Source organism: Arthrobacter senegalensis (assembly GCF_059091765.1).
In genome coordinates this window covers 224101-450788 of the sequence record NZ_JBNHGZ010000002.1, presented here as the reverse complement: position 1 = coordinate 450788, position 226688 = coordinate 224101, and the positions used below count along the sequence as shown (strand labels likewise).

At 67.0% G+C, this 226688-nt stretch carries 206 protein-coding genes, 4 tRNA genes, 1 other RNA gene, 1 pseudogene and 4 riboswitches (2 of these 216 only partly in view); of the genes and pseudogenes, 135 read left to right on the top strand and 77 right to left on the bottom strand.

Annotated features, from left to right (window positions below; genetic code table 11):
• Positions 1-428, bottom strand: partial view of a hypothetical protein gene (locus AC5RVG_RS07510; RefSeq protein ID WP_494013351.1) — the 5' portion only. 118 nt of this gene lie to the left of the window's left edge; 428 of the gene's 546 nt are visible here — the first part of the coding sequence; the start codon lies at positions 426-428; its stop codon lies beyond the left edge, outside the window.
• Between the two features lie 277 nt (positions 429-705).
• On the opposite strand from AC5RVG_RS07510, the gene AC5RVG_RS07505 reads away from it, so the two are divergent.
• Positions 706-1038, top strand: coding sequence for a hypothetical protein (locus AC5RVG_RS07505; protein WP_494013350.1), 333 nt, complete (start codon positions 706-708; stop codon positions 1036-1038).
• 109 nt (positions 1039-1147) lie between these two features.
• Positions 1148-1549 (top strand): hypothetical protein, encoded by a 402-nt coding sequence (locus AC5RVG_RS07500; RefSeq protein WP_494013349.1) that lies wholly within the window; start codon positions 1148-1150, stop codon positions 1547-1549.
• A gap of 67 nt (positions 1550-1616) precedes the next feature.
• Here the strand turns inward: AC5RVG_RS07500 and AC5RVG_RS07495 are convergent, their stop codons facing one another.
• Positions 1617-1865 (bottom strand): DUF6458 family protein, encoded by a 249-nt coding sequence (locus AC5RVG_RS07495; RefSeq protein WP_494001969.1) that lies wholly within the window; start codon positions 1863-1865, stop codon positions 1617-1619.
• A 176-nt stretch (positions 1866-2041) separates the two neighbouring features.
• Here AC5RVG_RS07495 and AC5RVG_RS07490 point away from each other — a divergent pair, with 176 nt between their 5' ends.
• The 4 genes from AC5RVG_RS07490 to AC5RVG_RS07475 all read left to right on the top strand — a co-directional run bounded on the left by AC5RVG_RS07490 (position 2042) and on the right by AC5RVG_RS07475 (position 5455).
• On the top strand, positions 2042-2977 hold the full coding sequence (locus tag AC5RVG_RS07490; RefSeq protein ID WP_494001970.1) for a hypothetical protein: 936 nt from the start codon (positions 2042-2044) through the stop codon (positions 2975-2977).
• 68 nt (positions 2978-3045) lie between these two features.
• Complete coding sequence (locus AC5RVG_RS07485) at positions 3046-3867, top strand: LamB/YcsF family protein (protein WP_494002339.1); 822 nt, start codon at positions 3046-3048, stop codon at positions 3865-3867.
• 1 nt (position 3868) lies between these two features.
• The gene (locus AC5RVG_RS07480; RefSeq protein ID WP_494013348.1) at positions 3869-4477 is read left to right on the top strand and encodes a 5-oxoprolinase subunit B family protein; all 609 of its coding nucleotides are present in this window, start codon (positions 3869-3871) and stop codon (positions 4475-4477) included.
• Between the two features lie 3 nt (positions 4478-4480).
• Entirely contained in the window at positions 4481-5455 is a 975-nt protein-coding gene (locus tag AC5RVG_RS07475) for a 5-oxoprolinase subunit C family protein (protein ID WP_494013347.1), read from the top strand.
• Between the two features lie 72 nt (positions 5456-5527).
• On the opposite strand, the gene AC5RVG_RS07470 is transcribed toward AC5RVG_RS07475, so the two are convergent.
• The gene (locus AC5RVG_RS07470) at positions 5528-6733 is read right to left on the bottom strand and encodes a DUF445 domain-containing protein (protein WP_494013764.1); all 1206 of its coding nucleotides are present in this window, start codon (positions 6731-6733) and stop codon (positions 5528-5530) included.
• Between the two features lie 256 nt (positions 6734-6989).
• Here AC5RVG_RS07470 and AC5RVG_RS07465 point away from each other — a divergent pair, with 256 nt between their 5' ends.
• The 4 genes from AC5RVG_RS07465 (at position 6990) to AC5RVG_RS07450 (ending at position 11410) form a co-directional block, all read left to right on the top strand.
• Positions 6990-7856: a glycerophosphodiester phosphodiesterase family protein gene (locus AC5RVG_RS07465; RefSeq protein WP_494001973.1), complete on the top strand. Its 867-nt coding sequence runs from the start codon at positions 6990-6992 to the stop codon at positions 7854-7856.
• 43 nt (positions 7857-7899) lie between these two features.
• Positions 7900-10182: a glycoside hydrolase family 15 protein gene (locus AC5RVG_RS07460; protein ID WP_494013346.1), complete on the top strand. Its 2283-nt coding sequence runs from the start codon at positions 7900-7902 to the stop codon at positions 10180-10182.
• A gap of 110 nt (positions 10183-10292) precedes the next feature.
• Positions 10293-11102 (top strand): AzlC family ABC transporter permease, encoded by an 810-nt coding sequence (locus AC5RVG_RS07455; RefSeq protein ID WP_494013345.1) that lies wholly within the window; start codon positions 10293-10295, stop codon positions 11100-11102.
• A complete protein-coding gene (locus AC5RVG_RS07450; RefSeq protein ID WP_494013344.1) occupies positions 11099-11410 on the top strand; it encodes an AzlD domain-containing protein in 312 nt (103 codons plus the stop codon). Before AC5RVG_RS07455 ends, AC5RVG_RS07450 begins: the two co-directional genes overlap by 4 nt.
• A 137-nt stretch (positions 11411-11547) precedes the next feature.
• Here AC5RVG_RS07450 and AC5RVG_RS07445 read toward each other — a convergent pair whose 3' ends face one another.
• Complete coding sequence (locus AC5RVG_RS07445) at positions 11548-12498, bottom strand: zinc-binding dehydrogenase (RefSeq protein WP_494013343.1); 951 nt, start codon at positions 12496-12498, stop codon at positions 11548-11550.
• Positions 12499-12730: 232 nt separating this feature from the next.
• Here AC5RVG_RS07445 and AC5RVG_RS07440 point away from each other — a divergent pair, with 232 nt between their 5' ends.
• Genes AC5RVG_RS07440 through AC5RVG_RS07430 form a run of 3 tightly spaced genes read left to right on the top strand, consistent with a single transcriptional unit; the run spans position 12731 to position 14625 of the window.
• Positions 12731-13060, top strand: coding sequence for a thiamine-binding protein (locus tag AC5RVG_RS07440; RefSeq protein ID WP_494013342.1), 330 nt, complete (start codon positions 12731-12733; stop codon positions 13058-13060).
• Positions 13057-13764 (top strand): O-methyltransferase, encoded by a 708-nt coding sequence (locus AC5RVG_RS07435; protein ID WP_494013341.1) that lies wholly within the window; start codon positions 13057-13059, stop codon positions 13762-13764. Before AC5RVG_RS07440 ends, AC5RVG_RS07435 begins: the two co-directional genes overlap by 4 nt.
• Before the next feature lie 3 nt (positions 13765-13767).
• Positions 13768-14625, top strand: a complete 858-nt coding sequence (locus tag AC5RVG_RS07430) for a spermidine synthase (RefSeq protein WP_494013340.1) — start codon at positions 13768-13770, stop codon at positions 14623-14625.
• Between the two features lie 269 nt (positions 14626-14894).
• Here the strand turns inward: AC5RVG_RS07430 and AC5RVG_RS07425 are convergent, their stop codons facing one another.
• Positions 14895-15857: a LysR family transcriptional regulator gene (locus tag AC5RVG_RS07425; protein WP_494013339.1), complete on the bottom strand. Its 963-nt coding sequence runs from the start codon at positions 15855-15857 to the stop codon at positions 14895-14897.
• A 119-nt stretch (positions 15858-15976) separates the two neighbouring features.
• Here AC5RVG_RS07425 and AC5RVG_RS07420 point away from each other — a divergent pair, with 119 nt between their 5' ends.
• Positions 15977-17365 (top strand): MFS transporter, encoded by a 1389-nt coding sequence (locus tag AC5RVG_RS07420; protein ID WP_494013338.1) that lies wholly within the window; start codon positions 15977-15979, stop codon positions 17363-17365.
• Between the two features lie 93 nt (positions 17366-17458).
• Here AC5RVG_RS07420 and AC5RVG_RS07415 read toward each other — a convergent pair whose 3' ends face one another.
• Both AC5RVG_RS07415 and AC5RVG_RS07410 read right to left on the bottom strand, forming a co-directional pair.
• Positions 17459-18928 carry an NCS2 family permease gene (locus tag AC5RVG_RS07415; RefSeq protein WP_494001983.1) on the bottom strand — a complete coding sequence of 490 codons (1470 nt, stop codon included), beginning with the start codon at positions 18926-18928 and terminating at the stop codon, positions 17459-17461.
• A gap of 197 nt (positions 18929-19125) precedes the next feature.
• Positions 19126-19773: an FAD-binding protein gene (locus AC5RVG_RS07410; protein WP_494013337.1), complete on the bottom strand. Its 648-nt coding sequence runs from the start codon at positions 19771-19773 to the stop codon at positions 19126-19128.
• Positions 19774-19969: 196 nt separating this feature from the next.
• Here AC5RVG_RS07410 and AC5RVG_RS07405 point away from each other — a divergent pair, with 196 nt between their 5' ends.
• Positions 19970-20986 carry a universal stress protein gene (locus AC5RVG_RS07405; protein WP_494001985.1) on the top strand — a complete coding sequence of 339 codons (1017 nt, stop codon included), beginning with the start codon at positions 19970-19972 and terminating at the stop codon, positions 20984-20986.
• Between the two features lie 69 nt (positions 20987-21055).
• On the opposite strand, the gene AC5RVG_RS07400 is transcribed toward AC5RVG_RS07405, so the two are convergent.
• The gene (locus tag AC5RVG_RS07400) at positions 21056-22672 is read right to left on the bottom strand and encodes a C40 family peptidase (protein ID WP_494013336.1); all 1617 of its coding nucleotides are present in this window, start codon (positions 22670-22672) and stop codon (positions 21056-21058) included.
• 385 nt (positions 22673-23057) lie between these two features.
• Positions 23058-23429 (bottom strand): metallopeptidase family protein, encoded by a 372-nt coding sequence (locus tag AC5RVG_RS07395; RefSeq protein WP_494001987.1) that lies wholly within the window; start codon positions 23427-23429, stop codon positions 23058-23060.
• A 146-nt stretch (positions 23430-23575) separates the two neighbouring features.
• Between AC5RVG_RS07395 and AC5RVG_RS07390 the strand changes: the two genes are divergently transcribed.
• From AC5RVG_RS07390 to AC5RVG_RS07345, 10 genes are all read left to right on the top strand, one after another.
• Positions 23576-23648, top strand: a tRNA-Glu gene (locus AC5RVG_RS07390).
• An 85-nt stretch (positions 23649-23733) separates the two neighbouring features.
• Positions 23734-23807: transfer RNA gene (locus AC5RVG_RS07385), tRNA-Asp, on the top strand.
• Positions 23808-23865: 58 nt separating this feature from the next.
• A tRNA-Phe gene (locus AC5RVG_RS07380) sits at positions 23866-23941 on the top strand.
• A 95-nt stretch (positions 23942-24036) separates the two neighbouring features.
• On the top strand, positions 24037-24807 hold the full coding sequence (locus AC5RVG_RS07375; RefSeq protein ID WP_494013335.1) for an MBL fold metallo-hydrolase: 771 nt from the start codon (positions 24037-24039) through the stop codon (positions 24805-24807).
• Between the two features lie 224 nt (positions 24808-25031).
• The gene (locus tag AC5RVG_RS07370; RefSeq protein WP_494013334.1) at positions 25032-25598 is read left to right on the top strand and encodes a hypothetical protein; all 567 of its coding nucleotides are present in this window, start codon (positions 25032-25034) and stop codon (positions 25596-25598) included.
• A 47-nt stretch (positions 25599-25645) separates the two neighbouring features.
• A complete protein-coding gene (locus AC5RVG_RS07365; RefSeq protein ID WP_494013333.1) occupies positions 25646-26185 on the top strand; it encodes an Asp23/Gls24 family envelope stress response protein in 540 nt (179 codons plus the stop codon).
• A gap of 31 nt (positions 26186-26216) precedes the next feature.
• Positions 26217-26408 carry a hypothetical protein gene (locus AC5RVG_RS07360; RefSeq protein WP_494001991.1) on the top strand — a complete coding sequence of 64 codons (192 nt, stop codon included), beginning with the start codon at positions 26217-26219 and terminating at the stop codon, positions 26406-26408.
• On the top strand, positions 26405-26869 hold the full coding sequence (locus tag AC5RVG_RS07355) for a hypothetical protein (protein ID WP_494013332.1): 465 nt from the start codon (positions 26405-26407) through the stop codon (positions 26867-26869). The genes AC5RVG_RS07360 and AC5RVG_RS07355 overlap by 4 nt, the downstream gene beginning before the upstream one ends.
• Complete coding sequence (locus tag AC5RVG_RS07350) at positions 26866-27480, top strand: hypothetical protein (protein WP_494013331.1); 615 nt, start codon at positions 26866-26868, stop codon at positions 27478-27480. The genes AC5RVG_RS07355 and AC5RVG_RS07350 overlap by 4 nt, the downstream gene beginning before the upstream one ends.
• Complete coding sequence (locus tag AC5RVG_RS07345) at positions 27477-28088, top strand: hypothetical protein (protein ID WP_494013330.1); 612 nt, start codon at positions 27477-27479, stop codon at positions 28086-28088. The genes AC5RVG_RS07350 and AC5RVG_RS07345 overlap by 4 nt, the downstream gene beginning before the upstream one ends.
• On the opposite strand, the gene AC5RVG_RS07340 is transcribed toward AC5RVG_RS07345, so the two are convergent.
• A complete protein-coding gene (locus AC5RVG_RS07340; RefSeq protein ID WP_494013329.1) occupies positions 28085-29938 on the bottom strand; it encodes a glycoside hydrolase family 13 protein in 1854 nt (617 codons plus the stop codon). The genes AC5RVG_RS07345 and AC5RVG_RS07340 overlap by 4 nt on opposite strands.
• A gap of 242 nt (positions 29939-30180) precedes the next feature.
• On the opposite strand from AC5RVG_RS07340, the gene AC5RVG_RS07335 reads away from it, so the two are divergent.
• From AC5RVG_RS07335 to AC5RVG_RS07320, 4 genes are all read left to right on the top strand, one after another.
• Positions 30181-31530 (top strand): ABC transporter substrate-binding protein, encoded by a 1350-nt coding sequence (locus AC5RVG_RS07335; RefSeq protein ID WP_494013328.1) that lies wholly within the window; start codon positions 30181-30183, stop codon positions 31528-31530.
• Positions 31531-31627: 97 nt separating this feature from the next.
• The gene (locus tag AC5RVG_RS07330; protein WP_494013327.1) at positions 31628-32593 is read left to right on the top strand and encodes a carbohydrate ABC transporter permease; all 966 of its coding nucleotides are present in this window, start codon (positions 31628-31630) and stop codon (positions 32591-32593) included.
• Positions 32590-33546 carry a carbohydrate ABC transporter permease gene (locus AC5RVG_RS07325; RefSeq protein ID WP_493977240.1) on the top strand — a complete coding sequence of 319 codons (957 nt, stop codon included), beginning with the start codon at positions 32590-32592 and terminating at the stop codon, positions 33544-33546. Before AC5RVG_RS07330 ends, AC5RVG_RS07325 begins: the two co-directional genes overlap by 4 nt.
• Positions 33547-33553: 7 nt before the next feature.
• Positions 33554-34564, top strand: coding sequence for a LacI family DNA-binding transcriptional regulator (locus AC5RVG_RS07320; protein WP_494013326.1), 1011 nt, complete (start codon positions 33554-33556; stop codon positions 34562-34564).
• A gap of 25 nt (positions 34565-34589) precedes the next feature.
• On the opposite strand, the gene AC5RVG_RS07315 is transcribed toward AC5RVG_RS07320, so the two are convergent.
• Together AC5RVG_RS07315 and AC5RVG_RS07310 are read right to left on the bottom strand one after the other, a co-directional pair.
• A complete protein-coding gene (locus AC5RVG_RS07315; protein WP_494002000.1) occupies positions 34590-35414 on the bottom strand; it encodes a DUF8083 family protein in 825 nt (274 codons plus the stop codon).
• A 1-nt stretch (position 35415) separates the two neighbouring features.
• The gene (locus AC5RVG_RS07310; RefSeq protein ID WP_494013325.1) at positions 35416-36219 is read right to left on the bottom strand and encodes an exodeoxyribonuclease III; all 804 of its coding nucleotides are present in this window, start codon (positions 36217-36219) and stop codon (positions 35416-35418) included.
• 216 nt (positions 36220-36435) lie between these two features.
• Between AC5RVG_RS07310 and AC5RVG_RS07305 the strand changes: the two genes are divergently transcribed.
• The gene (locus AC5RVG_RS07305) at positions 36436-37038 is read left to right on the top strand and encodes a uracil-DNA glycosylase family protein (protein WP_494013324.1); all 603 of its coding nucleotides are present in this window, start codon (positions 36436-36438) and stop codon (positions 37036-37038) included.
• Between the two features lie 117 nt (positions 37039-37155).
• On the opposite strand, the gene nadE is transcribed toward AC5RVG_RS07305, so the two are convergent.
• The 8 genes from nadE to AC5RVG_RS07265 all read right to left on the bottom strand — a co-directional run bounded on the left by nadE (position 37156) and on the right by AC5RVG_RS07265 (position 46807).
• The gene (gene nadE / locus AC5RVG_RS07300; RefSeq protein WP_494013323.1) at positions 37156-37980 is read right to left on the bottom strand and encodes an NAD(+) synthase; all 825 of its coding nucleotides are present in this window, start codon (positions 37978-37980) and stop codon (positions 37156-37158) included.
• Between the two features lie 388 nt (positions 37981-38368).
• Positions 38369-39364, bottom strand: a complete 996-nt coding sequence (locus tag AC5RVG_RS07295; protein ID WP_494013322.1) for a sugar phosphate isomerase/epimerase family protein — start codon at positions 39362-39364, stop codon at positions 38369-38371.
• A complete protein-coding gene (locus AC5RVG_RS07290; RefSeq protein WP_494013321.1) occupies positions 39354-40547 on the bottom strand; it encodes a Gfo/Idh/MocA family protein in 1194 nt (397 codons plus the stop codon). The genes AC5RVG_RS07295 and AC5RVG_RS07290 overlap by 11 nt, the downstream gene beginning before the upstream one ends.
• Before the next feature lie 85 nt (positions 40548-40632).
• Positions 40633-41481, bottom strand: a complete 849-nt coding sequence (locus tag AC5RVG_RS07285; protein ID WP_494013320.1) for a sugar phosphate isomerase/epimerase family protein — start codon at positions 41479-41481, stop codon at positions 40633-40635.
• A gap of 203 nt (positions 41482-41684) precedes the next feature.
• Entirely contained in the window at positions 41685-42920 is a 1236-nt protein-coding gene (locus AC5RVG_RS07280) for a substrate-binding domain-containing protein (RefSeq protein ID WP_494013319.1), read from the bottom strand.
• A 1-nt stretch (position 42921) separates the two neighbouring features.
• Positions 42922-44028 carry an ABC transporter permease gene (locus tag AC5RVG_RS07275; protein WP_494013318.1) on the bottom strand — a complete coding sequence of 369 codons (1107 nt, stop codon included), beginning with the start codon at positions 44026-44028 and terminating at the stop codon, positions 42922-42924.
• The gene (locus AC5RVG_RS07270) at positions 44025-45074 is read right to left on the bottom strand and encodes an ABC transporter permease (protein ID WP_494013317.1); all 1050 of its coding nucleotides are present in this window, start codon (positions 45072-45074) and stop codon (positions 44025-44027) included. The genes AC5RVG_RS07275 and AC5RVG_RS07270 overlap by 4 nt, the downstream gene beginning before the upstream one ends.
• Positions 45071-46807 (bottom strand): sugar ABC transporter ATP-binding protein, encoded by a 1737-nt coding sequence (locus AC5RVG_RS07265; protein WP_494013316.1) that lies wholly within the window; start codon positions 46805-46807, stop codon positions 45071-45073. The genes AC5RVG_RS07270 and AC5RVG_RS07265 overlap by 4 nt, the downstream gene beginning before the upstream one ends.
• 116 nt (positions 46808-46923) lie before the next feature.
• Between AC5RVG_RS07265 and AC5RVG_RS07260 the strand changes: the two genes are divergently transcribed.
• The 4 genes from AC5RVG_RS07260 to AC5RVG_RS07245 all read left to right on the top strand — a co-directional run bounded on the left by AC5RVG_RS07260 (position 46924) and on the right by AC5RVG_RS07245 (position 50461).
• On the top strand, positions 46924-48126 hold the full coding sequence (locus AC5RVG_RS07260; RefSeq protein WP_494013315.1) for an ROK family transcriptional regulator: 1203 nt from the start codon (positions 46924-46926) through the stop codon (positions 48124-48126).
• A gap of 95 nt (positions 48127-48221) precedes the next feature.
• Positions 48222-48644, top strand: a complete 423-nt coding sequence (locus AC5RVG_RS07255; RefSeq protein WP_494013314.1) for a hypothetical protein — start codon at positions 48222-48224, stop codon at positions 48642-48644.
• Positions 48645-48845: 201 nt separating this feature from the next.
• A complete protein-coding gene (pyrE, locus tag AC5RVG_RS07250) occupies positions 48846-49424 on the top strand; it encodes an orotate phosphoribosyltransferase (RefSeq protein ID WP_494013313.1) in 579 nt (192 codons plus the stop codon).
• 23 nt (positions 49425-49447) lie between these two features.
• Positions 49448-50461 carry a thioesterase domain-containing protein gene (locus AC5RVG_RS07245; RefSeq protein WP_494013312.1) on the top strand — a complete coding sequence of 338 codons (1014 nt, stop codon included), beginning with the start codon at positions 49448-49450 and terminating at the stop codon, positions 50459-50461.
• Between the two features lie 225 nt (positions 50462-50686).
• Here the strand turns inward: AC5RVG_RS07245 and AC5RVG_RS07240 are convergent, their stop codons facing one another.
• Positions 50687-51178, bottom strand: a complete 492-nt coding sequence (locus tag AC5RVG_RS07240) for a YciE/YciF ferroxidase family protein (RefSeq protein ID WP_493977223.1) — start codon at positions 51176-51178, stop codon at positions 50687-50689.
• Positions 51179-51562: 384 nt separating this feature from the next.
• Between AC5RVG_RS07240 and AC5RVG_RS07235 the strand changes: the two genes are divergently transcribed.
• Positions 51563-52216: a TrmH family RNA methyltransferase gene (locus AC5RVG_RS07235; RefSeq protein WP_494013763.1), complete on the top strand. Its 654-nt coding sequence runs from the start codon at positions 51563-51565 to the stop codon at positions 52214-52216.
• A 276-nt stretch (positions 52217-52492) separates the two neighbouring features.
• Here the strand turns inward: AC5RVG_RS07235 and AC5RVG_RS07230 are convergent, their stop codons facing one another.
• Positions 52493-53572, bottom strand: a complete 1080-nt coding sequence (locus tag AC5RVG_RS07230) for an NUDIX domain-containing protein (protein WP_494013311.1) — start codon at positions 53570-53572, stop codon at positions 52493-52495.
• A 185-nt stretch (positions 53573-53757) separates the two neighbouring features.
• Between AC5RVG_RS07230 and fbaA the strand changes: the two genes are divergently transcribed.
• From fbaA to AC5RVG_RS07215, 3 genes are all read left to right on the top strand, one after another.
• Entirely contained in the window at positions 53758-54780 is a 1023-nt protein-coding gene (gene fbaA / locus AC5RVG_RS07225) for a class II fructose-bisphosphate aldolase (protein WP_493977221.1), read from the top strand.
• A complete protein-coding gene (locus AC5RVG_RS07220; RefSeq protein ID WP_494013310.1) occupies positions 54780-55202 on the top strand; it encodes a DUF3151 domain-containing protein in 423 nt (140 codons plus the stop codon). Before fbaA ends, AC5RVG_RS07220 begins: the two co-directional genes overlap by 1 nt.
• Positions 55203-55393: 191 nt before the next feature.
• The gene (locus AC5RVG_RS07215; RefSeq protein ID WP_494013309.1) at positions 55394-56176 is read left to right on the top strand and encodes a cyclodeaminase/cyclohydrolase family protein; all 783 of its coding nucleotides are present in this window, start codon (positions 55394-55396) and stop codon (positions 56174-56176) included.
• Positions 56177-56231: 55 nt separating this feature from the next.
• Here the strand turns inward: AC5RVG_RS07215 and AC5RVG_RS07210 are convergent, their stop codons facing one another.
• Together AC5RVG_RS07210 and AC5RVG_RS07205 are read right to left on the bottom strand one after the other, a co-directional pair.
• Positions 56232-56624 carry a VOC family protein gene (locus AC5RVG_RS07210; RefSeq protein ID WP_494013308.1) on the bottom strand — a complete coding sequence of 131 codons (393 nt, stop codon included), beginning with the start codon at positions 56622-56624 and terminating at the stop codon, positions 56232-56234.
• Positions 56621-56914, bottom strand: a complete 294-nt coding sequence (locus AC5RVG_RS07205) for an ArsR/SmtB family transcription factor (RefSeq protein ID WP_494013307.1) — start codon at positions 56912-56914, stop codon at positions 56621-56623. Before AC5RVG_RS07205 ends, AC5RVG_RS07210 begins: the two co-directional genes overlap by 4 nt.
• Positions 56915-57019: 105 nt before the next feature.
• Here AC5RVG_RS07205 and AC5RVG_RS07200 point away from each other — a divergent pair, with 105 nt between their 5' ends.
• Together AC5RVG_RS07200 and AC5RVG_RS07195 are read left to right on the top strand one after the other, a co-directional pair.
• Positions 57020-57448: an SRPBCC family protein gene (locus AC5RVG_RS07200; protein WP_494013306.1), complete on the top strand. Its 429-nt coding sequence runs from the start codon at positions 57020-57022 to the stop codon at positions 57446-57448.
• Between the two features lie 172 nt (positions 57449-57620).
• The gene (locus AC5RVG_RS07195; RefSeq protein WP_494013305.1) at positions 57621-58241 is read left to right on the top strand and encodes a thymidine kinase; all 621 of its coding nucleotides are present in this window, start codon (positions 57621-57623) and stop codon (positions 58239-58241) included.
• An 87-nt stretch (positions 58242-58328) separates the two neighbouring features.
• Here the strand turns inward: AC5RVG_RS07195 and AC5RVG_RS07190 are convergent, their stop codons facing one another.
• The gene (locus AC5RVG_RS07190) at positions 58329-59192 is read right to left on the bottom strand and encodes a DUF72 domain-containing protein (protein ID WP_494013304.1); all 864 of its coding nucleotides are present in this window, start codon (positions 59190-59192) and stop codon (positions 58329-58331) included.
• 565 nt (positions 59193-59757) lie between these two features.
• Here AC5RVG_RS07190 and AC5RVG_RS07185 point away from each other — a divergent pair.
• The 3 genes from AC5RVG_RS07185 (at position 59758) to AC5RVG_RS07175 (ending at position 63813) form a co-directional block, all read left to right on the top strand.
• On the top strand, positions 59758-61047 hold the full coding sequence (locus tag AC5RVG_RS07185; RefSeq protein ID WP_493977214.1) for an adenylosuccinate synthase: 1290 nt from the start codon (positions 59758-59760) through the stop codon (positions 61045-61047).
• A 340-nt stretch (positions 61048-61387) separates the two neighbouring features.
• Positions 61388-62785 carry a pyridoxal phosphate-dependent decarboxylase family protein gene (locus tag AC5RVG_RS07180; RefSeq protein WP_494013303.1) on the top strand — a complete coding sequence of 466 codons (1398 nt, stop codon included), beginning with the start codon at positions 61388-61390 and terminating at the stop codon, positions 62783-62785.
• Positions 62786-63006: 221 nt separating this feature from the next.
• On the top strand, positions 63007-63813 hold the full coding sequence (locus tag AC5RVG_RS07175) for a carbon-nitrogen hydrolase family protein (RefSeq protein ID WP_494013302.1): 807 nt from the start codon (positions 63007-63009) through the stop codon (positions 63811-63813).
• A gap of 281 nt (positions 63814-64094) precedes the next feature.
• On the opposite strand, the gene AC5RVG_RS07170 is transcribed toward AC5RVG_RS07175, so the two are convergent.
• The 3 genes from AC5RVG_RS07170 to AC5RVG_RS07160 form a co-directional block, all read right to left on the bottom strand.
• Positions 64095-69950 (bottom strand): Ig-like domain-containing protein, encoded by a 5856-nt coding sequence (locus tag AC5RVG_RS07170; RefSeq protein WP_494013301.1) that lies wholly within the window; start codon positions 69948-69950, stop codon positions 64095-64097.
• A 197-nt stretch (positions 69951-70147) separates the two neighbouring features.
• The gene (locus AC5RVG_RS07165) at positions 70148-70645 is read right to left on the bottom strand and encodes a CoA-binding protein (RefSeq protein ID WP_494013300.1); all 498 of its coding nucleotides are present in this window, start codon (positions 70643-70645) and stop codon (positions 70148-70150) included.
• Entirely contained in the window at positions 70642-72117 is a 1476-nt protein-coding gene (locus AC5RVG_RS07160; protein WP_494013299.1) for an O-acetylhomoserine aminocarboxypropyltransferase/cysteine synthase family protein, read from the bottom strand. Before AC5RVG_RS07160 ends, AC5RVG_RS07165 begins: the two co-directional genes overlap by 4 nt.
• 92 nt (positions 72118-72209) lie before the next feature.
• Positions 72210-72304, bottom strand: a riboswitch (SAM riboswitch).
• A gap of 282 nt (positions 72305-72586) precedes the next feature.
• On the opposite strand from AC5RVG_RS07160, the gene malQ reads away from it, so the two are divergent.
• Both malQ and AC5RVG_RS07150 read left to right on the top strand, forming a co-directional pair.
• The gene (gene malQ / locus AC5RVG_RS07155) at positions 72587-74788 is read left to right on the top strand and encodes a 4-alpha-glucanotransferase (protein WP_494013298.1); all 2202 of its coding nucleotides are present in this window, start codon (positions 72587-72589) and stop codon (positions 74786-74788) included.
• Positions 74789-74988: 200 nt separating this feature from the next.
• Positions 74989-75819, top strand: coding sequence for an endonuclease domain-containing protein (locus tag AC5RVG_RS07150; protein ID WP_494013297.1), 831 nt, complete (start codon positions 74989-74991; stop codon positions 75817-75819).
• Positions 75820-76016: 197 nt separating this feature from the next.
• Here the strand turns inward: AC5RVG_RS07150 and AC5RVG_RS07145 are convergent, their stop codons facing one another.
• From AC5RVG_RS07145 to AC5RVG_RS07130, 4 genes are all read right to left on the bottom strand, one after another.
• Complete coding sequence (locus tag AC5RVG_RS07145; protein WP_494013296.1) at positions 76017-78170, bottom strand: acetate--CoA ligase; 2154 nt, start codon at positions 78168-78170, stop codon at positions 76017-76019.
• On the bottom strand, positions 78146-79069 hold the full coding sequence (locus AC5RVG_RS07140; RefSeq protein ID WP_494013295.1) for an ABC transporter permease: 924 nt from the start codon (positions 79067-79069) through the stop codon (positions 78146-78148). Before AC5RVG_RS07140 ends, AC5RVG_RS07145 begins: the two co-directional genes overlap by 25 nt.
• Positions 79069-80118 (bottom strand): aliphatic sulfonate ABC transporter substrate-binding protein, encoded by a 1050-nt coding sequence (locus AC5RVG_RS07135; protein ID WP_494013294.1) that lies wholly within the window; start codon positions 80116-80118, stop codon positions 79069-79071. The genes AC5RVG_RS07140 and AC5RVG_RS07135 overlap by 1 nt, the downstream gene beginning before the upstream one ends.
• Before the next feature lie 106 nt (positions 80119-80224).
• Entirely contained in the window at positions 80225-81064 is an 840-nt protein-coding gene (locus tag AC5RVG_RS07130; protein WP_494013293.1) for an ABC transporter ATP-binding protein, read from the bottom strand.
• 361 nt (positions 81065-81425) lie between these two features.
• Between AC5RVG_RS07130 and AC5RVG_RS07125 the strand changes: the two genes are divergently transcribed.
• Positions 81426-81791, top strand: coding sequence for a VOC family protein (locus tag AC5RVG_RS07125; protein ID WP_494013292.1), 366 nt, complete (start codon positions 81426-81428; stop codon positions 81789-81791).
• 165 nt (positions 81792-81956) lie between these two features.
• Here the strand turns inward: AC5RVG_RS07125 and AC5RVG_RS07120 are convergent, their stop codons facing one another.
• Positions 81957-82499: a helix-turn-helix domain-containing protein gene (locus AC5RVG_RS07120; RefSeq protein WP_494013291.1), complete on the bottom strand. Its 543-nt coding sequence runs from the start codon at positions 82497-82499 to the stop codon at positions 81957-81959.
• Positions 82500-82565: 66 nt separating this feature from the next.
• On the opposite strand from AC5RVG_RS07120, the gene AC5RVG_RS07115 reads away from it, so the two are divergent.
• Together AC5RVG_RS07115 and AC5RVG_RS07110 are read left to right on the top strand one after the other, a co-directional pair.
• Positions 82566-83918: an alpha/beta hydrolase gene (locus AC5RVG_RS07115; protein WP_494013290.1), complete on the top strand. Its 1353-nt coding sequence runs from the start codon at positions 82566-82568 to the stop codon at positions 83916-83918.
• 138 nt (positions 83919-84056) lie between these two features.
• Complete coding sequence (locus tag AC5RVG_RS07110; protein WP_494013289.1) at positions 84057-84473, top strand: CoA-binding protein; 417 nt, start codon at positions 84057-84059, stop codon at positions 84471-84473.
• A gap of 63 nt (positions 84474-84536) precedes the next feature.
• Here AC5RVG_RS07110 and AC5RVG_RS07105 read toward each other — a convergent pair whose 3' ends face one another.
• Complete coding sequence (locus AC5RVG_RS07105) at positions 84537-85493, bottom strand: zinc-binding dehydrogenase (RefSeq protein WP_494013288.1); 957 nt, start codon at positions 85491-85493, stop codon at positions 84537-84539.
• Positions 85494-85787: 294 nt separating this feature from the next.
• Positions 85788-85902: riboswitch (SAM riboswitch) on the top strand.
• Between the two features lie 70 nt (positions 85903-85972).
• On the opposite strand from AC5RVG_RS07105, the gene AC5RVG_RS07100 reads away from it, so the two are divergent.
• The 7 genes from AC5RVG_RS07100 (at position 85973) to AC5RVG_RS07070 (ending at position 94853) form a co-directional block, all read left to right on the top strand.
• On the top strand, positions 85973-87211 hold the full coding sequence (locus tag AC5RVG_RS07100) for an acyl-CoA dehydrogenase family protein (RefSeq protein WP_494013287.1): 1239 nt from the start codon (positions 85973-85975) through the stop codon (positions 87209-87211).
• A 140-nt stretch (positions 87212-87351) separates the two neighbouring features.
• Entirely contained in the window at positions 87352-88677 is a 1326-nt protein-coding gene (locus tag AC5RVG_RS07095) for an acyl-CoA dehydrogenase family protein (protein ID WP_494013286.1), read from the top strand.
• 13 nt (positions 88678-88690) lie between these two features.
• Positions 88691-90154, top strand: coding sequence for an APC family permease (locus AC5RVG_RS07090; protein WP_494013285.1), 1464 nt, complete (start codon positions 88691-88693; stop codon positions 90152-90154).
• A 127-nt stretch (positions 90155-90281) separates the two neighbouring features.
• Positions 90282-90371: riboswitch (SAM riboswitch) on the top strand.
• An 88-nt stretch (positions 90372-90459) separates the two neighbouring features.
• The gene (locus AC5RVG_RS07085; RefSeq protein ID WP_494013284.1) at positions 90460-91881 is read left to right on the top strand and encodes an LLM class flavin-dependent oxidoreductase; all 1422 of its coding nucleotides are present in this window, start codon (positions 90460-90462) and stop codon (positions 91879-91881) included.
• Positions 91882-91953: 72 nt separating this feature from the next.
• Positions 91954-92045, top strand: a riboswitch (SAM riboswitch).
• Positions 92046-92158: 113 nt separating this feature from the next.
• Positions 92159-93217: a methionine ABC transporter ATP-binding protein gene (locus AC5RVG_RS07080; RefSeq protein ID WP_494013283.1), complete on the top strand. Its 1059-nt coding sequence runs from the start codon at positions 92159-92161 to the stop codon at positions 93215-93217.
• On the top strand, positions 93214-93906 hold the full coding sequence (locus AC5RVG_RS07075; RefSeq protein ID WP_494013282.1) for a methionine ABC transporter permease: 693 nt from the start codon (positions 93214-93216) through the stop codon (positions 93904-93906). Before AC5RVG_RS07080 ends, AC5RVG_RS07075 begins: the two co-directional genes overlap by 4 nt.
• A gap of 26 nt (positions 93907-93932) precedes the next feature.
• Positions 93933-94853, top strand: a complete 921-nt coding sequence (locus AC5RVG_RS07070; RefSeq protein ID WP_494013281.1) for a MetQ/NlpA family ABC transporter substrate-binding protein — start codon at positions 93933-93935, stop codon at positions 94851-94853.
• Positions 94854-94878: 25 nt separating this feature from the next.
• Here AC5RVG_RS07070 and AC5RVG_RS07065 read toward each other — a convergent pair whose 3' ends face one another.
• A complete protein-coding gene (locus AC5RVG_RS07065) occupies positions 94879-95718 on the bottom strand; it encodes a DUF1206 domain-containing protein (protein WP_494013280.1) in 840 nt (279 codons plus the stop codon).
• Positions 95719-96040: 322 nt separating this feature from the next.
• Between AC5RVG_RS07065 and AC5RVG_RS07060 the strand changes: the two genes are divergently transcribed.
• From AC5RVG_RS07060 to AC5RVG_RS07045, 4 genes are all read left to right on the top strand, one after another.
• Positions 96041-96445, top strand: a complete 405-nt coding sequence (locus tag AC5RVG_RS07060) for an MmcQ/YjbR family DNA-binding protein (RefSeq protein ID WP_494013279.1) — start codon at positions 96041-96043, stop codon at positions 96443-96445.
• Positions 96446-96448: 3 nt separating this feature from the next.
• Positions 96449-96994 (top strand): DUF1990 domain-containing protein, encoded by a 546-nt coding sequence (locus AC5RVG_RS07055; protein ID WP_494013278.1) that lies wholly within the window; start codon positions 96449-96451, stop codon positions 96992-96994.
• A gap of 85 nt (positions 96995-97079) precedes the next feature.
• Positions 97080-97400, top strand: a complete 321-nt coding sequence (locus AC5RVG_RS07050) for a putative quinol monooxygenase (RefSeq protein WP_494002047.1) — start codon at positions 97080-97082, stop codon at positions 97398-97400.
• A 56-nt stretch (positions 97401-97456) separates the two neighbouring features.
• Positions 97457-98257 (top strand): SDR family oxidoreductase, encoded by an 801-nt coding sequence (locus AC5RVG_RS07045; RefSeq protein ID WP_494013277.1) that lies wholly within the window; start codon positions 97457-97459, stop codon positions 98255-98257.
• Between the two features lie 29 nt (positions 98258-98286).
• Here the strand turns inward: AC5RVG_RS07045 and AC5RVG_RS07040 are convergent, their stop codons facing one another.
• Positions 98287-99279: a LacI family DNA-binding transcriptional regulator gene (locus AC5RVG_RS07040; protein ID WP_494013762.1), complete on the bottom strand. Its 993-nt coding sequence runs from the start codon at positions 99277-99279 to the stop codon at positions 98287-98289.
• Positions 99280-99487: 208 nt separating this feature from the next.
• Here AC5RVG_RS07040 and uriH point away from each other — a divergent pair, with 208 nt between their 5' ends.
• The 4 genes from uriH to AC5RVG_RS07020 all read left to right on the top strand — a co-directional run bounded on the left by uriH (position 99488) and on the right by AC5RVG_RS07020 (position 104059).
• Positions 99488-100531, top strand: coding sequence for a uridine-preferring nucleoside hydrolase UriH (gene uriH / locus AC5RVG_RS07035; RefSeq protein ID WP_494013276.1), 1044 nt, complete (start codon positions 99488-99490; stop codon positions 100529-100531).
• Positions 100528-101952, top strand: a complete 1425-nt coding sequence (uriT, locus tag AC5RVG_RS07030; protein ID WP_494013275.1) for a uridine transporter UriT — start codon at positions 100528-100530, stop codon at positions 101950-101952. The genes uriH and uriT overlap by 4 nt, the downstream gene beginning before the upstream one ends.
• Positions 101949-102908 (top strand): ribokinase, encoded by a 960-nt coding sequence (locus tag AC5RVG_RS07025; protein ID WP_494013274.1) that lies wholly within the window; start codon positions 101949-101951, stop codon positions 102906-102908. Before uriT ends, AC5RVG_RS07025 begins: the two co-directional genes overlap by 4 nt.
• Positions 102909-103084: 176 nt before the next feature.
• Positions 103085-104059, top strand: coding sequence for an endonuclease domain-containing protein (locus AC5RVG_RS07020; protein ID WP_494013273.1), 975 nt, complete (start codon positions 103085-103087; stop codon positions 104057-104059).
• A gap of 160 nt (positions 104060-104219) precedes the next feature.
• Here AC5RVG_RS07020 and AC5RVG_RS07015 read toward each other — a convergent pair whose 3' ends face one another.
• The 4 genes from AC5RVG_RS07015 to purS form a co-directional block, all read right to left on the bottom strand.
• The gene (locus AC5RVG_RS07015) at positions 104220-104621 is read right to left on the bottom strand and encodes a VOC family protein (RefSeq protein WP_494013272.1); all 402 of its coding nucleotides are present in this window, start codon (positions 104619-104621) and stop codon (positions 104220-104222) included.
• A 131-nt stretch (positions 104622-104752) separates the two neighbouring features.
• Positions 104753-107167, bottom strand: a complete 2415-nt coding sequence (gene purL / locus AC5RVG_RS07010) for a phosphoribosylformylglycinamidine synthase subunit PurL (protein ID WP_494013271.1) — start codon at positions 107165-107167, stop codon at positions 104753-104755.
• The gene (purQ, locus tag AC5RVG_RS07005; protein ID WP_494013270.1) at positions 107168-107950 is read right to left on the bottom strand and encodes a phosphoribosylformylglycinamidine synthase subunit PurQ; all 783 of its coding nucleotides are present in this window, start codon (positions 107948-107950) and stop codon (positions 107168-107170) included.
• Positions 107950-108222, bottom strand: a complete 273-nt coding sequence (gene purS / locus AC5RVG_RS07000) for a phosphoribosylformylglycinamidine synthase subunit PurS (RefSeq protein ID WP_494002056.1) — start codon at positions 108220-108222, stop codon at positions 107950-107952. The genes purQ and purS overlap by 1 nt, the downstream gene beginning before the upstream one ends.
• Before the next feature lie 222 nt (positions 108223-108444).
• Between purS and AC5RVG_RS06995 the strand changes: the two genes are divergently transcribed.
• Positions 108445-108615, top strand: coding sequence for a hypothetical protein (locus AC5RVG_RS06995; protein WP_494013269.1), 171 nt, complete (start codon positions 108445-108447; stop codon positions 108613-108615).
• Between the two features lie 35 nt (positions 108616-108650).
• Here AC5RVG_RS06995 and AC5RVG_RS06990 read toward each other — a convergent pair whose 3' ends face one another.
• Complete coding sequence (locus AC5RVG_RS06990) at positions 108651-108992, bottom strand: serine protease inhibitor (protein ID WP_494013268.1); 342 nt, start codon at positions 108990-108992, stop codon at positions 108651-108653.
• A gap of 233 nt (positions 108993-109225) precedes the next feature.
• On the bottom strand, positions 109226-110266 hold the full coding sequence (locus AC5RVG_RS06985) for a 3-methyladenine DNA glycosylase (RefSeq protein WP_494013267.1): 1041 nt from the start codon (positions 110264-110266) through the stop codon (positions 109226-109228).
• A gap of 319 nt (positions 110267-110585) precedes the next feature.
• Between AC5RVG_RS06985 and AC5RVG_RS06980 the strand changes: the two genes are divergently transcribed.
• Positions 110586-113744 (top strand): S8 family peptidase, encoded by a 3159-nt coding sequence (locus tag AC5RVG_RS06980; protein ID WP_494013266.1) that lies wholly within the window; start codon positions 110586-110588, stop codon positions 113742-113744.
• Between the two features lie 113 nt (positions 113745-113857).
• Here the strand turns inward: AC5RVG_RS06980 and AC5RVG_RS06975 are convergent, their stop codons facing one another.
• Positions 113858-114319 (bottom strand): MarR family winged helix-turn-helix transcriptional regulator, encoded by a 462-nt coding sequence (locus AC5RVG_RS06975; protein WP_494002061.1) that lies wholly within the window; start codon positions 114317-114319, stop codon positions 113858-113860.
• Positions 114320-114414: 95 nt separating this feature from the next.
• On the opposite strand from AC5RVG_RS06975, the gene AC5RVG_RS06970 reads away from it, so the two are divergent.
• Both AC5RVG_RS06970 and AC5RVG_RS06965 read left to right on the top strand, forming a co-directional pair.
• Positions 114415-114627 carry a hypothetical protein gene (locus AC5RVG_RS06970; RefSeq protein WP_494002062.1) on the top strand — a complete coding sequence of 71 codons (213 nt, stop codon included), beginning with the start codon at positions 114415-114417 and terminating at the stop codon, positions 114625-114627.
• 107 nt (positions 114628-114734) lie between these two features.
• Positions 114735-114914 (top strand): hypothetical protein, encoded by a 180-nt coding sequence (locus tag AC5RVG_RS06965; RefSeq protein ID WP_494013265.1) that lies wholly within the window; start codon positions 114735-114737, stop codon positions 114912-114914.
• Between the two features lie 166 nt (positions 114915-115080).
• On the opposite strand, the gene AC5RVG_RS06960 is transcribed toward AC5RVG_RS06965, so the two are convergent.
• The 5 genes from AC5RVG_RS06960 to AC5RVG_RS06940 all read right to left on the bottom strand — a co-directional run bounded on the left by AC5RVG_RS06960 (position 115081) and on the right by AC5RVG_RS06940 (position 122126).
• Positions 115081-116370, bottom strand: coding sequence for an aspartate kinase (locus AC5RVG_RS06960; RefSeq protein ID WP_494002064.1), 1290 nt, complete (start codon positions 116368-116370; stop codon positions 115081-115083).
• Between the two features lie 241 nt (positions 116371-116611).
• Positions 116612-117208: a recombination mediator RecR gene (gene recR / locus AC5RVG_RS06955; RefSeq protein WP_494002065.1), complete on the bottom strand. Its 597-nt coding sequence runs from the start codon at positions 117206-117208 to the stop codon at positions 116612-116614.
• Between the two features lie 24 nt (positions 117209-117232).
• On the bottom strand, positions 117233-120895 hold the full coding sequence (locus AC5RVG_RS06950; protein WP_494013264.1) for a DNA polymerase III subunit gamma and tau: 3663 nt from the start codon (positions 120893-120895) through the stop codon (positions 117233-117235).
• Between the two features lie 75 nt (positions 120896-120970).
• An RNA gene (gene ffs / locus AC5RVG_RS06945) (signal recognition particle sRNA small type) lies at positions 120971-121066 on the bottom strand.
• A 46-nt stretch (positions 121067-121112) separates the two neighbouring features.
• Positions 121113-122126, bottom strand: a complete 1014-nt coding sequence (locus AC5RVG_RS06940) for a hypothetical protein (protein ID WP_494013263.1) — start codon at positions 122124-122126, stop codon at positions 121113-121115.
• 384 nt (positions 122127-122510) lie between these two features.
• Here AC5RVG_RS06940 and AC5RVG_RS06935 point away from each other — a divergent pair.
• Positions 122511-122598 (top strand) — tRNA-Ser (locus AC5RVG_RS06935).
• Positions 122599-122866: 268 nt separating this feature from the next.
• Here the strand turns inward: AC5RVG_RS06935 and AC5RVG_RS06930 are convergent.
• From AC5RVG_RS06930 to AC5RVG_RS06920, 3 genes are all read right to left on the bottom strand, one after another.
• Positions 122867-123772, bottom strand: a complete 906-nt coding sequence (locus AC5RVG_RS06930; protein WP_494013262.1) for an oxygenase MpaB family protein — start codon at positions 123770-123772, stop codon at positions 122867-122869.
• Between the two features lie 214 nt (positions 123773-123986).
• Positions 123987-125018 (bottom strand): isopenicillin N synthase family dioxygenase, encoded by a 1032-nt coding sequence (locus AC5RVG_RS06925; RefSeq protein WP_494013261.1) that lies wholly within the window; start codon positions 125016-125018, stop codon positions 123987-123989.
• A gap of 160 nt (positions 125019-125178) precedes the next feature.
• Positions 125179-126090 carry a Cof-type HAD-IIB family hydrolase gene (locus AC5RVG_RS06920; RefSeq protein WP_494013260.1) on the bottom strand — a complete coding sequence of 304 codons (912 nt, stop codon included), beginning with the start codon at positions 126088-126090 and terminating at the stop codon, positions 125179-125181.
• A 112-nt stretch (positions 126091-126202) separates the two neighbouring features.
• Between AC5RVG_RS06920 and AC5RVG_RS06915 the strand changes: the two genes are divergently transcribed.
• The 5 genes from AC5RVG_RS06915 (at position 126203) to AC5RVG_RS06895 (ending at position 131075) form a co-directional block, all read left to right on the top strand.
• On the top strand, positions 126203-126919 hold the full coding sequence (locus AC5RVG_RS06915; RefSeq protein WP_494013259.1) for a DUF4352 domain-containing protein: 717 nt from the start codon (positions 126203-126205) through the stop codon (positions 126917-126919).
• Entirely contained in the window at positions 126912-128450 is a 1539-nt protein-coding gene (locus AC5RVG_RS06910; protein WP_494013258.1) for a cupredoxin domain-containing protein, read from the top strand. Before AC5RVG_RS06915 ends, AC5RVG_RS06910 begins: the two co-directional genes overlap by 8 nt.
• Positions 128450-129952: a multicopper oxidase domain-containing protein gene (locus AC5RVG_RS06905; RefSeq protein ID WP_494013257.1), complete on the top strand. Its 1503-nt coding sequence runs from the start codon at positions 128450-128452 to the stop codon at positions 129950-129952. The genes AC5RVG_RS06910 and AC5RVG_RS06905 overlap by 1 nt, the downstream gene beginning before the upstream one ends.
• Before the next feature lie 153 nt (positions 129953-130105).
• Positions 130106-130405 carry a type II toxin-antitoxin system VapB family antitoxin gene (locus tag AC5RVG_RS06900; protein ID WP_493977152.1) on the top strand — a complete coding sequence of 100 codons (300 nt, stop codon included), beginning with the start codon at positions 130106-130108 and terminating at the stop codon, positions 130403-130405.
• Positions 130398-131075: a LytR C-terminal domain-containing protein gene (locus AC5RVG_RS06895; protein ID WP_494013256.1), complete on the top strand. Its 678-nt coding sequence runs from the start codon at positions 130398-130400 to the stop codon at positions 131073-131075. The genes AC5RVG_RS06900 and AC5RVG_RS06895 overlap by 8 nt, the downstream gene beginning before the upstream one ends.
• Before the next feature lie 140 nt (positions 131076-131215).
• Here AC5RVG_RS06895 and AC5RVG_RS06890 read toward each other — a convergent pair whose 3' ends face one another.
• Positions 131216-132406 carry an MFS transporter gene (locus AC5RVG_RS06890; protein ID WP_494013255.1) on the bottom strand — a complete coding sequence of 397 codons (1191 nt, stop codon included), beginning with the start codon at positions 132404-132406 and terminating at the stop codon, positions 131216-131218.
• A 246-nt stretch (positions 132407-132652) separates the two neighbouring features.
• Between AC5RVG_RS06890 and AC5RVG_RS06885 the strand changes: the two genes are divergently transcribed.
• Complete coding sequence (locus tag AC5RVG_RS06885) at positions 132653-133294, top strand: dihydrofolate reductase family protein (protein ID WP_494002076.1); 642 nt, start codon at positions 132653-132655, stop codon at positions 133292-133294.
• Positions 133295-133361: 67 nt separating this feature from the next.
• Here the strand turns inward: AC5RVG_RS06885 and AC5RVG_RS06880 are convergent, their stop codons facing one another.
• From AC5RVG_RS06880 to AC5RVG_RS06870, 3 genes are read right to left on the bottom strand one after another with little or no spacing between them, the layout of a single operon-like run.
• The gene (locus AC5RVG_RS06880) at positions 133362-134066 is read right to left on the bottom strand and encodes a DsbA family oxidoreductase (RefSeq protein ID WP_494013254.1); all 705 of its coding nucleotides are present in this window, start codon (positions 134064-134066) and stop codon (positions 133362-133364) included.
• 28 nt (positions 134067-134094) lie between these two features.
• Entirely contained in the window at positions 134095-135351 is a 1257-nt protein-coding gene (locus AC5RVG_RS06875) for a M20 family metallo-hydrolase (RefSeq protein ID WP_494013253.1), read from the bottom strand.
• Positions 135348-137033 (bottom strand): thiamine pyrophosphate-dependent enzyme, encoded by a 1686-nt coding sequence (locus AC5RVG_RS06870; RefSeq protein WP_494013761.1) that lies wholly within the window; start codon positions 137031-137033, stop codon positions 135348-135350. The genes AC5RVG_RS06875 and AC5RVG_RS06870 overlap by 4 nt, the downstream gene beginning before the upstream one ends.
• Before the next feature lie 117 nt (positions 137034-137150).
• Here AC5RVG_RS06870 and AC5RVG_RS06865 point away from each other — a divergent pair, with 117 nt between their 5' ends.
• The 7 genes and pseudogenes from AC5RVG_RS06865 to AC5RVG_RS06835 all read left to right on the top strand — a co-directional run bounded on the left by AC5RVG_RS06865 (position 137151) and on the right by AC5RVG_RS06835 (position 143917).
• Entirely contained in the window at positions 137151-138308 is a 1158-nt protein-coding gene (locus AC5RVG_RS06865) for an RsbRD N-terminal domain-containing protein (RefSeq protein ID WP_494013252.1), read from the top strand.
• A 193-nt stretch (positions 138309-138501) separates the two neighbouring features.
• Entirely contained in the window at positions 138502-139863 is a 1362-nt protein-coding gene (locus AC5RVG_RS06860; RefSeq protein ID WP_494013251.1) for an MFS transporter, read from the top strand.
• Complete coding sequence (locus AC5RVG_RS06855) at positions 139860-140255, top strand: RidA family protein (RefSeq protein WP_494002081.1); 396 nt, start codon at positions 139860-139862, stop codon at positions 140253-140255. The genes AC5RVG_RS06860 and AC5RVG_RS06855 overlap by 4 nt, the downstream gene beginning before the upstream one ends.
• Positions 140248-140868 (top strand): RraA family protein, encoded by a 621-nt coding sequence (locus AC5RVG_RS06850; protein ID WP_494013250.1) that lies wholly within the window; start codon positions 140248-140250, stop codon positions 140866-140868. Before AC5RVG_RS06855 ends, AC5RVG_RS06850 begins: the two co-directional genes overlap by 8 nt.
• Positions 140869-141054: 186 nt before the next feature.
• A complete protein-coding gene (locus AC5RVG_RS06845) occupies positions 141055-141708 on the top strand; it encodes a GDSL-type esterase/lipase family protein (protein ID WP_494013249.1) in 654 nt (217 codons plus the stop codon).
• A 10-nt stretch (positions 141709-141718) separates the two neighbouring features.
• Positions 141719-143311: pseudogene (locus tag AC5RVG_RS06840) on the top strand (DEAD/DEAH box helicase); the annotation flags it as partial.
• A 48-nt stretch (positions 143312-143359) separates the two neighbouring features.
• On the top strand, positions 143360-143917 hold the full coding sequence (locus AC5RVG_RS06835) for a hypothetical protein (RefSeq protein ID WP_494013760.1): 558 nt from the start codon (positions 143360-143362) through the stop codon (positions 143915-143917).
• A 49-nt stretch (positions 143918-143966) separates the two neighbouring features.
• Here the strand turns inward: AC5RVG_RS06835 and AC5RVG_RS06830 are convergent, their stop codons facing one another.
• The 9 genes from AC5RVG_RS06830 to AC5RVG_RS06790 form a co-directional block, all read right to left on the bottom strand.
• Positions 143967-145403, bottom strand: a complete 1437-nt coding sequence (locus AC5RVG_RS06830; protein ID WP_494013248.1) for an amino acid permease — start codon at positions 145401-145403, stop codon at positions 143967-143969.
• 75 nt (positions 145404-145478) lie between these two features.
• On the bottom strand, positions 145479-145784 hold the full coding sequence (locus AC5RVG_RS06825) for a hypothetical protein (protein ID WP_494013247.1): 306 nt from the start codon (positions 145782-145784) through the stop codon (positions 145479-145481).
• The gene (locus AC5RVG_RS06820; RefSeq protein WP_494013246.1) at positions 145784-146011 is read right to left on the bottom strand and encodes a tautomerase family protein; all 228 of its coding nucleotides are present in this window, start codon (positions 146009-146011) and stop codon (positions 145784-145786) included. The genes AC5RVG_RS06825 and AC5RVG_RS06820 overlap by 1 nt, the downstream gene beginning before the upstream one ends.
• Positions 146012-146020: 9 nt before the next feature.
• Positions 146021-147502, bottom strand: coding sequence for an aldehyde dehydrogenase (locus AC5RVG_RS06815; protein WP_494013245.1), 1482 nt, complete (start codon positions 147500-147502; stop codon positions 146021-146023).
• A complete protein-coding gene (locus AC5RVG_RS06810) occupies positions 147495-148247 on the bottom strand; it encodes an alpha/beta fold hydrolase (RefSeq protein ID WP_494013244.1) in 753 nt (250 codons plus the stop codon). Before AC5RVG_RS06810 ends, AC5RVG_RS06815 begins: the two co-directional genes overlap by 8 nt.
• 2 nt (positions 148248-148249) lie before the next feature.
• The gene (locus AC5RVG_RS06805; protein ID WP_494013243.1) at positions 148250-148801 is read right to left on the bottom strand and encodes an amino acid synthesis family protein; all 552 of its coding nucleotides are present in this window, start codon (positions 148799-148801) and stop codon (positions 148250-148252) included.
• On the bottom strand, positions 148798-149427 hold the full coding sequence (locus AC5RVG_RS06800) for an amino acid synthesis family protein (RefSeq protein ID WP_494013242.1): 630 nt from the start codon (positions 149425-149427) through the stop codon (positions 148798-148800). The genes AC5RVG_RS06805 and AC5RVG_RS06800 overlap by 4 nt, the downstream gene beginning before the upstream one ends.
• Positions 149420-150538: an LLM class flavin-dependent oxidoreductase gene (locus tag AC5RVG_RS06795; RefSeq protein ID WP_494013241.1), complete on the bottom strand. Its 1119-nt coding sequence runs from the start codon at positions 150536-150538 to the stop codon at positions 149420-149422. Before AC5RVG_RS06795 ends, AC5RVG_RS06800 begins: the two co-directional genes overlap by 8 nt.
• A gap of 48 nt (positions 150539-150586) precedes the next feature.
• On the bottom strand, positions 150587-151270 hold the full coding sequence (locus tag AC5RVG_RS06790) for a GntR family transcriptional regulator (RefSeq protein WP_494013240.1): 684 nt from the start codon (positions 151268-151270) through the stop codon (positions 150587-150589).
• 138 nt (positions 151271-151408) lie between these two features.
• Between AC5RVG_RS06790 and AC5RVG_RS06785 the strand changes: the two genes are divergently transcribed.
• The 6 genes from AC5RVG_RS06785 (at position 151409) to AC5RVG_RS06760 (ending at position 157212) form a co-directional block, all read left to right on the top strand.
• Positions 151409-152356, top strand: a complete 948-nt coding sequence (locus AC5RVG_RS06785; RefSeq protein ID WP_494013239.1) for a flavin reductase — start codon at positions 151409-151411, stop codon at positions 152354-152356.
• A gap of 42 nt (positions 152357-152398) precedes the next feature.
• Positions 152399-154003 carry a BCCT family transporter gene (locus tag AC5RVG_RS06780; protein ID WP_494013238.1) on the top strand — a complete coding sequence of 535 codons (1605 nt, stop codon included), beginning with the start codon at positions 152399-152401 and terminating at the stop codon, positions 154001-154003.
• 235 nt (positions 154004-154238) lie between these two features.
• A complete protein-coding gene (locus tag AC5RVG_RS06775; protein WP_494013237.1) occupies positions 154239-154571 on the top strand; it encodes an ArsR/SmtB family transcription factor in 333 nt (110 codons plus the stop codon).
• Between the two features lie 13 nt (positions 154572-154584).
• The gene (locus tag AC5RVG_RS06770) at positions 154585-155082 is read left to right on the top strand and encodes an SRPBCC family protein (protein WP_494013236.1); all 498 of its coding nucleotides are present in this window, start codon (positions 154585-154587) and stop codon (positions 155080-155082) included.
• Positions 155083-155215: 133 nt separating this feature from the next.
• Positions 155216-155848, top strand: coding sequence for a CG0192-related protein (locus AC5RVG_RS06765; protein ID WP_494013235.1), 633 nt, complete (start codon positions 155216-155218; stop codon positions 155846-155848).
• Positions 155845-157212, top strand: a complete 1368-nt coding sequence (locus tag AC5RVG_RS06760; RefSeq protein ID WP_494013234.1) for a DUF2254 domain-containing protein — start codon at positions 155845-155847, stop codon at positions 157210-157212. Before AC5RVG_RS06765 ends, AC5RVG_RS06760 begins: the two co-directional genes overlap by 4 nt.
• 7 nt (positions 157213-157219) lie before the next feature.
• Here the strand turns inward: AC5RVG_RS06760 and AC5RVG_RS06755 are convergent, their stop codons facing one another.
• On the bottom strand, positions 157220-159235 hold the full coding sequence (locus AC5RVG_RS06755) for a vWA domain-containing protein (RefSeq protein ID WP_494013233.1): 2016 nt from the start codon (positions 159233-159235) through the stop codon (positions 157220-157222).
• A gap of 358 nt (positions 159236-159593) precedes the next feature.
• Between AC5RVG_RS06755 and cycA the strand changes: the two genes are divergently transcribed.
• The 4 genes from cycA to AC5RVG_RS06735 all read left to right on the top strand — a co-directional run bounded on the left by cycA (position 159594) and on the right by AC5RVG_RS06735 (position 163879).
• Entirely contained in the window at positions 159594-161051 is a 1458-nt protein-coding gene (gene cycA, locus AC5RVG_RS06750; RefSeq protein WP_494013232.1) for a D-serine/D-alanine/glycine transporter, read from the top strand.
• 218 nt (positions 161052-161269) lie between these two features.
• Entirely contained in the window at positions 161270-162223 is a 954-nt protein-coding gene (locus AC5RVG_RS06745) for an acyl-CoA thioesterase (RefSeq protein ID WP_494013231.1), read from the top strand.
• A gap of 168 nt (positions 162224-162391) precedes the next feature.
• Entirely contained in the window at positions 162392-162832 is a 441-nt protein-coding gene (locus AC5RVG_RS06740) for a VOC family protein (protein WP_494002091.1), read from the top strand.
• 24 nt (positions 162833-162856) lie between these two features.
• Positions 162857-163879: a 1-aminocyclopropane-1-carboxylate deaminase gene (locus AC5RVG_RS06735; RefSeq protein ID WP_494013230.1), complete on the top strand. Its 1023-nt coding sequence runs from the start codon at positions 162857-162859 to the stop codon at positions 163877-163879.
• A gap of 67 nt (positions 163880-163946) precedes the next feature.
• Here the strand turns inward: AC5RVG_RS06735 and AC5RVG_RS06730 are convergent, their stop codons facing one another.
• Positions 163947-164276: a hypothetical protein gene (locus tag AC5RVG_RS06730; RefSeq protein ID WP_494013229.1), complete on the bottom strand. Its 330-nt coding sequence runs from the start codon at positions 164274-164276 to the stop codon at positions 163947-163949.
• A 47-nt stretch (positions 164277-164323) separates the two neighbouring features.
• Complete coding sequence (locus AC5RVG_RS06725; RefSeq protein WP_494013228.1) at positions 164324-164836, bottom strand: hypothetical protein; 513 nt, start codon at positions 164834-164836, stop codon at positions 164324-164326.
• Positions 164837-164852: 16 nt separating this feature from the next.
• Here AC5RVG_RS06725 and AC5RVG_RS06720 point away from each other — a divergent pair, with 16 nt between their 5' ends.
• The 3 genes from AC5RVG_RS06720 (at position 164853) to AC5RVG_RS06710 (ending at position 167440) form a co-directional block, all read left to right on the top strand.
• Entirely contained in the window at positions 164853-165308 is a 456-nt protein-coding gene (locus tag AC5RVG_RS06720) for a hypothetical protein (RefSeq protein ID WP_494013227.1), read from the top strand.
• A gap of 109 nt (positions 165309-165417) precedes the next feature.
• Positions 165418-165735 (top strand): nucleotide pyrophosphohydrolase, encoded by a 318-nt coding sequence (locus tag AC5RVG_RS06715; RefSeq protein ID WP_494013226.1) that lies wholly within the window; start codon positions 165418-165420, stop codon positions 165733-165735.
• A gap of 88 nt (positions 165736-165823) precedes the next feature.
• Positions 165824-167440, top strand: a complete 1617-nt coding sequence (locus AC5RVG_RS06710) for a DNA/RNA helicase domain-containing protein (protein ID WP_494013225.1) — start codon at positions 165824-165826, stop codon at positions 167438-167440.
• 429 nt (positions 167441-167869) lie between these two features.
• Here the strand turns inward: AC5RVG_RS06710 and aceB are convergent, their stop codons facing one another.
• Entirely contained in the window at positions 167870-169510 is a 1641-nt protein-coding gene (gene aceB, locus AC5RVG_RS06705; RefSeq protein WP_494013224.1) for a malate synthase A, read from the bottom strand.
• 198 nt (positions 169511-169708) lie between these two features.
• On the bottom strand, positions 169709-171025 hold the full coding sequence (gene aceA, locus AC5RVG_RS06700) for an isocitrate lyase (protein WP_494013223.1): 1317 nt from the start codon (positions 171023-171025) through the stop codon (positions 169709-169711).
• Between the two features lie 127 nt (positions 171026-171152).
• Between aceA and AC5RVG_RS06695 the strand changes: the two genes are divergently transcribed.
• Positions 171153-172667: a helix-turn-helix domain-containing protein gene (locus AC5RVG_RS06695; protein ID WP_494013222.1), complete on the top strand. Its 1515-nt coding sequence runs from the start codon at positions 171153-171155 to the stop codon at positions 172665-172667.
• A gap of 59 nt (positions 172668-172726) precedes the next feature.
• Here the strand turns inward: AC5RVG_RS06695 and AC5RVG_RS06690 are convergent, their stop codons facing one another.
• Positions 172727-173524, bottom strand: a complete 798-nt coding sequence (locus AC5RVG_RS06690; RefSeq protein ID WP_494013221.1) for a hypothetical protein — start codon at positions 173522-173524, stop codon at positions 172727-172729.
• Between the two features lie 764 nt (positions 173525-174288).
• On the bottom strand, positions 174289-175095 hold the full coding sequence (locus AC5RVG_RS06685; RefSeq protein ID WP_494013220.1) for a TIGR04255 family protein: 807 nt from the start codon (positions 175093-175095) through the stop codon (positions 174289-174291).
• 86 nt (positions 175096-175181) lie between these two features.
• Between AC5RVG_RS06685 and AC5RVG_RS06680 the strand changes: the two genes are divergently transcribed.
• Positions 175182-175562: a 5-methylcytosine restriction system specificity protein McrC gene (locus tag AC5RVG_RS06680; protein ID WP_494013219.1), complete on the top strand. Its 381-nt coding sequence runs from the start codon at positions 175182-175184 to the stop codon at positions 175560-175562.
• Positions 175563-175755: 193 nt separating this feature from the next.
• Here AC5RVG_RS06680 and AC5RVG_RS06675 read toward each other — a convergent pair whose 3' ends face one another.
• A complete protein-coding gene (locus AC5RVG_RS06675; RefSeq protein WP_494013218.1) occupies positions 175756-176127 on the bottom strand; it encodes a DEAD/DEAH box helicase in 372 nt (123 codons plus the stop codon).
• Between the two features lie 620 nt (positions 176128-176747).
• Entirely contained in the window at positions 176748-177140 is a 393-nt protein-coding gene (locus AC5RVG_RS06670) for a hypothetical protein (protein ID WP_494013217.1), read from the bottom strand.
• A 1155-nt stretch (positions 177141-178295) separates the two neighbouring features.
• Between AC5RVG_RS06670 and AC5RVG_RS06665 the strand changes: the two genes are divergently transcribed.
• Positions 178296-180710 carry a hypothetical protein gene (locus AC5RVG_RS06665; RefSeq protein WP_494013216.1) on the top strand — a complete coding sequence of 805 codons (2415 nt, stop codon included), beginning with the start codon at positions 178296-178298 and terminating at the stop codon, positions 180708-180710.
• A 6-nt stretch (positions 180711-180716) separates the two neighbouring features.
• On the opposite strand, the gene AC5RVG_RS06660 is transcribed toward AC5RVG_RS06665, so the two are convergent.
• Positions 180717-181613 (bottom strand): Lrp/AsnC family transcriptional regulator, encoded by an 897-nt coding sequence (locus AC5RVG_RS06660; protein ID WP_494013215.1) that lies wholly within the window; start codon positions 181611-181613, stop codon positions 180717-180719.
• Positions 181614-181830: 217 nt separating this feature from the next.
• Between AC5RVG_RS06660 and AC5RVG_RS06655 the strand changes: the two genes are divergently transcribed.
• From AC5RVG_RS06655 to AC5RVG_RS06585, 15 genes are all read left to right on the top strand, one after another.
• On the top strand, positions 181831-183204 hold the full coding sequence (locus AC5RVG_RS06655; RefSeq protein ID WP_494013214.1) for an MFS transporter: 1374 nt from the start codon (positions 181831-181833) through the stop codon (positions 183202-183204).
• Positions 183201-184913: an amidohydrolase gene (locus AC5RVG_RS06650; protein WP_494013213.1), complete on the top strand. Its 1713-nt coding sequence runs from the start codon at positions 183201-183203 to the stop codon at positions 184911-184913. The genes AC5RVG_RS06655 and AC5RVG_RS06650 overlap by 4 nt, the downstream gene beginning before the upstream one ends.
• Positions 184906-186567, top strand: coding sequence for a thiamine pyrophosphate-binding protein (locus AC5RVG_RS06645; RefSeq protein ID WP_494013212.1), 1662 nt, complete (start codon positions 184906-184908; stop codon positions 186565-186567). The genes AC5RVG_RS06650 and AC5RVG_RS06645 overlap by 8 nt, the downstream gene beginning before the upstream one ends.
• Positions 186564-187547, top strand: coding sequence for a C-terminal binding protein (locus AC5RVG_RS06640; protein WP_494013211.1), 984 nt, complete (start codon positions 186564-186566; stop codon positions 187545-187547). The genes AC5RVG_RS06645 and AC5RVG_RS06640 overlap by 4 nt, the downstream gene beginning before the upstream one ends.
• A gap of 503 nt (positions 187548-188050) precedes the next feature.
• Positions 188051-190171 (top strand): McrB family protein, encoded by a 2121-nt coding sequence (locus AC5RVG_RS06635; RefSeq protein ID WP_494013210.1) that lies wholly within the window; start codon positions 188051-188053, stop codon positions 190169-190171.
• Between the two features lies 1 nt (position 190172).
• Positions 190173-191366: an McrC family protein gene (locus AC5RVG_RS06630; RefSeq protein ID WP_494013209.1), complete on the top strand. Its 1194-nt coding sequence runs from the start codon at positions 190173-190175 to the stop codon at positions 191364-191366.
• A gap of 483 nt (positions 191367-191849) precedes the next feature.
• A complete protein-coding gene (locus tag AC5RVG_RS06625; RefSeq protein ID WP_494013208.1) occupies positions 191850-192365 on the top strand; it encodes a nucleotidyltransferase family protein in 516 nt (171 codons plus the stop codon).
• The gene (locus AC5RVG_RS06620; RefSeq protein WP_494013207.1) at positions 192362-192721 is read left to right on the top strand and encodes a HepT-like ribonuclease domain-containing protein; all 360 of its coding nucleotides are present in this window, start codon (positions 192362-192364) and stop codon (positions 192719-192721) included. The genes AC5RVG_RS06625 and AC5RVG_RS06620 overlap by 4 nt, the downstream gene beginning before the upstream one ends.
• Before the next feature lie 63 nt (positions 192722-192784).
• Positions 192785-193246: an acyl-CoA thioesterase gene (locus AC5RVG_RS06615; RefSeq protein ID WP_494013206.1), complete on the top strand. Its 462-nt coding sequence runs from the start codon at positions 192785-192787 to the stop codon at positions 193244-193246.
• A gap of 12 nt (positions 193247-193258) precedes the next feature.
• Positions 193259-194131 (top strand): PaaX family transcriptional regulator, encoded by an 873-nt coding sequence (locus AC5RVG_RS06610; RefSeq protein WP_494013205.1) that lies wholly within the window; start codon positions 193259-193261, stop codon positions 194129-194131.
• 307 nt (positions 194132-194438) lie between these two features.
• Positions 194439-195665: an ABC transporter substrate-binding protein gene (locus tag AC5RVG_RS06605; RefSeq protein WP_494013204.1), complete on the top strand. Its 1227-nt coding sequence runs from the start codon at positions 194439-194441 to the stop codon at positions 195663-195665.
• Positions 195666-195678: 13 nt separating this feature from the next.
• Positions 195679-196560 carry a branched-chain amino acid ABC transporter permease gene (locus tag AC5RVG_RS06600; protein WP_494013203.1) on the top strand — a complete coding sequence of 294 codons (882 nt, stop codon included), beginning with the start codon at positions 195679-195681 and terminating at the stop codon, positions 196558-196560.
• Positions 196557-197585, top strand: coding sequence for a branched-chain amino acid ABC transporter permease (locus tag AC5RVG_RS06595; RefSeq protein WP_494013202.1), 1029 nt, complete (start codon positions 196557-196559; stop codon positions 197583-197585). The genes AC5RVG_RS06600 and AC5RVG_RS06595 overlap by 4 nt, the downstream gene beginning before the upstream one ends.
• Entirely contained in the window at positions 197582-198367 is a 786-nt protein-coding gene (locus tag AC5RVG_RS06590) for an ABC transporter ATP-binding protein (RefSeq protein WP_494013201.1), read from the top strand. Before AC5RVG_RS06595 ends, AC5RVG_RS06590 begins: the two co-directional genes overlap by 4 nt.
• Complete coding sequence (locus tag AC5RVG_RS06585; RefSeq protein ID WP_494013200.1) at positions 198364-199074, top strand: ABC transporter ATP-binding protein; 711 nt, start codon at positions 198364-198366, stop codon at positions 199072-199074. The genes AC5RVG_RS06590 and AC5RVG_RS06585 overlap by 4 nt, the downstream gene beginning before the upstream one ends.
• 149 nt (positions 199075-199223) lie before the next feature.
• Here AC5RVG_RS06585 and AC5RVG_RS06580 read toward each other — a convergent pair whose 3' ends face one another.
• Positions 199224-199640 carry a RidA family protein gene (locus tag AC5RVG_RS06580; RefSeq protein WP_494013199.1) on the bottom strand — a complete coding sequence of 139 codons (417 nt, stop codon included), beginning with the start codon at positions 199638-199640 and terminating at the stop codon, positions 199224-199226.
• A 140-nt stretch (positions 199641-199780) separates the two neighbouring features.
• On the opposite strand from AC5RVG_RS06580, the gene AC5RVG_RS06575 reads away from it, so the two are divergent.
• The 19 genes from AC5RVG_RS06575 to AC5RVG_RS06485 all read left to right on the top strand — a co-directional run bounded on the left by AC5RVG_RS06575 (position 199781) and on the right by AC5RVG_RS06485 (position 219478).
• The gene (locus tag AC5RVG_RS06575; protein ID WP_494013198.1) at positions 199781-200692 is read left to right on the top strand and encodes a fumarylacetoacetate hydrolase family protein; all 912 of its coding nucleotides are present in this window, start codon (positions 199781-199783) and stop codon (positions 200690-200692) included.
• Between the two features lie 35 nt (positions 200693-200727).
• Entirely contained in the window at positions 200728-201210 is a 483-nt protein-coding gene (locus tag AC5RVG_RS06570) for a cupin domain-containing protein (protein ID WP_494013197.1), read from the top strand.
• Positions 201207-202115 carry an acyl-CoA thioesterase gene (locus tag AC5RVG_RS06565; RefSeq protein ID WP_494013196.1) on the top strand — a complete coding sequence of 303 codons (909 nt, stop codon included), beginning with the start codon at positions 201207-201209 and terminating at the stop codon, positions 202113-202115. The genes AC5RVG_RS06570 and AC5RVG_RS06565 overlap by 4 nt, the downstream gene beginning before the upstream one ends.
• 75 nt (positions 202116-202190) lie before the next feature.
• A complete protein-coding gene (locus AC5RVG_RS06560) occupies positions 202191-203840 on the top strand; it encodes an AMP-binding protein (RefSeq protein ID WP_494013195.1) in 1650 nt (549 codons plus the stop codon).
• A gap of 22 nt (positions 203841-203862) precedes the next feature.
• A complete protein-coding gene (locus AC5RVG_RS06555) occupies positions 203863-206250 on the top strand; it encodes a bifunctional salicylyl-CoA 5-hydroxylase/oxidoreductase (RefSeq protein ID WP_494013194.1) in 2388 nt (795 codons plus the stop codon).
• 101 nt (positions 206251-206351) lie between these two features.
• A complete protein-coding gene (locus tag AC5RVG_RS06550; RefSeq protein ID WP_494013193.1) occupies positions 206352-207701 on the top strand; it encodes an MFS transporter in 1350 nt (449 codons plus the stop codon).
• Positions 207702-207732: 31 nt separating this feature from the next.
• Positions 207733-209445: a thiamine pyrophosphate-binding protein gene (locus AC5RVG_RS06545; RefSeq protein ID WP_494013759.1), complete on the top strand. Its 1713-nt coding sequence runs from the start codon at positions 207733-207735 to the stop codon at positions 209443-209445.
• A 529-nt stretch (positions 209446-209974) separates the two neighbouring features.
• Entirely contained in the window at positions 209975-210217 is a 243-nt protein-coding gene (locus AC5RVG_RS06540; RefSeq protein ID WP_494013192.1) for a hypothetical protein, read from the top strand.
• Between the two features lie 472 nt (positions 210218-210689).
• Entirely contained in the window at positions 210690-211472 is a 783-nt protein-coding gene (locus AC5RVG_RS06535; protein WP_494013191.1) for an ABC transporter ATP-binding protein, read from the top strand.
• Positions 211472-212356 carry an ABC transporter permease gene (locus tag AC5RVG_RS06530; protein ID WP_494013758.1) on the top strand — a complete coding sequence of 295 codons (885 nt, stop codon included), beginning with the start codon at positions 211472-211474 and terminating at the stop codon, positions 212354-212356. Before AC5RVG_RS06535 ends, AC5RVG_RS06530 begins: the two co-directional genes overlap by 1 nt.
• Positions 212357-212383: 27 nt before the next feature.
• Positions 212384-213427 carry an ABC transporter substrate-binding protein gene (locus AC5RVG_RS06525; RefSeq protein WP_494013190.1) on the top strand — a complete coding sequence of 348 codons (1044 nt, stop codon included), beginning with the start codon at positions 212384-212386 and terminating at the stop codon, positions 213425-213427.
• Between the two features lie 27 nt (positions 213428-213454).
• Positions 213455-214600: an FAD-dependent oxidoreductase gene (locus tag AC5RVG_RS06520; RefSeq protein ID WP_494013189.1), complete on the top strand. Its 1146-nt coding sequence runs from the start codon at positions 213455-213457 to the stop codon at positions 214598-214600.
• Positions 214597-215187: an amino acid synthesis family protein gene (locus AC5RVG_RS06515; RefSeq protein WP_494013188.1), complete on the top strand. Its 591-nt coding sequence runs from the start codon at positions 214597-214599 to the stop codon at positions 215185-215187. Before AC5RVG_RS06520 ends, AC5RVG_RS06515 begins: the two co-directional genes overlap by 4 nt.
• Positions 215188-215218: 31 nt before the next feature.
• Positions 215219-215953 (top strand): class II aldolase/adducin family protein, encoded by a 735-nt coding sequence (locus AC5RVG_RS06510; RefSeq protein ID WP_494013187.1) that lies wholly within the window; start codon positions 215219-215221, stop codon positions 215951-215953.
• A 39-nt stretch (positions 215954-215992) separates the two neighbouring features.
• Positions 215993-216925 carry a 3-hydroxyacyl-CoA dehydrogenase NAD-binding domain-containing protein gene (locus AC5RVG_RS06505; RefSeq protein WP_494013186.1) on the top strand — a complete coding sequence of 311 codons (933 nt, stop codon included), beginning with the start codon at positions 215993-215995 and terminating at the stop codon, positions 216923-216925.
• 3 nt (positions 216926-216928) lie between these two features.
• Entirely contained in the window at positions 216929-217750 is an 822-nt protein-coding gene (locus AC5RVG_RS06500; protein WP_494013185.1) for an alpha/beta fold hydrolase, read from the top strand.
• A gap of 10 nt (positions 217751-217760) precedes the next feature.
• Complete coding sequence (locus AC5RVG_RS06495; RefSeq protein ID WP_494013184.1) at positions 217761-218207, top strand: YbhB/YbcL family Raf kinase inhibitor-like protein; 447 nt, start codon at positions 217761-217763, stop codon at positions 218205-218207.
• 74 nt (positions 218208-218281) lie between these two features.
• Positions 218282-219040 carry an IclR family transcriptional regulator gene (locus tag AC5RVG_RS06490; protein WP_494013183.1) on the top strand — a complete coding sequence of 253 codons (759 nt, stop codon included), beginning with the start codon at positions 218282-218284 and terminating at the stop codon, positions 219038-219040.
• A 21-nt stretch (positions 219041-219061) separates the two neighbouring features.
• Entirely contained in the window at positions 219062-219478 is a 417-nt protein-coding gene (locus AC5RVG_RS06485) for a carboxymuconolactone decarboxylase family protein (RefSeq protein ID WP_494013182.1), read from the top strand.
• 693 nt (positions 219479-220171) lie between these two features.
• Here AC5RVG_RS06485 and AC5RVG_RS06480 read toward each other — a convergent pair.
• Positions 220172-220672: a hypothetical protein gene (locus AC5RVG_RS06480; RefSeq protein ID WP_494013181.1), complete on the bottom strand. Its 501-nt coding sequence runs from the start codon at positions 220670-220672 to the stop codon at positions 220172-220174.
• Between the two features lie 395 nt (positions 220673-221067).
• On the opposite strand from AC5RVG_RS06480, the gene AC5RVG_RS06475 reads away from it, so the two are divergent.
• From AC5RVG_RS06475 to AC5RVG_RS06465, 3 genes are all read left to right on the top strand, one after another.
• Positions 221068-221376 carry a hypothetical protein gene (locus tag AC5RVG_RS06475; protein ID WP_494013180.1) on the top strand — a complete coding sequence of 103 codons (309 nt, stop codon included), beginning with the start codon at positions 221068-221070 and terminating at the stop codon, positions 221374-221376.
• 158 nt (positions 221377-221534) lie between these two features.
• Complete coding sequence (locus AC5RVG_RS06470) at positions 221535-222770, top strand: glycosyltransferase (RefSeq protein WP_494013179.1); 1236 nt, start codon at positions 221535-221537, stop codon at positions 222768-222770.
• Positions 222771-222878: 108 nt separating this feature from the next.
• Positions 222879-224144 (top strand): glycosyl hydrolase, encoded by a 1266-nt coding sequence (locus AC5RVG_RS06465; protein ID WP_494013178.1) that lies wholly within the window; start codon positions 222879-222881, stop codon positions 224142-224144.
• A 40-nt stretch (positions 224145-224184) separates the two neighbouring features.
• Here the strand turns inward: AC5RVG_RS06465 and AC5RVG_RS06460 are convergent, their stop codons facing one another.
• Positions 224185-226209 (bottom strand): transglycosylase domain-containing protein, encoded by a 2025-nt coding sequence (locus AC5RVG_RS06460; protein WP_494013177.1) that lies wholly within the window; start codon positions 226207-226209, stop codon positions 224185-224187.
• Between the two features lie 324 nt (positions 226210-226533).
• Between AC5RVG_RS06460 and AC5RVG_RS06455 the strand changes: the two genes are divergently transcribed.
• Positions 226534-226688, top strand: partial view of a cupin domain-containing protein gene (locus AC5RVG_RS06455; RefSeq protein WP_494013176.1) — the start only. It continues 172 nt past the right edge of the window; only the first 155 of its 327 coding nucleotides appear in the window; its start codon is at positions 226534-226536; the stop codon falls past the right edge of the window.

Sequence of the window (226688 nt, the reverse complement as noted above, 5' to 3'; positions counted from 1 at the left end):
CCGTAGACGCCGGTGGGCCCGAGCATGGCGTCCAACTCGATGAAGTGCGGTGCAATCGAACCCCAGACCCCGAACCCGGCCAGCCCCACGCCCAGCACCCACATCGCCGCGAGGAACGGATTGACCTTCCGGCGGAGCGGCGCACCTGCCGGCCCCGCCATCACGACGGCGTCGGGCGGAATGACCTCGGCGATGCCGGTCGCCTGGGCTGTGTTGTGGTCGGCGCCCCGGTCCGCGGGCGCCGCATGCGCCGCGGCCGTAGGGAATGCCGGGTTCAACCGGGTGTCCGGCGGGGTGACGGGCCGGGGGAGCTGGGCGGCCGGCCGGGCCGCCGCGGTCCGCGGGGTGCCGGTCGTTGGGATGCCAGCCGTTTCGCCGCCGCGCTGGTAGATCGAGTCGTACCGCTGGTCGAACTGTGATGCGGACATGGTCCCCCTTCTCGCCGGCCTTTGCTTGAATCTACCGGATGCCCGGCGGCGCTGTTAGGCTGTGCGCCATGGGAATTCTGATTTTCGAGTAACCAGGTCTTGGACCGGTCAAGCCGACAACCAAACAAGGCTTGCTGAGGCTGTACCTCGCGAGTGGTTCCCTGATCCCACCCCCGCTCACGCCCGGATGATGCTCCGGGTGTTGTGGCGTCCCGTCTTGACGACCGGTGCGGCGGACCAGTTCCCGGCAGGCTCCTGAAAATACCGAAGGAGAGCCATGACTGACATCGATCCGCGGGCCACACTACCCGCCGAATCCCGTGAACCAACCATCCACCTCGCTCCGGCCGCCGCGGCCAAACTGACCGAGGACCAACAGGCGAGGCTGGCTTCCCGTCGTGCGGTCAACGCCGGCGACCTGGCCGGCTGGCACAGCATCGGCAACAGCCACAAGCCGAAGCACGCCAGCGGCCCGGCAGGGTCCGCCCGAGAAAAAGGTCCGCTGGTAACACCTGCCCGCGAGGGCGCCGGCCGGTGCCCCGGTGGAAGTTTCCGCCGGGGCACTGCCCTGTCCAACCGGGCCACCGTGTATGCGGCAGGCCGGTCCTGAAGGCGACGCCCGCTGGGCGGCGCGCCCTGGGCCTGATATCGCCCTGTGCCTTATATAGGGTGGCAGGAGAGGGCGCCCCGAGCGGGCGGAGCAACGGGAGGAAAACGGCATGAGGCCCGACGTGCGGCGGATGTTGCTGATCCAGGCCGGCAACATCCTGCAGTTCGCCATCGCCGCGGGCGTCATCGTCGTGGCCATCGACACCATGACGGCCTTCTCGCAGGGCTCGCGGCACGACCCGGAGGGCGGCGGCACCTTGGCGGGCTTCGCCCTGGCCGGAGCCATCGCCGTCGTCGTCCTCGCGGTTTTTGCCTACCGCTGGACGGCGCGCGGCGAGCGGTATGCGCCGCTGTTCGCGGTGCTCGGCTGGGCCGTGCTCTGGCTGCCGCTCAGCCTGACGCTGGGCATGGGCGGCGAGGACGGCGTGGGCCTGGCCTACCTGGCCACGCTGGTGTGCGGTGCGGGCATTGTCCTGTCGCTCGTGGCGCTGGGCAGCAAAAAACCGCGCTGACCGTCGAGGCAGGGCCGGCACGCGGGCCGTGGAGGCCCGCGTGCAGCGGCTGCCTCAGCCTGTGGGCCTAGAGGCCGCGGGTTTCGTCCCGCCGGATGGTTTCGCCCGTGTTCGGGTCCTCGATGCGGCGGCTTTCCGTCACGCGGTGCTCGCGGCGCGGCATGGCCATGATGATGGAGATGATCAGGCCGAGCACGCCTACACCCATCAGGATCCAGCCGATCAGCGTCAGGTCGATGAAATCCACGACGTCGGCAACGGCGAAGGCCAGGATTGCGCCGATGGCAATCAAGGCAATTGATGATCCGATTCTCATAGCCAGCAACTCCTTTAGGTTGGGCGGCCGGCGCAGCAGTCGCTGCGTCCGGCCGTCGTACAGGAAGTACGCGGTGCTTTGTCAGCATACTTGGTGTTTTGGGGAACGTCCCGCAACCCGTGACTTACGCTTAAGGCCGGAACACCATCACGGTGCTGATTGCTCCAGGAGGGTTTGTGGCCAGAGGACGAAAGATTAACCCAGCCATGCGCGTCGCCGCCGATGCGGCTTTCGACAAGCACGGCAACCCAAAGCCCGGCGTGACGACCGGCATCATGAAGGCGCTGGACGTCCAGCGGCCGCTGGTGCTGGCCAACTTGGACCGGCTGCGGCGCAAGAACCCGGACGCGACGCCGGCCGAGCTGGCCGCGAAGTTGGAAAAGAAATACCTGGCGGCGGTGACCACCGGCGGTGCGGCGGTGGGGGCATCCGCCGTCGTGCCGGGCGTGGGCACGGTGGCGGCACTCGGCCTCTCCGCGGCGGCTACCGTGGGCTTCCTGGAAGCCACCGCCCTGTTCGCCCAGTCCATCGCCGAACTGCATGGCATCGATACCGAGAACCCCGAACGCTCCCAGGCCATGGTGATGGCCATCCTGATGGGCGACGAGGGCAGCTCCCTGATCAAGGAGTTCGCCGGGCAGGCCGGCGGGCGCGGCGGAAACCCGTCGCGGGCCTGGGGAAACGCAGTCGGCAGCAGCATGCCCTCCGGCATGGTCAGCTCGCTGGTGGACAGCCTGAAGAAGCGCTTCCTGACCAAACTGCTGGCCAAGCAGGGGACGGCGATGCTCGGCCGCGCGGTCCCGTTCGGCATCGGCGCGGCCGTCGGTGGTGCCGGCAACCACGTGATGGGCCGGCGCGTCATCGACGCCACCAGGACAGCCTTCGGGGAACCGCCGCTGGTGCTGCCGATGTCCTTGGTGGAGGACCTGACCGACAACCGGTACCGGCTGGGCGAGCTGCCCGCGGTGCCCGGCCGGGTCGCCGCCCGGATGCTGGAGAGGCTGCCCGGCCGCAGGCGGACGGCGCCGCCGGCCCTCGAGGCGTCCGGGGACCAGGACGGCGATGCCCGCAGCCGCTCCACCGGTGGACCCGACGACGGGACCGGGCCGTGACGGTATCCGGCACCGGACCTGCCGGCCACGGCGATGTGGTCCGAGCTGAATCGGGGGGCCGGCCGGGGATCGACCTGAACAGCGATCTCGGAGAATCGGTCGACGGTCGGCTGATGGGCGATGACGCCGCGATGTTTCCGCTGATCACCAGCGCGAACATCGCCTGCGGCTACCACGCCGGCGACGACGGGACGATGCTGGCCGCCTGCCGCCGCGCCGTGGAGCACGGGGTGGCGGTGGGCGCGCACGTTTCCTACCGGGACCGGGCCGGGTTTGGCCGCCGAAGCCTGGAGGTCGCCGCGGCCGACCTGAACGCCGATGTCGCTGACCAACTGGCAGCCCTCGACCGGATCGCCAGGCGTGCGGGGGCGCGGGTGGCCTACGTGAAACCGCACGGCGCGCTCTATAACCGGATAGTCCACGACCGCAGCCAGGCCGCGGCGGTGGTCGAAGCCATCGGCGCCTTCGAGCCGCGGCTTCCCCTCCTCGGGCTGCCCGGATCCGCGGCGCTCGAACTGGCGGCCGCCGCCGGACTGCCGGTGTTCCGGGAGGCTTTCGTGGACCGCGGCTACCGGGCGGACGGAACGCTCATTCCGCGCGGCGAGCCCGGCGCCCTGCTGGAAGACCTGGAGGAGATCGCCGACCGGGCCGTAAACTTCGCCCGCGCCGCGGCAGCGGATTCGCTGTGCGTCCACGGCGATACCCCTGGCGCGGTGGCGATGGCACGGCTGGTCCGGGAACGGCTGGCCGCGGCCGGAATTCCGCTGCGTCCCTTCACGGGTGCGGCCGGCAACGCTGCCGGCCACCGCCCGCCCGCCGCCGGGGATCCCCGCGCCGCCGGCGCGGCAGCCGTTCCCTCTCCGTCCGGGCCCCGCACCACAGGACGGTAGGGTGCGGATCCTGCCCTTCGGCGCGGGCGCCCTGCTCGCCGAATTCGACACCCTCGACGACGTCCTGGCGCACTACAGCGCACTCTCGGTTGCGCCGCTGCCAGGCGTGACGGAGCTGGTTCCCGCGGCCCGCACCATCCTGGCGACCTTCGACGACCCGGCGGCCGCCGCCGTCGTCCGCCGCTGGCTGGAACAGACCCCGCCGCACGACGGCGGCGCACGCACCACCGGGGACCAGGTCACGGTCGAGGTGGACTACTCGGGGGAGGACCTGCCGGCGGTGGCACGGATCCTGGGCGTGAGCGAGGCGGACGTCGTGCGGCTCCACCAGCAGTGCGAATGGACTGCCGCCTTCACCGGCTTCGCGCCGGGCTTCGCCTACCTAGTGGCACCCGGGAACCCGCTGCAGGTACCGCGGCTGGCCGAACCCCGGACGCGGGTGCCCGCCGGATCGGTGGGTTTGGCGGGCGAGTTCACCGGCATCTACCCCTCCGCGTCACCCGGCGGCTGGCAGCTGATCGGCAGGACCGATGAGCGGCTGTGGGACGCCGCGCGGGAGCGGCCGGCACTGATTGCGCCGGGAACGCGCGTGCGGTTCAGGGCGGTGTAGCCGGTGATCACCGTAGTCACGGCGGGGCCGCAACTCCTGGTGCAGGACCTCGGCCGGCCGGGGCACGCCGCGATCGGGCTGAGCCCGTCCGGCGCACTGGACGCCCGGGCACTGCGCATGGCCAACCGCCTGGTCGGTAACCCTGACACCGCGGCGGGGCTGGAGTTGCTGCTGGGCGGCGCTGTGCTGCGGTTCGACGCCGACACGGTGGTGGCGGTGGCCGGGGCCTCCGGCAAACTCTCGGTGACGGGCCCGGGAAACGCGGCGGCTGAGCCTGCGTCCGCGGGCCGGCAGCGGATGGACCAACCGGATCTTTACCGGCCCATCCGCGTCCGTGCCGGCCAGCGGCTGGAGATCGCCCCCGCCGCGTCCGGGCTCAGGTATTACTTGGCGGTGGCCGGCGGCATCGTGGCCGAGACCCTGATGGGATCGGCGGCCACGGACCTGCTCTCCGGCATGGGACCGGCTCCGCTGCGGGACGGGGACATGGTGGAGACCGGGGTTGTTCCACCGGCCGGACGGACCGGCTCGAACCCCGCCGCCGCGCTCGCCGGCCGGGGCCGAGGACCCGCCACCCACCGACGGCCCGCCGCCGATTCCCGTTGGACGCCGGTGCCGCTGCCGCCCGCCAGTGTTGTGACCGTGCGGCTCCGCCCCGGACCGCGGCTGGACTGGTTTACCGCCGACGCCCGCCAGCGCCTGGTGCTGGGCCATTGGGCGGTCAGCCCCGAGAGCAACCGGATCGGACTGCGCCTGCTGGGCCGGCCGCTGCAGCGTGCGGTCGACCGGGAACTGCCCAGCGAAGGCATGGTTACCGGCGCGGTGCAGGTGCCGCCGTCGGGCTTGCCCACCGTGTTCCTGGCCGACCATCCGGTGACCGGCGGCTATCCGGTGCCGGCCGTGGTGGAAGCGGCCGACCTCCCGGCGCTGGCCCAGGCCCGGCCCGGCCAACGAATCCGCTTCCTCTGGGCGGGCTAGGCCCGACGTAGTCCTTGCGCTCCGTTTCGTGACTGGAGCGGATGCTCCATAGGGCGGCACCCAGCCGCGCGGCTAACCGAAGGCGGCGGTGGCCACCGTGAAGATCGCCAGCCCGGCCAGGGAGCCGACCACGGTGCCGTTGATCCGGATGAACTGCAGGTCCCTGCCCACCTGGAGTTCGATCTTCCGCGACGTCTCCTGAGCATCCCAGCGCTCCACCGTTTCGGTGATGACGGCGGCAATCTGGGAGCGATAGGTGCGGACCAGATACCCGGCGGCCTCCTCGATCCAGCCGTCGATCTTGGCCGCCAGCTCCGCATCGGTGGCCAGCCGGTGGCCGAAGTCTCCGACCGCCCGCTTGAACGTCAGGCTCAACCCGCTCTGGGGGTCCTCCACCGCCTCCAGCAGGGCGGTTTTCAGCGTCTCCCATGTGCGGGCCGCCAGGGAACGCACTTCGGGGTCGCCCAAGGCGTTGTGTTTGATGGCCTCCACCCGGGCCATCATCTCGGGATCGTGCTGCAGGTCCTGCGCCAGGGAGTTCAGGTACCCGTCCAACTGCTGGCGCATCGGATGATCCGGGTCGGCCTGCACCGCGATGATGAACTTGTACAGCTCCAGATGCACCTTGTCGCCAACCAGCGAATCCAGGAACTGCGGGACCCAGGTCGGTGAGCGGTCGGACACCAGCCGCGCCACCGTGTCCTGGTTGTCCAGTACCCAGTCGGCGGCGCGGTCCAGCAGCAGATCCACCAGCTTCAGGTGGTGGCCGTCGCGCAGCACGTGCTCGGCCAGCCGGCCCAGCGGCGGTCCCCACTGCGGGTCGATCAGATGCCGGCGGGCCAGCGACTCAATCAGTTCCTGCACGTCCTCGTCATTGAGGACCGTCAGGGCTCCGCGGATGGCCGTGGCGCCCTCGCGGGCAATCCGTTCGGTGTTTTCCGGCCGTTCCAGCCAGAGGCCGGCCTTGGCAGTGATCCCAAGGGACCCGATCTTGGCCTTGACCACGTCCTCGGCCAGGAAATTCTCTTCCACGAACTGGCCCAGGCTGGCGCCGATCTGATCCTTGCGGCGCGGGATGATCGCGGTGTGCGGAATCTTCAGCCCCATCGGGTGTTTGAAGAGTGCGGTCACGGCGAACCAGTCCGCAAGCGCACCCACCATTCCGCCCTCGGCCGCGGCCCGGACATAGCTCAGCCACGGGTAGCGGTCCTGCAGCGCGAACGACACCACGAAGACCACCGCCAGAACCAGCAGCAACCCCGTGGCGAGCAGTTTCATCCGCCGCAGTCCTGCGGCACGGACGCTGTCGGGCAGCACGGCAAGCCGGCTAGTTCCGCCACCGGGGAGGTTTTCGGGGGCGTTGTGCGCCGCGTAGCCGACCGTCCGCCCTTCCGCCGTGTCAGGTGCGACGCCGCCGCCCGTCTGAGTGCCCATGTTGCCTCCGAAACCGAATTGCTGAACGATCATCGTTCGTTCACCCACCAGTCAACCCTACGGCGGGTCCGTATGTCCGGTCATCGCGTACGGTGAATTCATGCACCAGAGGATCTACGCCCACCGTGGTTCCAGTGAGCAGTATGCGGAGAATACGCGGGCCGCTTACCTGCAGGCGATCGCCGACGGCGCCGATGGGATCGAGTGCGATCTCCACCTGACCAAAGACCGCCGGCTGGTCTGTTTCCACGACTTCACGCTGGACCGCACCTCCACCGGCACCGGCAACGTGTCCGATCACACGCTGGACGAACTGCTGCAACTGGACGTCAGTTCGTGGAAGGGCACGCCGATTCCGGTCGAGTACGGCGGCACCGCCGACCAACTGGTGACGCTGGACGATCTGGTGGATCTTATGCGCGACGCCGGCCGGCCGCTGGGCCTGGCCGTGGAGCTCAAGCACCCCAGCCCGTACGGGCAGGAGCTGGAGGACGAGGTGCTCAGGTACCTGATGGCGGAGGGCTGGGACCCGGAAACCTCCCGGCTGGACAACATCCAGCTGTCCTTCATGAGCTTCCACCCGGACGCCGTGAACTACTTGGCCGACCACATACCGGGCCAGTATCTCTGCCAACTCCTGGATGACATCGACGCCGAAGAACTCAAAGCCAGCCTCCTGATGGGCGAGTTGACCGTCGGCGCGGTTGCGGTACTGCTGCGACGGGCACTGTCTGAAGGCGAAGGCTTGATCGAATCGCACCGCGTAGGCTGGGCCGGACCCGGCATCGATTACGTGCGCTCGCATCTGCCGCTCGTCCGGCGCTGGCTCGACGCCGGCACGCAGTTCCGCGTCTGGACGGTGGACGATCCGCAGGACGTGGAACTGTGCCGCGAGTTGGGTTTCGGCGAAATCACTACCAACCGGCCGGCCGCGGTCCGCCGGCAGCTGCAGGCTGCACCGGCCTGAACAGCCGCTGCCGTAACCGGGTCCGTTGTGATTGAGTGGAGAGATGGCATCTCCAATTGAGGACTACGCACTCATATCGGATCTGCATACGGGGGCGCTGGTGTCCCGGTCCGGGAGCATGGACTGGCTCTGCCTTCCCCGCTTCGACTCGCCCAGCGTCTTCAGCGCGCTTCTCGGGCACCCCGGACACGGCCGCTGGCTGCTGGCGCCGGACGGTGCGCATCCGCAGAGCGGGGAAGCGATGGGGACGGGTGTGCACGGCGGCCTGAGCAACGACCCGTTGGAAGTCCAGCGCAGCCAGCCGCCGGTCTCGACGCGCGAACAAGATGAAGCAGTCTCGGCGGCCCCGGAGAACCCCGGGCGGTCTGCGACGGACGAGGCGAAAAAGACTGCCGGAGTGCAGCCGGGGGCCGGGGAAGCCGGACAGTTTGGCGACGCGGCCGGCACCGCCGAAGCCGGCGCATCCCCGGCCGCCACCGGTGCAACCGAGGCGGGCGTATCCGTGGCTGCCACCGGCGTACGCGTGCCTTCCAGCGGCGGTCCGACGTCCGCCGAGTCGACGTCCGCGCGCTCCACCCTTACGGACACCCTGCCCCGCGGCGACCTTGAGCCGGCGCCGGCCGGAACCGAGACTGCAGGGGTCCGCACCGGCACCCCGCCGGCAGTAGAGGCAGCAGGGGCGGCAGAAGCAACGGAGGCGCCGTCCGCCGTCGTCGTTGAACGCTCTTATGTTCCGTCGACGTTTGTGCTGCAGACCCGCTGGAAGAGCGAAACAGGCGAGGCACTGGTGACGGAGTTCATGCCGGTGGGCGACCGCCGGGCGTCACTTGTCCGCCGCGTCGAGGGCCTTTCCGGCGACATGACCATCCGGCAGGAACTGATCATGCGGTTCCACTACGGGGACGTGGTGCCGTGGGTGAACCGCGTGCACGACGAAGCCACCGGCCGGGAATCGATCGTCGCCATCGCCGGCCCGGACGCGCTGGTGCTGCACGGTGAGCGCCTGCCGCGCGCCGCGAACCGCCGGCACGAAGGCGAATTCACGGTTAAGGCCGGCGAGACGGTTGATTTCGAATTGTGCTGGTTCCCGTCCCACCGGACGGTGCCGCCGGCGATCGACGTCGACACCGCGCTGACGGAAACGGTGCACTACTGGCAGACCTGGTGCTCACGGTTCCCTCCCCAGGGGGATTACCACGGCATCGTCAAGCGTTCCCTGCTGGTGCTGCGCGCCATGACGCACGAGACCACCGGCGGGATCGTCGCCGCGCCGACTACCTCGCTGCCGGAGTCCTTCGGCGGGGAACGGAACTGGGACTACCGCTACGTCTGGCTCCGCGATGCCGCGCTGACGCTCGAATCGATGATGACCCACGGCTACGAAGACGAGGCGCTGCAGTGGCGCAACTGGCTGCTGCGCGCGGTGGCCGGAGACCCGGAAGACCTGCAGATCATGTACGGGGTGGCCGGCGAACGCGACCTGGAGGAACGGATCATCCCGCACCTTCCCGGGTATGAAGGGTCGGCGCCGGTGCGGGTGGGAAACGGCGCGGTGGGCCAGTACCAGGCGGACGTGATCGGCGAGGTCATGGTCGCGCTGGAGAAGCTGCGCAACATGGGCGGCACCGAGGACCACTTCTCCTGGCCGCTGCAGAAGGCCATGCTGCACTACATCGAGAAGCACTTCGACCAGAAGGACCAGGGCATCTGGGAGATGCGGGGCGAACGGAAGTACTTCACCCACTCGCGGGTGATGATGTGGGCGGCGTTCGACCGCGGCGTGCGGGCGGTGCAGGAGCACGGCTTGGACGGCGAAGCCGAGCACTGGGCGCAGCTGCGGGACAAGCTGCGCGAAGAGATCATGGAGCACGGCTTCAATCGGGAGATCAACTCCTTCACCCAGAGCTACGACACTACCGAGGTGGACGCATCGCTGCTGGTGCTGCCGCAGGTGGGCTTCGTGAAGTACGACGACGACCTGATGCTGGGTACCGTCGCCCGCCTGGAGCGGGAACTCGTGGATGCGGACGGACTGATCCTGCGCTACCGGACCGAGTCGGGGGTGGACGGTCTGGCTCCGGGCGAGCACCCGTTCCTGGCCTGTTGCTTCTGGCTGGTGGAACAGTATGCCCGCTCCGGGCGCATCGGCGACGCCCGCGACCTGATGGACCGGCTGGTCGGTTACGCGAACGACCTGGGGCTGATGGCCGAGGAGTACGACACCGCGAACAAACGCATGGCCGGCAACTTCCCGCAGGCGTTCTCGCACCTGGCGCTGATCCGTGCGGCGGACGCGATCAACGGCCACGCTCAGGAAGCGGTGTAGCCGCAGCCGCTTCCCGCAGCCGTTTCCCAGGACCGTTTCCACAGTTTCCACAGCGATATCCACGGTTGGGGCGGCGGCGGGGCGGCTGCCTTCCCGGCTACTGTAGACGGGTGAAGTTTCTCCAGTCCCCGGCCGTGAAAGTGGGGCTGTCCATCTCCATCGCCACCGGGCTGTACGGGGTGTCGTTCGGCGCATTGTCGGTGGCATCGGGGCTCGACCTCTGGCAGACCATGGCGCTGAGCCTGCTGCTGTTCAGCGGCGGCTCCCAGTTCGCGTTCATCGGGGTGATCGGCGGCGGCGGCACCGGCCTGGCCGCGATGACCGCTTCCGCCCTGTTGGGTATCCGCAACGGCATCTATGGCATGCAGATGAATGCGCTCGTCTCCCCGTCCCGCTGGTGGCGGCCGCTGGCCGCCCACGTGACCATTGACGAATCCACCGCGACGGCGTCCGGCCAGGACAACCCCGGCGAGCAGCGGCGTGGATTTTGGACTGCCGGCGTGGGTATATTCCTGCTCTGGAATCTATTCACGCTGGTGGGGGCGTTGGCCGGCAACGCGTTGGGCGATCCGAGGCAGTGGGGGCTGGACGGGGCCGCCGTCGCCGCGTTCCTGGCGCTGCTGTGGCCGAGGCTGAAAGGCAAGGAACCGGCCGCCATTGCGGTTGCCTGCGCCCTGGCCACGCTGCTGGCCGTGCCGTTCGTGCCCAGCGGAGTGCCCATCCTGGTGGCGGCGGCTGTCGCGGCCGCCATCGGCTGGTTCACCCACCAACCCATTCCCGCCGGGATGGCGCCGGACATCGAGCCCTATGACGAGCCGTATTCCGAGCACGACGGGTCCCACACGCTCGCCGCGTCCGAGCGCCGGGCGGCGGGCCGCGACGATCCGGCCGGCAGCGGGGACGGACGGGAGGCGCCATGAGCCTGTGGATCTGGATAGTGGCCGCCTGCGCCATCTCCTACCTCACCAAGCTGGCCGGCTATCTGGTGCCCGCCAGGTGGATGAAGAACCAGCGCATGTCCCGGGTCGCCGCCACCATGACCATCGGCCTGCTCGCGTCGCTGACCGTCGTCAACGCCTTCTCCACCGGCCAGCACCTGGCGTTCGACGCCCGGGTCGGGGCGCTGCTGGCCGCCGCGGTCGCGCTGCTGCTGCGCGCCCCGTTCCTGGTGGTGGTCATCGCCGGTGCCGCCGCGGCCGCACTGCTCCGTTTGGCCGGCTGGGGGTAACCGCAAGCTGGGGGACGGCGGCCGGCTGGGTAACGGCGCCCGATGTTGTGCTTGCGGGCGGCGCACCACCGCGGTGCGGCTTAAGGCAGGTTGACGACGGCGGTTCGCACCGCCGTCGTCAATCATCCGGTGAGGGGTCAGTCAGCGATCTTGGCGACCAGCCGGCCGACGACTTCGCCCCTCTTCAGCTTCTCCAGGCCCTCGGGGATGTCCTCGAAGGTGATCTCGGTGATGGTCGGAGTGAGCTTGCCGGTGGCGAAGTAATCGTAGACGCCCTGCACGTCGTCGCGGGTGCCGCCCTGCGAGCCGACCAGGGTGACCTCGGAGAGAATCAGGGCCTTGGTGCTGATGGTCGACTCCAGCCGGCCCATGCCAACCTGGACCACGCGGCCGCCGCGGCGGACCGTCTCGATGGCCTCGGCGGTGGTTGTGCCGAAGCCGGCAAAATCGACGACGACGTCCAGGCCGATCTCCTTGAACTCGGCGATGGACTTCGCCACGTCCTTGGCGCCGATCTCCTTGGCCTGGTCCCAGATCTTCTCGTTGACCTCGGCGACGTAGACCTCCGCGCCGGCCAGCACGGCCACGCGGGCGCCAATGGAGCCCAGGCCGCCGAAGCCGATGATGCCGACCTTGTCGCCGGCCTTGACCTGGCCGTTGGCGATGACGGCGTGGTGGCTGGTCATGCCGGCATCGGTGCCGGCCGCACCCTGGGCGAAGCTGACGTTGTCCGGAATGCGGACCAGAGCCTGCTGGTCGATGGCAGTCTTAAAGGAGAAGCCGCCGTCGAAGGCGTAGCCGGGAGCGCCGGCCGGAGTCGTGGGGCAGCAGCCCACGCGGTCGCCGACCTTCCAGTCGGTGACGCCTTCCCCGACCTCGGTGATGACCCCGGCCACCTCATGGCCGAGGGTGATGGGGCGCTTGGCCAGCGTCGAGAGCCAGCCCTCGTCCTCAAGCATGCCTACATCCGAGTGGCACAACCCGGCCGACTTGATGTCGATGACGACGCCGCCGGGTGCGGCGGTCGGCTCCTCGACCTCATTCAGTTCAAGCGGCTCGTGGGTGTTGGTAAATTGCCAGGCTTTCATGGGGTCTCCTGTGGCTCGGCGCGGATGGTGGCATTCCGCGGGCGACCGGTGGAACGGACCGGCGGAACGGTGCGGGTGCGAAACCCGCATGTCCAGCCTAGCTCCGAAACCCGGCAATTTTTATGCAAATGCATGTAAAGTCCGTCACGTCCGGTGCTGCAGAAGGCCCCGTGGTTGCGGCAGGTGACACCGAACCTGTGCGCCGGCACGGGTGCTGTGGAAGACTGAAGCCATGCTTGTAGCCTTCTCTGTTGCACCCTCCGGGGTACCCGTCGCCGGTCCCGCACCCCACGATGCCTCGGTCCATGACGCGGTTGCCGAGGCCGTCCGGATCGTCCGCGAATCCGGGCTGCCGAACCACACGGACGCGATGTTCACCACCATCGAGGGCGAGTGGGACGAGGTAATGGACGTGATCAAGCGCGCCACCGAGGCCGTAGGCCGTCACGGATCGCGCGTGTCCCTGGTGCTCAAGGCGGACATACGTCCGGGATACTACGGCGAGCTCAGCGGCAAGGTGGACCGCCTGGAGGCTGCCATCGCCGAGCAGGAGCAGCAGTGACCGTCCAGCCGGGCCTGCCGGACGTCGATCCGGAAGCGGCGTGGACCGCCGTCGAAGATTACCTGACCGTCACCTTGGTGGGGGAGGGCCAGTCCCAGGTCGCAGCCAGGGAGGGTGCCGCGCAAGAAGGCCTGCCGGCAATCGAGGTGAGCGCAACCCAAGGCAAGCTGCTGATGCTGCTGGCCCGGCTGCGCGGTGCGCGCAAGGTGCTGGAGATCGGCACGCTGGGCGGGTACAGCACCATCTGGTTGGCCCGCGGACTGCCGGACGACGGCGAAGTGGTCAGCTGCGAGTACGAACCGCGGCACGCCGAGGTGGCGCAGCGGAACCTGGAGGCAGCCGGCGTCGCGGACAAGGTCAGCATCCGGGTGGGCGCGGCACTGGATACCCTGCCGCGGCTGGCCGAAGCGGGCGTCGGGCCGTTCGACCTCGTGTTTATCGACGCGGACAAGGAAAACAACCGGAACTACGTGGAGTGGGCCCTGCGGCTGACTCGTCCCGGCAGCCTTATCGTGGTGGACAACGTCGTCCGGTCGGGCAAGGTGCTGACCGACGGCGGCGACGCCGGCGCGGAGGACCGCGACATCCGCGGCACCCGGGATGCGCTGGCGCTGCTGGGCTCCGACCCGCGCCTGGACGCCACGGCGATCCAGACCGTGGGCGGCAAGGGCTGGGACGGCTTCGCGCTGGCGCTGGTCAAGTAGCCGATGGCGCGGCGAAGCACCCGTGCCGAGGCGGCACGGGAGCCGGAGGCGTCCGGCGGGCCGGCCGAGGGACGCTATGAGATTTCCTCCGGGACAGCCGAGCTGGTCCGCGAGCCCGACTCGGCGGACAGCTGGCTGCTCAAGATCAACGGCGTCCAGTCCTCCCACGTGGTGGTCGGCGATCCGCTGCGGCTGGACTTCGAATACATGCGCTGGATGGCGGCGCTGATCGCATCCCGCTGGGGACCCGGGGCCAAGCTTCGGGCCCTGCATTTGGGCGGCGGGGCGTGCTCGATGGCCCGCTACCTGGCGGCCGCGTACCCGGAGGCGCGCCAGGTAGTGGTCGAGATCGACGCGAAGCTGGCCGACCTCGTGCGCCAGTGGTTCGACATCCCGCGTGCGCCGTTGGTGCGCATCCGGGTGGGTGAAGCAAGGGAGGTCACCGAATCACTGAGCGAGGACAGCCGGGACCTGGTGGTCCGCGACGTCTTCTCCGGCAGCGAGACCCCGTACGGACTGACCACGCTGGAATTCACCCGGGCGGTGCGGCGAGTCCTCTCACCCGGCGGGGTCTACCTGGTGAACTGCGGCGACACGCCACGGCTGATCGGTGCTCGCGAGGAGGCGGCGACCATCGGCGAGGTTTTCGAGCACCGGGTGATCATCGCCGACCCGCCGATGCTCAAGGGCCGCCGGCACGGAAACGTGGTCATCGCTGCCAGCGACCAGCCGCTGGAAACCGGTCCCGGACTCGTCCGGGAGTTGCTGCACGGTGCCATGCCGGCACAGCTGTGGGACGGGCCGAGAGTGGAGAAGTTTTGCAGAGGATCGGCGATCCGGCAAGACCGGCCGGCCAATTAGGACCTTTCCCGGAACGTTATGACTTCGGCCGGAATTTGTTTGTAAGATGGACAAGAACGGCCGTGCAGCGGCCGTACCAGGCCCGGGAGCGAGCCGCTTGCGGCTGGCTCTCCGGAGGCAGGCATGGAAAGAACGGCTTCGACACTATGGATGGTGGCTGGAGCGCTATGTCTGCTCAGCCGGATTTGATCCGGCGCCGGATGCCGGGTGCTGAGAACCTAATCCCCCCAAGTTAGGTCCAGTGCCCGGCATCTCGGTCATTAATCCTTTCACCGGATGCCGGTTCCCTTCCCCATCAGCTCGGCTTCCCTGCTGCGGGTCTCGCGCCTGAGCGCATCGACGACCGCCGCCACCGCCGGTTGCCGCAGCGACTCAGGCCGCGCCACCAGCCAGTAGCCGAGCCGCTCCTCCAGTTCCCCCGGCAGGATCCGGACCAGGTCCGGATGGCGGTTGGCCATGAAGCACGGCAGCAGGCCGAGGCCGGCACCGGCACGGGTTGCCTCGACGTGGACGAACACGTTGGTGGAGCCCAGGGCCGTGGCCATCGCCGGCAGCAAACGGCGCGGGGCGTCGAGGTCGTCAACCTGCAGCATGGAGTCGACGAAATACACCAACGGGTGGTTCATGGCCGCGCGCACGCTGTCCGGTACTCCGTGTTCGGCCAGATAATCACGGGAGCCGTAGAGACCCAGGACATAGTTGCCCAGCCGGATGGATCGCGCACGGATCACCTGCGGCCGCCCGACGACGACTTCGAAGTCCAAGCCCGGCCGGTGTTGCGTGGCCCGGCGGGCGGCGGTAACGATCTCCAAGCTGAGCCTGGGATGGCGCTGCTGCAGGCGGGCGATCGCCGGGGCGGCGACGAACGCGCTGAAACCGTCGGTGGCCGACATCCGCACCACCCCGGCCAGCCGGTCCGCCTGATCCGGTGTGCGGCCAAGCTCCGTGAGTGATTCTTCGATCCGCTCGGCGACCGCTGCCGCCTTGCGGCCGAGGTCGGTCAACTCCCAGCCGCCCGGCGCCCCGGAGAACACGCGGCCGCCCAGGGCCTTTTCGACGGCGGCGATGCGGCGCGAGACGGTGGTGTGGTTCAGGCCCAGGTTCTCGGCCGCCACGGTATACCGGCCGGTGCGGGCGACGGCGAGGAGGATGATCAGGTCGTCCGGCTTGGCGGACTGCGGCGCGGGAGGCACATCTGCATCTTTGCAGACCATGCCTGCAAAGTTTGTCATTGATGCACATGCGGGAGCGGGGAATACTCGGCTACGTCTGATTGTGACCACACTCACAGCGTGCGGGGGGAGTCCCGGCGGCGAACGCCGCATTAACCGCACGCCATGCAAGGAGAATGATGAGCGCCCACGCTACCCCCACCGGACCCGGATCCGGCGCGACGCACGAGTCGCCGCCGTCGGTCCTGCGCAAGGTCGTCACCGCTTCCATGGCCGGCACGGTCGTGGAATGGTACGAGTTCTTCCTCTATGCCACCGCGGCCACGCTGGTGTTCGGCGCCCTGTTCTTCCCGAATGCGGGCACCGAACTGGACGCGATCATCGCCGCCTTCGTCACGTTCGCCGTCGGCTTCATTGCCCGGCCGCTGGGCGGGATCGTGTTCGGCCACTTCGGTGACAAGCTGGGCCGGAAGAAGCTGCTGCAGGTGAGCATCATCCTGATCGGTGCCGCCACGTTCCTGATGGGCTGCCTGCCAGGGTTCGACCAGATCGGGTATTGGGCGCCGGGCCTGCTGGTGGTGCTGCGGTTCGTCCAGGGCTTTGCCATCGGCGGCGAATGGGGCGGCGCGGTCCTCCTGGTGGCCGAGCACAGCCCGGCAGCCAAGCGCGGCTTCTGGGCGTCCTGGCCGCAGGCGGGTGTGCCGATGGGCAACATGCTGGCCACGGTAGTGCTGTGGGTGATGTCCGGCATCCTCTCCGAGGCCGAGTTCCAGGCCTGGGGCTGGCGCGTCGCCTTCTGGCTCTCTGCGGTCATCGTGCTCGTCGGCTACTACATCCGCACCAAGGTCACCGAGGCGCCGATCTTCCTGGAAGCCCAGGCCGAGTCCGCCAAGGTGAAGTCCACGTCCTACGGCGTCGTGGAAGTGATAAAGAAGTACCCGCGCGGCGTGTTCACCGCCATGGGTCTGCGCGTGGCGGAGAACATCATCTACTACATCGTGGTGGCCTTCTCCATCACGTACCTGAAGACCGTTCACGACTTCGACGTCACCACGGTGCTAGGCCTGCTGATTTTGGCGCACGCCTTCCACTTCGTCGTGATCCCGTTTTACGGGCGCCTGTCGGACAACATCGGCCGCCGCCCGGTCTACATGGCCGGCGCCGTGCTGTCGGGGGTCTGGGCCTTCGTCGCCTTCCCGATGTTCGACACGCAGAACCCGATCATCATCCTGGCCGCGATCTTCCTGGGCCTTGCCGTGCACGGGCTGATGTATGCGGGGCAGCCGGCCATCATGGCCGAGATGTTCCCGACCCGGATGCGCTACTCGGGTGTCTCGCTGGGCTACCAGGTGACCTCGATCTTCGCCGGTTCGCTCGCCCCCATCATCGCTTCCACGCTGCTGAAGGACTTCGAGCACTGGCTGCCGGTTGCCCTGTACCTGGTGGTCGCGTCGGCCATCACCGTCGTGGCGGTGATCTTCACCCGCGAAACGAAGGGCGCCTCCCTGCGCGACCTGGACCGGGCCGACCTGGCACGCACGGAAGCAGAAGTGCGGTCCCAGGCCTAGGCGCGACGGCGCAAGCCAAGCGAGTAAAACCGAAGGGACCGGTACCACCCGTCGCGGGCGGTACCGGTCCCTTTCGCCTCGGCGGACCTGGGGTCAGCGGAAGCCGATGAGCTGCTCGACCGGGCCCATGCCGAAGAAGAGCACGAAGGCCGCGGCCACCGCCCACATCAGCGGGTGGATGTCCTTGGCCCGGCCCTGGAACGTGCGCACCAGCACGTAGGCGATAAAGCCCGCGCCCAGGCCGTTGGCGATGGAATACGTGAAGGGCATGAGCGTGAAGGTCAGGAAGGCGGGGATGGCCACGCCCCAGTCGGACCAGTCGATCTTGCCCACCTGCGACACCATCATGAAACCGACGACGACGAGCGCCGGCGCCACCGCCTCGAACGGAACCAGCGAAATCAGCGGCGTGAAGAACATGGCGATCAGGAACAGCAGGCCGGTGACAACGTTGGCCAGGCCGGTGCGCGCGCCCTCGCCGATCCCGGCGCCGGACTCGACGTAGATCTGGTTGGACGAGACGGATCCCGCGCCGCCGGCGATGGCGCCCACGGCGTCGACCATCAGGACGCGGTCGACGTTCGGGATGTTGCCCTCTTTGTCCGTCAGCCCGGCCTCGTTGGCCAGGCCGACCATGGTGCCCATGGCGTCGAAGAAGATGCTCAGCAGGATCGCAAACGCCAGCAGGGAAGCGGCGGTGACGCCCAGCGTCCCGAAGGCGCCGAAGAGGCTGGCCTGGCCGATCAGGCTGAGGTCGGGCAGCCCCACCCAGCTGCCGCTCGGCAGCTCGGGCACCACCAGGGACCATCCCAGCGGATTGGGGCCGTCGGGACCCATCGACGGCCCGACGTCGGCCACCGCTTCGATGACCACCGCGAGCACGGTGGCGGCGATGACGCCGATCAGGATGCCGCCCTTGACCTTCTTGACCACCAGGGCGATCGTCAGGATGAGGCCGACGACGAAGACGAGGATCGGCCAGCCCAGCAGCACGCCGTCGAACCCGAGCCCCACCGGAACGGTGGTGCCCGCCGCGTCCGGAATGCGGCGGATGAAGCCGGCATTGACCAGGCCGATCAGGGCAATGAACATGCCGATTCCCACCACGATGGCGGTCTTGAGGCTTTGCGGCACGGCATTGAACACCGCGGTCCGGAAACCGGTCAGGACCAGGATCAGCATGGTGATTCCGGAGAGGATCACCAGGCCCATCACGTCTGGCCAGGTCAGGCCCGGGTTGGTCGCAACGGTGATGGCGATGAAGGCGTTGACGCCCAGGCCCGTGGCCAGGGCGAACGGGTACTTGGCCCACGCCCCCATCACGATCGTCAGCACTCCGGCCACGAGGGCCGTGACCGCCGCGACGCGTTCGGCGCCGAGCATGGCGCCGGTTGAATCGGCGCCGCCCAGGACCAGCGGGTTCAGCACCACGATGTAGCTCATCGCGAAGAACGTGGCCAGGCCGCCGCGGATTTCGCGCGAATAGTTGGAGCCGCGCTTGGTGATCTCGAAATAGCGGTCGAGCACCGAAGTCTTGGCGGCTACTGCTCCCTTTTGGGGCATGGGGGATGTCCTCCACAGGTAAGTGGTATGGTCAGGGATTTCCCCAAAATTCTAGCCCCTGCGGCACGCGGCGGCGTACGGTGCCGCTGTTTCCCGCCCGCCCGGGGTCTGGCGACGAGCGTGCGACGCCGCAGTTTCCCGCCCGCTCAGCCTCTAGCGGCGAGCGTACGGTGCCGCTGTTTCCCGCCCGCCCGGCGTCAGGCGACGGCCGGCCGCGAGGTGGAAGCGATGGCGCTGCAGGCCACCTTCGCCTGCCGGATGATGTCCCGTGTGCTCGGCGCCAGCAGATCCGCCACGCCGACCAGGTAGAGGCCGATCGCTTTCAGGACGGAGGCAAGGTTCTCGCCGGCCGCGATGCCGAGGCTCCGGAGCAGCCGGCGCATCTGGTTCTGCGCGCAGCCCGTCAGCACGACGGAATCGGCGACCAGCAAGCCGTTTTCGGTGCGGATGACCCACTTCTGGTTCTTGTCCCTGCTCATCGCGGGCGCGTGGGTCAGGGACGCAGCCGTCGGCCTGGACGCCTCCGCCGGTGCTGTCGACGCTGTTTTTTCCGACGTCTTGGTGACGCCGCAGACATGGGTGCTGTGGCGGATGTCCAGCGCATGGCTGGCGGCGTACGCCTGCAGCAACCGCAGCAGGTCGTTGCGCTCGCTCCGGTGCGCCGAGTCTGCCAGCGGGGACCTGCGTCCCTGGTCGGCCGGCTGGGGGAGCAACCCCTCCACGACGATCGACGACACGCCCTGGCGGCTGAGCTCGCTCGCCACGGCCAGTCCGGGCAGCCCGGAACCGATGACCACCGTGGTGGTGTATTCGGTAGGCACTTCTGGTACGGAAACGCCACTCACTGCACGGACTCCTTGTACGGTAGCGAGAACCTCGGGCGGCGAACGGGCCGCCCGCACACGCATTGTGAAACTGTTATTTAACACAATTTTCATCGAAGCCTACATAACTTTTCGGCCACTGAGAAGCGCTTTGTTGCAGAGTAAGCTGAGGGTAGCGGGCGAGGATGCCCGTGCGACGTTGAGGGAGGCGGAACGAATGACAGAAGCCACAGGTTCAGACGCCGGACAGGGCGCGGCACCCCGCGGCATTGTCGTCGGAGTTGACGGCTCCGATCAGAGCATCTGCGCGTTGGTTTGGGCTGCGGAGGAGGCGCAACGGCGCAGAACCCCGCTGCACGTCGTGACCGCCTACACCGTTCCGGTCTTCGCTGCCTCCAGCATGGACGCCGGCTATGCCACCCTGGACGATTCGGTGATCCGCGAAGGCGCCGAAGCCGTGCTCGAGCAGGCGGTGTCCAAAGTTACCGGTTACGGCCTGGACATCGATGCGCGGGTGGAAACCGGCGACGCCGCCGGGGTGCTGCTGGAGCTCTCGGAACAGGCCGAGCTGGTCGTGGTCGGTACGCGCGGCCGCGGTGGTTTCATGGGCCGGTTGCTGGGCTCCGTGAGCAGCGCCGTCCCGGCCCACGCTTCCTGTCCGACGGTGACGATTCCGCTGGCCTGCGCGCCGCGCCTCGGCGACCTGGACATCGAGCTTCCCCGGTCCAAGGACCAGGCGATCCGCCCCGAGGACGTCCAGAAGGTCGTCGTGGTCGGGGTCGATGGTTCCGAGCAGGCCCGCAACGCCACCCTGGTCGCCGCGGAGCAGGCCGAGCGGCTCGGCTATCCGCTGAAGGTCATCTGCGCCATGCCGCCGTTCACCGGCTCGCTGGCGTGGGTGCCGGCACCGCTCGACCGTGAGGCGCTCTATGCGGATATCCGTGAGCAGCTCGACGCCGGCGTGGCGTGGCTCAAGAGCCACTTCCCCGATCTGCGCGTCACCGGTGAAGTGCAGGACGGCTCCCCGGTAGAACTGTTGATCGAGGCGTCACGCACCGCCGAACTGCTGGTGGTTGGTACCCGCGGCCGCGGCGGCTTCGCCGGCATGCTGCTCGGCTCCACCAGCCAGGGCGTGCTGCACCATGCCAAGGGCCCCGTCATGGTGGTGCCGGACAAGCATGACCCTCGCCTGGACGACCGCCGCAACTTCGGCCCCCTGCCCGACGCCGAATAACCGCAGGTAGCAGAAGGGCGGGCCCGGAACCTCAAAGGTTCCGGGCCCGCCCCTTTTAAGCAGTGCAGGCTAGACGGCCCAGCGGGCGCCGACCGTGTGCAGCTTGCCGTACATGTGGCTGATATTCGTGACGGTCAAGCCGACGTCCGGGTTCAGTGCGTGGACTACCTGCCAGTTGCCGATGTAGATCGCCACGTGCCAGATGGCATTCGGCTCGCCCCAGAAGACCAGGTCGCCGGGCTGAAGTTGGGCGAGCGGCACCTTGTGCGGCGCGGAGTCGAGCTGGTCCTGCGCAACGCGGGGGAGGCTGCGTCCGGCATTGGCGAACGCCTGCTGCGTCAGCCCCGAGCAATCGAACCCGACCGGACCGTTGCCGCCCCAGACATACTTTGCTTTCGGGTCGGCCTGCCGGGCCATCGCATAGTTGATCGCAGCGTTGGCGATGCCCGCGTTGCTGCCTGGAGCCGGTGCCGGTGCCGGCGGTGCCGGATTCGGCTTGGGCTTCGGGGCCGGTTGGGGGGCCGGCGGCGGGGGCGGGGCCGGGGCGGGCGTCGAGGGTCGGGACGGCGCAGGCGTCGAGGGCCGTGACGCCGGTGGCGGGGTTGACGGGGTTGCCGGCCGGGAGGTTGCCGGCGGGGTCGACGGGGATGCCGGCCGGGAGGTTGCCGGCGGGGTCGACGGGGATGCCGGGCGGGAGGTTGCCGGCGGCGTCGCCGGGCGGGCCGGCGTGATGTCTTCACTGGCGGCTGCAACCGTGGAGCCCTGCGGGTTTGAACTGCCGCCGGCGGGCCGCTGGGCGGCAGCGGCCTCCTGTGCCGACTGCTCGACCAGGGCCTGGAGCTGTCGATCCTGCTCGGCGCGCTCCAGCGCGGTGATGCGTGCGTCCTCTTCACCGGTGCTGGTTCCGCGCAGTTCGGCCAGATGTTCCAGCAGCGCCTGCCGCTGTTCCTCGTAACGGACCACCAACTGCTCCTGCGCGGCGCTGGCGGCCTTCGCGTCCGACTCCGCCGCCTCCGCGGCTACTGCCGCGTCCCGGGCGGCCTCTTCGGCCTGGGTGACATAGAGCTCCCAGGCTGCCCACAGCTGGGCGGCCTGCTGGGATTCGCTCAGGGTTTGCGAGCGGTTGGCCGTCAGCGCATCGAGCGTGGAGGCCTTGTACAGCACGTCGCCGGCGTCGTTGCTGTCCAGCAGCGAACTGAGGCCGGGGTTGACGCCGCCGTTCCGGTAGAGTTCACCGGCCAGCTGTCCCACCTGGTTCTTGACCGACTCGAAGTACTGCGCGGCCTGCGACGCCTTGGCCTTGGCGTCGGCGAGTTCAGCGGTCCGCTCCTGCTGCTTCAGAAGGGACTCGCTGTAGGCGTTCTGGGAACGCATGGAATCGAACTGCGCGTTGGCAAGGTTTCCCGAAGCCGCCTTGAGCTGCTCCTCGATCCGGTCCACCAGGGCCTGGGTGGCCGCTGCATCGCCCTTGGCGTCGTCGATCTCCTCGCCGGAAGGCAGCGTGGGCGCCGCCGGCAGGATGATCCGCTGCGATGTCACCTGCGGCAACTGTCCGGCCGGTGCGGCGACAGCCGGCGCCAGGGCCGGAACGCAGATTAACAGGGCGGTAGCCGAGAAGAGCGCGACGGTGCGCCTCGGCGTCGTCGATCGATGCGGGGCGGGACGCCCCGAGGGAAGCAGCCTCATCCGAACGGGTCCTTACTAGGAGCGCGGTAAATGCACGCGCCCTTTCGGGACGGCCGGCCTTGGGGCCGGAACGGTCAAATGTGCGAACGGGTGGCACCCCAACTAGACCGAACTGCATTCACACAGCACGTTGAGGATATGCAACATCAGTCACAGTTGCAACATTTGTCCCACCCATAACATAAACAACATCAGTGTCATTTGAACAGCATTGGCGAGGAACCGGCGTGTCACGAGGTGGTTCAGGGCACTTGTAGCGTGCGGCCGGGAGCCGTGCCGGCGTGGGCCCGCTGTGCCGACTTCAGCCAACGGGCCTGCTGTCCCGCGGCCAATGGGTCCTGCTTTATGTGGCCGCCGAGTGTGTCCCGAAGGGGCGCGGCGGGGGTCAGCCCCAGCCCAGTTCGTGCAGGCGGGCGTCGTCGATGCCGAAGTGGTGGGCGACCTCGTGGATCACGGTCACCAGGACCTCGTGGACCAATTCTTCGCGGGAGGAGCACATCCTTTGGAGGGGGCCGCGGAAGACGACGATGCGGTCCGGCATGGACCCGGCGGCCCACCAGTGGTCCCTCTCGGTGAGCGGCGTGCCTTCGTAGACGCCCAGCAGTTCCGTCTCGGGGTCTTCCCAGGGCTGCGGGGTGTATTCCTCTTCGACGAAGATGCCCACGTTGGTCATCTCGCGCATGATGTCTTCCGGGATCTGGTCGATCGCGTCGTTTACCGCGTCCTCGAATTCCGGCAGGGACATCTCCATCGGCATACAGCCGACTTTACCCGCGGGCTGCGGCCTCGAAAGCGCCCGGGTGGAGGCCGTGGCAGGCCGCGTTGGCCGGTTTTGGTTTTTCCCGAGACAGGCCCTATAGTTTTATAGGTCCACAGCGGGGAAATGAATCCCAAGTGGTCCTGGCCCCCATCGTCTAGCGGCCTAGGACACCGCCCTTTCACGGCGGCGGCACGGGTTCGAATCCCGTTGGGGGTACGCGAGACGTCATGAATGGCAGCCCGCTGGAGTGGTCAGAACCGCTTCGAAAGGCTGGTAGGATTGAGTCTCGTAAAAAATGCAAGGCCCTGTAGCGCAGTTGGTTAGCGCGCCGCCCTGTCACGGCGGAGGTCGCGGGTTCAAGTCCCGTCAGGGTCGCTTTGGTTTCCGGAGCGATTTCGGAACGCCATCGGTGATCATCGCAAGATGTTGCCACGGCTCTGTAGCTCAGTTGGTAGAGCGTTCGACTGAAAATCGAAAGGTCACCGGATCGACGCCGGTCGGAGCCACCAGCAAAACGAAGCCCCGCAGTCCTGGTTCAGGGTGCGGGGCTTCGTCGTGTCCGCCCGCTCTGTCCCCCTCCGGCTTCGTCGGGCACCATGGGTGCATGAGCGAAACCGCAATCACCCACATTGGCGGTCCGACGGCCTTGCTGGAGTTCGGTGGCTGGATGTTCCTGACCGACCCCACCTTTGATGAACCCGGCGAGTACCCGGCAACAGCCGGAACGCTGGTGAAAACCTCCGGGCCCGCCGTCCAAGCCGCAGACCTGCCGGTGGTGGACGCCATCCTCCTCTCGCATGACCAGCACGCGGACAACCTGGATAGATCCGGCCGGCGCCTGGTGGAATCCGGCGACGCCAAGGTGCTCGGCACGCTGGAGGCAGCGGACCGGCTCGCGACGGTTACCGGGATGGCCCCGTGGGAGCGGACAGTCCTCGAGGCCGCCGACCGGCCCACTGTCACGGTCACCGCCGTCCCGGCCCGGCACGGACCCGAAGGATGCGAACCGGTGACCGGCACCGTGACCGGATTCGTCCTGACAGGGTTCGACCTCCCGACTGTTTACATCAGCGGCGACAACGCCTCGCTGGACGTGGTAGACGCCGTGGCGGCACGTTTCGCGCCGATCGCCACGGCGGTGCTCTTCGCCGGAGCCGCCCGCGTGGGGGCCTTCGACAACGCCCCGCTCACCCTCACCGCCGACGCCGCGGTCGAGGCGGCGCGCACACTGGACGCGGCCGCCGTCGTGCCGGTCCACGCAGAGGGCTGGCAGCACTTCAGCGAAGGCCACGAAGAACTCCGCGCCCGGTTCTCCGCCGCCGGACTCGAAGACCGGCTCCGCATCCCCACACCGGGGCGGAAACTGGCCCTGTAGGCTGACGCGCCGGCGGACCGCCCGCCGTCCAGATGGACGCTCCCGCCGAACTGGTCGCCGAACTCATCGAGTCGACCACCGACAAGCCGGTCCACGTCCCGCGGCAGCCGCTCCCGGCTCCCAGTTTCCACTCAGGCTCACTGGCCTACCATGGAAGGGATTTCCCGTGCCGCCTGCACCTGATGAGGCACCGGACCAGGGGGACGATTGGAGCGAGGAGCATCGTGCAGGCCCTTTTAAAGGCGACGGCCGTCGGCATGGCAACCGCCGTCCTGCTAACGTCCTGCAGCGACGCGGGCCCAACGCCGGAATCGGCGACGACGGCGCCCGCCCCCGTCGCTGTGGACGACACCGAAGCGACGGCGCCCGCGGAAACACCCCCCGCATCTGTCCCCGCCACCGACCGACCGGCCGCGTCGCCGCCCGGCCAGGCGCCGACGTCGGACTGGGCTGGTCCCGCCGACGGGAGCGGGGGAGCCGGAGGAGACGCCGCTGACTGGGGCAGCTATAAGAGCCGGGACCACGCCTGCGCCGCCGTGGCCGCAAACGTCGCCTCCCTGCTGCTGGTCCCGCTCGGCTTCATGACCGGCGTGGAGGACTCCGACCTGGAGGCGCTGCAGGATGAGCTGGACGAATTCAGCCGCGACGTTCCGCCGCGGCTGGGGGACCACCTGGACAGGGTGGAGGACCAACTGGATCACGCGTCCGCAACCGGCCGCTTCGACGCTGCCGGGTTTGCCCGGGCCCTGCAACCGGTGAAGGACTGGCTGTCCGAACACTGCGGGGAATGAGGCGTTAGGCTTGCCCTGAGAGTCATCACAGCGTCAGGGGAGAACAGATGCACAACGAGGATCGGCCGGCTGCCCCGTCCGCGGGCGAATCGCCCGGGGCACACCCGGTGACCGCCCCTGTCGGCGTCCCGGGCGCGCCGGCGCCGGCCCCGGCAGCGGTTGACCCGCATCAGCCTGCAGGCCTTGGCATCCCGGACGCCCCCGGACGCACCACCATCTCCGAAGCCGCCGTGGCAAAGGTCGCGGCCGTCGCCGCCCGCTCCGTCCCGGGGGTCTACGCGCTGGGCAGCGGCACGGCAAGGGCGCTGAGTGCGCTGCGGGATGTCGTGGGCGGCAGCGACGCCGGCCAGGGCGTACACGTGGAGGTCGGCCAGACGCAGGTTGCCGTGGACATCAGCCTCGTGGCCGTTTACGGCAAGCCGCTGCAGGAGTTGGCGGGCGCCGTCCGCGCGGCCGTGTACACCGCCGTCGGGCAATTGGTGGGGCTGGACGTGATCGAGGTGAACGTGGAGATCAACGACGTCCACGTGCCCGGCCTGGACGCCAAGGCTCCGGCGGAGAAGCCGGTGCGGCAGGCGGCCCAGTAACCGGATGTTCGTGACGGCGAGAGGAACAAGGATGAGCTACACGGTAGTCGGCATGGGCGTCGGTGCGGTGCTGGCGTGGGCCGCGCTGGTGTTTAACTTCTGGGGCTTCCTGCTGATGGCGGTCTTCCTGATGGTGGGGGCGTTGCTGGGCCGCGCCGCGGAGGGCAAGCTTGACTGGCGCAGCATCCGGGATGCGCTGACCGGACGCCGCTCGTCTTCATGACGGAACCCGTTGTGGACGCGGACGAATTGCCTCCCCGCCCGGAAGGACCGCCGCCGGCCGGGCGGCCGGACGGACCGCCCCCGGCGTCGCTCCCCGCCGGGCCGCCCGGGCAACACTATGCCGGACATACCCGGGTCAGCACGCAGGCGTTGACCAGCACTGCGCAGGGGGTTGCGGCGGAGGTGCTGGGCATTTCACCTTCCCTCGTTCGTGCGACGTGGCGGGACGATGCCGGTTCCCTCGCGTTGTACCTGGCCCTTCCCGTCGGCATTCCCTCGCTGAACCGGGTAGTGCGGGACCCGCACCTGGTGGACGGCTTTGGCGGATCGGTCTGGGACCGGGCGCACGCCGCCAAGGGAGCCATCCTAGAGAGGATCTCCTGGATCAGCGGTTCGAGGTTGAGCCGGGTGGACATCAGGGTCACCGGCATCCGCGTGCAGGAAGGAGGCCGGGTCCGGTGAGCACCGACGTCAAAACCGGCGGGGGGCCGGCTGACTTGCGCCCGGGCGACGAGCGCCTGGCGAGCCGGGAACTGCGCAGTTCCCGCGCCATCGCCGCGGTGATCGCCGCCGTCCTCGTCGGGCTGGCCTGCCTCTACCTGCTGCTCGAAGCGGCGCTGAAGGCGATCGGGCAGCGCCCGTGGCTGGCCACACCGGAAGAGATGGCGGGCTGGATCCACCAACTGCCGGGAAACGTCGCGCCGACCGTCCTGGGCGCCTCCGGAGCGCTGATCCTGTTCCTCGGTCTGCTCTTCTTCCTGCAGGGCGTGCTCCCCGGACACCTGCACCGGCACCGCATTCCCGGCCGCCGCGGCGTCGTGGTGGTGGACGATGAGGTCATCGCCGCCTCGTTGGCGCGACGCGCGCGCATCGAGGCGCAGGTGACGCGCGAGCAGGTGCTGGTGGTCGTCTCGCGCGGGCTGGTGGATGTCCGGCTCCGGCCAACCTCCGGCCAGCCGGTGGATGCCGACGCCGTCCAGGCCGCGGTGGAAGACGAGGTCCGCAGGGCGCGCATCAGTCCGATTCCGCAGGTGCGCGTGTTCGTTTCCAGCTCGGGGGTGGTGGGACAGTGAATCAGACGCCCCGCACATTGAACCGCATCCTGATCACCCTTTTGGGGCTGCTGCTCATGCTGGCCGGCGGCACCGCGCTGGCGCTGGCGCTGGTTCCCGCGCTCGCCGGCCGGTGGCAGGCCGCCACGGAGCAGGCCGGCGCCAACCTGGGGACGGTTTTGGACGCCACCACCCTTCCCGGCCAGCGGGACAGCTGGCTGTGGATCGTGGTGGCGCTGGTGCTGCTCCTGATGGTGCTGCTGATGATCGCGTGGGCCGCTCAGCAGGGCAAGGGCCGCACCGGTACCATCGCCGCGGATTACGACGGCGCGGGCGACCCCGGCGCCGTCTGGCTCAGTGCCGCCGTGGCCGAGCAGGCGCTGCGCGATGCGCTGCGGGAACGCGACAGCATCCTGCAGGCAACGGTCACCGCCTACGACTACGAGGGCGGCGGCGGCCTGCGCGTCCGGGTGGCTCCGCGCCTCGGGGTGTCCCCGCAGGCCGTGGCGGACGAAGTCTCCGACCTCGTGGAGGCGCTGGACCTGACCGTCGGGTTCAGCTTCCCGGTGGTCATCCACCTGGTGGCCGGCGCGCGCTCGCGGCTGGTCCGCGCCGACCGCGTCCGCTAGCCGGACTGCCCGTCGGCGGCAGTGGCAAGCCAGACGGCCCCGTTGGGCTGCAGCATCCCGTCGGAGACTGCTCCCTCCTGCGACTCCAGCACCAGGGAGGCGCCGTCGGGCAGCCGGGTGGCGGACCTGCCCATGTTGGCCAGGACCTGCAGGGTCCCGTTGCGGTAGCTCAGGATCCCAGATCCCGGATTATGCTCTGCGGCCCATTCCAGGCTGCCGTGGCCCAGCTTCTGTTCCGCCCGCAGGCGCAGCGCCGCCCGATACAGCTCGTAGGTGGAAGCTGCTACTCCCACCTGCCGATCCACCGCATAGCGCGCAAAGCTTTCGGGCTGCGGCAGCCACGGTTCATGCTGGGTGGAGCCCCACCCGTAGCCGTGCGCCTCCGCGCGCCAGGGGATCGGCACCCGGCAGCCGTCGCGGCCACGCTCTTCGCCGCCGGTGCGGAAGAACGCGGGGTCCTGGCGCACTTCGGCCGGCAGGGCGGTGTGCTCCGGAAGGCCCAGCTCATCGCCTTGGTAGAGGTAGGCGGAGCCGGGCAGCGCCAGCATCACCAGCGCCGCGGCACGGCCGCGCGCGTGGCCGAGTTCCTCATCGGGCTGTTCGTCGCCGGGGCCAATGCCCTTGGGGTAGGTGGTGGGATCCGCCAACCCGTACCGGGAGCTGTGGCGGACGGTGTCGTGATTGGACAGCACCCAGGTGCTTGGCGCACCCACCGATGCCGCAGCGGCGAGCGAATCGTCGATGCTGCGGGCCATCCGTCGGGCATCCCAGCCGGCGAGCAGGAAGTCGAAGTTGAAGGCCTGCTGCATCTCGTCGGGCCGGACGTAGGCAAAGAGCCGCTCGGCGGGCTCGACCCAGGCCTCGGCGACCAGCATGCGGTCGCCGTCGTACTCGGCCAGGACCTTGTGCCATTCCCGGTAGATCTCGTGCACGCCGTCCTGGTCGAAGTAGGGCGGGGTCTCCGGATGGAGGCGCTCCTCCTCCCGGGCAACTGCCTGCTGTGCCGCCGCTTCGCGGGCATCTGCCGCGGCGGGTTCCAGCACCTGTTCCTCGGACGCACGTGCATCGGGGGTGGGCGAGGCGCCCGCGGGCCGGCCGACCGCCGTTTCGTCGCCGTCTGGCAGTGCGTCGTCGCCCGGGAGCCGCTCGCTGCCGGCCACCATGGAGGTCTTGGCCGCCCAATCCGGCAGGCCCTCGGCCTTGACCAGGCCATGGGCCACGTCGATCCGGAAGCCGTCCACGCCGCGGTCCAGCCAGAACCGCAGGACGGAGACCATTTCGGCCCGGACTTCGGGGTTCTCCCAGTTCAGGTCCGGCTGCGAGGAGTCGAACAGGTGCAGGTACCACTGCCCGGGGGTGCCGTCGGGTTCGGTGATCCGGGTCCAGGCATCGCCGCCGAACACCGACTGCCAGTTGTTGGGCGGCTCGTCACCGTCCGGGCCCTTGCCGTCCCGGAAAATGTAGCGGGCACGTTCGGGCGATCCGGCCTCGGAGGCCAGCGCGCCCACGAACCATTCGTGCCGGTCGGACGTGTGGTTCGGCACCAGATCGACAATCACCCGCAGGCCCAACTCGTGGGCGCGTGCCAGCAACGAGTCAAAGTCGTCCAGGCTGCCGAACAGCGGGTCGACGTCGCGGTAGTCCGCCACGTCGTAGCCGGCATCGTTTTGCGGGGAGACATAGAAGGGCGAAAGCCAGATGGCGTCCACCCCCAGGTTCTTTAGGTAAGGGATCTTGGCGCTGATTCCGGCCAGGTCGCCCATTCCGTCGCCGTTGTGGTCGGCGAAGGAGCGCGGATAGATCTGGTAGATGACGGCGTCGCGCCACCAGGGAGCGTTTGCTGCGGTCATTGGCTCTCCTCGATTCGGGGGGTCAGGACCACTTCCAGCCTAATGATCTTTGAGGCCGAACAGACAGCGCGGGCCGCGGATGCGGCGCACATCACGATTCGGCATCGAACGCCACCGCCTCGAAAATGTGCCTTGCGACACACTGTGTAAGCGTTTACGTTACGAGTTATCAGATGGGTACTTGGTGGGTTCTTCCTGACCAGCTCAGCTCTGTCGGGGCCACCGGACAAAGGAGTCACAACATGCACTATGCACGCTCCAGAAAGGCCGCCCTGCCGGTGGCCGCGCTCGGCGCCATGGCACTGACACTGTCCGCCTGCGGGGGAGGAACAGAATCCGAAGAGTCGCCGGCGCCCGCCGCAGACTGCGCCGCCTATGAGGCCTACGGCACCTTCGACGGCGCCGAGGTCAGCGTCTACTCGACCATCACCGATGCCGAGCAGGATCTGCTGGAGAATTCCTGGGTGGACTTTGAGGAGTGCACCGGGATCGACGTGGTGTACGAGGGGTCCAACGAGTTCGAGACGCAGATCGGTGTCCGCGCCCAGGCGGGCAATCCGCCGGACGTGGCGATCTTCCCGCAGCCCGGACTGCTGGCCGCCCAGGCCCAGGCCGGCTACCTGAAGCCTGCGCCCCAGGAGGTGTCCGACCTGGTCGACGAGAACTGGTCCGAGGACTGGAAGACCTACGGCACCGTGGACGGCACCTTCTACGCCGCCCCCATGCTGGCCAGCGTGAAGGGCTACGTCTGGTACGTTCCGGCCACGTTCAAGGAGAAGGGCTGGGAAGTTCCGAAGACCTGGGACGAGATGATGGAACTCACGCAGACCATCGCCGACGAGGGCACCATGAAGCCGTGGTGCGCAGGGTTCGAGTCCGGCGAGGCCACGGGCTGGCCGGGCACCGACTGGATCGAGGACGCGCTGCTGCGCCAGGCCGGACCGGATGTTTACGACCAGTGGGTCATCCACGAGATCCCGTTCAACGATCCGCAGGTGGCCGAGGCCTTCGACGCCGTCGGCGACATCCTGAAGAACGAGGACTACGTCAACGGCGGCATCGGCGACGTCCGCTCGATCATCTCCACCTCGGTGGACGACGGCGGCATCCCGGTGATCGACGGCACCTGCGCCATGCACCACCAGGCCACGTTCCAGGCGGCCAACTGGCCGGAAGGCACCAACGTGGCCGAGGACGGCGACGTCTGGGCGTTCATCACTCCCGGCCAGGAGGCCGGCGCCAGCGCCATCACCGGTGGCGGCGAGTTCGTGGCAGCCTACACCGAAAGCGATGAGGTCTCGGCCTACCTGCAGTTCATGGCCTCGGCCGAGTTCGCCAACAACCGCGTGAAGCAGGGCGCCGCGATCAGCGCCAACAAGGGCCTCGACCCGGCGCTGGCCGCCAGCGACCTGGACCGCCAGTCCATCGAACTGCTGCAGTCGGAGGACACCACCTTCCGGTTCGACGGATCGGACCTGATGCCGGGCGCGGTCGGCGCCAACTCCTTCTGGAGCGGCATCGTGGAGTGGATCAACGGCAAGTCGACGCAAGAGGTCGTGGATTCCATCGAGGCCAGCTGGCCCAAGGACTAGGCAGCCGCCGGCAGCCCGGCCGCACCGCCTGCGACCCGATGCAGGCGGTGTGGCCGGGCACGGCCTGTCCCTTCCACGCACCAAGGAGGTAAGTGCCATGGAGGACGTTGGCGAGAAGCTCGTGCAGGTGGCGATCGCATTGGCGGTCTTCGCCGCGATCATCGCCCTGATCATGCTGTTGGTGGACCGGGCGCCGAAGTCGTTCCGCGATAAGGCGACGATCATCGGGTTCCTGGCCCCCGCCGTCGTGCTCCTCACCATTGGGTTGGTGTGGCCGGCCATCCAGACCACGTACCTGGCGTTCACGGACCGCACCGGAACGCCGAACGGCCTGGACAACTTTGTGTGGATGTTCACCCAGCCCGAAGCGCTGGTTACGCTGCGCAACACGCTGCTGTGGGTGGTCCTGGTGCCGCTGCTGTCGACCGGCATCGGCCTGGCTTACGCGGTGTTCATCGACCGGGCGCGCGGCGAGAAGGCGCTCAAGGCGCTGGTGTTCATGCCGATGGCCATCTCCATGGTGGGCGCCGGCGTGATCTGGAAATTCATGTACACGTACCGCGGCGGCGAACGCGAACAGATTGGCCTGCTGAACCAGGTGTTGGTGTGGTTTGGCGGCGAACCCAAGCAGTTCCTGCTGGACGCGCCGGAGAACACGTTCTTCCTGATCGCGGTCATGGTCTGGATCCAGACCGGCTTCGCCATGGTGATCCTCTCCGCGGCGATCAAGGGCATCCCCACCGAAATCGTCGAGGCCGCCCGGCTGGACGGGGCCAGCGCCTGGCAGCAGTTCCGTTCCATCACCATCCCGTCCATCCGGGGGGCACTGATCGTGGTGGTCACCACCATCACGATCGGCACGCTGAAGGTCTTCGACATCGTGCGGACCATGACCGCCGGAAACTTCGAAACCTCGGTGGTGGCCAACGAGATGTACACCCAGGCGTTCCGCGCCAACGAACCCGGACGCGGCGCCGCGCTGGCCTTGATTCTGTTCCTGATGGTGCTGCCGATCGTCGTCTACAACGCCCGGCAGCTGAAGAAGCAGAGGGAAATCCGATGAGCGCAACGCCTGCCATCCCCACCGCTCCCGACGCCGTCCTGGCCAGCACCACCGAACAGCAGATCCCGATCACCCGGCGGGTCAAGCAGCGCCTGACCTCGCGCGGAGCCACCGCGGCAGCGATCATCATCGCCGTCATCTGGACCGTGCCGACCTTCGGCCTGTTCATTTCCTCGCTGCGCCCGGAAGACAACATCCAGGCCAACGGCTGGTGGAACATCCTGGGCGACCTGCAGTTCACCACCGAGAACTACACCGACGTGCTGGCCTCCAAGGGCGGATCCGCGTCCAACCTGGGGCAGTACTTCATCAACTCGCTGGCGATCGTCATCCCGGGAACTTTGATCCCCCTGGTGATCGCCTCGATGGCGGCCTACGTTTTCGCCTGGGGCAGGTTCCGCGGCAAGGACACCTTGTTCATTGTGGTGTTCGCGCTGCAGATCGTGCCGCTGCAGATGGCGCTGATCCCGCTGCTCTCGCTGTTCATCAACCTCAAGATCGGCGAGTTCCAGCTGCTGCCGGCCGGAACCTACGCCCAGCTGTGGATCGCGCACACCATCTTCGCGCTGCCATTGGCCATCTTCCTGCTGCACAACTTCATCTCGGAGATCCCCGGGGAGGTCATCGAGGCGGCTCGGGTGGACGGCGCCGGGCACGCGACAATCTTCTGGCGGATCATCCTGCCGCTGTCCGTGCCGGCGATCGCCTCCTTCGGCATTTTCCAGTTCCTGTGGGTCTGGAACGACCTGCTGGTGGCCCTGGTGTTCTCCGGAGGCACCGCCGACGTCGCGCCGATCACCCAGCGGCTGGCCGAACTGACGGGCACCCGCGGCGACGAGTGGCACCGGTTGACCGCCGGCGCGTTCGTTTCCATGATCGTGCCGCTGGCGGTGTTCTTCGGCCTGCAGCGCTACTTTGTCCGCGGCCTGCTGGCTGGTGGCCTTAAGGGGTGAGCGCGCCGTGACCGGGATCGATGACGTCGCGCGGGCCGCCGGCGTCTCGACCGCAACGGTTTCCCGTGCCCTGCGCGGATTGTCCGGGGTCTCCACGGCTACCCGCGACCGCGTGCTGGCGACCGCCGACTCGCTGGGCTACGTGCCGTCGTCGTCGGCGGCCCACCTGGCCTCGGGCCGCACGAGGGCCATGGGCGTGCTGCTGCCGGTGATCGACCGGTGGTACTTCGCGTCCGCGCTGGAAGGCGTGGACCGGGTGTTGCGGGCGGCCGGCTACGACCTGGTCGTGTTCAGTCTGGGCGGCACCGGCACCAACCGTGAACGGGTGTTCCACCGGTCCATGCTGCGCAAGCGGATCGACGCGCTGTTGGTGATGTGCATGGAGCTGACCGCGGACGAACTGACGGCGCTGCAGGCGCTGGAGTATCCGAACGTGATCGTCGGCGGGCAGGTGGACGGTTTGCGCAGCGTGAGCGTGGATGACACCGCCGCGGCCGCCGAGGCCGTCGAGCATCTCATCGGGCTCGGGCACACGCGGATCGCGCACCTGCAGGGCGGCGGCGCCTACGGGATCGACTTTGACGTACCGCGCCGCCGCGAGCTGGCCTTCCGGGACACGATGGCCCGACACGGGCTGCGGGTACGGCCGGAATGGCTGGCCATGGGCGACTTCCGGTTCTCCGGCGGCAGGACTGCCGCCGGCGCGCTCCTCGATACACCCGGGGAACGGCCGACGGCGATCTTCGCCTCCGCGGACGAGATGGCCTTCGGCGCCCTGAGGGCCGCGCAGGAGCGCGGGCTGCGGGTGCCCGAGGACGTCTCCGTCGTGGGCATCGACGACCACGAGTTCGCCGAGCCGATGGGGCTGACGACCGTCCGGCAACGGCCGGACCAACAGGGGGCCTACGCGGCCCGGCTGCTGCTGGCCGAACTGCAGGGGAAGGCGCGGCTGGACGTGCCGCGGGTCCAGCCCCACGAACTGGTGATCCGGGCCTCGACCGCCCCGCCGTCGTCGTGATTGCCGGGAGGCTCCGGGCCGGCGGTCAGGACGCGCGGGCGAGCTGGCGGATCTTGATCCAGCGGCCGGCGAGGCGGCGGTAGGCGGCGGCGGCGCCGGTCATGTCTCCGTCGGCCAGCGATTCGATGCCGGCGTGCACGTCCGAGGGTGATTCGTCCGGGTAGACCAGCTCGGCCACGCGGCCGTAATCCAGCTCCACGATGCCGTCCGCGGTGAAGGTTTCCAGCCACTCGGTCAGCTCGGTCAGTTCTTCCAGCAGGTCCAGGCCCGGGGCGGCGAGGGCCAGGGAAGCCGCCGCGTAGCGGGCCCGGTCGATGCACTGCGGGACCGGGGCGGCCAGGCGGACCGTCTGCAGCGTGTGGTCGCTCTCCACCTTTTCGGTGTGGTCGTCCTCGCGGAACAGCACGAACCAGCCGAACGGGATGCCCCAGGTGGAGCTGCGCGTATGCAGCTTGGCCAGGGCGTCCACAAAGTTGTCCGGGTCCAGCCGGGACTGCTGGGCGTCCCTCGCCGCTTCGGGCACCAGCAGCCCCAGCAGTGGATCGCGCAGGCTGCTGGAGAGCGATTCGGCGGCCAGGGTGCTGCGGACGGCCAGCTGGTTGGGGCAGTACCGCGGCGTGGTGATGCCCTCGGGCGTCGGATAGTGGAGGACCCGAATCAGGTCGTCGCTGGAGTGCGGAAACGGGTCCGACACGGTGCGGGTGATCCGGCGCAGCGAGTCACCGCGGTCCAGGTCCTCCGTGACGTCCCTGCCCCGGCCGCGCTGGCTCATGATGAGCAGCTGCTGGTCGTCGTCGAACACATCCAGTGGTTCGAAGACCCGCAGGTAGGAGACGTACGGGAACTTCATCTCAGTCCAGCTCCGCGATGACCGGCGCGTGGTCCGAGGCGCCCTTGCCCTTGCGCTCTTCGCGGTCGATCATCGCCCCGGTGACGCGGGAGGCCAGCGCGGGGGAGCCGAGGATGAAGTCGATGCGCATGCCTTCCTTCTTGGGGAAGCGCAGCTGCGTGTAGTCCCAGTAGGTGTAGACGCCGGGCCCGGGGGTGTGCGGGCGGACGACGTCGACGAATCCGGCCTCTTCGAACGCGCGGAAGGCGGCGCGCTCGGGTTCGGTCACGTGGGTGGCGTTCTGCGCCCGGAACCAATCGATGTCCCAGACGTCGTCGTCGGTGGGAGCGATGTTCCAGTCGCCCATCAGCGCGACGGGGAGCGCCGGGTCCGCCTGGATCCAGCCGGCGGCCTCTTCCTTGAGGGCCTTGAGCCAGTTCAACTTGTAGGGCATGTGGGGATCGTCGACCGTGCGGCCGTTGGGGACATACAGGCTCCACACGCGCACGCCGCCGCAGGTCGCCCCGATGGCACGGGCCTCGGCGGCAGTGGTGTCCTCGGTCTTGCCGAAGTGCGGCTGCCCGTCGAACGTCCGTTCCACGTCATCCAGGCCCACCCGCGAGGCGATGGCCACGCCGTTCCACTGGTTCAGGCCAAAGTGCGCCACCTCGTAGCCGTTCTTCTCGAACAGGTCCCACGGGAAGTTCTCATCCTTGGCCTTGGTCTCCTGGATGGCCAGCACATCCACGTCGGAGCGCTGCAGCCAGGACTCAACGCGGTCGGCGCGGGCACGGATCGAGTTCACATTCCAGGTAGCAATCTTCACAACAGCTACGTTACCCAACGGCGGCAGGCTGTGCTCGCCGCTCGGGCGGCTGGGCCCGTCGTCAGCTCAGGCTGTGCTCGCCCCTCGGGCGGCTCGCCCCGCCGTCGGGGGCGGCGGGGCTCGCGGCTCGGGGAGGCTGGCTGTGCTGGCCCCCGGGCGGCTCCCCCCGCCGTCGGATCCCTCACGGCCCCATGGCTTGAGGGGTATGTTGGTTAAATGTTTGCTGATAAGCCGCAGTCTTTAGCAGATCCACTCGAACGGCAGCGGCGGCAAGCCATGCTGTCATCCGAGCCGGCCATACAGAAGCTTGAGGAATGGCGGGACGCCTACGCGCGGACCCGCACGGAGCCCGTCCCGCATTTTGATCCGGCGGATGCGGGCGTTGAGGCGCGGGTGCTCTTTCTGCTCGATAGCCCGGGCAGCCAGACGGTCACCGCTGAGGGGCCGGGATTCGTCTCGGTAGACAACCCCGACCAGGCGGCCGAGCGGTGCTGGAACGAACGCCAGGAAGCGGAGCTGCACGAGGGCGTTCTCCTCTGGAATACGGTGCCGTTTTTCCTTAACGGCGCCGAGCCGACTCCGGTCCAGACAATAGCCGGCGTCAAGGCGCTCAAGTCCGTCCTGGGGCTGCTGCCTCGGCTCCAAGCCGTCGTGCTGTGCGGGACGTTCACCAAAACTCAATGGGCGAAACACATGGGTGCGTTCACCCGCCCGACCGTCATCAGGGCGCCCAGCCCCGGTGGCAGGGCGATGATCAGCCGGAAAAACCAGGATGAGTTCCGCAAGGCAGTGATGCGGGCGAAGAGCCTGGTCGGCTGACGCTTCAGCCGCCCGAGCGGGTGGCAGATCCTCAGGCGGGCTGTGCTTCACTCGGCCAGATGGCGGTCAGCGGGAGTCCCGCCGGGCGTGCCTCGCCTGCTCGGCTGACGGTTCCGCCTAGCCCTGCCACCACTTGTCGAGGATGGACACCGGGGTGGTCCGCTTGTGCCGGGTCATCAGGTAGCGCTGCTCGATCTTTTCTGCGACCTCGTCGGGGATGGCGCGGCCCTCAAGGTAGTCGTCGATGTGGTCGTAGCTGATCCCCAGTTCGTCCTCGTCGGTGCGGCCGGGCGTGGTGTCCAACAGGTCTGCCGTCGGCACCTTGTGTGCCACCTGGTCGCTGGCACCAAGGTGCACCAACAGTTGCCGGTTCTGCCGCTTGTTGAGTCCGAACAGGGGCAGCACGTCGGCGGCGCCGTCGCCGAATTTCGTGAAGAAGCCGGTCACCGACTCGGCGCCGTGGTCTGTGCCCAGCACCAGGTAGTTGTGCTGGCCGGCCAGCGCGTACTGGGCCATCATCCGTGCCCGGGCCTTGATGTTGCCCTTGTTGAAGTCGGTGATCTCTTCGCCGGTCGTCGTCGTGAATTCGGACTCGAAGCCGTCCACGGCCGACTTGATGTTGAACGTCCACGACGTTTTCGGCCGGATGAAATCCATGGCTGCCTGCGCGTCGGCTTCATCGTGCTGGACGCCGTACGGGAGGCGCACGGCCACGAAGGTGGCTTCGACGCCTTCTGCCTCGAGTTCGTCGACCGCCAGCTGGGCCAGCTTGCCGGCGAGGCTGGAGTCGACGCCGCCGCTGATGCCCAGCACAAAACCTTTGCTGCCGGTGGTCTTGAGGTACTCCTTGAGGAATCCGACGCGCCGTGCGACTTCCTGCGACGGGTCGATGGAGGGCTGGACACCCATTTCGTCAATGATCGTGGCCTGGAGTTCGCGCATGGCCACAGCCTACTAAAGGTCCTGGCCAGCTGCAGGAGTTCGGCGGGCAGGTCCGCACGGCGCAGGCCAGAGGCCCCGGTTGTCCTTGTTTTGGGCGGCCGTTCGGCATCGCCGCAGGTCAGGGCCGTATCGGTTTCCAGAACGTGGACAATTCCTGCCGAACTTGGACAGCCGGCGTGTTTCGGGCAGGCAGGACAGCCAGCGTGCTCGGGAGGCAGGACTGGCAGCAGGCAGGGAGCACTTTCGCTCCCACGTCTTGGATGGACCTCCTGCATCACCGCAGGTCAGGGGCTTAAGACCTCCCGAAACGTGGGAAGTTAGGCCCATACATGGGAGCGTACGTGGGAGCGAACGGGTCTGCCACGGTGCCACCTGCGCCCGCCAGCCCCTACTGCTTGAACGCGGCGTCGAAGGAGGCCTGCGGCGGATCGAAGTCGAACCCCTTGAGGAACCGGAGGGCTTCGGGCGCCCCCTGCAGCCGGTCCATTCCGGCGTCTTCCCACTCCACCGAGATCGGCCCGTCGTAGCCGATCGCCGCCAGCGCCCGGAAGCTGGCCTCCCAGGGCACGTCGCCGCGACCGGTGGAGACGAAGTCCCAGCCGCGCCGCGGGTCGCCCCACGGCAGATGCGATCCCAGCCGCGTGTTGCGCCCGGTGATCCGCAGCTTCGTGTCCTTGCAGTCCACGTGGTAAATCCGGTCCTTGAAGTCCCAGATCAACGAGACCGGGTCGATGTCCTGCCACATCATGTGGCTGGGGTCCCAGTTAATGCCGAACGCCTCACGGTGCCCCAAGGCCTCCAGCGCCCGCACGGTCGACCAGTAGTCGTAGGCGATCTCGGAGGGGTGGATCTCGTGCGCGAACCGGACCCCGCACTCGTCGAACACGTCCAGGATCGGGTTCCACCGGTCGGCGAAGTCCCGGTAGCCGCCCTCGATCACGTCCGCGGGCACCGGCGGAAACATCGCCACGTACTGCCAGATCGAAGACCCGGTGAATCCCACCACCGTCTTCACGCCGAGCCGCTGCGCCAGCCGCGCCGTGTGCTTCATCTCCTCGGCCGCCCGCGCCCGCACGCCCTCCGGCTCGCCGTCGCCCCACACGCGCTCGCCGACTATTGCCTGATGCCGGAAGTCGATCGGGTCGTCGCACACCGCCTGGCCCTTCAGGTGGTTGGAGATCGCCCATACCCGCAGGCCGTTGCGCTCCAGGATGCCGAGCCGGTCGGCGATGTAGTCGTCGTCGTCCCAGCGCCACGCATCGAGATGGTCGCCGGACACCGCGATCTCCAGGCCGTCGTAGCCCCAGCCCGCGGCCAGTTCGGCCACCTTCTCCAAGGGCAGGTCCGCCCACTGGCCGGTGAACAGCGTGAAATTACGGGCCATCGGTTGCTCCTGCGTAGTCGGCGCGGGTGTCGGTTTCGGCAAGGACGACGGCGGTGCCCGCCTGCCCGGCGCTGCGCACCATCGCGTCCAGCACCTTCTGCACGGCCAGGCCGTCCTCGAAGCTTGGGCTCGGTGCCCGGCCGGTTGCCACCGCGGCCAGGAAATCGGCGGCCTGGCTGGTGAACGTGTGGTCCCAGCCGAGCACGTGCCCGGGCGGCCACCAGGCCTGCACGTACGGGTGCGTCTCCTCGGTGACCAGGATCCTCGCCGCACCCGCGAGCCCCGGCGGGGCCCCGGCGTCGTAATAGGAGAGCTCGTTAAGCCGCTCCAGGTCGAAGCCCAGATGCCCGGCGGACCCGTAGACCTCGATCCGCAGCGCGTTCTTGCGGCCCGCGGCCATCCGGCTGACTTCCAGGCTGGCCACGGCGCCGGAATCGAGCCGCAGGGTCGCCCACGCGGCGTCGTCCACCGTCACAGGTTCGGGGCCGCCCGGACCCTGCCGGGTTTCGACGAACGTGTTGAGCGTGGCGGAGACCGACGTGACCCGCGCGCCGAGCAGGAAATGGATCTGATCCACCGCGTGCGAAGCCAGGTCGCCGAGCGCCCCGGAGCCGGCGGTCTCGCGGCGCAGCCGCCAGGTCATGGGGGCGGTGTCGTCGGCCAGCCAGTCCTGAAGGTAGGCGACCCGCATCTGCCGCACGGCGCCGATCCTGCCCTCGGCGATCAATTGGCGCGCCAGGGCCAGCGCCGGCACCCGCCGGTAGTTGAAGCCGACCATCGACTGGACGCCGGCCGCCCCGGCGGCGCGGGCCGCGGCGGCCATGCGCTCGGCTTCGGCCACCGAGTTGGCCAGCGGCTTCTCCACCATCACGTGCTTGCCCGCCTGAAGCGCGGCGACGGCCAGGTCGGCATGCAGGTGGCCGGGGGTGCAGATGTCCACGATCTGCACATCGTCGCGCTCGAGCACGGCCCGCCAGTCCGTGGAGCCCTCCGCCCAGCCGTACCGGGCCGCGTCCGTGGCCACGCCGTCCGCATTCCGGCCGACCAGCACCCGCCGGGCCACCGCGGGCCCGCCGGGATAGAAGGCGGACACGTTGCGCCAGGCATTGGAGTGGGCCTTGCCCATGAAGGCATGCCCCAGCACCGCCACCCCCAGCGGCGGCGACTCCGGATTGGCGGTCATCGTCTTCTCCTTCGTGCTCGTCGGTCGGTGGTGCGGCGGATGGGCTGCCCTCCGGGCCCGGGCTGCACCTCGACGCGGGAACGGGCTAGAGGCTGCGCAGGAATGCCAGCCCGTCCTCTGCCAGTTGATCCTGGCTCGGCGCCAGCGGCCGCCAGATCGATGCGGCCGTCGCGATGGCCGCGTTCTCCGCGGTGAAACTCTCGATGTTCAACGGGCCGGCGTAGCCCACGTCGTCCAACGCCTTGACCAGCGCCGGCCAGTCGGTCTGGTCGCCGCCCGGCGCGCCGCGGTCGTTGCCGCACACCTGCAGGTGGACCAAGTGTTCGCCGGCCGCACGGATGGCGGCCGCGCTGGAGCGTTCTTCGATGTTCAGGTGGTAGCTGTCCAGCGCCAGCCCCACCCCGTGGCCGAGCAGCGGTCCCAGCGCGTCGAGCGCTTGTTCCACGGTGTTGACCAGCGAGGTCTCGTACCGGTTGAGCGGCTCGATTCCCAGTACGACGCCGGCCGCCTCGGCTTGGGCGGCCAGCGGCGCCAGGTTCTCCCGGAGCTGGCGGTACGCTTCGGCGCGGTCTTCGGCGTCGATCCGCCACACCCGCCCCGTGCTGGCGTAGAACGGACCGCACACCGCCGGCGCGCCGACGTCGTGCGCCAGGTCGATGCAGGCCGCCAGATAGTCCTGGGTTGCCTGCACCGACCCGGCGTCGGCCAGGACCAATACGCGGCCGGGTGCCATGGCGCCCACGATGTAGGGCAACAGGTGCGTGGCCGCGAGGGCGTCCCGGGCGGTGCCGGCGGTAAAGTCGCCGACGTTTTCCAGCGGCAGTTCGACGCCGTCAAAGCCCATGCCGGCGATCTTCGCCAGCAGTCCGGGCAACTCGGTGTCGCGCAGCGGCGACTGCCACACCCAGGTGTTGACGCCGATCGGCCGGTCCATTGATCCTTCTCCTTTGTCTGCCGCTGCTGGTGGCAGCTCGTCCGGTCCGCGGCTGCTGGTGGCAGCTCGCTCGTCCGGTTGCCGCCGGACGCCGCGCCGCGGTCCCGCCCGGCTGACCGCCGGGGGGGCCGGCGGTCACCTGTCCCCGCCGGAGTTGGCGGGCCGGCCGGGCACCCTCCCCGGGCCCGGCCGGCCCGCACGTTCTACGGAATCTGGCGTTCCTGCCAGACCTCCGGATAGCCGGGCAGGTCTTCCCCGCCGAACTTCGCGTAGTGGCCGTCCGGCATGCCGTCGTTGCGTTTCAGCCAGTCGTCCAGCTCGTCGGCAGGGATCGGAACCTGAGGCAGCACCCACTCGGCCGGGATTTCCTCCCCGGCGAAGATCTTCTGCACGGCCAGCAGCGGCGTGCGCCACTGGAAGTTGGAGTAGACCGGAGCCAACGCGTCGATGCCCGTGTCCTTCCATTTGCGCAGGAAGCTCAGCTCGTCTTCGCCGGTCATGACCGGCAGGTCCTTGCCGGCGTCCTCGAACGCTTCGATCGCGGCGACCGCGCCGTCCCCGGCGTCCATCCAGACACCCTGGACATCGCCGGTGGCGAGCTCGTCGGAGATGATCTTCTTGATCTCGGTCGGGTCGGCGCCGGTGAAGTAGTCGGTGGCTTCGATGCCGTTCTCCTTGAAGATCTTCTCCGCCGCCGCCCAGCGCTGTTCCAGCACATCCACGCCGGGCAGGATGCGCAGCGCCACCACCTTGTCGCCTTCCTGCAGCCGTTCGGAGAGGAAGTTGGCGGTGTCGATGCCCCAGGCGAAACCGCCGATCGGGTGGATGAACGTGGTGGCGCAGTCGGTCTCCACGCCGCGGTCGAACACCACCACGGGCTTGCCCGTGTCGCAGGCCCGCTCCACCGCAGGCGTCAGCGCCGCAGTGGCGTTCGGCGAGATGACAAACGCGTCGCATTCGCCTTCGCTGATGAAGTAGTCGATGTCGGCGATCTGCGTGTTCGAGTCGTCCTGCGCGTCGCGGGTCTCCATTTCGGAGATGACCCCCTCGTCCTGCAACACCTTCAACTGCTGGTTCATGGTGATCCAGCCAGTCTGCCGCCACGGGTTGGAGATCGACGCGTTGGCGAAGCAGACCTTCTTGGCGCCCTCGGAGGCGAACTTCTTGGTGTCGGTCATCTTGCCGTCGATGTACTGAAGCCACGGCTGCTCCGGGTCGCCCTCGAATTCGGCGGTCCGCTGTTCGAACTGCTCGTCGTAGACGGCCTGGTCGAACCATTCCGTGGAGGCCTCCGCACTTTCCGCCGGTGACGGGCTGGCCGCGCCGCCGGGGCCGCCGGTCTCCTCGGTGATCGACGGATCGGTGGTACAGCCGGTCATGGCCATTAACGACGCGGCCGCTGTGAGCGCGACCGCGGTACTTAGACGTTTCCTCGTCATGTCAGTTCCCTCCCTTGTCGGTGCCCTCAGCGGGCTCTGGTGCCGCGATGATGTGTTGTTCGGACTGCGCGGCCGCAGAGCCCCCGCGCCGCTTGCGCTGCCACGACTGCGCGGCGGCAGCAACAGCGACGATGATGATGGCGCCCTGCACGGTGTCCCGCCAGGTGGATGCCACGCCCAGGAAATTCAGCAGCGTGAACAGCAACTCCAGGGCGAACGCTCCCGCCGCCGCAGAGAGCACCCAGCCGCGGCCGCCACCGAGCACCACCCCACCCAGTACGACGGCGGTGATTGCCGTGAACTCGTAGCCTTGACCCACCGACGGATGGACCCCGGCATACCCGACCAGCAGGATCCCCGAGACGGTGGCGGCCAGCGACGACAGCATGAAGGCCCGCGTGCGCACCCACCAGACCCGGGCGCCGGTCAGGGCTGCGGCCACGTCGTTGTCGCCGACGGCGACCAGCGTGCGCCCGTAGGGCCGGCGCATCATCCAGACGGCGAGCACGGCGACGGCAGCCAGGATGATGACCGGGTAGGGGATGACCTCCAGCACCGGCACGTTTTCGATGCCGCCGCGGCCTATCTGCCGGAAGCTGTCCGCCGGGTTGCCCTGGGCGGCGCCGCCGGTCCAGTTGAGCACCAGGCCCAGCAGCGCCAGCATCATGCCCAGGGTGACAATGAAGCTGGGGACCTTGAGCAGCGTGGTGATCAGCCCGTTGATCAGCCCGATGACCGCCCCGAGGACGAACATCAGCGCCAGCACGGGGATGACCTTGGCGTCGTCCTGGCCGATCAGGTTGCCGGCCACGATCACCTGCATGGTCACGACAGATCCCATGGACAGGTCGAACTCGCCGGAAACGATCACGAAGTACTGCCCGATGGCGGCGATCGCAATCGGGGCGGTCCGGCCTATGAAGCGAATGAAGGACCCGGGCTCGCCGAACGACGGGTTCAGGGCGATGATGGCCACCAGCAGCGCGGCCAGGAGCACGAAGATGCCGCCGCCGGGAGTCCGCAGGCTGCGCAGGAAGCGCTGGCCGCGTCCGGCCCGGTTCTGCTGCAGCACCCTGCCGCCGGCCTCCGAATCCAGAACTGTGCTCATGCCTGCACCTCCTGCTGTTGTCCGCCGTGCCCGTAGCGCGGCGGCCGGGCGACGATGGTGCGGCGGGCATAGACGGCGACGGCGACCACGATCACCACGCCGCGGACCACGTCCTTCAGGAACGGGTTGACCTGGAGCACGGACATGATGTTGTCCAGCATCGCGAAGATCAGGACGCCGCCCAGGGTGCCGGTGACGGATCCCTTGCCGCCGGCCAGCAGCGTCCCGCCCAGGACGACGGCGGCGATCGAGAGCAGGTCGTAGCCGCCCTGCGAGCCCACGGTGGGGCTGCCGACGCCAAGCCGGCTGGCCAGCAGCAGCCCGGCCATGCCGGAGAGGGTGGAGCAAATGACGTGGGCGGTGATCACGGCGCCCGGGACGCGGATGCCGGACATCCGTGCCACGTTGCTGTCGCCGCCGACGGCATAGATGTGGTGCCCCATGCGGGTGCGGTGCAGCATCAGCAGCACGAGGGCGGCGCAGGCGAGCATGATGAGCGTGGAAATCGGCACCGGCCCTATCCCGGTGGCGCCGATCAGCCGGAAGGAGAACGGGGTCTGGCCGAAACTGCCCTTGTAGTTGGTGCCCAGGTAGCCGCTGATCACCAGGCCCATGCCGAGCGTGGCGATGAACCCGTGCACCTTGAGGCCGGCAACAATCAGTCCGTTGACCAGACCGATGACGGCGGAGAGACCCAGTGCCAGCAGCACGGCGGCCGGCACGTTTTCGCTCCGGTTGGCCATCACCCCGGCCGCTATCAGGCTGGCCAGGCTGGTCACGTAGGGCACCGAGAGGTCCAGGCTGCCGACCAGGATCACCAGCGTCTGGCCGATGGCGATGAAGCCCAGCACGCTCGTACCGGTCAGGATGGCGGAGATGTTGCCCGGGCTGAAGAAGTTCCGGCCGGCGGTGGCCACCAGGATGCTGCCGGCGATCAGGGTCAGCAAGGCCACCAGGTAGACGATCTGGGTGGAGGTCAGCCGCGCGAAGAATCCGCCGCCGGCCCGTGCCCGCCGGGTGGGGACCGGGGTTTGCGTGGTCGTCATGGTGTCCCTCCCGTGGTGCCGCGGTCCTCCGCCACATGTGACCCGCCGCCGCGCCCTGCGTCCCCAAGGCGGGCGCCGCCGTCGTGCCCCGCGTCCCCAACGCGCCCCGCGTCCGCGAGGTGCCCCGCGTCCGCGAGGCGGGCACCGCCGTCGTAGTCCGGAGCCGGCGGCGTGCCATCGGAGGCCGCGCCCGGTACCCGCGCGCCGGTGGCCAGCCGCAGAATTTCCTCCTCCGTGGCGCCGGCCGACAGCTCGCCGGCAATCTGCCCGTCGCGCATCACCAGGATCCGGTCGGACATCCCGATCACCTCGGGCAGCTCGCTGGAAACCATCAGGACGCCCTTCCCCTCGGCCGCCAGCTGGCGCATCAGCCGGTACACCGCGACCTTGGCCCCGACGTCGATGCCCCGGGTCGGTTCGTCCAGCAGCACCACGCCCGGGGACACCGCCAGCCACTTGGCCAGCACGATCTTTTGCTGGTTCCCGCCGGAGAGGTACTGCACCTCCTGGTCCAGGTCCCGGGCGACGACTTCCAGCGCGCTGAAGGAGCCGGCGACGGCCCGGCGTACGGTCGCGGTGCGCTTGGGGAACACGGCGCGGACCACGCCCAGCGCGTTGTCCAGCAGGGATTGGTTCAGGCTCAGGCCCTGCGCCTTGCGGTCCTCGGTGATCAGCGCGATGCCGTGCCGCACCGCCTGGCGGGGAGAATGCGGACGGACCGGACGGCCTGCCAGCTGCATGCTGCCGCGGTTGAACGGCGCGGCGCCGAAGATCGCCTGCAGCAGTTCGGTGCGGCCCGACCCCTGCAGGCCGGCGACGCCGACGATCTCGCCGGGCATCAGGCGCAGGCTGATGCCGTCCAGCTGGTCGTTGCCGGCGTCGGCGAGTTCGAGCAGCGGGGCATTGCGGTCGGTGCTCTGTGCCGCGGGCGCGGGCGGGAGCTTGTCCGGGAAGTACGCGGAGATGGGGCGGCCGACCATCATCCGGACCAGCGAGGCATCATCGAGTTCGGTGGCCGGTTTGGTACCCACGACCCGCCCGTCTTTGAGCACGGTGATGGTTTGGCAGAGGTCGAAGACCTCGCGCAGCCGGTGCGAGACGTAGAGGATGCCGGTGCCGCGTTCGGCCAGTCTCCCCACGATCCCGTACAACAGGGACACTTCCGGCCCGGACAACGCGGCGGTCGGCTCGTCCATGGAGATGATCCGGGCCTCGTAGCTGACGGCCTTGGCGATCTCGACGATCTGCTGCTCGGCCACGGAGAGCGACCGGACCAGCGCCGTGGGCCGGATGGAGCCGATGCCCAGCGACTCCAGCAGTTCCGCGGTGGCGGCGTTCATCTTGGCCCGGTTGACCAGCAGGCCCTTGCGGGGCTCGCGGCCCAGGTAGATGTTCTCCGCCACCGTGCGGTCCGGCAGCAGGTTGAATTCCTGAAAGACGGTGGACAGCCCGGCTTCGTGTGCCTGGGTGGGATGGCTGAACTGGACGCTTTCGCCGTCCAGGAGCACAGTTCCCGAGTCCCGCTGGTACACGCCCGCCAAAATCTTCATCAGCGTCGACTTTCCTGCGCCGTTCTCCCCGACGACGCCGTGGACCTCGCCGGCGTGCAGCGTCAGTGACGCGTCCTGCAGCACGGGATTGCCGAAGAAGCTCTTGGTCAGGCCGCGGACCTCGAGAACGGGTTTCCCCCGTCCGGCGCCGCTGTCGGCCACAGTGTTGCTCGTCTGCTCCACTCACTCACTGTGGCACGCGTCACATAGTTTTGTCGAGGGTCAGGCAAAAGTTGTTTGGCCATGAATTGTTAGTTTCGGTAGAGACAAACAGAAGTGGTGCGTGCTGTACTGAAAGCGTGTTGAAGTCCGATGTCGCCCCGCCGCAGCGCCTGGCCGCCCAGCCGGCTGCCGGAGCAAGCGAGGTATTCCAACTGCTGCGCGACGGCCAGCCGCGCACCCGGGCGGAGCTGGCGCAGTTGACCGGCTTGGCGCGGTCCACGGTGACCGCCCGGGTGGATTCGTTGATGCGGCTGGGGCTGATTGCCCCCATTGGGGGAGCGACCTCGACCGGCGGAAGGCCGCCGTCGTTATTTGCGCTCAACCCGGCCGCACGCCTGGTGGTCGGCGCAGACCTCGGCGCCACGCACGCCCGGGTCGTCGTGGCCGACCTCTCCGGCGACGTCCTGGCCGAGGAGCGCGCCGAGCTGAGCATCGCCAGCGGCCCGGACATCGTGCTCAGTTGGCTGACCGACGCCGTGGCGCGGTTGCTGAAGGACGCGGGGCGGAGCGCGGCGGATCTGGGCGCGTTCGGCATCGGGCTTCCCGGACCGGTCGAACATGACACGGGGCGGCCGATCAATCCGCCGATCATGCCCGGTTGGGACCGGGTGGACGTCCCGGCGCTGGTGCAGCAGCATTTCGACGTGCCGGTGCTGGTGGACAACGACGTCAACATCATGGCGCTGGGCGAGCAGGCGATGGCCTGGCCCGACACCGCCGACCTGATGCTGATCAAGGTGGCCACGGGGATCGGGGCCGGCATCATTTCCTCGGGGCAGCTGCAACGCGGCGCCCAGGGTACCGCCGGGGACTTGGGGCATGTGCGGGTGCCCCGGGGCGACGACGTGGTGTGCCGGTGCGGGAACACCGGCTGCCTGGAGGCGCTCGCCGGCGGGCCCGCCCTGGCGGCCGTGCTTTCGGCCGGGGGGAAAAAGGCCGAAAGCAGCCAGGACGTGATCGAACTGGTCCGCGCCGGCGACCCGCAGGCGATCCAGGCGGTGCGCCAGGCAGGCCGGGACATCGGCGACGTGCTGGCCACCTGCGTGAACCTGATCAACCCGTCGGTCATCGTAATCGGCGGGCTGCTGGCGCAGGCGGGCGAGCACCTCTTGGCCGGGATCCGGGAAGTGGTCTACCGGCGCTCGCTGCCGCTGGCGACCGAGCATCTGCGGATCGCCCCGTCCGTAGCAGGGCAGCGCGCCGGCGTGCTGGGAGCGGTGGCGCTGGCGATCGGTCACGTCCTCTCGCCCGAAGCGATCGAAGCGGCCGCGTCGGCCTGACTGCGAAGTTATCGCTTCGTAATGGAGCGGGCGTCCCGTCCATATGCTTCCACGGCTAGCGTGGGACAAACGTAATTGGGGAGAGGCAGGGCGTCATGCGCACATTGACCACACTGGCAGCCGGCGCCGTCGTCCTGCTGGCGCTCGCCGGTTGCGCCGGGGCGACGTCTGGGATCGGCGCGCTGGAGGCGCCGGCCGGCCCGGACGACAAGCTAGTGGGCGGAGCCGAGGTCCTGCGCGTGGCACCAGGCAGCGTCCGGTCCTTGGCGGAAACGAGCGACTTCGCCTTCTATGCCGCAGTCCCGGACAACCCGGCCGACCACGGCGTGTGCGTGATCATCGTGGAGGTGGGAGCCTCCGGGGCATCCAGCGGTTGCGGCGGTACTGGGCGCGAGCCGGTCGAACTCGGCACGTCCGGGGTGTGGGCCAAGCTGGTCCAGGATCACTACGACGCGGGCAAGGACCTGGCCGAGGGCTGGGAGCAGCTGCACCCGAACCTGCTGGTCCGCGGACTCTGACTGGTACACGCGCTTTCAGATGGCGTCCGGCGGCGCCTGACTGTGTCGGGTCTGGGGGTCGGCGGCGTCCGGCGGCGCCTGACGGTGTCAGATCTGGGGGTCGGCGGCGTCCCGCGGCGTTCGGTTTGAGGGCTCCGGTGGGGCCGCGAGGCCTGTCATGGATTCCCGGTGCGGCGGGGGCAACCCCATAGACTAAGAGCCATGACCCAGACTCCCGTGGCCGATCCAACGGCCGACCGCGCCCGCCTGCTCGAACTGATTAAGGAACTGGCCGTGGTGCGCGGCAGGGTCACCCTCTCCAGCGGCGCCGAAGCCGACTACTACATCGACCTGCGCCGGGTCACCCTGCACCATGAGGCGTCCCGGCTGGTCGGCAGTGTCATGCTGGCCATGCTCGACGAGGCCGGCATCGAATTCCAGGCAGCAGGCGGCCTGACCATGGGGGCCGATCCGGTGGGGACGGCGCTGATGCACGCGGCCGGAGACGACGGACGAGCCGTCGACGCGTTTGTGGTGCGCAAGGCGCAGAAGTCCTACGGCATGGGCCGCCAGGTGGAGGGTCCCGAGGTGAAGGATCGCCCCGTCGTCGTGCTGGAGGATACTTCCACGACCGGCGGATCCGCGCTGACCGCGGTCGAAGGCGTGCGCCAGGCCGGCGGGCAGGTTCAGGCCGTGGCAGTCATTGTGGACCGCGACACCGGAGCGAAGGAACGCATCGAGGCCGAAGCCGGCGTGCCCTATTTGTTCGCTTTCGGCAAGGACGAACTGGAGCTGGACTAGCCGCCGGTGGCCGGCCAGCTCGAATGATGGATCTCCGCAGGAACCACGCCTTCCGCCAGCTGCGCCTGGCCAGCAACCTGCACCGGGTTTCGCGCCGCTCGTTCCTGATCGGTGCCGCCTTCGGGCTGGGCACCGCCGCCGACCTGGCGGCCACCCGGGCCATCCAGGAGATGCGCAACGAAGCGCAGATCCTCACGCTGGACGACGAACGCGCGGACCGGCGCTTCCCCCGCAGCAGCTGGGTGCTCTTCCCCGGGTACAAGACCAGCTGGGAAGAGGGGCTGTGGATTTTGAACTCGTTGCGCGACGGCCTGGTGGATCGTGGCCGGCTGGCGGTGGCGGGTTATTCGAACCGCGGCCTGGACCTGGCCGAATTGACCGAGGTGCTGCAGAAGCACATCCAGGACAACGACCTGCAGCGGCTCTACTTCTACGGGCACAGCTTCGGCGGCATGGTGGCCGTGGAAATGACCGCGCGGCTGCGCGCCAAGGGCTTCCCGGTGGAACTGATCCTGATGGATTCGTCGCCGTACAGCCGCTTTGACGTGCTGGACAAGACCATGTTCGAAGGCGTGGTCTTCCTCTACGAGGCCGGCTACCGGGTGCCCAGCTACTTGCGGGGCGGATACGAGCTGGGCGAGCGCATTGTGCACAAGGACGAGCGCACCTGGCGGCAGATCGTAGAGCAGACCATGGAGCAGCTGTCGCCGCTGGCCGTGTCCAGCACGCTGATCCAGTCGCAGTCCTCGTACATCTATCACTTCGACGCGTATCGCTTCCGCCACAGCATCGGCGACACCCGCATCGCCTGGATGGGCAACCCCGGGGACCAGACGGTTAACTACGCAACGGCCCGGCGCAGCTGGCTCGTGAACTATGAGGCGAACTTCCTCACCAACAACCTGGTCACCGAAGGCGCCCGGCCGGCCCACGCCAGCCCGCAGTGGAATTCAGCGATCTACGTGCCGATCGTCCAGCAGGTGGCGGACGAATTCTTCCCGCTGCCGGTGGTCGGCGGGCGCAAAACCTACTACTAGTAAGGGGACCGTCGGCAGGTTACTTCCGCTGCGCGCGACGGGAAGCGGAGCGGCAGGCGCGCGAGTCGGAGTGGGGCCGCCGGCAGCGAAAGGGAGCGGCAGAACGCACAGCGGAGCGGCAGGCACGCGAAAGGGAGCGGGGCCGCCCACGCAGCTCCGCTCCCTTTCGCTGTTTGCCCCGTGCGCCGGCCAGACCATCGCGCCGGCCGGCCGCGCTCCGCCGCGCTACTTGGCGGCGGCTTCCTGGGCGAGCTTCCGGCCGAACTCGATCAGCTTGTCCCGAGTGCTTTCTTCCTGGCCCAGGATCTGCTGAAGCAGCTCCACGACTTCGGTCTGGCCCTGGGCCTCCGCCGAGGTGATCAGCGTGGTGTAGCAGGCGACCTCATGATGTTCCGTGTCCAGAGCCCCGGCCACGATGACCATGTCCACCAGGCTGGGATCCACCTTGTCCAAGGCGGCCTGCGCTTCCTCCGCCAAACCCTTGCTCACCGGGGAGCGCTGCTCCTTGGCCTCCAAGCCCAGGACCTTGAAGCATTTTTCGATATACGTAATCTGTTCACGCGTCTCGTCCTGATGGTGGCTGAGCATGTCCTTCAGCTCTTGGCTCCGTGCAACCTTCTGGTTCTCTTCGAGCATCTTGAGCACGTCATGTTCCGACCGCAGCGCGACGCCCAGCTTGAAAGCGAAAAGTTCCTCGGGGGTGGTCAATTCAGCCATTGAAACTCCTTTTCTTGAGGGTGGTTATCAGTATGCTTATCATCCTCGTTAATCGTGCACAACCCGCTGCAGCTCCGTCGGCGGACTCCCGCCGCCGTCCTTCCGCATCCCTGCGGCGGCCCTTCCCCGCAACGGTGCCTGACGCTGTGGTCTGTCCCCTAGGCTTGTGGGGTGGAAGAAAAAGCAGGTGAAACCGGGGCCGGACCGAGGTTGACCGATGGGGTCAGCCACCGGCCGGACGCCCAGGCGGCGACCCCGAACGGATCCGAAACCTCGGTGCGGGGGGCTGCCCCGAACGGCTCCGAGACCGCAGGGCCGGAGACGTCCTCGAGTGGCTCCGAAACCCGCCCCCCGGAAGCTGCCCCGAACGGCTCGGAAACCGGCGTGCGGGAAGCTGCCCCGAACGGCTCCGAGGCGGACGGACCGGAGCCGGCCATCGGCGTCGGACCGTGGGAGGGTCCGTTGCCCGACGGTGACCATTGGGACCCGCAGCTGCTGGCCGACGGCGACCGACGCAACGTGACCGACCAGTACCGCTACTGGAAGCACGAGGCGATCGTCGCGGACCTGGACACCCGCCGGCACAACTTCCACGTGGCCATCGAGAACTGGCAGCACGACCTCAACATCGGCTCGGTGGTGCGGTGCGCCAACGCCTTCCTAGCCAAGGAAGTGCACATCATCGGACGACGGCGGTGGAACCGGCGCGGGGCGATGGTCACCGACCGCTACCAGCACGTCCGGCACCATCCCACCGTGGAGGACTTCGTGGCGTGGGCGCAGGGCGAGGGCCTGCGGATCATCGGGATAGACAACTTCCCCGACTCGGTGCCGCTGGAGACCTACGACCTGCCGGAGAACGCCGTGCTGGTGTTCGGGCAGGAGGGGCCCGGGCTGACGCCGGAGGTGCACGCCGCAGCCGATGCCACGCTGTCCATCGCGCAGTTCGGCTCGACCCGGTCCATCAACGCTTCCGCCGCCGCGGCCATCGCGATGCACGCATGGATCCGGCGCCACGTTTTCGCCCAGCCGGTCTAGCGGCAAGGACCGGCCGTGCGGTGCGCCGTTGTCCCGCCGCTGTCCCGCCGCGCCTAACTTCCCAGCTTTAGCTGTAACTTCCCACGTTTCGTTTGTCCACAGGCCCCTGACCTGCGGCGATGCTTCAGGCCCCGTCGAAACGTGGGAAGTTAGTGCGCCGGTAGGGCCCGGGAAAGGCGCCCATTATGGAATGGCGCCCAATATGTCGATGGGCCGGGCCGGTCGGTCGGCGTCGACCGTCGGTTTCAGGAGTGGACCGGCAGCTGGAGCCAGCAGTCAGCCGATCAAGTCCAGCAACGCTCCGGCGCCGACCGTCCGGGCGCCGAGGGCTTCAACCCGCTCGCGCAGCCCACGGTCGGAGCTGACCACGGTCACCGGCGCCTCCGGGTCCGTGCCGAAGGTTTTCTCCACCTGGGCCACAATCTCGTCGTCGCCCGACCCCGCAGCATGCGCCACTTCCAGCTCCACCCCTCGGCGACGCGCGGCCGAGGCTTGGGCTGCTGTTTCGCCGTCCTGCGCCGTCGCCGGGGAGCTCGGGGAGTCCGTGCCGACGCCGGCCCGTGCCCGGTTCGCCCCGCCGTCGTGGCCGTCCGGGTTTGCCATATCCACGTGGCGTGCCTGCCCGTCCGGGCTCCCCGCGACTGCCGGGCCTGCCAGCCCAGCGGGGACGGCCTCCTTCGCGGCGCCTTCCAGGACGACGACGGTGCGCGGCCACACGGTGCCGGCGGGCACTTCCAGCAGGCCTGCGGGAAGCCCCGCTGCCAGGCTGGCATGCAGCGAGGCCAGCAGCCGGCGGGCGGCGCCGGGGCGGTCCTTCCACCAGCCGTCCGGCCGGGAGCCGACCACGTTCGCCGCGTCGACCACAAGCACCGGCGGGTGCTCCAGCAGCGTGCGCAGCCGCGGCCAGGCGTCGCCGAAGTGCGGATGCAGCGGCAACTGGTCCACCTCGTCCAGCGGGACCCAGGCCAGGGCCAAACTCTCGGCGTCGGTGATTTCCGGTTCGAACGGGCGAACAGTCCTGGCGGCGGCGGTTGTGTAGGACCAGAAGCCCAGGTCCAGGACGGTAGTGAACAGCGGCGCCAGCGCGTCGAGCGGGACGTCGGCTTCCTCGTTGGCCTCGCGCAGGGCGGCATCGACGGCCGGTTCGCCCTGATGCCTCGCCCCGCCGGGAATTCCCCAGGTGCCGCCGAAATGGCTCCACTTTGCGCGGTGCTGGAGCAGGATGCCGCGCTCGCGGTCCACCGCCAGCAGCCCGGCCGAGCCGAACCGGCCCCACATCCGGGTACCGTCCGGCCCCTCCACCCAAGCGTCGCCGGGATCGCGCGGACCGTGGAATGGCGGAGGGGTTTCAGTCATGATTCCAGCTTGCCACGGTCGGCGGGCGGGGTCAGGTGGGGGCGAGCGAGGGCCCGGTGGCTCCGCCGGCCGCCGGGGGTAACCCGGCTTCACAGTCGTCGCGGCAACTGCTGCCCGGACACGAGTCGATAGGATGGGCTCAGAGGCAACGCCTTCGAATCCGTATCGCTAGCCAAGGAGTCAGCATGCCCGTTGCAACCCCTGAGATCTACGCCGACATGATCGACCGCGCCAAGGCGGGCGGCTTCGCCTACCCTGCGATCAACGTGACCTCCTCGCAGACCCTCAACGCTGCCCTGCAGGGCTTTGCCGACGCCGGGTCCGACGGCATCATCCAGGTGTCCACCGGCGGCGCCGCCTACTGGTCCGGTGCCGGGGTCAAGGACATGGTTGCCGGCTCGCTGGGCTTCGCCGCCTTCGCCCGCGAAGTGGCCAAGAAGTACCCGGTCAACGTGGCGCTGCACACCGACCACTGCCCGAAGGACAAGCTGGACGGCTTTGTGCTGCCGCTGCTGGCCGAGTCCGAGGCCGCCGTGAAGCGCGGCGAGGACCCCATCTTCCAGTCGCACATGTGGGACGGCTCGGCCGAGACGCTGGAGGAGAACCTGCGCATCGCCGAGGACCTGCTGGCCCGCACCGCCGCGGCCAAGATCATCCTGGAAGTGGAAATCGGCACCGTCGGCGGCGAGGAAGACGGCGTCGAAAACGAGATCAACGAAAAGCTCTACACCACGGTCGACGACGGCCTGAAGACCATCGAGGCGCTCGGCGCGGGGGAGAAGGGCCGCTACATCACCGCCCTGACCTTCGGCAACGTGCACGGCGTGTACAAGCCGGGCGGCGTGAAGCTGCGCCCCGAGTTGCTCAAGCAGATCCAGGCCGAGGTCGGAGCCAAGATCGGCAAGACCAATCCGTTTGACCTGGTCTTCCACGGCGGCTCCGGCTCCTCCGAGCAGGAGATCGCCGACGCCGTTGCGTACGGCGTCATCAAGATGAACGTCGACACCGATACCCAGTACGCCTTCACCCGCCCGGTCGCCGGCCACATGTTCAGCAATTACGACGGCGTGCTGAAGGTGGACGGCGAGGTCGGCAACAAGAAGGCCTACGACCCGCGTGTCTGGGGCGCCGCCGCCGAGAAGTCAATGGCCGCCCGGGTCGTCGAGGCCGCAGAGCGCCTGGGCTCGGCCGGAAAGTCGGTGAAGTAATGACCGAGCCCTTCCGCACCAACCTGCTGGGCCCCGAGCCGACCTATCTGCCGGAGGAGACCGACGTCCTGGCCCGGCTGGAGGCCGGCGACGAGGCCTTGGACCTGGCCGCGAAGTTCCCCACCTCCTCGCTGGTCTGGGCGATCCTCGCCGACGAGGCGTACTCCGAGGGCCGGACCATCGACTCGTACGCCTACGCCCGCGTGGGCTACCACCGCGGCCTGGACGCGCTGCGCCGGTCCGGCTGGCGCGGAGCCGGCCCCATCCCCTGGGAGCATGAGCCCAACCGCGGATTCCTGCGCGCGCTCTACGCCCTGGGCCGCGCCGCCGGAGCGATCGGCGAGGCGGAAGAAGTGGACCGGATCGGCAAGTTCCTGGCCGACTCCGACCCGAACGCCCGGGCGGCCATCGAAGGCGCCTGATCTGCAATAAATCCCTCGGTGGAAACGGGAGCTCGCCGCACGGCAGCTCCCGTTTTCAGTGCCCGGGTGGTGGCTGTCCTGCCTCCTCCAGCCCGTCGGGCACTTTCCTGCCGACCCGTTGTTGGGCATGATGCAGACATGGGAGCAGGCAGCGGCGGCACGGCCGCAGGGTCCACGGAAGGGGCCGGAGCATGAGCGGATCGGAGACCATCGACGAGTACCTGGGACGGCTCGGTTCCAACCAGCCGACGCCCGGCGCCGGAGCGGTCGGAGCAATCCACGCGGCGCAGGCGGCGGCGCTGATCGGCATGGTGACGCGGTTTACCGAGCGGAGCGCGGCGAAGAACAACGACGACGGCGGTGCCTCCGCGGGTGCAGCGCGCGACGACGACGGTGCCTCCGCGGGTTCGGCGCATAACGACGGCGGTGCCTCCTCAGCCACGGACCGCAGCGGCCGCTCCACAGGCTCAGCCCGCAACGACGGCGGTGCCTCCGCCGGCTCCGGCGCGGATCCGGACCTGAAGGCCATACTGGCCGAGGCCGGCGACCTGACCCGGGCGGCGGTGCACGCGGCGGTGTCCGACGAGGAGAAATTCCGCAGGGTCGTTGACTGCTACAAGCTCCCCAACTCAACAGACGACGAGCGCAGCCGTCGCAGCGCGGCCATCCGGGAGTCGCTCGTGGAGGCGACACTCCCGGCGAGGGCCCAACTGGACCTGGCCTCCGCCGTCGTGCGTCTGGGCACAGAGCTGGTGGGCGTGTGCAATCCAAACGTGCTGAGCGACATTGCCGTGGCCGCCGAAGCGGCGCGGGCCGCCGCGGCGACGGCGCGGATTACGGTCGAGGCCAATCTGACGTCCATCCGGGAGGAATCCATCCAGGAGTCGCTGCAAGACCACACGCAGAAGGCGGACGACGTGGTGCGCCGTGCCGAGGAGTTGTCAGCGTCGGTCCGGCGCCGCGTCCTGGACTGAACGAGCGCCATCGACAGGGCACGGCCCCGCCGCGCATGACGGAGCGAGGCCCCGGCTACGCCTCCTTCATGCTGGCGATTTGAATGAGGTTGCCGCAGGTGTCGTCGAACACGGCCGTGACGACCGGTCCCATGTCGGCGGGCTCCTGAACGAACTGCACCCCCAGCGCTAACAGGCGCGCGTACTCGGCGTGCACGTCGTCCACCCCGAAGCTGTTGAAGGGGATACCATCGGCGACCAGGGCTTCCTTGAACGGCTTCACCGCCGGATGGCCGGAAGGTTCCAGGAGCAGTTCCACGCCGTCCGGGGCCGAGGGTGAGACAACGGTCAGCCATCGGTCGTCACCTACGGGCACATCGTTCTTGAGCTGGAACCCCAGCTTCTCGGTGTAGAACTCAAGGGCCTTCTGCTGGTCGTCAACAAAGACGCTGGTGGTGGTGATGATCATGGTGTCTCCTTCGAAGACGGCGGGAGATTGGCTAGCCATTCCCTCGCGGGGGTGAGCGGGGCAGTATTCAGATGGTGGACGGTAGTGCGTCCACGATTGCTGGCGGTCACCAAGCCGGCCTCGCGCAGGATCGCGAGGTGCTTGGTGACAGCCTGACGGGTGATCGCGAGATGGTGGTTGTTGATCAGGCGCACGGTCAGCTCGAACAGCGTCTGGTCGTTGTGCGCGGCCAGTTCGTCCAGCAGAATCCGCCTAGTCGGATGACTTATGGCTTGGAAGACCGTGTCCACCCGTCCATCATAGGCAACCCGTAGGTTGCCAATCAAGGGAGCGGGTTTCTTAGCGCTCGGCCGCGTGGTCTTTCGCCGCCGCAGCCGGGCAGGCATGATGCAGGTATGGGTGCGACCACGGCATTCACGGTCTCCGAGCAGGTCTTTGTGCCGCCGGCGCGGGCCTGGGCGCTGTTGACGGATTGGGCCGCGGCCCCCGCATGGATGCCCGGCGTGAACGAGATGCACGCCGAGGGACCGCTGGCGGTCGGCCAATCCATCAGCTTCCGCTCCCAGGGCCACGACCGCAGCAGCACGGTGACCGAGCTCGACGTCGGCCGCAGCATCACCATCACGTCCTCGCAGGGGGACGTGCGGGCGGACTACCGCTACGAGTTGGACGGCGACGGCGGCGCGACCCGGCTGACGCTGACCGCCGACGTCGTGGTCAGCGAGGAATTGGCCGCCATGGCAGAACAGATCCGGCGGGCCATCGCGGAGGCCGATTCCGGCCAGCTGGCCCGCTTCAAGCGATTTGCGGAAGCTGCGCCGTGATCCCGGTCGTGTCCTTCGCGGGAGCCACGCTTACTCCGGTCGTGCGCTGCGATGAAGCTGCACCGCGATCCACCCCGGAGCGCTGTGGGGGAGCCGCGCGGCGACCCTGCTGCCGTCCATCCGGCGTCCGGCTCAGTAGAATCGACTGCTGGGACCGCTTGAAAGGACTGCGTTGGCCAAGCTCTACTTCCGCTACGGGGCGATGAACTCCGGCAAATCCACCGGACTGCTCCAAGTAGCCTTCAACTACGAGGAGCGCGGGCAGCGCGTACTGCTGGCCAAGCCGCAGATGGACACCAAGGGGGACAGCAAGATCGTCTCACGACTGGGCATGGCCCGGGACGTGGACTTCCTGATCCGTCCGGGTGAATCCGTGCGCGAACACTTCGGCCGGGTGGCCGCGGGCGAGGACCCCGAAGCCCTCCTGGAACATGTGGATATGCAGCCGGTGGCGTGCCTGCTGGTGGACGAGGCCCAATTCCTGGAACCGGAACAGATCGACGACCTGTTCCGCATCGCGGTGATGGACAACGTGCCGGTGCTGGCCTACGGCATCCGCACCGACTTCCGCACCCAGGCCTTCCCGGGGGCCCGGAGGCTCCTGGAAATCTCGCACTCCCTCGAGGAGCTGAAGACCATATGCCGCTGCGGGCGCAAGGCAGTCTTCAATACGCGCCGCGTGGGCGGGGAGATTGTGTTCGACGGCGAGCAGGTCGCCATCGACGGCGAGGACGTCTGGTACGAATCGCTCTGCGGCACCTGCTACCTCGAGGCCTCCGGCGGCGCGCTCTAGCGTTTGACGGCGGCCGGCCGCAGTCCATGTGCAGACCCGGGCAGCGGAGGATCTCCGTGAGCGGGCACGTGTCGGCGCAGCCCCGGGTCACCTGCCGGCTGGAATACCCAGCCGTTCGGCCAGCCCGATCGCGTTGAACGGTGCGTGGACCTTGACGTCGTTGTCGAAGTACACGTAGGCATCCCGGCCCGCGCCGTCGGGGCAGCCCGACCCGTCCAGCCATCCGGTGACCGTCGAGGCCAGCCGGTCCAGATCTGCGTCCCGGTAGCCGCTGACGTAGAGTTCGTCCTTTCCGTGCAGCCGGACGTAGGCGAAGTCGGCCGTGATCTCGTCCAGCATCGGCCACTTTCCGGCGCTGTCGGCCAGCACCAGGGCCGTGTTGTGCCGGCGCAGCTGGTCGTAGAACTCCTCGTTGATGAACGTGGTGCTGCGGATCTCGAGGGCGTGGCGCAGCGGCCGGTCGGCGCCGTCGTCGGGGATCCAGGTCCTGTCCTTCATCAGGTCGGTGTGCCCGGCGGCCAAGGCGGCGGCCGCGTGCGTGCTGCGCGGCAGCTGGGCCAGGAACTTCTCCATCACCTCGGCGTCGTAGTTGGCGCGTTCGGGCAGCTGCCACAGGAACGGTCCGAGCTTTTCGCCCAGGCCCAGGACCCCCGATGCGTAGAAATTCGCCAAGGCGTCCCGGACGTCCTTCAGGCCCTTCATGTGGGTGATGTACCGCCCGCCCTTGACCGCGAACACGAAGTCCGGAGGCGTCTCGGCGTGCCACTGCCGGAAGCTGGAGGGGCGCTGCAGCGAATAGAACGTGCCGTTGATTTCGACTGAATTCAGGTGGCCGGAGGCATATTCCAGCTCGCGGCGCTGGGGCAGGCCCTTCGGGTAGAACGTGCCGCGCCAGCGCGGGTATCGCCAGCCGGAGATGCCGATCCGTGCCATCGGTTGAGAGGCGGCCATGTCTCGCACGCTACCCGGCCCCGGCGGCGCAAGCCAGAGCAAGCCGCGCTCCGCCGTCGTGCCGTGGGGCGTTGCGCATCCTTGAAGCGCTGCCGCAACCGGGCACGAGAGCCTTTGCCTCATCGAGTGGCGAGAAGATGCAGCCAAACGGCCGGTTTCGCTGCATCTTCTCACCACTCGAATCTGGCGTCCCGGTTTCGACCCCGGCGCGACGCCGAGCGACGTCGGGGTCCCGGGAGTTGGAGGGGCTGCGGCCGCGTTCCGGGCGCGACCGGTCTGGCGATGTCGGGTCCGGGGAGTTGGAGGGCTGCGGCCGCGTCCCGGTTTCGACCGCCGAGCGACATCCCGCTCCCAGGAGCAGCAGGCCCGCCACCACCCACCCGTTTCGGCCCCAAAATCGCATCCGACCGCGCGGATTCCGGTCGACTGAGGCCCATCGGCTAAACTTGGCGGGTAAGAGCCCCAAATACTCCGTTCGGAGTGAGGGGCGTTCTCATGCGCGGCAGCAGCTCCTTGATGTGCAGTCTGTCCGGGGCTTCCGCCGCATCGAATGGGGGAGGATCCCATGCCAGCAATTGTGATCGTCGGAGCCCAGTGGGGCGACGAAGGAAAAGGCAAGGCTACCGACCTGCTCGGCGGCCGCGTGGATTACGTGGTTAAGCCGAACGGCGGCAACAACGCCGGGCACACCGTCGTCGTCGGCGGGGAGAAGTACGAGCTGAAGCTGTTGCCGGCCGGCATTCTGTCCCCCAACGCCACCCCGATCATCGGCAACGGCTGCGTGGTCAACCTGGAAGCCCTCTTCGAGGAGATCGACGGGCTCGAGGCCCGCGGCGCGGACACCTCGCGGCTGCGCGTCTCCGCCAACGCCCACCTGGTGGCCCCGTTCCACCAGACCATGGACAAGGTGACCGAACGCTTCCTGGGCAAGCGCGCGATCGGCACCACCGGCCGCGGCATTGGCCCCGCCTACATGGACAAGGTGGCCCGGCTGGGCATCCGCGTCCAGGACGTCTTCGACGAATCGATCCTGCGGCAGAAGGTCGAAGGCTCGCTGCGGCAGAAGAACGAACTGCTGGTCAAGGTGTACAACCGCCGGGACGTGCACGTTGAGGAGGTCGTCGAGTACTTCCTCTCCTTCGCCGAGCGGCTGCGCCCGATGGTTATCGACTCCACCTACGTGCTGAACAAGGCGCTGGACGAGGGCAAGGTCGTGCTGATGGAGGGCGGCCAGGCCACCTTCCTGGACGTGGACCACGGCACCTACCCGTTCGTGACCTCCTCCAACCCGACGGCCGGCGGCGCGTCCGTGGGCTCGGGCATCGGCCCCACCCGGATCAACCGTGCCGTGGGCATCATCAAGGCGTACACCACCCGCGTGGGCGCCGGGCCGTTCCCCACCGAGCTGTTCGACGACATGGGCGAGTACCTGCAGAAAAAGGGCGGGGAGTTCGGCGTGAACACCGGCCGGCCGCGGCGCTGCGGCTGGTACGACGCCGTGCTGGCCCGCCACGCCGCCCGGGTCAACGGCTTCACGGACTACTTCGTGACCAAGCTGGACGTCCTCACCGGCATCGAACAGATCCCGGTCTGCGTCGCCTACGACGTGGACGGCATCCGGCACGACGAAATGCCGATGACCCAGACCGAGTTCCACCACGCCAAGCCGATCTTCGAGTACTTCGAGGGCTGGACCGAGGACATCACCGGCGCCAGGACCCTGGAAGACCTGCCGGAGAATGCCCGCAACTATGTGCTGGCGCTCGAAAAGCTCTCCGGCACCCGGTTCTCCGCCATCGGCGTTGGCCCGGACCGCGACCAGACCATCGTGGTGCGGGACCTGATCAGCGAATAGCAGGACCAACGACGGCGGTGCGTCCGGTGCGCCGACGGGCCGTCACCGCTGGATGACGACGGCGGGGGCGCGGGGCTAAAGCCTCAAAGGACACCATTAGCTGACGACGGCGGGGCGCGGGGCTAAGGCCTCAACGGGCACCAATAGATGACGACGGCGGGGGCGCGGGCAGCGATGTTCGCGCCCCTTTCTGCGCCCGCTCGGGCCGCGGATCGCCGACGCCATCCCGGCCGACTCGTGAGTGCCGGGACCTGCCCTGCTTGCTGCGGGATGTCCCCGCGGCAAGCGTGTTCCTGCCCCCGCCTGTCGCAGGGCATGGCCGCGGCGTATCATGCTCGTCATGGCGGACGACGAACTGCTCCACCGCACGGCCGAGCTGGCGGCAAAATACCTGCAATCCCTGCCCGGACGACCGGTGAAATCGGGGCTGGACGTGGCTGCCCTGCGCCGCGAGCTGGCGGGAAAACTGCCGCGGCAGGGAGAAGATCCGCAGGCGGTCATTGAGCACCTGGCCGACGTCGGCGGGCGGGCCGCCGTGGCAATGGCAGGTCCGCGTTACTTCGGCTTCGTGATCGGCGGCGCCCAGCCCGCAGCGCTCGCCGCCGACTGGCTGACCTCCACCTGGGACCAAAACGCCGGGCTGTATGTGGCCGGCCCGGCCGCCTCCGTGGTGGAAGAGGCAGTGGGCGCTTGGCTGCTGGACCTGTTCGGGCTGCCCGCGGATTCCGGCTTCGGCCTGGTGACCGGCTGCCAGATGGCCCACTTCACCTGCCTGGCTGCGGCACGGACGGCAGTGCTGGAACGGATGGGCTGGGACGTGGTGGGCGACGGCCTGTTTGGCGCGCCGGAAATCGCCGTCGTCGTAGGGGAAGAAGCCCACAGCACCGTGCTGACCGCGCTGCAGTACCTGGGCTTGGGTCGCCGCAGGGTCTACTCGGTGGCCACCGACGCGCAGGGCCGCATCACGCTGGACTCGCTCGACGCGGTGCTGGACCGGGTTCCCGCCGACATGCCGCTGATCGTCAACCTGCAGGCCGGCAATGTGAACACCGGGTCCTTCGATCCCATCCGGCCGGCGGTGGACCGTGTACGACGCCGGGACGGCGCCTGGATCCATGTCGACGGCGCGTTCGGGCTGTGGGCAGCCGCCAGCCCGGAGCACCGGCACCTGCTCGACGGCGTGGACCTGGCCGACTCGTGGGCGACTGACGCGCACAAGTGGCTCAACGTCCCGTACGACTCCGGCGTGGCCATTGTCCGCGACGCCGAGGTGCACCAGCGCACCATGTCCCCGCCGCATGCCGCGTACCTGGAGTACGGGGCCGAACGGGACGAGGTGGCGTGGGTGCCGGAGTTCTCCCGCCGCGCCCGCGGCTTCCCGGCCTACGCCGCGCTGCGGACGCTCGGCCGCGAGGGGGTGGCGGACCTCGTGTGGCGCTGCTGTTCGCTGGCATCGCGGATGGCCGGGCGGCTGGCCCAGGCGGACGGCGTGCAGATCCTCAACGAGGTGGTGCTCAACCAGGTGCTGGTCCGGTTCACGCCGGAGGACGGCTCAGACCCGGACGACTTCACCCGCGAGGTAGTCCGCCGGGTGCAGGAGGACGGAACGCTTTGGCTCTCGGGGACCACGTGGCACGGCAAGGCCGCCATGCGGATCAGCGTCTGCAACTGGTCCACCACGGAAGAAGACGCCGACCGCTCCGTCGAGGCGATCCTGCGCTGCGCCGGTAGCCGCTGACGCCGACCGGAGTGCCGGATAACACGGCAAGCCGCCGGCATTGCAGGGCAGGCCCGGATTGCCGGGGCACTCCGCGAGTCAGCAAAAGGGGTGGCGCCGGTACCCACTGAGCCGGTACGCCGCCGTCGTGCGGTGAATCCGCTGAGTCTGCGGAAGCGCCCGGCGAGTTGGTCTTAGGTAGGCTGGAAGGACATACACCGCCATCAAGACGGGAGCGCATCATGAAGATCAGCGTCGGACAGCTTAACCCCAGCGGGGACGTGACCGAGAACCTCCAGACGGTGCGCTCGCTCGCGGAAGAAGCCAAGGCCGACGGCGCCGAGCTGGTCGTGTTTCCCGAGGAATCGATGTTCACCGTTCGCCACGTCGAGGGCGACCTGGCCGCGGCCGTGGACGCCAACTGGACCAAGTTCGTGCAGCAGCTGTCCTTCATCGCCGCCGAAGTCGGCATCGCGATCATCGCCGGCGGCTACGAATCCAGCGGGGAGGAACGGCCGTACAACACGCTGGTGATCGTCGACGCCACCGGCCGGATTGTCGACACTTACCGCAAGCTTCACCTCTACGACGCGTTCTCGTATCAGGAGTCCAAGCGGATCAAGCCCGGTGACGGCGGCCTGAAGATTGTGCAGCTGGGCGACCTGAACTTCGGGGTGCTTACGTGCTACGACCTCCGCTTCCCCGAGCTCGCCCGCGCGCTGGCATCGGAGGGCGCCGACGTACTGTGTGTGCCGGCCGCCTGGTTCAAGGGCGACCACAAGATCGACCATTGGGAAACGCTGCTGCGCGCCCGTGCCATCGAGAACACCTGCTGGGTGGCCGCGGCCGGCACGTCGAGCACCAACACCGTGGGCCATTCGGCGATCCTGGACCCGATGGGCATCCCGAAGGGCTTCCTGGACGACGAACTCCGCGGCGTGGTCACCGTTGACGTGACCAGGCGCCGGATCGACGAGGTGCGCGAGTTTTTGCCGGTGCTCAAAAACCGGCGGCTCACCAGCACGGTGGAGATCGTCTCGGCGCACTGATGCTGCGGGCCGTTGGGCGGCGGCCGAAGGGGCGGCCGGGGGCGGTCAAAAATATTTTCGAGAAAGTTTCACCCAACCCGTAACTTCTCCGTGTCCGGCCGCGATTACGTAGATGAGGAAGCCGCGCCAAAGCTTAACCCCCCAACAAGCTGTGGCGCGGCTTCTGTCATCCCGGTGGTCGGGGATGTGTTGACGCCGGTGGGCCTCCGGGGTCCGGGGCCGGACAGAGTCCAGGCCCCGGATTACTCCGAAGCCTGGACTCTATTGGTTGAGGCGGTTATTTACCGTCCGGTCCGAAAGGACCAGCTGGTGGCCGACAGCCGGTTGCCCGAGGCATCCTTGATGCTGCTGCTCAGCTGAACCTTGTAGCTGGCATTGGCCTTCAGGTTGCTCGACGGGTTCAGGGTTGCCGTCTTGGTGCTCGAGTTGTAGCTGACCTTGGCCGAAACGGTCTTGCCCTTGCTGTCGACCAGCTTGAAGCTGGACCCGCTGACTCCGGAGACAGCCTCGCTGAACTTCACGTACACGTTGCCGCTCCGGCTGACCGACGTGGCTCCGGCTGCCGGCGTCCGCTTGGACACCGTGGGGCGGCTTTCCGTCGTGAAGCTCCAGCTGGAGGCCGCCAGGCGGTTGCCGTTGACGTCCGTGATGCCGTTGCTGAGGCTCACCGTGAAGCGGGTGCTGCTCGGCAAAATCGCCTTGGGAGTCACGGTGACCGTGCGCTTCGCAGAGTTGTAGCTGACCGTCGCCGGCACAACCGTGCCTGCGGCGGTCTTCAGCGTCACCGTGCTGGCGCTGACGCCTCGGACCGGTTCGCTGAACGTCACCGTCAGGTTCCCATTGGTGGCCACGTTGGTGCCGTTCACCGCCGGGGTCCGTCCGGCGATGGCCGGCGCGGCTTCGGTGGTGAAGCTCCACGTGGTGGCCGTGATCGGGTTACCCGAAAGGTCCCGGATGCCGCCGGTCAGCTGCACCGTGTAGGTGCGGCTGGCCAGCAGGTTGGCGGGGTCGAGGGTAGCCGTCCGGGTCGCGTCGTCGTAGCTGACGGTTGCCGTCACTGCCGTGCCGGCCGCGTTGGTGACCCGGAAGGTGGTGCCGTTGACTCCGGTGACCGGTTTGCTGAACGTGGCGGTGATGTTGCTGTTGGTGGCCACGTTGGTGGCGTTCACCGCCGGGGTCCGTTCGGTGATGACCGGTGCGGCCTCGGTGGTGAAGCTCCACGTGGTGGCCGTGATCGGGTTACCCGAAAGGTCCCGGATGCCGCCGGTCAGCTGCACCGTGTAGGTGCGGCTGGCCAGCAGATTGGCGGGGTCGAGGGTAGCCGTCCGGGTTGCGTCGTCGTAGCTGACGGTTGCGGTCACTGCCGTGCCGGCCGCGTTGGTGACCCGGAAGGTGGTGCCGTCGACTCCGGTGACCGGTTTGCTGAACGTGGCGGTGATGTTGCTGTTGGTGGCCACGTCGGTGGCGTTCGCCGCCGGCGTCCGTTCGGTGATAACCGGTGCGGCCTCGGTGGAGAAGTTCCACGTAGTGGCCGGCAGGGCATTGCCCTGCAGATCCCGGATGCCGCCGGTCAGCTGCACGGTATAGGTGCGGTTGGCCAGCAGATTTGCGGGGTCGAAGGTAGCCGTGCGGGTCGCGTCGTCGTAGCTGACGGTTGCGGTCACTGCCGTGCCGGCCGCGTTGGTGACCCGGAAGGTGGTGCCGTCGACTCCGGTCACCGGTTCGCTGAAGGTGGCGGTGATGTTGCTGTTGGTGGCCACGTTCGTGGCGTCCGCGTCCGGGCTGCGCCCGGTCACCGATGGAGCCGGTCCGGCAGTGGTGAACGACCAGCTGGTGGCAGCGAGTGGGTTGCCCGCCGCGTCCCGGATGCCGCTGGTGAGCGCAACGGTGTAGACCGTGTCGATCGCCAGGTCGGCCACCGGGTCGAGCGTCGCCGTTCGGGTCACCGGATCGTAGGTCACGGTGGCGGCGGTCGGTGCCGTTGCTTCCGCGGCCGTCAGCGTGGCCGTCGTCCCGGAGATGCCCTGGACGTCCTCGCTGAAGGTCGCCGTGATGTCGACCCCGACGGCCACGCCGGTTGCCCCGTCAGCAGGAGCGCGGTCCGTCACCGAGGGGGCTTCGGTATCCGTCAGCTCGATGGTCTGGTCGGCAAACCGGAGGCGCTCCACATTGGTGATGGTGTCGGTGCCGTCGTCCCCGCCGCCGCGGACGTGCGCGACGGTCGTGACTCCGTCGACGGTGGTGATGTCGTATTCATCGAGCGCGCCGGAGAAGTTGGCGGTGTCGACGTCGGTCGAAGCCGCACTGTTGAGGATTTCCCGCACGATGACGACGTCGCCCGGGTCGATCCGGCCGGCCATAATATCGGCCTGGATGGTCTTCAGGCTGGTGACTGACCGCAGTTCAGCGCCCTGAGCGTCGCGTACGCTCAGCCGCACGTTCAGCCACTTGTCGCCGTCGATGACGTCATCCGCGCCGTTGCCCCAGATCTGGTCGCTCCCGGAGCCGCCGATGATGATGTTGCCGGCGCCGAACTCGGTGGCACCGGCGGGCAGCAGCTCGGCCAGGCCGGCAATCCGCTTGATGCCCTCGGCGTCCAGCACATTGCTGAGGCCGGGCACCGCCACCTCGTTGTCGGGATCGGCCGGAATCACGTCATCGCCGCGCAAGACGTCGTCCTTGTCCCAGCCGGAGAGGGCCTCGACCAGCAGGAACCGGTCCTTGAGCGCGTTCGGGCCCTCCACGATGATCATGCGCATATCGGAATCGGCTGCCTCGACCGACCGGGCGTGGGTCACCCAGTCGAAGCCGTAGACGCCGTGATTGCGCTCGATCCCTGGACCGGCGACCATGACGTCGTCACCGCCCTCGGCGTCGTAGTCGTCCTCGCCGCTGTCGCCGATGAGGACGTCGTGGCCGGGGTTGTTGATGTCGTCGAAGAACGGGGCACCGCTGTCGCCCTGGAGCAGGTCGTTCGCGTTGCCGCCTTCTTGCCAGTCATCGCCGCCGCCGCCGAACACCGTGTCCGGTCCGTCGCCGGCTATCACGAGGTCATTGCCCTCGCCGGCGAAGGTCTGGTTGCCGTTGAGTCCGCCGTTGGAGAAGTCGTCTCCGTCGCCGGACATGATCACGTCGAGTCCGGGACCGGCGTCCATCGCGTCGTTGCCCGGCCCGCCCTTGATCACGTCGTCCCCGTGGGAGTCGGTGATCCGATCGTTGCCGGCGCCGCCCAGGAGGGTGTCGGCGCCGTCGTTGCCTTCGATGATGTCACTGCCGCCGTTGCCCCAGACGGTGTCGTTGTCGACGCCGGCCCAGATCCGGTCCGTCCCGTCTGCGCCGCCGGCATCGTCCTTGCCGTTGTAGGTCGCCTGGGCGTTGAGGCCCGGGCGGTCCACGCTGTTGGAGACGCGGTAGCGGATGGTGCCGTCCGCCATGCGGAGCAGCAGTGCTGACTCGTCGCAGGCCGAGGCGGGATCATCGGCCACATTGTTGCCCGTGGTGCCGGTGATGTTGCCCATCTCGAACTCACAGTCGGCGACGCCGAAGACGTCGGCCTTGAGCGCGGAAGCGTCGGTATTGCGCATCACCAGCTCGGCCATGGAGTTGCCTTCGAGCTGGGCCCGCAGGTTCAGGCCCGAGGTGCGGGACAGGTAGTAGAGACGGTCACCGTCCTGCAGGTCCGTCATCTGGCGTTCGAAGATGTAGTTGAAGGTGGAGCCGAGCAGCCCGCCGAAGAGATTCTGGGCTTCGGCCAGGCCCCCCACCCACAGATCGACCGTGTCCAAACCGGTCCTGGAGGCGGCGCCGTCGTTCTCCCACTCCCCGGTGCTGTTGACGAAATCGTAGGCATCGGCCGGAGTTTCGGCCGCCGGGTCGGGGCTCATGTCGAAGAGTTTCTGCGCCGCCGCGCGCTTGGCCTCGATGCTCGTCGCCCCGGTGATGCTGGGATGCGTGCCGTAAGCGGCCATAAAGTTGACCACCGAATCCGGATGCTTCAGCGCCTGCCCGAAGTCCACCCAGCTGCTGTAGGGCTTCAGGGACGACTCGCTGGTCTTCGCGTAGAGGTCCTTGCGGAAATTGTTCAGCGACGGGACGCCGGTCTCCCGGCCGCGGGCGATGTTGAGCGCGGCCAGGTCCAGGGGCAGCCCGAGCACGCTGTTGCGCAGCGTGTCGGTGACGAACTCGTCGAGCTCTGCGCCCACCTGGTCGGTCATGCCCATCGCGATCGCGCCTGCCGCCTGCTCGGGCGTCATCGTGCTGTCTCCGTTGGCGTAGTAGGCCGGTGGATTCAGGAACGCATCCAGCAGCGGGAGGCCGATGTCGGCTCCGCTGTTGGTCTTCCGATCCACGGTGTCCGTCAGCATGGAGTGACCGAACCGGTAGGTCGCGTGGGCAAACTCCGCCTCGATCGCCGGGTCGATCGCCGTGTCCGACTGGGTGAAGACGTTGAACGGATTGATGCCCGGCTGGATCTTGCGAGCGAAGTCCTCGAAGACGATGTGCTGGTACTCCATCTCCGTCACGAACCGTGCGGCCTGGAAGAGGCGCTCCCCGTTCCATTCGCCGTTGGGCAGCTTCCACTCGTTCAGGTCCAGGTTCAGGGACGTCAGCAGTTCTTCCATGTAGGTGACCAGCCGGTTGTGCTCCGAGTGGAAGACCTGGTGGACGGCGGTGAGGCCGATGTTCTCGTTCAGGCGGCCGTCGCCGCCAACGAAGTGCGCGTCGAGCATTTCGTCGTCGTAGGTGCCCGGGTCCTGCCGGCCGCTGGTGGGCGTGATGCCGCCGTCCCCGTCGGGTGTCAGGGCCGCGCCCCGCGAGTCGAACGGTGCCGCGAAGTGGGAGATGTCGTCCAGGAACGCGATGCCGATCCGCTGGACATCCGCCGGCGGCGCGACGGGGTTCTCCAGGTTCCCTTCCACGAACTGCTTGTCCTGCGTGATGTACTGCGGCAGCCCGTTGGGGCCGCGCAGGAAGCGCCCGTACTGGTCGGTGGCCAGCATCGGGATGTTCACGACGTCGGCGTCGGAGAGCTTCAGGCCGAGCATGGACTCGGCCTGTGCCTTGATGTCCGCCCAGGTGGCCATGCCGCCGGGTTCGCCTTCGGCCAGTTCGCCGGTCGAGACCGGGTCGCCGTCCTCGTTGAGCTCGTACTCCCGGAGGAAGACGTGATGGGACGGATTCGACGAGTAGGTCTGGCTCTGGTCGACCCACGGAGAGTCCGTGTTCGTGGCGTCCTGGACGTCGTCGTCTGTGCCGAGCTTGCCGTCGGGGCCGGGCTGGTTCTCCGCCCGGTTGAGCAGCATGAAGTTTGTGGGCGATCCCTCCACGTACAGCGGATCGTCCGTGGCCAGCGGCATCATGACGACGTTGCTGGTCTTCTTGGTGAAGTCGATGCCGTGGTCGAAAAACTGGCCGAAGAGGGCAAAGAAGCCGTTGTATGGCGGCGAGAGCCCGAAGTCGGTGGTGACATTCGGGATGTCGAGTGTCTCGCCGTCGGGAACGCAGTTCAGGGGCAACCCCTCGTCGTCGCAGGGGACCGCCGTGGGGCCGTCGTTCACCGTCCGGTGTGCCTTGCCCGCCGCGGCAATCGCGGCCGGATTGGTGGAGGTCTGGTCCACGATGACGTTGCTGACGAAGCGCGGGTCCGCGTCCCGGATCATCGGAACGTTGACCGACTTGTACGACTGCCCGCCGGCGGTGGTCCGCCATTCCGGTTCTGCCAGCCGCGGGAAGGGCAGGCTGGCGGCGCCGAAGTGCCCTTGGTTGGGCACCAGGTTGTTGTCGGACCCGTCCACCGTGCGCAGCCCGTAGGGCAGCAGCGGATTGGCTATTTGGTTGGGGCCGGGGCCCAGGAGCGGCTGGCCCGGCACGGGTTTGCCCTCGGCGTCTTCCTTGGTGGCGTGGTTTTCCGCGATCTTGATTTGCTTCAGGATGAACCGCATGTCCCCGGCATTGAGGGTCAGGCCTTGGCCTACCGGCGCTGCCAACGCCGCGGGGGCGAGGGCGGAGGGCAGCACGCCCGCGCCCAGCACCAGCGCGGCGAGCCCGGCCGTAACTTTCCGGGGGAAGGATGGCCTCCCCTTGTCGGCACGTTCGGTGCCCCTCCTCGGTTGCGGATCGGTTGGTGCAGTAAACACGGTGACTCCCCCTAGTCGAGTGATGTGTGGCTGGCCACAGCATCCGACGAGGACCTTGGGGAAATCCTTGAAGGCTCTTTCCGTCTACTTCCGGGCACGAAAAAACCCGCCCCTTGCCCCTGCCTTCGAAGCGGAAGGCCGGGGGACAAGGGGCGGGGCGGCAGGCGCTCGAGGCGGCAGGCCGGCGGGGCGCCCGCCTAGGCGGTCAGCTGCCGCTTGGAGGAAATCACGCCGGTGTCGAAGCCGGCCAGGTGCAGGCCGCCGTGGAAGCGGGCGTGCTCGATCTTCACGCAGCGGTCCATCACCACGTTCAAGCCGGCGGCCTCGGCCCGGGCCGCGACCTCTTCGTGCCAGGAGCCCAGCTGCAGCCAGAGCGTCTTGGCGCCGACGGCCAGGGTTTCCTCCAAAACGGTGGGCAGGTCGTCGTGCCTGCGGAAGACGTCTACCAGGTCCGGCACCTCGGGCAGGTCCGCCAGCGACTTGTACACCGGCTGGCCCAGGATCTCCTTCGCCACCGGGTTCACGAAATACACCTTGTACGGCGAGCTGGACAGCAGGTACGTGGCCACGAAGTAGCTGGCCCGGCTCGGCTTGTCCGAGGCGCCGACAATGGCGATGGATTTGGTGTTGCGCAGGATGTTTAGACGCTCCGCGGCGGACGGGCCGATCCAGGTGCGTTCCGGTGTCGCGGTCACTTGGCGGCTCCTTCTTCGGCTTCGATCAGTTCTTCGACGGACTCGACCACGCGCGTTCCGGGCTCTGTCCGGGGGGAGCGCTCCGCCGGGATCGCGCACGACTCGCCGGCATAGCTGGGCGAGGCGAACTCGGAGCTGTCGAACGCGGCGTCCTCATGGTCGCGGCTGGGGCCGTGCTCGGCGCCGGCCTGCTGGGAGGCGGCCAGCGCCTGGTCCAAATCCCAGAGAATGTCGTCCACGTCTTCCAGACCCACGGAGATGCGGATCAGGTCCTCGGGCACGCCGGCAGCCACCAGCTGGTCGGCGGTGAGCTGCTGGTGGGTGGTCGATCCCGGGTGCAGCACCAGGGTGCGGGCGTCGCCGATGTTGGCCAGGTGGCTGGCCAGCTGCAGCGATTCGATGAACTTCTGGCCTGCGGTGCGGCCGCCCTTGACGCCGAAGCTGAACACGGAGCCCACGCCCTTGGGCAGGTACTTCCGGCCCCGCTCGTAATGCGGGTGCGCGGGCAGGCCGGCGTAGCTGACCCAGGAGACGCGCTCGTCGGCTTCCAGCCACTCGGCCACGGTGCGGGCATTGGCCAGGTGCTCGTCCATCCGCTGCGCCAGCGTCTCCACGCCCTGCAGCAGCTGGAACGCGGACTGCGCGGACAGCGACGGGCCGATGTCGCGCAGCTGCTCGGACCGGAGCTTGGTGAGGAAGCCGTACTCGCCGAAGTTGCCCCACCAGGACACGTTGCCGTAGCTGGGCACCGGCTCGGTCATCTGCGGAAACTTGCCGTTGCCCCAGTTGAAACGGCCGGATTCGACGACGACGCCGCCCAGGGTGGTGCCGTGGCCGCCCAGGAACTTGGTGGCGGAGTGGATCACGATGTCCGCGCCGTGCTCGATCGGGCGGATCAGGTAGGGCGTGCTCAGGGTGGCGTCCACGACCAGGGGGAGCCCGGCGTCGTGCGCCACCGCGGCCAGGCCGGCGAGGTCCGCGATGTCGCCGGACGGGTTGGCCACGATCTCGGTGTAGACGGCCTTGGTGTTCTCCCCGATGGCCGCGGCGAAGTCGGCCGGGTCGTTGGAGTCGACGAACGTGGTTTCCACGCCGAACCGGCGCAGCGTCACGTCCAGCTGGGTGATGGTGCCGCCGTAGAGCTTGGACGAGGCCACGATGTGGTCGCCCGCCCCGGCCAGGGCCGCGAAGGTGATGAACTCGGCGGCCATGCCCGACGACGTGGCCACCGCGCCGATGCCGCCCTCGAGCGAGGCGATGCGCTCCTCGAACGCGGCGACCGTGGGGTTGCCGATGCGCGAGTAGATGTTGCCGTACTTCTGCAGCGCGAAGAGGTTCGCGGCGTCGTCGGTGTCTTTGAACACGAACGAGGTGCTCTGGTAGATCGGTACGGCCCGGGCACCGTGCTCGGCGTCGGGCGTGCCGCCGGCGTGCAGGGCACGGGTGCGGAAACCGAATGTGCGTTCAGCCATCAGGCGGTTGCTCCTTCAAAACTTGGGTTCCCGGAATGACGGTCCTGGCGGTACCGTGCAGGCACCGTCCGGATCAAAGATTGCTTGCGCTCTCTCCATCGCTTCTGGCGGTAGCACCTTTCCGGTGGCGTCCGGATGGTTGCTGCGGTGTCAAAGAGCCAGATCTCTCAACCGCTCGGGATGGTCCCGTCCATTCTCGCAACCAACGGCCGCGGCACCAAAAAATGTTTAGCCGCGTTGCGTCCGGGCTGTGGGCGCCCGGGCCCTGAGGCGGCACGCCGTGCGGTTGCCCGGGCTTGCGGCGGCCCGGCACGACGGCGGTGCCCGCCTTCGCCCGCACGCCGCGCAATGCCCGGCTTGCGAATGCCCGGCACGACGGCGGTGCTTCGCCTCTCGCGGCCACTATCTTCTCAGGGCCGGCCGAGGAGGGACGTTCCCGCGTCCGGACAGTTCACCGTAGATTGGGTCTATGGCTGAACTTTCGGCGCTGCAGCGCCTCGCGGGGAAACATGGCGTTGGCATTACCTTCCGCGGCTGGGATGGCGGCGAGAAAACAGTCAGTGAGGCAACGCTGGTTTCCGTCCTCACCGCGCTCGACGTCCCCTGTGCCACCGACGACGATGTGACGGCTTCCCTCCGGGCCGCTGAACTGGCACCGGTGCAGCGCACGCTGCCGCCCGCCGTTGTCGTCCGCCAAGGCAGTGCCACCGAGGTTCCGGTCAATGCGCGGCCCGGCATCCGTCCGCGGGTCCGGATCCTGCTGGAGGACGGCTCCCGGCGCGACGTCGAGGTGCTGGCCGGCGGGCGGGAGGAGTCGGAAGATGCCTCGCCTGTTCGTTTCACTGCGGTGGTGCCCGCGGACATCCCGCTGGGCTGGCACACGCTGGAAGTAGCGGAATGGTCGGAGTCGATGGAGGCCGGAACCGGCGCGACCCCGGACCGGTCGGAGGCGGTGGAGGCCGGGACCGGCGCGGCGCCGGAAATGCCGGAGTCGATGGAGCCCGGAACCGGCGCGGCCCCGGAGCCATCCGACAGCGAGGCACGGTGTGCCCTCGTGGTCACCCCGCGGCGCCTGACCACCGCCGACCGCCTTCCCCGGACATGGGGGTTGATGGCACAGCTGTACTCCGTGCGCTCGCGGTCCTCCTGGGGCATCGGCGACCTGCATGACCTGGCCAGCCTCGCCGAGACGGCCGCGGCCAAGGGTGCGGGGTTCGTCCTGATCAACCCGCTGCACGCGGCGCAGCCGAAACCGCCGGTGGAGCCCTCGCCCTACCTGCCCTCCACGCGCCGGTTCGTCAATCCCCTGTACCTGCGGGTCGAGGACGTGCCCGAAGCCAGCGGCGTCCCGCTGGCCAACAACTTCCACGACGCGAACCTGGACGCCGTCATCCTGGACCGCGACCCGGTTTTTGCGGCCAAGCTGCAGGCTCTGGAAACGGTCTTCGCGGTGCCCCGGTCCACGGAACGGCAGCAGCGGTTCGAAGCCTTCCGCGCGCAGGAAGGCGAGGGGCTGGAGCGCTTTGCCCTGTGGTGTGCCATGGCCGAAACTGTTCCGGCCGGGGCACCGGAGTGGTCCGATGCCGCTTTCGTCGAAGCACAGCGGAGCGAGCTGAAGGACCGCAGCGAGTTCCATCAATGGCTGCAGTGGCTGTGCGACGAGCAGCTCGAGGCGGCGCAAGCCAGCGCCCTCGATGCGGGAATGAACATCGGGATAGTGCACGATCTCGCCGTCGGCGTCCATCCAACCGGCGCCGATGCCTGGACGTTGCAGGATGTGCTGACGCCCGGCATCTCCGTGGGCGCGCCGCCGGACATGTTCAACCAACAGGGCCAAGACTGGTCACAGCCGCCGTGGCATCCGCACCGCCTGGCCGAATCCGGCTATGTTGCCTACCGGGATATGCTGCGGACCATCCTGCGGCACGCCGGCGGCATCCGGGTGGACCATATCCTCGGGCTGTTCCGGCTCTGGTGGATCCCCGCCGGCAGCCCTCCCGGCGAAGGCGCCTACGTTTACTACGATCACGAGGCCTTGATCGGCATCCTCGCCCTGGAAGCGGAACGGGCCGGCGTCGTCGTTATTGGTGAAGACCTCGGGGTGTTCGAGCCGGGCGTGCAGGACTACCTGGCCGAGCGCGGCATCCTGGGGACCTCCATCCTGTGGTTTGAGTACGAGGACGGCAGCCCCCGCGCACCCGAGCGCTACCGCCGATCCTGCCTGACCAGCGTCACCACGCACGACCTGCCGCCTACCGCCGGCTACCTGGCGGGCAAGCACGTGGAGTTGCGTGAATCGCTGGGCCTGCTGAACCGGCCCGTGGAGGAGGAACGGGCTTTGGACCAGGCAGCCCAAGAGGCAGTGCTCTCCACGGTGCGCTCGCGGGTGCCGGCCGCGCCACAGCACGACGACGGCGCCGGCCCCGCCGCCGAACAACGCACCGTCGAGGCGCTGCACGCGTTCATCACGCAGACCCCGTCGGTACTGCTGGGCGTTGCGCTCACGGACGCTGTGGGGGAGCTTCGGACCCAGAACCAGCCGGGCACCGCCGACGAATACCCGAACTGGCGGATCCCGCTGGCCGGGCCGGACGGGGCGTCGGTCCTGATCGAGGACCTGGCCGCCAACGAGCGGTTCAACTCGCTGGTGCGCGCCCTGCGTCAGGATTAGGCGGGTCCACGCCGAGCCGGGAAGCCCCTCGCGGCCCCGCCGGAGGACTGGCAGGTTCAACTGGGCCGGGAAGTCTTCGGCGCCGGCGATGCAGTCCGTTCGCAGGTGTTCGGCGGCCGCTACTCATTGCTGGTCATCCGATGTCCACAATTTCGGGCCGGCAGTGGTGGCGGCCGAAGGGTGCGGTCATCCTCGATTACATGCAGACTCCCGAAATGATCGCCGGCTGGGTGGCGAAAAGAGGAGGAACAGCCCTCGTTAGGGACCTGCGCCGGGCGGGCATCGGACCGGATGCGATCAAGGTGGCCGTCGCGTCGGGCGCCGTGACGTCCCTTCGACGGGGGCTAGTAGGCACTGCCAATGCGGATGCCGATCTGCGCATCGCGATGATGGCTGGCGGGCTCATCACCTGCGTCTCGGCCGCCGGGGAGCTGGGACTCTGGACAGTGAAAGACCCGCCCCAATTGCATCTCTGGGCGGACCATGGCAGACAACCTGAGACCGTGATCAAGCACCGTGGCAGGCTCGCAGCCGAGGGGAGGTGGGGTTACGTAGGGACCCTGGATTGTGTGCTGCACGCAATCCGCTGCCGGCCGCGCTTGGAGGCGCTGGTTATAGCCGAGTCAGCGGTACGCCTCAGACGGGTTTCGAAGGCAGAGCTTATGGATCGTCTGCCGGGAACACGAAACAGCTTGCGGCGGCAGTTGGTGCAGGGCATAGGCCATGACGCCGACTCGCCGTTGGAGGTCATTGCCCGGGAACTCTTTCGCGCTGCCGGGCTCCACGTGGAAACACAGGTGCTGATCCGGGGGCTCGGGCGGGTGGACATGCTGGTGGAAGGCCGCCTCATCATTGAGTTGGACGGATTCGACTTCCACTGGGATCGCGCGACCTTCCTCAAAGACCGGAGACGGAACAACGCGGGCATGCTCAGAGGGCTGCCTACCCTTAGATACGTTTACGAAGACTTGGTCTTCGCGCCGGAACGCGTGGTCGCGGAGGTCCTGACGATGCTGCGGAGGTCGGCCTGACGGACCAGCCTGGGTTCGCTCCCACGTATAGGACAAACTTCCCTCGTTTCGGAAGGGTCATATCGCCCTGACTAGGAGAAACGTCGTGAGCCTCCGCTGAGACGTGGGAGCGAACGGCCGGTGACGCCAAGCGGCCGGCCAAAACTTGGGGAGTTTTGGCCGGCCTCGGGTGGCACGGCCGGTGAAGGCGGAGAAGTTTAGCGTGCGTCGCAGATGGCCTTAATCTGGGCGATGCACGGCTCGTTCTGCAGGCTGGTCGTGTCGCCCAGCTCCGTCCCCTCGAACAACTGGGTCAGCAGCCGGCGCATGATCTTGCCGCTGCGGGTCTTGGGCACGTCGGGGACGAACACCACGTCGCGGGGCTTGGCGATAGGCCCGATCTGCGTGGCAACGTGGTCCCGCAAGGCCGCAATTGCCGCGGCCTGCTTCGTAGTTTCCGCGGCCTGCGCGGCCGTCGCCGTTCCGGAGGCCGGACCGGCCTCCGGCTGCTCAGGGGCCTGCGCTGCGGCCGTCAGCCCCGCAACCCTCGTCCCGATCAGCGACTTGTCGCGCGGCACCACGAAAGCCGTGGCCGCGTGTCCCGTTTTGGCGTCGTAGGTCGGGCAGACGCCGGCCTCAACCACCGCCGGATGTGAGACCAGCGCGGACTCGATCTCGATCGTGGACAGCCGGTGCCCCGAGATGTTGATGACGTCGTCGGTCCGGCCCAGGATCCAGGTGTCGCCGTCGGCGTCGAAGCGGGCGCCGTCGCCGGCCAGGAACCAGCCCTGCGCCGCGTACTTTTCCCAGTAGGACGTGAAGTAGCGCTCCGGGTTGCCCCACACGGTCCGCGCCATCGCCGGCCCGGTCCTGGTGACCACAATGTTGCCCTGCTCGCCGGCACCCACCCGGGCGCCGCCGTCGTCCACGATATCCGTGGCCAGCCCCGGCAGGGCGCGGGTGGCGCAGCCGGGCTTGAAGGACGCATCGGTCTGGCGCGGCGAGAGCACAGTGGCCCCGGTCTCCGACTGCCACCAGGTATCCACCATCGGCACGCCCGACGAGGGGTCCCCGGCGACCAGCGAATCCCGCCCCACTTGGGTGCGCAGCCAGCGCCAGGCCTCCGGGTTCACGGCCTCGCCCACCGTGCCGCACAGGCGGATGGAACTGAGGTCGTACTCGGCCGGAATGCCGTCGGGGAACCAGCCCATCAGCGACCGGACCAGCGTGGGCGCCGTGTAGTAACTGGTCACGCCGTAGCGCTCGATGACCTCGAAGTGCCGGCCGGGGTGCGGGGCGTTCGGCACGCCCTCGTAGATCACCTGCGTGACGCCGTTGCTCAGCGGCCCGTAGATCTCGTAGGTGTGCGCGGTGACCCAGGCCAGGTCAGCGGTGCACCAGTGCACGTCGTCCTCGCGCGCGTCCGGGTCCGGGTTGCTGAACAGGTACGAGTGGCTGAACGAGGCCTGGGTCAGGTAGCCGCCGGTCGTGTGGACCAGGCCCTTGGGCTGGCCGGTGGTGCCCGAGGTGTACATGATGAACAGCGGCGTCTCGGCGTCGAACGCCTCGGCCTCGTGGACGCGCGGCTGGGTCTCGACGACGTCGTGCCACCACACGTCGCGGCCTTCCACCCAGTTGATGTCCGTGTGGCCGGTGCGGTTGATCACCAGCACGTGTTCGATCGCGTTCTCGCCGGAAACCGCCGCATCCGCGTTGGCCTTGACCGGGACGGCGGTGCCCCGGCGGTACTGGCCGTCGGTGGTGACCAGGAGTTTGGCGCGGGTGTCCTCCACCCGGAACTTCAGGGCCTCCGCGGAAAAGCCGCCGAAGACCAGCGAATGCACCGCCCCGATCCGCGCGCAGGCCAGCGTGATCACGACGGTTTCCACCAGCACCGGCAGGTAGATGACCACGCGGTCGCCCTTGCCGACGCCCAGCGCCAGCAGCGCGTTGGCGGCCTGCGAGACCAGCTCCTGAAGCTCGCGGTAGGTCACCGTCCGGCGGTCGCCGGGCTCGCCCTCGAAGTGCAGCGCTACCTTGTCGCCCAAGCCGGCTTCGACGTGACGGTCGGCGCAGTTGACCGCGGCGTTCAGCGTGCCGCCGTCGAACCAGCGCAGCTCGGGTCCCCGCCGCGCGGCGCTGTCCGCCGGGGTCACGGAGTGCGCAGTGTGCCACGGCTCGGCCCACAGAAGCCGGGCCGCCGCGCGCTCCCAGAACTCAATCCGCTCGGCCTCGGTCTGCGGCTCCGGCCATTCGGTTACCCGGTCGAGGTACGGCGCCGGCCCTTCCTGACCGACGACGGCGGTGCTCCCGGCGGCGCGGCGGCCGCCGGCGGTTTCGGCTACTTCTATGCCCATCTCTTGACTGCCCATTTCTCCGCGACTCCTAGGAGCGCGTCGGTGATCTTGCCGATGATGGCCAACAGGACGATGGCCAGCAGCAGCCGGTCGGTGCGGCCGTTGTTCTGCGAATCCGTGAGCAGGAAGCCCAGGCCCATGGAGGAGGCGATCAGTTCCGCCGCCACCAGGAACAGCCAGGCCTGGGCCAAGGCCAGCCGCAGCCCGGAGAACACGGCGGGCACCACGGCCGGCAGCTGCACGGTGGTCAGCAGCTTCACGCCCTTGAGCCCGAACGCGCGGCCGGCCTCCACCAGGTTCTTGTCCACGTGGCGCAGCGCCAGCGAGACGGTGGTGAACACGGGGAAGAACGCGCCGATCAGGATCAGCGTGACCTTGGAGTCCTCGCCGATCTTCATCCACAGGATGAGCAACGGCACCCACGCCAGCGACGGCACCGCGCGCAGCGCCCCGATGGTAGGGGAGAGCAGCACATCGGCAACCCTGGACAGCCCGATCAGCGCGCCGAAGACCAGGCCGAGGGCGGCGCCAAAAGCGAAGCCGAGCAGCACGCGCTGCGTGGAGATGGCCACGTGCTGCGCCAGTTCGCCGCGCTGGATCAGGTCGACGGCGGCCTCGACGACCGCCGCAGGGGCGGGCAGCTGGACCGAGCTGAACAGGCCGGCGGAGGTGCTCCACTGCCAGGCGGCGAGCAGGGCGGCGGGCAGCAGCAGGCCAAGGAGCAGGCGGGCCCAGCCGTTGCCGAGCACCCCGGTCGGGGACCATCCGTGGGCGGGGAAGCGCTCGGTTGAGGGGCCGTCCTGTTCCGGCCGGGGCGCGCCCGCGGTTTTGAGGACGCCGGTGGCCGCGAGGCCTTCCTGGCCGGTGGCGTAAACGCTGGCGCCGGAGGCGCCGGGATTACCGAGGTGCGTCATCAGGATTCCTTGATGGCCGACGGATCGGCCTGCTTCACCAGCGAATCGTCGAGCAGGGTGGCGAGGGCCTCGTCGATGTCGGCCTGGCTCTTCACGTCGCCGGTCTCGACGAATGCCGGACCGACCTTCGCCAGCACGGCGCGCTGCTTCTCGCCCGGGGCCGCCTCAACGTCCAGGTTGCTGCGCTCGGTGATCACCTTGGTGGCGACCTCGAGGTCCAAGCCGGCGACGTCGGCGAGGATCTGTGCCGTTTCCTCGGGATTTTCGGCGGCCCAGGCGCGGGCCTTCTCGTACGCGTTCACTACGGCCTGCGCGAGTTCCGGCTCCTCCTGCAGGAAGGACTCAGTGGCGTTCAGGAAGCCGTAGGTGTTGAAGTCCAGGTTCCGGTAGAACAGTTCGGCGCCGTCCTGTTCGGCGCCGGCCATGATCGGATCCAGGCCGGACCAGGCATCGACCGAGCCCTGCTTCAGCGCGGTCAGGCCGTCGGCGTGCTGCAGGTTTTCCACGGTGACGTCGTCGGCGGAGAGGCCGGCCTCTTCCAGCGACTGGAGCAGGAAGAAGTAGGGGTCGGTGCCCTTGGTGGCGGCCACGGACTTGCCCTTGAGGTCCTCGACGGACTCGATGCCGGAGTCGGGCAGCGCCACGAGGGCGGCCCATTCCGGCTGCGAGTAGAGGCTGATGGTCTTGATCGGCGAGCCGTTGGCACGGGCCAGCAGCGCCGCGGAACCGGCGGTGGAGCCGACGTCGACCGCTCCGGAGCGCAGCGCCTCGTTGGCCTTGTTGGAACCGGCCGACTGCACCCAGTTCACCTCGACGCCGTCGTCGGCCAAGGTGGCCTCCAGCCAGCCCTTTTCCTTGATGACCAGGCTCAGCGGGTTGTAGGTGGCGAAGTCGATGTTGAGCACGCCATCGCCGCCGCCTTGGGCCGCGGTGGCTTCGGAATCCTCACCGGCAACGCAGCCGGTCAGGGCCAGCGAGGCGGTGGCGGCAACGGCGGCAGCGCCGAGGAGCGGGCGGCGGGAGAATCGGCTGGCAAGAGCAAGAGACATGGTGGTTCCTTTGGATGGGGTGCGGAACAGGAGAAATTCCGCTACGGATGACTTTCGGGCGCGAACGGCCCGGGCATTGCGTGATTTGTGGGTGGCGAGGGCGGCCCTAATGGCCGTCGACGCCGAGGCTTTCGAGGAGCGAGCGGCGCATTCGGGCCAACTCGACCGAACCGCGGTCCCGCGGGCGGCTGCCGGGAACGTCGACGGTGCGCACGATCGTGGCGCCGTCGTCCTCGCGGCCCTCTTCCGTGCCAAGCACGATGATCCTGTCCGCCAGTTGCAGGGCCTCGTCCACGTCGTGGGTCACCAGCAACACGGTGGTGGGTTCCGCCGCGTGGATATCGAGCAGCAGGTCCTGCATCTTGATCCGGGTCAGCGCGTCCAGCGCGCCGAACGGTTCGTCCAGCAGCAGCACGCCCGGATTGCGGGCCAGGGCCCGGGCCAGGGATGCCCGCTGGGCCATGCCGCCGGAGACCTCGCGCGGCCGGTGCTTGGCGAAGGTGGCCAGCCCGACCAGGTCCAGCAGCCGGGCGACCTTGGACTTGCCCTGCTTGGCGCTGGAGCTCTTGGGCAGGCCGATGGCCACGTTGGCCTGCAGGGTGTGCCACGGCAGCAGCCGGGGTTCCTGGAACGCGACGGCGCAGCGGGAGTCGATGCCCTGGACCGGCGTTCCGTCGATTTCCACCGCGCCGGCGCTGGGCGCGTCGAGGCCGGCGGCGGCGCGGAGCAAGGTGGACTTGCCGCAGCCTGACGGGCCCAGGATGGCCAGCACCTCGCCGGGACGGACCTCGAAGTTCACGTCGCGCAGCACGGTGTGGGCCTGTGCTCCCGTGCCGAAGGTGCGGTTCAGGGCGCGAAAGGAAACAGCAAGCGCGGAGTCGGAACGGGCCGCGGGTGCAGCGGCAACGGGAGCCGCGTGGCGGGACGACGACAGTACTGCAGTCATGGGATCACTCCATCGATCCTGGCAGTAGCACCCTACGGATCAAGCCGTGCGGCCCGGCAATCGCCGGCCGTACCCGTGGCTTGTCACCTCGTTATCACCGGCAGCCTGGGTGGGCTTCCGATGACCAGGGTTGCTGCGGCGTCGTCGATCCAGGTCTCTCGGCCGCTCGGGATGGTCACCACCAACTAAACGGCACGGGCGGGGCTCCCGGCAAACTGCCCGTAATAATGACCCGTAACAAAGGCGGAATGACCATCCGCCGTAACAAAGACGCGAACCACTCGTCGGGGAACCCGCCGGGGAAACAGGCGCATCCCCGCTAACCATGGACGCAACTCCGGCGCGGTGGCAGGATGACCGCATGAAAATCAGCAGACAAATCATCGTGTTCGACGCCGCCGACCTCGCGGCGGAGAGCACGTTCTGGGCCGGCCTCCTCGACGGAACGGTCGAGGCCGAAGACGACTGGCACACGGTGATGGTGGACGGCGAATCGCGGCTGGGATTCCAGTTTGCACCCAACCACACTCCGCCCGGCTGGCCGGACGGGACGCCGCAGCAAATCCACCTGGACCTCTACATAGACGATCTCGCGGCCGCACATGAACAGGCGACGTCCTTGGGCGCCAAGCTGCTGAAGCCGGCCGATGACCCGGCGGCCGCCTCGGGGTTCCAGGTGTACGCCGACCCCGCCGGACACCCCTTCTGCCTCTGTTGGGACGCGTAACGCCCCGCCCTCTCGGGTCATCACGACGGCGATGCCTCCGTTCGTGAGGGAGTCGCCGGCGTCGCTGCCTCCCTTCATAACCAGTCGCCGGCGTCGCCGCCTCCTCCCGCCCATGGGCCGCCGATGTGGACGTTGCTCCCGGCGCGGGCCCGGCGGGGCGGTCAGTCAGGCGGGCGGATCCGCCGGGATGAGGACCGTGGAGAACAAGCGGCGGTGCCGCCCCTCTTCCGGGCCGTTGGCCGCCACCTTCTCTGCGGCAGCCCTGATGGCGGAGGTGAAATCCTCGAACTCTTCGTCCGTCATCCAGAGGGCGGTCTGCCGGTAACCGGCCCCGTCGCGCACGAAGTCCGGATTCCCCCCGGAGATGTATTGGTCGAAGGCACCCAGCAGCCCGGCCGCAAAGGCCATGAAGCCGCGCCGGTGGTCATCTGCCGTCATGGACGCCAGATCGTCCTCGGCCACTGAACTCCTGGCTACGTCCAGTCGAAAGGTACGTTCGGTGGTGCCGCGAACCGGTCTCTCCTGGGCCACCGCCAGCACGCCGGCCTTGGAGAGCGCGCCGATGTGCCGGTAAAGCGTCGCGGTGGGAATGTCGGGGAGTTCGGCGGAGATCTCCGCCGTGGTCAGCTCACGGTTGCCCAGCAGCGTCTGGACGATCCGCAGGCGTACGGGGTGCAGGATCAGATCGGCGCTCTGTGAGGAGGACATGGCTCAACGTTCTCACAATTGACATTGTTCCTACAACTGATAATAATCGTACTGTCCGGTAACCAAGTGGGCGACCAAACGACCAAGACACGAGCAATAAACGACCCGAAGGGAGGCGCGGTGGCGGCGATAGTGGTGGAGAACAAGGAGGTTCTGCTGGAGCTGGATCGATTCGAGAAAGTTGCGGGGCTGCTCGGCGACCAGCGATTCCCGCTGTCCGCGGTGACCTCCGTCCGGGTGCTCGCGGATGCGTTCGACGGCGTCCACGGCCTGCGGGCTCCCGGGCTTGCGATCCCGGGACGGACTCGGGTGGGAACGTGGCGCGGCCGCGGCAAGACCCTCGCCGTCGCCCGCCGCGGCACCCCGGCAGTTCAGCTTGACCTGGACGGGCAAAAGTACGCCCGGGTGGTCGTGTCGCTTCCCGATGCCGAGGATGTTGCGGCCCGGATCCGGAAGGCCGCCGGCCTGCCCGCCGGTCAGGCGTTCACCGAAGAAGTGGTCAGCTTCCCGTCCGGGACCGTTCAGCTGACGGGAACCTGGGCTGAACCGGCCGGAACGGTCCGCGGCGCCGCGCTGATCCTGCCGGGCTCGGGACCGATCGACCGCAATGCCGACCACAAACGGATGCCGTTGGGCATCAGCCGTGACCTGGCGATGGCGCTTGCCAACCACGGCATCGCGTCGCTGCGCTACGACAAGCGCGGTACCGGCGACTCGGAAGGATCCTTCTGGGCGGCCGGCTTCCGTCAGAACAGCGACGACGCCGCGGCCGCCCTCCGCTGGATGGCCGCCCGGAAGGCCGCGGGCCTCCCGGTATTCCTGGTCGGCCACAGCGAAGGCAGCTACCACGCGGCGGCCGTGGCGGCAGAGCCCGGTACCCGGGTGGACGGGGCTGTGCTGCTTTCAGCCTCGGCGCAGACAGGCTTTGAGACAGGCAGGTGGCAGACGGCCCAGATCAGCGACTCGCTGCCCGCCTTCCCGCGCTTGCTGCTGAAGCTTTTCCGCCAGGACCTGGTTAAGGTGCAGGCGAAGTCGGTGGAAAAACTTCGGGCCACCACCGAGGACGTGGTGCGCATGCAGGGCCGTAAGATCAATGCGCTCTGGCATCGGGAGTTCCTCGACTTCGACCCCGTTCCGAACTTGGAGCGCCTGCACATGCCGGTGCTGGCCATCACGGGCACCAAGGACGTACAGGTGGACCCGGCCGACCTGGACATCATCGCGGCCACCGTCCCCGGCCCGGTGACCACGAGGAAGATCGAGGACCTGTCGCACCTGCTGCGCCGCGACCCGAAGGTTCCGACCCTCTCCGACTACAAGCGCCAGATCCGCGAGCCCGTGGACGCTGAAGTGCTGGAACTGGTGGGGAACTGGGTGGCGGAGCACGCCGACGCAGCGGCGGCCCGGTTGGCCGGCTAGCCCCAAACCATCGACTGTTCAGCTGACGCCCTTAAACCGACGGTTTGAGGGCGCCTGCCGACTCCTCGATGAGGGCGGCTGAGGGGGAGAGGGCCAGCGGCGGTTCCGGTGCCGAAGAGTCGCGGGTAGGGTCGAGCCATGGCACACCAGAATGACCCTGAAGTCGTCCGGCGGCTGCTGGAAACCCCCGGCCGCTGGGCCGTCGTCGGCCTGTCCACGAACCCGCACCGGGTGGCCATGCGCATCTCCCGGTACCTGATGGACCAGCTGGACATGGAAGTCGTCCCCGTCAACCTGCAGGGCGACGACGTCCTCGGCCTGACCGGTTACCAAAAGCTCGGGGACATTCCCGGCGAGATCGACGTGGTGGACTGCTTCGTGAACTCGCAGAAGGTCGGCCCGGTGGTGGACCAGGCCATCGAAGTCGGTGCCAAGGCGGTGTGGCTCCAGCTGGGCGTGATCGACGAAGCCGCCGCGGAAAAGGCCAAGGCGGCCGGGCTGGACGTCGTCATGGATACCTGCCCGGCCATCGAGGCCCCGCGCTTCGGTTTATAACAGCCGCTCACGGGCTGCGGTCAGCCCTGCCCCGCCTTCGGACGGCCGCCTCGAGTCCCCGCATCACTCGTACACAGCAATGAAGCGGCCGACGACACCTCCCTCGCGAAGCTTGTCGATTGCGCCGGGAATGTCGGCATGCTTGATGTGGTTCATGGGTGGTTTGAGCTGGCCACTCTTCATAAGCTCGTAGATGCCGGCAAGATCCTCCTTGGTACCGGACTTTGAGCCCCTGATGGAGAGCTGGTTGATGATGATCGGGTAGGTATTGATGGTCGATTCCAACCGGCCCATGCCCACCTGAACCAAGGTGCCGAACTCAGCGAGGGTTTCGATGGCGGCCGAGGTCGTGGTGCCGAAGCCGGCGTAGTCCACGATCAGCTCCAGGTTCTTGTCCTTGAACTCTTCGATCGAGGCGCCGACGCCAGCCAATCCGATCTCGTCGGCCAGTTTCTGGGTTTCCGGATTGACCTCGGCGCCGTACACCTCGGCGCCGACCAACGCGGCACAGCGTGCACCGATGTAGCCCAGTCCGCCCAGGCCGATGACACCGACCTTCATGCCGTTCTTCGCCCCGCCGACCGCCATCATGGCATGGTAGGCGGTCAAGCCGGCGTCGGTCGCCATCGCGCCGAGGTCGAACGGCACTTCGTCGGGCAGGGCGACGAGATTGTCGTCGGTCGCGCGAAGCTTGGCGGCGAAGCCTCCATCCCACTTCCCGTAACCCAATGCGTCCCCGTCCGACATCACCGGAGAGAGGCCTACGCGGTCGCCAATCTTCCAATGGTCCATGCCCTCGCCGACCTCGCTGATAACGCCAGCGGATTCATGGCCCATGGTGCGGGGCAGGCCGTGCTGGAACAGCGCCATCCATCCCGGATCATCGAGCGTCGAGACGTCCGAGTGACAGACCCCCGACGCCTTGACGTCGACGACCACTTCACCGGGGCCAGCGTGGGGTTCCTGAACCTCATTAAGCTCCAGCGGCTTCTTCGTGCCGACAAATTGCCATGCCTTCATGATGAACCTCCCGTACGACGGCCAGCGGACGGTGCCCGTCCCGGCCCGGCCATATTGGCAGTGCACCTCCACGGTAGTCCCCTCGTAACCAGGCCAGTAGGGGACAGCCGCGCAGAGGAATGCGCACGGCTCAATGCGCCGGGCGGAAGCCTGCCGGCCCCAGCCCCCGGAGCCGGCTGGGGCGACGGGCCCTCGTCGTCATCAGAAGCGGTTTCCGTAACAAACGGCAGCAGAATGTCATGGCCTGTCATGTGCTTCCCTGCGCCGGAGCGGCCCCGGCATACTCGACTCCGAGATCAAGAGTCCCAACGACAAGCTCTGGCTGGTTGGGCGGCAACCCTCTCCCGTAGCGGGGTGCCCCAGATGAGGATCCGGCCGCGCACAACACCGTGCCCGGCAAGTACGGCCCCCTCCGGGCTGCGCCCCAACCGTGACGGTTGCTGCGCCGCCGGATGGGAGCCCCGCCGTGAGGAGCCAACATGACCGCCGTCGTGACCGCCAACAACCCGCAAACCCGCCGAGCCCCGTGGGCCGGACAGGCTACCGCCGAGGAACTGGCCCGATGGCAGCAAGTAGCCGAAGGCGTTGCCGCCGCGCTGGCCGCGGACGTGCTGGAGCGCGACCGACGCAACGCCGACCCGCACGCCGAGGTGGAGCTGCTGCGCAACTCGGGCCTGCTCAACCTGATTATCCCGGCCGAATGGGGCGGCGAGGGCGGGCACTGGGAGAGCGCGCTGCACGCCGTGCGCATCCTGGCCCGCACGGACGCGTCGATTGCGCAAATACTCGGTTACCACTACGCCAACCTGGGCGCCGTCGTGTTCTACGGTGATGCGCAGGTCCAGGAACGACTGCTCCGCCGCTCCGCGCGGGGCCGCTGGTCCTGGGGCGACTCCGTGAACCCGGTGGACCCGAATCTGGAACTGGTTCCCGACGGCGACGGCTTCCGGCTGAACGGCACCAAGCACTTCTCCACCGGCGCTTCCGTCGGCGACGCCATTCTGGTCAATGCCGTGATCGCGGCCGGACCCGAGCGGGGCAAGTTCCTGGCCCTCGCGCTGGAGCATGACCGAACGGGCATCGGATACCTCGGGGACTGGGATGCGCTCGGCCAGCGGCTCTCGGCCAGTGGTTCGGTGAAGTACGACGGCGTGCAGGTCACCGAAGCGGACATCATCGGCGAGGTAGGGGAGGAGCCTTTCTCCACGCTGGTTACCCCGTACATCCAGCTTGCCTTCGGCAACCTCTACCTGGGCATCGCGCAGGGGGCGCTGGACCGCGGACGCCGGATCACGCTGGCGCGCCGGAACTCCTGGTTCCTCAGCACGCAGGAGACGTATGCCCAGGACCCGCTGACCCAGCGGGTCTACGGCGAGCTGGTGTCGCGGGTTGCCGCGGTGGAGGCCCTGGCCGACCGGACGAACGCCAGGTTCGACGCTGTTATCGCCGCCGGCGCGCAGCTGAGCGCGGAAGCCCGGGCGGACCTCGCGCTCGAGATTGCGAGGCTCAAGGTCGTGTCCACCGAGGTGGGGGTGGACGTGGCGAACCGCATCTTCGAGACCACCGGCTCGTCCTCCGCGAAAACCGAGGTCGGGCTGGACATTTTCTGGCGCAACATCCGCACGCACACCCTGCACGACCCGGTCGACTACAAGAAGGTCGAGGTCGGCGCCAACTACCTGCTCGGCGACGTCCAGCCGATTTCGCTCTACACCTGAGCGGAGCAGGACGCCGCCCACCCTGCCCGCAGCCCGCGGGTCGCCTCATGACTGCCCGCCATCCGCGGGCCCATCACCGCTGCCCCCAACCCGGGCGCCCCATCTGACGCCCTCACGGCCGGACCTCCAGGAGAACCACCATGACTGAAACACTCGACAACCTCGCCACGGCCTTCGACGCCGCGGCCGCCAAATACCGTCCGATCTTCGCGCGCATCGCCGCCGGGGCGTTAAGCCGCGAGCTCACCCGCGAGCTGCCGTTTGAACAGATCGGCTGGCTGAAGGACGCCGGCTTCGGCGCCGCCCGGATTCCGGCCGAGTTCGGCGGCGACGGGCTGGACTGGGAAGAGTTCACCCGGCTCCTGATCGAGCTCGCCGCCGCGGACAGCAACATTCCGCAGGCGCTGCGCTCGCACATCGCCTTGGTGGAGGAGAACCTGTACCACCACGGCCGCACCTCGGACCGCGGCGCCTGGCTGCGGCGCTTCGCGTCCGGCCAACTGGCCGGCAACGCCTGGACCGAACCTGGCGCCGGGGGAACCGCCACCGTGCTGTCCGAGACCGGCGGCAAGCTGCTGCTGAACGGCCGCAAGTTCTACACCACCGGCACCATCTTCGCGGACTGGATCGATGTCACCGCCAAGCGCCCGGACGGCTCCGATGTCTCGGTGATCATCTCTACCAAGACGCCGGGCGTGGAAACCTTCGACGACTGGGACGGTTTCGGCCAGCGGCTCACCGGCAGCGGCACCACCGTGTTTACCGACGCGGTGGTGGACCCGGCCAACGTGTCCGCCTTCGCCGACCGCTTCCCGTACCAGACGGCGCTCTACCAGCACATCCTGCTGGTGACCCTGGCCGGCGTCGCCCAGGCCGTCACCAGCGAAGCCGCAGAGAACGTGCGGGACCGCAAGCGGGTGTTCGGCCACGGAAACGCCCCGCTGGTCCGGCACGACGCGCAGGTCCTCCAAGTGGTCGGCGAAATCAGCGCCACTTCCTATGCCGCGAAGGCAACCACCCTCGGCGTTGCCCGCAGCCTGGACCGCGTCTTCGCCTCGCGGCAGTCAGGCGCCGATGCCGAGAAGGCGGCCAACATCGCCGTCGAACTGGACTCTGGCCGGGCGCAGATTGGGCTCAGCGCCTTGGTCCCGGACGCCGCGGGCGCCCTCTTCAACGCGCTCGGCGCCTCCTCCACCAGCACCGGCAAGGCACTGGACCGGCACTGGCGCAACGCCCGCACGGTCGCCACCCACAACCCGTTCATCTACAAGGCGCGGATCGTCGGCGACTGGGAAGTCAACGGCGCCGAGCCCCCGTACGTCTGGACGATTGGCGAGGCCAATGCCGACGCCGCGCGTCAGCCACAGAGCGACGGCGCCAGCCAGTCACACATCGACGTCACGCGTCAGCCACAGAGCGACGGCGCCCGTCCAAACAGCCAAGCCACCCGCTCCGCGGCCCTCTAGGAAGAAGCCAACTATGTCCGTATCCGTCAATAACCCAACCCTCGCCGCACCCGAGACCGCCGCGGCCGCCAATGCCGGTGCTCCACGGCTCTCCGGCCGGCTGGGCGTCGCCAGCATCGTGCTCATCGTGCTGGCCGCCGCGTCGCCACTGGGCGTCATCGGCGGAACCGTCCCGCTGGCCATCGTCAGCGGCAACGGCGCCGGCCTTCCCTTCATCTACCTGCTGGCCATGGCCATCCTGCTGTTGTTTGCCGTCGGCTTCACCACCATGACACCGCACGTGCCAACGGCCGGCGCGTTCTTCAGCTACGTCGACAAAGGCCTCGGCCGCAGGGCGGGCCTGGGGGCGGCCTTCGTGGCCCTGCTCTCCTACCTCGCGCTGGAAGCCGGCGTCTACGGCCTGCTGGCGCCGGCCGTCGACGAAGTGGTGCGCGCCTACGGCGGGCCGGCACTGCCATGGTGGGCATGGGCCGCTGCCGCCCTGGCCGCCGTCGCCTGGCTGGGCCACCGCAACATCGAGCTCTCCGGCAAGGTGCTGGGGGTACTGCTGGTCGCCGAGGTGCTGATCGTGCTGGTTTTGGACGCTGCCGTAATTTTTGGCGGCGGCGGTCGCGAGGGCCTGTCCACCGGGTTCGTCACTCCGTCGACCGTGCTGTCCGGGGCGCCCGGCATCGCGCTGTTGTTCGCCATCCTGAGTTTCATTGGCTTCGAGGCCACCGCCGTGTTTCGCGACGAGGCACGGGACCCGGACAAGACGATTCCGCGCGCCACCTATGTAGCCCTCATCGTGGTGGGCGGCTTCTACGCGCTCTCCAGCTGGCTGCTGATCAGCGTGTGGGGCGACGAGGGCATCGTCCAAAAGGCCACGGACGCGCCCGGCACCTTGCTCTCGGAGACTACCGCGCTCTACCTCGGAACCGCGGGCAGCCACGTCATCCAGGTACTGCTGGCCAGCAGCCTGTTCGCCTGCATTCTGTCCCTGCACAACATCAGCTCACGCTATTTCTTCCAGATCGCCGGGCAAGGCATTTTCCCCGCCAAGCTGGCCGGCACGCACACGCGGCACCACTCGCCACATCTGGCGTCGGCCGCTGCGACCGGAGTGGTGGCCCTGTTCCTGCTGGCCGCGGTGGTGGCCGGCTGGGACCCCATCGTGCAGTTCTACACCTGGTTTGCCGGTTTCGCCTCCCTGGGCGTGGTGGTGCTGATGACGGTCACCAGCATCGCGGTGCTGGTTTTCTTCCGCCGGCAGGGCGCACCGGCCCGCGACTGGAAGCGCTCGGTCGCCCCGGCTCTCGGACTCCTCGGGCTGCTGGCCATCCTGGGCCTGATCCTGCAGAACCTGCCCACCCTGGTCGGCAACAGTGTGCCGCTGGCCATCGCCGTCGTCGTCCTGATTCTTGTCTGCCTGGGGGCCGGAGCGGTGGCGGGATGGAAGCGTCCGCAGGCCAAAGCCGGCTCCGCCCCGGCGTCGTAATTCCTACCCCGCGTGAGGGAGGGCGCCCCGGCGTCGTGATTTATACCCGGCGTAACGCGTCGTAATTCTTACCCCGCGTGACGCGGGACATTTCCCTCCCGGGCGCCGCGGGTGTCCAATGGAGGGGTACCCATCCAGAGCGGCCGAGAGACCTGGCTTGTTGACGCCGCAGCAACCCCCTCCCTGAGGAAGGTGCTACCGCCAGGACCGATGGAGAAGCTCGATCTCTCGTTGGTCTTCCGTTGGCAGCCGCATGCCCGACGGAGGGCCGGCGCGGGCTCTTCTCATCAGAAAAGGAGCCTGACATGACCGTAAACAACCCCCAGCCCAACCCCCGGCGCCAAGTTCGCTTCAACGCCTTCGACATGAACTGCGTGGGCCATCAGTCGCCCGGACTGTGGCGCCACCCGCAGGACAAGTCCGCCAACTACAACACCATCGGCTACTGGACCCACCTGGCCAAGGTGCTGGAGAAGGGCCTGTTCGATGGCCTGTTCATCGCCGACGTGCTCGGCACCTACGACGTCTTCGGGTCCTCCAACGAGACCACGCTGCGCGCCGGCACGCAGGTCCCGGTGAACGATCCGTTCATGCTGGTCTCGGCGATGGCCGCGGTGACCGAAAACCTCGGCTTCGGCGTCACCGCCGGCACCGCCTACGAGCACCCCTACCCGTTCGCCCGCCGCCTGGCCACGCTGGACCACCTGACCAACGGGCGGGTCGGCTGGAACGTGGTTACCGGTTACCTGCCCTCGGCGGCGCGCAACATGGGCCAGGAAGACCAGCTGGAGCACGACGAGCGCTACAACCACGCGGACGAATACCTCGAGGTCATCTACAAGCTGCTCGAGGGCTCGTGGGAGGACGACGCCGTGGTCAAGGACGTGGAGACCGGCGTCTTCACCGACCCGGCGAAGGTCCACGAGATCCAGCACGAGGGCAAGTACTTCAAGGTTCCCGGCATCGCGATCACCGAGCCGAGCCCGCAGCGCACCCCGGTCATCTTCCAGGCCGGGGCCTCCAAGCGCGGCACCGAGTTCGCCGCCGGGAACGCCGAGGCGGTGTTCGTGACCTGCCCGACCAAGGAGATGCTGGCCGCATCGGTGAAGAAGATCCGCGACGCCGTGGAGGCGGCCGGACGCGACCGCTACGACGTCCGCATCTACGCGATGCAGACCGTGGTGACCGGACCGGACGCCGCCGCCGCGCAGGCCAAATTCGAGGACTACAAGTCCTACGCAGACATCAACGGGGCGCTGGCGCTGATCTCCGGCTGGATGGGCGTGGATCTTTCCACCTACGGCCCGGATGACGTGATTGGCGAAAACGTGAAGTCCAACGCCATCCAGTCCTCCGTGGAGACCTTCCAGAAGGCCTCCGGCGACAGCGGCAAGCCGTGGACCATCCGCCAGCTCGCCGAATGGGTCGGCGTCGGCGGTTTCGGCCCGATCACCGTCGGCTCCGGCGAAGAGGTAGCCGCCAAGCTCGTGGAGTGGGTCGACGAGACCGACGTGGACGGGTTCAACCTGGCCTACGCGATCACCCCGGGCACCTTCGAGGACATCGTGGAATTCGTCGTGCCGGAACTGCAGAAGCTGGGCGCCTACCCCACGGAGTACGCGCCGGGGACCCTGCGCAACAAGCTCTTCGGCCGCGGCGACAAGCTGCCGGAGAACCACCGGGCCGCCGGCTTCCGCCTGCAGAACGCGCTGGCCCACCGGGCGTAGGCCCCGGCAGAACCATCTGAACAACGACGGCGGTGCGTCTCCCCTTCAGAGGGCGGGCACCGCCGTCGGCAAGAACCATCTAGAGCGGCCGAGAGATCTGGCTCGATGACGCCGCAGCAACCCCGGCAACTGCCGCACGGTGCTAACGCCAGAACCGATGGAGAACCCGGGCCGGGCCCGAACCGGCCGCGCCATGCCTGCGCGCCGTGATCGGCTGTGCCCGGGGCTCCCTGACCTTCAGGAGCAGCATGAAAAGATATGCCGCGGACGGCCCGCAATGATTGAAATCCGCAATCTGCACAAGAGCTACGACACTCGCCACGGGACGGTCGAGGTGCTCAAGGGCATCGACCTGACCATCGAGCAGGGGGCGATCACCGCCGTCGTCGGCCCTTCCGGCGCCGGCAAGACGACTCTCTCCCACTGCATTTCCCTGTTGGAAAAACCGACCTCCGGCCAGGTGCTGGTGGACGGCCGCGACCTCTCCGCCCTGTCCGGGCAGGCATTGCGCGGCGAACGCCGCGCCATCGGCACGATCTTCCAACACTCGGCCCTGCTGCGCCGGATGACGGTGGCGGAGAACGTGGCGCTGCCGCTGCGAAACCTCGGCGTGGTGCACGCTCAGATGGAGGACCGCGTGGCCGAACTGCTGGACCGGGTGGGCCTGCTGCACAAGGCCAACGCCTACCCGGGCCAACTGTCCGGCGGCCAAAAGCAACGGGTCGGCATTGCCCGGGCGCTGGCACTTCGCCCCCGGATCCTGCTCTCCGACGAATCGACGTCGGGCCTGGACCCGGAGTCCACCCAGCAGATCCTGGACCTGCTGGACGACGTGCGCAACGAACTGGGGTTGTCGGTCATCCTGATCACCCATGAGATGGACGTGGTGCGCCACGTCGCCGATCAGGTGGCCGTTCTCTCCGGCGGCCGCGTCGCGGAATACGGGCCGATCGGCGCCCTGGTGGCCGACCCGGCCTCCGCGGCCGGCCGCCAACTGCTGCCAATCCGGGCCCTCCCGCTGCCGGCCGGCTTCGACTACGCGCTGTCCGTTTCCTATCGGCACGGGCCGGTGGACCCGGAGTGGATGACCCGCCTGTCCACCGGCCTGGGCGTGCGCGTGGCGCTGCTCGGCGGTTCGGTGGAAGCCCATGGTGAAGCGGTGCTGGGCCGCGCCGACATCGGTCTTGCTGGTCGCCCGGAGGCCGAGGTCCGCGCCTACTTGGCCGGCCTGGGCTTGACCGCAGAGGCACGCCACCGTGCCGATTCCGCGGCGGAAACGCCGCCGACGGACGCGGATGGATATGCAAGGAACGAGAAAATCGAGGTGCGCGCATGAGGCCCGCAGAAACCGCCGCCGTCGGACTGGACACGCCCTGGGCGGACCTGCCCGCGCTGCTGCTGCCGGCCTACGGCGAAACCTGGGCGATGGTCGGCATCGTGATGGTCATGGTGATCCTGGTCGGCGGCGCCACGGGCGTGCTGCTGTACAACACGGACAGCCGCGGGCTGTTCCCCCGGCCGCGCCTGCACGGAACGCTCAGCTGGCTCGTCAACATGGGCCGCTCGCTCCCGTTCCTGGTGCTGATGGCCGCCATCATCCCGCTGACCAAGTGGGTCACCGGAACGACCATCGGCATCGCGGCGGCCGTGGTCCCGATGACTCTGGCCGGCATTCCGTTTTTCGCCCGGCTGGTGCAGAACGCACTCAACGATCTGCCGCGCGAGAACATGGCCGTCGGGCTGGTCACGGGCAGTTCCACCGGGCAGATCATCCGGCAGACGCAGCTGCGCGAGGCCCTGCCGGGCCTTACGTCTGCGGTCACGCTCAACACCATTTCGATGATCGAATACTCGGCCATCGCAGGGACCATCGGCGCCGGCGGCATCGGCTACCTGGCCGTCACCTACGGCTACCAACGGTTCGACACCCACGTCATGGCGGCCACCATCGTTGTCCTGATCATCACGGTGCAGCTGGTGCAGTTTGCCGGCGACCGAATCTCCCGCGCGCTGCTGCGCCCTTAGCAACCGACCAACAGGAGCATCACATCATGAGCACCTCTTCCGCCGGGTCCGGCCACGACCACGGCTTCACTCTGCGCAAACGGACCACCGCCCTGCCGTGGAGCATTGCCGCCCTTGCCGCCGTCGTCGCACTGGTCCTGGGGCTGCTGCTGGTGCAGCAGCAGTCCCGGCCGGCCGTCGCGGCATCCGGCAGCGAGGTCACCTCGCCGCTGAAAGTCCACTTTGAACCGGCGATGGCGGGCGAGGAGAAGATCCTGAAGTTCGTCGCCGAGGAAATCGCCCCCGACTACGGCGTGGAGATCGAGGCAGTGGGCCTCCAGGATCCGGTTCAGGCCAATCGTGCGGTGGCCGATGGGCAGTTCCACGCCACCATCTTCGCGCACCAGTGGTACATGCAGCAGTCCGCCGACGCCAACGGGTTGGAATTGACGCCGACGGTGGAGCTGTACCAGTGGGGCTTTGGCCTCTACTCAACCCGCTACGGCTCGGTGGAAGACCTGCCGCGCGGAGCCGTGCTGCTGCTGCCCAACGACGCCGCCAACCAGGGCCAGGCGCTGTGGCTGCTGCAGCGCGAGGGACTGCTGGAGCTGGATCCGGCGGTGGAGCCGCGAACAGCAAAGATCCGCGACGTTACCGGCAACCCGCGCGGCTTCCAGTTAAAGGAAGCCGACCTGCTGGCGATGCCGCGGATGCTCGACTCAGTCGATGCCGCGATCGGCTACGTATCCCAGTTCGACGCCGGCAAGATCGGCCGCGACAAGGGCATCCTGTTCCCTGCGGCGCCGAAGACCTTCGCCTCTCGCCTGGTGATCGGCACCCAGTTCAAGGACAGCGCGGAGAGCAAGAAGCTGACCGAGATCTTCTCGGATCCGCGGCTGGAGGAGTACCTGCGCACCACGGAGGATCCGCTGGTCAAGGACGTGCTGACGCCGGTCTCCGCGGAGTAGGGCCGACACCCTGGCCTCGGGCGCGCTACATCTTCGCGTAGCGCGCCCGGGCGCCCATGTAGAGGCCGTAACAGATCAGGCCAACGGCGACGACGGCGAGTGCGGCCGGGCCGAAGGCCTGATCACGCAGCGCCTTGAGCGCCCCGTCCAACCCCTTGACCTCCTGCGGGTCGTGCTGCACCGCGGCCACCGCCAACAGCAGCCCCAGCACGAACAGTGCCAGCCCCTTGCCCGCATAACCCACGACGCCGGTCCACGTCACGGCGGTGCCGGTGCTGCCCCTGGGGAGCCGTTTGAGGTCGTCCAGGAACTTCTTCTTCAGGCCCTTGTACACGTAAAAGACGCCGGCGCCCATGATGACGGCGCCAATCAGGAACAGGACAACGGCACCGCCGGGCCACTGCATCAGCCTTGTGCTGGCGTCCTGGGAGCTCTGGCTGCTGTCGGCGCCGGAACCCAGCGCGAAGCTGCCGAACGATACCGCCACCACCGTGTACGCGATGGCCAGTCCCACGGACTTCGCCCGGTAGCCCCACCTCTTCTTTGCCTCCCGGCCGCGGCCGCCGAACACCGCCTCGCTGATCTGCCACAAGGCCAGGGCGGCGGCGGCAAGCATGCCCGCCCAGAGCAGGAACATCCCGCCCGGAGTCTTCGCCAGGCTTGAGGCGGCCCCGGTCTGGTCCGCCTCGCCGCCTCCGCCGAAGGCGAGCCGGAGCGCGATAGCGCCGATCAGCACGTGCAGCAGGCCGCTGGCCACGTAACCGAACCGCGCCACCCGCTCGAACGCCTTGGAATTGGCGGCGACCTCGGTCTTGTCCTTGGCCCTGCCGGCCGCCCGCTTCGCTTCCCTGCCGGTGTCTGACATGGGTCTCCTCTCCAGAGCCGTCGCCCGTTCCGAAACCCGCCGGCGGCACCGAAGCCCGCCGTCGTTCCCAGTGAAACAACTGTGAAACCATCCTGCCACCGAAGTTGCCGCCGCGCACCGGGCGGAACTAGGGCGGGATGCGGTCCAGGGGGCGTCGGGCCAGGCTCGGGTGGGGCGGGGCACGGAGGCCGGGTGGGCACGTCGATCCAGCAGAACCGTGACCGGCGCGGGAGAGGCTCGCGTGGGGCACGGAGGCCGGGTGGGCACGTCGACCTCCGCAGAACCGTGACCGGCGCGGGCCGGGAGCAGTAGGCTCGTGCCCATGGACGCAACCGCCCTGCGCGCATTCTGCCTGTCCCTGCCCGGGGCGTTCGAGGACTTCCCGTTTGGGCCCGAGTCGTCGGTGTTCAAGGTCCGGGCGGCAGGCCGAGCGGCGAAGATGTTCGCGCTCTCGGACCTGCAGGCGCCGCGGCTGAGCATCAGCCTCAAGTGCGAACCGGTGCTGGCGCAGCAGCTCCGCGCGGCGCATCCGGAGATCACGGGTGCCTATCACATGAACAAAACGCACTGGAACGGCGTGCGCTGCGACGGCGGGCTGCCCGACGACATGCTGCGGGACATGATCGAGGACTCCTACGACCTGGTGGTGGCGTCGCTGCCGCGCCGCGACCGCGAGATGCTGGGCTGGATGGGCCTGGCCAGGGGCGACGATGCGCGGCAGGGCTGAGCGGTGAGGGCCGAGGACCTGGGCGGGGTTCCGCTGACGTACGACGGCGTGGGGTTGAGCCGGGAGCGCACCTCGCCGCCGGGATACCGGGTCGTCGACGAGCGGGTCGGTGTCGGTGAGGGGGAAGACGCTTTTCACCGGCTGGCCGAGGGGCTGATGGGGTGGGAAGTGCATCGGCTGGCCGGGCTGCGGGTCGATGCCACGGGGCCGGTGGCCGCCGAAGGCGCGGAGGTGGTGTGCGGGTTCGGCGTCGGGCCGCTGCGGCTCGCCATCCCGTGCCGCGTGGTGTGGACGGAACGGACGCCGACCCGGACGGGCTTCGGCTACGGCACCCTGCCTGGACATCCGGAGTCGGGGGAGGAAGGCTTTGTGGCTGTGCTGGAGGGGAGCGGGCGGGTGGTCTTCGAGGTGTTCGCGTTCAGCCGGCATGCCAACTGGTTCTACCGGGCAGGAGCACCGGTGGCGGAGGCCGCACAGCGGCTGGTCACGCGGCGCTATATTGCCGCGGCCAAGGCGCTCGCCGGCGGGCAGGCCGGGCACCGCCGCTAACTGATTGGCCGCACCTGACCTGACGGACCGCGCGGTACATGACAGGATGAAAAGACACCCCCAACAGAAGAAAGGCTGATGCCGCGTGATTTTCATTGTGGTCAAGTTCAAGGTCAAGGACGAGTACGCCGATAACTTCCCCGAACTCGTCCGCGAATTCACCGAGGCGACGCGTGCCGAGCCGGGCAACCTGTGGTTCGACTGGTCGCGCAGCGTGGAGGACCCCAATGAGTACGTGCTGGTCGAGGCCTTCCGGGACGACGCGGCCGAAGCACATGTGAAGAGCGACCACTTCAAGAAGGCCATGCAGGAGCAGCCGCAGTACCTGCAGGAAACGCCGCGGATCATCAGCCGCCAGGTCGAGGGCGACGACTGGGACCTGATGGGCGAAATGACCGTCGCGTAGCGGCCCGCGCGGCCGGTGGGGCTGGCAAGCGGCCGGTTCTTCGCCACAATAGGCCCATGGAAAATTTCACGCCGCGCACCGCCATCGTCACCGGTTCCGACTCCGGGATCGGCCGGGCGACCGCCGTCGCGCTCGCCCGGGCAGGGCTGGACGTGGGGATCACCTGGCACTCGGACGAAAGCGGGGCTGAAGAGACCGCGCAGGAGGTGCGCGCGCTCGGCCGCAGCGCCGCCGTCGCCCAATTGGACACCACGGACCTGCCCGGCTGCGGCGACGTGGTCGATTCGCTCGCGGAGCAGCTCGGCGGACTGGACGTGTTCGTCAACAACTCCGGCACGGGCGCCTCGGAGCCGTTCCTGGAGCTGGACTACGAGACCTGGCGCCGGGTGGTCGCCACCGACCTGGACGGCGCGTTCGTGTGCATGCAGCGGGCAGCCCGGCGGATGGCGGATGCCGGCCGCGGCGGCCGGATCATCGCCGTGACCAGCGTGCACGAGCACCAGCCGATGATCGGGGCCGCCCCGTACGACGCCGCGAAGCACGGCCTCGGCGGCCTGGTGAAGAACATGGCGCTGGAGCTCGGCCGGCACGGCATCACGGTCAACTCCGTCGCGCCGGGAGAGATCGCCACCGCCATGACCGGCAACGAGGACGAAGACCCGCACCGCATCGACCGGCCGGGCATTCCGCTGGCAAGGCCCGGCGACGCCCGCGAGGTCGCAGCCGTGATCGCCTTCCTCGCGTCGGCCGAAGCCGGCTACGTCACCGGGGCGTCGTGGGTGGTGGACGGCGGCATGCTGCAGATGGGGCCGCAGGCCGGGGCGGCCGTGACCGGGCACGACTGGCGCAAGGTGTAGCCGCGACGGCCCGGACCGCGCCGTCGTTGTTAGTTGGCGGCGATCCGATCCGTGGAGCCGCGCACAATCAGCGAGGCCTCCAAGGTGAGCTGGGGTTGCTCGAGGTCGCGGCCTTCGATCAGGCCGCGCAGCTGTTCGCCGGCCTTGAGGCCCAGCCGGGCGGCGGGAAGGTGGACGGTGGTGAGGCCGGGGTTGCTGGTGGCGGAGTAGGGCAGGTCGTCAAAGCCGGCGATGGCGAGTTCGTCCGGGATCCGCACGCCGGCAACGCGCGCTTGCTGCAGCACGCCGTACGCGTGGGTATCGGTGGCGCAGACGATGGCGGTGACACCCGCTTGCTGCCACTGGGGCCAGGCGGCGGCAAACGCGTCGGCTGCCGCGCCGACGTCGATCGTGGTGCTGATCAGGTGGGCCGGGTCTGCGGTCATCCCGCGAGTGGCCGCTTCCTCCAGGAAGGCCGTCCGGCGAATGGTGAAGGTGGCTGTGCCGGTCACGCTGTCCAGGTACGCCACCCGCTGGTGGCCGGAGGCGGCCAGGTGCGCCGCGAGTTCGCGGGCGCCGTGGGCCACGTCGAGGTTGACGGACGGCGCATAAGCCTCCAGCCCGGGCGCGTCGAGCAGCACCAAGGGGCCCGTGGGGGAGAGGTCCTCGAGGAACGCGGCATCGGGGGCATCCACCAGCAGGCCTGCCGGGCGCAGGGCGAGGAGCCGGCGGATGTCATCCGCGCGGGGGAATTCGCCGGCTTCGGTGACGGAGAGCAGCAGCTGGAAGTCCGCGCCGAGGGATTCGCGCACGCCGGTAACGACCTTGGCGAAGAACGGGTTGGAAATGTCCGGCGCCACCAGCACCACAATGGAGCTGACGCCCTTGGCCAGCGAACTGCCCACGCTGTCCACCACGTATCCGAGTTCGGCGATTGCCTGGCTGACCCGGGAGATGTTGTCGGCGGACACCCGCCCGCGCGTTTTGCCGTTCGCCACCAACGAAACCGTCGCGGGGGAGACGCCGGCGCGTGCCGCCACCATCGCCGCGGTCACTCGCCGACCGACGCGCGGCGGGTGTTGGGGAGGGCGGGCGGAATCCATGAGCCCCATGATAGGCGTAATCAAGCGCAACAAGGCATCAAGCGCTTGACGCGTGCCACGTCAAGCGTTTGACGTGGACCGGAAGGGGATGTCAAACTCGCTGTGACAATTTCCCCGCTGCGGGGCCCCGATGACGTGGAGAGAAAACATGGACGCCACTTCCGCGACGCCCGGACCGAAGAAGATCATCCTGGACTGCGATCCGGGGCACGACGACGCCGTGGCGCTGCTCCTGGCCCACGGCAACCCGAACATCGAACTGCTCGCCGTGACCACCGTTGTCGGCAACCAGACCCTGGCAAAGGTCACCAAGAACGCCCTGGCAGTAGGGACGATCGCCGGCATCACCGGTGTCCCGTTCGCCGCCGGCTGCGACCGCCCGCTGGTGCGCACCATCGAAACCGCGCCGGATATCCACGGCGAGTCCGGCATGGACGGCCCCGCGCAGCCGGAGTCCGCCATCGAACTGGACCCGCGGCACGCCGTTGATCTCATTATCGACACGATCATGGCGCACGAACCCGGCACCGTAACCCTGGTGCCGACCGGCGGCCTGACCAACATCGCGATGGCCGCCCGCAAGGAGCCGCGCATCGTCGAGCGGGTCAAGGAAGTCGTGCTGATGGGCGGCGGCTACCACGTGGGCAACTGGTCCGCCGTGGCGGAATTCAACATCATGATCGACCCCGAGGCCGCCCACATCGTCTTCAACGAGAAGTGGCCCCTGGTCATGGTGGGACTGGACCTCACGCACCAGGCGCTGGCCACCCCCGACGTGGTCGAGCAAATCGAAGCCGTCGGCACCGGCCCGGCCCGCTTTGTCCGCGAACTGATGGACTTCTTCGCCCAGACGTACAAGGATGCACAGGGCTTCGACTACCCGCCGGTCCACGATCCGTGCGCCGTCGCCTACGTCATCGACCCCACGGTGATGACCACCCGCAAGGTCCCGGTCGACATCGAACTGCAGGGCAAGCTGACCCTCGGCATGACCGTCGCCGACTTCCGCGCCCCCGCGCCGGCCGACTGCCACACCTCCGTGGCCGTGGACCTGGACCGCACCAAGTTCTGGAACCTGGTGACCGATGCGCTGGTCCGCATCGGCGAGGTAGAAATGGGAACCGCCACCACAACGACGACGGCGGCGCCTGCCTCCGCGGCGTCGGTCACCACCGGGGAGGCAGCGAAATGAGCGCAGTTCTCCACGACACCAAGGCCACCCGCGGCGGCACCACCGCCCTGATGGTCGCCCTGCTGACGGCCTGCGTGGCCTTCCAGCTCAATGCCTCCATGCTCAGCCCCGCCCTGGTCACCATGGGCGAGGAACTGCAGACGGACCAGGCCTCGATCGGCCTGTCCCAGACCTGGTTCTTCACCACCGCCGCGCTGTTCTCCCTGTTCCTGCCCCGCCTGAGCGATATTGTCGGCCGCAAGCGGATCCTCGTCGGCATGATGCTGCTGACGGCCGTCGGCTCCGTGATCGCGGCGCTGGCCCCGGACGTTACGTGGCTCTTCGTGGGCCGGATCATCCAGGGCGTCAGCGGCCCCACCGTGCCGCTGTGCCTCATCATGCTGCGCACCGCAGTGCCGAACCCGCGCACGTACGGCACGCTGATGGGCGTTATCCTCGCGGTCAACGGCGGCGTGGCCGGCGTCGATGCCTTCCTCGGCGGCTACATGGCCGAGCATTACGGCTTCCGCAGCATCTTCTGGTTCATGGTGGTGCTCGCCGTGCTCGCCGCGATCCTTGTCGCCGTCCTGACGCCCGAGAGCAAACCGCAGGCCGGGACGCGGATGGACTGGACCGGCGTCGTCTTTATTGTTGTCGCAGTCGGTGCCCTGCTCACCGCGCTGAACGAGGCCGCCAAGCTCGTCGGCGCGTTCTCCACGGGAACCCTGATCCTCTCGCTGGTGTTGATCGCCGTCGCCGCCGCCGCGTTCGCCGCCTTCTGGGTCACCGAAAAGCGTACGAGGGAGCCGATGGTCGAGATTGTCCATCTGCGCCAGCGCTCCACGTGGGCGCCGCTGCTGACCACAATCCTGACCATGACCGGCATCTTCGCGGTGATCAACGGGATTGTCCCCGCCTACGTACAGGCCGCCGCACCCGGCTTCGGCCTCGGCCCCACCGAAACGGCGTTGCTCATCCTGACCCCCTACGCGCTGCTGGGCTGGGTCTTCGGCCCGATCAGCGGGCGGCTTGCCCCGGTCCTGGGCTACACCAATGTGCTGCGCATCGGCATGATCGGCAGCATCGTCTCCCTGGTGATCATTGCGCTGTTCGGCTTGAACAGCCTGCCGGTGATGGTCGCCGCCACTGCGCTGCTCGGCATCATGTACGCCGGCACCGCGAACATCATGCTCAACGGGCTCGGCGTGGTGCTCTCGCCCCCGGGCAACCCCGGCTTCCTGCCGGGCATGAACGCCGGAGCCTTCAACCTCGGCGCCGGGCTGAGCTTCCTGGTGCTGCCAGCAGTGCTCGTGGGCACCTCGGCGCTGGGCGACCGCGGCTCTTACCTTACGGTGATTGTGGTCGGCCTGGTCATCACGGTCGCGGCCTTCGCCGCCTCGCTGCTGATCCCCAAGCCCGTTGAGGCCGAGGTGGAAAAGTGAGTCCGCAGGCCGGACGCATCGTCGTCGTTGGTTCACTGAATGCGGACCTGACCATCTACACCGAGCGGCTGCCCAACCCGGGCGAAACCCTCCGTGGCGAAGGCTTCACCGTGAACCCGGGCGGCAAGAGCGCCAACCAAGCCGTGGCCGCTGGTCGGCTCGGCGGCAAAGTCGCCCTGATCGGCGCCGTGGGCGAGGACTCCAACGGAGACATGCTGCTGGCCTCCGTGGCAGGGGCCGGCGTCGACGTTTCCCGCGTGCGCCGCGCCGCCGGCGTCGAGACCGGCGTCGCGGTCATCACCGTTGACGCAGCGGGGGAAAACAGCATCGTCATTTCCCCCGGCGCCAACGGCACCGTAGTTCCGGATGATGTCGCCGCAGCCGGCGACGTTTTCGATGGCGCCGCCGTCGTTTGCCTCTGCCTCGAGGTCGGCCTGGACGTCGTGGAGGCGACAGCACGAGCAGGGCACGACGCCGGAGCAACAGTGCTGCTCAACCTCTCGCCTTATGCGCCCGTGCCCAGAAGCCTGGCCGAACTCACCGACGTCCTGCTGGTCAACGCGCACGAGGCTTCGCTGTTCCTCGGCGGCGGCGAAATGCCCTGCGCCGATGCCGCCGTTGCCGACTGGGAGCAGGTGCGCTTGCAGTTTGCGGCGCAAGGGCTGGACCGCGTCGTGGTCACCCTGGGCGCCGAAGGCTCCATCGTGCTGGATGGGCATGCCGAGGAGGGGCGCCGTTTCACCCGGATCGCCCCCACCAAGGTTGACGCCGTGGACACCACCGGCGCCGGCGACGCCTTCACCGGGTCCCTCGCGGCACGGCTAGCCGCAGGGGAGGACCTGGCCGAGGCGGCGGCGTTCGCTTCGGTCGCTGCTGCCCTGGCCGCCACGAAGAAGGGAACCCAGGCCGCGTATCCGCGGCTGGCGGACGTGGAGCGTCTGCGGGCCGGCGCCTGACGCCTAGAAGCCGTATACAACGACGAACGGCGCCGTGCACCGGAAGGTGCGCGGCGCCGTCGTCGTTGGTGGGCGCCGCCTGCTGCTTTCCCCATGGCCCCGCCTTAGACGACCCCTTTAAGTCCCGGGTGTGGACAACCACGGCGGCCGGCTGGCGGTGCCCCAAGAATGGAGGCATGAATCCCCGGGAACTTCCGGCAGCGTTGTCAGGTTCCTCTTTTGTTTGGCGGGAAGGACTCAAGGCGGGACTCAGCGAGAAACAGCTTTGGAGCGCGAGGGTGCTGCGGCCGAGCCGCGGCATCAGGATCCCGTGCCGCGAGGACCTCATCTTTGCGCAGCGGGTCCGGGCCTTCCAACTGGTCACTCCCGGGTCGGTCTTGTCCCACATCACAGCGGCCAGGCTGTGGGACTTCCCCCTTCCGCCGTCGGCTGCAGCGGACGATTCCATTCACGTAACACGGCCTGAGCACCTCAACGCGCCGCGCCGTATCGGAGTTGTGGGGCATCGGGCCAGACTTGGTCCCCAGGAAATCGTTGAGCTGGACGGGATGGCGGTGACATCCCGGCTCAAGACCTGGCTCGACCTCGCACCCGCACTCACCGTCCCCGAGCTGGTGGTCATCGGAGACCATTTGGTCCGTATTCCCCGCCCAAGGTACGAAAACAGGAAAGAACCATTCGCGACGGTGGCTGACCTGCTGGACGTCATAAGGCGCCACAAGGGCAAGCGCGGTGTGGTCAAAACGGCTGAGGCTGCCTCGCTTGTTCGGGTCGGAGCGGACTCCGCACCGGAGACCAGGCTGCGGCTTGCCCTGGTTGATGCAGGGCTGCCGGAACCAAGCCTCAACGAACCTATCGTGGATGGATGGGGAAGACGCTGGCACTCGCCGGACATGCAGTACAAGGAATATAAGCTCGCGATCGAATACGAAGGCGGCCACCACCGGACGGCCGAGCAGCTGGCCCGCGACATCAGGCGAGGCGAGAATACGGCCGCTCTGGGGTGGCTGGAGCGTCGGGTTTCCCAGGCTGATATGTACGACGGCGCGCGTGCCGCCGTGGCGAAGATACGCAGGGCCCTGCTGGCTCAAGGGTGGCGGCCGGGAGCCAGCCGAGGAACCACCGTGGGAACGGAAACGACTATTCCGTAAGTGCCCTTTTCGCAAGCGAAGAGGGCACCTGCTGAATAGTCGATGGAGCGGGGGTATGGGAGGGGCGCGGCTAACCCAGTTCCTTGCGGCTTATCTGGTGCCCGGCTTGCGGCTTATCCGGCTCGCGCCCTCGCGTCCGGTGCCCCGAGCGGCGCTTCGCTCACGGCGCCGGTTCGTAGCCGACGAGCCAGTGGAGTCCGTAACGATCGATCACCTGGCCATCGGAGGCGCCCCACGGCTTCGGGGCAAGGGGATCGACGACCCGGCCGCCAACGGCGAGCTTGTCGAACCACTCGTGCAGCACCTCGGGCTCGGCCGTCCCCAGCAACGAGAGCATGACGCCCTCGAGCCGGACGGTCTTCTCGCCGGGTGCCGCATCCGATCCGGCCAGGGCGACCACGCCGTTCAGCATTCCGTGGGCTATCTGCCCCGGCGGTCCCGCACTGTTGCCGAAGTCGTCATTGGTGTGCAGGGAAAGCTCTCCGCCAAAGATTTCTGCATAGAAACCGAGAGCTTCGCGGGCAGTGCCGGGGAAGCTGATATAGATCTGCGGTGCCGTCATGGGCACAGCATACAGACACGGATTGCCCGCACCGGCGGGTTCCGGTCCTCGGAGATAAGACGAAGAGGGATGTTCCCCGCACCGCGGTGCAGGGAACATCCCTCTTTCGCTCGCCCCGTGGGCGGCGGAACCTACCCGAAGTACTTCGGCAGGGTGCCCTCGTGGGCTTCCTTCAGTTCAGCCAGCGGCACGGAGAACTCGCTCTGGAAGTCCAGCGCGCCGTTCTCGGTGTCCACCACGCCGATGCGCATGAACGGGAAGCCCCGCGCGCCGCACATGTCCTTGAAGCGGACCTCTTCGCTGCGCGCCACGGACACGACGGCGCGGGCCTGGGACTCGCTGAACAGCAGCGTGAACAGGTCGACGCCGTCACGTTCGCAGACCTCGCCCAGGCCGATCCGGGCACCGACGCCGAAGCGCAGCGCCATCTCGGACAGGGCAGCGGCCAGGCCGCCTTCGGAGAGATCGTGGGCGGCGTCGATCATGCCGTCCCGGGAGGCGTTGATCAGCAACTCGCCCAGCAGCTTCTCGGCCGCCAGGTCCACGGCCGGGGGCTTGCCGCCCAGGTGTCCGCGCAGGTTGGCCCATTCGGAGCCGTCCAGCTCGTCGCGGGTGGTGCCCATCAGGTAGATGGCCTGGCCGTCCTCGCGCCAGCCCGACGGAGTGCGGCGGCCGACGTCGTCGAGTTTGCCGAGCATCGCCACGACCGGGGTCGGGTGGATCGGGGTGTTGCCGGTCTGGTTGTACAGCGAGACGTTGCCGCCGGTGACCGGGACGCCCAGTTCCATGCAGCCGTCGGAGAGGCCGCGGATCGCTTCGGCCAGCTGCCACATGACGTCCGGGTCCTCCGGCGAACCGAAGTTCAGGCAGTCGGACACCGCCATCGGGATGGCACCCACGGTTGCGACGTTCCGGTAGGCCTCGGCCAGGGCCAGTTGCGCACCCTGGTAGGGATCCAGGTAGGTGTAGCGGCCGTTGGCGTCGGTGGCCAGGGCAACCCCGAGACCGGTTTCCTCGTCCACCCGGACCACTCCGGCGTCGTCGGGCATGGCCAGTGCGGTATTGCCGCCCACGTAGCGGTCGTACTGGTTGGTCACCCAGTCCTTCGAGCACATGTTCGGGGACGCCATCAGTTCCAGCACGGCCGACTTGAGGTCCTCGGCGCTGGCCGGGGGGTTGGCGCCGGCGGCGGAGGCGCGGAAGCCGTCGGCCTGGACCCCGTCCTGCCATTCCGGGCGGGCGTAGGGCCGGTTGTAGACCGGGCCGTCGTGGGCGACGGTGCGCGGGTCGACGTCGACGATGGTCTCGCCGTCCCACTTGATGACCAGGCGGCCGGTGTCGGTGACCTCGCCCAGCCAGGAGTATTCCACGGCCCACTTGGCCATGACGGCCTCGAACGCCTCGACGTTCTCGGGCGAGACCACGGCCATCATGCGTTCCTGCGACTCGGACATCAGGATTTCGCCCGGCGTCAGGGTCGGATCGCGCAGCAGCACGGAGGTCAGCTCGACGTCCATGCCGCCGTCGCCGTTGGAGGCCAGTTCCGAGGTGGCGCAGGAGATGCCGGCGGCCCCCAGGTCCTGGATGCCCTCGACCAGCGAGCCCTTGAACAGTTCCAGGCAGCACTCGATGAGCACCTTCTCCGAAAACGGGTCGCCGACCTGGACCGCGGGACGCTTGGAGGGCTTGGTGTCGTCGAAGGACTCCGAGGACAGGATGGACGCACCGCCGATGCCGTCGCCGCCGGTGCGCGCGCCGAACAGCACCACCTTGTTGCCCTTGCCGGAGGCGTTGGCCAGCCGGATGTCCTCGTGGCGCATGACGCCCACGGCCAGGGCGTTTACCAGCGGGTTGCCCTGGTAAACGGAGTCGAAGACGACCTCGCCGCCGATATTCGGCAGGCCCAGCGAGTTGCCGTAGCCGCCGATGCCGGCGACCGCACCGTGGACGACGCGGGCGGTGTCCGGGTGATCGATCGCGCCGAAGCGCAGCGGGTCCATCACGGCCACCGGGCGCGCGCCCATGGAGATGATGTCGCGCACGATGCCGCCGATGCCGGTCGCGGCGCCCTGGTACGGCTCGACCATGGTGGGGGAGTTGTGTGACTCGATCTTGAAGGTTACGGCCCAGCCGTCACCCAGGTCCGTCACGCCGGCGTTCTCGCCGATGCCCACCAGCATGTGCTTCTTCATGTCCTCGGTGACCTTGTCGCCGAACTGGCGCAGGTGGACCTTGGAAGACTTGTAGGAGCAGTGCTCGGACCACATCACCGAATACATGGCCAGCTCGGCGGCGGTGGGGCGTCGGCCCAGCACCTTGACTACCTCGTCGAACTCGTTGCGCTTCAATCCCAGCTCGGCCCAGGGCAACTCGGTGTCCGGGGTCTGCGCGGCATGCTCCACGGTGTCGATGTTGAACTGACGCCCTTCGGCGCGTTCGACGGCGTCGGCCGCCCCGCCGTAGCTCTGCACGTGCTCATTGCGTGCCTCGGCCTCGGTTTCCAGCCGGGTATCCACTGATGTGCTGGTCGGATTGGTCTCGGTCATTTACTTGGCACCTGCCACAATCTTCGTCAAAACGGAGGTGAAAATTCCCAGGCCGTCGGTGCCGCCGCGCAGCTCGACGTCGCCGAAGGCAGAAGAGTCCGGACCGAAGCCGGCTTCCACGGCGTGTTCGGGGTGCGGCATCAGGCCCACCACGTTGCCCGCGGCGTTGCTGATTCCGGCGATGTCGCGGCGCGACCCGTTCGGGTTGCCGTCCGAGTAGCGGAACACCACGCGGTTCTCGGCTTCCAGCTCGTCCAGGGTCTTTTCGTCGGCGACGTACTGGCCGTCCTGGTTCTTCAGCGGCACCACGATTTCCGCGCCGGCTTTGTACTGGCTGGTCCAGGCCGTGGTGTTGTTCTCCACGCGCAGCCTCTGGTCGCGGCAGAGGAAGTGCAGGTGGTTGTTCTTGATCATGGAGCCGGGCAGCAGGTGTGCCTCGGTCAGCACCTGGAAGCCGTTGCAGATGCCCAGCACCGGCAGCGGATCGTGCTGCGCGTTGGCGGCGTCGGCAATTTGCTCCATCAGCGGGGCAAAGCGGGAGATCGCGCCGGCGCGCAGGTAGTCGCCGTAGGAGAAGCCGCCGGGGATGATCACGCCGTCCACGCCCTGCAGGTCATGGTCGCCGTGCCACAGGCTGACCGCGGTGCCGCCGGCAATCCGGACGGCACGGGCCGCGTCGCGGTCGTCGAGCGTGCCGGGGAAGGTAACGACGCCGATGCGCGCGCCGGAGAGGCCTGCGTCCGGTGCGGGCGAGAAGTCGCCGATCAGGGGTGTCTCAGTCATTATTCGCCGGCCCCGATGGTCGCCTCGGTGATGACCTCCACCCGGGTGACGTCTTCGATCACGGGGTTGGAGAGCAGCGTGGCGGCGGCATGCCGGGCCTGTTCCAGGAGTTCCTCGGTCACCTCGCCGTCAACCGTCAGTTCGAAGCGCTTGCCCTGGCGGACTTCGCTGAAGCCGGCCAGGCCCAGGCGGTTCAGCGCGCCGGCAATGGCTTTGCCCTGCGGATCAAGGATTTCGGGCTTGGGCATGACATCAACAACGATCCGGGGCATCCGGCCACTCCTGTGCTTGGATTGTGCTCTTCAAACGAAGCGAGGCGCGCGGAACTCAGTGCAGTGTCAATCCAACAATTGGTGCCGTCTCACGCTGACCCAGCGCTCCGCGAGCTTGCATGACTATTCTACCGGCATCGCGGGGCGCTGATTTTACGGGACGACGACGGCGGATCCCGGCAAAACCGTGCCGTCGGCCAGCGGGGCTCGTAGCATGGCTTCATGACGGAGAAGCCGCAGTCCATGCTGCTGCCCATCTTGGCCGCCGTCGTGCTGGGCGGCCTCGGGCGGATGGTCATTCGGAAGAAGCGCGACGACCGGCGGACCGCCCGTGCCGCACGCCGGGATCTTGACCGCCGGGTGAGCGAAGTCATGCGCGACGGCCGGCGCTGACCCGGTAGGTCACGGCGACTCCGACCAGGACGGCACTAAACTTCGCCGGCGCGGCCGCCCAGCAACGCGGCCATAGCGTTCCACTCGGAGATCTTGCACCCGTCGGTGAGGGAGAAGCGCTTGTTAACCTCGCGGCCGTTGAAGGTGCCGGTGACGTGGGCCTGCTGCGGACCGCCGTATTGCTGGGTGCAGAGGCGGTTGGGATCGGGCAGCTCGAAGAAAACCTTGTCCCCGTGCTTGGCCAGCGCCGCGCAAGCGCCCTCCGGGTCCCTGACCGTGGAGCCTTCGGCGGGACGGGAATCCCGGCACACCAGCAGTTGCTCAAGCCGGGCGGTGCTGTCGGCGGAGGTCAGCATGATGGACAGTTCGGCATCCACGGCCACACCTTTCTGATTGTCCGTCGGGGGTCCCGAGGGAGCGGGTTCCGATGGGGAAGGGGTCCCGCCGTCGCCCGGGGAAGCGGGAACGGCGATGCCGGGGGAAGGCTGCGGCTGGTCGCCCTGGCCGCAGGCCGCCAGCCATGGCAGGAAGAGCAGGCAGGAAAGGAGCACCGCCGCTTGGCGACAACGGGCCCGCCGCCGCCCTGGACGCTCCGCCTCAACGGCCATGGTCAGTCCTCCGTTCGGATCTTTCCCGGAGCGGAGTGACGCGCGCCCGCACGGTGCGACGACGAGTTCCCCTCCGTCCCGCGGTCCGGCACATTAGGCCCCTCGAGCACATCCAGTGCCTCCAGCACGTCCAGTACTTCCAAAAGCCGGAGGCGCAGCGACTGCGCCTCCGCGGCAAACGCCCGCTGGGCCGCCACGTACTGCGCGCGGCCCTCGGGGGTCTCGATCCGGACCGGTTCGTAGCCCCAGCCCGAGAGGTCGTAGGGCGAGGCCCGCATGTCCAGCTCGCGGATCCGCCAGGACAGCTCGAAGCAGTCCATCACCAGTTCGCTGGGCAGCGCCGGGGCCAGCTTGTACGCCCACTTGTACAGGTCCATGTTGGCGTGCAGGCAGCCGGGCTGTTCCATCTGCCGCTGGTTTTCCCGGGTGGGCTGCAGCGTGTTCAGCGGTACGGCCTGCGGCGTGTAAAACCGGAAGGCGTCGAAGTGCGAGCAGTTGATCCGGCTGCCCTCCACCACCTGGTCCGTTCCCTCCGCGCCGAGCCGCAGCTCCAGGTAGTCGTGCCGGACGCCGTTGAGCCGTGACTTGTAGGCCATGGCCCACTCGTGCAGCCCGAAGCAGCCGAACCGGGCCGGCCGCGACGCGGCGCCGGCCAGGATTTCCCGCGAAAACGCCACCGCCGTTCCCCGCGCCGCCAGGAAGGCTTCGGCGTCGAAGGTGACGGCATCGGCGTCGTGCCCCACGCCCGCAGTGCCGCACTCGGCGGCGGTCAGCGCCCGGTAGAACTTCCACCCGCGGCGCTCGCCGGCGTCGTCGCCGGTTAACACCACGCCAGCGCCGGGATGCCAGCGCGCCAGCTGCCCCGGCTTCAGGCTGTAATACGTGAAGAGGAAGTCTTCCACCGGGTGTTTCAGCCCGGCCGAGCGGCGTTGCAGGTAGGGCTGGGTGAAGCGCTCGGCGCGCTCGCCGTGGGCCCGGGCGCGCGGCAGCCACTGCTCCGGTTCGAGCACCCGGAGCCGGTCGAGGAGAACCTGCGGCGCCATGGTTCCATTGTCCCAGCCGCCGCGTCAGATTGGCACCCGGCTTATAGCACTGCTGGCCCCGGCAGGGAAGTACGCGCAGGGTATTTCCGCGGCGGCGCACCCAAGAAGGGTGAAACGGTTCTTTCAGACCTTCCGGTGCGGTACTTTGATCCCACAGACGCACCAATGTGGCTGTTGTCACAGATGGGGATGGGGCCGGCCTCGCACGCCGGGGAAATCCAATACCCTGCGGCCGCACGGCCTGCAGGATATGCATTCGGCTGCGTCTGCGGGCCGACCAAAGCGGTCGCGCCCACCGGATGAAAGGCATTTCCTTCTCATGACACAGCAAAGCAGCAGCTTTGTGCACCGGCAGGGATTGCGCTCTGCCGCGGCACTCGCACTGGGGATACCGCTGATCCTCTCCGGGCTCGCCGGCCCGGCGGCGGCCGCACCCGCCGACCTCGCCCGCACCATCACCTCGAATCCGGACGGGCAGCAGGCCGTCTACGAGGACGGCCGCTACATCGTGATGCTCTCCGGCGATCCGCTGGCCACCTATGAGGGCGGCGTGTCCGGCATCGCGGCAACGAAGCCCGCGCCCGGCGAAAAGCTGGACGGAAACAGCGCCAACGCCAAGAAGTACCGGGCACACCTGCAGGAGCAGCAGAACGACGTCGCCGCCTCCCAGGGCGTCAAGATCGGGAAGAGCTTCACGACGGCGGTGAACGGCTTCGCGGCGGAGCTGACCGGGCTGCAGGCAGCCGAGCTGGCCAAGAAGCCGGGCGTAGCGGCGGTAGCTCCGGACGAGCAGCACCACCCGGACTACTCCAGCACCGATTTCCTGGACCTGCCGGGCGGCAACGGCGTCTGGGCCGAACAGTATGGCGGCGCACAGAACGCCGGCAAGGGAACCGTGGTCGGCGTGATCGACACCGGCTACTACCCGGACAGCGACTTCCTGGCCGGCGAAGAGGTCAAGCCGCTGACCGGCAAGGCCAAGGTCGGCGAACCGTACCTGACGCAGGATGGCAAGATCGCCATGCTCAAGGCAGACGGCAGCACGTTCCTGGGCGAATGCCAGCCGGGCCAGGAAGGCTCCGGCTTCGACGGCACCGAATGCAACTCCAAGGTGCTCAGCGCCCGCTACTACGCCGACGACTTCCTGGCCTACGTGCCGCCGGAAGACAGGCACCCGCAGGAGTCCATTTCCCCGCTGGACATCGCCAGCCACGGCACCCACACCGCCACCACGGCCGCCGGCAACAGCGGGGTGACGCAGACCGTTGACGGCCGCGACTTCGGCACGGGCAACGGCGTGGCGCCGGCCGCCAAGGTCGCCGTCTACAAGATCTGCTGGGAGGACAACGACGACGCCACCGGCGGCTGCTACACCTCGGCCTCCGTGTCCGCGATCGAGCAGGCCATCCTCGACGGCGTCGACGTGCTGAACTACTCCGTCTCCGGCAACAACAACTCGGTGCTGGACCCGGTGTCCGTGGCGTTCCTGAGCGCGGCCGAGGTGGGCGTTTTCGTTTCCGCCTCCGCTGGCAACTCGGGCCCGGCTCCCGCCACCGTCAACCACAGCGCGCCCTGGGTGACCACGGTGGCGGCCAGCACGTTCTCCAACGAACTGCAGGGCACCGTGGAACTCTCGGACGGCACCAAGTACCGCGGCACGTCCATCATGAACCGCGAGGTTCCGCAGACGGCGCTGATCCTTTCCGCGCAGGCCGGTGCGGCCGGCGCCACCGGTGACGAGGCACGCTTGTGCTACCCCGGCAAGCTCGATCCGGCCAAGGTCGAAGGCAAGATCGTCATCTGCGACCGCGGCGTGATCGCCCGCGCGGACAAGTCGGTGGCCGTCGAGCAGGCCGGCGGTGTCGGCATGGTGCTCGTCAACGTGACCCCCGGGTCGCTCGACCTGGACCTGCATGCCGTCCCCACCGTGCACATCGACGACCCGTCCATCAAGGACAAGGTCGCCGCGGACCCGTCGCTGACCGCGGCGCTGCGCGACCGTGACACCACGGGGCTGCCGCAGAGTCCGGTCCCGCAGGTCGCCGAGTTCTCCTCGCGCGGTCCGTCCACGGCGGTGGACTCGAACCTGCTGAAGCCGGACGTCACGGCCCCCGGCGTGAACGTGCTCGCCGGAGTTTCCCCGGTAGTTGGCGGCGAGACCAGCGGCTTTATGTCCGGCACCTCGATGGCCGCGCCGCACGTAGCCGGCCTCGGCGCGCTGCTGCTGGCCAAGAACCCCAAGTGGTCCCCGGCCACCGTGAAGTCGGCGATGATGACCACCGCCGGCGACCTGGTCACGGAAGACGGCTCGGTGAACGAAGACCGCTTCGCCACCGGCGCCGGCCACGTGGATACCGCCCGGATGGGCGATCCCGGCCTGGCCTACGATGCCGATATCAACGACTGGCTCGGCTTCATCCAGGGCACAGGCCTGGACCTGGGCCTGAAGAAGCGGGACACCGTCGAGTCCAAGGACATCAACGTGCCGTCGTTCGCCCTCGGGAAGCTGGCCGGAAAGGTCACCGTGGAGCGCACGCTCACAGCCCTGAAGCCCGGCACCTACACGGCGGCCGTGGACCTGCCGGGCGTGAACGTGAAGGTCTCGCCCGCGAAGTTGACCTTCAAGAAGGCCGGCCAGGAACGCACGTTCAAGGTCACCTTCGAGAATGCGGATGCGCCGCTGGATCAGTTCACCATGGGTGAGCTGGTCTGGACGGAAGAGGCCAAGGGCTCCGGCCAGCACGCGGTCGTCTCGCCGATCGCCGTCCGGCCGGTCACCGCGGTGGCTCCCGCCAGCGTCGCGTTCGCTTCCGACGGCGGCGACGGCTCGGGCACGATCGAGGTCACCTCGGGCACCAACTCGCCGATCGACCTCGCGGTCGAGGGCCTGGCCAAGGCCAACGCCACCGCAGTGGAGAAGGTCCCTGGCCAGCCCGCCGTGATCGGTTCCAACGGCAGCACCGGATTCGCCCCGCAGGCGGTGCCGGCGGGTGCCACGCTGGCGCAGTTCTCCATCACCGCGGCCGACCCGGGGGCAGACTGGGATCTGTATGTCTACACCCCAGCCGGTACCGTGATCTCCGCGGCCACGGCGTCGGCGAGCGAGTCCCTGGCCATCAACAATCCGGCCCCGGGCACGTACTATGCCATCGCGCACCTGTACAGCAGCCCGGACGGCAAGGCCAGCAAGGGGACCATCGACACGGTGGCGCTGAGCGGTGACGCCGGCAACCTGGCGGTCAGCCCGGATCCGCTGCAGTTGGCCAACGGCGAGACCGGCACGGTGACCGCCGCCTGGTCCGGCCTGGCGGCCGGCAGCTGGGTAGGTCTGGTCAAGTTCGGCGACGGCGCGGCCACGGCGGTGACGGTCAATGTCTCCGGCAACGGCGCCACGGCGCAGGCGCCGGCAGCTGAAGGTACGGCCGTGATAGTCGACGGCAGTGCCTCGGAGCAGCCCGGGCAGCGCTCCGGCCGCTAACGGCGCCGGCGGCCCCGGCCGCTGACAGCATCTGAACAAGCGGGAGGGTGGCCGGTGGATACAACCACCGGCCACCCTCCCGCCGCATCTTCCGGCGGCTCCGTGCGTTGTCGCTAGTCCTTGGCTTCCCGTGCGGCCTTGATCAGCGCATGCATCGAGGCGTTCAGTTCGCGCAACTGCTCGCGTTCAAGCCCCAGGCGCGCCAGCATGGTTCCAGGCACGGCCAGTGCCTCCTCCCGCAGCGCCTGGCCGGCAGCGGTCAGCCCCACGGCCAGCGCCCGCTCGTTGCCTTCCACCCGCTCCCGGGTCACCAGGCCGGCCTGCTCCAGCCGCTTGAGCATGGGGGACAGGGTGGCGGGTTCCTGCTGCAGCGCCTCGGACAGGTCCTTAACCATCCGCGGGCTCTGCTCCCAGAGGGCGAGCATCATCAGGTATTGCGGATGCGTGAGGCCCAGCTTCTCCAGCACCGGCTTGTAGGAGGCCACCACGCTGCGCGACGCCACCGACAGCGCGAAGCACAACTGGTGCTCCAGCAGCAGATCGTCCGTCGTCCCCGCTGTGGCTGTCACGGCCATCACCATCCATCAGTTCGTGCGCTAATTGTTCGTGCCTTATTATGGGGTTGCATGCCCACCAGAGTCCACCGGGCACCGGAAGAAGGATCACGCCCATGACCGAGAAGAAGTCCCGCGTCAACGCGTTCATGCGGGCGACCGGCAAGTTCCGCATCGTCTTCGGCCCGGCCCAGAAAAGCGGCGTCGACCATCCCATGACCGAGGAGAACAAGGCGCTGCTCCAGCAGCGCGAGGCCGAAGCGTCGCAGTGGGAAACGGTCACCCGGGCGGACGGCAGCACCTACATCGTGCCGAAGAAGCCGGCCTAGCCCCGCCCTGTTCTTCCGTACCGGGCCTCGTTAAACTGATGCCACGGATTCTTCTGAGCAAGAAGGTGATTCAGATGGCTGGAAATCGGCGTTTTATGGACCGCTTCATGCGAGCCACGGAGAAGGCGGCGAAGGTCTGGGGCCCTGCCGATCGCATCGAAGCCGACACCCCGGTGGTGCACCGGCACGACGCGGCGGAGAAAGCGGCGGAGGAACAACTGGCCGAGATCGAAGTGGAGCGCGGTCCCGGCCACGCCTACGCCTACCGCAAGCCGCGCAAGGCCTGACACGCGACGAGGCCGCGCAAGGCCCGGCACATGACCAGGCCGCGCAAGGCTGGTACGCGATGAGGCCGCGCAAGGTACGCCTACCGCAAGCCGCGCAAGGCCTGACACACGAAGAGGGGCTGCCAGCCAACTGCTGACAGCCCCTCTCCGGTTCCGCCCCGCGGCGTCAGCGGCCGGTGCCGCCGTAGACCGTGGCTTCCTCATCGGTGTCCAGGTCGAATGCCGCGTGGACAGCGCGGACCGCGGTGTCCAGCAGATCGGCGTGTGTGACAATCGAGATGCGGATCTCGGAGGTGGAGATCATGTCCACGTTCACGCCGGCCTTGTGCAGGGCTTCGAAGAACTTGTAGGAGACGCCGGGGTTGGAGCGCATGCCCGCGCCGATCAGCGAGAGCTTGCCGACATTTTCGTTGTAGAGAATGCCCTCGAAGCCCACCACGTCCTGGGCCGCGTTGAGTGCCTCCAGGGCTTCCTTGCCCTCCACCATGGGCAGCGTGAAGGAGATGTCCGTCTTGCCGGTCCCGCGGGTGGAGATGTTCTGCACGATCATGTCGATGTTCGAGTGCGCGCCGGCGACGATACCGAAGATTTCCGCGGCCTTGCCGGGGATGTCGGGCACGCCCAGGATGGTGACCTTGGCTTCGGAGCGGTCGTGGGCAACGCCGGAGATGATGGGCTGTTCCAAGGGTTCTCCCTCTTGAATCTTGATCTTGTCGTCGGGGTTGGGCAGTACCCAGGTTCCCTCGTTCGTGCTGAAGGACGAGCGCACGTGCAGCTTCACGCCGAAGCGGCGGGCGTACTCGACGCAGCGCAGGTGCAGGATCTTGGAGCCGGAGGCCGCCATTTCCAGCATCTCCTCGCTGGAGATGGCGTCGATCTTGCGGGCGGTGTGCACCACCCGCGGATCGGCGGTGTAGATGCCGTCCACGTCAGTGTAGATCTCGCAGACGTCGGCGCCCAGGGCCGCCGCCAGCGCCACCGCGGTGGTGTCCGAACCGCCGCGGCCCAGCGTGGTGATGTCGTTGCTCTCCCGGCTGATGCCTTGGAAGCCGGCGACAATGGCGATCTCGCCCTTTTCGATGGTCGTCATCACCCGGTGCGGCGAGACGTCGATAATCCGCGCCCTGCCGTGGATGGCGTCGGTGACCATGCCGGCCTGGCTGCCGGTGAAGGACTGGGCCCTGGAGCCGAATTCCTGGATGGCCATGGCCAGCAGCGACATCGAGATGCGTTCGCCGGCGGACAACAGCATGTCCATTTCGCGGGCACTGCTGCTGCTGGAGGAGACCTGGTTGGCCAGATCCAGCAGTTCGTCGGTGGTGTCTCCCATGGCGGACACGACGACGACAACCTGGTTGCCGGCGGCCTGGGTGTCGACCACGCGTTGTGCCACGCGTTTGATCCCCTCCGCGTCCGATACTGAGGAACCGCCAAACTTCTGCACTATCAGGCTCATGTGTTCTCTAAACAACTCCTGGGTTGGGGCCCGGACCGCGGCCGCCAGGGCGCGCATGCGGGCTCATGGATTTGCTGCCACGCATCCCGGCTGCGCACCGCGCGGCAACCGCCATTCTAGCGCCGTAGTGGTTAGGGCGGAGAATGGGGCGGGCAGTATGACCGGCCAGGGTAATAACGACGACGGTGCCTGGCCTGCGTCCGACTCGCGCGACGCACCGCGTGGCTGGGCCGCCGCTTTGCTACGTGAGCATGCGGCGGCCTTCGAAGGCGCGGCCCAGTGTAACTTCGTCCGCGTACTCGAGGTCGCCTCCCACCGGCAGGCCGGACGCCAATCGGCTGACGGGAATGCCGATGGTCTTGAGCATGCGGCCCAGATAGGTCGCCGTCGCCTCGCCTTCAAGGTTCGGATCGGTGGCGATGATGATTTCCTCGATCTGTCCGTCCGAGAGGCGGCCGAGCAACTCGCGGATGCGTAGTTGCTCCGGACCCACGCCGCCAATTGGATTGATGGCGCCGCCGAGCACGTGGTAGCGGCCCTTGAAGGACCGGGTGCGCTCAATCGCGATGACGTCCTTGGACTCTTCCACCACGCAGATGGCCGTCGGATCCCGGCGCGGGTCGCGGCAGATGTTGCAGGTGTCCTGTTCGGAGACGTTCCCGCAGATGGAGCAGAACTTCACCCGCTCCTTGACGTGGGTGACGGCGTCAACGAGCCGCTTCATGTCGGCCGGATCGGACTCCAAGATGTGGAACGCGATGCGTTGGGCGGACTTCGGGCCGATTCCAGGCAAGCGGCCGAGCTCGTCGATCAGCTCCTGGACAGCACCTTCGTACACTGAACCTTCAATCTCCGCGGGCGGTTAGGAACCGTCGAGGCTTCGTTCCTCGATCAGGCGTCCGCCGAGGAGCCTTTCAATGGCAGCGCGGCCCACCAGTCCGGAATCTTCGATGGCCTCGTCGTCTTCGCTGGGGATGTCCTCGACGTACTTCAAGTTTAGGTCACGGGCTGCCGGGGACGGCGCCGCGGCGGCCGATGTCGCCCGTGTGGCCTTCGCCTGGTCCAGCAACTGCTGGTAGCGGCTGCGCTTTTGCCCAGGCATCTGCCGGTCCGGCGTCGTTTCCCATTCCTCGGCGGGTGGTTCGTCGTTCGCGTACGGGATGTCGTCGTACGGAGAAGCCTGTGCCGGGGCGGAGGGGGCGGGAGTGCTTGGTGGTGCCGACAGGGCGCCGGCGGGCTGGCTGTTCGGTGGGGCGGCAGCCCCGGCGACCTCCCCTGCTGGAGAGCCAGGAGCTGCTGGACCTTTGGGAGCTGCGGGGGCGGGGAAGCCGGCCAGCGCCGAGCCGGAGTGGTTCGAGGCCGCTGGCGCACCGGCTGCCACGGGGACAGCGGTGGGAGCCCCCGGGGCCGCCATCCGCTCGGCCAGCTTCGCGAACACCGGCTTCTCCCCGGGCAGGGCAGGCGGCCGCTGGCCGTTGCCGGAGGCGCTGTTCGGCGATTCGGCCGACGGCGCTGACGCCGCGGTGGCCCCGGAGAAACCGCTGGGGGCTGATGCCCCTGACGCGGCGGAGGTAGCGCTGGGTGCGGAGGCGGCGGTGGGCGCCGAGAGGCTTGAGCCCGCGGACATGCCGCTGGGGGCGGAGGCGGCTGTGGGCGCCGAGAGGCTTGAGCCCGCGGACATGCCGCTGGGGGCTGAAGCGGCTGTGGGTGCCGACATCCCGCTCGCGGCCGAAAGGCCACTGGACGCGGAGACCCCGCTGGGGGCAGACGGACCGGAAACAGCCGAGGCAGGGGATACGCCAAATCCCCCCGGCATCGCAGGACCACCGGAGAAGCCGGACGTTGCGGAGCCGGTCGACATCGCCGAGCCGGACGGTTCGGCCGGGGCAGCCGGCATCGCCGGTTCTGCCGAAGACGGAGAAGGCGCCGAGCCGGAGTTGGCCGTGGAGTCGGCCATCCGGGCAGCGGCCGGTGCCGGCTGCTGATGGATAGCTTGCCCAGCCGGTTCCGAAACCGGCGCGGGCGCACCTACCGTGGCGGTGTTGGCGGACCAACCTCCGTCTGCCGGCTGCGGCCGGCTAGTAGGTACTTTTGGGTTTGACTCACCCGCTGTCACCGACGCGTCTTCAACGGTTTGAATCTGCAGGTCGATCCCGAGCACTTGCTGGATGGCCTGGCGCACGTTGTCCGCGTGGTCGCCGTTGTTGAAGTTGGTGGCGGACCCCTGGTTTTTGAAACCGAGCGTCAGCGCCGTGCCGTCGAGGCTGAGCGGCGAGGCATTGGTGCTGACGTTCATCCACGTCACCTTGCGGATGCCGCTGAGCGTGCTCAGGATCTCCGGCCAGGCGCGGCGGATCATCTCGATCTGCCCGGACGCCTGCGGGCTCGACTGGCCCTGGCGCGCAGCCTGCGCCGGTGGTGCGGCCTGTTCCGGGCGCGCCGGAGACTGTTGTGCCGGGGCCGGTGCCTGTGGTGCAACCGGTTCCGGTCGGGCCGGCGGCTGGGCCGGGGCCTGCGCCTGTGGTGCAACTGGATCCGGGCGCCCCGGAGCCTGCGGGGCAACCGGTTCCGGGCGTGCCGGAGCCTGCGGTGCTGCCGGTGCCTGCCGCTGCGGTCCGCGCTGCTGCGCCGGGGGCTGGCCCTGTGCCTGCGGCCGCTCGTTGGCTGCCGCTGCCGGCGCCGCCGTGTTCCGGGGAGATTGAGCCGGCTGGCCCGATCCACGGGCCTGGTCTACGGCCGGCTGAGCGGGGCGCGGTGCTTCGGTTGCCGGAGCCGGCTCCGGCATGGCGCCCCAGGTGCCACCCCAGTCGGCCGCGCTTTCGCCGGAGGAGCCGGCAGCAGCGTTCTGCTGGCCGGCCGCATCGGAGGGGACCTGCACGCCGGCGTCCTGCCTGCCGCCGTCCCGCGGATTCCCGAACACCGACGACGGGACGGTCGGACGGCTGGAATCCTTGGCGGATGCCGGAGCGGAAGGCGGCGGGGCGGAAGACGCCTGGGCCTCGGCTGCGGCCGCGGCGCCGTTCCCATCCGGAGATCCGGAGGTTTCCGCCGTCGCAGGTGCCGTACCCGCGGAAGCAGCGGGAGCTCCGCCGTCGTGCTGTTGGGCAGGCTGGCCTGAAGTTTGGGAGTTGTTGGCGGCGGGGGCGGCGGGACCCTGCTGGTCTTCGCGGGGCCAGTCGGTGGTGCTAACCCGCGGGGGAGTGAGGCGCTCGGCGTCCGGGCGGGCGGGCTCGGCCTTCTGCGCGTTGGCTCCCCGGAGCGCGGCGCGCGCGGCTTCGGGCCCGGAGAGCGGGGGCTCCGCGGCGGCGTGCACGGCGGGCGCCTGCGGCTGGCCGGCTGCCGGTGATGAAACCGGGGCCCCGCCGTAGCTGAGCCGGCGCTCGATCCGGTCCACCCGAGCCGCGACGCCCTGCTCGCCCTGGTCGGCGGCGGGCAGCAGGATCCGCGCGCACAGCAGTTCGAGGTGCAGGCGCGGGGAGGTGGCGCCGGTCATCTCGGTCAGCGCCTGGTTGGTGATGTCCGCGGCCCGGGAAAGCTCGGACGCGCCCAGCTGGTTGGCCTGGGTCTGCATCCGGGCGATCTGGTCTTCCGGAACGCCGCGCAGGATCGCGTGGGCGCTTTCCGGCATGGCGCGCACGATGATCAGGTCGCGGAAGCGCTCGAGCAGGTCCTCGACGAAGCGGCGCGGATCGTGGCCGGTCTGCACCACGCGGTCCACGGCGCTGAACACGGTGGACGCGTCGCCCGCGGCGAAGGCGTCGACGACGTCGTCCAGCAGGGAGGCGTGCGTGTAGCCGAGCAGGGAAACGGCCAGTTCGTAGTCCAGCCCGTCGGGTCCGGCGCCGGCCATCAACTGGTCCAGCACGGAGAGCGAGTCGCGGACCGAGCCGCCGCCGGCCCGGATCACCAGCGAGAGGACGCCCGGGGCCACCGAAACGTTCTCCTGCCGGCACAGCAATTCGAGGTACTGCATCAGCGGTTCCGGTGGGACCAGCCGGAAAGGATAGTGGTGGGTCCGGGAGCGAATGGTGCCGATGACCTTGTCCGGCTCCGTGGTGGCGAAGATGAACTTGATGTGTTCCGGCGGCTCTTCGACGATCTTGAGCAGGGCGTTGAAGCCGGCCGACGTGACCATGTGGGCCTCGTCGATGATGAAGATCTTGTAGCGGTCGCGCACCGGGGCGAAGGTGGCCCGCTCGCGCAGGTCGCGGGCGTCGTCCACGCCGCCGTGGGATGCGGCGTCGATCTCGATGACGTCGAGGCTGCCCGGTCCGCCGCGGCCGAGCTCGACGCAGGAGTCGCAGGTGCCGCAAGGGGTGGGGGTGGGGCCCTCCGCGCAGTTCAGGCAGCGGGCCAGGATGCGGGCCGAGGTGGTCTTGCCGCAGCCGCGCGGGCCGGAGAACAGGTACGCGTGGTTGACGCGGTTCTTCTGCAGCGCCGCCATCAGCGGATGGGTGACGTGTTCCTGCCCGATAACGTCCGCGAAAGTGTCCGGGCGGTAGCGACGGTAAAGGGCTGTACTCACGATCAAACCCTATCGGTTGAAACTGGGCCGGTGCACGCCGGAGCGGCCGGGCTGGGGATAGGCAGCATGGGGGTAAGTAAAGACCCCTCATGCACCTGACAGAGCCCGCTTACCCTTGCTACCTTCCGGTCCTGGGGGAGTTCACAGGATGACACCGCATGAGGGGCCGACGAACAGTCTACCTGACGTCGGACGGCGGCCCGAAATCAGGCGCCCGTCACCCGCCGGGGGTCGTCGGGGAGCCGGCGGCGGCGTCGGGAATGGCGTCGGGAGCATCCCACCAGCGCAGCACGCGGGAGCACCGCAGTGTGGCCCAGCGGCCGATGTCCTCTGCCGTCCAGCGGAACCACATCCGCCCCGGATACGGGCGGTACCCGCCCCAGTTGCCCGGGCTGCGCCGTCCGTGGGCCACTACCTTGATGGCGGGCGACATCCGGTCATCGTGCGGGCAGCCCTCGGCGCGAAAGTACTCGAGGCCGCGCAGGATGTCGTAGTGCCACTGCGGCGGGAACCGGAACTGGGACAGCGAAGGATGCGCCACGGCCCCGGTCCGGTGTGACCGGTAAAGCGAATGCATCAGCAGGAATTCGCGGCCGCGTGCCTCGGCGACCTCCACCTTGATCGCACCGCCGCCGTGCCGGTAGGCAGCCAGCGCCTCCAACGTGCTGATGGTGGTGTGGAACGAGGCGTGCTTGGTCGGTGAGCTGTGGGGCTCGCAGTTCCAACCGCCGTCGTCCAGTTCCTCGGCCAGCAGCCACGACACTGCCTTGTCGATCCGTGGATCGCCGCCGAGTCGCTGGCCCAGCTCGGAGCCGACCAGCACAGCCATGGCCGTGACGCAGTTCTCGGCCCGGTCCTGGTGCCGGCCGTAGGTCAGCCCGCCGTCGAAGTACTCTGCCCCGTCCAGCAGCCTCCGACAGCCGGCCACGGCCTGAGGGTGCCCCGGGGCGAGTCCGAGCCAATGCAGCAGCAGCAGGGTGAACATGGTGGAGGTCCATTTGGGGTTGTAGAGGCCGCCGCCCCAGCTGCCGTCCGGATCCTGCGCCTGCAGCAGCAAGGCGCCCCAGCCGGAGCCGGCAATTTGGGCTTGCGCGGCCGCCACTTCGCCTTCGGGCGCGTCGCAGAGATCACGCAGGGTTTGGAACCGGATTGACGCATCCCCGGCCAGCAGCCAGTCCACAATGCGTGCCGGTGGCACGCTGCCTACCGCTGACTCTGTACCGGTGGCCATGTTGTTTTGTCCCCTTAGAAAAGGGGCTGCCCCCAGCCCCTCACCTCACCCATGGCGTAAGTTTGCCACTGCCGGTCGCAGCCTTCCAGAGCTAAACGGCGGTCGTACCCGCACGGTCTCGGATTCGATTTTTGGGCCCGTGCTGAAGGGGTGGCGGCCGTCTCCAGAGGAGGCCAGGTCGCCCAACCTCAGGCCCCTTAGAGGCCTGGGTTGAGGTACATGGACTCCCGAATTCGGCTCCCTGGATTTCCGCGCCCCAGCCCCCTTGGAGTCCTCGGCCCCAGCTTTCTGGACTCCCGCGCCCAGTTCCCTGCACTCCTGCCCGATTCGGCACATGGGGCCGCTTTCGGGTACTCTGGTATCTGCTCTTGTGAGCAAGCATCTGGAGGATTCGCCTAGCGGCCTATGGCGCACGCCTGGAACGCGTGTTGGGTTCACGCCCTCGGGGGTTCAAATCCCCCATCCTCCGCCAGACCCAGCGGCCCCGATCTGCACTGCAGACCGGGGCCGCTGGCGTTAAAGCGCAAGGCCCGTTGCCGAGGCGCAGCGCAAGGTCGGTCGCGAAGGCGCAACGCAAGGCCGGACGAGGTGTTCATACCGACGAGCCAGCCGCGGATCGGTCAGCATCTGCCCATGTATAGCCCTAACTTCCCACGTTTCGGAGAACCAAAAAGCCCCTGACCTGCGGGTTTGTTCAAGGGCCCGTTTGAAACATGGGAAGTTATCACCAGGGTCCTTCGTCAAGCCTGCTGCCCGAGCCGGGCGAGGCGGCGGCGAGCGGCGGCTTCGCTGGGCCCGGTCTTGCTCAGCCCGAGCCGGACGACGCCTAGGACGAGCTGGGTGGCGGGCTTGATGAGGACCCGCAGCGGCAGGGGAGTGGTCGGGCGCAGCCCCAGCAGGCGGCGGTGCTCCTTGGGCAGCGTTTCGACGGCGGCGGCGAACAGGATGCGGTAACCCAGTCGTTGCGAGCGGGGCAGCGGCGGCCGCCTGACAAACGCGACCGTCTCCTCCATGGTGGGCGACGCGGCTAGCTCCGGGGCGAAGCCGGCCAGTTGAGCGCGCAGTTCCGCATAAGTGCGGGGCGGGTCCGAGACCTGCATGAGCTCGCCGGCCTTGGCCCATTCGGCCACATAGCGGTCCGGACCACCCGGCAACCGGCGGCCGTAGGCCAGGTGCGCGGTGACGAAGGCGTCGGTGAAGGTCAGATGCACCCACCGCAACAGGTGGGGGTCGTTGGCAAAGTACGGTTGCTGCCCGCCGGAGGAGTCGGTGTAGGTTCCGCGGACGCGTTCATGCAGGCGCAGGACGTGGTCGCAGGCGGACCGCGCCGCCGCGGTGTCGCCGTAAGTGACTGTGAAGATCCACCGGATGGTATTAGCCAGGCGCCGCAGCGGATCATCCCGGTAGGCGGAGAAGTCATGCACGCCGGCCAGCGCGCCGGGATGCAGCGTCTGGGTGAGCAGCGAACGGATGCCGGCGACCAGAGTATGCATCGAGCCGTGAACCGCCCAGACGGCCGAATCGGGCGCGAAGTAGCCCGCGTCGTCGCCGTTCTCCAGGTCCAGCTCCCACTGCGGGATTGTGTCGCTCTGCCCGGAAAACGTGCCCCGCAGTTCGTCGCGCCAGCGGGTCAGGATGTTGCCCACACAGCCATTATGGGCGAGCGGGAACGGCCGCGCACCGGGGTGGGCGGAGCCTGCACCGAGAAGAATGGTGTGTGCGACGCCGAGCGCCGCACACACCATGGGAGTCCCGGAGGCCAAAGGAAGCCCGGAGGCCAAAGGAGGCCAGGCGGCCCGGCGGCCCGAAACCGGCGGACCCGGCGCCCCGTCCGCCGGAACCCCCGGCGACCTGCCGCGCCTACTTCTTGGCGAGCAGCTCCGGATAGAACTTCTCGGTCACGTCCGGGTGGGCGCGCAGCCGTCCCTTGAGCATGTTGGCGCCGAAGCTTGAGAGCATCGGGTTGGTGGGGTCGTCGGTGCGACCGCGGGACTCGGCCTTGAGCTCGTCCGGCAGCGGGACCGGGTCGATCACGGCATCCAGGCGCGGCGACCAGAAGAACGGCACGGAGTAGCGGTCCACGCCGGGCGGCGGAGCCTGCACGCGGTGGACGGTGGCGGTGATGTAGCCGTCGGTGGCGACCTCCAGCATTTCGCCCAGGTTCACCACCAGGGCACCCTCGATCGGCTCGACCGGCAGCCACTCGTCGGACTCCGGCGGCCGCACCTCGAGCCCGCCCACCATGTCCTGCAGCAGCAGGGTGACGAAGCCGTAGTCGGCGTGCACGCCCACGCCCTGGTCGCCGGCTTCCTCCACCACGCCGCCCACGTAGTGCACCAGCTTGCCCATCCAGTGCGGGGTGCCGGCGAACGGTTCGTCGAAGTAGTCTTCCGGCAGGCCCAGCCCGACGCCGATGGCCGAGAGCAGGTCATGGCCCACCGTGGACATCAGCTCGGCCCAGGCCATGGCTTTCTCGCGCAGGTCCGGCTGCACGGCGTCCGGCCACTGGTTAGGGCCGCGGAGCAGCCAGTATTTCTGGTCCTCGGGGTAGTCGGTGACCGGCTCGCTCTCGGGCGAGTAGTCCAGCTGCTCGCGGGCATCGGCGCGGCCTTGGGTCCGTTCGGTGCCCATGCGGGTGTAGCCGCGGAAATGCGGGGAGTTTCGGTTGTCCAGCTTCAGCCGCTCTTCCAGCGGCAGGTCAAAGAAGCGCTTCATCGCGTCGAAGAGTTCCGCCACCTGGCCCTCGGCCGCGCCGTAGCCGGTGATTTGGAAGAACCCGACGCGGTGCGCGGCGTCGCGCAGCTGGTCGATGAAGACCGGGTTGAAGCTGCCGTCCGCAAGGCGGGCGGTGCTCATGTCGAGTACTGGAATGCTCCCCTGAAGTGCGTTCATGGAAGGCAGACTAGCACCGGGCCCGGAGTCAATTGTTACGGACGTTACGTTTTGCTGCGAAGGCAAAGTTTCGCTTGACTCGCGGAGGGAATCGGCGTGGAATGCGCCCCGTATTTCGCCGTGTTACGGCCCGACGGCGGGACCGCCAACGCGGGAAGCCCTACAACGTCTGCGCGATCGCCGCCCACGTCCGCAGGAACGCCGCGCCGGCTTCTTCGTGCACGGCCCTCGGGAAGCCCAGGTGGGCCGCGGTCAGCACCGGGTACGGCTTCTGCGGGACCCCGTCGTCGGGGCGGACGTCCACGTGCAGCACCGCGTGCCCGTTGTGGTGCAGCAGGTCGGACATCGCGTAGTCGGTGCGCGAATCGCCCATCGTCCGCCACGCGTGCGGCACCACGCCGTCCGCGGCCAGCATTTCCAGCGCCCGCTCGGCGCCCAGGTCCTTGCCCAGCTGCACCGACTCGATGTCGGTGGCGATGATGTTCGGGTCCACCCGATAGTCAATCTGGTCGTCGCTGTCCGGCAGGTGCTGGTCCAGGCGCGTGGCACCCATGCCGAACCTGGACATCAAAGCCAGCACCTCGGCGTCGAACTTTTCCTGCACCTGGCGGTACTCCCGGTTTTCCGTCCCCACCACCTGCTCCACGGAGACCATGGCCCGCTTGGTTTCGTCGAAGAACATGTGGCTTGAATAGCCGGAGCGGACCAGCTCGCGCACCTCGGCGGCGAACTCCTGCGGCGGAGCCAGCGCATGGTCCACATGGATCGTGCCCGGGCCGGCCGCCGTGAAGCTGAACCAGACGGCGCCCTTTTCGCACACCGCGTAGCAGCGCACCTCCGGCGGCATGCCGGCGGCCAGCATCGGCTCCATCACCTGCTCTTTGATGAACTGGTCCGACCGTCCGGTGTTGAACACGATCGGCCAGCCGCGTTTGGCCATCACGAGCAGCGAGTGGATGATCTCCGCCGGCACGGTTCGGGTCACCGTCGATGAAAGCGGGCCGTCGACGTCCAGCAGCAGGCCGATGGGCGGCTGCTCCGGGCGGGCAGGGAGACCGGCTGTGAGGCTCATGGTCCCAGTATGACGGGGCGGCAGGGCCGTTCGCATCCCACCAGTTTTTCCCAAGCCCGCCCGGCAAGGATGGGTGCCTACAGGTTTGGGGGAGCGGGAAAGCGGTAAGGCAATGACGACGCTCTATGGGGATAGCGCGGTCGTGCCGGGGCCGGACAGCAGCGCGAGCCTGCCGTCCGGTCTCTCGCGGCGTGTTTTTGGGGTACTTGTTGGGGCCGGCATCGCCGGCGTGGCGGGGGGCGCGGGCCTGCTCACGGCCAGCCACCTGCAGGCCGGCACGGTCGGGTCGGGAGGCGTGCAGACGTCGTTCGGGAGCGTGCGGCTGGTGTCCGCGGAGCGCCAGCATCGGTTGGCGTACGACGGCGGTGTCCCCGCCACGGGCGCGGAGACCTCCGCTGCTGCGGGGCCGCCTACGGGCGGCGGTGCGGAAGGCCGGGGGAGTGCCGCGGGTGGAGCCGGGCACGCCGGACACGGCCCCATCATGGCCGTGGCGCCACAGCCGGCGAACATGACGTGGGGTGACCACCTGCTGGTGGAGCTGGAGGTGCGGAACGCTTCGGAGGACGCGGTGCTGTTCGCTCCAGGGCAGCTGCGGCTGAGGGTCGGCGACGGCGGTCCGACGGTGACCAACCGGGACTCCGGGGAGGCCGTGGCGCTGGCAGCTTGGAGCACCGAGCGCTTCTGGATCAGCTTCCTGGTGCCGGCGGACACGCAGCGCTTGTCGGCGGAGTTTACGGATCCGTGGCTGCACGCGGCGCCGCTGCGGCTCGAACTGCCGCGGGTGGCGTTCAGACCCGGCTGGCTGGACGAAGGCGGACATCATGGTTGAGCACGTTCCGGAGCCGGACCACGGCCGCACGATGAGCGCAGCCTCGGGTAGTTCTGCGTCGGGCAGCGCTGCCTCGGATAGGACCGGCACCGAAGGCGCGGAGCCCCGGCGGCCAAAGGACTCCCAGGAGACACCCGGCGTGGGGCGCTGGAACTTCCTGAGATACGGGGCCGCCGCCGGGCTCGGCGCGCTGGCCCTGGGCGGACTGGGCGGCGCGGCATCGGCCCAGGCGACCGTGGCTGGGCGGAGGAGCCCCGCCCAGCCCGTCGCCACCGGAACCCGGCCCTCCGCCGTCGTGCCCGTTCCCGGCGTGCTGGACCTTTACATCAACGAGGGCTACCTGAAGATGGTGGACGACTCGCTGGTTTACCACCGCGGTTTCGGCGACCGGCCCACCGCCCTGCGGGACGCCTCGCCGAGCCTGGCCGTGGCGCCCAAGGTGTTTACCGCCGACGGGCGGCTGGTGGAGTCGCGGACCTATCCGCTGGGGGCGGCGCTGCCGCCGCGCGGCACCCCGCAGCCGTACGGCCCGGACCCGGCGAACCCCGGGCAGTACTTCATCCGCCGCAACTACTGGGCCAGCTACTTCCCCGCGCGCACGATCATCGCGGAGGTGGGTTCGACGCTCCGCTTCCGGGTGCACAACCGGCTGGCCAGGGACCATGAGTTTGTCCTGCACGACGTCGGGCCGGGCCACGAGGACGCCCGGACCGGTCCGATTGCGCCGGGCGGGAGCGCGCTGCTGGAGCTGCCGTGCCCGCCGGCCGGTTCGTACATCTACAGCGATCCGACCAACGCGCCGGTCGAGCGGACCCTCGGGCTCTTCGGCGCGCTCCTGGTGATGGATCCCGGGCACCAGTGGGACATCACGCCCGGCCGGGCCAGCTTCGAACGGCAGTGGGTGTGGATCTGCCACGCGGTGGAGTCGAACTGGGCGGCCATCGAGGCCGCCGGCGGCACCGTTGACCCGCTGCAGACCAAGGCGGTGCCGCGGTACTTCACGCTGAACGGGCGCAGCGGCTACGAGTCGCTTGCCATGACCAGGAACGAGGCGCTCAACCTGGCCAGCGACGAGGAAACCCTGGTCTCCGGGTATCCGCGGCAGCTCGACGTGCGCCAGTTCGGCGAAGGCACCACCGCCGGCACCCTCCGGGGCGGCCAGCTGGTGCGGCTGATCAACCCCGGAATCGTGTACCACCAGATCCACTTCCACGGGAACCACCTGTGGACCGTGCGGCGGAACAACTACCACTGGCCGCGGCGCGAGGGGTACGTGGACAAGCAGGGCCACGTGGTGCTGCAGCAGTGGGAGGACGTGGTGGAGCTGCAACCGATGGACCGGAAGGACTGCATCATCCCGGTCAAACGGCCGCCGGATGCCCTCGATCCGGTCTGGTACGCCCGGACCACCGACTGGGAGTACCCGATGCACTGCCACGCCGAGCCCTCGCAGACTGCCGCCGGCGGCTTGTACCCGGGCGGGCTGGTGGCTCACTGGAACCTGAAGGCACCGCTTCCCGGGGAGGGATGATGAGCAAACCGAGAGTGCCCCTGCGCTCCGGCAACGGCACGGCCGCGCAACGGGCCGAAGAGCAACGCAAGCGGGCCGAGGCCGAGCGGAAGCGGGAGGAAGCTGCCCGTCGGCGCGAGGAGGACCGGAAAAAGGGCAAGAAGAAGGACGACGACGACCGCAAGGGCGGGGGCGGGGCCAAGCCCACGGCGACGCCGAAGCCCACCTCCACGCCGAAGCCCACCGCGACCGCGGCGCCCACGGCTGAGCCGACCGCCTCGCCCACCGGCACTCCCACCGCCGCACCGACGCCGACGCCCACGGGCGAGCCCACGGAGGCACCGACGTCGTCCCCCACCGGGGAACCGACCCAACCCGCGCAGCCGGTGCCGAGCCCGAGCCCCACTGACGACGACGGCCGACCGCGCCACCGCTTTCGCAGCCAGGTGGACTTCAGCTCCGACCAGTTGGATCTGGACCGCCCGGTCACGGAATTCCGGCAGACGCCGCATTCGTCCGTCTACCTGGAGGTCTTCAACCGGGACCTGCGCTTCGACGACGGCGCAATGTTCGAGATGTGGAGCTTCGACTCGCGCGAATCCGGCCGCGGTTTTCCCGGCCCGTTGATCCGGCCGTTGGAAGGGCAGATCTTCCACGCCACCGTGCATCCCTCGATGGGCCCGCACACCATCCATTGGCACGGGCTGGAACCCGACCCGCGCAACGACGGCGTCGGCCATACGTCCTTCGAGATCGGCGGCACGTACACGTACCAGTGGGCGCCGGAGCCGGGCCGGCCCGGAGATCCCAACTACGGCGCGGCCGGCACCTACTTCTACCACTGCCACGTCAACACCGTGCTGCACGCGCAGATGGGGATGTTCGGCCCCGTGATCGTGGATCCGGTGGTGCACCCCGACTACCCGGTGACGCCGGGAGCGCGTCGGGCGTTCGTGGACGGGCCGGAGTACGACGTCGACACCGAGTCCATTCTGATCCCGTATTCGCTGGATCCGCGCTGGCACGAAATGCACCATGCGGCCGGGCTCTCCGGCGAAGACGTGGGGCTGAACCGGTTCGAACCCAAGCACTTCTACCTGATGGGCGGCGAGTTGGTTCGCCGGCGCTCCGGCGACAACCGGGTGTGGAGCCTGTCGGCGCTGCGGGCCAACGTGGCCGGCGGCGAGAAGAAGCCGACGCTGCTGCGCATCCTGAACGCCAACTACCTTCCCAACCGCATGTACTTCACGGCCATGGACGGGGAGCCGGTGCGGATGGCCGAGCTGATCGCGCACGACGGCCGGCCGTTCCGTGACACCTCCGTACCGGGGGCGCCCTCACCGACCTGCCGGGAGGCCGGATACCCGCTCATGACCGACGTGCTGGCCTTCGGCGCGGCCGAGCGGTACGACGTGATACTGCACCCGCCGGAACGGGGGGAGTACCGGCTGCGGGTCGAGTGGGAAGACTGGATTACCGGCGAGACCGTGGGCGTCCGCGAAGTGCCGATCACCGCGGCCTGACCGGCGGGATCGCCAGACACCCGCGGCCTCCCAAGCTGGAAGCGACAGACACTCCGACGCGTGCGGCAAACGGACCGTAACCTTTTGGCTACGGGTCCGCGGCACGCTGTGGCGCGCGTTTCCTTCGCGGGCCGACTTCCTTAGGCTGGGTTCGTGATCTTCAAAGCCGTGGGCGACAGCCGCCCCTACCCCGAACATGGCCACGTCAGCCCCAAGGATTGGGCCGAGGTGCCGCCGCGCCAAGTGCGCCTGGACGAGCTGATCACCACCAAGTCAACGCTCAACCTCGATGCCCTGCTGGCCGAAGACTCCACGTTCTTCGGGGATTTGTTCCCGCACGTGGTGCAGTGGCAGGGGAACCTTTATCTGGAAGACGGACTGCACCGCGCGGTCCGCACGGCGCTCCACCAGAGGGCCGTGCTGCATGCCCGGGTCCTGGTGGTCGATGACTGAACCCAGCATCCCGCCGCCACCCCGACGCAAGCCCAAGCAGATCCTGAGCTGGCAGGGCCAGCGCGTCATCACCGAAGAGGATCTGGACCGCGTCTTCGTCGAGGACGGCAATGTGGAGAAGCCGCACAGTTACCAGCGGCGGATCCTGCATGGGGTGGTGTTGGTGCTGCTGGTCGGCCTGGTCATCGCCGCGGCGCTCGCGGCCCTGGCCGTCGCCCGCGGCGACCTGAAGGTTCCCGGCTGGGGCCCGCCGCCGCCACCGGAAGCGGTCACCTGCCCGACCGGCACCTACGACTACCCGGACAACGGTTCGTTCCGGCTCAACGTCTACAACGGCACGCAGTTGGAGGGCCTGGGCAGCAAAGTGGCCGCGGCGTTGTCCGACCGGGGTTACGACATCGGTTCCGTCGGCAACAAGACCTTGAGCGTCTACGGGATGAGCGCCGTCGTCGTGTCCGGCAAGGCCGGCGAAGCCAACGCCTTCAACCTGCAGCGAAACATTCCTGACTCGGAATACGTGGCCGACGACCGCGGCGACGACAGCGTGGACGTGGTGGTCGGCGCCGGCTACAAGGAACTCGTGCCGGCCAACCGGGTGGACCAGACGCCGGGGACGCTGAGCTGCCCGCGGCTGTCGCCCACCCCCAGCGAACCTGCGGAGCCGGAGTAAGGCTTCCAGCACGACGGCGGTGCCTGGCCAAGGCGCGTACCGCACCGTCGGCGACACGCAGCTCCCGCCGTGCCGCCCGCCTCACCGCCGCGACGTCAGGCGCGGCACCGCTCTCGCCGTACCGCCGCCGCGCTGCGCCCCTAGGCGCCGACGGCGCCGGCGGCACCCTTCCGGCGGCCGTGCACGAAGAAGTAGAGCAGGGTGGTCAGCACCATCACCACGGCCAGCAGGGCATACATGCCCGGGTAGTCGAGAACCGGAACCAGCGTGCCCAGGATGATGGGGCCTAGCCCGGAACCGAGGTCGAGCGCCAGGAAGAAGGTGGACGTGGCCGTGCCGATGCGCATGGCCGGCGACACCTTCACCGCAATCGCCTGCGCGCCGGACATGATGGTGCCGAAGCCGATGCCGCTGAAGATCGCCGAGCCGATGATGGTCAGGAGGGTGGGGTCCGGGATCAGCAGCGCCAACCCCAGCACGAAGGAGATCAGGGTGGGGTACATGACGCTGTTGTCGCCGCGGCGGTCCTGGATCCGGCCGGCGAACAGGCGGGAGACCAGCACCGCCCCCGCATAGACCAGGAAGAAGACGCTGGCCGCGGAGGTGGAGCCCCGCGACTCCGCGTAGGAGGTCAGGAAGATCAGGATGCCGGAGTAGGAGGTCCCGGCCAGCAGGATGATGCAGGAGATGGGCAGGGCCGCTGTCTCGAAAATATCGCTCAGGCTCATCCGGAACCGACCGGATCGCTTCGGGGCCGGCAGTTCCGGCACCCGCAGGAACAGGGCCACCACGAGGGCAACCACGGAGGCGGCGGCGCAGAAGTAAAACATCGCATCGTAGTTGCGCAGCCCCGCCAGCAGCACGCCGACGAAGGGGCCCACCGCCGTCGAGAGCGTGGTGGACAGGCCGAAGTACCCGGTTCCCTCGCCGCGCCGGGTGTGGGGGATGAGGGTCTGGGCCGAGGCAGCCACCGCGGTGGTGCCCGCGCCGAAGGCCATGCCGTGCACGATGCGGAGCACCAGCAGCCAGGTCAGTGAACCGGTGGGAATGTACAGCAGCGAGGCGGCCACGAACACGGCCATGGTCGCCAGGATCATCTTCCGGCGGCCGACGACGTCCAGCAGCCGGCCGGCGAAGATCCGCGCAATGACCGAACCGAGCACGAACGCGCTGGACGTGAAACCGGCAGCGGTGTCGGAGGCCTGGAAGCGGTCCACGGCGTAGAGCGCCATCGTGGTCATCAGCATGTAGAAAACCAGGGAGATGAACAGGTTGACGACGATGGCCAGAATAAAGTTCTTGGTCCAGAGCCTCGTCGGTTGCTGATTCATCCCGCTATCGGTCCTCTCAATCGGGCCGAAGCGTCGGCCGGCCAATCAGTACATGCGCTGCACACGCCGATGGAACCGCAGTGTGCAGCCAGGGTGCTTCGCCGGTCGCCCAAGGGGACGGCGACCGCCACAGTTCAGGGAAGCGGACCTTCGCTCCGGGCGCTTGGGCGCCCGGAACACCCTCAACAACCTATCGCTTCGGGAGTAACATGTCGGCCAAGCGCCGGGCAGAGCGAGGAGCGTGCGATGGGCGAGACAACTGCGCAGGCGCGATCTGCGAACCTGATGGTGGACCTGATCATCTCGCTGGACGGCTATGCCTCGGCCGTGGGCTGGCCCGGCTGGTGGGGGCTGGAGGGCCCGGAGTATCTGGCCTGGCTCGAGCAGGAGGGGGAGAAGGACTACACCTTCCTCCTGGGCGCGAACACCTACCGGCTGATGTCGGGCATGTCCGAGCAGGCCGCGGCCGGGTCTTCGGAATTCTCCGAAGATGAGGGCGCCAGCCTGACCGGCCTCGCCGCCGTGCCCAAGGTCGTCTTCTCCTCCACGCTGCAGGCGCCGCTGACCTGGCCGAACTCGGAACTGGTCACCGGGAATGCCGTCGAGGCCGTGGCTGAGATGAAACGCACCGGGACCGGGCAGCTCAGCACCCTCGGCAGCCTCAGCCTGTGCCGGTCGCTGCTGACCGCGGGCCTCGTGGACCGGTTCCGGCTGGTCATCTTCCCTGTCATCACGGGCCGCACCGGCCGGGAACGGATCTACGACGGCTACCCGGACGTCGCGCTCGAGATGGTGGACAGCAGGACCTTCGACGGTCGGCTCCAGCTGCTCGAGTACGTCCCCACCGTGCTCGACGGCCCGCCCGGCAGCGCGCAAGGCACAAGATAAGGCATAGGACACAAGAAAACCGGCGGGCCGCTTCGGGAAGCAGCCCGCCGGTTCCGGTCCGGTTCGGTCAGTTGCAGCCGTCGGGGCCGCACACCGCGCCGTCGTCGGTCTTCGACTGCGGCAGCACGGTCAGCGGGCTGCGCTCGTTCCACGCCTGCCGAATCGCCTGCGCGAACGCCTCGGCCGGCTGCGCCCCGGAAATCCCGTACTTGCGGTCCAGCACGAAGAACGGCACCCCGTTCACGCCGAGCGCGCGGGCCTCGGCGATGTCGGCGCGCACCTCCGCGGCAAAGCGGTCGCCGGCCAGCGTCTCGCGGATCTCCGTCTCGGGAATGCCCAGTTCGACGCCCATGCCCACCAGATACTCCGCGTCGCCAATGTCTTTGCCCTGCTCGAAATGGCCGGACAGCAGGGCTTCCTTGGCCTGGTCCATCACGCCGTGCTCCTTGGCCAGATGCAGGAAGCGGTGCGCGGTGAAGCTGTTGGCCACCACCACGGAGTCGAAGTCGTAGTTCAACCCTTCGCCTTCAGCCTGCGCCGTGACGTGGGCGAACATCTGCTTGACCTGGTCCTGCGGCATGCCCTTCATCCGGGACAGGTACTCGGTCTCGGTGCCGTCATAGTGTTCCGGCAGGGTGGGGTCGAGCTGGTAGCTGCGCCATTCGACGTCGATCTGGTCCTTGTGTTCGAAGCCCTCCAGGGCCGTTTCGAAGCGGCGCTTGCCGATGAAGCACCAGGGGCAGGCAATGTCGGACCAGATCTCAATCTTCATGGACACGTCAACAAAGAGCGCGGGTCGGCTATTCCGCGCGGTCCAGCTCGCCGTGGCACAGGCGCCGGACCACGTCCGTGAGCATGTGCAGGCCTGCCACGATGTCCTCGTCCCTGGTGTACTCGTGCTCGTTGTGCGAGATGCCCTCGACCGAGGGCACGAAGAGCATGATCGTCGGGACGATGTCCTTCATGTTCGTCGAGTCATGCCCGGCCAGGGTCTTCACCTTCCGGTAGGAAAGGCCGAGGTCGACCGCGGCCTTTTCGGCCAGTTCCACGCCCTCAGGCTGGTACGGCGTCACGGGCCAGCAGTGGGAGCCGCCCTTGTCGATCCGCACGTTCGCGGCCCGCTCGATCTGAAGCATCCGCTCGTGCAGCATCTGGTCGGCCTCGGCCAGTACCGCCTCGTCGGCTGACCGCAGGTCAAGCAACAGGTTCACCCGGGACGGCACGACGACGGGGGAATTCGGATACACGTCGAGCTGGCCCACGGAGGTGTGCAGGACGCCGGGGAACCGGTCCGCGATTTCCCGCGCCGCCACCACCAGCATCGAGGCCCCCAGCAGGGCATCCTTCCGGTCCGCAATCACCGTGGAGCCGGTGTGCGACTGCTCGCCGTGCACCACGAACTCGTACTTGTTCGCCGCCCAGTTTGAATCCACCAGGCCGATCGTCACGCCGTCGCGCTCCATGCTCCGGCCCTGCTCGATATGGATCTCGGCGCAGTAGGCCGCCGCCGGCCCCGTGCCGGACCCGAGGCAGCCGATGGACTGCAGCGCTTCCGTGACCGTAATACCGGCCGGGTCCTCCACCGCCAACGCGGCAGCGGCGGTCATCTTTCCGGTGTAGACCGAGCTGCCCATCATCGAGGGCTTGAACCGTGCGCCCTCCTCGTTGAACCAGTTCACGACCGCCAGGTTGTGCCGCGGCACGGTGCCCGAGGAGCGCCATTCGGCCGCCAGCCGGAACGCGGCGTGCGCGGCGGCGAGGACCCCGTAGGCGCCGTCGTACTTACCCGCGGTCGGCTGGGAGTCCAGGTGCGAGCCCACCACCACATACGGCGCGTCCGGCACCAACTCCAGCAGGCCGAATTGGTTGCCTATCTGGTCGAACTCCACGCGGAAGCCCTCCGACTCCAGCAGTTCGGTGAACCAGCGCCGCTGTTCGCCGTCCGCCGCCGATCCGGCCAGCCGGTGTACCCCGCCGTTCTCCGTCGCCCCGAACCCGCTCAGCACCTCGAAGTCCCGCAAAAAGCGTGCGTCCTCGTGAGAATCCAGCCCGCTCATCGCGCGTCCTCCTGTTCTCCGGTCTTCGGTGACCGCACGGATGGATCCTGCAGCACGTGCAGCAGGGCGGGCTTGCCGCTGTCGACGGCGCGGCGGAAGGCATCCCGGAAATCAGCGGTCCGCTCCACCCGTTCGCCGTAGCCGCCGAAGGACTGCGCCCACTGCGCGAAGTCAGGGTTGGTGAGCTCCGTGCCCGACGGCCGGCCCGGATAACTGCGCTCCTGGTGCTCGCGGATGGTCGCGAAGCACCCGTTGTCCACCACGATGACCACCGGCGCGCTGCCGTACGCCGCGGCCGTCCCGAACTCCTGCCCATTCATGAGGAAGCAGCCGTCGCCGGCCACGGAGACCACCTGCCGGCCGGGGAAGATCAATCCGGCCGCCACGGCGGCCGGGATGCCGACCCCCATGGCGCCGTTGCGCGGTGCCACGAGCGAGTCGGCCGCCGAGTGCGGCAGGTAGCGTGCCGGCCACAGCGCGTGGTTTCCCGCGCCGTAGGTGATGACGGCGTCGTCGTTCAGTTCCTCGCGCAGCACCGCCATGCACTCGTTCAGGTCCACGCCGCGGCCGCCGTCGGCCGGCACCGGGGAGCTGAAGCGCTCGTACTCGGCGCGGGCATCCGGCAGCCAGGACGGCTCGGCGGCGCCGGCCTCCGGTAGCCCGGTCAGGGCCTCGGTGAACGCAATCGGATCGGCCACTATGTGCTGGTCGAGGCGCCCGAAGTGCCCCAGCGTATCGCCGGGCATCACCACCACGGTCTCGGCCTCCAGGCCGGCGGTGTACCCGTCGCTCAGGACGTCCGCGCGCGGGCAGCCGATGAACACCAGCAGATCCGACTTATCAAACCGCGCAGCCAGCGCGTCACTGCGGGCGTAGCCGAGCGACCCTACGTAGCTGTTGCCGCCCTCGAGCCGGTGCGGCACGGCATCGTAGGCGCGGAAGTCTGCGGCCACCGGGATTCCACGCCCGGCCGCCCACCTGGCCAGCGCCTCGCCGGACTCCTGCGTCCAGCTTTCGCCGCCCACCACGATCATCGGGCGGCTGGCCTGTGCCAGCCTCGTGCCGAATTCCTGCAGTGCCGACGACGACGGGGCCGAGCGGGCCAAGGCTCGCGGCGTCACCGGGACGCCGCCCGGGACCAGGTGGGTGAGAACGTCCTCGGGGAGGCCGATGACCACCGGGCCGGGCCGGCCGCTGAGGGAGGTGTGGATGGCGTCGTCCACGACTGCGGCTGCCGAGGCTGCATGGTCGAGGACCAGGACCTTCTTGGCGGTGCTGCCGAACCAAGCGTTGATGTCGAACTCCTGGAACGACTCACGTCCGCGGTCGGCCACGGGGATGAGTCCGACGAAGAGCACCAGGGGAGTGGCGTCCTGGTAGGCGGTGTGGACGGAGATGAACGCGTTCGCCGCGCCGGGCCCGCGGGTCACCATGGCGATCCCGGGAAGGCCGGTCAACCGGCCCTCGGCCAGCGCCATGAACCCGGCGCCTCCCTCATGGCGGGTGACGACGGTGGTGATCGAGGAATCGTGCAGGCCGTCCAGGACGTCGAGGAAGCTCTCGCCCGGGACGCCGTAGACGCGTTTCACCCCGGCGGCCTCGAGCTGTGCCACGATCAGATGTCCCGCGCTGATACCGGCGCCGGCGCTGCCTGCGCTGCCGGTCCTGCCGGCCTCCGGCATGGCTGTAATGCTCACGCTGTTCCCTTCCTTCGGTCTTTGTCTCGTTCCATGCTGGCAGCCGCCAACTGCGAAGTAACTAGCTGAAGCCAACCCCTTTGGCGCGTTTAGACTGTGCTCATGCACACAGTCTTTGGCGAGACGTCCGACCAGGCCTGGGCCAGTCTGGTTGCGCGGCTGCGGCAGCAGGCCGGGGCGTTGAAGGCGGATTTCGTCCGGCGGGTTCGGAGCATCCCAGGCTACGCGCAGGACCTGGTCGGCCACGACGATCTGGAGTCGACGGCGGCAGGTTCCCTCGAGCTGATCCTGGACTGCCTGGAGGAACCCGCTTCCTATCCAGGCCTGCTGAGGTTTGCTGAAGAACTGGGCGCCCGCCGGGCACGCCAGGGTGTGCCGCCGGAGGCGCTGATTTCCGCCGTGCGTCTCGACTTTCCGGTGGTCTGGGGCAGCCTGTTGGAGCTGTCGGGCCCCGAGGACGCCGCCATGCTGACAAGCCGGGTGGAAACCGTCTGGAAGGTGGTTGACGACTATGCCGCCGCCGCCCATTCCAGCTATCTCGCCGAGCGTATCCTCATGGCCCGGGAGGAAGCAGGCGTGCGGCACGAGTTCGTGGCCGCGCTGTTCGGGCCGGAGGGCCAGCTGCCGGAGACCCGGAACCGCTTCGCCACAGCGTTCGACGTGAACCCGGACGGCCGATTCGGGATAGCCGCCGCGCAGGGGAAGGCCGCCGCGGCGCTGCGGCAGCTCGCGTCCTACTCACACCGTGGGGCGCCGGCCTTCCTGCATCAGGCGGACAAGTATACGTACGTGTTCTGGCCCGAAACGCAGGGGATGCAGGACCTGGGCGGCGTGCGGGTCCCGGCACCGCTGGCATCCGTTGCCTGCGGGGTGCACGGACCCGTGCTCGGACTCGGGGAACTGACGCCGGCGGCGAGGATCGCCGCGGTGCTCAGCGATCTGGTCAACAGCAGTGACAAGCAACCGTTGACCGTGGGCGAGGACTGGACCCGCCTGACCCGCCTGCGGATGGCAGGGATCGGCATCGATGTCAGGGCCGGGCTCGAGGCACAACTGGCGGTTTGCCGGCCGGACGAACGCGACCGGCTGGAAGAAACCGTGCTCAGCTTCATGCGGAACGGGAGCGTCACCGAAACCGCCGAGCACCTCTATTGCCACCGCAACACCATCCTGAACCGGCTCAAGCGGTTCAAGGACCTGACCGGCATTGACCTGATGAAACCCTTGGAGGCGGCCCGCGCGGTTGTCGCCTGGGCCTGAGGCAAATCCCAAGGGCCTGTAGGGGGTGTGTCGGCGCGGGTGTGCAGATGCCCAGCCCCGGCGTCCGAAACGTGTGTGCTTAGCGATTGTGAGGCACACTACACGCCGGGATAGTGGGTAAACGATTCGAATGCGCTCAGCACGAGCATGCGGCCCTGCCGCCGACCCACCTCGCACCCCTATTGGAGATGCAATGTCCCAGCATGTGACACCCACCAGCGCGGCCGCGGCCCGCCTGGACCGCCGGAAGATGCGGAAGATATCTACGGCAAGCGTCATCGGCACCACCGTCGAGTGGTACGACCTGTTTCTTTTCGGCACCGCGTCCGCGCTGGTGTTCAACCGGATCTTCTTCCCCGAGCTCGACGGCGCCGTCGGCACCATCCTGTCGTTCCTGACCTTCGCGTCGGCCTACCTGGCCCGCATGGTGGGGGCCATCCTGTTCGGTCACTTCGGCGACCGGCTCGGCCGCAAGTCCATGCTGCTGATCTCACTCATGACCATGGGCGCGGCGACCTTCGCCATCGGCCTGGTGCCGGACTACTACACCATCGGCGTGGCAGCGCCGCTGCTGCTGCTGCTGCTCAGGCTCATCCAGGGGCTGGCGCTCGGCGGCGAATGGGGCGGCGCGGTGCTCATGACCGTCGAGCACGCACCGGAGAACCGGCGCGGCTTCTTCGGCTCCATGGTGCAGATCGGTGTTCCGATCGGAACCCTGCTGGCCAACGTCGCCTTCCTCATCGTGGCCTCCACCATGAGCGACGAGGCACTGCTCAGCTGGGGCTGGCGCGTCCCGTTCCTCCTCTCCGCCGTCCTGGTTGCGGTCGGAATCTACATCCGCCTCAACATCGAGGAGACCCCGTCCTTCCAGATGGTCCGCGAGACCGGGGCCAAGGCCAAGCTGCCGTTCGCCTACCTGATGAAGCGTTACTGGAAGCAGGTCATCCTGGGCGGCGTCGCCACCCTCTCCACGGGCAGCACCTTCACCCTCCTGGTGGCTTCCGGCGTCAACTACGGCACCGCGGAACTCGGCTACTCCAAGGACAAGATGCTCTGGGTGGTCATGTTCGCCTGCGCGTTGGCGTTCGTTGCCATCCCCTTCTTCGGGCGGCTCTCGGACCGCGTAGGCCGCAAGCCCATCATCTTCGCCGGCATCATCGCCGAGGCCCTCCTGGCCTTCCCGTTCTTCTGGCTGCTGAACTCCGGATCCGAGCCGCTGCTCTTCGTTGCCTACGGCCTGATGATGCTCGCCTTCTCCGCCAACTACGGACCGATCGCGACCTTCCTCGCCGAGCTCTTCGGGTCCAAGGTCCGTTACTCCGGCCTGTCCGTTTCCTACATGCTCTCCGGCCTGCTGGGCTCCGCGGCGACTCCCGCGATCACCGTGGCGTTGCTGGCGGCCACCGGCCAGAGTACCTCCATCGCCTGGTACATCATGGGCGCCGCAGTGCTCTCCCTCATCGCGCTGTACCTCCTGACGGAGACCCGCCACGGCGATATCGACGCCGTGGACAACACTGACACGGTGAAGGCATTTGCCAAGGCGGAATCGTGAGCATTCGCCGCATTACTGCAGCGCCGGGTGCGGTGGGGCCGGTGGGGCCCTACTCCCAGGCGGTGGTGGCGAACGGTTTTGTCTTCACCTCCGGGCAGATCCCGGCGGGGCCCGGCGGCCTGGCCGACCAGCCGGAGAACTTCTCCGACCAGGTGCGCCAGACCATCCGGAACCTCGAAGCGATCCTGATCGAGGCCGGCAGCGGCCTGCAGCATGTGGTCAAGGTGAACACCTACCTGACCAGTGCGGACCAGCTCGAGGAATACAACGCCGTGTACGACGAGTACTTCGGTCCGCACCGGCCGGCCCGCACGTCGGTGTGCGTCAGCCTGTGGGGCGTGTCCCTGGAGATCGAATGCGTGGCGGTGGTTCCAGGGGCCGACCATGGATGAGTTGCTGCGGAAACTGGGCCGGGTCAGCCTCCCCACGCTCGGCCACTTCCTGGAGGACGGCTTCTGCAGCGGGGACATCCGGAGCATGGTGCCGGGTGTCCGCATGATGGGGGTCGCCGCCACCGCGTTGATTCCCGACGCCGATGCCGTGGCCGTGAACCAGGCGCTGGTCCGGCTTCGTCCCGGCGAGGTCTTGGTTCTGGACCTGAACGGGGACCGGAGCCACGCCCCGGTGGGTGCGGTCACCTCTGCCGCGGCCAAGGCCCGCGGCGCCGCGGGCATCCTGGTGGACGGCCCGGTCACCGATCTCACGGATCTGCAGGCGGCGGACGACGGCGGGGCGTTGCCGGTCTTCGCGCGCGGCACCACCTGCCTGACCACGAAGCGGCACGGCTCCGGCCGGTCGCAGTTCGGTGTCGCGGTCACCATCGGCGGCGCCACGGTGAATCCCGGCGACATCGTCTTGGGTGATGAGAACGGAGTGGTGGTGCTGGCGCCCGAGGTGGCAGCCGCCGTCGTCGATTCCGCCCTTGCCTCGGACGATGCTGAGCCGGCGATCCTGAAGCGGATCGCCGCGGGGGAGCCGCTGGAGGACGTGCTCTACCTCGGCTAGCGAACAGTAATTCGCTCAAGGACCCGGGTGCGCTCTACACCCGGGTCCTTCCGTCCTCTGGCCTGCTCCAAGGGCTAGGGGGCGCACCTACCGGTGGTCGGGACGGGGGGATAAGGTGTGCTCACCGGCCCGAGTGCCCGCCCGCGGTTCCCGAAGGCAGCACCGACCCTGAAACAGGAGGGCGACATGGCAGCTGACGCACCCGGCAGCACCGGCCACGTCGTGCTGCTCGGCGACTCGGTGTTCGACAACGCTGCCTATGTTGCCGGCGGCCCCGACGTCGTGACGCACCTTCGCGGGCTGCTGCCGCGCGGCTGGCAGGCCACGCTCCTGGCCCTCGACGGCGCCGTCATCAGCGGGGTCGCCGGCCAGCTCCGCTCCCTCCCGCGGGACGCCACGCACCTGGTGATCAGCGTGGGCGGGAACGACGCCCTGGGCTTCGCCTACCTGCTCAATGAACCGGCCGTGTGGGCGGCCGAAGCCCTGGCCATGTTCGCCGATGCCCAGGATAAATTCGGCGCCGGTTATGTCGCGATGCTGGATGCGGTCGCGGCCACGGGGCTGCCGACGGCGGCCTGCACCATCTACGACACCCCGCCGTCGGGCCCCGACCAGCGGATCATCCGGTCGGCCGCCGCCCTGTTCAACGACCACATCACCCGGGCCGTCTTCGCCCGGGGGCTGGCGCTGGTGGACCTGAGGCTTATCTGTCCCGAAGACGCCGACTACGCGAATCCGATCGAGCCCTCCGTCCAGGGCGGTCGCAAGATCGCGCACGCCATCAGCGCCTACTTGTTCCCCGAGCAGGCCGCCCCTCGCTCCCTGGTCATCGGCGCCTGAGCGCCGGAAGATGCCGGACAACGAACGCCTTGAAGCCGGCACGGCCGGCGCGGCTGGCGCGGCTGGCGCGGCTGGCGCGGCTGGCGCGGCTGGCGCGGCCGGCGCCCGCAGGCTCCGGGAATTCCGGGACCGGCTGGGCTTCGAGCTGGACCCGTTCCAGCTAGAGGCCTGCTCGGCGCTCGATGCCGGCCGCGGGGTGCTGGTTGCGGCCCCCACCGGGGCCGGCAAGACGGTGGTGGGGGAGTTCGCCGCCTTCCTGTCCGTCGCCCAGGGCACCAGGACGTTCTACACCACGCCCCTCAAGGCGTTGAGCAACCAGAAGTTCGCCGAACTCTCCGCGGCCTACGGGAGCGCCCGGGTCGGCCTGCTCACGGGAGACAGCAGCGTCAATCCGGACGCCGACGTCGTCGTCATGACCACCGAGGTGCTGCGGAACATGCTCTATGCGGGATCCCCCGCCCTGGACCGCCTGGTGTATGTGGTGATGGACGAAGTGCATTACCTGGCGGACCGGACCAGGGGAGCGGCGTGGGAGGAGGTCATCATCCAGCTCCCGCAGACGGTGCGGCTGGTCAGCCTCAGCGCCACCATCTCCAATGCCGAAGATTTCGGGGCCTGGCTGGAAGCGGTCCGGGGCGACACCGCCGTGGTGGTGTCCGAACACCGTCCGGTGCCCCTGTTCCAACACGTCATGGCCGGAAACCAGCTGTTCGACCTGTTCGCCGAGCCCGTCGCCTTCGACGAGCTCGACCCGCAATCGCCGGCGGTGCTGGACGAACATCCACTCAACCCCCACCTGCTGGCGCTGTCCGACGCGGCCTCGATGCCACGACCTTCCGCCGGCGACGAGCAGGAGCGCGGCCGGACCCGGCAGTTCCACCGGTCACGCAGCCCGGCAGAAGGCGGCCGGGAGTCCAAGCCCTGGGCGCAGCTGCTCCAGCGGCTCGGCCGCGACGGGCTGCTGCCGGCGATCGTGTTTGTCTTCTCCCGGGCCGGGTGCGACGCCGCCGTCCGTTCCTGCACCGAATCGGGACTCTGGCTGACGGACCTGCGCGAACGCAGGGAGATCCTCCGCCGGGTCGAGGCCGCGGACCTTGGGCTGACCGGGGAGGAGGGCGAGGAGCTCGGAATCCCAGGGTGGCGGGAGGGCCTGCGCCGTGGCGTCGCCGCGCATCATGCCGGAATGCTTCCGGCGTGCAGGCAACTGGTGGAGCAGCTGTTCGCCGGGGGCCTGCTCAAGGCCGTCTTCGCCACGGAGACCCTGTCTCTGGGGATCAACATGCCCGCCCGCTCGGTGGTGCTCGAGCGGCTGGAGAAGTTCGACGGCGAGGCCATGGTTCCCTTGACCGCGGGCCAATATACGCAGCTGACCGGACGCGCGGGCCGGCGCGGCATCGACGCGGAGGGCCACGCCGTCGTGCTGTGGAGACCGGGAGTGGATCCGGCGGCCGTCGCTGCACTGGCCTCCCGGCGCACCTACCCGCTGCACTCCGGCTTCCGGCCCGGCTACAACATGGCCGCCAATCTCATCGCGCGGCACGGCCACGAGGGCGCGCGCGCACTGCTGGCGCGGTCGTTCGCCAGTTTCCAAGCGGGGAGGACCGGTCCGGACTCCGGAATCCATGAGGAAACCTTCGAGGGCCTGGTTCGGGTGCTCGCTCGGTACGGCTACCTGACGGTCGATGCCCAGGGGACGCTGATCGACGACGGCGGCGCGCGGCTGCGCGGGATCTACGGCGAGCGGGACCTGCTGGTCTGCCTGGGCCTGGACCGGGGCGCCGCGCGACGGCTCACCCCGGTTGAACTCGTCGGTTTTGCCGCCGCCCTGGTGTACCGCAGCGGCAGGAGCCCGGCGGGCCCGGTGAAAATGCCGACCAGCGGGCTGCAGTCCTCCTTCGACACCCTCACGGACGCCTGGGCGGAGCTGAGCGTGCTGGAGCGGCGCTACCGGCTGCCGGGGACCGCGGAACCGGAGACCGGGCTGGTCCGCCCGCTGTACGGCTGGGCGGCTGGCCGAAGCCTGGCCGACGTCCTGCCGGAGACGGGGCTGTCAGCCGGTGGTTTCGTGCTCTGGGCCAGGCGGTGCGCCGACCTGCTCGAGCAGGTGGCCGCCGTCCACCCGGAGTCGTCGTCCACCGCCGGCACGTGCCGCGAGGCCGTGCCGCTCATCCGGCGCGGAGCCGTCGCCCGGGCTGCGCTGGTCGACTGACCCGCCCGACGCCGGCTGCGGGCCCGCTACTGCTCCGCCGGCGTCCGGACTACTGTTCCGCCGGCGCCCGCGACGGTTCCGCGGCCACGTCCGCGCCGGTCTCGTCCACCAGTTCGGCGCGGCGCCGCCCGGCGCCCTTGATGCCGAAGCGGTAGGCCACGAACAGCAGGGCGATCCACGCACAGCCCACCAGCAGGGCAACTCGGGTGTCCGGCATGATGCCCAGCAGCACCACGATGAACACCATGAAGCCCAGCGCCAGGTAGGACGCCACCGGCCAGAACGGCACCGGGAATTCCGACGCCGGCAGCCCCTTCCGCGCAATCTCCCGCTTCATCGCGATGTGGGAGAGCAGGATCATCAGCCAGACCCAGACCGTGGCGAACGTCGCGATCGACGCAACAATCAGGAACAGGGACTCCGGCAGGAGCGCATTGAGCACGACGCCGGCCAGCAGCACCGCGGCCATCGTCGCCACCGTCATCCACGGCACCCCGTGCCGGGAAATCTTCGCGAAGGCCTTCGGCGCGTGGCCCTGCTCGGCCAGCCCGTACATCATCCGCCCGGCGCCGAACGTGTCGGAGTTGATGGCGGAAATGGCGGCTGTGATCACCACGGCGTTGAGGATGTGCGCGGCCGCCGGGATGCCCAGCATGTCGAAAATCTGCACGAACGGGCTGGTGGAACCGTCGATCCGATCCCACGGCGAGATCATCATCAGCACGGCCAGCGTGCAGACGTAGAAGAGCAGGATCCGCACCGGCACCGTGTTGATCGCACCCGGGATGGCCTTCTTCGGGTTCTCCGCCTCGCCGGCCGTGATCCCGATGGTCTCGATCCCGCCGAACGCAAACATCACGATGGAGAAGGAGGCCAGCAGCCCCCAGAACCCGTTGGCGAAGAAGCCGCCGGATCCCAGCATGGTCTCCAGCCCCGGGTTGGCTCCGTCCGGCAGCCCGAAGCCGAAGATGATGATCGCGGCGCCGCCGAGGATCATGGCGATGATCGCGGCGACCTTGACCAGCGACAACCAGAACTCGGTCTCGCCGAACACCTTGACCTTGACGAGGTTCAGGGCGGCGATGAAGAATACGACGGCGAGGATCCAGATCCAGCGCGGCACCTCGGGGAACCAGAAGCCCATGTAGATGCCGAACGCCGTCACGTCCGCGATCGCCACGATGGCCATCTCGAACGCGAAGGTCCAGCCCGTGATGAACCCGGCAAACGGGCCCAGGTAGCGGCTGGCGTACTGGCCGAACGATCCGGAGACCGGGTGCCGCACGGCCATCTCGCCCAGCGCCCGCATGACCAGGAAGACCGCGGCGCCGCCGATGGCGTAGGCCAGCAGCACGGCCGGGCCGGCGGCCTGGATGGCGGCGGCCGAGCCGTAGAACAGGCCGGTGCCGATCGCGGAGCCGAGGGCCATGAAACGGATGTGGCGGACAGTCAGGCCACGCGCGAGCGCGGACGCGAATTGCGGCATGGGAGAAACAACCTTGCTGGAGGGAGACGGCCGGTCAAAAAAGCGGCCAGTCAATTCTACGCCCCGCCCGGAACCTTATCTGCCGTAGTCGACGTGCGCGCGGACCCTGTGGCCGTCGTCGCTGAGCCAGCCGCGGCTCTGCGCAAAGCCGATCATGCCGTCGAACTCCTTGGCCCACGACGGAGGTTGGGCGGCGCCGCTGGCCCGTAGTTGCGCCACGTCCAGCCAGGCATAGCCTGCGTCCACGGTGCCCAACCCGGCCGCTGCCAGCGTCTGGGCAACCTCCTGTTCGCCTAAGCCATCGGCGCGCACGGCGAGTTCGCGCAGGTTCTCCGGATCCTTGACGGCGGCGCCGTCCTCCCGGTCCACGTCCACAAACATCAGGCGGGGTTTCCTTCCGTGACGGGTGCCGTGGCGGCCTGCTGGCGCTCGGCGATGGTTTGGTCGGCCTTCGACCAATGGGTGGTCGGGACCTCCCGGATGATCACGGTGGTGTTCTGCGGCAGCGCGCCCACGGATTCTTCCGCGGCGCGGTGCAGGGCGCTCACGAGGTCCCGCAGTTGCTGCGGCGTACGACCCTCGGCAATCGATACGTCAATCAACGGCATGTCGTCCTCCTAGCTTCGCATCACGAACGGGTCCGCCACCGGGCCCTCGTCGGTGTTGATCCAAACGCTCTTCAGCCGCGTGTACTCATGCATGGACTCCATGCCGTGCTCGATGCCCACCCCGCTGTTCTTGAAACCCTGCCGCGGCGACATGGGCGACATCGCGCGATACGTGTTGACCCAGACCGTTCCGGCCTCCAGCCGCCGGCTCATCCGATGGGCTCGGGCCAGGTTCTGCGTCCAGACACCGGCCGCGAGCCCGTACTGGGTGTCGTTGGCCAGTTGCAGCACTTCTTCTTCGGTCTCGAACGGCATGATCGCCGCCACCGGGCCGAAAATCTCCTCGCGGACCACCCGCATGGAATTGTCGACGTCGGTGAGCACCGTGGGTGCGTAGAAGTAGCCGGGCAGCTCGACGTCCGGCCGCCCGCCACCGGTCAAGACAGTGGCGCCCTCGGAGACGCCCAGCTCCACGTAGGAGCCCACCTTCTCCTGCTGCGCGGCAAACGCCAGCGGTCCCAGTTCAGTGCTGTCCTGCAGCGGGTCGCCGATCACGATGCTCCCGGCCCGCTCAGCCACCCGTTCCAGCAGCTCGTCATAGATGGAACGGTGCGCAAAGACCCGGCTGCCCGCGATGCAGGTCTGGCCGGCCGCGGCAAAAATCCCGGCCACCACGCCCATGGCCGCATTGGCCACGTTGGCGTCCTCGAACACGATGTTGGGGCTCTTGCCGCCGAGCTCCAGGGTGGTGCCGATGAACCGGGACGCGGCGGACGCGGCGATCGCCGAGCCGGTGGCGGTGGACCCGGTAAAGGAGATCTTGGCGATCCCGGGATGGTCCACCAGCGCGGCGCCGGCTTCAGCACCCATGCCGGTGACTACGTTGACCACGCCGTCGGGGAAACCGGCCTCGGCGGCCAGCTCGGCCAGCCGCAGGACGGTCCGCGAGGTGTACTCGGAGGGCTTGATGACGATCGTGTTGCCGGCCGCCAGCGCCGGGGCGAGCTTCGACGTCGTCAGGGTCAACGGGGAGTTCCACGGCGTGATGGCACCGACCACGCCCAGCGGTTCGCGCTGCGTGTAGTTGAGGATCGCCGGGTTGGTGGTGGGAATCTGGCTGCCCTGCACCTTGTCCGCCAGGCCGGCGTAGTAATAGAAGTACTCCGGCAACGTGGCCAGCTGCCCGCGCATCTCGCGCAGCAGCTTGCCGTTGTCCTCGGTCTCCATCCGTGCCAGTTCCTCGGCGTTCTCACCCACCAGGTCGCCAAGCCGCCGCAGCAGGTGCCCGCGTTTGGTCTGGCTCAGGTCGCGCCAGAGCGGGTTCTCGAAGGCCGCCCGTGCAGCAGCGACCGCGCGGTCGACGTCGGCCTTGCTGCCGCGGGCGGCGGAGTAGAGGACCTCGAGCGTGGCGGGGTTGGTGCTCTCGAAGTAGGCGCCGTCGGCGGGGGCGCTCCAGCGGCCGTCGATGAAGTGGTTGTAGTTCCTAGTCATGGGTATCGTGACTCGATTCGTTGATGAAGTCGGTGATGAGGCGCGCCAATTCGGCCCGGCGCTGCACCGGGAGCATGTGGCGGGCCCCGGGCACGACGGCGGTGCGCGCCCCCGGGATGGCCTCGCCCAAACGGCGGGTCATCTCCGGGGTCGAGCCGGGGTCTTGGTCCCCGGTGACGGCCAGCGACGGCACGGCAATGGCACCGAGTTCCGCGCCGATCTCGGCGTCCTCGGTAGCGAAGACCCTGTACGCGTGCAGGTACGACTGCTGGTCGTTGGCCAGCAGGGTCCGGCGAATGCCGTCCACTGTGGCGGCGTCGATCCCCGAACCGGCCGGGAACCAGCGCTCCATAGAGGCCTCGACGCTGCCTGGAAAGTCCGCCGCAGCGCTGTCCAGCCGGGACGCGACCGATGCAGCCTCCTGCGGAGTGCGCCGGCACACCGAGCTGACACTGGTCAGGGTAGCCACGAGCTCGGGCCGGAACCGGGCCAAATGTTGCGCGACCAGAGCGCCCAGCGAGAAGCCCACCAGGTGCGCCCGCCCGGGCAGCCGCGACGCGACGTCGTCGGCCAGATCGGCCAGCGAGACCGGCGCCTCCAGCCGCGGCTGGCCGCCGTGGCCGGGCAGGTCAAGCGCCAGCACGGTCCGTCCGGTGGAGTCGCGCAGACGCTCGCCCAGCGGTTCCCACATGGAACGGTCCAGCCCGACGCCGTGCAGCAGGACGATCGGCAGGTTCGTCTCCACGGTTACTGTTCGGTGGCCAGGGGCGCCAGCCGCTGCTGCGGGCGGCCCTGTGATGCGGCGGCCAAGGCGATGACAATTTCGCCCGGATGCGGGGCATCGGCGAGCCGGACCTCGACGCTCTGGTGGTGCGAGCGGATGGTCGCGTCGGTGATGTGCTTCAGCGGGATGTCGAACGTCACCCCGGCCGGGCCGCGCTTTTCCACCGCCGGCAGCAGCGTGGTGGCATTGGCCGCATTGCGGAAGTGGTCGCCGAACTTCAGCGTGTGGATGAGTGCCGAGCCGTGCTCGATCTCGCCCTCGAGGCCCACTATCGCCGCCTTGCCGTACGCTTCCACCGTCCCGCCGAGGGCCTTCACCACGCGGGGGGCGAGGAGTTCGCCCACCCTTGAGGCGACCTCGTCGATACCGGCGGTGAGGTCTTCGACAAAGCCCTGGCCGCGCCAGGGATTGTCGATGACTGCGGCTACGACGGCGACCCGGGCGTTGGGCTCGACCGGCCGGCCGCCTTCGGTCAGGGTTTCTTCGGTCAGGGTAACGATCTTGCGGACGTTCATGCGGTGGCTCCTTCGAGGATGCGGGACGTGACGGCCGGGTCGGTGCTGCGGTCGCCGATTCTGGCGTGCGGGCGGGGACCGGTTGATGCCGCGGCAACTACGACGATCTCGTCCGGCCGGGGCCCGTCGGAGATTCGTGTGGTGATGGTTTGGTAGTGGCTGCGGGTGGCTGCCTGGGTCTTGTGCCACATGGGCACCACCAGAGGCTCTCCCGCGTCGGCTCGGTCGTCGGCGAAGCAAATGATAGACGTGCCCTCCAGGAACTCCCGGACGAGGTTGCCGAAGTACGGGGTATGGATCAGTGCTCCCGCATGTTCAATTTCCCCCGACGTGCCGACGACCGCGGCCTTGCCGAACGCCTCGATCCGGTCGGCACCGCCAAGCCCGGCGATGAGACGGTCGGTCAGCAACCGCGCGACCGCCGGAGCGACAATTTTCGATGCCGGGGCCAGGTCGGTGTCCGTTGCAGTCCCGATCCAGGGGTTCGCGATCACCGCCGCGGCGGTCGCCCGGTATACCGGAACCGGAGCGAAGGCACCGTTTTCCTGCAGTATCTCTTCCTGGTAGTAGACGATCTTGCGGATGCCGGGATGTTCACCCGGTGTGGCCGGGGCGATGTTAGTCAAAGTGGGGCTTCACTTTCTCCGAGAACAGCTCCAGGCTGCGCATCGCCTTGTGGTGCCCCAGCCCGGGGTGGGTGGTCCACAGCATCATGTGCTCCAGGCCGACTTCGCGCTGCAGTTCCCGGACCTTTTCGGTGACGTACTCCGGCGTGCCCACCAGCATGTTGCGGTCCATCAGCATGTCGAAGTCCAGCGTGTGGGCGTCGGTGAGTTCTTCGCCCTCTTCCATCAGGTTGGACAGTCCGCGCCAGTGGGTGATCCAGCGATAGGTGTTCATGACCGCTTCTTCGAACTCTTCGCGCGCCTGCTCCATGGTGTCGGCCACGTACACGTCGCGGACCAGCGCGATGCCCTCACCCAGCGGCACCTCGCGGCCCTGGGCCTGGGCGGCGTGCTCGCGGTACAGCTCGAACCGGCCCTTGAGCGCGGACACGGGCGGCAGCCAGAAGATGCCCTGGATTCCGTTCTGGGCGGCTCCGACGATGGACCGCGGAGTGTCGATGACCTGCCACAGCGGCAGCTTCGGCTGCAGCGGACGCGGCGTCACGGCCATCTTCGTGATGACACCGTCTTCGGTGTACTCGGGGGTGGCGGGGGAGAGCGGGTGGTTCCACTTCACGCCCGGGGCCGGGAACTCATAGAACTCGCCCTTGTGGCTGAAAAAGTCGTTGTACCAGGCCTTGTCGAGGATCTCCATGGTCTCGGCGAAGAGCGCCCGGTTCTTCTCTTGGTCGCGGGGATCGGCCGCCGGGTTCAGGTTGAGCGCCTCGCGTCCGTACAGGCCGCGGCCGACGCCGACCTCGAGCCTGCCGTCGGAGAGCTGGTCCAGCAGCGCCAGGTCTTCGGCCAGCCGCAGCGGGTGCCAGAACGTGACGATGGAAGCGGCCTGGCCGATGCGGATCTTGGAGGTGCGGGCGGCAATGTCCACGCCCATCAGGATGGGATTGGGAGTCAGTTCCTGGCCCTCGTGGCCGAAGTGGTGCTCCGTGTACCAGGTGGACCAGAAGCCGTACTTCTCCGCGGTCACCGCGTACTCGCGGGCATCCTTCATGTGCTGGTTGTAGTTGCCCAGGTCTCCTGGGGCGCCAAGGCCGTGGAAGATGGAAAAGCGCATGGTGGGTCCTTTCACAGGGCTTAGATGCCCGGATGTCGTAGTAGAAGGTCAGTCGTTTCGGGTCCGCGAGTCGGTCAGGACTTCGCGGGAGGATGCATAGACGTGGTTGCGCATGGCCGCTTCGGCGCCGAAATGGTCCTTGTCCTTGATCATCTGCAGCACGGTGCGGTGTTCGGCGGTAGAGGCGACGATCCGACCGGGATGCCCGGCGGTGCGCAGGACGAGCCGGTGGTACGCCAACTGGTTCATCAGGCGCCCGTAGTGTTCGGCCAGCTTGTTGTTGTCGGCGCCGTCAATGATGGTCTGGTGGAACTCGTGCACCAAGGCCGCATAGCGCTCGGCGTCGCCCGCGGCGGCGGCCTCGTCGGATTCCTCCAGGTTGCGTTCCAGGACCGCAATCTCGCGCACGGGGCCGCGGCGGGCCAACAGGCCGGCCGCCAGTCCTTCGAAGCTTTCCTTGAGCTGGAACAGTTCGACAATCTCGCGCCGAGTGGGTTCCCGGACGAAGGTGCCGACCTTCGGCCGAATTTCCACGAGGCCCTCGTGCTGCAGCTGTTTCAGGGCTTCGCGGACCGGTGTGCGGCTCACGTCGAACTCCTGAGCGAGGAACACTTCGGACACCGGAGCGCCCGGCGGGAAATCACCCCCGAGGATGAGCGCGCGGACCCGGTCGAGGAGGGGCAGTTCCTCGCCCGGCTGCAGGAGGTCCTGCTGGCTGATCGTCTGATGCATACATGAGAGGTTATGTTGCATACATGAGCTCGTCAAGGCTTCGCGATAAATCCGCACTGATTCGCGCTGTTACGGCCTCCCGGCTTGGTTTCCAGCTCGATGTTGCCTTCTCTAGTGATCTACATTACGCTCACTGCCATGCAACAGACTTTCGATACTGCAGTGGCAAGTGCATGGTCCGCAGCGTGGGATCGCGGGGAGGTCGAAGCGCTCGAAGCGCTGGTTACCCCTGACTACATCAGGATCAGCAAAGGCAGCGGCAAGAGCATGGATCTCGGCCAGCTGCAGGGGGACATCCAGGAAGTCCGGCGGGCCTTCCCCGACCTGGTCACCACGGTGGACGCGGTGGTTGTTGACGGTGACACGGCAGCCATCTTCTGGACGTCGACGGGAACGCACAGCGCTGCCTTCATGGGCGTGCCGCCGACCGGGCGCCGGGTGCAGACCCGCGGTTCCAATTTCGTCTCCATGGCCGGCGGCCGCATCAAGCAGGAAACCGTGACCTGGGACAGCAGGGAACTGCTGGGGTCGCTGGGGATCCGGCACTTGGGTGACGCGCTCGAGGCGGAGGGTCCCGGCGTCGTCGTGGATTCCCTCTCCGGAGAACCGGACCCCGAGATCATGAAGACTTTCAACCGTCAGTTTGTCACTGGTGTGACCGTGGTGACGACGACGGAAGGGGACACCCCCAAGGGGCTGGCCGTGAACGCCTACGCGTCTGTTTCGCTGGAACCGCCGCTGGTGATGGTCTGCATCCAAAAGACCTCGTCGACCTACCCCGCACTGTTTGCCTCCACGCACCTTGGCATCAATATCCTCAGCAACCGGCAGCAGGGCACCGTTGCCACCTTCGCGTCGAAGGCGGCTGACAAGTTCGCCGAGATCGAATGGCACGCCGGCCCCAACGGCTCCCCGCTGCTCGACGGATCCTCCGCCGCGCTGGAAGCCGAGATCCGGGAACGTTTTCAAGCCAAGACGCATACCGTCTTCATCTGCCGAGTGCGGCACGCCGAAGTCAGCGACGCTTCGCCCATGGTCTACCAGGCCGGCCGCTTCTACGACAGCGAAGGTCTTTCCCCGCTGTAACGGCAACTGCCGGCAGCCTGCTCCCGAGATTCGGAGATTTCCATGGTTCAACAACTAGCCAAGTCGTCCCGCGGGGCGCCACGCGACCCGCTGCCGGACGGCATTCATGCCGACCGAAAGCCCGGCACGGTTTTCTGGGCATCGCTGGCACTCATTGCAGCGTTCGTCCTCTGGGCAGCCGTGTCGCCGGACAGCCTCGGTGCCGCCATGACCACGAGCATGGACTGGGTAGCGCGCTCGGTGGGCTGGAGCTATCTCCTGGTGACGCTGTTGTGCATCGGGCTCATGCTCTACCTGGCCTTCAGCCGCTTCGGCGGGATCCGGTTGGGGTCCAGCACCGACCGGCCGGAACACAGCACGTGGGCCTGGCTGGCCATGATCCTGTCCGCCGTGATGGGCATCGGCCTGATCAGCTACGGCGTGGCGGAACCGATTTCGCACTTCATGGCACCCCCACATGCTTTGGCCGAGCCGGAAACCATGCAGGCCGCCGTCCGGGCAATGCAGTTCAGTTTCTTCGACTGGGGACCGCACGCCTGGGCCGTGTTTGGCATCTTCGGCCTGGCCATTGCGTACTCGACCCACCGCAAAAAGCGTCCCGGACTCGTGTCTCCCATGCTGAGGCCCATCTTCGGCAAAGCGATGGACGGCTGGTTCGGCAAGCTGATCGACGTATTCGCCATCATCGCCACGCTTTTTGGTACGACGACGTCTTTGGGACTGGGTGCTTCGCAGATCGCCGAGGGCATGGACCGGGTCTTCGGGCTCCCGTCCGGCCTGGCGATGCAGATCCTCATCATCGCGGTGGTGACGGTGCTGTTCACGCTGTCCGCATTGTCCGGAGTAAACCGCGGGATCAAGTACATCAGCCAAGTGACCATGTCGCTGTCGGTCCTGCTGGCGCTCTTCGTGCTGATCACCGGGCCGACCAACTTCATCTCCAACCTGTTCTTCCGCTCGGTCGGCACCTACTTCAACGACTTCCTCGAGGCGAGTCTGATCACCCCGAGTACGCCCGAGGACATGCAGTGGATGCAGTGGTGGACGTACTTCATGATGGCTTGGTGGCTCAGCTGGGGTGCCTTCGTCGGGGTCTTCCTGGCCAAGATCTCCCGAGGCCGAACCATCAGGCAATTCGTCGCCGGCGTGCTGGCTGTGCCTAGCGTGGTGTTCTTCGCATGGTTCACCATCTTCGGCGGCACCGCCATCAACATGGATATGAACGGTGCCAGGATCGGCGAGGCAACGAACGAGAACATCAACTCGGCCTTCTTCGCGATGCTCGAAAACCTGCCGCTGGTGACGCTCACCTCCGTCATCACCGTGATCCTGGTGGCGCTGTTCTTCATCTCCGGCGCCGACGCCAACACCTTCGTGCTGAGCATGCTCTCGTCCAAGGGGACGCTGGAGCCCAGCAAGCCGGTACTGAGCATCTGGGGCGCGCTCACCGGCGTGTGTGCGGTGCTGCTGCTCCTCGTCGGGGGGTTGGCCGCCCTCCAGCAGGCGGCGATGCTCTCGGCGCTGCCGTTCACGATCATCGTGGCACTGCTGGGCGTATCGCTCATCATCGAGCTGCGAAGGGACCCTGAATTCCAGCAGCCCGTCCCGAAGCAGTCCGGAGACTCGGACACGGGCCTAACGTCCTGACCCAACGACGTCTCCGACTGACACCTAATGGCCCGGGGCAGCGACGCCGTCCCGGGCCAAGGGCCGTTTGTCCGCCAAGCTGCCGCGAGGGCCTCTCTCGGGCGCTCCACAGGCACGCTGTCGGCGCGCCCATAACCAGCACGCAAGCCCGGGGCATGCCGGCTGGGCTCCAGATCTGCCAGCGGCTGTACCGCACCCTTGACCCCGCGGCCACCGAGGACTAACCTGCAACCAAATGGTTGTAGATCAAGTCAGTGACCTCGAGTTGGACCGCCTCTTCCAGGCGCTCGCCGACGCCACCCGCCGCGACATCGTGGCCCGGGTGCTCACCGGCGAGTTCTCGGTGTCGGGCCTGGCGGCGGGGTACAAGATGAGTTTCGCCGCGGTACAGAAACACGTCGCGGTCTTGGAACGGGCTTCCCTGGTGGTTAAGGAGAAGCGCGGAAGGGAGCAGATGGTGCGGCCTCATCCTGAAGGAGTGCGAAGAGCCCGTCGCCTGCTCGACGAATACGAGATGCTCTGGCGCCAACGCGTTGACCGGATCCAGGACATTCTCGCCATGGGATAGGAAGGACACCGTCATGCCGGTTATCGATACCAAGCAGGACCTCGAGGCCCTGACGTTCACCCTCGTGGCCGAGTTCGATGCACCCGTCGAGCGCGTCTGGCAGCTCTGGGAGGATCCGCGCCAGCTGGAACGCTGGTGGGGCCCGCCCGAGTGGCCCGCCACCTTCAGCAAGCACGAGTTCACTCCCGGCGGCACGGCCAGTTACTACATGACCGGGCCCGACGGCGAGACGGCCGCCGGCTGGTGGCGGATCACCGCGATCGAGGCCCCGCACCGGCTGACCTTCGAGGACGGGTTTGCCGACGACGACGGCGAGCCGGTGGCGGACCTGGGCACCACCTACGCCACGGTCACGCTGGAATCCATCGGCAGCCGCACCCGGATGACCACCGAGTCCAGGTTCGAGTCCGCCGAGCAGCTGGAGAAGATGCTCGAGATGGGGATGGTCGAGGGCATGCAGGGTGCCATGGGCCAGATCGACGCCATCCTCGCCGAGCCCGCATCCGTCTGAGTCCAGGCATCCCGCATTCGTCTGAGCCGGGCATCCCGCGAGCGAAAGGGGAGTGACCACCGAGGCGGCCCGGCTAGCCGGTGACCGACTGACCGCCCGCCCGTGCCCGTCCAAGAGTGGATAGGCTACAAACATGGCCATCATTTACGACGCAGTGTTGAATCCCACCAAGCAGGAGCTGCTGGCGGCATGGCTGCCCGAACAGCCATGGTTCCAACAACTTGGAGCCAGCGCCGGCGAGCTGGAGCACCTTGGCGCCTTCCGCTTCGACGATCCGGCCGGAGAGGTCGGCATGGAAACGCACCTGGTCCGGGCCGGAGAGGGTCCGGTGCTGCACGTCCCGCTGACCTACCGGGGCGCACCGCTGCCCGGAGCCGAACAATTCCTGGCCGGGACCATGGACCACTCCGTGCTCGGCGACCGCTGGGTCTACGACGCCTGCGCCGACCCGGTCTACGCCACCGCGCTGGCCACCGTGATCATCCAGGGCGGATCCGGCGCGGAGCAGTTCCGCGACGTGGACGGCAAGCTCGAGCCGCTGGCCGGCGCCCTCCCGGTCCGCGGCAGCGGCGGTCCCGGCGGCATCGTCCCCACCACGACGACGGCGGTGCCCACCACCGAGGGCAGCGTCACCACCATCGATGCCAACCCATTGACGTTGACCGTCTACCGAACTCCCGGGTCCCAGGAGAGGCCGGCCACGGCCCTGACGCTGACCTGCTCGCTGCCGGGCCAGCCGCCGCTGATCCTCGCTTCCGCCTGGTGAGCCGCCCGGTGCGGAGGAGCAAGGAGTCGGGGGTTCAGCGAGAGGAAGGTGCCTGGGGCCTGCGTGTTGCCGCGTTGCGCTACCGCTTCAAGGAGAGCCTCTTTCTCTTCCCGGCGGTGGTGATGTTGGCCGGCATCGCGCTGGCCATCGGTGCCACCGCCGTCGACCGAGCCCTCGGCCACCATGCCGATGTGCCGCTCACGCTGGCGATGAGCAGCAATGCCGCCACCTGGCTGCTGTCCACCGTCGCGGGAGCGATGATCACCACCGTCGGCGTGGTTTTCTCGTTGACCGTGGTGAGCCTGCAGCTGGCCAGCGACCAGTTCTCGCCGCGTGTGATGCGCTCGTTCATCCGGGACCGGCTCAGCCAGGCGGTTATCGGCCTGCTCGTTGCCACGTTTTTCTACTGCGTCCTCGTCCTGCCGAGCCTGAGCGGGGAACCGACCGAGCCGGCGCCGCGCATATCCCTGACGATCGCCGTCGTCCTCACCCTGGTGACCGTGGTGGGGATCATCGTCCACCTGGACCATCTTGCCCGCGGACTGCAGGTTGGCAACGTCGCCCGGGTCATCGCGGCAGAGGGCCGGACCGTCGTGGCGGCTCTTAACCGGGTGCCCTCTGGCCTGCAGCCCGTGGAGCCCAAAGACTTCCATGCCCCCGGGAATGCCGCCGTCATTCCTTGCCGGATGAGCGGATGGATCAGCCAGGTGGACAGCGGCCAGCTGCTGGGAGCGGTCCCTGCCGGCACGACGGTGCGGATGGAAACCCGTGTGGGTGCTTACATCCACGCGGGTGAAGCATTGTTCACGGTGTGGCCGCCACCGCCGGAGCGCAGCCGGGAGAAGCTTGCCGGGGCGATTGCCATAGCCGACTCGCGGACCATGCTGCAGGATGTCGACTTCGCTATCCGCCAGCTGGTTGACATAGGCCTGCGGGCGCTTAGCCCGGCCATCAACGACCCCACCACGGCAGTGGAGGTCATCCTGAGGCTGGGCAGCCTTCTGCGGGCGGTCCTGACCGCCCCGCTTGCTGCGGAAGCGCTGAAGGACGAGTCAGGCCGGGTACTGCTGCAGCCGTGGAACCTTGACCATGCCGAATACGTCGACCATGCCTTTGACCAGCTGCGACAGACGAGCCTGGACCAGCCGGAGGTCGTCGCCGCTCTCCTGCGGGTCCTCCGCATGCTCATCGCCCACGTCCGTGCCGAGGGCCACCCCGAACACACGCCGGCCCTGAACCGGCAGATGCAGCTACTTCTCGACGCCATGCGGGACCGGCCCGAACTGCACCCCGAGGACCTCCGGCGCCTCCAGGCGCTGTCCTCCGACGAGACAGACCCCGCCGACCACAGCCGCAGCCGGTAGCCCGGCGTTACTTCACGCCGCGATTCCTGCGGAGTACGACGGCGGTGGCCACGCCGGCGGCGAGGACCAGGGCCGCGCCGATGCCCCAGGCGAGGGCCGGGACCGAAGCCGGGCCTTCGCCGTCGTCCGCCACGGCAACGACAGTTGCCGTCCCCGCCTGGTGGTCCGCCGGTTCGGCCACCGCGGATTCGGTGGCCGCGGCGGAAGCACCGGGTTCGGTCATGCCGGGGCCGGGTTCGACGTCGCCGACCAGATCCAGGGTCAGGGTATAGGGGATCTCCGTCTCCTTCGCGTCCTCGAAGTACAGCGGGTCGACGGCCACCTGGAGGTAGTAGTCGCCGGCAAGGTACAGGGTGCGGACGTCGTGAATGCCCTCGGCGGCGTTGCGGTAGCGCACCGGAGAGGCGAAGTTCGCTGCCACCTTGGTGCCCGGGTCGGCCATGGACGTCATGCCGTAGGCCCCCGTGGAGGTGCCGTCGGTGATCGTCACCGGCTGGCGTAGCGGATTGGCGACGCCGACCTGCAGGTAGGACGGATTGAAGATGTCCTTTTCGTAATCGCCGAGCTGGGCGACGGCACGCAGCTGCTGCCCGTAGTCCACCGGAACCCTGTAGAAGTGCACCTCGCCGGGGATGAGCGTGGCCGCAAAGCTGCCGGGCGCCAGCTCGGGGGCGGAATTGAAGCTGTTGCCGGGAGTGGTCTCCCGCGGCTTGGTGCCCGGCTTCAGCAGATCGAGCTTGGTCACGGCGTCGTAGCCGGCGGGCAGTCCGGTGGTATCGGCCTCCGGCTCGGCGAGGAAGAGCAGCTCCATCGGCAGCGGGTCCTTTTTCCAGCCGGGACCGCTCCGGGTCACGCTGACCACCAGGTCGCCGCCGCCGGTGGGCTCGAGGCACTCTTTGTCGCCGCTGCCCATGGCGCCAGTGGAGAGCACCGCGGTGACCGGGCCGTCGGAGAGCCGGGCTTCGTCGCGGGATTCGCGAATCGAGTTCAGACATTCCTGCCCGTCGGGGGAAAAGACCTCGAGCTCCAGGGCGCTGTAGGTAGTCATGCTGCCGGCCCGGATCGGCATCACCAGGGACGCGCTGACGTGCAGGCGCTCGCCGTCGTCCAGGTGGACCTTGTAGAACTTGCGCGTCCCGCCCTCGTACGTCTTGTCGCTGCCGGCGGCGAAGGTGTCCAGGTACTGGCCTGTGGACACCTCCGCGGCAGCGGCGGCGCTCTTGCCGCCGGTCACCGGGATGCCGGCGAAGTCGTAGGGGTTCAGCGCGCGGACGGTCTTGATGACCATCTGCTCACGCAGCGTGTCAGCGTTGTCCGCGTCGGCGTAGGTGCCCCCGGAGGCCTTGGCGATGCATTCGAGTTCCTTGCGGGCCTGCGCATCCACCTTGAACCCGATGGTGTGCATGGCCAGGTCCACGCCGTCCTTGGCCAGGTCCTTGGCGACCTCGCACGGCGGCGGCGGCGAGCAGGTGTCGATGCCGTCCGACACCAGCACAATGCTGCGGGGACGGTCGTCGGGAAGCTCCGCGGCGGCCCGGCGCAGCGCCTCGCCCACCGGGGTGTAGCCGGACGCCTTGATCGAGTCGATCTGATCGACCAGTTTCCCGGGATCTGCGGTGCCCAGTTTGGACAGCACGCTCACGTCCTTGCAGCCCTCGGCCCGGGCCTCGGGGGAACTGTCCGTGTTGGTGCCGTAGACCATGAGGCCCAGCTGCGATCCCGCCGGCAGGGTTTCCACCAGCTCCGTGGCAGCGGCCTTGGCTGCGTCCATCCGCAGGGTGCCCTTGGCGTCGGCGTCGGGGTTGAGCATGGAGCCGGAAGCGTCCAGAATCAGCATCACCGGCACGGCCTCCTCGGATCCTGAGGCGGGAGCCTGTGGGACGGGCACCTGCGAAACCGGCACCTGCGCAACGGGCACCTGCGAAACCGGCACCTGCGAAACCGGCACCTGCTGCGGCAGGAACATGGCCAGCGCGGCAACCACTCCCAGCGCGCCCTTCAAGACCCCGACGCTCGCACTCACAATCGACACCGACTCTCTCGATGAAACGTTATTTTGCCCCGACTATATCCGGCAAAACGCGGCCCACGGGCCAGCCGGCGGGCGGCGAAGCGCGCCCACCGGCCGGCCGGCGGAATGCCAGCCCTGTTCACCGCGCGTTTCCTCGCGGGCCAGCCTGGACGTGCTCCCGATTGTTCTCGATTTGACCCACGTGAGCCGCGGCAGATAGGTTTTCGTGGCGTAGGTCACCCAGTCGGCCCCTCCGGGCTGAGCCGCGGGCGGCTTGCTCTCGGTCTGGCCGGACGGGCAATGGAGCCTGCGTCCGACCGGTTCGAAGGGAACCTCCCGCAGCTGCACAGTCCCACCCGTAAGGAACATAGTGAGCGCCACCAGCACCGAACCGCACCTCCAGCGGTCTTTATCCAACCGCCACATCCAGTTGATCGCCATCGGCGGTGCGATTGGCACCGGGCTTTTCATGGGCTCGGGCAAGACGATTTCCGTCGCCGGCCCCTCGGTCATCTTCGTCTACATGATCATCGGTTTCATGCTCTTCTTCGTCATGCGGGCGATGGGCGAGCTGCTGCTGAGCAACACCGAGTACAAGAACTTCGGCGACTTCGCCGGCGACATCCTGGGACCGTGGGCGGCGTTCTTCACCGGCTGGACGTATTGGTTCTGCTGGGTGGTCACCGGCATCGCCGACGTCGTCGCGATCGCGCACTACGTGGCGTTCTGGTGGCCTGACCTGCCGCTGTGGATCCCGGCGCTCGCCTGCATCCTGCTGCTGCTCGCGCTGAACCTGCCCACCGTGCGGGCCTTCGGCGAGACCGAATTCTGGTTCGCGCTGATCAAGATCATCGCCATCGTGGCCCTGATCGTCGTCGGGCTGGTCATGATTATCACCAACTTCGAGCACGACGGCGTCCGCGCCTCCTTCGGAAACCTGTGGGAGCACGGCGGAATGTTCCCCACCGGCTTCATGGGCTTCGTGGCCGGGTTCCAGATCGCCGTGTTCGCGTTCGTCGGAATCGAACTGGTCGGCACCACCGCCGCCGAGACGAAGGACCCGGAAAAGAACCTGCCGCGGGCGGTGAACTCCATCCCGATCCGCATCCTGATTTTCTACGTAGGCGCCCTCATCATCCTGATGGCCGTCCAGCCGTGGACCGGGTTCAACGCCGACGAATCCCCGTTCGTGGGCATGTTCGCCCTCGCCGGCCTCGTCGGCGCGGCCGGCGTCGTGAACTTCGTGGTCCTGACCTCGGCGACGTCGTCGGCGAACTCGGGCATCTACTCGACGTCGCGCATGATCTACGGCCTCTCGCTGGAGGGCGATGCCCCGAAGCGCTTCGGCAAGCTCTCGAGCCGCGGTGTGCCGCGCAGCGCGCTGCTGTTCTCCTGCATGTTCCTGCTCGCCGGCGTGGTTCTGCTCTACGCGGAGGGCAGCGTCTCCGAGGCGTTCACCATGGTCACCACGGTTTCGGCGCTCTGCTTCATGTTCGTTTGGACCATCATCCTGGTCAGCTACATCGTGTACCGCCGTCGCCGGCCGCAGCTGCACGAGGCCAGCAAGTTCAAGATGCCGGGCGGCTCGTTCATGCCCTACGTGGTCATGGCCTTCTTCGCCTTCATCCTGTGGGCGCTGACCACCCAGCCGGACACGCTGGCGGCCCTGCTGTTCACCCCGGTCTGGTTCGTCGCGCTCGGCATCGGCTACCTGTGGCTGCGCCGCAACCCGGAGCACACCGCGATCCGCGCCGCCCACGACGCCAAGGTGGCCGAGGAAAAGGCGGCACTCGGAGGCCGCGAGGACGCCCTGGCAGGCCGGCGCTAGCCGAGCCCCCCGCAGGCTGCACCGAAACGTCCGCTTCCCGGGTCTCCGGGGAGCGGACGTTTTTGTGTCGGTCCCTCTGCAGTCGGGCCACGTCCCTCTGCGGTTCGGCCACGTGCCTCTGCAGTCCGGCACCGTCCCTCATCCGTTCGGCCGTCCCTCAGCGCCCGGCTCGTCCGCGAACCGGCAACGGCGGCCCCACGCGCGGCTACGATGGCGCCATGGAAGATTCGATCACGCTGCGCTTCCTCGCCGCGCCCACCGACGTCGCGGCCGACGGGACCACGGTACAGGCCGGAAGGGTCCTCGAATGGATCGACAAGGCCGGGTACGCATGCGCCGTCGGATACTCGGGCGGATACTGCGTCACCGCGTACGTCGGCAATGTGCACTTCACCCGGCCGATCCACAACGGCGACCTGATCGAGGTCAGCGCCCGCATCGCGCACACCGGCCGTTCCAGCATGCAGGTGGTCGTCACCGTCGATGCGGCCGACGTGCGCTCGCGGCAGTTCCGGCCGGCGATGGACTGCATCCTGGTGTTCGTCGCCATGGACGAGCAACGGCGGCCCCGGCCCGTTCCGGCATGGGCGCCGACCGACGACGCGTCGGAGCGGCTGGCCCGCGGGATCGAGGGCCGGCTGGAGGCCCGGCGCGAGATCCGCGAGGTGATGAGCTCCCAGGCATATACGGATGCGGGCACCACTCCCTCCGAAAACTTCCGCTTCCTCGCCGCCCCCACGGACGTGAACTGGGGCGGCAACGCCCACGGCGGGATCGTGATGCGCTGGATCGACGAGGTGGCCAGGGCCTGCGCCATGGGCTGGTGCGGTGCCGACGCCGTGGCGGTCTACTCCGGCGGCATCCACTTCCTGAACCCGGTCCACATCGGGGACCTGGTGGAACTCTCCGCGCGGATGATCCACACCGGTCCGCACTCCATGCACATCGCCGTCCATGTGCGGGCACGGGACCCGCGCGGCGGCGACTGGCGGGACACCACTCAGTGCATGACCGTCTTCGTCACCCGGGACGAGGCTGGGCACGCCGCCAAGGTTCCGCAACTCGTGCTGCGCTCAGACGAGGATCGGCGGCTGGCCGCCCACGCCCAGGACCTGGTCCAGCGGCGGGCCGCACTGCCCCCGCTGGAGTTCGGCGTCGAGCGGACTTACTGACCCCCGCTTCCCGGCACAGGGTGCGGAAGCACCGGAGCACGCACAGGTTGGACGTTCCACCTCACGGGCAGGTGCGGCCGGGGCCCGCCGCCCCTTCCCGCGCGCCGTGGAAGGCGCAAGAATGAACGCGGCACGGAACGCGCCGCATCCACTACGGAAGGCAGACCCATGGCACTGGACCTGAACCCCTACCTGCAGTTCACCGGCAACGCCGCGGAGGCGATCGAGTTCTATCACTCCGTGTTCGGCGGCGAGCTGAGCAAAATGACCTACGCCGAGGGAATGGGCGACGAGAGCCCCGAGACCGGCGGGAAAATCATGCACTCGTCCGTGACCGTGGACCGCGGCTTCCTGCTGATGGCGTCGGACGTGCCGCCCGAGATGCAGGCCTCCCCGAACGGCTACATCTGTGTCAGCTCCAGCGGCGAAGACCCGGGCGAGGACGACAAGCTGCGCAGCTACTGGGAGGGCCTGAGCGACGGAGCAACCGTCAACCAGCCGCTTGAAAAGGCCCCGTGGGGCGACTACTTCGGGCAGCTCACGGACAAGTTCGGTGTGAATTGGATGGTCAACATCACCGCTCCGGAGAACGCCGGATCAGGCCAGTAGCCGCCGAGGCAGAACGGGGACCACATGGCCATCACGGAGTTCGACCGCTACCCGCTCACGTTCGGCCCCAGCCCGGTCCACCACCTGCCCCGGCTCAGCAAGCATTTGGGTGGTGCTCAGCTCTGGGCCAAGCGGGAGGACGTCAATTCCGGCCTGGCCTACGGCGGCAACAAGACCCGCAAGCTCGAGTACATCGTCCCGGACATCCTCGCGGAGGGTGCGGACACCATCGTGTCCATCGGCGGCTTCCAGTCCAACCACACCCGGCAGGTAGCAGCAGTGGCCGCGACCCTCGGCCTGAAGGCGCTGCTGGTGCAGGAGAACTGGGTGGACTGGCCGGACCCGCTCACCGACCGCGTCGGCAACATTTTGCTCTCCCGGCTGATGGGGGCGGACGTGCGGCTCGACCCGGCGGGCTTCGACATCGGCATCCGCGACTCCTGGCAGAACGCCATCGCCGAGGTCGAGGCGGCCGGCGGCAAGCCCTACGCCATCCCGGCCGGCGCCTCCGAGCACAGGCTCGGCGGGCTGGGATTCGCCAACTGGGCCTACGAGGTCCAGCAGCAGGAGAAGGAGCTCGGCGTCTTCTTCGACACCATCGTGGTCTGCACCGTCACCGGCTCCACCCACGCCGGCATGATCGCCGGGTTCGCGGCCCTGCAGGACGCCGGCGGCCGGTCGCGCCGGGTGCTCGGCATCGACGCCTCCGCCACCCTGTCCAAAACCCGCGACCAGGTCGGCCGCATCGCCCGCAACACGGCGCAGCTCATCGGCCTCGAGCGGGGACTGCACGACGACGAGATCACGGTACTGGAAGGCTGGGCCGGCGACCTCTACGGCATCCCGGTCGAATCCACGCTGGAAGCCATGCGGCTGAGCGCCTCGCTCGAAGCCATGATCACCGACCCGGTCTACGAAGGAAAATCCATGGCCGCCCTAATCGACCTGGTCAGCAGCAAGCAGATCCCGGCCGAGAGCACAGTGCTCTACGCACACCTCGGCGGCCAGCCGGCCCTCAACGCCTACAGCGGCCTGTTCCGGAGCTAGGAAACAACGACGGCGGTGCTCGCCTGAGCGCCGCCGTTCAGTTGAGCCCGGGGCTGGCAGCCGATGGTCAGCGGGTCAACTGGAGCACGCTGATGTACAGAATGGTCACGGCAACCGCGGCCAGCAGTTGCCACCAGATGACGTGTTTCCGGACGGCTGGCCGCCGATGCACTTCGTGCTGGTATTCAACGGCATCGAGGGCAAGGCCGATAAGGACGGCACCGCCAAGGTTCATCCAAAACCCGTTGCCCGCGATATTGAAAAGCGTGATGAACAGAAAAATGAAGGCAATCCCGAGCAGATCGCGGAAGACTTTGCCGCCGCTGGAAAACTTCCACTCCAAGTAGCTTTTCGGCTTTTGCTGCGTTTCTGGGACGGTTTGATCGTGGGTTGTCATGCATTTCCTCCGGGCTTAGTCTGCCGTCATTGTGCCATGACCGCGGATTAAGTCGAAGTTCGGGCCAGCTCAACGATCCACTCGGGTGTCTGGTGCCCTTGTTTCTTGTCCGTCACTACACGAAGTCTGGCTGCCTGGATTCTGACACTGTCCTGTTGTGCGGAGTCAGTGGCTTTGGGGGAGGCCGGCATGGTCTCCACGTCCTCAAGAGCCGTGACCTGCTTAGCCAAGGCATCGGTTGAGGCGACCTGAAGAATCCGCGCCTCTTCCTCGCCGGCCAAATGGCTTTCGGCGAGAAGCGCCAACACGCCGAGCCCAACCACCTTGCGGTCCAGGCTGGGGGACATGGACGCATCGAGCGCCCACTCCGCCCGCGCCCACCACTGGGCACGGCGATCTGCATGGGCCTGAGCGCGCATGCTGCGCCAGCCTATGTAGGCGGCTATCAGGGCGGCGACGAGAATCGCCAGCGGACCGAGGGAGGCGAGAACGTCCCAAGCATCAGGGGCGTCGTTGCGGACCACAACCTCGACCGGATCTGGAGCTTGCAGCGCGATCATGGCTCCAACCTAGGGCATGCATCGCTTGATGTGGCTGAGGACAACAAGCTATTTACGTGCCGGTATTTTCCGGACGCTGGAGGTGGCGTGGCGGAAAGCCGCAACGACGGCTGCACCTTTTCTCAAAGACTGGGATGATCAGGCCATGACTAAGTCATCGATGATCATTCCTTCAGATCTTGCCCGTGCGGCCCGCGCACTAACCCAGGTTTCGTCCAAGGTGATCGGCAAGGCAGCCGGCCTGGACAAAAAACAGGTGCGCGATTTCGAGAAGGGCAACCAGGCGCTTACCCCGGAGCAGAACTGGCAATTGCGCCGTGCCTTGGAGCAGTTCGGCGTCGTCTTCATCGAGGACGACGATCAGGGCGGCTACGGAGTGCGTCGAAAGTTCAACGCTTCCAAGATTGCGCGCTTGGAAACCTGGGAAGGCGAAGGCGGAGCGCCCCACGAGGACGACATCCGATCGTACTGACGACGTTGAACAGCAGTTGGTCTTCGTTGATGGCCGCTGTGGGTGCAACAATGATGATAAAGCGGCAATAGTTACAGGGGCCATCAAAGCTGGCTGATAGCTTTGTTCCATGCAAGATACGTATCCCTTGGAAACACTTCGCGCGTTCGTTGCCGAACGAGATTGGGGGCAGTTTCATACGCCCGAGAATCTTGCAAAGAGCATCAGCATTGAGGCTGCAGAGCTCCTTGAGTGCTTCCAGTGGGGCGGGGAGGACCTTCTTTCAGCACAGGAAGAGCTCGCGGACGTACTCACGTACTGTTTTCTCCTTGCCGACCGATTGGGCGTAAATCCGCACACTATAGTGTTAGAGAAGCTGAAGAAAACGGGCAATAAGTACCCGGTAGAAAAGGCACGAGGACGAAGCGAGAAGTATGACCAACTTTAGCCTCGAACGCTTTCCATTCGCTCCGGACGAAATCCGGGCGTGGGGTGCAGCCGATCTTCGACACCGCAACTGGCCTGTAGTGTACGTCATGAACAATGACACTGAGGTGTACGTCGGAGAATCATTGAACTCCGAAAGCCGCATGCGGCAGCATTTAGACTCAGACGAGAAGCGTCGGCTCAGCTGGGTTCGCGTCGTGCTGGACAAAACTTTCAACAAGTCAGCCTGCCTGGATTTGGAGTCCTATCTCATCCGGATGTTCTCCGGAGACGGACAGTATCAGGTGCTCAACCAAAACGCGGGCATCACAGACGCCGACTACTATGACCGCGAAGTGTATAGGAAGAGCTTCGACGAGGTCTTCGAAAGGCTTCGTACCCAAGAGCACCTCTTCCAGCGAACTCTTCCTGAAATCATCAACAGTGATCTCTTCAAGCTTTCACCGTTCAAAGCGCTTAATCATGATCAGGCCATCGCTGTCGAGGATATCCTCGAAGGACTCTTCGCTGATTTGGAAAGCGATACACCGAGCACTGTCGTCGTCCAAGGCAATCCCGGCACGGGGAAGACGGTTGTCGCCATCTATCTTCTGAAGCTACTGGAAGACATTAGGCGGCACAACCCAGAAGAACCACTAGACAGTGACTCCATCTTCAGTGAATTCTTCACACCAGGTCGCGCCGAACTCCTGGCAACATTACGCGTGGGTCTCGTCGTACCCCAACAGTCACTCAGGGCATCCATCTCTCGGGTCTTCACGCTCACCCCCGGACTCCACAAAAACCTCGTACTCACGCCTTTTTCCGTTGGCGAGAGCGACGAGCCTTTTGATTTATTGATTGTCGATGAAGCGCACCGCCTCAACCAAAGGGCCAATCAGCCATCGGGCCCGCTCAACAAAAAGTTCGCTGAGATAAATCGCAAACTCTTCGGTGAGGACGACCCCAAGTTGACACAATTAGATTGGGTCAGGAAGCAGAGCAAACACACGATTCTGATGCTCGATACAGGGCAAAGTGTGCGCCCCGCAGACCTGCCCGCCGCCACCACGAACGCCCTCCTAGAAGAAGCATCGGCTTCAAGCCGTCTCTACCCCCTTCAATCACAGATGAGGATTTCTGCGGAACAGGACTATGTCGGGTATGTTCGCAAAGTACTCAGTGAAACACCACCGCCGGCACGTGAGGACTTCGAGGGCTACGACCTCCGCTTCTTCACAGATCTCGGGGAGATGAGACGAGAGATCCTCCTGCGCGATCAGGAGAAGGGACTGTCACGCCTGATCGCAGGGTACGCCTGGAAGTGGAGTAGCAAGACGGACAAGAATAGGTTCGACATCGAACTCGACGGTGTGAAGCTTCGGTGGAACTCGGTTCAACGCGACTGGATCAACTCACCCAGCTCAGAGCTGGAAGTCGGCTCAATTCACACCGTGCAAGGCTACGACTTGAACTATGCGGGCGTCATCATTGGCGAAGATCTCCGCTATGACAAAGCGGCGAGGAAAGTCACATTCGACCGGTCCAAATATCACGACAAGAAGGGTCGTGAAAACAACCCGAAGCTCGGCATCGAATACTCCGACCAAGACCTTCTCCAGTACGTGCGGAATATTTACGCCGTGCTGCTCACTCGAGGGATATTCGGCACGTACATCTATGTTTGCGACGGGGATCTCAGAGACTATCTCCGTCGATACTTCTAGAACAAAGGAATCAATTAGCCTCACTGCGCAGCTCGCCGCATGAGAGCGTAATCGCGAAAGCTTCAATTGCTCAGTCTCCGCAGGACCGGTCCGGGCCGCCCGGACTTCGGGCTGCCTGTGGCCAAGGGCGTGGCTTACGCGGTCCGGGATCGGGCACCCGCTATCTGCAGGACCGCCGAGATCCTTGCTCAGCCCGGAGGGTCCCGGCTACGTAATCCACTCGAAAAAGCGAAAACGCCGGGTGCGGCTCCCTCTAGAGAGCCGCACCCGGCGTTTCATTTCACTGTGCTTCCGCAGGGTCCGCCGGTCCGCCCGACCATCGGGCTGCTTGTGGCGAAAGATGCGTGGACCTGGCGGCCCTGCGGAAAGTTTTTGGTGCCGGCGGTGACCGGGGGCTGGCTATTGGACCCCGGTCAACCGCCGGACGGATCAGGCTGCGGCAATCACCTTCGCCGGCGACTTCTCCAGCAGGTAGTTCTGGTAGGCGGGGATCGTCAGGAAGGCGGGGAACTCTTCGCCGAGGGCGCACTCTTCGAAGATTTCGCGGGCGTCGTCGAACCGGTCGCCGTCGAACCGCGGCAGAGCGGCGAACTCTTCCTCCAGCAGTTCGCGGACCCATTCGCGGGTGATGATCTCGCCGTCGTCGGTTACGGCGTGGGCGTGGATCCACTGCCAAATTTGCGAGCGGGAGATCTCCGCCGTCGCGGCGTCCTCCATCAGGTTGTGGATGGCCACCGCGCCGTTGCCGCGCAGCCAGGACTCGATGTATTGGATGCCGACTTCCAGGTTGGTGCGGATGCCGGTCTCGGTGATGGAGCCCTCGGTGCCGGCGACGTTCAGCAGGGCGGCGTCGTCGGGCGTGACGTCCTCTCGCTGGCGGTCCAGCTGGTTGGGCCGGTCGCCGAGCACCGAGTCAAACACCTCGCGGCAGACCGGCACCAGGTCCGGGTGCGCCACCCAGGAGCCGTCGAACCCGTCGGAGGCTTCGCGGGTCTTGTCCGCGTGCACCTTCTCCATGGCAATGGCGTTGGCCTCCGGGTCGCGGCGGCTGGGGATGAACGCGGCCATCCCGCCGACCGCCATGGCGCCGCGGCGGTGGCACGCGCGGACCAGCTGCTCGGTATAGGAGCGCATGAACGGCGCCGTCATGGTCACCTGCGTGCGGTCCGGGAGCACAAACCGTGGCCCGCGGGCGCGGAAGTTCTTGATCACCGAGAAGATGTAGTCCCATCGGCCGGCGTTCAGCCCCGAGGCGTGGTCGCGCAGTTCGTACAGGATCTCCTCCATCTCGAACGCGGCCGTGATGGTCTCGATCAGCACGGTGGCGCGGATGGTGCCCTGCGGGATGCCCAGCAGGTCCTGCGCCAGGATGAACACGTCGTTCCACAGCCGGGCTTCCAGGTGCGACTCGATCTTTGGCAGGTAGAAATACGGTCCGCGGCCCTGGGCGATGAGCCGCTGGGCGTTGTGGAAGAAGTACAGGCCAAAGTCCACGATGCCGCCGGCCACCGGTTCGCCGCCGATCAGCATGTGCTTCTCCGGCAGGTGCCAGCCGCGCGGCCGGACCACGATCGTGGGCAGGTCCGTCAGCGTCCGACCGGTGAGCTTGTATTCCTTGCCCGTGTCGGAGACGAAGTCGATCCGCCGTTCCAGCACGTCGGTCAGGTTCAGCTGCCCGTTGATCACGTTGGACCAGCTGGGCGTAGAGGAGTCCTCCATGTCCGCCAGCCACACCTTCGCGCCGGAGTTCAGCGCGTTGATGGTCATCTTCTTCTCCACCGGCCCGGTGATCTCCACCCGGCGGTCCTCCAGCCCGGGCGCCGGGGGAGCGACGCGCCACGAGGAATCCTCGCGGATGTGCCGGGTGCCGGGCAGGAACTTCGGGTCGTGCCCGCGGGCGATCGAGCGCCGCCGGTTCTCCCGCTGCACCAGCAGCTCGCGCCGCCGGGCCGCTGTGGCCTGGTGCAGCCTGGCCACGAACTCCAGCGCCTGCGGCGTCAGCACTTCCTCCTGCCGGCACACGGCCGGGCCCGTCAACGTAATCCCGTTCAAGGTAATCGGATCGTTCATCGCTCATTCACTCCTCAAGAAAACTTTTGTAAGTACGACGCCGGCGCCCGGCCTGGGTGCCAAAGGTGACCTTCGGATCTGAGGTGCGGAGCCGGGACCCGGAAAGCGGCTAATAGCTTCCGTAAGGCCGTCCGTGGCCGTCGGAAGGTCGTGCCGCGGCGGGTCCCGGCGCAGCGCCGGAGGGGCGCCCCGTCGTCGTTAGTGGAACTGGCCCTCTTCGGTGGAGCCGACCAGTGCCAGGGTGCTGCCGTTGGGGTTGAGGGCAGTGGAGATGGTGTCGAAGTAGCCGGTGCCCACTTCGCGCTGGTGCTTGGTTGCGGTGTAGCCGCGGTCTTCGGCGCCGAATTCGCGCTCCTGCAGGTCCACGTAGGCGCTCATCCCGTTGCGGGCGTAGCCGTGGGCCAGGTCGAACATCGAGTAGTTCAAGGCGTGGAAGCCGGCCAGGGTGATGAACTGGAAGGTGAAGCCCATCGCCCCGAGCTCGCGCTGGAACTTGGCGATCGTGTCATCGTCCAGGTGCTTCTTCCAGTTGAAGGACGGCGAGCAGTTGTAGGAGAGCATCTGGTCCGGGAACTCGGCCTTGACCGCCTCCGCGAACTGCCGGGCCAGCTCCAGGTCCGGGGTGCCGGTCTCCATCCAGATCAGGTCCGAGTACGGGGCGTAGGCCTTGGCCCGGGCAATGCACGGCTCAATCCCGTTGCGGACCTTGTAGAAGCCCTCGGGGGTGCGCTCGCCGGTGATGAACTCGGCGTCGCGCTCGTCCACGTCGGAGGTGAGCAGCGTGGCGGCCTCGGCGTCGGTCCGGGCGATGATCACCGAAGGCGTGCCGGCGACGTCGGCGGCCAGCCGGGCCGCGTTCAGGGTGCGGATGTGCTGGCCGGTGGGGATCAGCACCTTGCCGCCCAGGTGGCCGCACTTCTTCTCCGAGGCCAGCTGGTCCTCCCAGTGCACGCCGGAGGCGCCGGCGGCGATCATGGACTTCATCAGCTCGTAGGCGTTCAGCGGCCCGCCGAAGCCGGCCTCGGCGTCGGCCACGATCGGCACCAGCCAGTCCTCGACGGTCTGGATGCCCTCGGAGAACTCGATCTGGTCGGCCCGCATCAGCGCGTTGTTGATCCGGCGGACCACCTGCGGCACCGAGTTCGCCGGGTACAGCGACTGGTCCGGGTAGGTGTGGCCGGAGAGGTTGGCGTCCGCGGCCACCTGCCAGCCGGAGAGATAGATGGCGCGCAGCCCGGCCTTGACCTGCTGCACCGCCTGGTTGCCGGTCAGCGCGCCGAGCGCGTTGGTGTAGCGGCCCTCGGCGGCCTCCTCGGTCAGCTGCTTCCACAGCTTCTGCGCGCCGCGCTTGGCCAACGTGTGCTCTTCCTGGACCCGGCCGCGGAGGCGGACGACATCCGCTGCGGTGTAGTCGCGAGTGATGCCCTCCCAGCGGGAATCGGCGGCCCACTCGAGCTCCAGTGCCTTGGCCGCTTCCTCAGCGTTCAACGGGGCCGGCTCAAATGATGCAGTCATTGCTGTCTCCTGTTCGGTGTCGGGTCCGGCAGGTTCCGATCTTCGGTGATCGTCCGGCCCAAATCCTTCGTGAAACCGACTATTCCGCACTCTGCAACACCTAAACCAGAGATATTGCTGGAAAGATTTGCAGTTCTTCTCGTATCCTCAAGAAATGACAACCACCAGCTGGAATCGTCCCGCCAAGCACGACGGCGGTGCCTCCGTAGAGCCCGAAATCGACGTCATCAGCCTGGGCCGGCGGGTGCGACACCTGCGCAAGGCCCAGGGCATGACCCTGGACGATCTCGGTGCCGCCGTCGGCGCTGCGCCGTCGCAGCTCTCGCTGATCGAAAACGGCAAGCGCGAGCCGAAGCTCGGCATGCTGCAGGCCCTCGGCAAGGCGCTGGGTGTGGGCATTGACCAGCTGCTCGGCGCCGAGCCGCCCAGCCGCCGGGCTGCACTAGAGATCGAGCTGGAACGCTACCAGCGCGGGCCGCTGTACGAGTCGCTCGGGCTGCCGAAAGTCCGCGTCAGCTCGCGGCTCCCAATAGACGTGCTGGAGTCATTGGTGGGGTTGCAGCACGAGCTGGAACGCCGGCTGGACGAGCAGGCCGCGACCCCGGAGGAAGCCCGCCGCGCCAATACAGAACTGCGGGCGGAAATGCGTTCCCGGAACAACCACTACGAGGACATCGAGGCCCAGGCCCAGGAGCTGCTCAAGGCGGTCGGGTTCAAGGGCGGCCCGCTGTCCCATCACGTGGCCGCGGACATCGCCGAGCACCTCGGGTTCAGCCTGCAGTACGTCAGCGATCTGCCGCATTCCACCCGCTCCGTGACGGATTTGAAGAACAACAGAATTTACCTAACCCAGGGCCACCGGTCGGAACACGACCCGCGCTCGGTGCTGCTGCAGGCCGTCGGCCACTACGTGCTGGGACATCAGACGCCCACCGACTACGCGGACTTCCTCCGCCAGCGCGTGTACACCAACTACTTCGCCGCGGCACTACTCATGCCCGAGCACGCCACCGTGGACTTCCTGCAGAAAGCCAAGGCCGCCAAGGAGCTGGCCATCGAGGACCTGCGCGACGCCTTCAGCGTCTCCTACGAGACTGCGGCCCACCGCTTCACCAACCTAGCCACGCATCACCTGGGCATCACCTGCCACTTCCAGAAGGTCCACGTCTCCGGCATCATCCACAAGGCCTATGAAAATGACGGCGTGAATTTTCCAGCCGACCACACCGGCGCCATCGAGGGCCAGCCGGTCTGCCGCAACTGGACCTCACGGGCAGTCTTCGACGTGCCGGACAAGTTCCGTGCCTTTAACCAGTACACGGACACCAAAGCCGGGACCTTCTGGTGCACCGCCATCTCGGAGCGGCACTCGTCGGGGGAGTACTCCCTGAGCATCGGCATCCCGTACAAGGAAGTGAAGTGGTTCCGCGGCCGCGACACTCCGGAGCGCTCCGTCTCCAACTGCCCGGACGAATCCTGCTGCCGGCGCCCACCCGCCGACCTCGCGGCCCAGTGGGCCGGCCACGCCTGGCCCAGCGCCCGCGCCAACTCCCACCTCCTCGCCGCACTACCCCCGGGTGCCTTCCCCGGAGTGGACGAGACTGAGGTCTATTCGTTCCTGCAGGCGCACGCGAAGCTGTAGCGGGCCCCCGTTACACCGCAATCACCCGGACGTGGTGGCAGCTTAAGCATGCAATCTCATCAGCTCAGGGCAGGCTCGGAGAGATAGTCCAGGTCCAACATTTCGCTGCGACGATACCGATTGAGCGTGAACTCATCATCGCTAGAGAGTTCAGCTGAAATGTCAGCTACCGCATTGACATACTCCGGATTGTCTAAATCAGTAGGACGCAACTTGCATTGAGCAGCAAGCGCATCAGCGAACGCGAGCCAGAGGTGATAGAGGTCGTCCCGTTCTTCGGAGTTCGGGTTCTGCATGCCACTAGCTATTTTGGAAGCGATATCGCTGGCCATAAGGGGGGTGAGGCCATTGTCGAGCAAGGATGCTATTTCTGGAGATATGGGGCGCGGTTCGTCAAGCGTCGGAACGGTACCCGCTTTGACGATGACATGTAGGATCAGCTGTCTGTGTGGCTGATGCCACGAATTAGCTTCAACGCGCAATTCAACGATTTCTTGTAGCACCTGTCCCAAAGCCGAGTTCTGCCGAAAGTACTTCGAGGTGATCACACCCCGAAGTGGAGCTAACCAGGGCACCACTTCGTCCGGGAACGCAAATCGGCTGTAGCGACGTCCGATGCTCCTTGCAAACGTACGTATCTGCACTGAATCCAGCGGATTCAATCCGTGTGCTATTTCAAAATGAGGCAGTGCGGATTTGCTTACAGTTGCCACTGTCTCTAAGTCAGCGAAAAGTGACGCCCCGGCTTGCGGAACCGCAATATACCGTGGCGATTCCCCTTTGCTGGCACGACGGAGCTCGTCGCCGCGGAGTTCTACGATGCGGGCGACGCTTACTGAGGGGTTCTTGTCAAGCACGATGTCACATGTTTGGGAGATGATTGCGACTCCCAAGGGTGTGGTCAGAGGAACCCACCCCACTGCCGTAAGCTCCATCAACTCGGTTAGCTGGACAACGTCTCCTTGACGGAGGTTGCTAATAGCATAATCTGTTCCAGAGCCTAAAGATCGGTGCATTTACGACTCGCGTGCCGAAGAAAGGAAGGATTCAGGAGAAACGTGCGGTTGCTGGATATCCTCCGTAGCTGAAGAGTGACGGTAACGCATCTCGTCGAAAGAGCTACGGCCAGTGGACAGTGGAGTGAATAGAGCGTCGCGCTTTTCGATCGGGGTCGTTCCCGGGAGCGTCTCGACGAGAGTGATCATGGCCGCGAGCTGCTCACGATTGGCTGAATTCATTCGTCCGCCGGAAGCCCAATGGTGGAGCGCCCTTCTCGAGACGCCAAATGCCTTTGATAACTGGTCCCACGTAAGACCGGACATCCCATGCAGCTTCCGCACCAGCACGGATGCACTGGGTGCCACTGGCTCTACTTGGGGTTCGACACGTTGAGCGGCAGGATATGAAACAGCGCTAGTAGTCAAAATCTGTGGGAAGTCTCGTGATTCAGCAGTTAGCCAACCCGTTCCAGGGCTGAGCGCGACGATCTCGTTCGGTTTGACTGCTGAGGTTCCGGATGATGTCGCGAGGGAGAGGGTGATGAGGCCGACGCCTAGGAATTTTGACCAACCCGAATTGCTGGTCCTAGGAGATAATTCACTGTCAAACTGCAAATCAATGCTCACTTCGCCCCTCCAAATCGTGTTATAAACTCATCCTTGATGATGGCCCTGAAGAAGCTGTAGGCAAGCGACGCAAGATCAGATGCAGTCTGGATCAAGGAATCTGGGTTGAAATCCTTTTTCTCCTCTGAGAAAGCGTCCAAATCAAGTGTCCAGTTGTTGGAATTGGAGGGTTCAATCGTTGGGTCGATAGTCCCACCTGCAGGTAGCTTCGCCCATCGTGTGACCAGTCTTGCCTGATTGCATGTGTATAAAGCCTCATTGATGGAGTGTTGCATGCTGGCTGCCCCGGGCCATTCGATTGCCGAAGCGCCCAACACGGGAGACACAACAAGGGATTCGAGATCCCCGTAGTCTTGGCTATTATCAATCCTATTTATGTACCGGAATCCAACACGATTAGCATGGGGCATAGCCACGATTTCTTTCAGTCCAGCGAGAACTCTTCTAAATCGATTCATAAAATCGACCCGAGAGACATAGGCGTTTGTTTCCAGTGTCAGATGCGATTCGCCAAAAGTTACTGTCCAGTCTTCATCCAGTGAGGAGAATTGGAGCAGCGTTTTCCCGGCATTTTGTGTCGGGCCAGCGGGGGTAAGGGTAACTGTCATTTCTTGTTGGCTGGATCGTAGCGGGTAGTCTGCCGCCAAAGCGCTTGCTAGTTTGTCGCCAATCCCATCGAAAGCCGCTGAAATAGGCGTATATTGAGGCCAACGAACCTGACAAAGTACCTTCAAGAGCGGAGCGTTCTTTAGTTGGATTTCGTCGACTGGAGTGATGCCGTAGGGATTTACGGTGGAGGTCATACTTCACATCGTACTTCACATGCGCTCTGATTGTATCCCCTGAGGTTTCTTGAAGGTGCCGGGGTGCCGGTGCGAAATCGGATGAAATGGAGTGCCCCGGCCGTCAGCGGCGCCTAACCGTCATCCTCAAGGTGTTCGAAGACTTCGTGACCGTCGCCCTAGCTGAGGCCCTGCGGAAGCACCCAGGCCAAACCAAGGCGCAGTACAAGGTGTACTTGGATGAGCCCTGGACGGATGATGACCCACGAATAATGATGAAACCCGACGTAGTCCACGTCATCAACAGCCAACCTGTCCTGATCTTCGACGCAAAGTACAAGGCCGCCTCATCTAGGGGGGGCAATACCCGAACGCTGACCATTACCAGATGCTGGCCTACTGCACTGCCTTACGTCGAGACCAAGCCTGGTTGCTTTACGCCGACTCTAAGACGGGGAGAACCCGACGTGTCAGGAACAGGGGGGTGAGTATTTGCGAGGCATCTCTCAGCCTCGCCGAGTCACCCGAACGCATTCTGGGCGAGATCAGAAGGACTATCACATTGGCGTACGAACAATGGGAGCACGCCCACGGCGCTTCGGGATCCCGATCGCAGTCTGAAGCTGCTGGAACTAGACGGACCCTTGAAGCCGGAGTCATCAGGCGCGGCGAGGCAGATCACTATTGGCCGGTGTATCGCTGAAAGGTCACCGGGGACTCACCATCGAAGCCGTTCTCCAAAAACTTCCGCAGCTCGTCCATCTGGCTGTTGGCTAGGGCGTTCATCGGATACACAATGATCGCTTGGATGCCGTTACCGCTGCCGATGCGTAAGACATGGTCCACTATCGGCACGATGTGGGACAGCGACTTCCCGGAGCCCGTTCCCGTCGCGAGGACGTACGACTCCCCGGTACGCGCGATCTCCACAGCATCGGACTGGTGTTTATGGAGGATGATTGGTTCCGAGCCCGGGTCATCGTAGGAATTCTTGACACGGAAAACTTGCCGGCATGTCTCGTGGAGCAGGCCTCGCTGGACGAGCTCGTCCATGCTGCCGCCGGACCGGAAGGTTGAGGGATAGCCAAGGGTCGGGCCACTGACGACCTTCGTCGCCCTGACGCTCGACGGCCTCAGCGATGCGTGTGTCCTGAATATCCGACAAAGCCCTCGCTAAACGAGCGGTAACCTTCGATCATCTTGTTGCGGATGCCGAATGCGTCCAACAGTGATCCCCCCAGCCGTGTATGTGAATTCCCTTGGGCCGCAGTCACCGTCCGTCGTACGGTTCAGTGAATCGTTATCCCAGACTAAGCCGTGAGGCTGAAATCTACGTGACGGAGGGAACAGGTTTGAAACATTGCGGCCGAATTGAAGGGTTCACGAGTCTGCCCGGACACGAGTGTCCGGCCTTGGAATCTCCGTCTCACGGGGACTTGATTAGGCCGCAACCACGCTCAAGGAAGACGTGGGCGATCACGTGCTGGCGTAGGAACGGATTCAAGGCGGCTAAGCTCCGTTCCCATCCTAAATGTCAGGGCGCTGCGTCAGGAAGGGCTTCAGGAGACGAGGCGGCCACGTGGAACCATTTCAGCATCCACGTTCCAGTCCAAAATCGAGTTTAGGGCTCACGCCCGATCCTCTGCAGTCTGAGCGGTCATCACCGCCGCAAATTAGTCGCTCGGCTGATCGAATATATTGCGTAGGCGCTGCAGAAATGACTCCTTTGGTAACTGGTATTGAAAGTACGCCGGAAATCGGACCACCTCAATTCGTCTTTCATCCAGGTACGACAACCAACCGCGGTCCATGAACACGAGTTGGCCGGGATCCAAAGACACATGCTGTGGTGTCCCCCACGCCTCCGGGGCTGACTTCTCATAGAGCCGCTGGAGATGAATTAGCGTACCGCGTTCGTTCTGCCATGATCCCTGCACTGTGAATGCTTCCTGAGGCATGTTCGGAGTGGTGTTGGCAAGACGGAGCGTCTGGGACAGATGGTCGGCACGGCGTGCCTCGGCTAGTTTCTGTCTGCCCTCGGTGAATCCGTAGATGGCCGGTGTCACGCGGCGACGATAGGCCGTAGTCTTCATCTGGGCAATGTCCGTGCACGGATGTTTAGGCCACGGCGGGCCGATCTCGTCGAAAAAGACGCGACTCCCATATTCGTTGGAGTAAAAGTAAACGGCAGCACCACATACGGGACACCGAGCGTTTGGCTGTGCCCAGCGTGTCGATCGCGATGACGAGACTTTTGGAGCAGCGACTCGTATAGGCGGAGATAGACGCGGAGACGGAGGGACACGTGCAGGCGTGGATCTCGGGGAACTGCGTACGTATCGCTGTCCGCTTGATCGCGTCACCATATGTGGGGAAACCCAAACTCGCTGCCCGTTGGGGCCGCGGCGATAATGGCCTCGGCGTCTATACGATGCCATGGTGGTAATCCTGACATGTGGTTATGGCAGCAACAACAAAAACGTCGAAGTGTGCCACTTCATGTCAAGATTAGGTGCGAATAAGAGTGCGAAGGACCTGGAGGGTAATGCCGATGATTTGGTCGGCCCCTCGACCGGGGAATATTCCGAGAAGGAATCGCCGCGTCGGTATCACCTCGTGAGACCCAGCTTCAGTCTGAGGAGGCGGAATGAGCTGCGAGCTCCACGATAGGTCGTGTTCCGACGGCGGTCTGTATGCAGGAGGGCTCCCACTAGCTGTCCAAGGCCGCCCGATTCGCCAAGTGGAGGGACCGCTGCCCGGCGACGGGCGGTGACTCCGCACGCAGGTTATTTACTCGTTTCACGCCCACGGCGACTGTTCTGGGCCGCACACGAACTTCACAGCGTTACAGCGTTCTATTTGCACACTGTTTCAGATTCTTCCTGTTTGGGCCGGCCTCAATTCTCCATGCCCGGTGCTTCCCCGACGAGCATCGTGGCATGCTCAAACGGCCCTGGCCGTTTCGGTCTCCATTAGGGACATGCACCGTGGGGACCACCGAGACGTACTTGGCAAATTGCCCCTGCTCACATCCCGACCCGCACTCGGCCTCGAATATCTTCGAGGTGGTCAACCGCATGCGACGAGACGCAATTCCATGTAGCCATTCAGCCTTAGCATCCCTGTGAATTCGCGTTAGTTGCCGGCTAACTGCACCGATTGTCTGCCTGATCAGCTAGGATTCGGATACACACAGCGGCGTTAGAAGTTGGGGGATACCATTGTCTAAGCCATTAGATCGGACAGAACTCGCCGAACGATACACAGATCCCAAGTGGATCGAGCGGCTCCTTCGGCTCTTCGAGGTGGTTGCTCTGCTGCGCAACTGCATCATTGAAAAGAACTACAAGATCTCGGACGAGCTCAATGCGGCGGTCGTCTTAAATGAAGCGGGCAAGAAGGTCAGAGACCAACTGGTCACCAAGGAAGGCGTTCCAACCAAAGAAGCCAACCTCTTAACTCTCCTAGCCTTAGTCCACATTGAACCACTGGTAGACATCGACCGCATTGATTTGGAAAAGCTTACTAAGGCAATCTCGAAAGAGGTGGCAAGCGGCGTCCTTAAGTTCCCACTGATATTTGGGCGAAGTCTTTATGACAAAGCAGCACGGCTATTCCCTGAAGAGCGACGGTATCTACGCCATGAAGATACGCTCAAGTTATTACGAAACGAGTCCCAAGGAGTCTTCCAATCCGGATTCTATATAATTGGGCCATTCGGCTTGATCGAGACGTCGCACAAGCGGCCGCTCACACCAACCACACTAATTCCTTTGCAGCATTGTTCTGATCATTCCTGCCGAGTTGTGCACAGTGTCCAGCTGACTACAAGTATTGAGGCCCCCATAAATCGCCACCGACCAGCGCTAAACAAGGTGCTGGACGACGTGTCTGAGGACCCTTCTGAATGGAGCGGCTTCATCTCAGATATTGATGAACGTGTTTCGAACCAGTTCGACGAAAGTGCTCTACCACCAATAATCCATGTACTCGGAGACTGTCTAGACGATGAAGAATTGCAGAAGCTGTTCGCCATGGCCCTGGATGGGACAGAAGGGAGGCTGCGAGATGTGGCGAGCGGCTTCAACCTCACGGGTCCAGCAGATGCAATAGCATCCCAGCTCAATAGGGCACAGATGCTTCAGCTCCTCCTCACCGAGAAGGATACAGTTGTAGTCGATCTCCTCGACTCCGCCGTCAGGAGCGAGTCTGTTGTCGTGCCTCAAGGAGAGGTGCGGCGCCCGCGGGTCGCGGGGCACACTTCGTATGGGATGTGGGGATACTCCGGCCAACTTGGTCATAACGGTTTTCGTGCAATCGGAGAGATTAGGGGTCTGCCCCTATTGAGGCTAGCTCAGCTCTGCCGAAAGCTTTTCGATAGCCAGAGACCGGAAGAGATGGATGCGCTCGCTTGGGCACTAAGGAGTGTCGAAGGCGCAACTCCAACGGATAGGCTTGAGGAGTTTCTTCGCACAGAAACACCTCAACAGATTATCAAGACTCTGGTGTTGACACGCAGAGAAAACGTGGAGGCGTTTTGCGCTGAGCTGCGCGTCCCCACCAACATGCCAGACGAGCAACTAGTAGATACGATTATGTGGAAGCTGGGTTTTGAGCCTCCCGTTGTCGTTGACAAGAGAGATGATTACTGGCGTGAGCACGCCGCGCTTGAGCGAGTTTCCACGACTGCTGCCGTCAATCCGAACTTGAATGCAGGTGTGATTCGGTCCACTGCAGCCAATTATTTCGTCGAGCTCGAGCACTACCTAAATGACTCGCTAATGTTTACAACCTGGGCACTCCTTAACGACCACTATTCCAGTGAGCAGCCTTTCGTATTTAGAGAAAATTCCGTCTATTCCTACGCTAGAAGCGCTCTGGGTAAGTCCACGGACGGAGATTCAGTTCCTGTCCCTTTCACGGAAAAGCCGACCCTTTCTGACTTAGTGCAGGGTTTCTCTGACCTTTCGAAACATCTGGCTGAACTACGCAATGCAGAAGGCGATTTCGTTCGTGACGATCAGATGCATCCCAAGTTTTGGAGAAAGACGCAGCTACAAGGTTTTCCGTTTTCCCACACGATTCCATACCTAGATCTGACTCCGGAGTCACAGGTGCGCATAGCCGAAATCCTTTCCGATGTCTCGGCAACCTTGAATGATTCTGGCATCATGCCCGTGCGGAACGCGCTCATGCACGCCAACCGTGAGCATCCAAAACCCCAGCAACTCACCCAGTCTCTTGAAGTTGCACGGAAGGCCTTGGAGAAACTTGAAGGAATAGGCTGCGTGAGAAGCACCTACTCCGTTCTTAATCACCAAACAGATCCGTGGAGCAGGGGGACGACGCGCCTGCAGTCCTCTAATGGTCGAGAGATTACGTTCACTTCACCGTCTTTTTATCAATGGGTGGGACTCCCCGCCTTCGACAGGAACCAGTACCTTGTTCATGGAGCCGTGTTCGCCTCTCCAAATGCTATGCTCCGCTTCAGGAGGGGATACGATTCCCGTTATGAGGACTACTGGATGCAGTATCCCAAGAGAAGGCAGCGCGGAAATAATGCCCTCTCTGGTCTTGCTGAGGGGCTGTCCACGCCATTGCAAACCGGATCTTTTGTAGGTTCCCGCGCCGATTAAATGTCTTTACAGAATCCGCCGGGCGTAGTCTTCCTTGACGACTTCGAGGTGGAGCCAGGAGTCGGTGCGGCTGACGGCGGGGAGGCTGCGGATCTCTTCGAGCTGGGCGAGGAGGTCGCGGGGGGACTGGGCGGCGAGGGTGGCGATGGCGTCGAAGCGGCCGACGGTCTGGGCGACGAACTCCACGTGGGATGAGCCGCGCAGGAGCTCGAGGACGGCGTCGTTGTCGCCGGAGAGGTTCAGGCCGACGCCCATGGAGAGCTGCCGGCCGCCGGCGCCGCGGGACTCCACGGCGCTGATCCGGATGATCCGGGCGTCGAGCAGTCGCTGCACCCGGGAGCGCACGGCGGTGGGGGTGAGCCCCACGGCGGCGGCGAGGTCCCGGTAGCTGGTCCGGCCGTCCTTCTGCAGGATCTCGATGAGCTGGGTGTCTACGTGGTCGATGGTGACCTCGCCGGCGTACTGCGAGATGAAGAAGCCCTTCACCACACGGGTGTAAACCAAGGTGTCGATGTAGGCGACGTTGGGGTGCTCGCGGAGCTGGGTAAGCACGGCGTGCAGTTCGTCGTGCGTGGCCACACGGATCTCGGCGATCAGGTCATGCGTGCCGCCGACCGCGGAGACCAGCACGGCCTCGGACCATTCCGCCATCTGATTGGCAATCTGCCGAACAGGCCCGGACGCCACCACTGAGACGTGCGCGATCACATGCTGACCCAAGAATGCTGGGTCCACCGCGGCCACCACCCGGACGGTGTGGCTGTCCAGCAGCTCCCGCAGCCGGGCCGAGACCGTGGCCCGCGGCAGGCCGAGCTCGCGCGCCAGTTCCTGGTAACTTGCCCGGCCCTCCTTTTGGAGCGCGCGGACGAGCTTTGTGTCGATCATTTCGATGTGGTCCGCCAAAGTTTCCTTAACCTCCCAAGTGAGCACCGCCGTCGTCAATTATCCAGTGATACGGCGCACGCGCAAGAGCTTCGGCGAAATCATGTGCAGGAACCAGAGCAGAAGTGAATTTAGGGGTCCGTAACGCGACATTTGTGCTCTTGTTGGATTGTGATTTAGGCCCTACAGTCGCAGAGATCACAACGGCACTCATGCCCACACCTTAAGGTGGAAGACCATGTCTCATACATCAGCAGCCCGGCCGCAGTTCAGCCACGCCCGGGCCCGCCGCGCCGGATTCGCGGCGTTCGTCGGCACCGCCATTGAGTGGTACGACTTCTACATCTACGCCACGGCCGCGGCCCTGGTGTTCGGCCCGCTCTTCTTCCCGGAAGCGGACCGGATGACCGGCATCGCCGCCGCCTTCGCCACCTACGCGGTCGGCTTCCTCATGCGCCCGCTGGGCGGCATCATCTTCGGCCACATCGGCGACAAGTTCGGCCGGCGCCCGTCACTGGTGATCACGCTGCTGATCATGGGCCTCTCCACCGTGTTCGTGGGCCTGCTGCCCACGCACGAGAACATCGGCTCCTGGGCCGCCGTGCTGCTGGTGCTGCTCCGCGCGCTGCAGGGCCTGGCCGTGGGCGGCGAGTGGGGCGGCGCCGTCCTGATGGCCGTGGAGCACGCGCCGGAGAAGCACAAGACCTTCTACGGTGGCTTCGCGCAGCTGGGCAACCCTGCCGGCGCGCTGGGTGCCACCCTGATCTTCGCCTACCTGTCCGGGATCAGTGACACGTTCCTGGTGGACGGCGGCTGGCGCATCCCGTTCCTGCTCTCCGTGGTGCTGATCGGCGTGGGCTTCTGGGTCCGCTACCGGGTGGAGGAATCCCCGGTCTTCGAGGAGAAGGTCGAAGGCAAGGTCCAGACCCTGCCGCTGAAGCACGCGCTGGTCACCAACTGGAAGCCGATCCTGATCGGCATCGGCCTGCTGCCCATCTCCACCGGCGGCTACTACCTGGCCACCACCTTCGCCACCGCGTACGGCACCGACCCGTCGGTGGGCCTGGACGAAACCATGATCCTCAACGCGCTGTCCGTGGCCGCTTTGGTCGAGCTCATCTGCACGCTGGGCGTCGCCTGGCTGGGCGATCGGTGGGGCCGCAAGCGGGTCATGTTCGTCGGCCTGGTGGGCTCGATCGTGCTGATCGTGCCGCAGTTCCTGCTGATGTCCACCGGTCCGGAATGGCTGATCTTCCTGGCTTTCGCCGCGATGCGTCTGGTCATGACCGCCACGTACGCGCCGACCGCGACCATCCTGTCCCAGCTGTTCCGGGCACAGGCCCGCTACACCAGCATCTCGCTGGCCTACGGGATGGCCAACGCCATCTGGGCGGCCCTCTCCCCGCTGACCGCGACCTACCTGTTCGGGGCCACCGGCAGCATCTGGCCGGTGCTGATCATGTTCGGCGCCATGGGCGTGCTGAGCATCGTCTGCCTGGCGATCGCTCCGCAGCACCGCGACGAGGACGAACACGACGACGCCGATTTAGCCGACGCCGCCGACCCGGCACGCACGAACAACAGCAACACCAACCTGGAGGCCTTCCGGTGAGGAAACTCAAGACATTCGACGCTCCCGCGACCAGCTTCATCCCGCAGCTGATCACGGCCGCCACCATCCACACCATGGATGAGGAGCGCCCGACGGCGGAGGCCATGCTCGTGCACGACGGGCACCTGCTCGCCGTGGGCACCGAGGCGCAATGCCGGGCCGCCGCCGTCAACCTCGGCCTGCCGGACCCGAAGGTCCATAACGCCGGCGGCGCGACGATCGTGCCGGGCTTCATCGACGCGCACGCGCACCCGCTCATGTACGGACAGCTGAAGACCTGGGTGGACTGCGGGCCGGAACGCGCCGGCAGCATCCCCGAGATCGTCGCGCTGCTGAAGGAACGGGCGGCCGAGACCCCCAACGGCCTGCCCGTGCGCGGCTTCGGCTACGAGCACACCAACCTGGCGGAGGGCCGCCACCCCACCCGGCAGGAGCTCGACGAGGTCGCCACCGACCGCGAGGTCTACCTGATGAACGCCTCCGGGCACGGCGGCGTGGTGAACTCCTACACGTTCGAACTGCACGGCGTCACCAAGGACACCCCCAACCCGGCCGGCGGCGAGTTCTTCCGCGACGCCTCCGGGGAGCTGACCGGCGAGCTTTCCGACGCCGCCTGCAACATCCTGACCGGGCTCGAGGGCGTGAAGATCGGCCACCACGGCCCGAACTTCCACCTGGCCGACGCCCCGGACGAGCACCTGCGGCAGCTGCAGATCGCCCAGGAGAACTTCCTGGCCGGCGGCGTCACCACCATCGGCGACGCCCAGGTGTCCCGCCGCGAGTTCGACATGTACCTGCGCATGGCCGAGGAAAACCAGCTCAAGGTCCGGGTCAGCATGTACCTGCTCTCGCACCTGCTGGACGAGGCCGCGGAGATGGGCCTGCACGGCCAGTTCGGCAACGCGCGGCTGAGCTTCGCCGGCTTCAAGTTCTACGCCGACGGCACCCTGGGCGGCTGGACCGCGTACTTCCCGGATGGCTACGTCGGGGACCCCTGCCGCACCGGCCAGCTCTACCACGACCCGGCCGACTACGCCGCGCTGATTTCCAAGGCACACCGGCTGGGTTTGCAGACCGCCACGCACGCGCAGTCCCCGACGGCGCTGGAGATGGTCATCTCCGCCATCGAGGCCGCGCAGGCCGAACGCCCCGACACCGATGCCCGGCACCGGATCGAACACTGCGGGCTGCCCACGCTGGAGCAGATCGACCGGATGGCCGCCGCCGGCATCCACCCGGTCAACCAGCCGCAGCACTACTACAACTGGGGCGAGGGCGTGAAGGAAGCCGTCGGAACCCCCGGCGAGCGCTTCAACCCGCTGGGCGAGTTCGTGGCGGCCGGCGTGCCGGTGACCATCAGCTCCGATGCCCCCGTGGCCGAGCCCCGGCCGCTGGAAGCCATCCAGGCCGCCACCAACCGGATCACCCGCTCCGGCGTCCGGCTCGGTTCGGACTCGCTACTCATCACGGCGCGCCAGGCGCTGGCGGCGCACACGATCAACGCCGCCTATACACTGGGCCGCGAGGACGACCTGGGGTCGCTGACCGCGGGCAAGCGGGCCGACTTCGTCGTCCTGGCCGCGGACCCGCTGGCCGTGGACGCCGTCGAGATCGCCGAGATCCCGGTCCTGGAAACCTGGGTGGACGGCATCCAGCGCTTCACCGCCGACCGCCCTGCCCGACTCAACGCGGAGGTCCAGCATGTCTGAGCACAACCCGACGGCTACCCCTACCGTCACGCTGCCCGAGGGCGTCGTCGCCGACAACACCGGCCTGGCCGTCATGACGGTCCTGCGGAACTACGGCATCGACACCATCTTCGGCATCCCCGGCACGCACAACCTGGAGTTCTACCGCCACCTGGCCCCGCTAGGCATCCGCCCGGTGACCACCCGGCACGAACAGGGCGCCGGCTACGCCGCCGACGGCTGGGCACAGCAGACCGGCCTGCCCGGCATCGTCATTACGACGTCGGGGCCCGGCCTGCTCAATGCGCTCTCCGCCGCGGGCACCGCCTATTGCGAGTCCCGGCCGCTGATTATCCTGTCCCCGGGCGTGCCCGAGGGCGAAGAGTTCGCCGACATCGGCTCGCTGCACGAGACGAAGGACGCCACGGCCGCCGTCGGCGCCATCGTCGAGTGGTCGCGCCGGGTTACCTCCGCCACCGAGGCAGTGCAGGGCATCCACGACGCCTTCGAACTCTTCCGCTCCTCCCGGCCCCGCCCGGTGCACATCGAGATCCCGCTCAATGTGCTCGAGGGTCCTTCGGACGCGCCGGAGGACCTGCTCCGCGCGGCCGAGGCCCCGGCACTGCGGGCGGCCGAGGCCGCCGCGGTGGAGACCGCGGTGGGCGCCCTGCGTTCCGCCCAGCGCCCGGTCATCCTGGCCGGCGGTGGCTCGCTGCGCGCCGGCAAGGACCTGCTGGCCCTCGCCGAGGCGCTGCAGGCGCCGGTCCTGACCACGCTCAACGGCAAGGGCGCCATCCCCGAGTCGCACCCGCTGGCGCTCGGCTCCGACATCCGCCTCGATCCCGCCCAGCGGTTGTGCGAGGACGCCGATGTGCTGCTGGTGATCGGTTCCAAGATCGGCGAGGCCGAACTCTGGTTCAACGCCCTGCAGCCGCGCGGCACCGTGGTCCGGGTGGACATTCTGGAAACGCAGCTGAACAAGAACGTGGCGGCGGATATCGGGCTGGTCGGCGACAGCGCCGCCGTCGTGTCCCAGCTCCTGGCCGGGCTCGAGGGACATGAGCCGGTGCCGGCCCCCGATCTTGAATCGCTGCGCACGGAGCTGCGGGCCGAGGCTCGGGCGCTGTCCCCGGAGTTCGCCGCGCTGGCCGAACAGGTGGCGGCCGCCGTGCCGGCGTCGACCATCATCGGCGGCGACTCCTCGCAGGCCACGTACCTGGGAACGGCGAGCTTCGTGCCGCAGGACCGGCCGCATTCGCTGCTCTACACCCCGGCCTACGCCACGCTCGGGTACGGGCTGCCGGCGTCGATCGGCGCCCGCATCGGCGCGCCGGACCGGCCCGTGGTCTGCGTGGTGGGCGACGGCGCGCTGATGTTCGCGGTGCAGGAACTCGTCACCGCCGTCGAACAGCGCCTGGACCTGGTGGTGGTGTGCGCGGACAACGGCGGCTACGGCGAGATCCGCCAGAACGAGCTGGACCGCGGCATCGAGCCCGTCGGCGTGGAGCTCGTGCAGCCCGACTGGGCCGCGCTGGCCACCGCCTTCGGCGGCACCGGCAGGCGGATTCACGACGCCGCCGAGCTGGCCCCGGCCATCCGCCAGGCCTTGGCCGACGGCGGAGTTCAGCTGATCCATGTCCCCGCGCAGCTGTTCGCGCAGGACGAGCAGGCATGACGGCGCGGGTTGTCATCACCGACGCCGAGGACCTCGACTACTCGATAGCCGTGGAGCTGCTGGCCGAGGCCGGCATCGAGGCGCAGTACCTTAATACGCGTGACCGCGGCGCCATTCTCGACGCCGCGGCCGGGTGCGAGGGGATCATCCTCGGTTACGCCACCCTGGACGCAGAGATGATCGCCTCCATGCCGAACCTGAAGGCCGTGGCCACCATGTCCGCGGGCTTCGACATGGTGGACCTGGAGGCCGCGGCCGCCCGGAACATCACGGTGTGCAACGTGCCCTCGGTGGCCACCCGCGACGTGGCCACGCACGCCTTTGCCGGCATGCTCTCGCTCATCCGCGAGCTCCCGCGCTCCCAGGCTGCCACCCGTCGCGGGGACTGGACGGGGGAGGACATCCCGGTGCCGCCGCGGATCAGCGAGTTGACCCTGGGCCTCGTGGGGTTCGGGCGCATCGCCCAGTACCTGGCGGGCCTGGCGGCCCCGGTCTTCGGCTCCGTCATCGCCTACGACCTGTTCGTCCCCGACGCGGCCTGGCCGGCGGACGTGCGCCGCGGCGAGCTCGCCGAGGTCCTGGCGGCGTCGAACGTGGTCAGCCTGCATACCCCGCTCACCGAGGACACCCGGAACCTGCTCGACGCCGACAACCTCGCCGTCCTGCCGGCGGGCAGCTACGTGGTGAACGTGTCGCGCGGCGCCCTCGTCGACGAACAGGCGCTCTGCGCCGCCCTGGACTCCGGCCACATCGCCGGGGCCATGCTGGACGTATTGGTGGAGGAACCGGCCCCGGCGGACCACCCGCTGGTCGTCCACCCGTCGGCGATCGTCACGCCCCACGCCGCTTACCGCAGCAACGTCTCGCTGCGCGAATACGTGGCGCTCCCGGCCCGGAACATCATCGCCTGCCTGCAGGGACGGCAGCCGGAGACCCCGATCGCCGCGGCGGCCCCGTCCCTCGCCCCGGCGGCCCAATAGCGCCAAGCACGCTAGCTACAACGGGACGGCGCCCGGCCTGCATCAGCAGGCCGGGCGCCTTTCGCGGATTAGAACGCCGGTACCGTGACCGTCGCGCGTCAGATTCAGTCCGGACTGAAGGTCGAGCTGACGGAGTCCGCCTCAACTCGTGCTCAGTCATGCAACGACCCGAGTGGCTGCCAGTGGGGACCCAGCACGACATGCGTTCCAGGCGTAGTCATGGCGTGCCGTCGAGTTGACGGTACTGGCGGATACGTTGGTAAGAGATGAGGGGCGGTAGGTCCGCCGATCCTGAACGAGGTTGGGGAGACTTAATGACAGCTTTAGTTGAGCGTGGCTTTGGCCCGGTACCAAAGGTTGAGGCTGCAGGTCGGGCCATTATCGAGGCCGGGTTACGTGGAGGACCCTCTCCACTGTGGTCGGCGCCCACGTGGACGGCTGAAAATGCCGACGAACTTCTCCACCGCATTTTCGCCAACTATGACGAAGGCCCAGGGTCGTTCATGGAAAAGTTTCAGCGGCAGCTGGAAGGAGCGCCGGACGGAGTCAGCGTCTTGGCCGCGGAGTTCATGGCCTTGCAGAACCTTCCTCTTTCAAATGTCAAGGGTGAAACCAAGCTCTCCAGGATGCAGGAGATCCTTGGGTGGTCCCAAATCGAAGCCAACATTCCGGACGTGGTTTTGGACGGGCTTTACGCTGGAGGTTCATTCCACGGAGGAACCGGTTACAGCGTTCGCCAATGGCATCACTTCTGTTGGCTGGCCCGCTTTGTGCAGCATGTCCGCCGGCAACCTATGGATACGATCGAGGAGGCGCTCGCCGACCCGGATAAGTTCGCGCGGCTGACAGAGGGTGTCGACGACGAACCCCGGGGCATCCGTTATTCCGTCGAGTACATGGCTTGGCCCAGCTACTTCGAGCCCGTGACCAGCCGGAATCACAGGTGGCGGATCCGGCAGGCGTACCTGCACGAAATCGGTGGATCTTCCGGTGATGACGACCCGGCGATCTCCCGCGATCTGGCGGCTATCCGTAAGGTTCAGGATGCTGCAGCCGGCGCCCGTGTGGACTGGTACGTGGAGCCGTACCTCAGCGAATGGTTCCGCTCCGGAGTCCGCAAGGGCGGCCAAAAGGCCTGGCTGGTGCGGCAGAACCAAAGCGGCACGCCCATGCTTCAGGCATGGCTGGACGGAAGCTTCGTTTCGGCGCGGGCGCAACACCTCGGATCTCCGGAACCGGGCAGCTCTCTTGCCCAAGTGCAGCAGGCGGTCAATGACGGCTACCAGCATGTGGACTACGCGGAACGCAAGCAGCGGTCGCTCGAATTCCACCGTTTCTTGAATCTCATGCGGCCGGACGATCTAGTGGTCACGAAGGCGGATGACCGGCTGTATGTCGGCGTCGTTGTCGGCGAGGCCGAGTACGTGGACGAGGCCACGTCGAGGCTGCGCCGCGAAGTCGCCTGGCGCAGTCTTCCCGTGGCAACCCCCGACCTGCCGGCGCCGCTGCCCCGCCTCCTCGAGGAACAGGGAAGCGTCGTGGACTTCACGGACGGCCTGGCGGCGATTAACGAGTGGCTGCGGGAGACTCCCGACCTGCTCCCGGAAGACCCCGATGACGCAGCGTCCGCGCCCCAGACGCAGCCCGCCGTCGTGCCCCAATTGCGCCAGGCGACCGAGGAACTGGCGGCCGCGCTGCACGTACAGCGCGAGGACCTGCAGGAAATTGTGGAGTTACTGCATACGCGCAACCAGATCGTTTTCTACGGCCCGCCCGGCACCGGCAAGACGTACCTGGCCGGAAAGATCGCCAGGTACTTGGCCGGAGACGAGCATGGCGACCACGTCAAGACCGTACAGTTCCACCCGTCCTACGCCTACGAGGACTTCTTCGAGGGCTACCGGCCGGCGCTGGGCGAGGGCGGGCAGGTCGGCTTCAGTTTAGAGCCGGGCCCACTCCGCCGGATCGCGGCGGAGGCGTCCGCAGAGGGCAACCGGGATAAACCGTTCTTCCTGATCATCGACGAGATGAACCGCGGCAACCTGGCCAAGGTGTTCGGTGAACTGTACTTCCTGCTCGAATACCGCGACCAGAGCATCAACCTGCAGTACAGCCCCACTGAAACCTTCGTGTTGCCGCCGAACCTGTTCATCATCGGCACCATGAACACTGCCGATCGCTCCATCGCCATGGTGGACGCGGCAATCCGCCGCCGCTTCGCCTTCGTGGAACTCCATCCGCAGGAGGGCATGATCGAGGGCATGCTGGCACGCTATCTTGAGGCGCAGGGGAAGGACCCTCTGCGCGCACGGCTGCTGGATGCCCTGAACTCGGAGTTGGAGGCCGGCGACCGAGACTTGATGGTTGGTCCGTCTTACCTCATGAAGGAGCATGCCGAAAACGACATCGGTCTCGAACGGATCTGGCGTTACGAACTGTTGCCGCTGCTGGAGGAGCATTACTTCGGCCGGCTTAGCCGCGAGCAAGTCCATGAGCGGTTTGGGCTGGCCGCTATCCGGAAGAAGGCCGCGCGGAGTGTAGGCGCTGTGGATCTTGTTATGGAGGAGTTCGCGGAGCTCGATGCGGAGCCGCTCGAGGCTGCGTTCGGCGCCGGGACGGATTGACATGACGCGGCACCTTGTACTGGACGAACTCCAGCAGGAGCCCGTTCTGGTCGAGTTCGACGGCGACATCGCGGCGTTGCTGAACGGCAGCGGCCTGGTCTCGGTGCAGCCGGACGTGCGCGGCGGTTGGCGGGTGCTGCCGGCCGGGCGTGTCGGCGCTGTACAGGCAGGCGAGCTGCTGGTGGAGGTCCGGCCCAAGGCGAAGGTGGGGCTGGACCGGCTGCTGTTCCTGCTTGGTTATGCGCAAAATTTAGGATTCCGGCCAGAGAACGTAGACGCGACCAAAGAGGCGGACCTGTTCTCTGCGCTCGCAGAATCCCTAGCTCGGCAGGGTGAGCGGGCCCTGGGCCGCGGGCCCCTGTCGGGATATGTCCACGTGGATGATGCACTACGAACAGTCCGCGGGAGGATACGCGTCAGCGACCAGATGACCCGCCGGCCCGGCCTGCTTCTGCCGCTGGAGGTTTCATACGACGAGTTCACGATCGACATCCCGGAGAACCGGATCCTACGTGCTGCGCTGCGCCGGATGCTTCAGTTGCCGCGTCTGTCCGAGGCGATGCGTGGGCGGTTGGCGCATCTGGACTCGAAGCTCGACGGAGTACCACCGCTGGGAGCCGGGGCACCGCTGCCTGCTTGGAGCGAGTCACGGGCGAATGCGCACTACCAGCCTGCCCTCCGTCTGGCCGAGCTCATCCTCTGGAACATGTCGGCCGAGGCCGGTCCGGGGAGGCAACGGGTTGCTTCTTTTGTAGTCAACATGGCTGCGGTGTTCGAAGACTTCGTCGCCACTGGCCTAAAGGAAGCCTTGACGGCTGTGCCCGGGCAGACCGAGGCGCAGTACAAATGCTTCCTCGACGAGCCGGACGGTACGCGACGCCCACGCGTGACGATGTTCGCCGACGTCGTGCATCTGATTGACGGGATACCAGTGGCCGTCTTCGATGCGAAGTACAAGGCGTCATCCTGGTCGGGCTACCCTAATGCGGACCATTACCAGATGCTGGCCTACTGCACTGCTCTGAACGTGCCAAGGGCCTGGCTGGTCTATGCCGACGCCGGAGCGATGCGAGTGCGCAAGGTGCGAAACGCCGACGTAGAGATCGTAGAGTTCCCGTTGGACCTGTCCCGAACGCCGGAAGAACTGCTTGCCGCCGTCCGTCAGTTAGCCCGTCAGGCTCTGCGGACTAACTGACGGAACACTACAGGGGAATCCACCCGCACTTCTGCCCGCCAATGCCAGCAGAGCGCTTTACGGGCGAGTCAGCTCAACCGAGCCCCGCCGCGATCGATCCACCATTGAGGTGACCGGCAAGACCATCGCCGACCTTCGTGGACATGCTGACGTCGCCCGAGTTGTTGGCAGAGGCCGGCGAGGAGTTCCGCCGCCGAAGGCCGAGGACCCCACCGAAGCCCTGCTCCCCGCCGACTTCATGCCGCCGACCGGCCTCGCTTGGCCCGACTACGCGCCGACCGAAGGCACAGGCTTCAGCGCCGGAGCGGGCGAAAGGACCTGGCACCCGCAGACGCTGTAACCGCGTTACCGCACAGTGCGGTCACGCAACGGCGCCCGGTCTAAATCAGCAGGCCGGGCGCCGTTCGCACATCGGCTGCCGATTTATAGCAAAACATGTACAGATTTATGTTCATCTCCCGCCGCGGAAACTAGGATGGCCTTATGCCGAATGAGCTCAAGGCTGCTGCAGGCCAGCGGGATGTTCAGCCGGACTCTGAGGTCCTGACCGTCGCTGAGGCTCGCGTCGCCTTGCCGGGAACGCTGCGGCACTTCCGAAGTGTTCCCGGTGCGCTCCCCGTGCTCGTCGGATCCCACCGAAAACCTGATGCCGCGATCGTGCCGATCCGCCTCTACCGCAGCATGGACGCCGGCCGGGGCGGCGAATCGCTTTCGATGCTCGATTTCCTCAGGCAGCGGCGCCGGCTGATCTCCCGCCTGGCCACACTAAACCAGATTGAAGCTGTTGCAGTCTTCGGGTCGGTGGCACGCGGAGAAGAAAAGCCGGACAGCGACGTGGATCTACTGGTCGATCCACGCGATGAGGCCAGCCTGTTCGATCTTGCGCAGTTCGCCGAGGACATGGAGCAGTTGGTAGCAGGTCCGGTGGATGTCATCTCCCGCCGTGGACTCGATCCTCGTCGCGACGCGACGATCCTGGCTGAAGCGGTGCCCCTGTGACACACCTTCCGGATCGAACACAACGATGGCTGGCAGACCTGGCGGTCAACCTGGATCTGGCGGCCGAGCTCGTGAACCGGGGCCGCGAAGCGTTCGATTCAGATCCTGCGCTTCGTCTCGCCTTCGAGGCTTTGTGCAACCGCGTCGGAGACCTGTGCAAGAGGCTCGTTACCACGGATTCCGTGACCTTCTCCCTGCCGATCTGGCGGCAGGCGGCCAGGAACAGGGACTTCATCGTGCACCACTACGACCGCGTGGATGAACGAGCGCTGTGGGTGACGGTGTCGGTAAGTTTTCCGGAGTTGCGCGATCGCCTTGAAAGAATAGGCCGGCGGTCAGGAAGGCCAAGCACGTGATGACTGGGGCGAGTATCGACCGAATATCTGGTCCGTCATCTTTGGGTCATATGATGGTTGCAGATGATGTTCGGCGGTAAAGGGAGAACGATGCGTGGGAAGGCTGGCGGCCTGGTCGATATAAGCATCGAACGCACAGTGGAGTGGGTGGACACGGATGCGTCCGGGCATCAGCACAATTCGGTCGTGATGCGCTGGGTTGAGGCGGCCGAGGCCGAGCTGATCCGGCGCTTGGAGTTGCACGATTACTTTCCGCAGGCTCCGCGCGTGCAGCAGGTGATCAACTACCGGGCCAAGCTGTGGTTCGGACAGCGCGTGTCCGTTAACCTGACCGTGCAGGACATGGGGCGCACATCCATGACCTTTAGGTTTGAGGTCCACGGGCACCCTCACGAGAAGTCGTCCGGCGGCCTGGCCGCCGACGGGACGTTCACCACCGTTTTTGTTCCTGCCGGCAGCGATAAGGCGCAGCCATGGCCCGAGAACATTCGGACGGCGATCTGCGGCACGAGCGTCTTGGGCTAAGGGGAACGCACCATGGAAATTCCCACGCCTCCGCTCCGGCACCAGCAGCTGATCCTGACCATCTTCGGTTTGTACGGGCGGCGGGGAGGATCGGCCCTTCCGGTATCCGTCCTGATCGAGATGCTCGGCGACCTCGGTCACGACCCGCCAGGGGTCCGCTCAGCAGTGTCGAGGCTGAAAGCCAAGGGCGTGCTCAACAGTGTGCGCAGCGGGGGAGCCGCCCGCTACGAATTGTCGCCGCGCTCTGTTGAGATGGTCCGCGAAGGCGATGAACGCATCTTCAATCCGCACCCGGACGACTCGGACGATCGCTGGGTGCTGGCGATCTTCTCCGTGCCCGAATCGATGCGCGAACGCCGGCACCAGTTGCGCGCCGAATTGGCCCGGCTCGGCTTCGGTTCCATGTCGGCAGGCGTGGGGATCGCGCCGGCCGCGGTCCGCGAGGGCGCCCGCAGGCGGCTCACCGAACGCGGCCTGGCCGAGTACGTGGAATTTTTCACCGGAGATTACTCGGAGGAATCAAACATGCGCGACAAGGTCGCGCAGTGGTGGGACCTGGAGGCACTCGCGGGCCAGATTGACGAGTTCATGGACTACTACGGCGGTGCGTTGGCCGCCTGGACCGCCCGGGTGGGCGAGGACCCTGCCGCCGCCTTGGCGGCCTCCGGTCCGGAGGCCAAGCGTGACGCCTTCCGCTACTACGTCCCGATGCTGACACTGTGGCGGCGGCTGCCGTACCGTGACCCGGGCCTGCCGTTGAAGTACCTGCCCGAGGGCTGGCGCGGACCGGAAGCCCGCGAAGTGTTTTTCGGCATTCACCGCCTCATCGGCCCGCTGGCTGAGGCGCATGCGCTCTCCTTGGTGGAATCCTCGGCGGCTGCCTGAGCCGGCACAAAAGAGGCGGACACCCGCCGCGGCCATGCGACGGAACCGGCCATCTCCGGGAATCTGCGTCCGCCTGCAATATCACGATAAAATTACGGCCGCAATATGTGTTGCATATCACGCGCAGCGGTGCGATGCTGAGGAACACCAGACTCATCACCACGAGATGGCGAAGAGCGCACATCAAGGCCGGGGTTCAGCCTTGGGGCCTGAAGGAAGGGACACCGCAGTTCCAGACGGTCTCGCGCTCGTCGACTTCTCACTGACGCACCGACCCGCGCATTGCATGCGCAGAAGGAATGCAACCATGCCTGAAACATTCTCGAAGGGCCTTCGCCCGGGACGCCGCACCACCGTCCTGCTGTCCAGTGCGCTCGCGATGATGCTGCTCTCGGCGTGCGGCGGCGGGAGCCTCAACACCGGCGGCGGCGACGGCGGCAGCGGCGGCAAAGACGCCGGCGAAGCCGTGACGATCGGCCTTGCCGTCCCGCAGTCCGGTGTGTACGCGGGGCTCGGCGAGGACATGAAGCAGGGCTTTGAGCTTTACCTGGAGGAGGCGGGCAACAAGCTCGGCGGCCACGACGTCAAGGTGGTTTCCGCCGACACGGGTGAGGGCCCGCAAACGGGCGTCCCGGCCGCCTCGCGCCTGGTCACGCAGGACCAGGCCGACGTCGTCGTCGGGATCGTGAACTCCGCGACGGCCCTGGGCCTCAAGGACACCTTTGTGCAGGCGAAGGTGCCGCTCATCCTCGCCAACGCGGGCGCCAACGACATCACGGCCGAGCCCAACCCCTACATCTGGCGCACGTCATACAGCAACGGCATGGTCAGCGGGATCATCGGCAAGCACGTCGCGGAGGAAGTCGGAGACGGATCGGTCTACCTCATCACCGCCGACTATGCCGCCGGGGAAGAGCACATCTCAGCCTTCCGGGAGGAGTTTGAGGCCGCCGGCGGCAAGATCGCCGGGGAGACCCGCACCCCCTTCGGCACGACCAGCGACTGGCAGCCGTACCTCAGTGAGATCCGCAATTCGGGGGCTTCTGCCGTCTTTGCCTTCTATGCGGGCGCGGAAGCCGCCAACTTCGTTCAGCAGTACTCCACCTTCGGTCTGGCGAAGGACATCCAGCTCTACGGCAACGGGTTCCTGGTCGAAGGCGACGTCTTGGAGGCCCAGGGCAAGGCCGCCCTCGGCATCCAGACCTCGCTGAACTACAGCCATACGATCGATTCCGAGCACAACAAGAAGTTTGTGGAAGCCTACAAGGCTGCGTACGACGAAGTTCCGACGACCTACGCCATGGCTACCTATGATGCGGTCGCCGCCGTGGCCGCAGCGTTGGAAGTGGCCGAGACCGTTGACGGCGAAGGCATCGCCGCCGCGTTGGGCAAGGTGGGGGAGTTCACCGAGAGCCCGCGCGGCCCCTGGAGCTTCAACGAAAACCATGACCCCGACCAGCCGTACTATCTCCGCGAGGTCAAGGAAGTCGACGGCACGCTCGAGAACGTCGTCCTCCGAGAACTACAGGGCTAAAGGACAACCAGACGTGGGTTGGCTTGATGCGAACGCCGCAACCATTCTCAACGGCTTGGCACTCGGCTCCGTGCTGTTCCTCATCGCCATCGGATTGTCCCTCGTCTTCGGCACCATGGATGTGCTGAACCTGGCGCACGGGGCCGTGTCGCTCGTGGGTGCCTATGTGGGGGTGGCGATGTTTGGCGCGCCGCCGGCAGCCGGGACGTTCTTCCTGGCCGTGGTCGTAGCCGCCGTCATCGGCTTTGCCGCCGGCGGCCTGCTCGCGGCGATGACGTCGCCGGTGCGGAACCATCTCCGGCAGGCGATGCTGACGCTGGGAATGGCGCTCATTGTCGCCGAACTCATCCAGGAAGTGTTCGGTGCGAACGTGCGGTCCGTACCCCCGCCGGACTTCCTCTCCAGCACGGTGACGATGCTCGGCAACCCCTACCCGGTCTATCGGCTCGCCATGGTCGGCGCGGGAATCGTCGTCGCGGTGGTCCTCTACATCGTTCTCGAGCGCACCCGCGCCGGAGCGATCGTGCGGGCCACCGTGGCGGACCGGGCCATGGTCGAGGCCATCGGGATCCGCACCAAGGTGGTCCTGACCCTGGTCTTCGGCTGCGGGGCGGCGCTGGCTGCCGTGGGTGGCCTGCTGGCCGCGCCCATCCTGGGTGCGCAGCCGGGCCTGGACGACCAGATCCTCCTTCTCGCCCTGGTCATCGTCGTCATCGGCGGCCTCGGATCCTTGCGCGGAGCCTTGCTTGGAGCGCTCGTGGTCGGACAGGTGCAGACGGTCGGAGTGGTCCTGGTGCACGAGTTTGCTACCTTCCTTCTCTTCGCAGCACTGGCGGTGGTGCTCCTGCTCCGGCCGCAGGGGCTGCTGCCGGCACGGGCAGGAGCGCACGCATGAGTCCCACGGCGACAGATTCAGGCCTCGCGACCGGGCGGGGACAGGCACGCATGCCCTTGCTCCGCGATCCTCGGCGCACCATGCTGGAGTGCGCGATCGGGGTGGTCATCCTCCTCCTGCTCGCGGCACTGCCGTTCTTCCTGGCGCCGTATCCCCTCAGCCTGGCGGGGCGCGCGCTGGCCTTCGGCTTGCTCGTGATCAGCGTCGACCTGGTGACCGGCGTGTTGGGCATGCCGACCCTGGGGCAGGTTGCCTACTTCGGCGCGGGCGCCTACTCCGCCGGCCTCGTGGGCATCCACTTCTCCGCGAGCGGCCTGGTCCAGGTAGTCGTGGGCATGGCCGCGGGAGCGGTGCTGGCGCTCGTGACCGGGGCCGTGGCGGTGCGCACGGCCGGAATTGTGTTCCTGATGGTCACTCTCGCGATCGGCGAGCTCGCCCACCGCGGCGCCGACTCGCTCAAAGCGGTCGGCGCGAGCAATGGGCTGAGCGGAATCCCGCCCATCAGCGTGTTCCCCGGCGGGGAGCCCCTGATCGTGCCCGGTTACGTGTATTGGTGGATCCTGGCGGTATTCGTCGTCGGTTACTGTGCGGCGATGCTCCTGAGCCGCTCGCCGCTTGGCCGCTCCATGCGCGGGGTGCGCGACGGCGAGCTTCGACTGCGCGCCCTGGGACAGAACACGTACGCGGTCAAGCTGCTCGCGTACACCATCGCCGGTGGAATTGCCGGTGCCGCGGGAACGGCGTGGGTTGCCCAGACGCAGTTCATCTCCCCCGGCGACCTGGGCTTCGACATGGCCGCGTTCGCGCTCCTCAGCGTGGTTCTCGGCGGGGCCGGGAGCCTCTGGGGGCCGGTCATCGGGGCGGCCCTGGTCATCTTCGTGCGCGACTGGCTGGGCGGATACCTCGAGGGCCGGGGCACGCTCCTGCTCGGGATTGTCTTTGTCATAGGCGTCTACCTCCTGCCCAAGGGCGTGGCCGGCGTCCGTTGGCATCCCCTGCGACGAAAGGCAGGTAAATCACAATGACGACGGCGGACGATCCGATGCTGGAAATCCGGGACCTCACGCTCAGATTCGGCTCGCTCACCGCGGTGGACGCGGTGACGCTGAACATAGCGCGGGGCGTCCGGCACGCACTCATCGGGCCGAATGGGGCGGGCAAATCGACGCTGTTCGGGGTCATCGCCGGACGACTTCGCCCCACGGACGGAAAGCTCATCTTCAACGGGCAGGACGTCACGGGGCTCAGCGAGGCCGGCCGCGCGCGCGCCGGCCTCGTCCGGACGTTCCAGCATTCCAGCCTCTTCCTCAATATGAGCGTGCTGGACAACGTGCGCCTCGCGGTGGAGCGGGCCACGAGCCGGCCCAAGCGACCCTGGCCGAGCCTTGGCGCCGACCGTGCCGTGACCGATGCCGCCATGGCACATTTGGAAAACGTGGGGCTCCTCGACCGGGCCACATCGATGTGCGGCGCGCTGTCCCACGGCGAACGGCGCCAGGTCGAGGTGGCCATGGTGCTGGCGTGCGAACCCAAGATGGTCCTCTTCGATGAGCCGACGGCCGGAATGTCCGTGGCGGAGACCAACCGCTTCGCCGAAATCGTGGAATCGTTACCGAGAGAGGTTACCGTGGTCGTCGTCGAGCATGACTTGGACATCGTCTTCCGTCTGGCCGAGCGCGTCAGCGTGCTGGCGGCCGGCAGGCTTATCGCCGATGGCACGCCGGAGGAAGTGCGAACCAGCGATGCCGTGCAGGAGGCCTACCTCGGGCGCACGCAAAGCGTAGACCTCTTCGAGGCGACGCCATGAGCGGGCGGCCGCTGTTGGAGGTCGAGGACCTGGTGTCCGGCTACGCCGGCAGCCGGGTGCTCGGCGGGGTATCGCTCTCGGTCGACTCGGGCGAGGCGGTGGCACTGCTCGGCCGCAACGGCGCCGGGAAGACCACCCTGGTCGAAACCATCATGGGGATGGTGAGCGCCAAGGGCGGCCACGTCCGGGTCGACGGCAAAGATGTCACCGCGAAGGCCCCTCATGTGCTCTCCCGGGCGGGCGTGGGGATAGTGCCGCAGGGACGGCGCGTCTTCGCGCCGCTGACCGTGGAAGAAAACCTTGAGATTGCGCTGCACAAGCGTTCCGGGGACTGGACGATTGAGCGGGTCTACGAGCTCATGCCGCGGCTCCGGGAACGCCGGACAAACCTCGGCTCACAGCTCTCCGGCGGGGAGCAGCAGATGCTTGCCATCGGGCGGGCGCTGCTGGGCTCGCCCCGACTGATGCTCCTCGATGAGCCCTCGGACGGATTGGCCCCCGCCGTGGTCGAGCAGGTGGGGAACATCATCCTCGACCTGGCCGGTACCGGCATGGCCATCCTGCTGGTGGAGCAGGACCTGCGGCTGGCTTTCACGGTGTCCGACAGGCTCGCGGTCATGCGCAAGGGAGAGATCGTTCACGAGAGCAGCACGGCGGATTTCCGGCGGAACGAGCCGCTGGCGCGGACCCTCCTGGGCGTGGCGTAACCGTTACGCAACGGCGGCAGCCGGTCCGGGAAACCACGGACCGGCTGCCGCCGTTGTTTGTTGTCGCTACCCCCGCTGTTCGGGTACAGCCGCCGATGCTCCGTACCTCCGCTGTCCGGTACCCTCGGCGCGGGCGCGCCGCGCTTCGGTCACCGCGCGGGGATGACGGCAATTCCCTGGATCTCGATGAGGGCCTCCTTCTGCCACAGGCGGGAGACGCCGATGCCTGCCATCGCCGGGTATTCGGTGCCGGCCATTTCGCGCCAGAGCCGGCCGATCTCCCGGCCGTTGGCCAGGTAGTCGTCCACATCGGTCAGGTAGATGGTGACGCTGACAAGGTCTTCGGGGCGGCCGCCGGCCTCCACCAGGGTGGCCAGCACATTCGAAAATGCCTGCTTGAACTGTTCCACGATGCCGCCGGGGACGATCTTCATGTCCTTGTCCAGGGCGGTCTGGCCGCCCAGGTAGACCGTGTTTCCGGCCAGGACGCCGTGCGCGTAGCCGGACGGCTTGGGCAGCGACGCGGGGTTGATGGTGCGGTTTCCGACGGCTGTCTCGTTGCTCATGTGCTCTCTCTCCTTGGCGATGGGGATGCCGGTCTCACTCGTTGGAAAAAACTCTGGTGCAGATCGGTTCGATCGTGTAGGTTGAGCATATGTGACGGCCGTAAAAAAGTCGACACATAGATATTCGAAGGAGAATCCGCATGAAACTGGCCACCTTGCGAACCGGCCCCGAGAGCACGACCGCCGCCGTCCAGCTCGCGGACGGCGACTACCTGCCGTTGCCCGCAGCCGATGTGGGAGCCCTGCTGGCGGACCCTGATTGGCGGGCACGCGCAGAGGAAGCGGTGCGCACCGCCGCAAGCACCGCCGTCGTCAGCGTTTCGGACACGGAGCTGGCTCCGGTGGTGCCCCGCCCGGGCAAGGTGATCTGCTGCGGACTGAACTACGGCGAGCACATCCAGGAGATGGGCCGCGACCTGCCCGAGTACCCCACGCTGTTCGCCAAGTTCGCGGACACCCTGGCCGGACCGGCGGACGAACTGACCGTCACCGGGAGCGACAGTGTGGACTGGGAGGCCGAACTGGCGGTGGTCGTCGGAACCGCCCTGACCCGTGCCGACGAGGACCAGGCCGCGGCCGCCATCGCCGGCTACACGGTGGCCAACGACCTCTCGATGCGGGACTGGCAGCGCCGGACCCTGCAGTGGTTCCAAGGCAAGGCCTTCGACGCGACCACCCCGCTCGGGCCCGTGCTGGTCACGCCGGACGAGGTCGACGGGACCGATGTCGAGGTCCGCGGCTACGTCAACGGCGAGCTGGTGCAGCGTGACCACACCGGCACCTTGGTGTTCGGGCCCGCCCGGCTGCTGTCCTACATCTCGCAGTTCACCACGCTGCGCCCGGGCGACGTGGTCCTGACCGGCACCCCCGGGGGAGTGGGCATGGGCATGACCCCGCCGCGTTTCCTGGCCGACGGCGACGTGCTCGTCACCGAGATCGACGGCATCGGGCGGCTGGAGAACCGCGTCCGGATCCAGCCGGCCGGCATCACGCAACAGCCCGCACCGCAACTCAGCGGAACAACGACGGCGGAGCCCGCCACACGCGCATAACGCACCATTCCAACCCCTTGAGAAGGAGAACCATCATGACTGATGCGACCACGGAATACCGCACCGAAGGCGACAACTCGATCTACGCGGGGGCCGACGGCAAGGTCGTCCCGGTTGTCACCCGCGCGGGGGACGAGGACACCAACACTGCCCAGTCCGGTGACTGCGTCCGGGTTTCGGGTGTTTCCATTCAGCACACCCCGGCCACCAAGATCTGGTTTGGGCAGGTCTCCAACGTCCCGGGCTACCGCTCACTGCCGCACCACCACGGCGAGGCGGAGACCGGCGGCTACGTACTGCGCGGCCACGGCCGGATCTACTTTGGCGAAAACTACTCCGAATACCTGGACATGAAGGCCGGGGACTGGGTCTTCGTTCCCCCGTTCATGCCGCACGTGGAAGCAAACATGTCCGTCACCGAAGAGCTCGTCTGGCTGACCACGCGCACGCCGGAGAACATCGTGGTCAACCTGGACGAGGTCCCGGACGAAACGCTGGAAGGATACCGCCGGGCATGAACGCCGCAAGCGCCTCCGAAACCCAGGTTCCCACGGCCGAGACGTTCCTGAACGCCGTCGAACTGACGGCCGTCGAACCGCAGATCCACGACGAGGCCTACGAGGCCACGACCCAGTACGTGCCGTGGCCCAAGGCGTACGGCGGCGACATGGTCGCCCAGGCCGCCGCGGCCATGATGCGTTCGGTGACCGATGACCGGCAGCTGCACTCGATGCACAGCTACTTCATGCGGCCGGTGGATATCGGCGCCGTCGTCCGTTACGAGGTGGAGAAGCTGCGCGATGGCCGCGGCTATTCCACCCGCAGCGTGCGCGGCTGGCAGGGCGGCAAGACCGTCTACGCCGCCATGGGTTCCTTCCACGTGCCCGAAGACGGCCCGGAGTTCCAGCCGCAGATGCCCGCCACCGTTGACCCCGATTCGCTGCGCAGCGCCGCCGAGGTCCTGGCAAGCGTCGAGGGCGACGCCGCAGCCTACTGGTCCAATGGCCGCAGTTTCGACATGCGGCACGTTCCCGGCCCGGTGTACGTGCGCGTGGAAGGCGAGCAGGTGCCACAGCAGGCGGTGTGGGTGAAGGCGTTCACGAAGCTGCCCGACCAGGCCGACGACCGCGCCACCCGGGACCTGCACCGCACCGCGCTCGCCTACGTCTGCGACTACACGATCCTTGAGCCTATCCTGCGGGCGCAGGGCCACTACTGGGCCGAGCCGGGACTGGTCACCGCCAGCCTGGACCACTCCATGTGGTTCCACCGCGACGGCCGTGCCGACGACTGGGTGTTGTATGCCCAGGAAGCCGTCTCCGGCCAGCACAACCGGGGCCTGGCCACCGGCCGGTTCTTCGACCGCGAAGGACGGCTGCTGGCCACCGTGGCACAAGAAGGCATGATCCGTTCCGCACGCTGAGCCCTGAGCTTCCATCCGGGCCACCGGAAGTTGCCGGACTCAGCGCCGTCCACCTCATCCACCGAAAGGAACGCCATGGAACTGTCCCCGTCAGCACATGTGGACTCGTTCACGCGCGACCACCTGCCGCCCTCCGAGCAGTGGCCGGTCTTCGAATTCACCCTCCCCGAACTCCAGTACCCTGACCGTCTCAATGCCGCGACGGTTTTGATCAGCGACTCCGCTGCCGAATTCGGCAGCGACCGGCAGGCCCTGCTCACTCCGGACGGGGAGGTGTGGACGTACGGCCAACTGCTGCAGCGTGCCAACCAGGTCGCCCAGGTGCTCACGGAGGACTTCGGCGTTGTCCCGGGCAACCGCGTCTTGCTGCGCGGTCCGAACAATCCCTGGCTGGTCGCCGCCTGGCTGGGCGTGCTCAAGGCCGGTGCCGTCGTCGTCACCACCATGCCCGTGCTGCGCTCCAACGAAGTGGCCACCATCTGCCGCCTGACCCAACCGGCCGTGGCGATCAGCGACTTCCGCTTCCTGGAAGGCATGGCCGAGGCGGTGGGGGAGGGCACCGCCGTCGTCGCCTATGGATCGGACGACGCCGACGACCTCACCGTCCGCTGCGCCGCCAAGAGCGGAGAGTTCGACGACGTGGCGACCGCCGCGGACGATGTCGCCCTGCTCGGGCCGACCTCGGGCACCACCGGCACGCCCAAAATCACCATGCACTTCCACCGCGACATCCTCGCAAACGCCGACACGTTTGCCCGGCACATCCTGCTGCCGACGGCGGACGACGTGTTCGCCGGCTCGCCGCCGCTGGCCTTCACGTTCGGGCTGGGCGGACTGGTGGTCTTCCCGCTGCGGTTCGGCGCCTCGGCACTCCTGACGGAACGGTCCACCCCCGTGCAACTGGCCGAACAGTCCGCCGCAGCCGGGGCCACGGTGTTGTTCACCGCGCCCACCGCCTACCGCGCCATCTTGAAGGAAGGCCGGGCCGACCTGCTGCGCGGACTGCGTGTTGCGGTCTCCGCCGGCGAGCACCTGCCGAAGGAGACCTGGGAGGCCGTGCACGAGGCCACCGGGCTCGCCCTGGTCAACGGGATCGGCGCCACCGAAATGCTGCACGTGTTCATCTCCGCCGCCGGGGACGACATCCGCCCCGGGGCCACCGGCGTGGCCGTCCCCGGCTACCGGGCCACGGTGCTGGATGAGGACGGCAACGAGTCGCCGGTGAACCAGCCGGGCCGGCTCGCGGTGATCGGCCCGACCGGCTGCCGCTACCTGGATGACCCGCGGCAGGCCAACTACGTGCAGAACGGCTGGAACATCACCGGCGACACGTTCCTGCGCGACGAGGAAGGCTACTTCGTCTACCAGGCACGGTCGGACAACATGATCGTCTCCTCCGGCTACAACATTGGTGCCCCCGAGGTGGAGGCGGCGATCGACCAGCATCCGGACGTGATGGAGAACGCCGTCGTCGGCCGGCCGGACCCGGAGCGCGGCAGCGTGGTCTGCGCTTTCATCGTGCTGCGCGACGGCGTCGTCGGCGACGATGCCAAGCGCAAGGACATCCAGGACTTCGTCAAGAAGACCATCGCGCCCTACAAATACCCGCGGGATGTGCGGTTCGTGACCGAGCTGCCGCGCAATCCGAGCGGAAAACTCCAGCACTTCAAACTGCGTGAGCAGGTCGGCCGTCAGGAAACCGACCTCGCCGGCAGCACGGCGTAGACAGACCATAAGGACAACTGACATGAAAATCGCAATCGTTGGAGGCGGCCCCGGCGGCCTCTACTTCGCGGCCCTGATGAAGCAACTGGACCCGGCGCACGAAGTGACCGTCTGGGAGCGCAACGCGGCCAGCGACACGTTCGGCTTCGGCGTCGTGTTCTCGGACGAGACGCTGGGCGGCATCGGCAACGCGGACCCGGTGGTGGCCGAGTACATGAGCCGCCGCTTTGCCCGCTGGGCCGACATCGACATCCACTATCAGGGCGAGACGGTCACCGTTGGCGGCCAGGGCTTCGCCGCGATGAGCCGCAAGGAACTGCTGGAACTGCTGCAGCGCCGCTGCGCGGAGCTCGGTGTGGACGTGCGCTTCTCCACGCTGGCCCCGCCGGTGGAGGAACTCGAGGCCGGCTACGACCTGGTGCTGGCGGCCGACGGGGTCAACTCGCAGATCCGCTCCAAGTACGCCGCATCCTTCGGGCCGGAACTCGACCCGCGGCCGAACAAGTTCATGTGGCTGGGCACCGACCTGGTGTTCGAGGCCTTCAAGTTCTTCATCAAGGAGACGGAGCACGGGGTCATGCAGATCCACGGCTACCCCTACTCCGACGAGGGATCCACGTTCATCGTTGAGATGCCGGAGGACACGTGGCGGGCCGCCGGTTTCGACGAGACCGAGAGCGAGGTGTTCCCGCCCGGCGTATCGGATGAAAAGGCGATCGCGAAGATCCGCAGCATCTTTGCCGACGAACTTCAGGGCCACAAGGTGCTGGCCAACAACTCCAAGTGGCTGAACTTCACCACCGTCCGCAACACCAGCTGGCGGCACGGCAACGTCGTGCTGCTGGGCGACGCGGCACACACCGCGCACTTTTCCATCGGCTCCGGCACCAAACTCGCCATGGAGGACGCGCTGGCGCTGGCCGCCTGCCTGCATGAACACCCCGACCTGGAGACCGCGCTCGAGGCCTACGAGACCGAACGGCGCCCGGTAGTCGAGTCCACCCAGCGCGCCGCACAGGCATCGCTGGAGTGGTTCGAGCGCGTGGGGCAGTACACCGGCCAGGACCCGGTCCAGTTCAGCTTCAACCTGCTCACCCGCAGCCGGCGCATTACCCAGGACAACCTGCGGTTGCGCGATCCCGAGTTCGCCCAGCAGGTGGAAGAGCACTTCGCCGCCTCGCAGGGCCTCGACTCTGTCGCGCCGGCGATGTTCCAGCCGTACCGCATCGGCGGGCTGGAGCTGAAGAACCGCATCGTGGTCTCGCCCATGGACATGTACTCCGCCGTCGACGGGTTGCCCACCGACTTCCACAAGGTGCACCTGGGCAGCAAGGCCATGGGCGGCGCAGGACTGGTCATGACCGAGATGGTCTGCGTCTCGGAGGAAGGCCGCATCACCCCGGGCGACACCGGACTGTACACCGACGAACAGGGCGAGGCCTGGGGAAGCATCGTCGAGTTTGTCCACGGCCACTCCGCGGCCAAGATCGGCGCCCAGATCGGCCACGCCGGCCGCAAGGCGTCCACCAAGCTGATGTGGGAAGGCATCGACCAGCCGCTGGAGACGGGCAATTGGGAAGTCATTGGCCCGTCGCCGCTGCCCTACGGGCCGGACAACCAGGTCCCTCGGGAGATGGACCGGGCCCACATGGACAAGGTCGTCGCGGACTTCGTCGCATCCGCGCGGCGGGCGGATGCGGCCGGGTTCGACCTGTTGGAGGTGCACGCGGCTCACGGCTACCTGCTCTCCTCCTTCCTGTCCCCGGTGGCCAACCAGCGGACCGATGAGTACGGCGGAAGCGTAGAGAACCGACTGCGCTTCCCGCTTGAGGTCTTCGACGCCGTCCGGGCGGCTTGGCCGGCGGAGAAGCCGCTGACCGTGCGCATCTCGGCGACCGACTGGATCGAGGGCGGCAATACCTTGGACGACGCGGTTCAGATCGCCAAGGCCTTCGCGGACCACGGCGCCGACGGGATCGACGTCTCCACCGGCCAGATTGCCAAGGGTGAGAAACCGCGGTTCGGCCGCAGTTACCAGACCCCGTACGCGGACCGGATCCGGCAGGAGGTGGCCGTTCCGGCAGGGATCGCGGTCATCGCGGTAGGGGCGATCTCCTCCTACGACGATGCCAATTCGATCCTGCTGGCCGGCAGGGCCGACCTGATCGCCCTCGGACGTACCCACCTCTACGACCCGCACTGGACGCTGCATGCAGCCGCCGAGCAGGACTACCGGGGCGACGGCGTGGCCTGGGTCCCGCAGTTCCGCGCCGGACGGCGCAAGCCGCCGAGCGCCCGGACCGACGCAGTCCGCCCGCGCCTGTCCCTGCTGCAGGAAACCGACGACCCGGCCGCTAATGCGCACCTGCGGTGGAAGCCGGTGCGGCCGGAACCGGCGCTTGCCCAGTAACAAATTCGGATGATGTCCCGCTGGCAGGGCAACGTGGACTGCGGTGTCCTGCCGGCGGGAAGCAACAGAAATCTACTCGCCCTCAACGAAACGAGGCTCTTATGGCAAGTGCTGCCGTAAACGACTGGAAAGTTCCCGCCCGGACCACCCGACTGGTGCTGTTCTGTTGCTGGCTGGCCATCTTGGCGGAAGGTTACGACGTCGGCGTCTTGGGCGCTGTCCTTCCGGCCCTTGCCGAGTATCGGGCCTGGGACCTTTCTCCCCTGGAACTCGGAGGGCTCGGTGCCTACGCGCTGGTCGGCATGCTCTTCGGCGCCCTCTTCATTGGGACGCTCAGCGACCTGTACGGGCGCAAGAAGATGCTGCTGCTCTCCATGCTCATTTTCACCGTGACCCAGGCCGGGGCCGCCATGGCGCCTACGCCCGAGCTGTTCGGGTTGTTCAGGCTGATCGGAGGGCTCGGGATGGGCGGCGTCATTCCGGTGGCTGCCGCGTTGACCATCGAGTACTCGGCCCCGAAGAAGCGGTCTTACAACTACGGTCTCATGTACTCCGGCTATTCCCTGGGCATTGTGGCCGCCGCACTGGTAGCGCTGTTCCTGCTGCCGGTTGCAGGTTGGCGGTGGGTAGTTGCGATCGGCACCTTGCCGGTGATCCTGCTGCCAATCATTGCCAAGCTGCTGCCGGAGTCGCTGGATTATCTGGAGGCCAAGGGGAGGCGCCAGGAAGCGAGCCGGTTGGCGGACCGCCTGGGCATAGACCCGTACATTCCCGCTGCACCGGCCAAGCCCGCCGGCTCGGAAGCCCGGGATCCGTGGTGGCGGACCATCACCACGATGTTCTCTTCCCGGTACCTGCGGTCAACCGTGTTCTTCTGGATCTCGCTCTTCTGCGGAATGGTCTTGGTTTACGGGCTCAACACTTGGCTGCCGTCCATCATGAAGTCGGCCGGCTACGATCTGGGTTCGTCCCTGTCCTTCCTGCTGGTCTTCAGCCTGGCCTCTGCCGCCGGTGGACTGGTCTTGGGCCGGGCGGCAGACAAGTTCGGACAGAAGATCATTCTGGTCACTTTCTATCTGCTGGGCGGCGGCGGCATCTTGCTGCTGATGTTCCCCGGCAACATGGTGGTCAATCTGCTGTTTGTGGCGTTCGCCGGGATAGGTTCCATCTCGACGTCGCTGGTGCTCACCGGTTACATCGCCGACTACTACCCGGCCAACGTCCGGGCCACGGCTACGGGCTGGGCGCTGAGCTTTGCGCGCCTCGGCGCCATCTCCGGACCCTTGATTGGTGGCTGGATTGGCAGCGCGGCGCTGCCTTTCGAGTGGAACTTCATCATCTTTGCCGCCATCGCAGTAGTGGCCGCGGCGGCTGTGGCATGCATACCGAAGCGGCGGAGCGCCACGGACGAGCCTGTCTTGGGTGACGAATCCGCAGTACGCGCAGGCTAGTATCGCCGAAGAGTAGGAGAAAGCCATGACCATGACCGCTGGCCGAATCGAAGGATCCACAGATATAGCGCCGGAAGATCAGCGCTCCCACCCGGCCACTGTTGCCGAACTCGTCGGCGAAACCCTGGCTCAACTGGGGGTCGGCCACGTGTTTGGCGTGGTTGGCAGCGGAAACTTCGCGATGACAAACGCGCTGCGCCGCCGCGGCGTGCCGTTCACCGCGGCGCGCCACGAAGGCGGGGCAGCAACCATGGCCGATGCCTACGGCCGCATGTCGGGCAAGGTCGGGGTGGTGTCCACGCATCAAGGCTGCGGATTGACCAACACCATCACCGGGGTAGGGGAAGCAGCCAAGAGCCGGACTCCCATGATCGTGTTGACGGCTGACACCGCCGCGTCCGCCGTGCGCTCCAACTTCAAGATCGACCAGGACGGTCTGGCCCGCAGCGTCGGCGCGGTGGCCGAACGGGTTCACTCAGCACACAGCGCCGTCGCCGACACCGTCCGTGCCTACCGCACCGCCGTCAACGAACGCCGAACGGTTGTGCTGTCTGTGCCTACCGATATCCAAGCGGCGGCCGCGGAGTCCGGCGGGGTACACGAAATCCGCCATGCTGCGGGGCAGCAGCCTGTTCGACCCAGTGCCGACGCGGTGCGGCGCTTGGCTGAGTTGATTCGCGCCGCACGTCGGCCGGTCTTCGTCGCTGGGCGGGGCGGTCGCGGTGCTGGGCCGCAGATCGCGGCGCTGGCCGAGGCCGCCGGGGCCTTGGTGGCGACGTCCGCCGTCGCCCACGGGCTGTTCAACGACGAGGCGTTCAGTCTGGGCATCTCAGGCGGTTTTTCCTCCCCGTTCACAGCCGAGACCATTGCCGGGGCCGACCTGATCGTCGCTTGGGGGTGTGCCCTGAACATGTGGACGATGAGGCAAGGTTCGCTGATCGGCGCGGGCACCAAGGTGGTGCAGGTAGATCTCGAAAACTCGGCGCTCGGTGCCAATCGTCCGATTGACACAGGGGTGGTGGGTGACTGCGCCGAGACGGCCAGCGCCGTGTTGGATCACCTGCAGGCCGCCAACTACCGCGCAGTCGGGTTGCGCACACCGGAGATGGCCGCCCGGATCGCCGCCGAGGCGCGCTGGAACACGGTGGCCATCCAGGACCTGTCAACCGAAGACAGAATCGATCCACGCATCCTCAGCCGGGAAATGGACAAAATCCTGCCCGCGGAACGAATTGTCTCGATCGATTCCGGCAACTTCATGGGGTACCCCAGCAGTTACCTCTCAGTGCCGGATGAAAACGGCTTCTGCTTCACCCAGGCGTTCCAATCCATCGGTCTGGGGCTGTCCACGGTCATCGGCGCTGCCATCGCCCGGCCCGACCGGTTGCCGGTCCTGGGTGTGGGCGACGGCGGCTTCCTGATGGGGATTTCCGAATTGGAAACTGCGGTCCGCCTACGGATTCCATTGGTGGTCATTGTCTACAACGACTCCGCCTACGGTGCCGAAGTCCATCATTTCGACGCCGACGAGCAGGACCTTGAGGTAGTGCGCTTCCCGCTGGTCGACCTTGCGTCGATTGCCCGCGGCTACGGTGCGGAAGCGTTGACCGTCAGCCGTGCAGCCGACCTTGCGGCAGTAACGAACTGGCTCGAAGGTCCGCGCGACCGGCCGCTGGTCATCGATGCCCGCATCGCATCCGACGGCGGCGCATGGTGGTTGGCGGAAGCGTTCAAGGGACACTGACCGAGGTTCGCCGCCCCTGAGGGGAGACATGGTGCGCGGCGCGACAGAAGCGACCGTCATGATCTCGTACCGCCGTGCGCTACTGATGGTTCATGGCCGACCCTGCTGAAGACGTGCAGGCGGGCAGTACCGCACAGCCCCCGGCGGTACTTGGACTACGGGGGACAGCCCGGGCCCAGGCATTGCAATTGGGTGCTCAAACCGGCACCGGCGCCCTTTAGAGACGATGCCAAGCCGCTAGGCTGCCCGGCGCTGATCCTCGGCTCGGGTAGGCGGCGGCCGACAACCTGACGGCTCGGGTCGCGCAGATCCAGTTCTCCTTAGCGTTGCCAAGCCCCGAAGATGGCCGAGCACATGCTGGCCGTGCTGGATCGCAACGCCGAGCACATGCTGGCCGTGCTGGATCGCAACGCCGAGCACGGCGCCGCGATGGCGCACTGTCGCCTGGAGACCACCCAGGTGGCCGCGCAATCGTCCCGGCAGCACCAAAGACGCGCTGGCGCAGGCGCCGTACGCCATCTGGAGGAAGGTGGGGCCGAACTATGGCGACGACGCCGTGGCCGCCGCGCGGGAGATTCATTCCGGTCTGGGGATCGAGCAGATGGAAAAGCCGTTCCTGCACGAGCGCGAAACGCTCATCTCTCTGCAGGACGCGGAGGAAGCGCTGTGCATGCACCTTGCCTCCGTGGCGGAAGAACTGGACCGGCGACGACTACGTGGGGATGAAGTCTTACGCCCCGAGCAGCCGCCATCGACCCGACTGTTGAAGTGAACCGCAAGACCACCGCCGGCCGAGGTGAAGAAGTTCTTTCGAAGCCGTGCTGTCCTTGGGGGAGCGCTGGCCCGGGTTACCTCTGAGGCTACAAACGAGGGCTGGGAGATGTAGAACCGGATCGTCCCGCGCAAGGGCCTATCGCGGCCTTGTCATGAGCGTCCTCAGATGTCCCAGCGTTGTTCGAAAAAATGACGGATTCATTGCAGTAGTGCCTGTCAGCGCGTTGTCACTTTGCCGCAGTCGTGGGATCGCCTGCCATCCACGATGCGGCATTAGAGGGGTTTCTCAGAGGATGACCCTGACGCCGCTTCGGGGGTCCAGGCACGGGTCTGGATACCCGAGGGCAGGAAATAAAAGAATTTCGGGAAAATCCATTGACCCCACCACCACGACTCGGTATTCTCGTGCTCTAAGAGATCTATATCACACTGTGAGAATCCATGAACTATCTAGCAAAGAGGCAGGATTTATGGAGTTCGAAGGTATCAAGGCCCAAGGGCTGGCAAAGCGTTATGGATCCGGCAGCGCGGCCGTAACGGTTCTCGAGGATCTAGACATTGAGATTCAGCCACAAAGTTTTGTGTCCTTGTTGGGCCCCTCGGGATGCGGCAAGAGCACTTTGCTGAAGATCCTTGGAGGTATAGAAGAAGCCTCAGCAGGCAACGTAACGGTAAATGGATTGCCGGTAGCTGAAGCGGTGAAAAATCGCCAGTTCGGCTTGGTTCCCCAAAAACCAGCATTGCTTCCCTGGAAATCCGCAATAGATAACACTCGCATGTTGCGCCAGATCGCTACACGAAAGAAGCGCGGGGCGGATATCGACGAAGCTGCTTCCAAGGCCTTGGCGATGGTTGGGCTGACGGCCGCCGCGAACAAGCTGCCGCACCAGCTCTCCGGCGGCATGGCTCAGCGTGTCTCCATCGCAAGGGCGCTGGCGCTCGATCCCCAGATCCTGTTAATGGATGAACCATTCGGGGCACTCGATGCGATCACGCGCGATGATATGAACCTCCGGCTTGCCGACCTGTGGGCGGAAACTCAGAAGACGATTGTCTTTGTCACGCACTCGATACCGGAAGCCGTGTTCCTCTCCGATGTTATTCATGTCATGGGGACCAATCCCGGGCGCATCGTTGAAACACTCAAGATCGACCTGCCGCGCCCGCGCACGCTTGATGTCTTCGACGATCCCACCTTTCAGGAATACGCCGCCCACCTGCGTCGCCAACTCGAGCCCAAGGTGGTGGCGTGATGCTGGGCAGCGGAAACGGAAGCACCGTTCAAAAGATTCACAACCGAGGCGCCGGGCTAAGCGGTGAGAGTCAAAGTCTGGCAAGGCCAGAAAAAGAGGTGAATCGAAAAATGAAATCTTGGTGGAGTCATAACTGGCCTAGTGCCGCGGTATTTATCGCTGTCGTAGCTATCTGGGAAATAGCTGTCGACGTTCTAAGCCTTTCTAGTTTCGTCATCGCCAAACCGAGTGAATTCATCGCCGAGATGTGGACTTCCAGGGAGCTGCTTGCCGAAGCGGCCTGGGTGACAACGGAGGAAATTCTTTACGGCTTCCTCATTAGCATTGTCGTTGGTATCGCCATAGCGGTTGCGTTGGCAAGGTTTCAGTGGCTTGAACGTGCGCTCTATCCGCTGATTGTGCTGTTCCAGGTTGTGCCCAAAGTGGCCTTGGCGCCGATCTTCATTCTGTGGTTCGGCTATGGGCTGGCGCCGAAGATTGTGCTGATCGTCGTTATCGCCTTCTTTCCGATCACTCTCAACATGTTGGTCGGACTGAAGAGCATCGATAAGGAGCTCCTGCTGCTGATGCGCTCCGTTGGTGCTTCCAAAAACCAAGTGTGCACCCAGATCCAGATCCCTACGTCCCTTCCGTACCTATTTGCGGGACTGAGGATCGCCATAACCTTCGCGGTCATCGGAGCCATCGTGGCGGAGTTCGCCGGGGCTCAGGACGGGCTCGGCTATCTGATCCAGTTCGCCTCGACCCAGCTCGACACTCCTCTGATGTTCGCTGCATTGATCCTGGTTTCCCTCCTCGGCCTCGTCTTTTATTACGCGATGTCGCTGGCAGAGTACCTGCTCGTTCGCAAGTTCCCTCACATCGCCCTGCAATCCACCAACTAACCGGATAGTCCCTTCTTAGGAGAAGCCATGCGACTTTCTCGTTCTTTCACCGCAACCTGTGCAGCCGGAAGCATCCTCTTCCTCGCCGCTTGCTCCAGCGGTTCAGCCGGTGCCGAAAAACCGACAGACGGTCTCGACGAAGTGACCGTACAGCTCGACTACCAAGTACGCGGCAACCACGCGATGTTCCACGTAGCCCAAGAGAAGGGTTACTTCGAAGAGGAAGGCATCGACGTTACGGCCATCAACAAAGGCAGCGGCTCACCCGATACGCTCCGCCTGGTCGGAAGCGGCGGTGCTGACTTCGGATTTGCCGATCTGCCCTCACTCGTCACTGCCCGCACGCAGGACGTGAAGGTCAAGGCCATTGCGGCCGTCAACCAGGTCTCGCCCTTGGGGTTGTGCTCTCTCAAGGAGAACGTGGAGCTGACGAGTCCAAAGGATCTGCCGGGCCTGACGATGGGGGTCCACCCGGCTGGCTCGACCTACATCTTCTACCAGGCGCTCCTTGCGGCGAACGACGTCGACAAGAAAGCAGTGACAGAACTGACCGTCACGCCGCCCTACGAGAACTACTTGATGCAGGGCCAGGTCGACGCAGTTGTCTGCTACGTCGACGCCGAGGTTCCCCTGTTGGAACAGCATGCCGGCGGTGAGGGCAAGCTCAGTGTCATGATGGGCTCCGACTTTGGCTATAACGCCTACGGCTCCGGACTGTTCACTACGGACGAGCTGATCGAGAAGGACCCGGATCTGGTACAGCGCTTTACCAATGCCTACCTGAAGGCGTTCGAATGGGTGGCCGAAAACCCGGAGGAAACTGCCGCATTGCTGGCTGGCACTTCGGCTGAGCTGGCGGACAATGAGGAACTCTTCGCCAAGCAGCTGCAAGCTGACATCGATCACACGTTCACGTCCGATCACACCCAAGAGCACGGGCTCGGGGCCATGGACGCGAAGATGTGGGAATCCACCATCGGCATCCTTTCGGATCGCGGAGTCATCAAGACGACTCCCGAAACTTCCGACGTCTACACCAACGAGTTCGTCGAGAACTCGAATGCCAACTGACCGTACCGGAGGGACAGAATAATGCTGATGCCTACAGGCAAGAACGGGCGGCACGCGGAGATCGCCGGCGCAGGGTTTGCTGGCCTAACCGCAGCGACGGCGCTCGCCCGCATGGGGTGGACGGTCCGTGTACACGAGAGCGGAACCGAGCTCCGCGAGCAGGGGGCTGGGATCGTGCTGTGGCACAACAGCCTTAAGGTCCTTGAAGCCATCGGAGCCCTGGATGCAGTTATGGAAGACTCCATGACTCCGCCTTTCTACGAAACGCGCATGCATCATGAAAGCGTCTCCCGCGAGGATTTCGGCGGACTCTTCTGGCGCACGGCAACACGGCCCCACCTCTATAAAAGTCTGCTCGGTGCCGCCCAGAACGCCGGCGTTGAACTCGTGACTGGTTCCAGGGTAGTCGGAGCCTCGCCGCATGGACTCCTGACCTTAGCCTCGGGCCAAACGCTCGAAGCAGACCTGGTTGTGGGGGCCGACGGCGTCAGATCCCAGGTTCGCGACTCCATCGGCTTTGAGCAGGAGCGGTGGAAGTCCCGCGACGGCATTACCCGCTTCCTAGTCCCCCGGCTGAAAGAGGAGCTGGGTGAAGGTGAGTGGGACAACGTCATTGACTTCTGGAACCTGGAACCGCGTTACCTGCGCGTCCTCTATGTTCCATGCAATGAGCGTGAGCTGTACATTGCGCTTGGCGCCCCGCGCGCCGACGAACAGGGAAGCCGCACACCGATCGACCTTGACCTCTGGACATCGGCATATCCCGAACTTGCCCCCGTCCTCAAGGCAGCCGCCAACGCTCCGGATCCCAAGTATTACGGCTACCAAACGACTGTGCTGGAGAAATGGAGCCAGGGTCGGGTTGCCCTCGTTGGCGACGCCGCGCACGCCATGTGCCCAGCGTTAGCACAGGGAGCGGGCTGTGCCATGCAAAACGCCTACACCCTGGCTGTTGCCGCAACAGAATCCAGCGTGAGCGATCTGCCCGATGCATTGATGGAATGGGACCGGCTAGAACACCCGATTACTGACCGTTGCCAGCGTCGCTCGGCCGACTACGCCGCAAACCGAGGCATGTCCCAGGGCAACCAATTCACTGACGAAAATCTCGAAACGGCAAAGTACGACCCCACAGATCCTGGGCGTCACGCCATGATTGGAGCAAAAGCATGACCCGCCTTATTGGAGACTTCTATGAAGTCCGCGGCTTCCACAGCAGCGTACAAGAAATAGTTCACGAAGGCGGACCGGCCGCCGAAACACCGTTGATCAAAGCATGCGTGGGCGTGATCCTCAAGAACCCCTTCGCCGGCCAGTACGTCGAGGATCTGTCGCCGCTGACCGCACCGAGCGCCGCCCTCGGCACGGAACTGGGGCGCCGAGCCGTTGCTTTGCTCGCGGGTCGCGAGGTTGAAGGCTACGGCAAGGGGGGCATCGCCGGTGTCGCAGGCGAGCAGGACCATGTGGTTGCCTGCATCACCACCGTCTTTGGCAACGCCTTCCGTGAAGCTATCGGGGGCGGCGCGGCCTGGATCTCGTCCACGACCAAGACAGCCGCCGCGGGTACTCCGATTGACATTCCGCTGGCCTTCAAGGACGAGGTCTACGTGCGATCCCACTACGACACAATCCCCTTCCAAGTTCCCGACGGGCCCCGAGCCGACGAACTTCTCATCTGCGCTGCCGTTTCCACCGGCGGTCGTATCCACGAGCGGGTTGGAGGCATGACCGTGACCGAATATCGTGCCTCCGCGTCCTGACCCGCCCGCACACCTAGCAAGGAGAATTCAAATGCAAGATTTCAACAACCTTTACAGCAACGACCAGTCTGTCTACAGCACCCTCCATCAGTTGGCCCGTGCGCACCGAATACTGGAGATGGAAGGCCACGGGGACATGTCGCTGGGCCATATGAGCTACCGCGACCCAGAGGGCCGTGGCATGTGGCTTAAGCGGGGCAACCTCGGCTTGGACGAGGTTCAGGCCGATGACTTCATTCTGGTTGACTTCGAGGGTAATGTGCTCGAGGGCAAGGGCATCCTGCACCTGGAATGGCCGCTGCACTCCGAGCTGTACTTGGCGCGCCCGGACGTAAACTTCATCGGCCACTCCCACCCTTTCTACACAACTGCCTTTGCTACGACGACCGCCGAGTTCGGGCCCTATACCAACGAGGGAGTCTGGTTCGCGGAAGAGGGCGTTCCGCGCTTCGACCTCACATCGAACATCATCACCAGCGTGCAACTCGGCAAGGAACATGCCAACGCCATGGGCAATTCGCTTGCAATATTGCTTCGCAACCATGGCTGCAGCTTCGTGGGTTCCACGGTCCAGGACGTGACCTTGGCCGGCGTCTTCTTGGAGCGCGCATGCAAGTTCCACCTCACGTTGGCCACCTCGGGACTGGAATACACCCTTCCCTCGCCGGAAGAAACTGCATACAAGGTCGAGGAGATTTACCGGCCCAAGGCGCGGAATAACTTCTGGAACTACTACAACCGCCAGCTCGACCGCCTCGAGAACTGATTGCCCTTAGCCACCAGCAGGAAAGAAGCAAGGAGAGACATGGCAATCCCTACCATCACCACTGTTATCGGATCGGGGAGCATGGGACCCGGTATCGCAGCCCTTCTGGCCCGCAGCGGCAGCCAGGTGAGGCTCAACGACATAAGCCAAGAGGCGCTTGATCGGGCGAAAAAGATCATTGACGGTGCAACCGCTGTGCTCGACGACCTCGGAACCCCCGTTGTCGAGGGTGGATCTGTCACTTACGAGACGGATCAACGTCGAGCCCTGGAGGGCGCCGCTTTGGTGATCGAAGCAGTGCCGGAGAAGTTGGAGCTGAAGCAGATGGTGCTCCAGCAGGTTGAGGAGATCGTGAGCCCAACCACTATCATCGCTACCAACACCTCCGGTATTCCGATCACCACGATGGCCGAAAGCATGGAGAATCCCGAGCGCTTCATCGGCATGCATTGGTCTAACCCTCCACACCTCATTCCCATGATTGAAGTCATCAAAGGCGAGAAGACTTCCGAAACGGTCGAAAAGGAACTCGTCACGATGGTCGAATCATTCGGCTATGAGGCGGTGCGGCAGAGGGAAAAAGCCGGCTTCATCGAGAACCGCGTCCTCTACGCGATCCTGCGCGAATGCATGGCTTTGCTGGAGGAAGGTGTCGCAACGCAGAAGGATCTCGACACCTGTGTGAAGTGGGGCATCGGCTACAAATTGGCCGTCATCGGCCCGATGCGTCTGGTGGATATGGCTGGCCTGGACATTTATGAGTCCGTGGCAAGTTACCTAAACAAGGACTTGGATGCCCGCAAGGATGTTCCAGACCTGGTGAAGTCGTTGACTGCCAGCGGGAAGCTAGGCATGAAGAGCGGCCAAGGGCTATATGACTACGGTGAAGGTGAAGTCGAAGCCAAGCGCGCCGACATCGTCAAGGGCCTGGTTGCCGTTCGTAAGACATTGTCCGAAATCACTCCCGTCTGACCAATGAAAACCGCAGAACTGCAGTACGCCGAGATTGACGGAACAAACATCTGTTTCCGGGACTCCGGACACGGCCGGCCGGTGCTTTTCCTACATGGCACGTCCGCCAGTCTCGGCGTTTGGGACGGTGTGACGGCGCGTCTGGGCGAGGGCTACCGGGCCATCGCGGTGGACCAACGTGGGCACGGCAGAAGCAGTAAGCCACCGCTTGGTTACTCGCAGCAGGACTTCGCTTGCGACATACTCGGACTCGTAGTGCATCTGGGTTTGGAGGACGTGGCGCTTGTTGGTCACTCTTTAGGCGCTCGCAATGCCATCGTTGCAGCGGCGATGGAGCCTGAGCGCATCGCAGGAGTCATCGCTGTCGATTACCTGCCGTTCGTTGAACCTGAAGTGATCGACAACCTCGAACACCGAGTCTTGGGGGGACACCGAAGGTTCAACGGATTCGACGAAATTGTTGATTACCTGGCTGAGCGCTACCCGCGAACACCGAGGAAAGCGCTAGAAGCGCGGGCACTCTACGGGTACGAAAAGCGCGGCAATCACTACCTGCCGTTGGCTGAACCTGAATCCCTGAAAGGTACAGTCGACAGTTTCCGGACGGACTTCAGCGACGCATTCGCCGGCGTCCGCAGGCCTGTGGTGGTGATCCGTGGAGAGAAAAGCGGCATTGTCTCCGAGCGCGCCTTCAGGCAGGCAAAGGAATTGCGGCCGGACTTCGACTACGTCACCGTGCCGGACTGCGACCACTATATCCCTGAAGCCGCGCCCGAAGTCGTGCACCAAGCACTCCTTGATAAGTTTCCAACTAACGAAAGGTAATACCCTTCAAATGCCCCTAAACATTAAAGACCTCGAAGTATCTGCCGATGATATTCGCCAGGGAGGTCGTATTCCAGATGCGTACGCTGCTGATTTTGGCAACAACACGCCCCGCATATCGGTTAGCGGGATTCCTGCCGGGACCGTGGAGCTCGCCTTGATCATGCACGATCCTGATGCACCCCTGGCCAACGGGTTCACACACTGGGTCGTCTACGGTATCAGCCCCGAAGAAGGCAACATCAGCGGGGAGCTCCGCCTCGGCCCGAACACCATGGGTGCTAAGGAGTACAGCGGGCCGCAGCCACCGGCGGGGCACGGAACGCACCACTATTATTTCTGGATATATGCCCTCGACACGCAGGTGGAGGCCACGCCAACGAGGGAAGAATTCCTCGCCGGTTATTCAAAAAACATTTTGGAGCAGGCACGACTCGTGGCAACATATGACGCTTGATCTACTGAATCAGGCCCATCTGATGGCATTTGCATAATCTACCGAGTAAAGAAGGGAGGCGGATCGTTATGGCGATGAGCGGGAAAACTCCTGGCGTCGACAGCGCCCGGCGCGTCCTCAACGTTCTGATGCTCTTTGAGGAAAGACCGTCCTTGACGGTGGAGGAGATCGCATCGCTCGTGGAGATCTCCATACCGTCTGCATATCGGTACGTCTCCCTTCTGCGGGAATTGGCTTTGGTCGCGGAGGCCGGAGGAGGGCAATACGTCCTCACTACCAGAGTGCTTGCGCTGTCTCAGTCGGTGAACACCTCCACGCATTTACGTCTCGAAGGTGAGGCTGTACTGGAGGAGTTGAGAGAAAGCACCGGGGAGACAGCCCTTTTGATCGAGCGGTCCGGGGACTACGCTACGTGCACAGCGATTCGCGAATCCGATATGACGGTCAGGATCTCCTATGCTCCCGGTGAGATCCTGCCACTCCACCGGGGGGCGGGAGCGAGAGTGCTACTGGCCAGCCAGGGGGAGCAGTGGATCCGCCGCTATTTGAGCCGCATGGTGCCCTCCCTGCAGGGTGAACAACTGAACAGTTTTGTTGAGGCCCTGCAAGGACAGCAGCAACTGCCCTTCGCGGTCAGTCGGGCGGAACTGGACGACGGCGTATGTGCCGTTGCCGCGCCAGTGTTCGTTGGAGGGCGAGTGGTGGCATCACTGTCCGTAGCAGGCCCCGAATATCGCATTGAGCATGATGCTCTTGAAAAGATCGGAAAACAGGTGCACCAGGCGGCCAGCGGTCTCAGCGCCCGCTTAAACCCGTCCCCACAATCAGATTGATATAGCGCAAAGGAATTCGTCATGTCTGCTCCGGCAGCACAGGATTATGTCAATGAGATGGCAGCCGAACGCGGCTATGTCTTGGATTACCACAAGCACATGGCTGCTGTGGACTTACCAGTCCTGCAGGCTACCAATTCGTTGGTTTCAGCCGCTTATTTGCAGGAGCGCCGTCTGGACCGTGGAACCAAGGAACTGTTGTTCATACTGAGTTTGACGGTTCTTCGTGCAGGTAAGGCGCAAATCCGAAGCCACATCCAAGTAGCGCTGCAGCACGGTGTAAGTGCTGAGGAAATCTTGGAAGCGATCGAAATAGCGTTGCCGGAAGCAGGCATCGTTGCTTTCCAAATCGGGTTTGAAGCTTGGTGCGAGGTTGTGCAACCGGACCGCATTGAACCGACAGTCGCTACCTACGACGACCGCGCAGTTTCCGGCTAGATTGCCACCCGCTCTTCCTGAAGCCCTTTACGGGAAGGCCACTCCTCAAGGACGACGTGTGGAATGTCGCGGAAGCTGCGTCCCGTGGCTGCCTACGTCGTCAACTGGGCACTGTGAAGCAGCAAGAGTGGCTACCTCGTCATCGAGCGGTGGGTCTCGGGGAGCGGAACTTTCTTTTCGCCCTTATGCGCGCGTCCATGGTCTTTTCAGACGGGGGCAGCGACTTCGCAACCTGTTAGGTCCGTGTAGGTCTTGCCGTGGGCCATGACGCGTTTGAGCGAGTACTCCGCCCCGCCGCGTGGGTCGCCGAGCCAGACGGCGGCCATGAGTTGGGGCGTGCCACCCACGATCCAGATGGCGGCGAAGTCGTTCGTTGTTCCGGTGAGGCTCCGGCCTCGCGGTTTCCCTTGAGCTCGATGCGCGGCCCCAGGGTGCCTCTGGGTTGAAGGGGTCCTTGACCACGTCGGCGACGGTGTCCGCGACAGGAAACCGAGGACCGGGCCGCTAATGCCCACCTGCGGAGGAAACGGTATGGCCGATCGGGCCCTCCTTGGCGGGGTAGCACCCAGCGCAACCAGGGGACGTGTAGCGACGGAGGGGACGGGCAGATGCTCGGCTCCCTCCGTTGCAGCAAGCTCAAAACATGAGGGGTGCCGCCCCGGTTGGACGGCACCCCTCATGGCTGTCCGCAGGTTAGGCGGTGGGCTCTTCGACGACGGGCTCTTCGATGATCGGGTCTTCGACAACCGGCTGTGCGGCGGCGAGCTGCGCCTCGTAGGCGTCGGCAACGGCCTGGTAGGCAGTGCGGGCTTCGTTGACGAGCACGCGGTTCTTGACGCGGAGGTCCTTCAGGGCAGCGGTCTGGGCTGCGCGAAGGTTTTTGACCTGCAGCTGCGCGGCTTTCACTGCCTTGCCCTTGGCAAGCTTCGCCTTCTTGGACACGGCCTTCAGCTCGGCGGCTGCGGTGGCGCGGGCCTGCTGTTCGGTGGTGCGGGCATTATTCTGCGCTGCCTTGAAGGCGGCCTTGGCGGCTTTGACGTCGGCCTCGGTCACGACCGGCTCGGCGCTGACGGGTGCGGTGATAACCGGTTCGGTGACGGGCTCAAGGCTAGCGGCGGACGCGGCGGTGGCGCTTCCACCGGCCAGGAGGGCGGCTGCGAGGAAGCCGGCGGCGATCTTGCGGATTGCAGTCATGTGTACTCCGTGTTCGGATGAGGTGGCCGGACCCAGTGCCCGCCACCCTTTGAAACTAACGAGTCCGACCGCCGCAAAGGCCCTCCTTGCGGCTAACCTGCCGAAACGTTGCCGCAGCTTTCCAAAACCTGCGTTTTTAGTGGGACGAGACGTATCTGAAGCGACTGAAAACCTGCCTTTAGGAGGGAGGCGGGCCGCGCCGTCGTGATGGGTTTCCGGCTCTTTCCGCCGAAACCCTTTTAGCGTTAACTTGATTAACATGAAATCCGTGCAGGACACGGGAGCCCGGGGCTACCGGATGGGCAAGCGGGCCGAAACCACCGCGGCCACGGCTGACCGGATTCTGACTGCCACGGTGGAGCTCTTCACCGCGGAAAGCCTGGCCGGCGTGACCCTTGGCAAGGTGGCCGAGCGCGGACACGACGGTCCAGACGATCATCCGCCGTTTCGGCGACAGGGACGGCCTGCTGGGAGCGGCCGCGGAATGGGCCAGCGCGGAAGTAGCCCGGGCCCGCGGTGCGGTCGAACCGGGTGACGCGGCCGCCGCCGTCGTCAATCTTGTGGAGCACTATGAGCACGTGGGGCGGACTGCCTTGCGCATGCTCGCGGAGGAGGGCGGTTCGGACTTCATGCGCCGCATCACGGGGGAGGGGCGTGCCTTTCACCGGCGGTGGTGCGCCCGGGTTTTCGCCCCGTCCTTGTAAGGGCTGGAGAGTGCGGACCGCCGCCGCCGGCTGGCCCAGTTCGTCGCCGTTTGTGACGTCTACACCTGGAAGCTGCTCCGGCTCGACGCGGGCCTCAGCCGTCACCAGACGGAAAGAGCACTGCTCGAGATGCTCGAGCCCCTCATCGAGAGGACGCCATGTCCACCATCCTTGCGTACACCTCGCCCGCGCTCGGGCACCTCTACCCGCTGATCCCGCTGCTGCAGGAACTGGTCCGGCGGGGGCACGACGTCCACCTGCGCACCCTGGAATCCCAGCTGACGGCCGTCCGTTCCCTTGGCATCCGCGCGGAAGCGATGGACCGGCGGGCTATCACCGAGATCGAGGACTACCGGGCCGGGAACACCCGAGATGCCCTCGCCGCCTCGGCCAACACTTTCGTTACGCGGGGCCGGTTCGACGGGCCGGATCTGCGCGCGGCAATGGACGGCGTGCGTCCGGACCTGCTGGTGGTGGACATCAACGCGTGGGGCGCCCGCATGATGGCCGAATCCTCCGGCCTGCCGTGGGTGTTGTTCAGCCCGTACACCCCTCCCATCAGGTCGAAGGGCACCCCGCCGTTCGGGCCGGGGCTGCGTCCCGTGAGCGGTCCGTTGGGGCGGATTCGCGACGCCGCCGTCCGGCCGCTGGTGATCGGCGCCGTGGAGCGGCTGGTGCGTCCGGGCATCAACGCCCTGCGGGCCGAGTTCGGGCTGGGCAGCATCAAAACCGCCGACGAGTTCTTCCGCCTGGCGCCGTTGATGCTGGTGGCCACCGCCGAGCCGTTCGAGTACCCGCACCCCGACTGGGGCGACCGGATCCGCATGATCGGTGCCCTGTCTTGGGAACCACCCGCCGAACCGCCGGCCTGGCTCGCCGAGACCACCGGGCCGCTGGTGCTGGTGACGACCTCCTCGGAGTACCAGGCGGACGAAGCGCTGGTCCGCGCCGCGGTCGACGGTCTTGCCGGCGAACCCTACACGGTGGCCGTCACCGTTCCCGCCGGGACCGCGGACTTCGGGCCGTTGCCGGACAACGTCCAGGTGGAGCGGTTCGCCTCCCACCTCGCCCTGTTGGAGCGGGCCGTGGCTGCGGTGACGCACGGCGGCATGGGAGCGACCCAGAAGGCGCTGGCGCGCGGGGTGCCGGTGTGCGTGGTCCCGTTCGGCCGGGACCAACTGGAGGTCGCCGCCCGGGTGGTCGCCTGTGGGGCCGGTACCCGCTTGTCTGTGAAGAAGCTGTCGCCGGAGGCCCTGCGCGGCAAGGTCCGCCAGACAATCTCGATGGCCGACGGTGCCCGCCGGGTCGCGGCCGGCTACGACGCCGCCGGGGGAGCTCCTGCCGGTGCGGACGCTATGGAGGAGTTGCTGCGGCGGGGCGTTGGGGTGGGATAACGGTTTGACCAAAGGCAATCTGTTTGGGTAGTGTTGCGCCCCACACGCGGCCGCAGGCCCAGCGGCTTCTCCTCCCCGTCTCGTATTCCTTCACGTGAGAGTCCCTCAATGCGCCTGGCCTTAAAAATGATGCTGATCCCGGTCCTGATGGCGCTCGCGCTGCTGGGCGGAGGGGTTGTCCCCGCTCAGGCGGCCACGGCCGCGATAACTCTCAGTCCCTCATCCGGACCGGCAGGGACCTCCGTCACGGTCACCGGAACAGGCTTTCCCAAGAAGTCCTCCGGAACCATTACCGGAGGAACAGAGCCTGTCGCCTTCCTCTCGAGTGCCTCGGGATACTTCCGCACCACGCTGGTTATCCCTGCCACCGAGCAGGCAACCCTTTCCATCGAGGCTACGGTCGGCGTCGCCCGCGCCTCGGCTCCCTTCACGCTCACGTACAGCAGCCCCTCGGTGACGCAGGAAGAACCGGCACCGCCACAGCACTCTCCCGCCCCCACCGCGCCATCGATCAGCAAGGCGCCGCTTCGCTTCGGCCTGGGAACCCCGGGCGGACCGTTGGCTTCGGCCGAACTCGACGCAGCCGCTGCCATGGTTGGCGAAGCGCCGTCGATCATCCTCTCCTACAAGGACTTCAACCAAGCCCCGCCCATCACCGAATTGGAAGCAGTCCGCGCCCGCGGGGCTCTCACCCTGCTCACCTGGGAGCCGTGGACCTGGGGCGGAGGCACTCAACAGCCCGCCTACACGCTCGACCGGATCACCGCCGGAGACTTCGACCCCTACCTCCGCGAGTGGGGTACCGCGCTGGCTAAGTGGGGACACCCTGTGATGCTGCGCTTCGGCCACGAGATGAACGGCAACTGGTACCCCTGGTCCGAGGGAATCAACGGCAACACGGCCGGGGACTATGCCTCCGCTTGGCGGCACGTCCACGACGTCGTCTCTTCCACCGGCGCCCGGAACATCACCTGGGTCTGGAACCCGAACGTCCCCTACGCAGGATCTACCCTCTTGGATGGTCTCTACCCGGGGGCGGGTTACGTGGATGCGGTTGCCCTCGACGGCTACAACTGGGGAACCTCTACCGCTTGGAGCACTTGGACCCCGCCGTGGGCGCTTTTCGCCGACGGGCTCGGACAACTCCGGTCGCTCGCTCCGGGGAAGCCCATCCTCATCGCTGAAACATCCTCCGCCGAAGACGGCGGCTCCAAGGCGGCCTGGAACAAGGACCTTGTCTATTACCTGTCCCAGCAGCCCGACATCACCGCGCTGGTCTGGTTTCACTTCAACAAGGAAACCGACTGGCGCATTAACAGCAGCAAGGCGTCTGCCGCGGCGCTCGCCGAAGCCCTCGCCGCAAGGCCCAAATAGCGGCACGCCCGGCACCCTGCCTCGGTGTTCCGCCGTGTGGCTACTTGGTCATCGACCTATGGGATTCTGGCAGCTTTACCTTCTTCTCGCCCTTGAGCGCGCCGTCCATGGTTTCCTTCCACACCGGGGCGGCGACTTCGGAGCCGGTCAGGTCTGTGTAGGTCTTGCCGTAGGCCTTGACGCGTTTGAGCGGGTACTCGGCACCGCCGCGCGGGTCGCCGAGCCAGACGGCGGCCGTGAGCTGCGGGGTGCCGCCCACAATCCAGTTGGCGGCGAAGTCGTTGGTTGTTCCGGTCTTGGCTCCGGCCTCCCGGTTTCCCTTGAGCTCGATGCGCGGTCCCAGGGTTCCTCGCGGGTTGAAGGGTTCCTTGAGCACGTCGGCAACGGTGTCCGCGACAGCGGGTTTGATGGCGCGGTGGCAATCCGGGTCCGGAACCGGCAACTCCTTCTTCGTGTCGGTCTTGACTGCCTTGATGATGGTGACCGGTTTGCAGACCGTCCCGTTGCTCATGAAGGCGGCGTAGGCGCTGGCCATTTGCAGCGGCGTGACTTCGTAGGCGCCGAGGGCCAGCGAACCTTCCCTGCCGCTGAGCTTGTCGGGGTTGATGGAGGTGATGCCCAGCTTGTTGGCCATCTTTGCCGCGTTGATGACGCCGACGCGCTCGACCAGCTTGATGAAGTAGATGTTCACCGAGGCCCGAATGGCCTGGTACGCGTTGATGACTCCGTAGTCGACGTTGTCGTAGTTGATGTACCCGCCCTTCGGGTTGTCCAGTTTCGGTGAGCGGTAGGGGCCGTCGGCCCGGAACTTTTGGGAGGTGGGGATGCCCTGCGTGAGCGCCGTCGCGAGCACGATCGGCTTCATGGCCGACCCAACCTGGAAGGCGTGCCGGACGTAGACCACCTGGGTCTTGCCTTTGCCCTTGCCCCAGGCGCGGTTCTGCGCGATGGCGGCCACGTGGCCGGTTCCCGGTCGGACGACGGCGGTGCCCAAGGCCGCGCGGTTGTTGTTGCCCAGCGCCCTCTCCACGGCTTTTTGTGCTGCGTCGGCAGCCTTCCGGTCCAACGCGGTGGTCAAGGTCAGGCCGCCCAAGTTGAAGCGCTGCTCTCGGATTTCGGGGGTCTTGCCGAACGCCGGGTTGGACAGGAGTTCTTCGCGGGCCGCCTCGCAGTAGAACGGATACTTGGACCCGCCGCAACCGGATGGCACCTCGCCGCGCTTCACGCCCAGCGGGGCCTCGCGGGCGGCCTGCGCTTCGTCGGCCGGCAGTACTCCCTGCTTTTCCAGCACATCCAGCACGGTGTTGCGCCGCTCCGTGGCGGCTTCGGGGTTGGCGAACGGGTCGAACGCCGTGGGCGCCTTGAGCAGCCCCACCAACAGGGCCGACTGCGCATAGTCGAGTTTGGCCGCCGGCGTGCTGAAGTAGTAGCGGGCCGCGGCCTCCACGCCGTAGGCACGGTTCCCGAAATAGACGGCGTTCAGGTAGCGCGTGAGGATCTCGTCCTTGGGCAACTGCTTTTCCAAGGCGACGGCATACTTCATCTCCCGGAGCTTGGCGTTGTAGGTGTTGCCTACAGCGACCTTGTCTTCCTCTTCGTTCCGCGCGTGGTTGACCAGCAGGTTTTGGACCAGCTGCTGGGTCAGGGTGGAAGCGCCCTGGACCTCGCTGTTGGTGGCGTTATGCATCAGTGCCCGGGCGATGCCCAGCGGGTCTACGCCGCCGTGTTCGTAGAAGCGGGCATCCTCCGTGCTGATCAGTGTTTTCTTGAAGGCCTCCGACACCTGGTCCAGCTCAACATCCACGCGGTTCTCGCTGGCGAACCGGGCGAACTCCTTACCGTCCTTGTCCAGCAAAACCGTGTGCTGGGCCAACGGGCGATCCAGCGGCAGGTCGGTCGGCAGCTCTTGCCACATGTTCAGGACCGAATTGCCGACGGCGGACACGCCCACCGCCGCGGGTGCGACGATCGCCCCGGCCCCCAGGGCCGCGACGGCAACGCTCACCACCCACAAGTCGAGGCGCCGACGCCGGAGCTTCTTCTTCGGGCGTCGGGCAGACGCCATCAGTTCCTCGAGGTCGACCTGTTGAAACCTGTTTCGTCGAAAGGGCCACATGATGCGTTATGCGGGAAATCCACGTGACGGATGCATCCGCGCGCAGCCTTCGGGCGGGGCGTTGGGGAGCATTTCCTGACGCTGGATCCCACACCCCTCCTTCCCCGCAGTGGAGCAGTAGAGAAAATGGTAGAAGCTCAAAACCCCCTACGGTAGGGGCCGGCCTACCCTGTTTTGGCCAGGGGAGAGGCGCCGGCGTGGAGGGCTGCTGCAGGATGGGCGCGGCGCCGGATAGGGTGGCCACGAACAGCCATTTCTGACCCAAGGAGAAACATGCAACGCGACGTGCAGACTGGTTTCGCGGACCAACAGACCGGTGGGCGCCCGCCGGCGGTGGCCACCGTGCAGATCGACAACGACCGGGTGACGGTCACCGAGTGGCGGTTTCCTCCCGGCGCGGAAACCGGCTGGCACGTGCACCCCGTGGA

Coding starts and splice junctions, on each gene's coding strand:
- AC5RVG_RS07505 (WP_494013350.1), top strand. CDS start 706: ATGACTGACATCGATCCGCGGGCCACACTACCCGCCGAATCCCGTGAA.
- AC5RVG_RS07500 (WP_494013349.1), top strand. CDS start 1,148: ATGAGGCCCGACGTGCGGCGGATGTTGCTGATCCAGGCCGGCAACATC.
- AC5RVG_RS07495 (WP_494001969.1), bottom strand. CDS start 1,865: ATGAGAATCGGATCATCAATTGCCTTGATTGCCATCGGCGCAATCCTG.
- AC5RVG_RS07470 (WP_494013764.1), bottom strand. CDS start 6,733: ATGAAACTGCTCGCCACGGGGTTGCTGCTGGTTCTGGCGGTGGTCTTC.
- AC5RVG_RS07465 (WP_494001973.1), top strand. CDS start 6,990: ATGCACCAGAGGATCTACGCCCACCGTGGTTCCAGTGAGCAGTATGCG.
- AC5RVG_RS07460 (WP_494013346.1), top strand. CDS start 7,900: ATGGCATCTCCAATTGAGGACTACGCACTCATATCGGATCTGCATACG.
- AC5RVG_RS07450 (WP_494013344.1), top strand. CDS start 11,099: ATGAGCCTGTGGATCTGGATAGTGGCCGCCTGCGCCATCTCCTACCTC.
- AC5RVG_RS07445 (WP_494013343.1), bottom strand. CDS start 12,498: ATGAAAGCCTGGCAATTTACCAACACCCACGAGCCGCTTGAACTGAAT.
- AC5RVG_RS07440 (WP_494013342.1), top strand. CDS start 12,731: ATGCTTGTAGCCTTCTCTGTTGCACCCTCCGGGGTACCCGTCGCCGGT.
- AC5RVG_RS07430 (WP_494013340.1), top strand. CDS start 13,768: ATGGCGCGGCGAAGCACCCGTGCCGAGGCGGCACGGGAGCCGGAGGCG.
- AC5RVG_RS07425 (WP_494013339.1), bottom strand. CDS start 15,857: ATGACAAACTTTGCAGGCATGGTCTGCAAAGATGCAGATGTGCCTCCC.
- AC5RVG_RS07420 (WP_494013338.1), top strand. CDS start 15,977: ATGAGCGCCCACGCTACCCCCACCGGACCCGGATCCGGCGCGACGCAC.
- AC5RVG_RS07415 (WP_494001983.1), bottom strand. CDS start 18,928: ATGCCCCAAAAGGGAGCAGTAGCCGCCAAGACTTCGGTGCTCGACCGC.
- AC5RVG_RS07405 (WP_494001985.1), top strand. CDS start 19,970: ATGACAGAAGCCACAGGTTCAGACGCCGGACAGGGCGCGGCACCCCGC.
- AC5RVG_RS07400 (WP_494013336.1), bottom strand. CDS start 22,672: ATGAGGCTGCTTCCCTCGGGGCGTCCCGCCCCGCATCGATCGACGACG.
- AC5RVG_RS07395 (WP_494001987.1), bottom strand. CDS start 23,429: ATGCCGATGGAGATGTCCCTGCCGGAATTCGAGGACGCGGTAAACGAC.
- AC5RVG_RS07375 (WP_494013335.1), top strand. CDS start 24,037: ATGAGCGAAACCGCAATCACCCACATTGGCGGTCCGACGGCCTTGCTG.
- AC5RVG_RS07365 (WP_494013333.1), top strand. CDS start 25,646: ATGCACAACGAGGATCGGCCGGCTGCCCCGTCCGCGGGCGAATCGCCC.
- AC5RVG_RS07360 (WP_494001991.1), top strand. CDS start 26,217: ATGAGCTACACGGTAGTCGGCATGGGCGTCGGTGCGGTGCTGGCGTGG.
- AC5RVG_RS07355 (WP_494013332.1), top strand. CDS start 26,405: ATGACGGAACCCGTTGTGGACGCGGACGAATTGCCTCCCCGCCCGGAA.
- AC5RVG_RS07340 (WP_494013329.1), bottom strand. CDS start 29,938: ATGACCGCAGCAAACGCTCCCTGGTGGCGCGACGCCGTCATCTACCAG.
- AC5RVG_RS07335 (WP_494013328.1), top strand. CDS start 30,181: ATGCACTATGCACGCTCCAGAAAGGCCGCCCTGCCGGTGGCCGCGCTC.
- AC5RVG_RS07330 (WP_494013327.1), top strand. CDS start 31,628: ATGGAGGACGTTGGCGAGAAGCTCGTGCAGGTGGCGATCGCATTGGCG.
- AC5RVG_RS07325 (WP_493977240.1), top strand. CDS start 32,590: ATGAGCGCAACGCCTGCCATCCCCACCGCTCCCGACGCCGTCCTGGCC.
- AC5RVG_RS07315 (WP_494002000.1), bottom strand. CDS start 35,414: ATGAAGTTCCCGTACGTCTCCTACCTGCGGGTCTTCGAACCACTGGAT.
- AC5RVG_RS07305 (WP_494013324.1), top strand. CDS start 36,436: ATGTTTGCTGATAAGCCGCAGTCTTTAGCAGATCCACTCGAACGGCAG.
- nadE (WP_494013323.1), bottom strand. CDS start 37,980: ATGCGCGAACTCCAGGCCACGATCATTGACGAAATGGGTGTCCAGCCC.
- AC5RVG_RS07295 (WP_494013322.1), bottom strand. CDS start 39,364: ATGGCCCGTAATTTCACGCTGTTCACCGGCCAGTGGGCGGACCTGCCC.
- AC5RVG_RS07290 (WP_494013321.1), bottom strand. CDS start 40,547: ATGACCGCCAATCCGGAGTCGCCGCCGCTGGGGGTGGCGGTGCTGGGG.
- AC5RVG_RS07285 (WP_494013320.1), bottom strand. CDS start 41,481: ATGGACCGGCCGATCGGCGTCAACACCTGGGTGTGGCAGTCGCCGCTG.
- AC5RVG_RS07280 (WP_494013319.1), bottom strand. CDS start 42,920: ATGACGAGGAAACGTCTAAGTACCGCGGTCGCGCTCACAGCGGCCGCG.
- AC5RVG_RS07275 (WP_494013318.1), bottom strand. CDS start 44,028: ATGAGCACAGTTCTGGATTCGGAGGCCGGCGGCAGGGTGCTGCAGCAG.
- AC5RVG_RS07270 (WP_494013317.1), bottom strand. CDS start 45,074: ATGACGACCACGCAAACCCCGGTCCCCACCCGGCGGGCACGGGCCGGC.
- AC5RVG_RS07255 (WP_494013314.1), top strand. CDS start 48,222: ATGCGCACATTGACCACACTGGCAGCCGGCGCCGTCGTCCTGCTGGCG.
- pyrE (WP_494013313.1), top strand. CDS start 48,846: ATGACCCAGACTCCCGTGGCCGATCCAACGGCCGACCGCGCCCGCCTG.
- AC5RVG_RS07245 (WP_494013312.1), top strand. CDS start 49,448: ATGATGGATCTCCGCAGGAACCACGCCTTCCGCCAGCTGCGCCTGGCC.
- AC5RVG_RS07240 (WP_493977223.1), bottom strand. CDS start 51,178: ATGGCTGAATTGACCACCCCCGAGGAACTTTTCGCTTTCAAGCTGGGC.
- AC5RVG_RS07230 (WP_494013311.1), bottom strand. CDS start 53,572: ATGACTGAAACCCCTCCGCCATTCCACGGTCCGCGCGATCCCGGCGAC.
- fbaA (WP_493977221.1), top strand. CDS start 53,758: ATGCCCGTTGCAACCCCTGAGATCTACGCCGACATGATCGACCGCGCC.
- AC5RVG_RS07220 (WP_494013310.1), top strand. CDS start 54,780: ATGACCGAGCCCTTCCGCACCAACCTGCTGGGCCCCGAGCCGACCTAT.
- AC5RVG_RS07215 (WP_494013309.1), top strand. CDS start 55,394: ATGAGCGGATCGGAGACCATCGACGAGTACCTGGGACGGCTCGGTTCC.
- AC5RVG_RS07210 (WP_494013308.1), bottom strand. CDS start 56,624: ATGATCATCACCACCACCAGCGTCTTTGTTGACGACCAGCAGAAGGCC.
- AC5RVG_RS07200 (WP_494013306.1), top strand. CDS start 57,020: ATGGGTGCGACCACGGCATTCACGGTCTCCGAGCAGGTCTTTGTGCCG.
- AC5RVG_RS07190 (WP_494013304.1), bottom strand. CDS start 59,192: ATGGCCGCCTCTCAACCGATGGCACGGATCGGCATCTCCGGCTGGCGA.
- AC5RVG_RS07185 (WP_493977214.1), top strand. CDS start 59,758: ATGCCAGCAATTGTGATCGTCGGAGCCCAGTGGGGCGACGAAGGAAAA.
- AC5RVG_RS07180 (WP_494013303.1), top strand. CDS start 61,388: ATGGCGGACGACGAACTGCTCCACCGCACGGCCGAGCTGGCGGCAAAA.
- AC5RVG_RS07175 (WP_494013302.1), top strand. CDS start 63,007: ATGAAGATCAGCGTCGGACAGCTTAACCCCAGCGGGGACGTGACCGAG.
- AC5RVG_RS07160 (WP_494013299.1), bottom strand. CDS start 72,117: ATGGCTGAACGCACATTCGGTTTCCGCACCCGTGCCCTGCACGCCGGC.
- malQ (WP_494013298.1), top strand. CDS start 72,587: ATGGCTGAACTTTCGGCGCTGCAGCGCCTCGCGGGGAAACATGGCGTT.
- AC5RVG_RS07150 (WP_494013297.1), top strand. CDS start 74,989: ATGCAGACTCCCGAAATGATCGCCGGCTGGGTGGCGAAAAGAGGAGGA.
- AC5RVG_RS07145 (WP_494013296.1), bottom strand. CDS start 78,170: ATGGGCAGTCAAGAGATGGGCATAGAAGTAGCCGAAACCGCCGGCGGC.
- AC5RVG_RS07140 (WP_494013295.1), bottom strand. CDS start 79,069: ATGACGCACCTCGGTAATCCCGGCGCCTCCGGCGCCAGCGTTTACGCC.
- AC5RVG_RS07135 (WP_494013294.1), bottom strand. CDS start 80,118: ATGTCTCTTGCTCTTGCCAGCCGATTCTCCCGCCGCCCGCTCCTCGGC.
- AC5RVG_RS07130 (WP_494013293.1), bottom strand. CDS start 81,064: ATGACTGCAGTACTGTCGTCGTCCCGCCACGCGGCTCCCGTTGCCGCT.
- AC5RVG_RS07125 (WP_494013292.1), top strand. CDS start 81,426: ATGAAAATCAGCAGACAAATCATCGTGTTCGACGCCGCCGACCTCGCG.
- AC5RVG_RS07120 (WP_494013291.1), bottom strand. CDS start 82,499: ATGTCCTCCTCACAGAGCGCCGATCTGATCCTGCACCCCGTACGCCTG.
- AC5RVG_RS07110 (WP_494013289.1), top strand. CDS start 84,057: ATGGCACACCAGAATGACCCTGAAGTCGTCCGGCGGCTGCTGGAAACC.
- AC5RVG_RS07105 (WP_494013288.1), bottom strand. CDS start 85,493: ATGAAGGCATGGCAATTTGTCGGCACGAAGAAGCCGCTGGAGCTTAAT.
- AC5RVG_RS07100 (WP_494013287.1), top strand. CDS start 85,973: ATGACCGCCGTCGTGACCGCCAACAACCCGCAAACCCGCCGAGCCCCG.
- AC5RVG_RS07095 (WP_494013286.1), top strand. CDS start 87,352: ATGACTGAAACACTCGACAACCTCGCCACGGCCTTCGACGCCGCGGCC.
- AC5RVG_RS07090 (WP_494013285.1), top strand. CDS start 88,691: ATGTCCGTATCCGTCAATAACCCAACCCTCGCCGCACCCGAGACCGCC.
- AC5RVG_RS07085 (WP_494013284.1), top strand. CDS start 90,460: ATGACCGTAAACAACCCCCAGCCCAACCCCCGGCGCCAAGTTCGCTTC.
- AC5RVG_RS07080 (WP_494013283.1), top strand. CDS start 92,159: ATGATTGAAATCCGCAATCTGCACAAGAGCTACGACACTCGCCACGGG.
- AC5RVG_RS07075 (WP_494013282.1), top strand. CDS start 93,214: ATGAGGCCCGCAGAAACCGCCGCCGTCGGACTGGACACGCCCTGGGCG.
- AC5RVG_RS07070 (WP_494013281.1), top strand. CDS start 93,933: ATGAGCACCTCTTCCGCCGGGTCCGGCCACGACCACGGCTTCACTCTG.
- AC5RVG_RS07065 (WP_494013280.1), bottom strand. CDS start 95,718: ATGTCAGACACCGGCAGGGAAGCGAAGCGGGCGGCCGGCAGGGCCAAG.
- AC5RVG_RS07060 (WP_494013279.1), top strand. CDS start 96,041: ATGGACGCAACCGCCCTGCGCGCATTCTGCCTGTCCCTGCCCGGGGCG.
- AC5RVG_RS07045 (WP_494013277.1), top strand. CDS start 97,457: ATGGAAAATTTCACGCCGCGCACCGCCATCGTCACCGGTTCCGACTCC.
- AC5RVG_RS07040 (WP_494013762.1), bottom strand. CDS start 99,279: ATGGTGGCGGCACGCGCCGGCGTCTCCCCCGCGACGGTTTCGTTGGTG.
- uriH (WP_494013276.1), top strand. CDS start 99,488: ATGGACGCCACTTCCGCGACGCCCGGACCGAAGAAGATCATCCTGGAC.
- uriT (WP_494013275.1), top strand. CDS start 100,528: ATGAGCGCAGTTCTCCACGACACCAAGGCCACCCGCGGCGGCACCACC.
- AC5RVG_RS07020 (WP_494013273.1), top strand. CDS start 103,085: ATGAATCCCCGGGAACTTCCGGCAGCGTTGTCAGGTTCCTCTTTTGTT.
- AC5RVG_RS07015 (WP_494013272.1), bottom strand. CDS start 104,621: ATGACGGCACCGCAGATCTATATCAGCTTCCCCGGCACTGCCCGCGAA.
- purL (WP_494013271.1), bottom strand. CDS start 107,167: ATGACCGAGACCAATCCGACCAGCACATCAGTGGATACCCGGCTGGAA.
- purQ (WP_494013270.1), bottom strand. CDS start 107,950: ATGACTGAGACACCCCTGATCGGCGACTTCTCGCCCGCACCGGACGCA.
- purS (WP_494002056.1), bottom strand. CDS start 108,222: ATGCCCCGGATCGTTGTTGATGTCATGCCCAAGCCCGAAATCCTTGAT.
- AC5RVG_RS06995 (WP_494013269.1), top strand. CDS start 108,445: ATGACGGAGAAGCCGCAGTCCATGCTGCTGCCCATCTTGGCCGCCGTC.
- AC5RVG_RS06985 (WP_494013267.1), bottom strand. CDS start 110,266: ATGGCGCCGCAGGTTCTCCTCGACCGGCTCCGGGTGCTCGAACCGGAG.
- AC5RVG_RS06980 (WP_494013266.1), top strand. CDS start 110,586: ATGACACAGCAAAGCAGCAGCTTTGTGCACCGGCAGGGATTGCGCTCT.
- AC5RVG_RS06975 (WP_494002061.1), bottom strand. CDS start 114,319: ATGGCCGTGACAGCCACAGCGGGGACGACGGACGATCTGCTGCTGGAG.
- AC5RVG_RS06970 (WP_494002062.1), top strand. CDS start 114,415: ATGACCGAGAAGAAGTCCCGCGTCAACGCGTTCATGCGGGCGACCGGC.
- AC5RVG_RS06965 (WP_494013265.1), top strand. CDS start 114,735: ATGCGAGCCACGGAGAAGGCGGCGAAGGTCTGGGGCCCTGCCGATCGC.
- AC5RVG_RS06960 (WP_494002064.1), bottom strand. CDS start 116,370: ATGAGCCTGATAGTGCAGAAGTTTGGCGGTTCCTCAGTATCGGACGCG.
- AC5RVG_RS06940 (WP_494013263.1), bottom strand. CDS start 122,126: ATGGCCACCGGTACAGAGTCAGCGGTAGGCAGCGTGCCACCGGCACGC.
- AC5RVG_RS06925 (WP_494013261.1), bottom strand. CDS start 125,018: ATGAACGCACTTCAGGGGAGCATTCCAGTACTCGACATGAGCACCGCC.
- AC5RVG_RS06920 (WP_494013260.1), bottom strand. CDS start 126,090: ATGAGCCTCACAGCCGGTCTCCCTGCCCGCCCGGAGCAGCCGCCCATC.
- AC5RVG_RS06915 (WP_494013259.1), top strand. CDS start 126,203: ATGACGACGCTCTATGGGGATAGCGCGGTCGTGCCGGGGCCGGACAGC.
- AC5RVG_RS06910 (WP_494013258.1), top strand. CDS start 126,912: ATGGTTGAGCACGTTCCGGAGCCGGACCACGGCCGCACGATGAGCGCA.
- AC5RVG_RS06905 (WP_494013257.1), top strand. CDS start 128,450: ATGAGCAAACCGAGAGTGCCCCTGCGCTCCGGCAACGGCACGGCCGCG.
- AC5RVG_RS06895 (WP_494013256.1), top strand. CDS start 130,398: ATGACTGAACCCAGCATCCCGCCGCCACCCCGACGCAAGCCCAAGCAG.
- AC5RVG_RS06890 (WP_494013255.1), bottom strand. CDS start 132,406: ATGAATCAGCAACCGACGAGGCTCTGGACCAAGAACTTTATTCTGGCC.
- AC5RVG_RS06885 (WP_494002076.1), top strand. CDS start 132,653: ATGGGCGAGACAACTGCGCAGGCGCGATCTGCGAACCTGATGGTGGAC.
- AC5RVG_RS06880 (WP_494013254.1), bottom strand. CDS start 134,066: ATGAAGATTGAGATCTGGTCCGACATTGCCTGCCCCTGGTGCTTCATC.
- AC5RVG_RS06875 (WP_494013253.1), bottom strand. CDS start 135,351: ATGAGCGGGCTGGATTCTCACGAGGACGCACGCTTTTTGCGGGACTTC.
- AC5RVG_RS06870 (WP_494013761.1), bottom strand. CDS start 137,033: ATGCCGGAGGCCGGCAGGACCGGCAGCGCAGGCAGCGCCGGCGCCGGT.
- AC5RVG_RS06865 (WP_494013252.1), top strand. CDS start 137,151: ATGCACACAGTCTTTGGCGAGACGTCCGACCAGGCCTGGGCCAGTCTG.
- AC5RVG_RS06860 (WP_494013251.1), top strand. CDS start 138,502: ATGTCCCAGCATGTGACACCCACCAGCGCGGCCGCGGCCCGCCTGGAC.
- AC5RVG_RS06850 (WP_494013250.1), top strand. CDS start 140,248: ATGGATGAGTTGCTGCGGAAACTGGGCCGGGTCAGCCTCCCCACGCTC.
- AC5RVG_RS06845 (WP_494013249.1), top strand. CDS start 141,055: ATGGCAGCTGACGCACCCGGCAGCACCGGCCACGTCGTGCTGCTCGGC.
- AC5RVG_RS06830 (WP_494013248.1), bottom strand. CDS start 145,403: ATGCCGCAATTCGCGTCCGCGCTCGCGCGTGGCCTGACTGTCCGCCAC.
- AC5RVG_RS06825 (WP_494013247.1), bottom strand. CDS start 145,784: ATGTTTGTGGACGTGGACCGGGAGGACGGCGCCGCCGTCAAGGATCCG.
- AC5RVG_RS06820 (WP_494013246.1), bottom strand. CDS start 146,011: ATGCCGTTGATTGACGTATCGATTGCCGAGGGTCGTACGCCGCAGCAA.
- AC5RVG_RS06815 (WP_494013245.1), bottom strand. CDS start 147,502: ATGACTAGGAACTACAACCACTTCATCGACGGCCGCTGGAGCGCCCCC.
- AC5RVG_RS06805 (WP_494013243.1), bottom strand. CDS start 148,801: ATGAACGTCCGCAAGATCGTTACCCTGACCGAAGAAACCCTGACCGAA.
- AC5RVG_RS06795 (WP_494013241.1), bottom strand. CDS start 150,538: ATGCGCTTTTCCATCTTCCACGGCCTTGGCGCCCCAGGAGACCTGGGC.
- AC5RVG_RS06790 (WP_494013240.1), bottom strand. CDS start 151,270: ATGCATCAGACGATCAGCCAGCAGGACCTCCTGCAGCCGGGCGAGGAA.
- AC5RVG_RS06785 (WP_494013239.1), top strand. CDS start 151,409: ATGCAACAGACTTTCGATACTGCAGTGGCAAGTGCATGGTCCGCAGCG.
- AC5RVG_RS06780 (WP_494013238.1), top strand. CDS start 152,399: ATGGTTCAACAACTAGCCAAGTCGTCCCGCGGGGCGCCACGCGACCCG.
- AC5RVG_RS06775 (WP_494013237.1), top strand. CDS start 154,239: ATGGTTGTAGATCAAGTCAGTGACCTCGAGTTGGACCGCCTCTTCCAG.
- AC5RVG_RS06770 (WP_494013236.1), top strand. CDS start 154,585: ATGCCGGTTATCGATACCAAGCAGGACCTCGAGGCCCTGACGTTCACC.
- AC5RVG_RS06765 (WP_494013235.1), top strand. CDS start 155,216: ATGGCCATCATTTACGACGCAGTGTTGAATCCCACCAAGCAGGAGCTG.
- AC5RVG_RS06745 (WP_494013231.1), top strand. CDS start 161,270: ATGGAAGATTCGATCACGCTGCGCTTCCTCGCCGCGCCCACCGACGTC.
- AC5RVG_RS06740 (WP_494002091.1), top strand. CDS start 162,392: ATGGCACTGGACCTGAACCCCTACCTGCAGTTCACCGGCAACGCCGCG.
- AC5RVG_RS06735 (WP_494013230.1), top strand. CDS start 162,857: ATGGCCATCACGGAGTTCGACCGCTACCCGCTCACGTTCGGCCCCAGC.
- AC5RVG_RS06730 (WP_494013229.1), bottom strand. CDS start 164,276: ATGACAACCCACGATCAAACCGTCCCAGAAACGCAGCAAAAGCCGAAA.
- AC5RVG_RS06725 (WP_494013228.1), bottom strand. CDS start 164,836: ATGATCGCGCTGCAAGCTCCAGATCCGGTCGAGGTTGTGGTCCGCAAC.
- AC5RVG_RS06720 (WP_494013227.1), top strand. CDS start 164,853: ATGCATCGCTTGATGTGGCTGAGGACAACAAGCTATTTACGTGCCGGT.
- AC5RVG_RS06715 (WP_494013226.1), top strand. CDS start 165,418: ATGCAAGATACGTATCCCTTGGAAACACTTCGCGCGTTCGTTGCCGAA.
- AC5RVG_RS06710 (WP_494013225.1), top strand. CDS start 165,824: ATGAACAATGACACTGAGGTGTACGTCGGAGAATCATTGAACTCCGAA.
- aceB (WP_494013224.1), bottom strand. CDS start 169,510: ATGAACGATCCGATTACCTTGAACGGGATTACGTTGACGGGCCCGGCC.
- aceA (WP_494013223.1), bottom strand. CDS start 171,025: ATGACTGCATCATTTGAGCCGGCCCCGTTGAACGCTGAGGAAGCGGCC.
- AC5RVG_RS06685 (WP_494013220.1), bottom strand. CDS start 175,095: ATGACCTCCACCGTAAATCCCTACGGCATCACTCCAGTCGACGAAATC.
- AC5RVG_RS06680 (WP_494013219.1), top strand. CDS start 175,182: ATGGAGTGCCCCGGCCGTCAGCGGCGCCTAACCGTCATCCTCAAGGTG.
- AC5RVG_RS06675 (WP_494013218.1), bottom strand. CDS start 176,127: ATGGACGAGCTCGTCCAGCGAGGCCTGCTCCACGAGACATGCCGGCAA.
- AC5RVG_RS06655 (WP_494013214.1), top strand. CDS start 181,831: ATGTCTCATACATCAGCAGCCCGGCCGCAGTTCAGCCACGCCCGGGCC.
- AC5RVG_RS06645 (WP_494013212.1), top strand. CDS start 184,906: ATGTCTGAGCACAACCCGACGGCTACCCCTACCGTCACGCTGCCCGAG.
- AC5RVG_RS06640 (WP_494013211.1), top strand. CDS start 186,564: ATGACGGCGCGGGTTGTCATCACCGACGCCGAGGACCTCGACTACTCG.
- AC5RVG_RS06635 (WP_494013210.1), top strand. CDS start 188,051: ATGGAAAAGTTTCAGCGGCAGCTGGAAGGAGCGCCGGACGGAGTCAGC.
- AC5RVG_RS06630 (WP_494013209.1), top strand. CDS start 190,173: ATGACGCGGCACCTTGTACTGGACGAACTCCAGCAGGAGCCCGTTCTG.
- AC5RVG_RS06625 (WP_494013208.1), top strand. CDS start 191,850: ATGCCGAATGAGCTCAAGGCTGCTGCAGGCCAGCGGGATGTTCAGCCG.
- AC5RVG_RS06615 (WP_494013206.1), top strand. CDS start 192,785: ATGATGTTCGGCGGTAAAGGGAGAACGATGCGTGGGAAGGCTGGCGGC.
- AC5RVG_RS06610 (WP_494013205.1), top strand. CDS start 193,259: ATGGAAATTCCCACGCCTCCGCTCCGGCACCAGCAGCTGATCCTGACC.
- AC5RVG_RS06605 (WP_494013204.1), top strand. CDS start 194,439: ATGCCTGAAACATTCTCGAAGGGCCTTCGCCCGGGACGCCGCACCACC.
- AC5RVG_RS06595 (WP_494013202.1), top strand. CDS start 196,557: ATGAGTCCCACGGCGACAGATTCAGGCCTCGCGACCGGGCGGGGACAG.
- AC5RVG_RS06590 (WP_494013201.1), top strand. CDS start 197,582: ATGACGACGGCGGACGATCCGATGCTGGAAATCCGGGACCTCACGCTC.
- AC5RVG_RS06585 (WP_494013200.1), top strand. CDS start 198,364: ATGAGCGGGCGGCCGCTGTTGGAGGTCGAGGACCTGGTGTCCGGCTAC.
- AC5RVG_RS06580 (WP_494013199.1), bottom strand. CDS start 199,640: ATGAGCAACGAGACAGCCGTCGGAAACCGCACCATCAACCCCGCGTCG.
- AC5RVG_RS06575 (WP_494013198.1), top strand. CDS start 199,781: ATGAAACTGGCCACCTTGCGAACCGGCCCCGAGAGCACGACCGCCGCC.
- AC5RVG_RS06570 (WP_494013197.1), top strand. CDS start 200,728: ATGACTGATGCGACCACGGAATACCGCACCGAAGGCGACAACTCGATC.
- AC5RVG_RS06565 (WP_494013196.1), top strand. CDS start 201,207: ATGAACGCCGCAAGCGCCTCCGAAACCCAGGTTCCCACGGCCGAGACG.
- AC5RVG_RS06560 (WP_494013195.1), top strand. CDS start 202,191: ATGGAACTGTCCCCGTCAGCACATGTGGACTCGTTCACGCGCGACCAC.
- AC5RVG_RS06555 (WP_494013194.1), top strand. CDS start 203,863: ATGAAAATCGCAATCGTTGGAGGCGGCCCCGGCGGCCTCTACTTCGCG.
- AC5RVG_RS06550 (WP_494013193.1), top strand. CDS start 206,352: ATGGCAAGTGCTGCCGTAAACGACTGGAAAGTTCCCGCCCGGACCACC.
- AC5RVG_RS06545 (WP_494013759.1), top strand. CDS start 207,733: ATGACCGCTGGCCGAATCGAAGGATCCACAGATATAGCGCCGGAAGAT.
- AC5RVG_RS06535 (WP_494013191.1), top strand. CDS start 210,690: ATGGAGTTCGAAGGTATCAAGGCCCAAGGGCTGGCAAAGCGTTATGGA.
- AC5RVG_RS06530 (WP_494013758.1), top strand. CDS start 211,472: ATGCTGGGCAGCGGAAACGGAAGCACCGTTCAAAAGATTCACAACCGA.
- AC5RVG_RS06525 (WP_494013190.1), top strand. CDS start 212,384: ATGCGACTTTCTCGTTCTTTCACCGCAACCTGTGCAGCCGGAAGCATC.
- AC5RVG_RS06520 (WP_494013189.1), top strand. CDS start 213,455: ATGCCTACAGGCAAGAACGGGCGGCACGCGGAGATCGCCGGCGCAGGG.
- AC5RVG_RS06515 (WP_494013188.1), top strand. CDS start 214,597: ATGACCCGCCTTATTGGAGACTTCTATGAAGTCCGCGGCTTCCACAGC.
- AC5RVG_RS06510 (WP_494013187.1), top strand. CDS start 215,219: ATGCAAGATTTCAACAACCTTTACAGCAACGACCAGTCTGTCTACAGC.
- AC5RVG_RS06505 (WP_494013186.1), top strand. CDS start 215,993: ATGGCAATCCCTACCATCACCACTGTTATCGGATCGGGGAGCATGGGA.
- AC5RVG_RS06500 (WP_494013185.1), top strand. CDS start 216,929: ATGAAAACCGCAGAACTGCAGTACGCCGAGATTGACGGAACAAACATC.
- AC5RVG_RS06495 (WP_494013184.1), top strand. CDS start 217,761: ATGCCCCTAAACATTAAAGACCTCGAAGTATCTGCCGATGATATTCGC.
- AC5RVG_RS06490 (WP_494013183.1), top strand. CDS start 218,282: ATGAGCGGGAAAACTCCTGGCGTCGACAGCGCCCGGCGCGTCCTCAAC.
- AC5RVG_RS06485 (WP_494013182.1), top strand. CDS start 219,062: ATGTCTGCTCCGGCAGCACAGGATTATGTCAATGAGATGGCAGCCGAA.
- AC5RVG_RS06480 (WP_494013181.1), bottom strand. CDS start 220,672: ATGACTGCAATCCGCAAGATCGCCGCCGGCTTCCTCGCAGCCGCCCTC.
- AC5RVG_RS06470 (WP_494013179.1), top strand. CDS start 221,535: ATGTCCACCATCCTTGCGTACACCTCGCCCGCGCTCGGGCACCTCTAC.
- AC5RVG_RS06465 (WP_494013178.1), top strand. CDS start 222,879: ATGCGCCTGGCCTTAAAAATGATGCTGATCCCGGTCCTGATGGCGCTC.
- AC5RVG_RS06460 (WP_494013177.1), bottom strand. CDS start 226,209: ATGGCGTCTGCCCGACGCCCGAAGAAGAAGCTCCGGCGTCGGCGCCTC.